Below are 227755 nucleotides of genomic sequence, written 5' to 3'. Positions count from 1 at the left end.
CGGCGGGAGAGGGGGATATGCGACAGGGCGCGGGCCAATACCAGCGGCATGAGCCTTTGGCTCATGCCAAGGCCGCTTCTGCGGCCCGCCGCCAGTGCGGCGTAGGCGTCGTGCCGAAAGCGCGCTAGCAGCACGACGGCCGCGGAGGCGGCCCACCCGGCGATTGAGGGGCGATTGATCGGTCACGATCAAGCGCCGTCAATATTACGTCCCGATGCCGCCCAGCGCCAGATACTTCACTTCGAGGTACTCCTCGATGCCGTAATGGCTGCCCTCGCGGCCGAGGCCGCTTTCCTTCACGCCGCCAAAGGGCGCGACTTCCGTGCTGATCAGCCCCTCATTTACGCCGATGATGCCGGCCTCGATCGCCTCCGCCACCCGGAAGATGCGGCCGATGTCGCGGGCGTAGAAATAGGCGGCTAGGCCGAAGGGCGTGTCATTGGCCAGCGCGATCGCCTCCTCCTCCGTCTTGAAGCGGAACAGCGGCGCGACCGGGCCGAAGGTCTCCTCGGTGAAGATCATGGCCCCATGCGGGACATTGGCGAGGATGGTCGGCTCGAAGAAATTGCCGCCGCGCGGGTGCCGCTTGCCGCCGGTGACGATGGTGGCACCCTTCGCCGTGGCATCGGCGATATGCTCCTCCACCTTGGCCACCGCATCGGCGTTGATGAGCGGGCCCTGGGTCACGCCCGGCTCGGTGCCGGGGCCGACCTTCAGCGCTTCCACGGCCGCCTTCAGCTTGGCGGCGAAGGCATCATAGACGCCATCCTGCACCAGGATGCGGTTGGCGCAGACGCAGGTCTGGCCGGTGTTGCGATACTTGCTGGCCATGGCGCCCTGCACCGCCGCATCGAGATCGGCATCGTCGAAGACGATGAAGGGCGCGTTGCCGCCAAGCTCCATGCTGGTCTTCTTGATGGTCGGCGCGCATTGCGCCAGCAGGATGCGGCCGACATCGGTGCTGCCGGTGAAGGTCAGCTTGCGCACCATCGGGTTGGAGGTGAGTTCCTTGCCCGTCTCGCCGGAGGGCCCGGTGATGACGTTGCAGACGCCGGGCGGCATCCCCGCGCGCTCCGCCAGCACGGCGATCGCCAGCGCCGAGAAGGGCGTCTGCGAGGCCGGGCGGATCACCCCGGTGCAGCCCGCGGCCCAGCCCGGCCCGGTCTTGCGGGTAATCATGGCGGAGGGGAAATTCCAGGGCGTGATGGCGGCGAAGACGCCGATCGGCTCCTTCTGCACGATGATGCGGCGGCCCTTGGCGTTCTGCGGGATGGTGTCGCCGTAGATGCGCTTGCCTTCCTCGGCGAACCACTCGATGAAGCTCGCGGCATAGGCGATCTCGCCCTTGCTCTCGGACAGCGGCTTGCCCTGCTCGGCGGTCATGATGGCGGCCAGGTCGTCGGTATTGGCCAGCATCAGGTCGTTCAGCCGGCGCAGGATCGCCGAGCGGTCCTTGGCCAGCATGGCGCGCCAGCCGGCGAGCGCGGCCTGCGCCGCCTCGATGGCGCGGCGGGTCTCGGCGGCGCCCATGGCCGGCACCTCGCCGACCGGCTCGCCGGTCGCGGGGTTGCGGACGGTGAGGGTCTTGCCGCTATCGGCCTGCACCCATTTCCCGCCGATATAGTTGGCCTGGCGGAACAGCTCGGGGTCCTTGAGCGGCAGCTTCGCGGTGGCGTCCAGCATGGGGTGTCTCCTTCCCGATCCGCCCAAGATAGGACCGGCCCCCGCCCCTGTCACCGCGTTGCCCGGAATCTGCGGCCGAGCCCGCCTGCCATGGCCTGCTTCCCGGCGAAGCTGCATCGCGGTGGCGCGGGCTGGCCCCGCGTCGTCACGATCCTTGAGGACTGATGGCGCCGGCTCCACCGTTACGCGACAGCCGCCCAAGTGCATCGAGGAGCGCCGCGTTCGGGCAGAAGGCCGATGGCGCCTCGGCCCCGGCCAGGCCCGAGAGGAAGCGGCGGCAGCGGCCGGTCTCGGTGCAGGCCGCGCAGCACAGTTCCGCCGCCTGCATCTGGTCCGGGAAGCGGTCCTGCGCCGATGCGGGGTCCATCCCGAAATGGCGCAGCATCGCCGCCAGATAGGCACCCACATGCCCGCGCATCCGGGCCGTCGCCGCGGCGTCGAGACGGGGCGCCTGCGTCAGGCGATCATCCCCGGCATGCGATTCCGCCGGCCCCTGCCGGTCCGGATGGGTTCCGAGGAAGTGATGCAGCACGAGCCCGAGCCTGGCGGCGGTCCGCGTATCGCCACGCCTGCATGCGGCTTCGATGTCGTCGAGGATCATGCGCCGGATGAGGTGCTTGCCCTCCGGTGTCCGGCACAGGCACCAGCCCATCTCCAGGGCGACGATTTCGGGCAGGTGCTCATGCCTGGCGATTGCGGCGACTTCCTCCGGCGCAAGCTCGCTCAGGGCCAGGCAGTCGTTATAGGTCAGCATCGCAGCCTCCCTCGCAACGGTCCCGGTCATAGGCTAGGGCAGTCGCGAGGCGGCAGCATTTGATCTGGCGCAAGGTATTCGGCGGAAGCCTTTCGCGCCGGCACCCCTTGACCCCCACGTTGACCCCCTGGGCCGGCCGCCCATACCGTGCCCGCAAGATATCCTGGGGGGAATCGGGCCATGCCGCGCCGCATCATCGACATCTCCGTGCCGCTCAAGGCCGGCATCGCCTCCGACCCGCCCTGGGCATTGCCGAAGATCGAGTATCACGACCACCACATGACCGCCCCGCCCATCGCACAGTATTTCGGCATCTCGCTGGACCAATTGCCGGAGGGCCAATACGCGGCGCGCGAGCAGGTGCAGATCTCCACCCATGCCGGCACGCATCTCGACAGCCCCTACCATTTCTTCTCCCGCATGAACGAGCGCCTGGTGCCGGGCGGCGAGGCGTCCTGGCGGATCGACCAGGTGCCGCTCGACTGGTGCTTCCAGCCCGGGGTGAAGCTCGACTTCCGGCACCTGCCGGATGGCTATCTCGTGCAGCCGGCGGATGTGGAGGCGGAGCTCAGGCGCATCGGCCACCGGCTCCGACCGCTGGAGATCGTGGTGGTGAATACCCGCGCCGGCAGCCGCTATGGCGAGGACGACTATGTGGATGTGGGCTGCGGCATGGGCCGCGACGCGACGCTCTTCCTGCTGGAACAGGGCGTGCGGCTGGTCGGCACCGATGCCTGGTCCTGGGACGTGCCCTTCAGCGTGACGAAGCGGCGCATCGCCGAGGGCGCCTCCGCCGACATCATCTGGGAAGGCCATCGCGCCGGGCGGGAGATCGGCTATTGCCACCTGGAGAAGCTGCACAACCTGGAAAGCCTGCCGCCCGACGGCTTCATGGTGGCCTGCTTCCCGGTGAAGGTGCATCAGGGCAGCGCCGGCTGGACCCGCGCCGTCGCCATCCTGGAGGAATGAGCATGTCGCGCCTCGCGCTGCTGCTCGCGCTGCTCCTTGCCCCAATTGCGGCGCGGGCCTTCCCGGACCGCCCCATCACCATCATCAACCCCTATGCCACCGGCAGCAGCACCGATGCCGTGGCCCGCGCCCTGGCGGAATCCTTCACCGCCGCGCTCGGCCAGACCGTGGTGGTGATGTCGCGCGAGGGCGGGTCCGGCGTGGTCGGGATGCGCGCCCTGGCGGCGAGCCCGCCGGATGGCCATACCCTCGCCTATTCGCCGCTGGTGCCGCTGGCGGTGCAGCCGCATCTGGTGCGGAACACCGGCCTTGGCCCCGATGCGGTCGCGCCGGTCTGCAACGTGACGGAGAACATCCTCGGCCTCATGGTCCGCGCCGACAGCCCCTGGCGCAGCCTGCCGGATCTGGTGGCGGAGGCGCGGCGGCGGCCGCTGGCCTTCGGCTCGCCGGGGCCGAATTCGGCGCCCTTCCTCGGCGTGCATCGGGTGCAGGTGGCGGCGGGCGGCGAATACACCCACCTGCCCTTCCGCGGCGACAATGCCAGCCTGGTGGAGGTGCTGGCCGGGCGGCTCGATTTCGCCGCCATCGTGGTGGCGAGCGGCGTGCCCATGGCCCGCGCCGGGCAGATGCGGCTGCTGGCCAGCTTCTCCAACCGCCGCCATCCCGATTTCCCGGATGTGCCGACGGCGCGTGAACAGGGGATCGATGCCGAGCAGTTCAGCTATGCCGGCCTCTTCACGGTGCGCGGCACGCCGGAGCCGGTGCTGGACCGGCTGGAAGCCGCCTGCCGCAGCGCGATGCAGGGCGAGGTCTTCGCCCGCGCCGCCGCGCATTGGGGCGTGGTGCCGCAATTCCAGGACCGCCGCGCCTTCGCCGCGCGGCTCGCGGCCGAATACGCAGCGCATGGCGCCGTGCTGCGGGCGCTGGGAGTGGAGCCGCAGTAGCGCTACCCAGCCGCAGCTACTCCACCGTCACGCTCTTCGCCAGGTTGCGCGGCTGGTCCACATCCGTGCCCTTCAGCACGGCCACATGATAGGCCAGCAACTGCACCGGGATGGCGTAGAGGATGGGCGCGGAGAAGGCGCCGACCTCCGGCAGCTCGATCACCCGTTCCGCGAAGCGCGAGAGCGGCCCGGCGCCCGTCGCATCGGTAAAGGCCATGATGCGGCCGCCGCGCGCCGCCGCTTCCTGCAGGTTGCTCGCGGTCTTCTCGAAGAGCGGCCCGCTCGGGCAGAGCGCGACCACCGGCACGTTGCTGTCGATCAGCGCGATGGGGCCGTGCTTCATCTCGCCGGCGGCATAGCCCTCGGCATGGATGTAGCTGATCTCCTTCAGCTTCAGCGCACCCTCCAGGGCGATCGGGTAGAGGCTGCCGCGGCCGAGGAACAGCACGTCCCGCGCCTTCGCCACCTCCATGGCCAGGTCGCGGATCTGCGCGTCGCATTCCAGGATCGCCGCGGCATTGCCCGGCACCTCCAGCAGCGCCTGGGTCAGCCGCCCCTCGTCCAGCGTGCTGAGTTCCCGCCGCGCCCGGCCGAAGCCGATGGCGAGGCAGGCCAGTACCGCAAGCTGCGCGGTGAAGGCCTTGGTGGAGGCGACGCCGATCTCCGGTCCCGCCACCGTCAGCACCGAGGCATCGCTCTCCCGCGCCATGGAGCTTTCCGACACGTTCACCACCGCGAGCACCCGCTGCCCGCCATGGCGCAGCAGGTGCAGCGCCGCCATGGTATCGGCGGTCTCGCCGCTCTGGCTCACCAGGATGGCGCCGCCGCCCTCGGGCAGCGGCGGATTGCGGTAGCGGAATTCGCTGGCGACATCGGCATCCACCGGCAGCCGCGCCAATTGCTCGATCCAGTAGCGCCCGACGAGGCCCGCCAGGAAGGCGCTGCCGCAGGCGCTGATGGTCAGGCGCGGCACCCGGGTGGGGTCGAAGGGCAGTTGCGGCAGCCGCACCTCCAGCGTCTTCGGGTCGAGGTATTGCCGCAGCGTGTCGCCCAGCACCGCCGGGTGCTCGTGCAGCTCCTTCTCCATGAAGTGGCGGTAATTGCCCTTGCCGGTGACGGCGCCGGAGAGCGCGGTGACGCGGATGGCGCGTTCCACCGGCCGGTGCTGGGCGTCGTGGAATTCGGCGCCGGACTCGGTCACCACCGCCCAGTCGCCCTCCTCCAGATAGGCGATGCGGCGGGTCAGCGGCGCCAGCGCCAGCGCGTCCGAGCCCACGAACATCTCGCCCTCGCCGAAGCCCACCGCGAGAGGCGCGCCCTGCCGGGCGGCGATCAGCATGCGCGGATGGCCGGCGAAGATGGCGGCCAGTGCGAAGGCACCCTGCACGCGCTTCAGGGCGTTGGCGAAGGCCTCGCGCGGCGCCTCGCCCGCGGCGAGGTGGGAATCCACCAGGCGGACGAAGGTTTCGGTATCGGTCTCGGTCTCGAAGACCGCGCCCTCGGCTTCCAGCTCGGCGCGCAGTTCCGCGTGGTTCTCGATGATGCCGTTATGCACCACGCTGACGCGGGCGGTGCTGTGCGGATGCGCGTTGCGCTCGGTCGGCGCGCCATGCGTGGCCCAGCGGGTATGGCCGATGCCGGTGGTGCCGGGGAGCGGCGCGCGGTCCAGCACCGCGGCCAGGTTGCCGAGCTTGCCCTCGGCCCGGCGCCGGTCGATATGGCCATTCACCAGCGTGGCGATGCCGGCGCTGTCATAGCCGCGGTATTCCAGGCGCCGCAGCGCCTCCAGCAGCAAGGGCGCCGCCTCGGCCTTGCCGACCACTCCGACGATCCCGCACATTATGCTGCTCCCTCGGGTTGCGCGGGCCGATTCAGACCTCCGCGCCCTTCGGCGCTCCGGTCATCGGACCGATCCTGTTCGGCGGGCCGATTCAGACCTCCGCGCCTTTCGGCGCTCCGGTCATCGGACCGATCTTCGGCGGGCCGCTGTCCCTTGAAGCCCCGCCCCGCCTTGTTCACCTGCCGCCCCCGCGCCACCGCCAGCGCATCCGCCGGCACATCCTCCGTCACCACGCTGCCGGCCGCGACAAGCGCCCGCGCCCCCACCGTCACCGGCGCCACCAGCGCGGTGTCGCTGCCGATGAAGGCGCCCTCGCCGATCTCGGTGCGGTGCTTGTGGATGCCGTCGTAATTGCAGGTGATGGTGCCGGCACCGATATTCGCCCCCGCCCCCACCACCGCATCGCCAAGATAGCTCAGGTGATTGGCCTTGGCGCCATCGCCGAGCAGCGCCGCCTTCAGCTCCACGAAATTGCCGACATGCGCGCGGCGCCCCACCCTGGTGCCGGGCCGCAGCCGGGCGAAGGGGCCGATGATGGCACCGGCCTGCACCAGGCAGCCCTCCAGGTGGCTGAAGGCCCGGATCTCGGCGCCGTCCTCCACCACCACGCCGGGGCCGAAGACCACATTCGGGCCGACCGTCACATCCTGGCCGAGCCGCGTGTCCCAGGAGAAGAACACCGTCTCCGGCGCCGTCAGGGTGGCGCCGCCCTCCAGCGCCGCGGCGCGGAGGGCGGCCTGCGCGCCTGCCTCGGCCTCGGCCAGTTCGGCGCGGCTGTTGATCCCGCGGAGTTCCGCCTCCGGCGCTTCCTCGGCCAGCACGCGGCGGCCCTCGGCGCGGGCGAGCGCCACGATGTCGGTGAGGTAGTATTCGCCCTGGGCGTTGTGGGGCCGCACCGCCTCCAGCCAGCGGAACAGGTCGGCGGCGGGGGCGGAGACCACGCCGGCATTGCAGAGCGGGATCGCCCGCCCGGCCGCATCCGCATCCGCCCATTCGACCACCCGCAGCACGTCGCCCGCCGTGTCCAGCACCACCCGCCCGTAGCGCCCAGGATCGGCCGGGCGCATCGCCAGCAGCGCCAGCCTGGCCGCCGCCCGCCGCGCCAGCAGGGCCCGGATGGTCGCCGGCGAGATCAGCGGGCTGTCGGCATAGAGCACCGCCACGTCGCCGGCGAAGTCCCGCAGCAGGGGGGCGGCCTGCAGGGCGGCATGGCCGGTGCCGAGCCGCTCGGCCTGCACCACCGTGGCATGCGGGACGGCGGCCGCCTCCAGCGCCGGCATGTCCGGGCCGACCACCACCAGGATGCGCTCGAAGATCCCCTCGCAGGCGGCGATCAGGTGGTTGAGCATGGGCCGCCCGGCGATCGGGTGCAGCGCCTTCGGCAGGGCCGAGCGCATGCGGGTGCCGAGACCGGCGGCGAGGATGATGGCAGCGGCAGGCATGGACCCTCCGGTACTCGGTGCGGCACCCGGCAGGCAAGCCGCGGCGTAGGACATCTGCCGGCGCATTCCGGGCGGTTTTCCGGCGAAACCGCCCCTGCCACAATAGCCCAGGTGATCCGGGGTGGCCCGGGGCCATGGGGTCAAGATGGATTGCCGGATGTGACGCTCCGGCGCAGGGCCGACGGTTCCGCCCGGCATTGCGGAAATCCGCCTGCCGGGCCAGGCTTGGCTGATGCCCCGAACCGCTGTTTTCGACCTCGATGGCACGCTGGTGGACAGCGCGCCCGACCTCCACGCCGCGCTGGACCGGCTGATGGCCGCGCGCGGCCTGCCGCCCTTCACCCGGGCCGAGGTGGTGGCCATGGTCGGCGATGGGGTACCGGTGCTGGTGGAGCGCGCCCTGGCCGCCCGTGGCCTGGATTTCGACCCGGCGGCGCTGGAGGAATTCTCGGCCGACTACACCGCCCATGCCGCGGTCGAGACCCGGTTGTTCCCCGGCATTGCCGAGCTGCTGGCGGAGCTGGAGGCGGCGGGCTGGCGGCTCGCGGTCTGCACCAACAAGCCGGCGGCGGCGACGGCGGCGCTGCTCGGCGGGCTCGGACTCGCGGGTCGTTTCGCCGCGGTTGGCGGCGGCGACAGCTTCCCGGTGCGCAAGCCCGATCCCGGGCACCTGCTGGGGACGCTGCGCGCGGCCGGGGGCGACCCGGCCGGGGCGGTGCTGATCGGCGACCATCGCAACGACGTGCTGGCGGCGCAGGGCGCCGGGCTGCCCTGCCTCTTCGCCGGCTGGGGCTATGGCCCGCCCGCCATGGCCGCGGGCGCCGCCGCCATCGCCGCCACGCCGGCGGCGCTACCGGCGTTGCTCCGCGATCTCCTGCCTTAGCGGCTGCACGCCGACCAGCACCACGCGGACGGTGCCGAACCAGCGGCTGGCGAGTTCGACCCGCACCGGCAGCGGCGCCTGGCCCGGCAGCGGCCGGGCCAGCCAAGCGGTGGCGGGATGCGGCCGCCGCGCCTCCTCCGGGTCGTGGCCGGTGCGGAAGCCGGCGATGACGCGGCCCTCGAAGGCGCAGCGCAGCGCCTCGCCGGCGAAGGCGCCTTCCAGCGCCAGGCGTTCCGTCCCGGCGGTCCGCACCGTGTAGTCGGCCCGCCTGCGGCCATCGAAGACGGCCGCCTCGGTATCGCAGCGGCCGGTCAGGGCCACGATGCGGGCGAGCTTGGCCAGGGCCGAGAGCGTATCCATGGTGCCGTGCCGCAGGGGCTCCGGCACCACCTCCCATTCCGTGCCGTTCGGCGGCTCCAGGGCACGGAGCTGCGGCCGGCCGGGCAGGGCATAGTCCAGCACCACCTGGCGCGGGCTGCCGCGCCAGCTTCCCTCCGCCAGGAAGCGCAGCGGCACCGGATCGGCGCCGCGCCAGGCGCCCTCGGCCGAGGTGATCTGGTCGCTGCTGGCCAGGGCACCGGCGAGGCCGGCGCTGCGGATGCGGGCGCGGATCAGGTAGCGCGGCCCATCGAGGTCGAACAGCGCCTCCATCCGCAGCACCAGCAGCCCGGCGACGCGGACCTCGTAGCGCGCGAGCATCGCCTCCGCGCCGGCCGGAGCGGCGGGCAGGGCCAGGCCGAAGACGAGCAGGGCGAGCAGCCGGCGCAGCCTCATGCGGGCAGCATATGGGTCGCCGCCGAGGCGCGGCAACGGGCCTTCGCGGGCGCTTGACTCCGCCGGGCGGGGGCCCTATCCGTCCGGCCTCTCGGGCGCGTAGCTCAGCGGGAGAGCATTCGCTTCACACGCGAAGGGTCACAGGTTCAATCCCTGTCGCGCCCACCATCCTCCCGAAGCGCCAGCTTGGACATCATCGGATAATCGGGCCGCGGGACGCAGGTGCCCGGGCGAGGCACGGCCGCTGCGCGCCCCCTGCCGTCCGGCCCGCATGGCCGGACGGCATCTCGGCATGGCTGGCCGGGGCGGTTTCGGCACCCCGGCCATGGATGTCAGCGCGCGGCCTGCTTCAGCCGAAGAGATAGTCGCTGCTCGGCGGCACCGCCGCGCCATTCGCCGTGCTGTCGAAGCTGGCGGTATCGAACCGGAGGGCCTGGCCGCTGCCGGCGTCGTGGCCCCAGGCATCGCTCAGGAAGTCGAACAGGGCCTGCTGGGCTTCCGGCCCCCAATGGGCCTCGTTCCCCTGCGCGATGAGGTCGGACAGCCCGGCCTGATACAGGGCATCCACCGCCGCGGGATCGCCGGTCTGCACGCTGTCCGTGCCGCCCGTCGCAGGCTCCGAGCCGCCATTCGAGGCGTCCTGGCTGTCCTGCGGCGCCGGGTTGCCCGCATGCGTGCCATCGGTCTCGGATCCCGGCGCGGTGCCGACGGTGTCGGTGTCCGGCGTGGCGGCCGGGGGAGCCGGGTCGGGCTCGGGGGCGGGCGCCGGGACGGGCGCGGAGCCCCCATCCGAGGGCGAGGAGGCATCGGCGGCCGGCGCCGAATCCAGGTAGCTGGTACCCGAGACATTCGCCGGGCCATAGGCCAGCTGGTCGGCGTTGAGCCCGTGGACCTCCGTGCCGGTGATGGTCGCGGTGGCCCCGGTCTGGTTCACCAGCAGCCGCGCGCTCGGCGAATCCAGTTCGTTGACGATGGTATTGTCGGTCATCACCAGGCTGGAGCCGGCATAGTCGTTCCCCTCGCCGCCGAAATGGACGATGGCCGGGTTCTGCGAATTGGGCCCCTGCTCGATATGGTTGCCGGTGAGCACGGCATGGCCGCCATTCGGCAGGTCGATGCTGTAGCTGGCCGTGCCGTCGCCATCGGCGATGTGGCTATTGGTGATGGTGGTGCTGTGCGCCCGGCTCTTGATCTCATGGCCCAGCGAAGCGTCGTGGAAATAGCTGTCGGCGACGGTCAGGCTGCCGATCTCGCCCACATAGAGGTTGTGGGTATAGCCGTCGCCCGCGCCGTTGTGGTCGAATTCCGAGTTCCGGATGGTGATGCTGCCGGACGGGTCCGAATTGGATAGCAGGCCGTTCTCGTTGTTGTGGAAATGGCTGTTGGTGATGGTGAGGTTGCCGCCCTGGTAGCGGATGCCCGCGCCATTCCCGTCCGGCACGGCGGCGCCGGAGAAGGCGAAATGGTCGATCGTCGCGTCGGTATTGGTGGTCAGGATCGCCTTGCCGTCAGGCGGCGCCACGGTGGCGACCATCTCCACCATGCCACCCGCGCCTTGCAGGGTGATCTTGCTGTTGATGGTGGCGAAGTCGTTCGTATAGGTGCCAGCCTGCACCGACACCACGTCGCCATCACGGGAAGCCGCAACGGCCGACGAGATCGTTGAGAATTGCTGGCCGGAGCCGACAGTCAAAACCGCCATATTGCCAATATCCCCCAGATTACGATAAATATAATTACGGGAAAGTTCGTAACGGATTGCCCATTTTACCGGAGCCACGGCAGGACAACTTTGCCTGCGCCCCATGCCGTGAAACCGGCATTCGCGCACTAGCCATCTCTCGGAGACGTGACAACCAGAAACGGGAGGAAGATTGGTCTTGACTGGGGAATATGCGCGCCAGAGGCCTGTATCCGTTCTGGATTCAGGCATAAATCCCTAGAATTGAGTTCCGTGCCTGCCGTTCCGGCGGCAAGGCAAGTGGCGCCTGGCCGGCGAAGCTCAGCCCGCGCGCAGCAGGGCGGCGGTGCCGTCCGCCCGCAGGAGATGCGCCTGCACGCCCGGCAGCCCCTGCAACGTCCCGGCGATTGCGGCTTCGGGCATCAGGGCGAAGGCGGTGGAGAGGGCATCTGCCAGGGCCGCCTCCGGCGCCAGCACCGAGACGGCGCGGTGCAGCCGCGGGCTGCGGCCGTTGCGCGGGTCCAGCAGATGCGTGAAGCGGCCGGCCCGGTCGAAGACGAAGCCGCCATCGCCGGAGGTGGCGAGCGCCTGGTCGGCCAGTTCCACCCTGCCCCAGAACCGGCCCGGTTGGGTGGGGTCCTCCAGCACCGCGCGCCAGGGCCGGCCTGCAGGATGCGCCCCCAGCGCGCGCGCCTCGCCGAGGTCCACCAGGGTCTGCGCGATGCCGCCGGCGCGCAGCAATTCCACCACGCGATCCGTGATGTAGCCCTGGGCGATCCCGTTCAGGGTCAGTGCCATGCCCCGCCGGGCCAGCAGGATGCGGTCGGGCGCGACCAGGAGATGACGCAGGCCGACCTGCGCCAGCGCCCGCTCCAGCGCCTCCGGCTTCGGCCCCTCGGGATCGGCGTCCGGCTCGCTGAAATGGTCGCGGTAGAGCGCCCAGAGCGGCTGCACCGTCGGGTCGAAGAGGCCCCCGGTCAGGGCGGCGGCCTGCTGCGCCACGCCGAGCAGCCGCAGCATATCGGGCGGCGGCGCGACCAGCACGCCCCGCCGGTTCAGCTCCGACAGCAGCGAGTCCGCGCGCCACAGGCTGAACAGGGATTCCAGCCGCCGGATCTCGGCCAGGGAGCGCTCGACCAGATACTCCGCCGCCGCCCGGTCCGGGTGGTGCAGCGCGATGCTGCCCACCGCCCCCAGCACCGGCCCCTGCCAGGTGACGAGAGGCGCTTCCGCCCGCGCCCCGGCGGCGCCCGGCAGCGGCAGCCCGGCCGCGGCGGCGAGGATGCCGAGGACGCGGCGGCGGGAGGGGGTCTGGCTGTCGGTCATGCCTGCCTCAATGCGCATGCTGCGGCGCGGCCGGGGATTCCGGCGCCTCGGGCGCCGTGCCGCCATCGCCCAGCGCCCAGTCGCGCGGCACCTCGGCGAAGGCCAGCACCCGGCCGCCATGTTCGGCGACGAAGGCTTCGGCCGCCGGCTTCTCGGAGAAGGGCACCGCCTCCTCCGCCCCCATGCCGCCGCGGCGGTCACTGCCGAGGACGAAGAAGGCATGCCGCGCCTCCACCCAGTTCCTGGCGCCCGGCGCGTCCCAGCTTTCGGCATGGCCCATGTCGGAGACATAGATGGCGCGGATCGCCTTCGCCTCCTCGGCCAGATGGGTGAAGGCGATGGCGTCGCGGGCGGAGGAGAACCAGACCGGCCGGTCATTGCCGCGCAGCAGGATCTGGCCCTTGGGGCCGGGATGCTCCACCAGGGCCATGCCGCAGAAATGGCCGACCGCCTCCTGCGTCAGCGCCACCGGCGGCGGCGCGGCGGCGACGCTGTCCTCCTCGCCGCAGCCCGCGGCGAGCAGCGCGGCCAGCAGGGCGAGGGCGGGCAGGCCCCGCTTCACGACTCTCCCTTTCATAGCTCCCTCCGCGCGAAGGCGGCGGCGGCGGCGGCGAGCGGCACCAGCACCCAGCCGGCCAGCGCCGCGAGCAGCAGCGGCGGCGTGAGGCCGGTATCCGCGGCAAGCCCCGCCATGCCGGTGAGGGCCTCGATGCCGGGCAGCCCGGCCAGGTTGAACAGCCGGTAGGCATCCGCGGGGTTCAGCAGCAGCAGGGCATCGAGCGTCCCGGCAGTGATGCTGCGGCCCTGATCCGCCACCAGCAGCCCGAGCAGCGCCATGTCCCAGATCAGCACCATCAGCAGCCAGAGCCCGACCGCGATGCCGGCCGCCGTGCCGCGGTCCCGCACCAGCGCGCTCACCAGCGTGCCGAGCGCGACGAAAGCCGCGCCGAGCAGCACGGAGGAGCCCACCATGAAGCCGAAGCCGCGCCAGCTCGCCGCGCCGATCTCATGCCCCGCGACCGTCAGCGCCAGGGCCGCCGCGCCATAGCCGAGGATGGTGGCCAGCGCCAGGATCGCGACCTGGCCGAGGAATTTCCCCGAGCACCACCTGCCAGCGCGCCAGCGGATAGGACAGCAGCAGCAGCATGGTGCCGCGCTCCATCTCGCCCACGATGGCGTCATGCGAGATCAGCAGCGCGATCAGCGGCAGCAGGAAGATCGAGAGGCTGGAGAGGCTCACCACCACCACCTCCAGCGCCCCGGCGCCGACCCGCCCGGCCGGCGCGGCGCCGAGGAAGGCGAGGGTCAGCGCCAGGGCCGCCAGCAGCAGCGTGGCGGCCACCACCCAGCGGTTCCGCATCCCCTCGCGGATCTCCTTGCCCGCGATCAGCAGCACGCCCTTCATGCACCTGGCTCCCCGCCGCCGCGCAGGAAATGCGCGTAGAGTTCATCGAGCGTCGGCGGCAGCAGGTCGAGGTCGGCGATGCGGGCATCCGCCGTCGCGCGGTGCAGCAGCGCCATCTTTTCCGCCGGCGGGCAGGACAACTCGACCACCTGGCCGCCGATCCGCCGCAGGGTGGCGGCGGCGCCGAGCCAGTCCGGCAGGCCGGACCCGGCGAGGGTGAGGCGGAGCCGCACCGGCAGCCGCGCCAGATGGCGCAGCTCCTCCATCGTGCCATCCGCGACGACGCGGCCCTGGCCGAGGATCACCACCCGCTCCACCCGCCCCTCCAGCTCCTCCAGCGCATGGGAGGAGAGCAGCACGGTGGTGCCGCCGCCGGCGAGTTCGGCCAGGATGTCGTAGAGCCCCTGCCGCACCTCCGGGTCCAGCCCCGTGGTCGGCTCGTCCAGCAGCAGCGCCCGCGGATTGCCGAGCAGCGCCTGGGCCAGGCCGAGGCGCTGGCGCATGCCCTTGGAATAGGTGCCGACCCGGCGCCGCGCCGCCGGCCCGAGGCCGACACGCTCCAGCAGGGCATCGGCCGAGGCGGCCGGCTCGTCCTTCAGCCGCGCGAAGAAGCGCAGGATCTCGCGGCCGGTCAGCGCCGGGTTGAAGGTGACGCTCTCCGGCAACCAGCCGAGGCGCCGGCGGGTCTCCGCCGCGCCCGCCGCGGGGTCCTCGCCGAGCACGCGCAGGCTGCCGGCGCTCGGGCGGATCAGGCCGAGCATCAGCTTCATCAGCGTGGTCTTGCCGGCGCCGTTATGGCCGACCAGCGCCACGCGGCTGCCCTGCGGCAGCGCGAACGAGACGTCGCGCACCGCCTCGACCGTGCCGTAGCGCTTCGCCACGCCCTCCAGCTCGATGACCGGCAGGTCGGCCTTCACGGGTGCCACCCCGGCGCGGCGCCCGGTGCCGGCGGCGGCGCGACGAGCGGGTGGCTGTCCACCACGCCGCCGGGCAGGATCGCCGGGAATTGCGACTGCGCCCAGCGCAGCACCTGCACCGCCGGGCTGTTCAGCAGGATCTTGGCGCGCGGCGCGGTCCAGAGCACCCGGTCCACGATGTCGTTCGGCCGATAGGCGGTATCGGCGATGCCGTCGCGGTCGAGGTCGAAACCGGGATTGTCGGACCAGTAGTTGCCGCGGCCGTCATGCGACCAGTCGAGATAGCGCGTGCCCACGTATTTCACTTGGGTGCGATTGCCGATGAAGGCATTGCCGGCGATCTCGTTGCCCTCGGAGCCGGCGGTGAAATGGATGCCGATGCCGCAGCCCTCGAAGCTGTTGCCGGTGAAGCGGTTGCGGTTGGAGTTGTAGAGGAAGACGCATTTGGCCGGGGCCGGGCCGCCCGCCTCGGTCGTGCCGGCGCCGGCCGGGGTATGCTCGGCGCCCGCATCCTCGGCCGCATCGGGATCGTGGAAGCCTTCCGCGCGCCCGATCACCTGATTGCCCGTGATCTCCGAGCCATTGGCGTAGTTGAACAGCATCCCATGGTCGCGGTCCCCGTCGGAGAGGTTGCCGTGCACCTTCAGGCCCCGCGAATACATGATGGCATAGCCGACATGGTTGCCGGCGGAGGCATTCCCGCTCACCTCGCTGTCATTGGTGTACATGTAGTGCACGCCGAAGCGCAGGTCGCGGAAGCGGTTGCCGGTGAAGGCGTTCTGCCGGCTGGTCTTGACGAAGATGCCGTCGCGCCCGAAGCGGATGTCGTTGCCCTCCACCCGCGCGCCGGGCGCGTTCCAGACCGTGACGCCGTCGCCGCGCTCCGACATCCGCCCGCCCTGGCGGCCGAGGATGATGTTGCCGCGTACCACGGCCCCCTGGGCGCCATGGACATAGACGCCGAACAGGTTGCCCTCCATGCGGTTGCCCTCGACCACGGCGCGGCTGGCCGTGCGGGCGAGCAGCACGCCGCTGTCCATGGTATCGAGATTCGAGCCGGAGCCGCGCAGCACCAGGCCCCGCACGGCGGCGCCCTCGGCCGAGACGGTGACGACGCTGCCGCGCTCCGGCGCCTCCAGCACCGCGCCCTCGCGCCCCGCCAGGGTGACGGCGCGATCGAGATGCACGGGGCCGCGATGCAGGCCAGGCAGCAATCCCACCACCTCGCCCGGTTCCGCCGCGGCCACCGCCTGCTGCACATCCTCACCCGCCGCCACCTGCCGCGCCGCGGCAGGCGCGGCGAGGCTGGCGGCGAGTGCCGCCGCCAGCAGGTGGCGCAGGCGGTTTGGCCGCTGCCTCACGCGTTCTGTGCCTCCACCAGCATGCGGCCCTTCATCTCCATGTGCATCGCATGGCAGAACCAGGTGCAGTAGTACCAATGCACGCCCGGCGATGCCGCCTTGAAGGTGACGGAGGCAGTCGCCTGCGGCGCCACCTCCATGCTGATGCCGTAGTTGGTGATGGCGAAGCCGTGCGTCAGGTCCTCCACGTTGTCGATATTGGTGACGAAGACCGTCACCTCGTCGCCCTGACGGACCCGGAACTCCTCGAGCCCAGATTGCGGCGCCATCGAGGTCATGTAGACCCGCACCTTGTCGCCGTCGCGCACCACCTTGCTGTCGGCCATCAGGTCCACGCCATCGGCCTGGGCCTGGCGCACCGCCCCCGCGAAGAAGGGGTCGTCGCGCTTGAAGGCATGCACCGGGTTGATCTTGGAACGATGCACGATGGTGGCGTCATGCGGCTCCGCGTAGCTCGGGCCGTCATGCACCAGGATCATGCGGTCGCCGGAGATGTCGATGAGCTGGTCGTTCTCCGGCTTCAGCGGCCCCACGTTCAGGAAGCGGTCCTTCGAGAACTTGTTGAGGCTGATGAGCCAGCGCCCGTCCGCCTCCTTGGTCTGGCCCATGGAGGTGTGGTTGTGGCCGGGCTGGTAGTGGACGTCGATCTTCTGCAGGACCGGGTTCACCCGCTCGCCGCGGAAGGCCCGCTTCGCGGCCTCGATGTTCCACTTGCAGACCTGGCTGTCGATGAACAGCGTGGTGAAGGCATTGCCCTTGCCGTCGAAGGCGGTGTGCAGCGGGCCGAGGCCGAGCTCCGGCTCCGCCACCACCGTGTCGCGCGGCTGGATCTTGTCGTCGAACAGGTCGTCGAATTTGCGGACGTCGAAGACCGTCGCGGTGGGGGAAAGCTTGCCGTTCGCCACCACATGGATGCCGTCGGGCGCCGTGTTGATGCCGTGCGGGCTGTTCGGCACGGGCACGTAGCGGGTGAGGGGGGAGCCCTTGGTGCCGTCCAGCACCGGGACGCCGCCGATCTCGCGGAAGTCGCCGCGCTTCACCGCGTCCTCGATCCGCTTCAGGTTGAAGATGACGACCCAGTCCTGCTCGGCGGCCATCATCTCCGCCAGGGTCACGCCGCCTTCCGAGTTGTAGCAGGTGGAGAAGGCGTATTTGCCCTGGTAGTCGGCATCGGTGTTGTCGAGGTTGCCGTCCACGATGATCTGCCAGGCGACCTTCATGGTGTCGCCATCCACCGCGGTGAAGATGGAGCGGTAGTTCTCCGGCTTGTCCAGGTCGCGGCCATCGTTCGGAATCGGCACCCGGTCCTCGCCGTTGCAGAAGACGTAGCCGGTGCGCGGGTATTTCTGCACGCGCAGGCCATGCACGGTGGCCTGGTTCGGGAGCTGGATGATCTTGTCGCAGCGCATCACGTCGAGGCGGATGCGGCAGACGCGCGTGTTGAGCTTGTCGTTGGCGAAGAGGTAGCGCCCGTCATAGGTGCCGTCGGTGAAGGAGAGATGCGGGTGGTGCAGGTCGCCGCTGTCATAGGTGGTCTTGCCGGTGCGGCTCAGGAAGTCCCTTGCCTCGGGCGTCAGGCCCTCGGTCAGCACGCGCAGGCTCTCGTTGGTCTGGCCCCAGCCGGTGGCGCTGTCGCGGTTGAAGACCGGCACGCGGATCAGCTCCCGCATCGAGGGCAGGCCGTAGATCCGCACCTCGCCGCTCTGGCCGGAGGAGAAGAACACGTAATACTCGTCGAGCTCGCCCGGCTTCACCTCGGTGCGCTGCTGCGCCGGGCGGGCCTGCTGCCGCGCCGGGGCCTGCTGCCGGGTCTGCGCCTCTGCCGGCCCGACCAGCCCGCCCAGCGCGGAAACCGCGGCGCCACCCGCCGCCGCCCCGGCCACGCCGGCCGCCGCCGTGGTGCCGAGCAACCTGCGGCGGTTCACGCCCTTGCCTTCATCATCGGCCGACATGCTTCTCTCCTCGTTCATGGCCCGGGCGTCGCGGCCGGCGCATCGGCTGCTGGCTTCCCGGTCCGGGTGATGGTGGTCTTCGGCCCCTTGCCGCCGGGCAGGGGCACCGCGCTCATCGCGACCTGCCTCTCCCGCTTCAACCGCAACTGGATGTTGTGCGGGCAGCGGTCCTCGGCGCGGTAGAGTTCCTGGCAGTGCATGCAGTAGATGCACTCGTTCGGGTTGATGTTCCCCTCGGGATGGATGCTCTGCACCGGGCATTCGCGGGCGCAGCGCTGGCAGGGGCTGCCGCATTCCTGCCAGCGCTTCAGCCATTCGAAGGTGCGCATCCGCCCCGGGATCGCCAGCGCCGCGCCGAGCGGGCAGAGATAGCGGCAGAAGAAGCGCTCGACGAAGAGCCCCGCCGCGAGCAGCCCCACGGCATAGAGCGTGAAGGGCCATTCGCGCATGAATTTCAGGATGATGGCGGTCTTGAAGGGCTCCACCTCGGCCAATTGCTCGGCCAGCGCGATGGAGTGCAGCGAGACGCCGAAGAGCCCGAGGAACACGATGTACTTGACCGGCCAGAGCCGCTCATGCAGGCCCCAGGGCATGGTGATCTGCGGCACGCGCAGCTTCTGCGCCACCGTGGCCAGCAATTCCTGCAGGGCGCCGAAGGGGCAGAGCCAGCCGCAGAAGACGCCGCGCCCCCAGAAGATCAGCGCCGCCGCGACGCCCGCCCAGAGGATGAAGATCAGCGGCGCGTTCAGGAAGAAGTCCCAGCTGAAGCCGGTGACGAGCGAATTGGTGAAGGTCAGCACATTCACCACGGAAAGCTGCGCGCCCGCGTACCAGCCGAGCCAGACCAGGGTCCAGAGCAGGAAGCCGCGCCGCACCCAGCGATAGAGCGCCGGCCGCCGCACCAATTGGTCCTGGAAGAAGAAGATCCCGGTCAGGATCAGCAGCGCCACCGCGGTGATGCCGATATCCCAGCTCTTGGACCACCAGATCCGCTGCCACAGCGGCACCTCCAGCGGGCCCTCGCTGGCCGTCTCCGCGCCGGCGCCCGGCGGTGGCGCGGCCGGGGCGGCGGCGGCCGGCGCCACGGCGGGGGTGGGGCGGCTGAGATAGGACTCGGGCAGGCGGTAGCTGAGCTCGAAGCTCAGGAAGGCCTTCTCCCGGGCGCCGATCGCACGCTGCACCAGCAGTTGCAGTTGCCAGGGCTCGGTGGGATCGAGGTCGAAGCCCTCCGGCACCGTGAACAGCGCGATCTCGGGCAGGCGCGGCGCGCCATCGGCGGCGATATCGCCGAGCCGCACATGGTCGTGGTCGCGGAAGCGCAGCGTGCGCCCGTCCTGGATCAGCTCGATCCGGTCAAAGATGCCGCCGCGGACATAGCCGGAGCCCTTGAAGGAATAGATGCCCTCGCCCGCCACCAGGATGGCGCCCTGCCCCGGGCGCAGGCGGCCGGTGAGCTGCTCGTAGCCGGCATCGCCCAGCAGGCTGCGGCCGATGGTCGGCACGCTGACCAGCGCGGCATAGAGGTCGATGAAGGTCTCGTCCGGGTCGCCCGGCTCCGGCGCGTCGGCGGCGGCCTGGTTGCCGCTGCGGGCAAAGGCTTCGTTCACCTCACCGATCGAGAGATGCAGGCGGCGCACCGAGCCGTCGCCGAGCAGGCTCTCCCAGTCCCGGATCTCGCCCGGACCGGGTGCGAGGGTCGCCGGCGCCGGGGCTGCCGCGCCGGTCGCTGCCGCCGCCGCCGCCGGCGCGGTGCCGAGCCGCCCCGCGCGCAGCAGCCGCACCGTGGAGCGCACCACGCTGTCGGCCATCACCAGCACGGTGACGGTGGCGCCGCTCACGATGTCGGTCTGGGGCGGCCGCGCCTCGCCCCGCGCGACGGGCGCCATGGCGGTGCCGACCAGGCGGTTCATGGAATCCACGATCCGCCGTTCCGGGATGCCGATCAGCACGATCGGCTCCTTGTGGTCCACCAGGCGGATGCCGCGGATCACGCCTTCCGTATCGGCCGCGACCAGCATGTGGATGGGCTTGCCGGAATAGCCCGTGGCATCGGTGACATCGGCATTCAGCCAGACATGGCCGAGCAGCCGGTCGCCCGCATAGGCCGGGGCGAGGGGCGGCTCGCCCTGCGGCGCGCCGAGCCGGTCGGCGCCGGGGAAGATCTCGGCCGGGGTGACGCGCGGCAGGAATTCGGCAAGGCGGGACGCGGCGGCGGGCAGGGCGCAGGCCGACCACAGCAGCGCGGCCAGCAGCAGAACCAGGCACCAGGGCATGACGGCGTGCCGCAATCTTCCCTGCCGGGCGACGAGCCGCGTGTTTCCCAAGAATCCTTCCCCCGCTTCTGGCAACGGTGGGGCTCTCTACGCCCCAGCCTCCGCACCGACGTTGATCTTCCGCAAATTGCGCCGACTTGAATGCCGGTAGAATGCTTCCATGCGGCCACTGATCCGCCGCCGCCGCAAGGGAATGAACGCCGCTCGCGATGTCGCGTTCCGCTGCCGGTTGCTACCGCAGGAGGAGAAACAGGGCAATGTCACTGCTGCGGAGCGAGCCGGCCGAGCCGTTGCGCACGCTCGACGAGTTCTTCGCCATCGCGCAACTACTCGAACAAGGAGGCCGCGGCGCGATACACGCAGCTCGCGGCCGAGATGCGGGCGCTGGACCTGCCGGAGGTGGCGGCGGTCTTCGAGCACCTGGCCGCGGAGGAGCGCGGCCATGCCGACCAGGTGGAGGGCTGGGCCCGTTCCGCAACCGGCGCCCCGCCCGATTCCGCCTGGCTCCGCTGGCAGCCGCCCGAGACCTTCGACGAGGAGGCGGCGCGCGCCATGGGCTCCTCGAACCTGGCTTCGGCCTATCGCGCGCTCTCCATGGCGGTGCGCAACGAGGAGCGCGCCTTCGCCCTCTGGACCTATATCGCGGCCCAGGCCGAGGACCCGGCCATCCAGGCGGCGGCCGAGCGCATGGCGGGGGAGGAGCTTCGCCACGCTGCCCTGTTCCGCCGCGAACGCCGCCGCGCCTTCCATGCCGAGCGCCAGGCCATGATGGCGGAGGAACGGCGCCCGCGGCTGCCCCCGGCGGAGGAAGCGGCGCGGGCTGAAAGGGCCCTGGCCCCGCTCCTTGCCGCGCTGGCCGAGGCCGAGCCGGCGGCGGACCGGGCCGCGGAGCTCCGCCGCCTGGCCATGGCGGCGGCAGCCACGGCTGCCGAGGCGCCGGCCCCCGATGCGGAGACCGGGCCGGTGCCCGGCAGCGAGGCGCCGGCCGACCTGGCCGGGGCGCTGCGCCTCGCCGAGCGGGCGGTGGAGGCCTATCTCGACGCCGCCGACGCGGCGCGGGAGGAGGAGGCGCTGCGGCACCTGCAATCGCTCGCGGAACAGGCGATCGCCCGCATCGCGCTGCTGCGGCAGATGGCCGGGAGGGGCTAGCGGCCCGGTCGCCCGGAGGCGCAGCCGAGGGGCGTGAACCGGCCCGCAGGAGACAAGCCAGCGCCAAGCCGGCAGGCTGCACCGCCCGGGTCCATGCGCTTCCCCTGGCAATTGCGGCGCCGCATACTCGCCTGGCGCCCCTGCCGGAGGTTGGCCATGAGAACCACGCGCCGCACCCTGCTCTCCACCGCCGCCTTGCTGCCGGCCGCGGCCCGTGCGCAACCGGCCGCCGCGCCGCCGGCCTGGTCGCCCGACCGGCCCGTCACCTTCCTCGGCCCCTATGCCGCGGGCGGGTCCTTCGACCTGACGCAGCGCGCCCTGGCGCGCGGGATGGAGCCGGTGCTGGGCCAGCCGGTCGCGGTGCTGAACCGCCCCGGCGCCGGCGGGACCATCATGCTGGGCGAGCTGGCGCGAAGCCGGCCGGATGGCCAGACCATCGGCCTGCTCAGCGTCAATACCAATGCCGTGGCGCCGCAGTTGCAGGACCTGGCCTTCGACCCGGTGCAGGACTTCACGCCCTTCCTGGCCTATGGCTCCTTCATCACCTTCGTCGTCGTGCGCCGCGACGCGCCCTTCGGCGGGCTCCGGGACATGATGCAATTCGCGCGGCGGGAGCCCGGCAGGCTCTCGATCGGTGTCGCCTCCATCGGCGCGAACTCGCATCTCAACATGGCCCGGCTGACGGCGCAGGAGGAGGTGGAGGTGATCTTCGTGCCCTTCACCGGCGGCGCCCCCGCCAGCACCGCGCTGCTCGGCGGCCATATCCATTGCGCCGTCGTCTCCGGCGAGATCCTGCCCAGCGTGCGGGATGGCTCGCTGCGCATCCTGGCGGTGCTGAACGACCGCCGCGCGCCGGAATTCCCTGACGTGCCGACCTTGCTCGACCTCGGCTATGGCTGGGCCTCGCGGCCCTGGCTGGCGGTGGGAGGGCCGAAGGGGCTGCCGGCGCCGGTGGTGGCCCGGCATGTGGATGCCATGGACCAGGCGATGCGGACCGAGCATTTCACCAAGGTGATGAGCGACCTCGCCATCCTGCCCATGCGCCTGCCGCCCGAGGAAACCGCCGCCATGATGGCCGAGAGCCTGGCGGAACACGAGCGCATCGCCCGTTCCATCCGCATCGGCCGCTTCGCCCCGCGCTAGATCAGCCCGCCTGCGTCCGATCCCGTGGTCGAAATCTGGCACCTGGTGCCATCCGCCACGTGAGTGGCAGCGCAGGTGCAGCTGCGTCATCCGGCGGCCGCACGCTCCAGGGCGGCAACATCCAGCTTAACCATCTCCGTCATGGCGGCGAAGACGCGGCCCGAGACTGCCGGGTCCGGGTCGGCGAGGAGACGTGGCAGTATCTCGGGTACGATTTGCCAAGGCACGCCCCATCTGTCGCGTAGCCAGCCGCACATGATTTCCGACCCGCCATCGGCGGTGAGCGCCGTCCACAGCCGATCTACCTCCGCCTGGTCGGAGCACTCTACCGAGATCGAGGCGGCAGTTCCGTAACTGGCTGGCGCGCCGCCGTTCAACGCCTGGAAGCTCTGCCCGCCGAGAGTGAAGGTCACCAGGATCACGTCGCCCGCTTCCCCGCCAGGCCAAATTCCTGGCGAGCGCAGGATGTGCTTGAGGCTGGAGCCGGGCACGAGAGAGACATAGAAGCGGACGGCCATCTCCGCATCTTTCCCGAACCAGAGGCAGGTGCTGACTTTCGACATCGCGACGTCTCCTCTCCATCCGAGGTTCACTTCGCATCAGGCCGGCCGGTGGCGGCGCGTCAGGGCGTGCTCCAGGACCACCAGTGCTGCTCGTAGCGGTTGTCGTTGAAGGCCTCGTAGGTCGGCCGCGCCGCCAGGCCGAAGACCTCGCGGTGCCGCTCCGCCAGGTCCTGCGAGGCGCGCAGCCGCTGCCAGACCTCCCAGCCGAGATTGGCCCCCTTCGGCCAGGCGCCGGCCGGCGGCACGAAGAGATCGAGCGAGCGCAGCAGCCCGAGCGCCGCCGCGGTCTCCCGTGGTGCCTGCTGCAGCCAGGTGGGCGCGTCCGGGCGGGTCGCGAGGTAGCGGGCCAGCGCATCCGCCAGGTCGAAATCGGTGCTGATATGGCCGCAATAGGATTTGCGGTAGCTGAGCGAGGCGCGCAGCAGCGCGATCGCCTCCTCCGCCGGGCGGTGGTCGAAGGCGTAGCGCATGCCGGCCAGGCTGCGCCACAGGTACCAGGCGCGCAGATCCTCGATCTCCGCCCGCGGATGCTGGGTGGTGCGCTCCTCCGGGTAGTTGTTGAAGACGCCGAGCATGCGCGGCACATGCACCGAGCGGATGCGCGGCATGACCCGGTTCTTGAATTCGGTGTCGCCGGCGGCGCGGTAGCTCTCGTCGTAATAGCCGAAGCGGTCGTGCAGCGAGCGCCGATAGAGCCCGCCGACCCAGGAGAGGTAGCAGGTCTCCAGATAGACCAGGTCCTGGAAATAGCCGCGGCGGTCATAGGGCATGATATCGGCATCGAAGACGCCCTGCCGGTCCACGCTGGTCACCACGCTGTCCGCCATGGCCCAGTCCACCGCCGGGTCGGCATCCAGTGCCGCCGCCAATTGCCGCAGCGCGTCCGGGTGCAGCCCCTCATCGGCGCCGAGGAAGGCGAGGTAGGGCGCGCGGGCCAGCTTGATGCCGCGGTTCCAGGCCGCCTGGATGGTCTCCCGCTCCGCCGAGCGGGCGAAGACGATGGGAAGCTGCTGCCGCGCCAGGAAGGCCTCGAAGGCGCCGTGCTCATCCGCCGGGGAGTTGCTGTCCACCAGCACCACCTCCAGCTCGCCGCGCTGCGCCATGGTTTGCTGCGCCAGCATGGCGAGCAGGGTCGGCAGCTTGTCGGCGGCATTGTAGAGCGAGGCGATCACCGCCACCCGAGGCGCCGCATCGCCGCGCCGGTCGTCCAGCACCGCCAGCGGCAGGTCCGGCTTGCGGCGGTTCCGCTCATAGGCGTCGCGCATCAGGTCGAGGCAGCGCGCCTCCGCCTCGGCCTCCGCTCCTGGCCCCTTGCCGAACATCGCCTCGGCCGCCGCCGCCTCCCGCGGGAAGCCATTGGCGCGGAGCGTGGCGGTGACGAAGGGCAGCTCGCCGCGCCGGTCGCCGCCCAGCCAGCGCATGGTGCGCAGCCCATAGGTGGCGGCGATCAGGTCGTTGCCGCGCCGCCGCTCCAGCCGGCCCATCTCGCGGAACAGGGTGACGCGGTCCACCAGCCGCCCCGGCACCGCATCCGAGAGGAATCGCAGCTTCTCGGCCACCTCCCGGGAGGTGCGCTCGGGCGCCTCCTGGATATAGCGGCGGAACTGCGCCAGGCCGCGCGCGCGGTCGATCTGCGTGAAGCTGCGCGGCGAGAGTTCTGCATGCCGCTGCACCATGTCCTTCGCCGCCACCCGGAGGCCGGGGCTCCGCAACCCCTGGCGGCCGGCCTGCAAGGCCAGCGTCGCGCCCTCCCGCGCCAACTGCGCGCCGGCCCGCACCGGCCGCGGCAGCCGGCGCCAGTTGCGCCGCACCGCATCGGTCAGGACGAGCTGCCGGGTCTGCCGCAGCGCCGCCCCGACCGTGCCCCGGAGGGGGGGCCAGGGTGGCATGGCGGATGGCGCCGAGGCGCGAGGGTGCATCCGGCACGGTGGCGCGGGCAAAAAGCGTCGCCATTTCCACCGCCAGGTGCCGGGCGCCGACATCGCTGCCGCCCGCCGGTTCATAGATCCCCTGGAGCGTCGCCGCGTCCGGCTGCAGCGCGGCGCGGGCGACGGCCTCGGCCAGCGCCTCCCGGTGGCCGTCATAGTCGCGGAGCACGGCGGCGACCGCGCTGGCCGCGCTGCGGCTGCAATCCACCTCGATCCTCAGCCAGTCGAGCGAGGGCAGCCGCCGGCGCAGCCATTGCGCCACCCCGGCGCGGGAGGAGATCATCACCGGGCAGCCCTGCCGCAGCGCCTCCAGCGCCGTCAGGTTGAAGGTGTCGTGGCGGGAGGGCAGCAGGACCAGGCTGCGGGCGGCAAACAGCGCCTCCACCTTGGCCCGCGCCAGGCTGCCCGGCATCTCGGGCGCGAGGCCGCGCAGCCGCGCCATGCCGGCGAGCACCGCGTCCGAGCCGAGGCCGATCCGGTTCCTGCCATCCGGCCCCGCCAGCAGCAGCCGCCGGTAGGAGGCGGGGTCGAGGCACCAGGCGATGTCGAGGAAGAGGTCGGGACCTTTCCACTTCTCCCGCCGGCCGACGAAGACCAGGTCCGGCGTATCCCCCCCCCGGCGCGCCCTGGCCCGGCGGCGGCGGTGCCATGCCGACCAGGCAGAGCGGGTCCAGCCGGTTCACCGCCAGAGGCGCGTAGCGGCGCCAATGCGCGGCATAGTCGTCGCTGATGGCGTAGCGGGCATCGGCGGCGCGGAATTGCAGGTGTTCCCGCACCCGCAGCTCCGCCAGCAGGCGCCCGTCATCCAGCCCGGTCGGCCAATTGCCCTGGAATGCGGAGGAGAGCGTGCCGTGCAGCGCCAGCGCCAGGATGCCGATGCCGATCCCCTCCTCCAGGAAGGCGGGGCGCACGAAATGGCCGACCGGCCGGTAGTCCGGCACATCCACCACGTCAAAATCGAGGCCCGGCATATGCCGCGCCACCGCGGCGGCGAGGTTGCGGCAGGCGACATAGTCGTCGAGGAAGGGGCGATGGGCCTCGGCCACCAGCGCCGCCTCGCCGCGCCAGGCCGGGCGATAGGGGATGGCCACGGCATTGGCCGGGCGCGGCGCACCCGCCGGCTCGATGTCGCGGAAATAGTGGAAGGTGTCGCGCGGGCGCTGGGCGATGATCCGCTGATAGGCCGATTGCCCGCCGCCGACATGGTGGAACAGGTCGAAATCGAGCAGCAGGATGCGTTGCCCGCCACCGGGGGCGGCGAGGCCCGCGCGGAGGGTTTGGGTTTCCAGGATGCCGTGCATGGCTCAGCCGGTCAGGATGGTGGAGCCGATGGTGTCGAGCCCCACGGGGATGATGGCGGTGGCGCGCAGGCCCTCCCGGAAGGCTTCCTGCCGCGCCGGCGGCACCAGCATCAGCAGGAAGCCGCCCGAGCCCGCGCCGCAGAGCTTGCCGCCCAGCGCGCCGGCGGCGCGCGCCGCCGCGTAGAGCGCATCGATCTCCGGGCTGCTGACCTTGGAGGAGAGGCGCTTCTTGGTCTCCCACCCCTCATGCAGCATGGCGCCGAGTTCCGTCAGCATGCGGTCGGGGTCGCCGCCTTCCAGCACGTCCACGGCCTGGTCGGTCAGGGTGAGCAGATGCGAGAGGTCGCGGTCCGCCGCGCCGCTGCGGGTATTGCTCATCTGCTCGTCGAGCGTCGCCGAGGCGAAGCGCGTCACCCCGGTATAGAGCAGGAACAGCGAGGAGGTGAGCGCCGCCAGGCAGGGCGCCGTCATCTGCACCGGGGTGATGCGGGTGCGCTCGCCCTCGAAGTCGAAGCGGTTCAGCCCGCCGAAGGCGGCGTGGTACTGGTCCTGCACGCCGACATTCTCATGCAGCAATTCGCGCTCCACGAAGACCGCCTGGCGGGCGAGGTCCAGCTTGGTGATCTGCCGCCGCTGCAGGGTGCAGACCAGGTTGAGGAAGCCGACCGTGAAGGAGGAGGAACTGCCGAGGCCGCTGCGGGCCGGCAGGTCCGCCATGATGGAGAGGTCGAGCGGCTCCTGCACCTCATAGTGGCGGACGACGTTCCGCACCACCGGATGCTGCACCTGTTCGATGTCGCCGACCGTCTCGATCCGCGAATAGCTGATGCGGTAGCGGTAATCCAGGATGGAGGCGAGGCGGAGCGCCGAGATGTAGACATACTTGTCGATCGCCATGCCGAGCACGGCGCCGCGCGCCCGGCGGAAATACTCCGGGTAGTCGGTGCCGCCACCGAAGAAGCTGACGCGCAGCGGCGTGCGCGAGACGATCATCAAGCTCGTGGTTCTCCCGTGATTCCGGCAGCCAGCGCCCGCCGCACCCCTTCCTCCAGCCCGACCTGCGGCCGCCAGCCGGTGGCGGCCAGGAACCGCCCGGAATCCAGGCTCTTGTAGCCGGCGCCCTGGAAGCTGCCCGGCGGATGCACGATGCGCGCCGGCCAGTCCAGGGCCCGCAGGATCGCGCCGGCGCATTCTCCGATGGTCACCGGCGCATTGGGGGTCACATTCAGGATGGTGTCGCTGAAAGCCTGGTCGGCGGCGATCACCGCCTCGATCTGGTCCGACACATAGAGCAGGTCCCGCACCGTGTCCGGGCTGCCCCAGACCTCGAATTCGGTGGCGCCGGCCGATTGGAGGGCGGCGGCGCGGGCGATCAGCGCCGCCATGAAATGGCTGCGATGCGCCTCGGTATGGGCATGCGGGCCATAGACCGTGGCCAGGATGCAATGGAGCCAGCGCAGCCCGTATTGCGCGCCATAGGTCTCGCTGCCGATCGCCAGCATCTCCTTGGCCAGCGCATAGCCTCTGACCGAGGGATGCGGCGGGCCGCTGCGGAAGGCGGCCTCGGGCAGCGGCCTCGGCGATTCCGGATAGACGCAGGAACTGCCGAGCGAGAGCAGCTTTGCCCCCGGCTGGTGTCGGCGCCAGGCTTCCAGCACGTTCAGGTGGATGCGGGCATTGTCGTGCAGCAGCTCGCCCTGCATCTCGTACTGGATGGCGCCGGTGCGCTGCTTGGTGATGGCATGCAGGATGCGCCCGGCCTTCGGCGCGGCGCGGAAGGCGGCCTCCACCACGGCGGGGTCGGTGAAGTCCCCGGCGGCGCGGCCGACGGGATGCACCGGCCAGCCCCGCGCCCGCCAGTAGTCCAGGAAATTGCGACCGAGGAAGCCATCGGTGCCGAGGATGATGGTCGGCTGCTCAGCGTAGGGCATCGCGATACCAGTCCAGCGTCCGCCGCAGGCCCGCCTCCAGCCCCTGGAAGGGTGGCAGGCCGGGCAGCAATTGCCGCAGCCGGGCCGCCGTGGCGCGGCGGACCTTCACCCCGGCATTGGCACCGGGCGGCGGCGGGTTGGTCCGCACCGGGCGCTCCCGGCCGGCGGCGCGCATGGCGGCATGGGCGAGGTCGATGACCCGCGTCGTCTCCCCGGCCGCGCAATTCACCGCCGCCTGCACGCCCTGCAAGGTCAGGGACTCGACGAAGGTCGCGGCGATGTCGCCGGCGAAGAGGAAATCGCGCTCCGCCTCCGGGTCGCCGCGCACCTCGAATTCCGGCGCATCCCCGAGCGCGCGGAGGAGGAAGGCGGTGGCGACATGCGCCTCCGCCTCGTCCAGCGTGTCGAAGGGGCCATAGGGGTTGGTGAGGCGGAAGCTGATGGTGTTCACCCCGGCGCGGCGGTGCCAGAGCTCGGCCGCGATCTCGCCCCAGCGCTTGGACCAGGCATAGGCGGCCTCGCCCTCATGCGGCCAGGCATTGAGGTCGAGCGGCAGCGCATCGTCCTGCACCGCCCAGCCAGCCGGATAGACGGCGGCGCTGCTGGCGGCGCGGATCTCGGTGATGCCGCGCTCCAGCGCGAAGCGGTAGACGAGGTCGGTCAGGCCGAGATTGGCCGAGAGGATCTCCGCCTGCTGCTTCCCGAAGCGGGAGGCGAAATAGCGGAAGGCGGCGACATGGATGATCGCCGTGCGCGCCGGCAGGGCGGGCAGCGAGGCGAGGTCGGCTGCCGCCACCACGCGGTCGCAGCCCGGCACCGCGCGGCCGGAGGCATTCACCCCGACCAGCAGCTCGGCCCTGCCGCGCAGCGCCTCGGCGATGTTGCGGCCGATGAAGCCGCTGGCGCCGAAGAGGATGACGGCGTCGGGCAGGCTCATCGTGCCGCGCCGGCCGTCCCGCTGGCGCCGATCACCTGCACCTTGGGGATCGGCACGATGAATTCGCCGCCCGAGGCCAGCCAGTCCGCCTCCTTCTTCAGGAATTCCTCGATGAAATTCCAGGCGAGCACGAGATAGGCATCCGGCCGCTGGCCTTCCTCGGCCTCGATCGGGATGCGCACGCCAGGGACGGCGAGCCCGATCTTCAGCGGGTTCTTCTCGACCGCCTTCTGCACCAGGTCGGGGCCGATGCCGAAGCTGTTCAGCAGGGTGGTGCCCTTGGCCGGGGCGCCATAGGCCCAGACGCTGCGGCCGCGCGCGCGGTAGTCCTGCAGCAGCGCCAGCAGCCGGTCGCGCAGCGCCAGCACGTTCCGGGCGAAGGCCCGGTAGGTGGCGATCTCGCCGAAGCCCTTGCGGGCCTCCTCCGCCTGCATCCGCCGCACGCTCTCGCCGACCGGGCGCGCGCCGCGCCGCGCCACATGCGCCTCGATCGAGCCGCCATGGATATCGACGAGGTCGGCCTCGAAGATCTCCAGCCCGTGGCGTTCCAGCAGCGCGCTGAGCGACCGCAGCGTGTAGTAGCAGAGATGCTCGTGATAGACTTGGTCGAAGGCGGTGTTCTCCACCATGCCGCCGAGATAGATCGCCTGCACCACGAAGACGCCATCCTCGGCCAGCAGCGCCTCGATCCCGCGCACGACGCTGTGCAGCTCCTCCAGGTGGAAGAACACGCCGGCGGCGGTGACGGCCTTGGCGGGGCCGTGTTCCTTCAGGATGTCGCGGGCGCAGTCCTCGTTGAAGAAGCGGTGCCAGGTGGGGATGCCGGAATCCTGCGCGATCCGCGCGACATTGCCGGCCGCCTCCACGCCGAGCACGCGGCAGCCGAAGGGCGCGTACTGCTTCAGCCAGGTGCCGTCGTTGCTGCCGATATCCACCACCAGGTCGGCGGGGCCGAGCCCATAGGCCGTCGCCATCCGCCGGCTGGTCGCGGCGAAATGCGCGGGCAGCGTCGTGGTGGTGCCGGAGACATAGGGGTAGTCGGTGAACATCGACTCCTTCGGGATGGTATGGTCGATCTGCACCATGGTGCAGTCCCGGCAGAAGCCGACGCGCAACGGGTAATGCGGCTCCAGGCCCGGCGCCAGGTCGGGGCGCACCAGGCGGTTGCAGTGCGGCTGGTCGCCGAGGTCGATCACCAGCTCCACCTGGCGGGCGCCGCAGCAGCGGCAGGCCATGTCCAGCAGCCGGCCGGGCGGCGGCACGTTCATGGGCGATGCGGGCTCAGACATTGCTGAAGCGCCCGTTCCGCAGCATGCGGTAGCCCTTGATGAGCTCCCGGATGCCGGCATCCAGCCCGTGGTCGGGCCGCCAGCCCGTGCGTTCCAGCTTCTCGTTGCTGACGATGTAGTCGCGCTTGTCCGGATCCTCGCCCACCGGCGCCTCCAGGTACATGAAGCCGGGCACCTGCCGCGCGATGCGCTCGCAGAGCTGCAGCTTCGAGAGGTTCGCCTCGGAGAGGCCGACATTGAAGGGCTCGCCCCGCATCGCCTCGTAATTGTCGAGGGCATGGAGGAAGGCCTTCACCACGTCCCGCACATGGATGAAGTTGCGGCGGAAATGCGCCTCGAACAGCACCACGGCCTTGTCGTGCACGGCGCGCCAGGTGAAGTCGTTCACCAGCAGGTCGAGCCGCATGCGCGGCGCCATGCCGAAGACCGTCGCCAGCCGCAGCGTGATGCCGCGGCCGCTGTCCAGCACCGCCTTCTCCGCCTCGACCTTGGTGGTGCCATAGAGCGACACCGGGCGGAGCGGGCTTTCCTCGGTGCAGAAGGCATTCGCGTCGCCGACGCCATAGCCGCTGTTGGTGGTGGGGTAGATCACCCGCTGGCCGTTCGAGAGCCGCTTCGTGATATCCACCACCGCGTCGCGGTTCAGGGTCGTGGCGCCGATCTGGTCGCGGGCGCAGAGCGGCGCGCCGACCAGCGCGGCCAGCGGGATCACCACATCAGCCGCTGCCAGCAGCGGCTCCACCACGCGCATGTCGCGGGTGTCGCCGCGCACCGTCTCGAAATTCGGGTCGGCGCAGCATTGCGCCAGGAAGGCATCACCGGCGGCGAAGGTGTCCAGCACCGTCACCTGATGCCCGGCGCCCAGCAGCGCCGGGACCAGCATGGAGCCGATATACCCGGCCCCGCCCGTCACCAGTATCCGCATCAGCCTCACTCGATATGAAATTTGGGGCCCGTCCGGAGCCATTCTCGGCGGCTTCATAGGGGGCTTGCCTGGCCCCGGCAAGCACCGCCGCCTCCCTGGAACAAGCCAAGGAATGGATTTGGATCACCGTATCGTGAACAGCAGGGCGTCCAGCAGGGCCTCCGGCGAATGCCGGCGCCGCCATTCCGGCGCCGCCGCGCGCAGCGCCGCGGTGAGGCCGGGCAGGGCGGCCAGCGCGCGCTCCACCGCCGCCGCGAAATCGGCGGGGCCGTGGAACACCACCTCCGGCACCGGCCCCGCCGCCGCCTCCATCCAGCAGCCGGCGGGCACCACCGCCGGCACCCCCAGCGCCCGCGCTTCCGCCAGGATGCCGCTGCTGCGCGGCCCATAGGCGGCGGCGTCATAGGGCAGCAGCAGCAGGTCCGCATCGGCGAGCAGCGCCTGATAGGCCGCCGGGTCCAGCCCATGCTCCAGCAGCGCGAGGTCGGGTCCCGCCAGGCCGCGCAGCGCCCGCTGCGCCTGCTGCACCAGCGGGTCCGCCGCCGCATCCACCGGGCCGGAATGGAGGGTGAAGCGCGCCCGCCCACGCAGCGCCGCCACCAGCGGCGGCAGCAGCGCATAGCCCTTCTCCGCCCGCGCGCCGCCGGCGAAGACCAGATGCGGCGGGCGGTGCGGCGGGTGCTGCGGCACCGGCGGCACCACCACCGGCAGCGGCGCCACGCGCACCGGCAGGCCGGCCAGCGGCGCATGCAGCGCGGCCAGTTCCTCGGTATCGGCCAGCAGGCGGAGCCGGCTGCCGAACCGCGCGGCCAGCCCGCGCAGCACCGCGCCGACCGGCTCCGGGCCGGGGTCGTCCCGGTCCATCTCCCCAGGCGTCCGCCGCAGCACCACACAGAGCGCGGCGAGCGGCAGCGTGGCCGGCAGCCCGGTCAGATTGGCGGCGGAGACGCTGTGCAGCAGCACCAGGTCGCGGCCATCCGCATCGCCGAGCGCGGCGGCCAGCTCCGCCCCGAAACCATCCGGGGCCGCGCCCCGCCGCAGGTGCCGGCGGAACGCCCGCAGCGGCGGCGCCACCTGGGCGGCGAGCGGCGCCGGCAGCCGGGCCGCCGCGGCAAACAGGGCGCGCCGCAGCCCACCGCCGCCGCCGCTGGTCTGGTAGCGGGTGCCGAAGGCCGCGCGGCAGGGCACCGCGCCGCCCGCCACCTGGCCGTGGAAGTCCCGCCCGGCCAGGATCAGGGCGGGAATGCCGCGCGCCTGCGCCGCCTCCGCCACCGCCTGGGAATAGCCGAGATGATGGCCGATCGGGCCGGACAGCCCGGGATCGGCGATGACCAGCCGGGCCCCTGGACTCACCCGGCCAGCACCCGGTCCACGAAAGCCGCCAGGTCGCCGCCGGTGAAATGATGGCCCGGGATGCCGGCGGCCCGGGCGGCGGCCAGGTCGCTCTCCTTGTCGCCGATCAGGAAGGAGCGCGTCCGGTCGGTCGGCCAGGCTTCCAGCAGGTCCAGGATCATGCCCGGCTCCGGCTTCCGCCGCCGGCAGATGCGGCGGTATTCGGGCAGCGTCGCCTCCGGGTGGTGCGGGCAATGCTCGAAGGCATCGACATGCGCGCCGGCCTCGGCCAGCCGCGCCGCCATCCAGCGATGCAGCACGCCGACCTGGGCCTCGGCATAGTAGCCGCGCCCGACGCCGGCCTGGTTGGTGACGACGAAGACATGGTAGCCGGCATCGTTCAGCCGCTTCACCGCCGCCGCCGCGCCGGGCACCCAGCGCACCAGGGCGGGGTCGTGCGGATAGCCGGTATCCTCGATCAGCACGCCGTCGCGGTCCAGGAAGGCGGCCGGGCGGTGGCCCATGGCGGGGATCTCGGCCTGCGCCCGCTCCAGATCCTCGGGGATGCCGATATCGATGAAGGGCGCGTCATAGAGCGCGCCGCGCAGCCGCCCGGCCGCGGCCAGGCGGGGGAAGACCTCGGCTTCCAGGGAGACCGCGCCCTCGCCGATCCAGTCCGTGATGCCGCGGTCGAGCAGGTAGATGCCACCATTGATCGGCCCGCCGCGCTCCGGGCTGCGGGCGGCGAAGCCCGTGACCCGGCCATCCGCCGCCAGTTCCACCGTGCCGTAGCGCCCGCCCGGCGCGGTGCGGCGGAGCGCGAGCGTGGCCAGCGCATCCCCGGCCCGCAGCGGCAGGTCGCACAGGTTGATGGCAAACAGCGTGTCGCCGTTCAGCAGCAGGAAGCGCGGGTCCAGCCGTTCCGCGAAGAGCCGCAGCGCGCCGGCGGTGCCGAGCGGCTCCGGCTCCGCCACCACCTCCAGCGCCGCGCCGCGGACGGTGCGGCCATGGTAGCGTTCGCGGATCTGCTCGGCCTTGTAGCCGGCCAGCAGCAGGATGCGGCTGAAGCCGAAGCGCGCCACCTCCTCGATCTGCCAGTCCAGGAAGGGGCGCCCAGCCACCGGCGCCAGCGGCTTCGGCAGCGTCTCGGTCAGCAGGCCGAGCCGGGTGCCGCGGCCGCCGACCAGCAGCGCCGCCTGGGTGACGGGCACGGCTGTCAGCCCCCGGCTTCCACCACGGCGTCTTCCACGGCGGCGCAGAAGCAGTGGTAGAGGCAGAGATGCACCTGCTGGATCGCCGGGGTGGAGGTGCTGGGCACCGCCAGCAGGTGGTCGCAGAGCGGCGCCATCCGGCCGCCGCCCTGGCCGGTGAGGCCGATGGTCACCATGCCCCGCGCCCGCGCCGCCTCCAGCGCCAGCACGACATTCGGCGAATTGCCGGAAGTCGAGAGGCCGAGCAGCACGCCGCCCGGCTCGGCATAGGCTTCCACCTGACGGCTGAAGACGGTCTCGAAGCTGTAGTCGTTGCTCCAGGCGGTGAGCACCGCCGGGTTGGAGCTGAGGCAGATGGCCCGGAGCGCCCGGCGTTCCCGCAGGAAGCGGCCGACCATCTCGCCCACGATATGCTGCGCATCGGCGGCCGAGCCGCCATTGCCGCAGACCAGCAGCGGCCGCCCCGCCGCCAGCGCCCCGGCGGTGGCCCGCACCGCGGCCTCCATGGCGGCATCGAGGCCGAGCCCGCGGGTTGCGGCGAGCAGCGCCTCGGCCTCCGAAAGCCAGGCATCAAGCGCGATCATGCAAGGATTTCCTGTTCCCTTGGCGGCACCCTTTAGGGGCTGGAGGGCGTGGCGCCAAGCGGGGGCGCCAGGCCGGGGTGCCCGCCGCCGATGGAGACGGGTTTACGTGGCGGCGGCCGCGCCCTATCAGCTGCCGAATGGCGGGCGCGGCATCAGCTTTTCATCCCGTCGGGCTTCATCCCGAAGCATGTCTATCTGCGACTTGGCTGCCGTGGCCGGAGTTCAATCGCCGGCGTGCATTCTGCCCCTCAGTTATTGATCCGGTTTGGGTGCTCTTGAGGGCAAGTAGGATCGGCCCAGATGGGCGGCATGAAGCATGTGGACATGCGCAAGCTGCCGGCGGCGGCGCAAGAGGAACGCCGGCGACAGGTGATCGGGCTACGCCAAGCTGGCCAGACCTATGATGCCATTGCGGCGCAGGTGGGGCTGAGCCCGACCGGGGTATTCGACATCGTCAAGCGCTACGCTGAGCGGGGCGCGGCCGGGCTGCAGACTGGTCCGCGCGGGCCGGAGCCGGGGCATGGACGGTTCCTTGGCGCCGAGGAGGAGTTGGAGGCCCAGGTCCTGATCCAGCGCCACACACCTGACGAGTTGGGCCTGCCGTTTGCGCTCTGGAGCCGAGCCGCGGTGCGGGAGTTGATCTGGCAGCGCTTCGGGGTGCGGCTGGCGGTGCGCACCATGGGCACCTACCTGGCGCGCTGGGGCTTCACCGCCCAGAAGCCGCTGCGACGGGCCTACGAGCAGGACCCGGCAGCGGTGCGGCGCTGGCTGCGGCACGATTACCCGGCGATTGCCGCCCGGGCCAAAGCGTAAGCGCGGCGTCGAGGCCCGTCTTCCTGCGGGGTGGGTAGATGTGCTGGTTCGGCGTGGAGCATGGGGCTTCGGGCCGACATTATGGTCGACATTAACGATGACGCGAAGGACGGCGGCTATCGGCGTGTAGAGGTTCTGACCGGGCCTGGCCGACGGCGGAAGTGGTCTGAGGACGACAAGGCGCGGATCGTGGCGGAGACGCTGCGGCCGGGCACGGTGGTGGCCGATGTGGCGCGACGCTGGCAGGTCAGTTCGCAGCAGGTGTTCACGTGGCGTCGGGAGATGCGGCGCGCGGCGGTGGCGCCGCTGAGCTTCGTGCCGGTCGTGGCGGAGACGCCGGTGCGTGCGCCCGAGGCGGCTCTGCCATTGCCTGCGCCACCATCAATCGAGGTGGGGGTGGCCGGCGCGGTTCTGCGCGTCACGCCCGGCACTGACGTCGACCTGCTGACGGCGGTGTTGCGGGCCATTCGAGCGTCAGCGGCATGATCGCGCCGCCCGCCGGGGCGCGGATCCTGCTGGCCACCAAGCCGGTCGACTTCCGCAAGGGCGCGCACAGCTTGGCCGCGCTCGCCGTCGAGGTGCTGGGCGCCGATCCCTTTACGGGCGCGGTGCTGGTGTTCCGGTCGCGGCGCGCCGACCGGATCAAGATCCTGCTTTGGGACGGCAGCGGCCTGGTCCTCGTCTGGAAGCAACTGGAGGCCTCCACGTTCCGCTGGCCGGTGATCGTGGACGGCGTGGTCCGCCTGACGCCGGTGGAGTTCGCCGCGCTGTTCGACGGCATTGATTGGCGACGCGTCCAGGCCACGCGGGAGATTCCCACGCCGAGCGTCCCTGCATAGAATCGGCGGCACGATGCGCGCCGCGGATGACGACACGCCGAGCCTGCCGGAGGATGCTGCGACGCTGCGCGCGCTGCTGATCGAGACGCTGGCGAGGTGCGACACGCTCAGCACCGAGCTTGGGAGCATTACCGCCGAGCGTGATGCACTGGCGAGCCAGAATGAGCGCCTGCAGCACCTGCTGCTGAAGCTCAAGCGCCGTCAGTTCGGCACGAAGTCCGAGCGTCTCCCGGAGGAGCAGTTGCTGTTCGCGTTCGAGGAGATCGAGGCGACGCTGGCTGGCAACGCGGCCGAGGCGGGCAAGCGGTCTCCGACGCTGCGCGATAACCAGACCAAGCGTCGCCGCGAGGGCCGCGGCGGCCTGCCGGCGCATCTGCCACGGGTCGAGCAGGTGCTGGCGCCGGAGGCGACGACCTGCCCCTGCTGCCAGGGCCCGCTGGTCGAGATCGGCAGCGACACCGCCAGGCGGCTGGACGTGATCCCCGCCCAGTTCCGCGTCGTCGTGACGAAGCGGCCGAAGCTGGCGTGTCGCGCCTGCCCCGGCGTGGTCATGCAGGAGCCCGCGCCGGCCCGCCTGATTGAGGGGGGCATGCCGACCGAGGCAACGGTCGCGCATGTGCTGGTCTCCCGCTACGCCGACCACCTGCCGCTTTATCGCCAGTCGCAGATCCTGGCGCGGCAGGGGATCGAGATCGGCCGCGAGGTGCTCGCCGACTGGGCCGGCACGGGTGCGACGGAGATCGTCCCCGTGGTCCGGCGGATGCGCGAGATCCTGCTCGGCTCGTTGCGGCTGTTCGCCGACGAGACCACCATGCCGGTCCTCGACCCAGGGCGCGGTCAGACGAAGAAGGGCTATGCCTGGGCAATCGCCCGCGATAACCGGCCCTGGGGCGGCACCGATCCACCGGCGGTGGTGTTCCACTACGCGCCGGGCCGCGGCGCCGAGCATGCAAAAGCACTGCTGGCCGGCTACCAGGGCATCCTACAATGCGACGGCTACGGTGCGTACAAAACGCTGGCCGCGGCGGATGGCGGCATCACGCTGGCATTCTGCTGGAGCCATGTGCGGCGGGAATTCATCGAACTGGCGAGGGGCAAGACCGCGCCGATCGCCCAGGAGACGTTGAAGCGCATCGCTGCCCTCTACGCGGTCGAGACGGAGCTGCGCGGCAAGCCACCTGACCTCCGTCGAGTGGGCCGGCAGGAACAGAGCCGTCCCCTCGTCGAGGCGCTGTTCGCCTGGCTCTCGGAGCAACTGGCACGCCTGCCCGGCGGCAGCCCCACCGCGGGGGCCATCCGCTACGCGCTGAACCATCGCGACGGCTTGGTGCGGTTCCTGGATGACGGCAGGATCGAGCTCGACAACAACACCGTGGAACGCGCCATTCGGCCGATCTGTCTCAGCCGAAAGAACGCGTTATTCGCCTCCGGCGACGATGGCGGGGCAAGATGGGCGGCCGTGGCCTCCCTGGTCGAGACCTGCAAGCTGAACGGCGTCGACCCGCAGCGCTACTTCACTGACGTGCTGACCCGCCTCGTGAACGGCTGGCCCAACGGCCGCATCGACGAGCTCATGCCGTGGTGCTGGGCGCCCAACCACAACGGCTGACCGTCAAACGCGAGCCACACGGGCCTCGTCGCCGCGCTTACGACCGGACTGCGCTCCGACGACGTGCGCGGCCGTTCCTACGCCCCGCGGGGCCGGACACCGCTGGTGCGGGTCTGCCACAAGAGGGCCGGGCTGAGCCTGATCTCGGCGGTGGCCAACAGGGGCGAGCTGCGCTGGATGGTGGTGGACGGCGCGGTGAACGCCCCAACCCTCATCCGCTTCCTCGGCCGCCTGGTCCGGGACAGCCGGCGCAAGGTCTTCCTGATCCTGGACCGGCTCAAGGTGCACCGCGCCCGCCTGACCCGGGACTGGCTCGCCGAGCACCGGTCAGAAATCGAGGCCCATTACCTGCCGTCCTACAGCCCTGAGCTGAACCCGGACGAGGGCGTGAACGCCGACCTCAAGCAGGCGGCCCCCCGCAGGGCCCCGGCGCGCAGCAAGCAGCAGCTGAAGCGGGCGGCGGTCAGCCACATGCGCAGCCTCGCCAGGAGGCCGCAGCGGATCCGCGCCATCTTTCAGCACCCACAGTTCCGATACGCCGCATAGTCAAGACAATGAGGGCCGGATCAATAAGGTCTGCACTGAGAGCTCTAAGGCCCGCATTTCGGCCCTTGCCGAGTGCAGCTGTTGTTGGAGCGTCGCGTTCACCGATTCGGCTTGGTCGCGCGCTTTGATCAGTTTTTGCAATGGCGGCAGGCGTCTCGCCGCCCCTCGCAAGATAGACTGGATCATACTTTGCCCTATCCCCAATCACATGCCAGGACTCACACCCGTCCTCCGCCACCGCGCACCCGCCGCTCATCCGCCTCCGCCATCATCGCCACCAGCGCGGCGAAATCCACCAGGGGCGCCCAGCCCAGCCGTGCCCGCGCCCGGCTGCTGTCGCCGACCAGGACATCCACCTCCGCCGGCCGGAAGAAGGCGGGGTCCACCTCCACGATGCGGCGGCCGCTGCGGCGGTCGGTGCCGGTCTCCTGCTCCGCCCTGCCCTGCCAGGCGATGTCGAAGCCCAGCGGCGCCGCCGCGCATTCCACGAATTCCCGCACCGTGCGCGTCTCGCCGGTGGCCAGCACGTAGTCCCCCGGCTGCGGCTGTTGCAGCATCTGCCACATGCCTCGCACGTAATCCCCGGCGAAGCCCCAGTCCCGCCGGGCACCGAGGTTGCCGAGCCGCAGCACCGGCGCCTGCCCGTGCTTCACCCGCGCCAGGGTATGGGTGATCTTGCGGGTCACGAACTCGATCCCGCGCAGCGGGCTCTCATGGTTGAAGAGCAGGCCGGAACTGGCATGCAGGCCGTAGCTCTCGCGGTAGTTCACCGTCATCCAATGGGCATAGAGCTTGGCCGCGCCATAGGGGCTGCGGGGATAGAAGGGCGTCGTCTCGTCCTGCGGGGAAGCCTGCGCCTTGCCGAACATCTCGGAGGTGCTGGCCTGGTAGAAGCGCGTCCCGCCGCCCTGCTGCCGCAGCGCCTCCAGCAGCCGCACCGGGCCGAGTGCGTCGATCTCCGCGGTATAGAGCGGCTGCTCGAAGGAGACGGCGACGAAGCTCTGCGCCGCCAGGTTGTAGACCTCATCGGGCCGCAGGCGATCCGTGGCGCGCAGGATATTGGTGGTCTCGAAGAGGTCGAGGTCGATCAGCTCCACCTGGCCGGCGATGCCAAGCTCCTCCAGCCTGCCGAGGTTGCGCAGCGAGGAGCGCCGCACCCCGCCCGCCACGCGGTAGCCCTTCTCCAGCAGCAGCCGCGCCAGATAGGCGCCGTCCTGGCCGTTGATCCCGGTGATGAGGGCGGTCTTCGCCACCTGTGCCGCGCTCCGATCTGGTCCCGGGTGTTCATGCCAGCCGGCCGGAGGGAGAGCCAGCGTGATTTCGCGGGGCCGGACCAGACTCAGCCGCCGATGCCCGCTGCCCGCAGCGCCGCCAGCAGCGCCGCCGCCTGGGCGTCCCAATCCGCCAGCGCCCGCCCGGTCTCCCGCGCCCCCGCCGCCAGCCGGGCCCGCGCCGCCGGGTCGCAGAGCCGGGCCATGGCCGCGGCCAGGGCCGCCGGCTCGGCCGCCGTGGCGAGGGCGCCGTTCACGCCCTCCGTCACCTGTTCGGCCAGCCCCCCCACCGGCGTCGCCACGACAGGGACACCCAGGGCGAAGGCCAGCGAGACCACGCCGCTCTGGCTGGCCTCGCGATAGGGCAGCACCAGCGCATCGGCGGCGGCGATCAGGCCGGGGATCTCCGCCTCCGCCACCCAGCGGGGCTCCACCCGGACCCCGGGCAGTGCCGTGAGGCCGGGGGCCAGCGCCTCGGCATCGCCCTCCCCCACCACGCGCAGCCGCGCCTCAGGGTGCTGCTCGCGCAGCAGCCGGAAGGCGTCGCGCAGCAGGTCGAGGCCCTTGTAGGCGCGCAGCCGGCCGAACAGCAGGAACTCCGGCGCGGTGCCGCCCCCGCCCGCCGGGGCGGCCCGCAGCAGCGCCGCGGGCAGATGCGCGCCGAGCGGCAGGCGTGCCACCGGCAGCTCCGGGCGCCGGGCCCGGAGCGCCGCCGCCACCGCCTCCGACAGCGCGATGGCGAGCCGCGCCGCCTCCAGCTCCCGCCCCAGCCGCCAGTCCCAGAACAGGCCGTGATCGCCGGGATGCGGATGCGCGTCATGCACCAGCGGCACGAAGGGGATGCCGGCCTGGGCCAGGGCGGGCGCCACCAGCGGCGTCCAGAGATGGGTCATCACCGAGACCACCGCATCCGCCTGGAAATCCCGGGCCTGCGCCACCAGCCGCCGCGCCAGCAGCGGCACCCGCAGCGTGCCGAGCAGGAAGCCACCCGCCCCGGCATAGGTCGCCACGGTCTCGCAGGGCAGGCCGAGTGCCTCGATCTCCGGCCGGAGATCGGCCTGACGGGAGAGCGAGAGGGCGATGGCGGCATCCGGCCGGCGCGCCAGTGCCTCGGCCAGGGCCAGGGTGAGCTGGCCGCCGGCACCGCGCCGCCCCCAGTACCACAACAGGATCCGCATCCGCCGGCCGCCCCCATCCAACCCTGTCGTGCCGCGCCCGGCCCTCGCGGCGCGCAGATAAATGATCGTGCGCGGGCCGGGAAGCCCGCGGCGTGGCGCGCTGTTGAAGGGCCGGCGCCGCTGCCGCCTGCTATCCGGGACCGGACAGCAGAACGAGGCCCCTCCCTTGCGCATCCTGATCACCGGAAACATGGGCTATGTCGGCCCCGTCGTCGCGGCGCATCTGCGCGCCACCCTGCCGGAGGCCGAGCTGGTCGGCTTCGATACCGGCTTCTTCGCGCATTGCCTCACCACCCCCGACCCGCTGCCCGAGCGGGTGCTTGCCGCGCAGCATTTCGGCGATATCCGCGCCATCCCGCCCGCCCTGCTGCGCGGGGTGGATGCAGTGGTGCACCTCGCCGCCATCTCGAACGACCCGATGGGCAACCGCTTCGAGGCGGTGACCGACGCCATCAACCACCGCGCCAGCCTGGCGCTGGCGGAGCTGGCGCGGGATGCGGGGGTGAGGCGCTTCGTCTTCGCCTCCTCCTGCAGCATCTATGGCGTGGCGGCGGGCGAGGCGCGGCGGGAGACGGACCCGGTGAACCCGCTCACCGCCTATGCCCGCTCCAAGATCGCCACCGAGGAAGGGCTGCGGCAGATGGACCGCGGCGGCATGGGCGTGACCTGCCTGCGCTTCGCCACCGCCTGCGGCATGTCGCCGCGGCTCCGCCTCGACCTGGTGCTGAACGACTTCGTGGCCGGCGCCATGGCGGGGAGCGAGATCACCGTGCTCTCCGACGGCACGCCCTGGCGGCCGCTGATCGATGTGCGGGACATGGCGCGGGCGATCGAATGGGCGATCACCGGCCAGGCGGTGGGCGAGGGCGAGTGCCTCACGGTGAATGCCGGCAGCGATGCCTGGAACGTCCAGGTGCGCGAGCTGGCCGAGGCGGTGGCGGCGGAAATCCCCGGCACGCGCGTCTCCATCAATACCGACGCGCCGCCCGACCGGCGGTCCTACCGCGTGGATTTCGCCCGGTTCCGCGAATTGGCGCCGCAGCACCAGCCGCAGGTCACGCTGGCCGCCAGCGTCCGCCGGCTGCGCGACGGGCTGGCCGCCATCGGCTTCGCCGACCGCGAATTCCGCGGCTCCCAGCACATGCGGCTCAAGGTGCTGGACCGGCTGATGGCGGAGGGAAAGCTGGACGAGGCGCTGCATTGGGCGGCGCCGGTGGCGGGCCAAGGCTAGACAGGCCGCTGCGCCAGCGCCCGGCTTGACCTGTTGCCGGTCCAGGGGTCACCCGACCCCTGGTGGGGGAGTTCGAGGGAGCAAGGCTCCCTCGATTCCTCAGCCGCCGGCCCGGGCCGCCGCCGGTTCCGGCAAGGTCGCGCCGGGCCAGGGCTGGTAGCCGAAGCGGTGGAAGTCCTCGGCATGCAGCCGGGTGACGTAGTCGACATCCTCCGGCCGCGTGAACAACTCCCGCGCCGGTATCCGCCAGGCCGCCGGGGTCTCGTTCGCCCGCACCAGTTCCAGGCCGGGCAGGCCGATCGCCGCGGCGAAGCCCGGCCAGCGGTCCCGCAACTCCTCCACCCGGATCACCTCCCGCACCAGCAGCCGCCCATCCGCGGGTTCGGAGAGCTGGCTGTATTGCGTATGCAGCAGGATGTCCTGCCGCGAGGCTTCCGGGGAGCGCAGGAAGGCGGAGAAGGCGTCCGCCTGGCCGCGCAGCCGCAGATAGGCTTTGCAGGGCGGCCAGCGCCAGTGCCAGCCGGGCGGCGGGTCGGCGAGCCAGGCCATGCGTTCCTCGGGCGGCGCCGCCACCGGGAAGCCGGAGCCCGCCAGCAGCGGCTCCAGCGTCCCGGCGATGAAGCCCCAGGCCGAGGCGACCCGCTCATAGGGGCAGCGCACGGTCGCCATGGTGAGGTAGGAATCCCAGAGTTCCTGCCCCACCACGTCGCGGATCATGGCGGCGGAGGCGTGCTTGTGCAGCCGGTGCCGGGCCCAGTAGATGCGCGAGAGGTGCCCGCCATCCACATCCGTGCCGAAGCGGATGTCGTTCCAGCGCATATGCGGCGCGAGCGTGGCATCGATGGCGGTGCCGGCGCATTTCATCAGGTGGACGAAGATGAAACGGCGCGAGTTGCAGATAATCATGCCTGAAAATACCGCCCCGGCACCAGCCCCGGAACCCGGAATGCGCCGCGACCCCCTTCAGAACAGCAGCAGCCCGGCGATGGTGATGACCAGGATGTTCACCAGGATGGCGCAGAGGATCACCACCAGCGTGAAGCCCAGCGCCCGGTCCTCCGGCACCCGCGCCACCACCGGAACGCCCTTGTAGAAGATGTAGAGGCTGTAGAGGCCGAGCAGGCCGAGGATGGCCAGGATCGGGATGATCGCGAAGATCCCCGCCAGCCAGGTCGCCGTATAGGAATAGACCGCGAGCTTCATCGCCGCGACCTCATCCGCCACGCCGCCGGATTTCGGCGCCAGCGCCTGCACGATCTTGCCCAGCACCCAGACCGCAACCAGGCCCAGCACATAGGCGGTGACGGTGTGCAGCAGCATCGCGCCGATACCGATCCGCGCCATGCCGGGCAGGCCGCCCAGCATGCTGCCGAGCAGCATCGAGCCGATCAGCCCCGACACCGCCGGGATCAGCGCAAGCGGCATGGCATAGCCGGTGAAGAGGCCGGCCGTATCGGCGGGTTCCCGCGCGATCACCTGCCATTCCTCCCGCGGCCGCATGATCAGCCCCCTGGCGCGCGCGACGATATCCATCAGTCCAGGCTCCCTGTGCTTTCCCCTGGCCCATAGGGTGCCCTGTCCTTGCCGCGCCGCGCAACGATCCTGCGCCCGGCCACGCCCGGCAGTTGCGGCCCCCGCCACAGGGCGCGTCAGGCGTCCTGCCGCAGGGGCGCATCGATATCGCAGGCGACCCCGGCCTCCGCGAAGTCCAGCCGCACCTTGCCGGCCAGTTCCGCGGCCAGGGCGCGGCCGAGCAGCCGCGAGCCGAAGCCGCGCCGCACCGGGGGCACGACGGGCGGGCCGCCATGCTCGCGCCAACGCAGCCGCAGCATGGGCTCGCCGGCCCGGCTCCCGGCATCCCGGGCGCCACCCTCGACATGCCAGGCGATCCCGACCCAGCCGCCCTCGGCCGAGAGCGCGCCGTATTTCGTGGCATTGGTCGCCAACTCATGCAGCGCCATCGCCAGGGACAGCACCATCCTGGGGCCGATCCGCACCGGCGGCCCTGTGATGCGGAAGCGCTCCCCACCGGCTTCCTGATGCGCCGCCGTCGCCTCGGCGACGACATCGGCGAGCCAGGCCCCGTGCCAGCCCTCCCGGGTCAGCACGTCATGCGCCCGTGCCAGGGTCCGCAGCCTGGCGGTGAAGCTGGGCACCGCCCGCTCCGGCGCCTCGGCCGGGCGCAACGTCTGGGCCGCCATGGCCTGCACGGTGGCGAGCGTGTTCTTCACCCGGTGGTTCAGCTCGCCGATCAGCAGCCGCTGGCGCAATTCCAGCCGCTTGCGTTCGGTGATGTCGATCACCGAGCCGACGAAGCCCAGGAACTCGCCCCCCTCGCCGAAGCGCGGCGCCGCGGCGTCGATGGCCCAGCCGTATTCCCCGTCGGCGCGCCGCAGGCGGTATTCGAGGCGGAAGGCCTGCTGCGCCCGCGTCGCCTCCAGGAACGCCTCCCGTGCGCGGTCGCGATCCTCGGGATGCACCGCCGCGGTCCAGCCGAGGCCCAGCGCCTCGGCCTCGGCCTGGCCGGTGAACTCGTACCAGCGCCGGTTCAGGTAGAGGCAGGCGCCGCGCAGGTCGCTCACCCACATCATGACCGGCGCGTGGTCGGCCATGTTGCGGAAGCGGGCCTCGCTTTCCTGCAGGGCGGCATCGGCGCGGGCGCGCTCGACCGCCGCCCAGGTCCGCTCCGCCACCTCCTGCGCCAGCGCCACCTCCTCCGCGGTCCAGCGCCGGGGCTCCGGTTCGGCGGCGTAGAAATAGGCGGTCAGCCGCCCGCCCCGCACCAGCGGGATGATGATGTAGGCACGCAGCGAGATCCTGGCATGGGCGGCGAGCACCTGCGGCGAGGCGGTGCGGGCATCCTGCGCGACCTCCTCGACCACGACCGCCTGGCCGGCCCCGAGGGCGGCGGCCAGGCCCTGCCCGAACTCGTCCAGCCGGTAGCGGCCGCCCGGGAAGTCCGGCAGGCGTCCGCTGTTGAAGGCGGCATCCGTGCGGGCGATGCCCTCGGCATCCACCTCGGCATAGCCGACCTGCGCCGCGCCGAGATGCCGGCCCAGCGCCTCCGCCGCCGTGGCGGTGACAGCCCTCGGGTCCTCCAGGCCGCGCAGCCGGTCCTCGAGCATCAGCCGGAAGCCCAGCCGCCGCTCGGCCAGCACCTTCGCGGTGGTCTCGGTGCAGGCGCAGAACATGCCCGCGATGGCGCCCTCCTCGTCGCGGAGGGGGCTGTAGGAGAAGGTATACCAGGTGTCTTCCGGGTAGGCGTTGCGCTCCATGACCAGGTGGAGGTCCTCGGACCAGGTCGCCTCCCCGGCCAGCGCCCGGTCGATCAGCGGCAGGATGTCCTCCCAGATCTCCGGCCATACCTCCTGGAAGGGCCGGCCGACCGCCCAGGGGTGCCTGGTGCCCAGGATCGGCGCGTAGCCGTCGTTGTAGAGGAAGGCGAGGTCCGGTCCCCAGGCGAGGAACATCGGGTGGCGCGAGCCGAGCATGAGGCCGACCACGGTGCGCAGGCTGCGCGGCCAGCCCTCCGGCGGCCCGAGCGGGGAGGACGACCAGTCATGCCCGCGCATCCGCGCACCCATGTCACCGCCGCCGGCGAGGAAGCCGGGCGCCTCCATCCTGGCCGGCTTCGCGGTCTCTCCGGCCTGGGGCAATGCGTTCGTGATCCTGGAAGGCCCGGGGCCGGGCGGGTTGGCGGGCATGGCGCCGGGCAGGCGGCTCTTTCCGCCGATGTAATCGGGCGGCACCGGCTTTCAATATTCAGCGGCGGCGCCCTGTATGCGGGTCGCGCTCACCGGTGAACGCAAGCCGCCGCAGGTCGTTGCTTGCAGGGCAGCGTCACGCTCCCGGAGGATCGCCTCCCTTACCCCTCCCCCGCCGGCGGCACCCAGCCGCGCCCCGGCACGCTGGCCAGCAGCGACTGCGTATAGGGGTGCTGCGGCGCGGCAAACAACGGGCCGGTCTCGCCGGCCTCCACCACCTCGCCGCGATGCATCACCAGGATGCGGTCGCAGACCTGCGCCGCCACCCTGAGGTCATGGGTGATGAAGACCAGCGAGAGCGAGAAGCGCTGCTTCAGGTCCGCCAGCAGCCGCAGCACCTGCGCCTGCACCGAGACATCCAGCGCGCTCACGGGCTCATCCGCCACCAGCACCGCCGGCTGCATCGCGAGCGCCCTTGCCAGGCCGATGCGCTGCCGCTGGCCGCCGCTGAACTCATGCGGGAAACGGCCGGCCGAGGCGGGGTCGAGGCCGACCAGCGCCAGCATCTCCGCCGCCCGCGCCCGCGCCTCCGCCACCGGCAAGCCGTGGATGGCAGGGCCCTGGGCGATCAGGTCGCCGGCCCGGCGGCGCGGGTTGAGCGAGGCGAAGGGGTCCTGGAACACCATCTGGATGCGCCGCGTCAGCGGCCGGAAGGCGCCGCGGGCCATGCCGCGGATCTCGGTGCCCTCCAGCGCGATGCGCCCGGAATCGGCGGGCAGCAGATGCACCAGCATCCGCGCCACCGTGGACTTGCCGCTGCCGCTCTCGCCGACGATGCCGAGCGTCTCGCCCTGGCGCAGCGTGAAATCGACGCCGCGCACCGCATGCACGATGCGGCGGCGGCCGAACATCCCGCCGCTGCGGTAGGTCTTCTCCAGCCCCTGCACGGCGAGCACCGGCGGGCCGAAGGTGGCGGGGCCGCGCGCCGGTGGCCGCAGCGGCGGCACGGCGGCGACCAGCGCCCGGGTATAGGGGTGCTGTGGCGCATTGAGCACCTGGCCGGCCGGGCCGGTCTCCACGATGCGGCCGGTCTGCATCACCGCCACCCGGTCCGCGATCTCCGCCACCACGCCGAAATCATGGGTGATGAAGAGCACGCCGGTGCCGCGCCGCCGCTGGATGTCCTTGATGAGCGCCAGGATGCGCGCCTGGGTGGTGACATCGAGCGCGGTGGTGGGCTCGTCGGCGATCAGCAGCCGCGGCTCCAGCGCCAGGGCCATGGCGATCATCGCGCGCTGGCGCTGGCCGCCGGAGAGCTCATGCGGCCAGGCGCGGGCGGCCTGCGGCGGATCGGGGATGCCGACCTCCTGCAGCAGCGCCTGCACGCGGGCCTGGCGGTCCTCCCGGCGCATCTCCCGCGCGTGTTCCTCCAGCACCTCCTCGATCTGCCGGCCGATCCGCATCAGCGGGTTCAGCGCCGTCATCGGTTCCTGGAAGATCATGCCGATGCGGGCGCCGCGGATGGCGCGCATCCGGGCGGGGGAGACAGCGGCCAGATCCTCGCCCTCGAAGCAGATCGCGCCGCGTTCCAGCCGCACGCGCGGCGCCGGCAGCAGGCCGAGGATGGCGGTGGCGGTGAGCGACTTGCCGGAGCCGCTCTCGCCCACCACGCAGAGGATTTCCCCGCCCGCGAGATCGAGATCGACATCCTGCAGGGCGAATCCGCGGTCCGCCCCCTTCGGCAGCCGCACCGTGACGCCGCGCAGCGACAGCAATGGCGCCGTATCGTCACGCGGCCGATTCAGCCCTCCGCGGCCTGCGCCGCTCCGGTCATCGGACGCGGTCACGCCGCGACCTGCATCCGCGGGTTCAGCGCGTCGTTCAGCCCCTGCCCCACCAGGCTGAAGGCCAACACGGTGACGAGGATGGCAAGGCCCGGAATCGCCGAGACATACCATTCTGCCCGCAGCACCGACCGCCCGGCGCCGATCATATTGCCCCAGGAGGCGATATTGGGGTCCGAGAGGCCGAGGAAGGCCAGCGCGCTTTCCAGCAGGATGGCGACGGCCATCACCACGCTGGCATAGACGATCACCGGCGGCAGCGCATTGGGCAGCACCTCGCCCAATATCAGCCGTGCGTCGCGCATGCCGAGGCCGCGCGCGGCGAGGACGAATTCGCGGTTGCGCAGCGACAGGAACTCGGCCCGCACCAGCCGGCAGGGCGCGGTCCAGCCCACCAGGCCGATCGCCACGGTGATGACCGAAAGCTCCGAGCCGAAGACCGCCACCAGCACCAGCAGCAGGATGAAATTCGGCACGGTCTGGAAGGCTTCCGTGATGCGCATCAGCAGGTCGTCCACCCAGCCGCCATAGAAACCGGCCACGGCGCCGACCAGCACGCCGATCCCGACCGCGACCGCCGAGGCAGCGAGGCCGATCAGCAGCGAGACCCGCGCCCCGTGGAAGATGAAGCTGGCGATGTCACGGCCGAGATTGTCGGTGCCCAAGGGCAGGCGCGGGTTCTGCCCGGGCCATTGCAGCGGCCGCCCGGCGAGCGACAGCGGGTCGCGCGGAAACAGCCAGCCGGCCGAGAGTGCGGCCCCCAGCACGGCCAGCAGCAGCAGCAGCCCGATCATCCCCGCCGGGCTGCGGAGATAGGCGCGGACCGCCGGGCTCATGCGGCCCCGCCGATGCGCGGGTCGAGCCTGGCATAGAGCAGGTCCACCACGAAATTCACCAGGATCACCAGCACCGCCGAGACCAGCACGATGCCGAGTAGGGTATTGAGGTCGCGCTGCACCACGCTCTCGAAGGCGAGCCGCCCGAGGCCGGGCAGGGAGAAGACGCTCTCCACCACCACGCTGCCGCCGAGCATGGTGCTGAATTGCAGGCCGACGAATGTCACCATCGGCAGCAGCGCGTTCCGCAGCACGTGCCGCCACAGCACCTTGCCCTCCGGCAGGCCCTTGGCGCGCGCGGTGCGGACGAAATCGAGGTTCATCACCTCCAGCATGGAGGCGCGCATCAGCCGGAGGTAGATCGCCAGGAAGATCAGCGCCAGCGACAGCGTCGGCAGCACCAGGTGGCTGGCGATATCCAGCACGCGCGCGAAGCCGGTCAGCCCGGCGCCCACGCTCTCGAAGCCGCCCGGCGGCAGCCAGCCGAGATGCACGCTGAACAGCACGATGAGCATGAGGCCGAGCCAGAAGCTCGGGATGGCGTAGAAGACCAGGCCGAGCGTGCTGATGAGCGTATCCGGCCAGCCATTCACCCGCCGCGCCGCCAGCACGCCGAGCACGAGGCCGGCCGAGAAGGCGAAGGCCAGCGCCGCGGACATGAACAGCGCCGTCACCGCCAGCCGCTCCGCGATCACGGTCGCCACCGGCTTGCCATAGATGGCGGACTGGCCGAGGTCGAGGGAGACCAGCCGCAGCAGGTAGCGGCCAAGCTGCACGGCAACCCCGGCATCGAGGCCATAGGCGGCCCGCAGCCGCGCCGCATCCTCGGCGCTGCCGCCACCCATCTGCGCCATCAGCGCATCCACCGTGTCGCCGGGCGCGAGTTGCAGCAGCAGAAACAACCCCACCATGATGATCGCCAGCACCGGCAGCGACTGCGCGAGCCGCCGCAGCGCCAGAAGGCCGAGCCTGCGCACCTGCTAGGCCGGCGCCAGCCAGACATCCGCCCAGGAACTGCTGGCCCAGCGCGGGGTATTGTGGCTGCTCATCAGGCGCTTGGAATAGACGCTGATGAAGGCGTGCTCCACCGCCATATGCACCGGCACGTCCTCGATCGCGATGCGCACGAAATCCTGGTAGAGCGCCTTGCGGTGCCCGGCATCCAGTTCGGTCGCGGCGGCGTCGATCACCCGGTCCATCTCCGGGTTGTTGTAGCCATACTGGTTGGTCCAGGGCGCGCCCACCGGGCTGCCGGTGCGGAACCAGACCGTGGTGCTCACCGCCGGGTCGCTGCGGTACTGGTGCCAGCCGGTGGTGAGATCGAAATTGTGGTCGCGATAGACGCCGGTGAGGAAGCCCGGCGCATCCCGCGCCTCGATCTCCACCCGCACGCCGATCTCGCGCAGGGATTGCTGGATGAAGGTGGCGAAGTTCAGCGTGTATTCGCCCCAGGGCGCCGGCAGCAGCTTGAGCGGCTGGGCGAAGCGCTGCGCCCCGCGGGAGGCGCGGCGGAAGCCGGCCTCGTCCAGCATCCGCTCCGCCCGCGCCCGGTCGAAGGGATAGGGCGCCGGCCGCGGCACGTAGAAGGCCGCCGAGGAGGAGGGGATCGGCCCGGTGCCGAGCTTGGCATAGCCATAGAGGAAATTCTCGATGAAGAATTCGAGGTCGAGCGCATGGCACAGCGCCCGCCGCACCCGCACATCGGAAAGCTCCTGCCGCCGCAGGTTCATCTCCATGACGGTATGCGCGGTATTGGCCTCGTTGCCCTTCGTGCTGACCGTGAAGCGAGGATCCTTGGACAGCCGCGCGATGTCGGAGAGCGACAGGCTGGAATAGGGCGACAATTGCACCTGCCCGCTCTCGATCGCCGCCGCGCCCGCGGCGCGGTCCGGGATGAAGCGCCAGACGATGCGGTCGAGATAGGGCAGCCCGTTGCCGCGCCAGTAATTCGGGTTGCGCTCCGCCATCAGGAACTGGCCGCGCTCATACTGGACGAATTTGAAGGGGCCGGTGCCGATCGGCGCGGTATTGGCGGGGTTGGCGCGGATATCCGTGCCTTCATAGACATGCGCTGGGATGACATGGCCGAGGTCGGGCAAGGCCCGCAGCAGCAGCCCCTGCGGCATCGGCCGGCTGAATTTGAAGATTGCGGTATGGGCGTCCGGCGTCTCCACCCGGTCGAGGAACTGATACAGCGTGGTGCCGTAGTTCAGGATCTTCTTCCAGCACTCCATGGCGCTGAAGGCCACGTCCTTGCTGGTGAAGTCCTTGCCGTCATGCCAGGTGACGCCGCGGCGCAGGCGGAAGCTGTGGGTGAGGCCATCCGGCGCGCTCTCCCAGCTCTCGGCCAGCACGCCGACGGGCTCGCCCTGCGCGTCCAGGTCGACCAGCGGCTCCACCATCTTGGAGGCCATGACATAGACGCCGGTCGAGGCCTGGATGGCCGGGTTCAGCACCCGCTGCTCGCTGTTGATCTGGACGGTCAGCGTGCCGCCGCGCTGCGGCGTGCCCTGGGCCGCGGCCATATCGGGCCAGAGGCCCGCGGCCGTCAGCCCCCCCGGCTCCGGTCAGCGCCTGTCTGCGCGTCAGCAGCATGGTTCCAGCTCCCGCTCTTGCTGGCGGCGATATGCCGGGTTGGCGGCATTCCATGCAAGACCGGTCCCGGCAGGCCCCCCTGGGGCATCAGCCCCGGAAGGCCAGGATCACCCCATGCGCCGCCCCGGGCGGCACGGCGAGGCCGCCGGGCCCCTCCGCCGCCGCCACGCCCGCCGCCGCCAGGCAGCGCGCGGCGGCGGCCCGGTCCGCCACGCGGATCGCCAGGGTCGCCGGCCCCGCCTCCGGCAGGCCGGAGAGGTCGAGGCCGGGATAGCGGGCGGCAAGCTGCCCCCGCGTCAGGAAGGTGAGCGGCGCGGCGCCGGTCTCCAGCCGCATCGCGCCGTCCGGCTCGGCCGCCGGCGCGCGGTCCAGCACCCGCGCCACGCCGGCCGCGGCCGCTGCCGGGTCCGCCGCCAGCACCTCGATCCCGGCCAGGCCCTCGGCGGTATTGGGGTGGTCCATCAGGCCGGGCACCCAGGTGGCCTCCGGCGTCAGGTGCTGGCAGGCAAAGAGGCGCAGCCCCGGCGCCGGCATCTCGGCCAGGTGGAAGGTGTTGAAGCGCGTCTCGGTCTGGCCGCCGCCGGGCAGTTCCACCGGGCGGCCGAAGCGCATCACCGGCAGGGTCGGCACGCCGCGGGCGGCGACCTCGGCGGCGCCCTCGGCTGCGTCATGGGCGCGCAGCGCGATGGCGGTCATGCCCTCCCGCGTCTCCAGCACGGCGCGCCAGCGGGCATTGGCCTCGGTCGGCGCCAGCACGCCCAGGATCTCGAAATAGTCCCGCCGCAGCATGATGCAGTGGTTGCCGGTGCCCATATGCGCGGAATGCACGCCGCGCGGCGCCACGGTGAAGCCGAGCCGCGCGAAGCCGTCCCGCGCCACCGCCAGGTCGCGCACCAGCACGACGCAATGATCGATCCCGCCGATATGCCGCAGCATGGTCCCACCCTTTCCTGCCGGGCGGCAGCCTGGACGAGGCGGGGCGGCCTGTCTCCCGGAAATTGGCGCCGGCCGCCGCTGCCTCGACACCGCGCCGCCGGTCCCGGCAGAGTGCCCGCCCCGGAAAGGACCGCGCCATGAACGAGGACACCAGGCGGAAGCTCGCCGCCGTCTCCACCGCGACGCTCACCACCGTGCTGTTCAAGCACGGCTTCCGCAACGCCTTCCTCCAGGGCGTGCGGCTCATCAACCCGGCGGCGCCGCGCCTGGTCGGCCCCGCCTATACGCTGCGCTACATCCCGGCGCGGGAGGACCTGGACAGGCTGGACGCCTTCCTCGACCCCGCGCATCCGCAGCGCCGCGGCATCGAGGAATGCCCCCCCGGCGCGGTCTTCGTGGTGGACAGCCGCGGCGACCCGAAGGCGGCGAGCGCGGGCGGCATCCTGCTCACCCGGCTGATGCGCCGCGGCGTGGCAGGAGCCGTCACCGATGGCGGCTTCCGCGACACGCCGGAACTCGCCGCGATGGACTGGCCGATCTACCACGCGGCGCCGAGCGCGCCGACCAACCTGATCCGCCACCATGCGGTGGACCTGAACGTGCCGATCGCCTGCGGCGAGGTGCCGGTCTATCCCGGCGACATCATGGTGGGCGATGGCGAGGGCGTGGCCTGCATCCCCGCGCATATGGCCGAGGCGGTGGCGGCGGAAGCCTTCGAGCAGACCGTGGTGGAGGATTTCGTGCAGGAGCGGGTGGAGGCCGGGCACAGCATCCGCGGCCTCTACCCCATGACCGATCCGGCGAACCGCGAGCTGCTGGCGGCTTGGCGGAAGGAGCGGGGGCGGTAGCGCCGGCGCGCCGCGGCGAGGCCGAGCAGCCCGAGGGCCAGCAGCCCGGCCGTGGCCGGCTCCGGCACCGTGGCGGTGAAGCGCACCGGCAATTCGCTGTCCCCGGGACTGGGGCCGCCGGTGAAGGGCGGCGCCGAGAAGAATTCCACATGGCCGGGGGGCGAGGTGAAATCCGCGAAGAACGGGTTGGCGAAGCTGCCGTCGGCGAGGGCGAAGCCGAAGCCGTTGCCCGTCAGTTGCGGCCCGGTGGCGCTGAGCAGGTTGTCCACGGCGAAGGGCTCGTTGCCCGGGATGGGCGTGCCGGTGGGCTGCAGGCCGGTGATCGCCGCGCCGTTGCGGGTGCCGGTGATGCCGGTGATCCGGTAGAAGCCCGCGGCATCCGCGGTATCCGTGGTGGTGAGCGTGCCGCCGGCGGCGATGCCGGCGCCGCTGTAGCTCCAGTTCCAGACCAGCGCCGCCCAGGCCGGCGGCGGGGCGGCGAGGGCCAGGCAGAGGCCCAGCGCGATAAGGGCACCCAGGCGGTTGAAGCTGCTGCTGGCCGGCATTCTTCCTCTCCCTTTGGGCTGGCGGGGCGGGCGGCGGAGCCCGGCGCAGCCTAGCTTTCCCGGGACGGCCGTTGGCTTCACGTTTCGTGTTGGTGCCGTGTGGGGGCCGCGGCGTGGCTTGTTCCGCCTCGCGGGGAAGGATCGGCCCGGCGGCGCTTGCCCGGCACAGAGCCCGCTGCCTGGAGGGTGTGAGCGCGGTCATTGCCACCGGCCGTAGCCGATCCATCGCTCCCTGCCGCACTGCCTCGTCGCGGCTCAGCCCCTCGCCGCGCAACTGCTTGACGCGGTTCAGCATGACCAGGCCATTCAGCACTGCCACACCGGAGAGTGCGATGAAACCGACTGCGGCCGGGACCGAGAGCGGCATGTCCCGGAGCCATGGCGTCGCGATGCCGCCCGTCAGCGCCAGGGGTACCGCGCTGAAGACCAGCAGGGCATCGCGCGGCGAGCCGAGTGCGGCATGGAGCAGCAGGAAGATCAGGAAGAAGACCCTGGGCACCACCACCATAAGCCGCTGGCGTGCCGCCTCCAGGTTCTCGAACTGCCCACCCAGGTGATGGAATAGCCGGGGGGCAGCTGCACCTCGCGTTCCACCCGCGCCTGCGTCTCCGCCATCACCGGCCCGCTGCAGCCGGCGCGTGTTCGATGTCGCTCGGCAGAAGACCCTGCCGGACGCCGTGGAGGTGCGCCGGCCTGCCCCTGTCCAAGCCTCACCGCGGCGCCGATCGGCGGCCCGGCCTATGTCGCCAAGGGCCGTCTCATGGAGGCGATCGACGACGTCGCGGAGGTGCTGACCGGTGGCGGCACCCATGCCGCCAACGATATGGCGGCGCCGGGTATCGCCGGCGTGGAGTTCGTGGTGGCGAAGCCGTGCCGATGCTGGAGCCGGTCTTCTGCCCCTACCGGCCGAGCCCCAGAACCCAGGCCCGCCCCATACTCATGGCAGGCCGGAGATCCGGCCCCGCTTCGGAAGGGTTCCTCGAAGCGGCTCCCCGCCTGCCCCCGAATGGCTGTGGTCAGGGCTTCACCAGCCCGGCCCGCCGCAGCATCGGGGCCATCGATTCGGAACCCTTGGCCAGCAGCGCCTCGTACTCGCTCCCCGGCAGCGCCTCAGGATCCACTCCCGTTGCGGCAATCTGCTCGGCGACCGCAGGGTCGCGCAGGGCGGCCAGCGCCGCGGCTTCGAGCTTTGCGACGATCTCGCGCGGCGTCCCCTTCGGCACCCCTACCCCGAGCCAGGAGTCGATCTCCACGTCGTAACCCGCCTCCCTGAAGGTCGGAACCTCGGGGAACTCCCGCCAACGCATGGGGCTCGCGGAAGCGAGGAAGCGTAGCTGGCCCGCACGGATCTGCGGCACAACGTCCGAGGGGTTCTGCACAATGACGTCGACCTGGCGGCCCAGCAGGGCGACGAGGGTCTCGGCGCCCGACCTGTACTGCACCTGCTCGAACCTCGCCCCGGTCAGGCGGGCAAGCTCGAACAGGGCGAGGTTGTTCGGGGCTGAAGGCGCTCCGAAGAACAGGCCCGGCCCGGCCTTTCCTGCACGGACGAGATCCTCGATCGTCCGGTACGGCGAGTCCGCACGCACCGTGACGCCGTAGCGGAAGCGCCCGTACCCCGCGATGAAGTCGAAGCTCCCGATGGTGTACGGCACATCCCGCAGATGCGGCTGGATGGCGATGGTGGAGTAGGTAATCACGCCGATGGTGTAGCCATCGGGCCTCTGCGTCGCGACGAAGGCGGGCCCGATCGTGCCCTCCGCCCCTGGGCGGTTGACCACCACAACAGGCTTGCCGAGCTGCCTTTCCAGCCCTTTTGCGAAGGCCCGTGCCGAAACATCGGTATTTCCGCCAGCGCCGTAATTCACGACGAGCTGGATTTCCCTCTCCGGCCACTCGGCGCGGGCGCCAGCCGTGCCGAGCAAGAGGATTCCCCCCAGCACGGCGGGCAGCCATTTCCACGTGGTCGCGATCCTCATTGGGCGAATCTCCCGTTCACTTCGTATGGTCTGATGGGCAGGCCCGCTTTCGGCCTTCACGCCAGCGAAATCGCGCCCGGTGGTGCACGCCCCCTGATCCAAGGCCGCTCGCGGCGCTGTCCGCCGAGCCTGATCCGGCGTGCAGGGAAGCGCTTCTGCGTCAGGGCAGGCATGGCCAACGCCATGTCCGCCAGGCCCGGCGTGGAATCAGCCTTCGAGCGTGAGCCCGAGGCGGCGGACCATGTTGCGCTCGTACTCGACGCGTTCGACGATGAAGCGGCGGTAGCTCTCCGTATCGGAATAGACCAGCGGCATGTCGAACTGGGCGCGGACCTTCGCATTGTCCGGATCGAAGAGCGCGGCCTTGAAGGCGTCGTGCAGCACGCGGACGATACCCTCGTCCATACCCTTCGGGCCGCTGATCCCGTAGGGCGAGGTCACGACCATGTCATGGCCAAGCTCCTTCAGCGTCGGCACGTCGGGGAAGCGCGCCGCGCGTTCGCCGGACCAGACCGACAACGCCCGCATCGCGCCCGATTCGACGAAGGGGCCCCAGGCGGAGCTGTCGCAGATCATGTCCACATGGCCGCCGATCACCGCCGTCACGCCCTCATTCGCGCCGCGATAGGGCACATGGGTCAGTTCGATCCCCTCGCGCTCCTGGATCGTCTCCATCGCCAGATGGTTCGAGGTGCCGACGCCGCTGGTTGCATAGGTCAGCTTGCCGGGATTGGCGCGGGCATAGGCGACCATGTCCTTCCATGTCTGGAAGCGGCTGTTCGCCTTGACGGCCGTGCCGAAGAGCCAGCCGGTCAGGCCGATGATATGGGTGAAGTCGGCGATCGGGTCCCATTGCGGCGTCCGCATCATCCAGGGGCGCCGCAGCACGGAAAGGTGCATCTGCGTCAGGGTGTAGCCATCCGGCTGCGCCTGCTGCGCGACCGTCATCGGCCCGAGCGTCCCGCCGGCGCCGGGCCGGCTCTCCACGACGATGGGCTGGCCCAGTGTGCGCGTCGCGATCTCGCACAGCGACCGCACCTGCGCATCGGCAGATCCCCCCCGCGGGCCAGGGAAAGACCAGCCGGATGGGCCTTTCAGGGTAGCGCCCCTGCGCCAGGGCGGGCACCGCCAGCATCGCGCCGGCCAAGCCCAGGACGGAGCGGCGGGTGGAATGGGTGCTGCCGCGCGGTTCAGGCAAAGGCTCTTCCTTGGGCATCCGAATCTCCTCCGGCATTGGTGCCGTTCCAGGCTTCCGCCGGCATCACGGCATGTAGCTGCCGCCGCCGACGTCGATGGTCGTGCCGGTGAGGTAGGCCGCGGCATCCGAGGCAAGGAAGGCCACGACCTCGGCCACATCCTCGGGCTCGCCGAGCCGCCCGAGCGGAATGCGGGCGAGGAAGGCCTCGTTCATGCCCGGCGCGGCACCGGCGACCATGTCGCTCTTGATGCGGCCGGGCGCGACGCTGTTGACGGTGATGCCGCAAGGGCCAAGTTCCGCCGCGAGGTTGCGCGCGAAGCCCATCAGCCCGGTCTTGGATGCGCCGTAGTAGGCGCCGGTGATGGTGCTCGGCACTCGTGCGGCCTGGCTTGTCATCATCACGATACGGCCCCAGCCACGCTTCTTCAGCACGGGGATCGCCTGCCGGGAGAGCATGAACGGGCCGGTGAGGTTCACGTCCATCACCCGGCGCCATTCCTCGGTGGGGATGTCCTCCACCAGGCGCTTGCGGCCGTTCACCTTGGGCGAGATGCCGGCATTGTTCACCAGCACGCCGAGGCGCTGCCACCAGTCGCCAAGCGCTTCCGGCAGGGCGGCGATCGCGGCTTCGTCGGCGACATCGAGACGGATCGCGCGCGCCTGATGCCCGGCTGCGGCGATATCGGCCGCGGTGGCATCGACGCCGTCAAGAACGTCGGCGAGGACCACCGGATGGCCCGCCGCGGCGAGGCGCCTCGCAATGGCTGCACCGAGGCCGCGCGCGGCTCCGGTGACGAGGGCGACACGATCGGCGTTGCTCATGACGGTGTCCTTGATGCGGGCATGGCAGGATTCCTCCGCTCAGCCATCGACGCTGATGCCGAGCCGTTGCACGAGGGCACGTTCACGCGCCGTCTGCTCCGTGACGTAGCGCGTATATCCGGCAGGGTCGAAATAGGCGAGCTGCAGGTCGAAGCGCGCACGGATGGCGGCATTGGCCGGTTCGAACAGGCCTTCCTTGAAGGCCTCGTGCAGCCGTGCCGCGATGGCCGGGTCCATTCCCTTCGGCCCGCTGATGCCGTAGGGAGCAACCGAGACCAGGTCGACGCCGAGATCCTTCAGCGTTGGCACCGCCGGGAAGCGCGGCGAGCGTTCCGGCGACCAGACGTGCAGCGCGCGCATCTCGCCGGAATCGATGAAGGGGGCCCAGGCGGCGCTGTCGCTGACCATGTCCACATGGCCGCCGAGCGTCGCCGTCATTGCCTCCGCTCCGCCGCGATACGGCACGTGGGTCAGCTGGATGCCGAGCTTCTCCTGGATCTCGACCATCGTCAGATGCGGCGAGGAGCCTGCGCCGGTGGCGCCGAAGGTCAGCTTTTCAGGGTTGGCGCGCGCTTCCTCGACCACCTGCTGCCAAGTGCCGAAGCGGCTGTCGGCCTTCACCACCGTGCCGAACAGCCAACCGGCGAGGCCGATGATATGCGTGAAGTCGTCCACCGGGTGCCAGCGCGGCGTCCGCGTCATGAAGGGCCAGCGCATCACGGTGTGATGCATGATCGTCAAGGTGTATCCGTCGGGGCGCGCCTGCGCCGCCACCTGCTGCGGGCCAAGTGTGCCGGCGACGCCGGGGCGGCTGTCGATGACGATGGGTTGGCCGAGCACACGGCCGGCGGTCTCGCACATGCCGCGGATCTGCGCATCGGCCGACCCGCCGGAGGGCCAGGGAAAGACGAGCCGGATCGGGCGGTCCGGGAAGCGCGGCTGCGCCAGCGCAGGGGCCGCAAGAAGGCCGCCGAGCCCGAGGGTCGCACGGCGCGTCAGCCTGGCGGGCGCAAGGATGCTCGTCTGGTCGGTTGCTGTGGACATGGCTCGATACTCCTGGATCGTTGTCGGTTGTCGCTGTTGCATGGCCGCCCGGCGCGGGCCGCGCGGGCCCGCCGGCGGCTTCAGGGCATCAGGATCACCTTGCTCGCCGCGCGTTGGCGCGAGAGCTCGAACCCTTCCAACCCCCGCTGCAGCGGCATGCGATGCGTGATCATCGGCCGGTATGCCTCGGGATCACGCGCGAGCAGCGCGATGACGCTTTCCCAGGTCCGGTGCTCCGAACCATGCGAGGCACGAAGCTGGTGCCGGTTCCGGACGAAGGTCGTCAGCGGCAGGGAGAGCGGCGCAGCATGGATGCCCGCGACCACGAGAACCCCTTCCCGCTTCAGGACCGCCAGGGCGTCGGTGATGGAAGGCGGATGGCCGGTCGCCTCCAGCACCACGTCCACCAGCTTGCCACCGTTGGTCGCCAGCACCTGCTCAGCCAGAGGGCCTTCGGCGACATCGACGATGTCGTGGAAGCCGAGCTGGCGCAGCACCGCGTAGCGCGGCTGGTCCGCGCGGCCGGCGATGATCACCCGGCCCGCGCCGGCGGCCCGCGCCATCAGTGCCAGGCCCTGGCCGATGGTGCCGGGGCCGAGCACGAGCACGGTGTCGCCGATGCCGACCTCGCCGACCAGCACGGCCTCGGCCGCCACGGCCAGCGGCTCGACCAGGGCGCCGAGTTCCGCATCGACGGCGTCCGGCAGCGGCAGGGCGTTGCCGGCGGGAACATTGACGAAGCGCGCGAAGCCGCCATCGGAGGTGAGGCCGAGGCTCAGCCGCTCGCCGCGCAGGCGCGGGTCGCCCGGCCAGGCGGCCTGCCCGTCGCCACGCTGCAGCCGCGGATGCACGGCGACGCGCGTGCCCTCCGCCACCGCCGCCCCGGCGCCGACCGCGACGACGCGGCCGGCGACTCCATGGCCCATGGTCAGCGGCAGGCAGGGGACCATGTGGCCGTAGCCGTCGGTCCACTCATAGGCATGCACGTCGCTGCCGCAGATGCCCACGGCCTCGACCCGGACCTGGACCTCTCCCGCTTCCGGGGTGCCGGGCTCCGGCACCTCCAGCGCCTCAAGCCCGAATCCCGCCCGGGTCTTGCGCAGGGCGAGCATGGTCAGAACGGATCCGGGTAGTGGCCGGAGTAGATGTTCAGCGGCGGCCTGCCATTCGGGTCGGTGATGACCTCGATCAGCGCCGGCTTCCCGGAAGCGAAGGCCGCGTCGAGCGCGGGGCCCAGATCCTCGCCGCGCCCCACGCGCAGGCCCGAGATGCCGCAGGCCCGCGCGATCGCGGCGTGGTCCACCTCGGCGAAGTCGCAGGCGATGGTGTGGTCGCCGTACTTCGCATCCTCCGCGTGCTTCTGGAAGCCGAGGATGCCGTTGTTCAGCAGCACCACCGTCACCGGCACCTGCAGGCGGCGCAGGGTCTCGAGCTCGGCCCAGGAATGGGCGAAGCCGCCATCGCCGACGAGGCAGACGACGCGCTTGCCCGGCGCCGCGACCTGCGCGCCGATCGCCAGCGGCACGCCCCAGCCGAGGCCGGCCAGGCCACGCGGGCTGAGGAAGCGCTGACCGGCGCGCTTCGCGGTCATGTAGATGTTGATCCAGTTCGACGAGTAGGACGCGTCCGCGACCATGATGCCGTCGGCGGGCAGCCTCCTGTCGATCTCGGCGGCGACGCGCTCCGGCCGCACCGGGCCGCCGTCACGCATCGTCACGCTGGCGACCAGCCTGCGCCAGCCCTCGATCGCCTTGGCGATTTGCGCCTCCACCTTCGGGCGGGCGGCGGCACGGGCCGAGAGGTCCCGCCGCAGCATCGCTTCCCGCAGTGCCGCGAGCGTCAGCTTCGCATCCCCGGCAAGGCGCAGCGCCTCATAGTTGCGGCCGATCTCCGAGGGGTCGAGGTCGATGTGGATGTAGCGCGCGCCGCGCGGATAGAGCGTCCAGGAATCCGTGCCATTCTGGTTGGCGCGGTTGCCCACCAGGAGGACGACATCGGCCTCGGTCACCATCGGCTTCAGCTCGTGGGCACGGGCACCGCGGCCGAGGGTATTGCCCACCACGCCGATCGAGAGCGGATGCGTCTCATCCACGCTGCCCTTGCCCATGAAGGTGGTGGCGACGGGCAGGTGCGCATCCTGCTGCAGAGCCGCGAGCTCCGCCGCGGCATCGGAGATGTGGACGCCGCCGCCGGCGATGATCAGCGGCCGCTCGGCCCTGGCGAGCAGCTCCGCCGCCGCCTCGATGCGCGCCGGGTCGGCGAGGGTGCGGTCGAGCGGGAAGGTGCCGAGCACGGCGCGGCGCTGCGAGGCGGCCGTGGCCTTCTCGAGCAGCAGGTCGGCGGGCAGCAGCAGCACCGCCGGTCCGGGGCGGCCGGAGGTCGCCGCCGTGAAGGCCATGTCCACGTAATCCTCGAGCCGGTCGGCGCGGTCGATGCGGCGGACGAATTTGGCCACGCCCTCGAACAGCTTGATGTGGTCGAGTTCCTGGAAGGCGTTCTTGTCCACTGCGTCGCGAGTGACTTCCTGCACCAGCGCGATGACCGGGATGCCGACCTTCAGCGCTTCGGCGAGCGGCGGCACCAGCAGCGTCGCGGCCGGCCCATTCTGGGCCGTGACCACGCCCACCTTGCGGGAGATCCGCGCGTAACCGTCGGCCATCGTGCCGCCCATGTTCTCCTGCCGGTAGACGGTCTGGCTGATGCCGGCATGGGGGGCGGCGAGGTGGAAGGCGGAGGGCAGGCTCTGCCCGAAGGTGGTGGTCACGCCATGGCGCGCGAGGGCCTCCGCGAGGCGGAGGGCAACATTCGCATTTGCGGTGGCGATGGGGCCGGCATCCGGCATGTGGCGTCTCCAGCAATGATATGATATTTGCTATATCAAACAGCATATCGCTTGACAGGTCAACCCCAACCCCCGGAGAAGCGAGGCATGGCGGCTGACACGACCTTCCTGCCCGTGGACCGTGAGGTGACGCTCACGGAGAAGGTCTATGGGCGGCTACGCAGCGCTCTGGTCGGCGGACGGCTCGTGCCTGGGCAGAAGCTGGTCCACCGCCAATTGGCCGCTGAGCTCGGGGTCAGCCTGACTCCGGTGCGCGAGGCCCTGCTCCGGCTGGTCTCGGAAGGCGCGCTGGATCTGGATGCCCGTGGCATTGCCTGGGTGCCGCAGCTCCTGCCGGAGCGTTACGAGGAGATCATGGAACTCCGCATCGAACTGGAGGGACGCGCGGCGGCACGCGCGGCCGCCCTGGCAACCCCGGAGCAGATCGAGGCCCTCCGCGCCATCCACGCCCGCCTGATGCAAGCACGGCGCGCGGGGGATGCGGCCACGGTCCTGGCCGAGAACGAGCGCTTCCACTTCGGGGTGATCGAGATTGCCCGGATGCCGGTTCTCCGACGGGTCGTCGAGAACCTGTGGACCCAAGCCGGCCCGACGATCAGCCTCCTCTCCACCGTACCGCGTCCCGTGTCGCCCGCCGGCCACCCACACGACGATCTCCTGCAGGCGTTGGATGCACATGATGCGGCCGCAGCGGGCGCTGCGGTGGAACGCGATCTGCGGGAACACGCGGCGATCGTGGCACCGCTCCTGGGACGTGCCTCGACACATCACGACAGGATCTGAGACCTGGCCAGGCCAGCCGCGCGTATGGCAGGGCGCTCTGGCACCACCCCGGCAAGCCGATGCCGGCGCTGGTAGATGGAGACCACCTGCCAGGAGAGGTGAGCAACATCATGCCGGCGCTTCTGGGGCTGCGGTGTGAAAGGCGGGGTATGGACCAGCCGAGCGGTCAGCCGCGGCGGCGGAGCACCTCCTCTTCCACGTCACGCAGCTGGTCCTTGCCGAAGAAGATCTCCTCGCCGACGAAGAAGGTTGGCGAGCCGAAGGTGCCGCGGGCGACCGATGCCTCGGTGTTGTGCGCCAGCTCCTGCTTCACCTCGGGGGACTGAGCAAGCTCGAGCAGGCGCTTGGCATCGAGGCCGTTGTCCGCGAGGACCGACCGGATGACCTCTGGCTCGTCCATCTTCTTCGGCTCGCTCCACATGTTGTGGAAGACGACCTCGACATAACGCTCGAAGCATCCCTCGTGCCGGGCCGCGACGGCGCCGCGCATGAGGGTGAGCGTGTTCACCGGGAAATGCGGGTTGCGGCGGAAGTCGGTGATGCCGTGCCGCGTGAGGAAGCGGCGCGTCTCCAGCTCCATGAAGGCCCGCTTGCTCGGGATGTCCCGGAAGGCCTCCGCCGGGGAGCGGTTGCCCGTCGCCTTGAAGACGCCGCCGAGCAGGATGGGCACGTAGCGGAAGCGCACCCCGGTTCGCCGCTCGATCTCCGGGATGACCCGGTGGGCGAGGTAGGCGTTCGGGCTGCCGAAGTCGAAGTGGAACTCGATCTCGCTCATCTCACCACTTCTCCCCATGGGGCCGGAGGTCCAGCTCATGCGTCCAGGCGTCGCGCGGCTGCAGGTGCAGCTGCCAGTAGGTCTCGGCGATGGAGGCCGGGTTCACCAGCTCGTCGGCCTCGAAGCTGTCCTGGCCTCGCTCGCGCCGCCGCTCGCGCACCCAGGCCGTGTCCACGCCCGCATCGATCACCAGGTGGGCGACGTGGATGCCCTTCGGGCCGAGCTCCCGCGCCATGCTCTGCGCCACGGCCCGGAGGCCGAACTTCGCGCTGGCGAAGGCTGCATAACCGGAGCCGCCGCGCAGGCTGGCGGTGGCGCCGGTGAAGATGATGGTGCCGCGGCCGCGCGGCAGCATCAGGCGGGCCGCCTCGCGCCCGGCGAGGAAGCCGGAGTAGCAGGCCATCTCCCAGACCTTGCGGAACACACGCTCGGTGGTGTCGAGGATGGGGAAGTTGACGTTGGCGCCGATGTTGAAGACGCAGACCTCGAGCGGCGCGGCACGCTCGGCCTCGGCCAGGAATTCGATGATGGCCTCCTCCTTCCGCGCATCGAGGGTGTGGCCGCTGCACCGGCCGCCCGCCGCTTCGATTTCGGCGACCAGCGGCGCCAGCTTCTCGCCGTTGCGGCGCCCGGCGAGGACGGCGTAACCGCCCGCCGCGAAGCGGCGCGTGATGGCGCCGCCGATGAAGTCGCCAGCACCGACTACGGCAGCGGAGGCGTTGCGTGGGGTATCCATCCTGGTCGTCTCCTCGTTATGATCTGGCCTCGTCTGGCGCGGGCCCGCTTGCCGCCTGCTGGGCCAGCTGCTGCTTCAGGATCTTGCCGGTGGGGTTGGTCGGCAGGGCATCGAGCAGGACGATCCCGGCCGGGCGCTTGTAGGGCGCGAGCCGCGCGGCGGCGAAGGCGGCGAGGCCTGCTGCGCTGGTGGCCGCGCCGGGGCGCAGCTGGACGAAGGCGACCACCTCCTCGTTGCCGGGCACCTTGCGCCCGACCACGGCGGAGAGCGTGACATCCGGATGCGCGTTGAGCACTGCCTCGATCTCGGGCGGGTAGACGTTGAAGCCGGAACGAATGATCAGCTCCTTGCTGCGGCCGACGATCCAAAGCGCCCCGTCCTGCATCCGGGCAAGGTCCCCGGTGTTGAACCAGCCCTCCGCGTCGATCACCGCGGCGGTCAGATCCGGGGCGCGGTAGTAGCCCTGCATGAGCCCGGGGCCGCGGACATGAATCTCGCCGACCTCGCCCGGGGCGACGGGCTGGTGGTCGGGACCGAGGAGGCGGAGTTCGATGCCCGGAATGGGCTCGCCCACGGACTCGTCGCGGCGGGGCTTGTCGGACGAGGTCATCGCAATGGTCGGCGAGCATTCGGTGATGCCGTAGCCGTTGTTCAGCGGCAGGCCGAAGAGCTGTTCGATCCCCTCCTTCAGGTCGAGGTCGAGGGGCGCGCCGGAAGCGGAGATCAGCGCCAGGTCGGGCAGGTCGAGCCGGGTCACGCCCTTCGTGGCGCAGTGCTCGCGGATGCGCTGGAACATCGCCGGGACACCGAGGAACCGGGTGATGCGCTGCCGCTCCAGGGTGGCGAGCGCCGCCTCGGGCTGGAAGCGCGGCGCGAAGTGCACCGAGCCGCCGGACATCAGCGTGGCTGTCAGGACCGTGGAGAAGCCGACGATGTGCGCGAGCGGCAGGATACCGTAGAGGCGGTCGCCGGGCCCCATCTTGCGCATCACCCGGGCGGTCGTGGCGATGAACAGGATGTTGTGGTGGGACAGCATGACGCCCTTGGGCGCCCCGGTCGTGCCGGAGGTGTAAAGCAGCACGGCGACTTGCTTTGCCGGGTCGGTGGCCGCGGGCTCGGGCACCACGTCCGGCGCCAAGGGCCCGAGCGCCAGTGGGCCGACATCGGGTAGGTCGAGGAGTGCGGCGCCGTGCCGCTCGGCATGGGCGCGGGCGTCGGGGGAGACGGCGGCGGTGTAGAGCACGCGCCGCGCGCCGGAGTGGTCTCGGATCAGGTCGATCTCGCGCGCGCTGAGGCGGGCATTGACGTTCACGACCCAGGCATCCGCCGCCGAGATCGCCAGGATCAGGACGGCCTGGGCAATACCGTTCTCGGCCACCACCATGACCCGGTCGCCGGGCCGGACGCCGTGTTGCCGCAGCCAGTCGCGGAGGAAGCCGACGTTCCGGGCGAGCTCGCCGTAGGTCCAGGCCCGCCCCTCTTCGGCCAGCGCAGGGGCGTCCGGCGTGCGTTCGGCCCAAGGCTCGATCACCTGGTCGATCCTGGCGGGCAGGGCCGCCATGGCCGAGGCGAGCCTGTGATCGAGGGAGGGGGCCGTTCCTTGGGTCGCCATGCGTCTCCTACCTGAGTTTGATTTTTGAACTTACAGTCGGAAGGTGCGTTTGAAATCTGAACCCGTCAAGCATAAAGTTGTCCGGCGGCTTGGGCCTCGGGGAGAGAGTGGTCGATGCGTTGGCGGGAGTTGGGCGAGCAGGAGTGCTCAGTGGCCCGGACGGTATCCGTGATCGGCGACCGCTGGACCCTGCTGGTCCTGCGGGAGTGCTTCCTGCGCGTGCGCCGCTTCGAGCAGTTCCAGGAGCGGCTGGGGATCACCCGTCCCGTGCTTGCCGAACGGCTTCAGAAGCTCGTGGACGCGGGGGTGCTGGAGAAGGTGCCCTACCAGGAGCGCCCGGTACGCCACGAGTACCGCCTGACGCCCCGCGGCCTCGACCTCTACCCCGTGCTCATGGCGATCGTGCACTGGGGTGACGTCCACATGGCCAAAGACGGGCGCCGCCCCCTGTTGCACCGGCACAAGCTCTGCGGGCACCTGTTCGATCCGGTCATGGTCTGCTCGGAATGCGCCGCGCCGCTGAATGCGCGCGAGGTGACCGTGGAGCCAGGTTTACGGGGCGACGCGGGGGGAGCCGGGAGAGGCAGCAGAAGCGAAGATGCCATTGCCAAAACGCCGAGCCCGGCCATCGGGGATCACTTCGCCCGACTAACCAGCGCAGAAAGCCACCGCCTTTCTGCAAGGCGCGTCGGACCGAGCGGTAGGCCCCCAGCTCCTCGGCCCGGGCGGCTGTCGGGCGACATGCAAAACCCATCCGGCGGCGACGTCAGGAACCCAGCCACCCCTGGCTGGCAGGGGAGAGACAGGGTGTCTGACCAGATGAGCGGTGTTCCGCCCGTGGCCGACGGGCGGAGTCAATGGATGAGGATGTCGCAGGGCTCAACAGCCCCGTCCAGCCCGGATTCCGTCCTGAAGGCGGATTCCTGGACGGCTTCTGCCGCATCTACTTTCGGGACCGCTCCTATGTGGCACCATGGCCACTTCGGGCACTGCTCCCGAAAGGCTGAATCCGCCACGAATTGGTCCAGGGCTCTCCCTGCACGCGACCGTGACGCCACGAGTAAGGGCCACGGCGTTACCCTTCAAAGTTGTATAGGAGGGGCAAAAAATGCCGGAAACGGTTGTTTTCGCTGCGGGCATCAGCCAGGTCTCTCCCGCGGGTGACGCCTATATCGACGGGGTGCTCTGCGGCTCCAAGTGGAACGGGCCCGTCTCATTCTCCTTTCCCGACACGGCCTTGATCTATGAGGGAGCCTCCGAAGCGGAGAGCAACTTCGCCCAGGTCTCCTTCGCGCAGATGCAGGCGGCGCGCTGCATCCTCACGGGGTCGTCCAGCTACGCCGGCGGCAACAGCGCCGAGCGCGCCATGTCGGTGACCTGGTTCACCCATCTCGACATTTTCGACGCGGGCTTCGGCGACGCCGACATCCGGCTGGCTCAGTCCAGCAAGCCCCCGACCGCATGGGCTTACTATCCCGGGCTCCATGATATCTCGGGTGACGTGTGGTTCGGCACAGCCTACGCCGGCACCGAGTTCGACTACCGCAATCCCGTCCTTGGCAACTATGCCTACCACTCCGAGCTCCATGAGCTGATGCACGCGCTCGGCCTCAAGCACGGCAACGAACAGGGGGGCGTTGCGGATGTCGCGGTCCCGTCCGACCGGGACGGCCAGGAATTCACGGCAATGAGCTACCGCAGCTATATCGGCAGCACGACACTTGCCGACACCTATGAGCGTTGGGGCGCAGCACAGACGCCCATGATGCTCGACATCGCCGCCCTGCAGGCCCTCTACGGCGCCAACTATGACAGGGTGGGGCTATCCGATGTGTACCAATGGAGCCCTGTCACCGGAGAAATGTTCATCAATGGCGTCGGCCAGGGGGCACCTGGCAACGGCGCCGGGGGGCAGCGCCAACCGCATTTTCCTCACCGTCTGGACCGCCGGTGCGGACGCCACCTACGACTTTTCGAACTATGCGACCGGCGTCTCGGCCGACCTCCGCCCGGGCCAGTGGTCCGTCACCTCCCAGACGCAACTCTCCTACCTCGGCGACGGCCACTATGCCCGCGGCAATGTCTTCAATGCCCTGGAGGCCGATGGAAATCCTGCCTCGCTCGTGCGCAATGCCGTCGGGACCGCACAGGCCGACACGATCATCGGGAATGAGGTCAGCAACACGCTCACCGGCGGAAAGGGCAATGACACCCTCACTGGCGGAGGTGGGACCGATACCTTCATCCTTTGGGATGGCGACGGGGCCGACATCATCGCCGATTTCGCGAGTGGTCAGGACATGCTGCTGATCCACGGCGTGGCGGCCAGCCAGGTCAGCATCAACGATGCCGCCTCAGGGGGGCTGACGGTGAGCTACGGAGGCGCCCGCATCTTCCTTGCCGGGCTTGCCGGGCTCTCGACCGGGGACATCATGCTCGACAGCGGCGCGATGGCACTGATGCCCACCGCGCCGCCGGCACAGATCGGCAATGGCACGAATTGGGGCGCTGCCCCGGCCGCGGTCACTGTCTCCGACCAGATTTTCGGCGGCCAGACCTATACCATCACCGCGACAGCCGCAGCCTGGAACACGGTGAAAGGAATTCAGGCGGCGCCTCCTGCCTGGGACGTCAGGTATGATACGCACCTCGCCTACGACAATTTCGTGGTGGCCAAGCTCGACCTCCGTGCGGCCGGGACGCGAGACCTCGACATCCTCGAAATCGGTGCAAAGCGTGGCGAGGTGACGCTCGGTGACGGCGACGACGTCTTCACCTGGATTGCCCATTCCAATGGAGGTGCCATCTCAGAGAATACGATGGTCATCCGCACCGGTCAGGGAAACAACACCGTCCGGGTCAGCGCGGCCGGCCTGTCAACCCTCGACGATGGCCACAACAGTGGAGACGGCAGCCTCTGGAATCCCAGCTACACGGGGAACAAATCGGCCGCCGAGGTCTTCCTGGGCAACGGCAACGATACCATCGTCGTTGATGGTTGGGTGAAGCTGATTGCCCATGGAGGCAGCGGCTACGGCTCTATCAAAGCAGGCGCCGGCGCCGACACGATCATTGCCGGATCGGGTGGCGGCGAGTTCTCCGGAGGTACTGGCAAGGATACCTTCGTCTTTGCCCCCCGGAGCCGGCCATGCCGTGATCCGGGACTTCAGGTCCGGAGTGGATGTTTTGCAGTTTCAGGGCGTCGCTGACACGGCGATACACACCACGAAGGCAACTGAACTCGGCACAGCCGGCCTCCTGGTGACCTACGACGCTCTGGGCGCCAGTGTCTTCCTGGCTTCTGTGGCAAAGCTGGGGGCCGCTGATCTCCTGTTCGCCTGACCCTTGCCACGATACCACGTAACCGCCACGCGGAGGGAGATCCCGGCTCCTTCCTGCTCCGGCTCGAATAGGGTTGCCTTGCCAGGGCCGCAAGCGCTATCGCTTGCTCACGGACCCGTGATGTGCCGGCGTCCTGACGGAGCACCGGTGCATGGGGTCGATCAATCCAACAGGGTACAGCGTCTCCGGCGGTGCGGCCGTGGCGCCGTTGCCGTCCGGGACGAGTCCTCCACCTCCGAATCCTGATCCAGGCATGCTGCCCCCGGCGCTCTTCCAGGCGCCTCTCGGCGCGTGGAGCAGCTTCGAGCCGATGGTCCGCATCGGACCACGGCTCATCGAGGGCATCGATTACGCGGCCTTCGCCGCGACCGGCGGCTGGAACTCGGTCACGGCCGTCCAGAGTGCGCCGGCATCCTGGGACCCCGAATACGCGCCGAAGCTGGCCTTCACCAACTTCAAAGACCTGGAGCTTGACTTCCACACCGCAGGCCCCGTCGCGCTCGATGTGCTCGCCATCGGTGCGAAGCATGGCTCAGTGACGACCGGCGGCGGTGATGACCATGTGGTCTGGGACGCCCATAGCGACATGGGCGGCACGTCCGCGAATACCATGGTGATCGCCACCGGAGCTGGGGACGACACAATCCTGGTGACATCCATGGGTCATTCGAGCTTCGATGCGGGCTTGGATGCCGGTGATCTCCGGGACGGTCCCTATGACGGCCGCTTCTCCTTCGCCGCCGTCACTGCCGGCGGCGGCAATGACACCATCACGGCGCAAGGCCTGACGTCGCTGCGTGCCAATGGTGGCGCGGGTACCGACCTCATCCATGGCGCCGGCGGGCAAGACACCATCATCGGCAGCCGGGGTGACGATCTCCTGTCCGGCGGCGGCGAAGCTGACAGCTTCGTCTTCAGGCCCGGTGACGGACACGACACCATCGCCGATTTCATGCCGGGAGTGGACCGCCTGGCCTTCCACGGCATCTCCGCCGCCGAGGTCTCGACCCAGGCCGTCGTCATCGACGGCAATACTGGCCTCCTGGTGACCTACGGTACGGCGGGAGACACGGTATTCCTGGCCGGCGTTCTGCACCTCTTGGCCTCGGATCTCGTATTCTAGGGCCGTTGTCCCACGTTCCCGCCACGGCGATGGGCCTGCTACTGGACCCCAGCCGCTCCCGACCCAGGGCAAGGCGAGCAGCCCCAGCATAGCGCCAAAGTCGGCCAGGCACCGAATGTGGCGTCACTCCCCGACGCAGTGACGAGCATCCGGGCGGGAATCCGGATCGTCCGGCGGCAGCCTGCTTCTGCGGGCAGGTGTCTTTGCTGCACGCCACCTCCCCCCCAATCGTCGGCAACGCGCATTTGCGTGGCCTGGATGCCACAGTGTTGTGGCTGCAAAAATGCGAGCCCAGCGCCTGTGCTACCATCCAGCCCATGCTCGATGATGTCTGGATCCTCGGCCTTGCTTTGGGTTCCATCGCCGTCCCCGGACTGTGCCTCGTCCGCAGCAGGGGCTGGCGAACCGCGGCGGGAGCAGCCTGCCCCGCCATCACTGCACCGGAGGCGAGCGGGGGGGAAGCAGGAAGAGGTTCTGGCCCCGACGATCGAAGCCGCAGAGCAGCAACTCGCACTGCTCTACCGACGTATGCGGGCCTATCTGCGCGACCCCTATGACTACGCCGGATCCCGGATCACCAGCGAGCTGGCCTTCGAGCAGTGCCTGGACCTGGCTGTCAGCCTCAACATCCGCATGAGCGATCTCTCTGGCGCCGCATCTGCAGGGGCCGAGGAGCGCGATCGTATTCGCGGACTGGTTCTGCAAGGCCTCCTGGTAAGCCACCGATTGCTGAGCCGACCACCAAATTGGTAGCGCCCCGCTGGGTTCCGCGCGGCGGTCCCGGCATGGCGACGCTTCCTGCCTTCCGCAAGCTCGATCCGACCACCTCTGTCAGATCGCACCAGCCGCTGCGGTGCGGATTCATGGCCGGACTCTCAGTTGCGCTGGCGCCTCAGGAAGGTCGGGACATCAAGCGCCTCCTTGCCAGCCGCCACGCTGCCTGGCTTGCTGGCATCAGCCGGCACGGCAACGAGCTTGGCTGGCATCGCCAGGGGAGGGGCCAGCGGCGGCGTGGGTGGAGATGGCACGGCCGGCGGAGCGGGAAGCCCACGGCCGGCACCGGGCTTCCTCTGCCCCGCCGTCGGCTCCAGGGGGTCGATGCCGGTGGCCACGACGGAAACGCGGATGCGGCCTGCCATCCCCTCCTCGAAGGCCGAGCCGACGATGATATTGGCGTCCCCATCCACCTCCTTGCCGATCCGGCTCGCGGCCTGCTCGAACTCGAACAGGGTCATGTCGTCGCCGCCGGTGATGTTGATCAGCACGCCGCGGGCGCCGCGCAGCGAGACGTCCTCCAGCAACGGGTTGCTGATCGCGGCCTCGGCGGCCCGCAAGGCGCGGTCGTTGCCCTCGGCCTCGCCGGTGCCCATCATGGCCTTGCCCATCTCCGCCATGACGGTGCGGATATCGGCGAAGTCGAGGTTCACCAGGCCGGGCTTGACCATCAGGTCGGTCACGCCGCGCACGCCCATGTGGAGGACGTTGTCGGCCATCCTGAAGGCCTCGGCGAAAGTGGTGCGCTCGGTCGCCGCCCTGAAGAGGTTCTGGTTCGGAACGACGATGAGGGTGTCCACATGCTGCTGCAGCTCCTGCAGCCCCTCCTCCGCGGCATGGCGGCGCCTCGGCCCCTCGAAGTCGAAGGGCCTGGTTACCACGCCGACGGTCAGCACGCCCCGCTCCCGCGCCATGCGGGCGATCACCGGCGCCGCCCCGGTGCCGGTGCCGCCGCCCATGCCGGCTGTGATGAAGGCCATCTGGGCGCCCTCGAGGTAGCGGCGAATCTCCTCCTCCGCCTCCTCAGCCGCCGCCCGGCCGATCTCGGGCTTGGCGCCGGCCCCCAGGCCCTGGGTGAGATGCATCCCGAGTTGCACCCGGCGCTCGGCGGCGCTCCGGGCCAGCGACTGCGCATCGGTGTTCGCCACCACGAACTCCACGCCGACGAGACCCATCGCCACCATGTTGTTGACGGCGTTTGTGCCGCCACCCCCGACGCCGATTACCGCGATGCGCGGCGTGGTCTCGGCATCGCGCACCGAATCCAGCGTGAGATTGAGGGTCATGGCCGAGGGCCCCGCAAAGGGCGGCCGTCTGGCCGGAAGCCGGGCGCCGCCGGATCCCAAGCGCCCGACACGATCACCCTCAGCGCCTCGCGCCTGCGCCGTGGGCGCAAGCGTGCTGTTCCGGACGGATGGAGCATCTCGGCTTTCCCCCGCCCGGCCCGTACGGCCCCCCGGCCACACGCCCCCACCGGGCAGACCGACTATAGACCCCACTGCGGGCGCCCCGCCTGAAGGATGATGCGACCGCCGGACGCATCTGCGTGTGGGAGCCGCTTGGCAACTGGCCGAGCAGGACCGCCAGCCTCCTGCCCTCGCCGCCGCCTTGGCCCGGCTGCGCGCCCAGACCCCGCGCTGTGGCAGCGGGGCATTGCCAAGCTGTGGGCCTTCGGCGCCATCGCCGCGGGGAGGCTCGTCCGGACAGCGACATCGACCTGGCCGCGGGATTCGCGCCGGAGGTCAGGCTCTCCCTGACCGGCTTCGCCAGCCAGCGGGCCGACCTCTCGGCGATGCTCGGCGCCCCTATGACCAAGCGGCTGATCGGGCATGATAATGCCATATGAACGAGCTCGCCCTGACGGCTGAATATCCACGGGTCGGACATCCCCATGGCGCTCCCGGGAAAGAGAGCAGCAGTAGAACACCAGCAATAATATGCCATGATCCAGAGACTGCCAGAATTGTTAATGGCCATGCAGGGCTCGGCACCTCACCTTGGGTGTTCGCGGGAAACTCAAGACAACTTCCGAACATCCGCGCTGTAGGCTCGCGGCCTGAGCAGAGGCCATTGGCGCAGCGGCTGGCCGTTCCGCGCCGCCAATGCGGGGAGCATGCGATGACCGAGTGGAAACCCCTGTCGCTCCACGTCCCGGAACCCCCGGTTCGGCCCGGCGACAGGCCCGACTTCAGTGGGCTCGCGATCCCGCAGGCTGGCAGGGTGCGACGGCCACCGGTGGATGTTGCGGCACACGACATCCACGACCTCGCCTACTCCGTTATCCGCGTGCTCAACCGCAGGGGCGAGGCGGTCGGTCCCTGGCGGCCGGGGCTGGATACCGACGCGCTGAAGGCCGGCCTGCGTGCTATGATGAAGACCCGCGCCTTCGACGCGCGCATGATGATGGCGCAGCGCCAGGGCAAGACCTCCTTCTACATGCAGGCCACCGGCGAGGAGGCCGTCGCCTGCGCCTTCCAGACGGCGCTCGGGAAGGGCGACATGAATTTCCCGACCTACCGCCAGCAGGGGCTGCTGATCGCGCAGGACTGGCCGCTGATGGACATGATGTGCCAGATCTTCTCGAACGAGGAGGACCGCCTGCGCGGCCGGCAGTTGCCGGTGCTGTACTCGGCGCGGGAGGTGGGGTTCTTCTCCGTCTCCGGCAACCTGGCCACGCAATACGTGCAGGCCGTGGGCTGGGCCATGGCCTCGGCGATCAGCGGCGACACGCGCGTGGCCGCAGGCTGGATCGGCGAGGGCTCCACCGCCGAGAGCGACTTCCACGCGGCGCTGGTCTTCGCCTCCGTCTACCGGCCGCCGGTGATCCTGAATGTGGTGAACAACCAGTGGGCGATCTCCTCCTACCAGGGGGTCGCGGGCGGGGAGAGCGCCACCTTCGCGGCGCGGGCGCATGGCTACGGCATCCCCTCGCTGCGGGCGGACGGCAACGACTACCTCGCCGTGCGTGCCGTTGCCGACTGGGCGGTGGAACGGGCGCGGCGCAACCTCGGCCCGACCCTGATCGAGTGGGTCACCTACCGCGCGGGGCCGCATTCCAGCTCCGACGACCCCTCCCGCTACCGGCCGAAGGAGGAGTCGGACGCCTGGCCGCTCGGCGACCCGATCGAGCGGCTGAAGCGGCACCTCATCGTGCTGGGCGCCTGGACCGAGGAGCGCCACACCCAGTCTCAGGCCGAGATCGAGGAGGAGGTGCTGGCGGCGGCGCGCGAGGCCGAGGCCCACGGCACCCTGCATGATGGCCCGAAGCCCAGCACCGCCACCATGTTCCAGGACGTGTTCAAGGAGATGCCCCGCCACCTGCGCGAGCAGCGCCAGGAGATGGGGGTCTAGGCCATGCCGCGCAGGACCATGGTCGAGGCCATCCGGGACGCTATGGACGTGATGATGGCGCGCGACCGCCGTGTCGTCGTCTTCGGCGAGGATGTCGGCTATTTCGGCGGCGTGTTCCGCTGCACCGAGGGGCTGCAGCGCAAATACGGCGCCGCGCGCTGCTTCGACGCGCCGATCTCGGAAGGCGGCATCGTCGGCGTCGCGGTCGGCATGGGCGCCTACGGCCTGCGCCCGGTCGCCGAGATCCAGTTCGCCGATTACATGTACCCGGCCTACGACCAGATCGTCTCCGAGGCGGCGCGGCTGCGCTACCGCTCGGCCGGGGAGTTCACCGCGCCCGTCGTGGTGCGCATGCCCTGCGGCGGCGGCATCTTCGGCGGCCAGACGCATAGCCAAAGCCCGGAGGCGCTGTTCACCCATGTCTGCGGGCTGAAGACGGTGATCCCCTCCAACCCCTACGACGCCAAGGGCCTGCTGATCGCCGCCATCGAGGACGACGACCCGGTCATCTTCCTGGAGCCGAAGCGGATCTACAACGGACCCTTCGACGGCCATCCCGATCGGCCGGTGGTGCCCTGGTCCCGGCATCCGCTCGCCGAGACACCGGACGGGCACTATACCGTGCCGCTCGGGATAGCTGCGCTGCGGCGCGAGGGCAGCGCCGTGACGGTGCTCGCCTACGGCACCATGGTGCATGTCGCGGAGGCGGCGGTGGCGGAGACCGGGGTGGACGCCGAGATCCTGGATCTGCGCACGCTGGTGCCGCTGGACGTGGACGCGATCGAGCGCTCGGTCCGCAAGACCGGGCGCTGCGTGATCCTGCACGAGGCGACGCGCACTTCGGGCTTCGGCGCCGAGCTGTCGGCGCAGGTGCAGGAGCGCTGCTTCCACCACCTGGAAGCGCCGATCCTGCGGGTGACGGGCTGGGACACGCCCTATCCGCACGCTCAGGAATGGGACTATTTCCCCGGCCCGGACCGGGTGGGCCGCGCCCTCCGGGCGGTGGTTGAGGCCGCCTGAGATGGGCACCCGCATCGTCAAGCTGCCCGATATCGGCGAAGGCGTAGCCGAAGCGGAGCTGGTCGCCTGGCATGTCCGGGTTGGCGACCTGGTCCGGGAAGACGAGCCCATCGCCGAGGTGATGACCGACAAGGCAACGGTGGAGATTCCCTCGCCCGCAACCGGCACGGTCACTGCGCTGGGTGGCGAGGTCGGCAGCATGCTGGCGGTGGGCGGGGAGCTGATCCGGCTCGAGGTGCCGGGCGCAGCGGACGAAGCGCCGCCGGCGCCGCAGCCAGCCGTCGCCACAGCGCCACCCCCACCGCAAGTGGCGGCCGCGCCGCGGCCCGCGGAAGCCACGGCGCCAGCCCCACCTCGGCCCATGCCACCCGCGGTGCCACCCATGCCCGGCGGCCCGCCGCGGCCCGCGGGCGAGAAGCCAATCGCCTCGCCGGCCCTGCGCCGGCGCGCGCGGGAGGCGGGGGTGGATCTCCGGCAGGTCCGCGGCAGCGGCCCGGCAGGGCGCATCCTGCATGAGGATCTCGACACCTTCCTGCGCGCCGGCGATGGCGGCGCACCGGCACCGGCTGCGCGCGTTGCCGACACAAGGATCGAGGCGATCAGGATCACCGGCCTGCGCCGCCGGATAGCCGAGCGAATGGCGGAGGCGACGCGCCGGATCGCCCATTTCTCCTATGTGGAGGAGGTGGACATGACCGCGCTCGAAGAGCTGCGCGCCGCGCTCAATGCCGGCGCCGCCGGGCCGGACCGGCCGAAGCTGACCCCGCTGCCCTTCCTCATGCGGGCGGTGGTCGGGGCCGTGGCCGAATTTCCGCAGATGAATGCGCTCTACGACGACGAGGCACAGGTGGTCCGGCGGCACGGCGGCGTCCATATCGGCATCGCCACCCAGACCGCCTCCGGGCTCATGGTGCCGGTGGTGCGCCATGCCGAGGCCCGCGACCTCTGGGACTGCGCGGCCGAGGCATGGCGCCTGGCGGAAGCGGCGCGGCAGGGCCTGGCGACGCGCGAGGAGCTGGGCGGATCGACCATCACCATCACCAGCCTGGGCGCGCTCGGCGGCATCGCCAGCACGCCGGTGGTGAACTGGCCGGAGGTGGCGATCATCGGCACCAACCGGATGGCCGTGCGGCCGCTCTGGCGGGAGGGCGGCTTCGTGCCGCGCCGGATGATGAACCTCTCCTCTTCCTTCGACCACCGCGTCATCGACGGCCATGACGCGGCGGGTTTCATCCAGCGCATCAAGGGGCTGCTGGAGACCCCCGCGCTGCTCTTCATGGGACACTGAGATGGGCGAGATGACGGCCAGGCTCCTCGTCCTCGGCGGGGGACCCGGCGGCTACACCGCGGCGATCCGTGCGGGGCAGCTCGGCTGCGATACGGTGATGGTGGAGCAGGGGCGGCTCGGGGGCACCTGCCTCAATATCGGCTGCATCCCCTCCAAGGCGCTGATCCATGTGGCCGGGGCCTTCGCGCAGGCCGCGGCGCAGGCCCGCGGCACCGCCTTCGGGCTGCGGGCCGCCGGCGCGCCGAGCCTGGACTTCGCGCGCGCGGTGGAATGGAAGGACGGCATCGTGGACCGCCTGAACGCGGGCGTCGCCGCCCTGCTGAAGCGGAGCGGGGTGCGGACGGTGCATGGCCGTGCGGAGATACTCGACGGCAAGACCTGCCGCGTCGAGACCGATACCGGGCCGCAGACCATCCGCACCGAGCACCTGCTGCTGGCAACGGGCTCGGAGCCGCTGGAGCTGGCGGCGCTGCCCATCGGGGGCCGCGTGATGTCCTCCACCGGCGCGCTGTCGTTGCCGGAGGTGCCGGCGCACCTGGCTGTGGTGGGGGCGGGCTATATCGGGCTGGAGCTCGGCATGGCTTTCGCCGCCCTTGGTGCCAATGTCGTAGTAGTGGAGACGGCCGAGCGCATCCTGCCGGGCTGGGACGCGGAACTGACGCGCCCCGTGCTGCGCGGGATGGAGCGCCTCGGCATCGAGGTGCTGACCGGGACCGAGGCACGCGGGCTGGCAGCGGATGGCGCGTTGCTGGTCGGATCACCGGGCGGCGCGGAACGGGCAATCCCGGCAGAGGCGATCCTGGTCGCCGTGGGCCGCCGGCCCTGCACCCGCGGTTTCGGCCTTGAGCGGCTGGATCTGGCGATGAACGGTCTCTGCATCCGCATCGACGAGCGCTGCGCCACCTCCATGCGCAACGTCTGGGCAGTCGGCGACCTTACGGGCGAGCCGATGCTGGCGCACCGCGCCATGGCGCAGGGCGAGATGGTGGCCGAGATCATCGCCGGCGAGCGCCGCGCCTTCGACAAGGTGGCGATCCCTGCCATCTGCTTCACCAACCCCGAGATCGTCGCGGTCGGCCTCTCGCCGATCGAGGCGCGTCAGGCCGGGCACGAGGTGAGGCTGGGCCATGTGCCCTTCTCCGCGAATGGCCGCGCACTGACGGAGGACGACGAGGAGGGCTTTGTCCGGGTGGTCGCGCGGGCGGACAACCACCTGGTGCTCGGCATCCAGGCAGTCGGCCGGGGTGTCTCCGAGCTCGCCGCCGGATTCGGCCTGGCGCTGGAGATGGGGGCACGGCTGGAGGACCTTGCCGGCACCATCCATGCGCATCCCACCCGAGGCGAGGCGCTGCAGGAGGCGGCACGCAAGGCGCTCGGCCATGCTCTGCACATCTGAGTGACTGTCTTGCGGGTCAAGCGGCTCGCCATGGTTTTTGGTCCCGCAGGATGGCGTTGAGGATGGTGAGGAGCTTTCGCTCTGAAGTGCCCATGTCGCGGAGCGGCGCTGTTCGACCCTTCTCAGCCTAAGCACCAGTCCTGATGGCAAACCGGACGGGGTGTTACGGCCGGTTCGGGCGAATTCCGGCATGCCGGTTCGCGGGGATGCGGAGGTGACTGGTCCGGCCACATAGTCGGGAATTGGCCCATCACCACGAGCCAGTTTCGCTCTATCGTGCCATGGTCCGTGGTCGTGACCGCTTGCCGGGAACGATCGAAGATGCAGTCGATCCAGAGCCTGTCGGCCGAAGCGGCAGCCGAGCGTATCGGCGGGCCGCTCCCGGCCGGCGCAGGCACGACCGAGGTGATGCCGTGATGCCCGAAGCAACCATCGAAGCCAACCGACCTGGAACCACACTCCTGCGCGCCCCCACCTGGAACGGCGCCGTCACCCACCTGCACATCACCGCCCGCGCCTTCCTGCCCATGCGGCCGCAGGAGAGCGTCGAACTCGTGGCCGGACGCGGCATCATGGGTGATCGCTACATGATCGGCGTCGAGCAGGGCTACTATTCGGAGAAGCCGGAGGAGGGGCGCCAGGTCACGCTGTTCGAAAGCGAGGTGCTGGAGGCCATCTCGAGGGACTACAAGGTCGAGTTCTTGCCCGAGGAGCATCGGCGCAACATCACCACTAGGGGCGTGCCGCTGAACTGGCTGGTCGGCAGGCGGTTCCGCATCGGCCCTTGTCTGGTGGAGGCGACGCGCCTGTCCGTTCCCTGCCGCCACATCGAGCAGATCCTGGACAAGCAGGTCTTCGACGCCATGGTCCATCGCTCCGGCCTCAACTGCCGCATCCTCGTCGGCGGCACGGTGCGCGTGGGTGACGAGATCCGGCCGGAGTAGCCGCTCCATGCCGCAGCACATCACGCTGGTGGTCCGGCGGGCCATCCCGGACGGGCCCGGCACGCGCCGCCTCGTCCTGCAGGACCCCGACGGCTGGCCGCTGCCCCGGTGGAAGCCGGGCGCCCACCTCGACATCCATGTGCCTGGCATCGGCCACCGCGCCTACAGCATGTGCGGGGACACGGCGCGGGCGGACACCTGGGAAATCGCGGTCAAGCGCGAGACCACATCCCGCGGCGGCAGCGCCTGGGTGCATGACGTGCTGAACGAAGGTGATGTGGTCGCTGCCTCAATGCCGCGCTGCACCTTCCCGATCGCCGATGGCGCCGCCCGGCACGTCATGGTCGCGGGTGGGATCGGAGTGACCCCCTTCCTCGCCATGGCCCATGAGTTCGAGCGGCGCCGCGCTGAGTGGGCCTTGCACGTCCTGTCCCGCGGAGAGCCTCCCTGCGCAACGGCTCTCGCGGGCTGCGCGCAGACCGGCCGGATACGGGTTTACGACACGACGAAGATGGCCCGGCCCTCCTGGGATGCACTACTGGACGGCGGCCCGGCACCTGGCCTCCATTCATATTGCTGCGGGCCGCAAGCGATGCTGGACGGCTTCGAAGAGGCGACCGGCAACTGGCCGGCGGGAACCACATCAATCGAGCATTTCGTCCCGCCGACACTGCCTGCGGCCGAGGGCGCGAAGGCCTATACGCTATGCCGGTCCACGACCAGGGGCGAGATGGAAGTGGAGCCCGGCGGCAGCATGCTGGCGGCCCTATGGGAACTCGGCGCCAAGGTCGATGCCTCCTGCGAGGGTGGCATCTGCGGCGCCTGTGAGGTGCGCTGGCTCGAAGGCGAGCCTATCCACCGCGACCGCGTGCTAACGCCGGAACGGCGCCGAACCCACCTGCTGGCCTGCGTCGCGCAATGCTCCTCGGAACGGCTGGTGGTGGAGACCTGACCAGCTTTTCTTCGCGTAGGATGTCGATCTGGCGTGGAGTGAGCCTCCGCGGCCGGTGGCGTCCCGAAATTATCGGTGGAACGGGCACTTCGGCGCGTTCACGGGGATGCGGTTGAAGTGGACGCCAAGCCGATGCCGCTGGGTAATTCCATGGGAAGCGGGCCGGCTCTTGAGCCTCTTGCCCGGTGTGAAACCGACACCCGGGACGATGTTGGCCGGCGAGAATCGGCCAAGCGGGACGCGGCGGCGGAGCAGTTCTTCCGCAAGGCGCTCGGGCACGCACATACAGTGAATCCGCACACCATCATGGTGGACAAGAACCCCGCATAGCCCAGGAACTCGCCGAACTGGCAGTTCTCGATGCGGCCCGCCGTGCCGCTGTATTGCCGCTTGCGCTCGGCGGTGATGCCCCCCCAGCCCGGCGCTGAGCGTGCCGACCTTTGCCGGCGCCTCGAGCAGCAACGCAGGCAGGGTCGCAGGATCCGCCTTGTCCAGCATCGCGAGCACTTCGAGGCCATGTCCGGCCGGGTCCCGGAAGTATACCGAGGCGGCCGGCATCCACCCGATGACCGTCGGCTCTGCGGCCGGCTCCAGATGGAAGCCCAGCGGCTCTACGCTCGCCGCCCGCAGGCGCGCCGGTGCGGCGAGGACGTCGTGGAGCGGGAGCGCGAAGGCCAGATGCAGGCACATGGTGCTGGGCGAACCGGAGCCGCCCCACAGACCAAGCATTGCCCGGTCGCGCCCATCGATCCAGAGGAAGGCCACGCTGCGGCGCTCGGCCACCTGCGCGAGTTCCAGCCCGACGACGTCCCGGTGGAAGGCTACAGACCGCGCAAGGTCGCGGACGGTCAGGTGCGCCTCGAACAGGCCGAAGGGGGTCAGGGGCGCCGCCATTCGAGTCACCTCCGCGAGCCCGTCCCGGGTCCGATCAACGCCGATCGGACCATCAGGCGGAGCTCGTCGTTCCCCGTGCCCGTGGTGTCCGCCACCGCGGGCGTGGACACCCATGATGCCCGCCGCGGTCATCACCGCACCACCACCGTTCCCTGCATGTGCGGGTGCAGGGAACAGAAGTAGCGGTAGGTGCCGGGCGCGGCGAAGGTGAAGGCGAACCGGTCGTCGGTGTCGAGCGGCGGTGACCGCAGGCTGCGCGGGTCTCCCGTGCCGACGACCGTGTGCGGGATGTCGTCGCGGTTGGTCCAGACGACGCGCGTTCCGGCCGCCACGGTGATCACCGGCGGCGCGAAGGTGAAGTTGTCGATCGTGACCGCCGCCTCGCCCGCATGGGCGTCTTCCATGGCCACCGGGACGGTCGCCGGCATCGGAGGCCGGGCACTGGCCAAGGTGGCGGCGGTGGTGAGTACGCCGGCGGCCAGCATGCGGCGGCCGAGCAGCGGCATTCGGCGCCGCGGTTGCGGTGAGGGATCCATCTTGCCTGCTCCGTGGGTCTGCGCAGCCGCTCAGGCACCGAGCGGCGTGTCGATGATGGCGAGGGGCTGCCGGCCGCGGACCTCGCGGATGGTGGTGATCCCGAGCAGCGAACGCAGCCGCCCGGGCGGCAGGTCCCGGATCGGGCCCGGGCTCGGCGCGGCGCCGGGTGCTGGCTGCGGGAAGGCGGTGGACATTGCCGTATGGAAGGCAAGGGTGCCCTCGACCTTCTGCATCACCTGGTGGATGTGGCCGTTGAGCACGGTCACCGAGCCGAAGCGCCTGAGGTAGGACAGCACCCGCGTCCCGTCCTCGGTGCCCCAGCCCCACGGCTCGTACACGGTCCAGAGCGGGATGTGGGCGAAGACCACGACCGGCTGGCTCGCGGAACGGCCGCGCAGGTCGTCCTCCAGCCATGCGAGCTGCGCCTCGCCGAGATGGCCGAGGCCGCCCGCGCGCAGGTCCATGACGTTGTTCAAGCCGAGGAAATGCACGCCCCGCTGGTCGAAGCTGTACCAGCCCCCGTCCTGGGCGCCCCTGGTGAAGCGCTCGAAGAACGGCCTGCCGTTATCCACCAGGACATCGTGCTCGCCGGGAACGTAGTGCGCCTCCAACCCGGCGCCGCGGATCAGCCCCTCGGCGTTGTCGAACTCCGCGGGGCGCGAGAGGTGGCTGACATCGCCGGTATGGATGAGCAGTTCGGCCTGTCCGCGCTGCGCCCGCACGAGGCCGATCGCCTCGCCGAGCGTCCCGGCCGGGTCGGGGTTCGGCGGGTTGCGAAAGCCGATATGGCTGTCACTGATCTGGATGAAGGCGAGGTCACCGGCCGCATCCATCCCGGCGGCCTGGGCGCTGCCAGCCAGCAGCGCCGCGCGCGGCACGCCGCCGCGGACGGTCCAGAGCAGGCCGGTCCCGGCCCAGAGCATGCAGGTGAGCGCCTGGCGGCGGTCGGGGGCGTCGTTCGTCATGCTGTCCTCCGCGGTGTGCCCGCTGGAGAGGAGGACCGAGGCATGCTCCGGCTTATTCCCGGCCGACGCATCGGGGCGGCGTGGAATAACGCGGCCCCGCGCCGGTCTTGGTGGGTGGATGCGGCTTCGGCGCGGTCTCGGCGAGGCCCAGGCGGCGCGGCGGCCGTGTCCCGGGGGAGATTGCGCGGCCGTCGCCGCCAACCCCGCCGCAACCGGACACACAGGAGGACTCAGACCATGAGCGGACCCAATGGAATCCGGACCGCGGTGCTTGCCCTCGCCGCGGCGACGGCGTTGCAGGCGCCGGCCTTCGCCGAGGACAGCTGGAACCCGCAGGAGGAGGCAAGGACCGAGGAATGGATCCAGCAGGTCATCACGGGCAACGTCGAGGCTGACCGGCAGGAGCAGGCGAGGATCGATCAACTGGTCCGGCAAGCCCTCCAGGCGCAGCGGGCCGTCCGGCCTGCCGAGATGGCCGAGGCCCCCCCCCGCGCCCCTGGCCCGCACCGGCAGCCTCGGCCGTTGAACGGCGACGGCCGCAGCCATCCGGGAATAGAATGCGCGGCTGGAGGGTCTTTCGGGATGGACAGTCACCGTCGCGGGGAGCGGCATGCCAGGCAAGGTCGTACCATTGCGGACCCTCCGGCCGTGTCGCGAAGACACCGCGGCCGGGGACGAGCCGGCCCCGGCCGGGAACCAGCCGGCCGGGGATGGTAGGGCGGCCGCGGCCGCCGTGGTGATGGCCACAGGCCCCGCCGAGGCCGCTGAGCGCGCCCGGCGGTTCCGCGAGCTGGCGCTGCCGCAGCTCGACGCCGCCTACAATCTCGCACGCCATCTCGCGCGTGATGCGGATGTGGCGGAGGACATCGTCCAGGACGCCTATCTGCGGGCGCTGCGCGGCTTCGACGGCTTCCGCGGTGGCGACCCGCGGGCCTGGATCCTGCAGATCGTGCGCAACCGCGTCTACGACTGGGCGCGGGAGCGGCGCCTGGGCCGCACGGTGCCGTTGCCGACCGGGCCGGACGATCCCGAGGACGGGGCCGGGTCGGACCTCCCTGACCCGGACGGGGCGACGCCGGAGCAGGCGCTCGCCGAGGCGGACGAGGCGGCGACGGTGCAGGCGCTGGTGGCGCGCCTGCCGGAGCCCTTCCGTGAGGCGCTGGTGCTGCGCGAGATGGAGGAGCTTTCCTATCGGGAAATCGCCGAGGTGACCGGGGCGCCGATCGGCACCGTGATGTCGCGCCTGGCGCGGGCGCGGCAGATGTTCGGCGAGGCGTGGCGGCGCGCCACCGGAGACCTGAGGAGGGACGCATGAGCGGCCAGAATGAGGCCGGTTGCGCCGGGATGGAGACGCTGCTGCACGCCCACGCCGACGGCGAGCTCGACGCAGCGAACGCGCTGCGCTGCGAGGCGCATCTCCGCTGCTGTGGGCACTGCGCCACGGCCTTCGCGGAGCTGCGCGCGGTACGCGAGGTGCTCCGGCGCGACGGAGTGCGCCACCGCGCGCCGGAGCGGCTGCGCGCCCGCGTCCTGGCGACGGTGGAGGCGGACATCGCCACGCCTACGGCACCGTCGCCGGCCTGGCTGCGGCGCCCGCTCGCCGTTGCGACCGCCGCCGTGAGCGCCGGCACCGCGGCGCCGCGCCGGTGGTGGAGAGGCGCCAGGCTGCCGGGGCTTGCCCTCGCCGCCGGCCTCGCGGCCATCGTCTTCGTTGCGGCGCCGCCCTTGCCGGGACCGCAAGGGGGGGGCCGCCACCGAGCTCCGGCGCGAGGTGGTGGCGGGGCATGTCCGCTCACTGCTGGGCGCCAGCCACCTGGCGGATGTCGCCTCCTCCGACCGCCACACCGTGAAGCCCTGGTTCGCCGGCCGGCTCGACTTCTCGCCGCCGACGCCCGACCTCGCCGAGGCCGGATTCCCGCTGGCCGGCGGTCGCCTCGACTACCTCGACGGCCGCGCCGTGGCGGCGCTGGTCTACCGGCGGCGCGGCCACGTCATCAATGTCTTCGTCTGGCCGGACGCCGCGGCCGGTACGTCCACCGCGCCGCGGCGCATGGATGCCGCCGGCGCGGCGCGCGACACCGGCCATGCCGTGGTCCACTGGACGCAGGACGGCATGGCGTTCTGGGCCGTCTCCGACCTCAACGCCGCCGAGCTCGCCGACTTCGCCCGCTTGTTCGGCGCAGCGGCGCAGGAGCGGGTGCCACCCTCTTGATCGGGCGGCGCGCCGCGCCCGACGGCCCCACCGGTGCGTCGCGCCGACGCCGGGGAAGCCCCCGTCATCCCGCCGCATGGAGGCGACGTGCGCCTCGGCCCATGCCCGGGGCACTCAGGGCAACCACCAATTCCCCATTCCCGGCTCATTCATGCGTCGCGTTGTCCATGTGACGACCGATGCCCTGCCCCCGTCTCGATTGCAGTTCCGTTTTGGGGGCGATGCTCGCTCTCCGGACTGGTTGCGGACAAACCGGGCAGGGCCCGAGCGAGCTCGGCCTGGAGACGCAGGTCACAAGGCTGTGCAATGGCAGCCTATGCCGGGGATGTTTCGTTGCGGTTCGCAATGAATGGCTAGGTTGCCCCGAACAGAGGTGGGAGCCAATGCCGTGGCCGTTGCAAGCCGAAGCCGAGAGGAGGGGGACAAGGAGCCGCAGACGCAGCGCGTCACCGACGCGGACCGGCATGTCGGCCAGCGGATCCGCGAGCGACGCGTCATGCTGGGGCTGTCGCAGCAGCAGCTGGCTCAGTTGATCGGCGTGACCTACCAGCAGGCGCACAAATATGAGCGCGGCATGAACCGTATCTCCTCCGGCCGGCTGTTCGGGATCGCCCAGGCCCTGGGCGTCCCCATTGCCTGGTTCTTCGAAGGCCTGGCGGAGGGGGGCGGGCCGCAGGAAGCATCGCCGCGCCAGCGCCTCTGCCTGGAGCTGGTGCGCAACTTCACGCTGATCGAGAACGAGGCGCACCAGGAGGCGCTGAGCCAGATGGCGCGCGCGCTGGCCCTGCAGTCCCAGGGCACGGCGGCCGAACCCGTGGAGGGCAGTGACGGAGCCCGTATGCACAAGGTTGAATGAAAGCTTTGGTCATCTGTGTCGCTTGTTACGGGGCTGCGCGTCATATATATTTGTGGTTGTGGGACATACCTGTAAATCAATCCGCCGGGGTGAAAGCTCCGACCGAACTGCCACACCCGGCTATCGGCGGGATCATGCGCCTTCGGATACAGAGACGCTCCGGATCCGACGCTGGAGGCCCACCGTCGGACCTGCACTATTCCTCCTCGATGCGCTCCTCGCCGGCACCACTTGGCCTTTTGCGGCCGCGCTGGCCGTCCAGCACCTGCCGCCACAGGGGCAGCCCGGCCTTGTCCCGCTGCTGCTGTATCCGGCTACCTATCTGGTGTTTCTCTACGCCCTTGGGCTGTACCGGCGCGACGCCCTGACGGAAGCCCGCAGGTCCCTCGGCCGGGCCCCACTCGCCGCTGGTTTCGGCGGGCTCGTGGCCTCGGCCGCGGTCGCACTCCTTCCGCCACCGCTCGGCGGCCCCGGCTCCCCGATCCTTTTTGCCATCGCGGTGCCATGCTTCACCGCCGCGGGATTCACCGCCCGTGCCATCGTGTTCGCGCTGCAGCGGCGCGGCGCTTTCCGCCGCCGCCTTCTCGTCATCGGTGCCGGGCGCCGTGCCTGGGACTTGGTGTGGCTGTTGCGAAAGGAGGGGCGCACGCCCGTCTACGACATCGCCATCGTCCACGACCCCGCGATGGGCGAAGTGGACCCCCGCCTGGCCACGGATCCAGCCAACCACATCCTGCCCGCCGCCGCCGGCTTCCTTGCCGCCGCCCAGCGCTTCCGCGCCGACCAGGTTGTTGTCGCTCCGGACGAGCGGCGGGGCATGGCCATGCGGGACCTCCTGGCCTGCCGGACCGCGGGGTTCCCGGTCGCCGAATATCTCGGCTTTCTGGAGAACGAAATCGGCCGTGTCGATCTCAAGCGGCTTGAGCTGGGCTGGCTGCTCTACGCTGATGGCTTTGCCGCTGGCCCGCTCGATCACGTGCTCAAGCGTGCTCTCGACATCGGGGTGAGCCTGGCAGTGCTGCTGCTCACCAGCCCCATTCTCCTGGCCGCCGCGGCGGTAGTGAAGCTCGGGGACGGGGGACCCGTCCTCTATCGGCAGGAGCGGGTGACCCGAGGAGGCCGCGTCTTCCGCATCATGAAGCTACGCACGATGCGGGTGGATGCCGAGCGGGCCGGCGCGGTCTGGGCGGCGGAGCGCGACCCGCGCGTCACCCGCGCCGGCCGCCTGCTCCGCCGCAGCCGGATTGACGAGCTGCCGCAACTCTTCAACGTGCTGAACGGCGACATGTCCTTCGTCGGCCCCCGGCCCGAACGGCCGGAGTTCACGCGGGAGCTCGCCACCAAGCTGCCGTTGTACAACGAGCGGCACCTGGTCAGAGCAGGGCTTACCGGCTGGGCGCAGGTCAACTACCCCTATGGCGCGTCGCTGGACGACGCCCGGTCGAAGCTGAGCTACGACCTCTACTACGTGAAGAACGCCGGCGTGCTGTTCGACCTGCTGATCATCCTGCAGACATTCCGCGTGGTACTCTGGCCTAGTGGCGTCCGGTAGCGGACAAGAGCGAGTCCGGCGAGAGCACCGGCGATCTCGCCAGGCGCTTCGGCGTCAGCAGGGAAACCATCCGCAAGTGGCGCAAGCGCGGCCCGGATGACTGCCTCGACCACTCGGCCCGGCCGTAGCACCTGCCCTGGAAGGCCACCGACGAGGAGCGGGCCGTGGTCTGCGCCCTGCGGCGGGCCACCAACTTCGCCCTCGACGACCTCGCCTTCGTGGTCAGCCATTTCCTGCCGCACTTCAACCGCGACAGCATCTGGCGCATCCTCAGGGCTGAGGGATGGAGCCGCAGGACCAGGCCCTACTCACCGCAGGGTGGGTCGCGCGCGACTACCTCGTCGCGCTGGCCTGGGCCGGCGTCATCGTCATCGCCGTGTGGGCGGACAGGAATTCAGCGGGGGTGCAACGAGGATGGCAAACGCAAGCGGATTGACACGCCGCACGGCACTTTCGGCAGCACTCGGCTCGGCCGCAGGGGCGGTTGCCGCTACCCGCAGCCCTCGCGCCCAGGGCCACTTCCCGAACCGGCCCGTCACCATCATCGTCCCCTGGGCACCGGGAGGGTCCACCGACATCCTCGCCCGCGTCATCGCCGAGCCCCTGCGGCAGTCCATGGGCCAGCCCTTCGTGGTCGAGAACCGCTCCGGCGCCTCGGGCAATATTGGCTCCAGCGTCGTCGCTCGCGCCGTGCCGGATGGCTACACCCTGCTGTTCGGTTCCATGAGCACGCATGCGATGAACGGCGCGTTGTTCAGCACCATGCCCTTCGATGGCGTGGACGACTTCTCGCCGATCTCGCTGCTGGCCTTCGTGCTGAATACCATGGTGGTTCACCCTTCGGTGCCGGCCAACACCGTTGCGGAATTCATCGCTTACGCGAGGGCCAGTCCCGGGAAAGTCACCTACGCCTCCGCCGGCGCCGGATCGACCAACCATCTCTGTGCCGCGATGTTCGCGCGGATGGCCGGTATCGACATGGTGCATGTCCCCTACCGCGGCGGCGCGCCAGCGGTTCTGGCAACGGTTGCCGGCCAGACACAACTGCTGTTCAGCGCCGGCACCCAGACCCTTGGGCATGTGCAGGCCGGCCGCCTGAGGCTACTCGGCGTGACCGAGGCGCGGCGCTCCCGCCTGATGCCGGATGTGCCGACCGTGGCGGAAACCCTGCCTGGCTATGAAATGGCCGTCTGGTATGGGGCGCTTGGCCCGAAGGACATGCCACGGGATCTGGTGGTCCGCCTCAATGCCGAGATCAACCGGGCCCTGATGTTGCCGGAGGTACGGGACAGGATGGCGGATATCGGTGTCGAGGTGGTGAACGAGACGCCGGACGCCTTCGCTGGCAGGTTGCGGGCCGATGCCACGAAATGGGGCAAGGTGATCCACGAACTCGGCATCACCATGGCCGATGCCTGAAGCAAGGGCCACTCCTGCGGCCGCCGGTGCCGCACAGGGGGGGCGCGGCCGGCGCGGCCGGCGCGGCTGGCAACGGCGGCGCGTCGGCCCCCGGTTTCATCCGCGCCGCCATGTTCCTCGGGGTCATCCGATTTCCAGCTCCAGCCCTTCCTTGCGGATGACGCCTCGCCACTTGGCGATCTCCCCCTGCACAAAGGCAGCGAACTGCTCCGGCGTGCCGTAAGCGGGAACACCGCCCATCTCGGCGAATCGCTGCCGCGTCTCGGCCCGGTCGAGCAGTACCTTCAGTTCTGCGTTCAGGGCATGTACCGCAGGTTCCGGCACGCCGGCCGGGTAGAAGACGCCGAACCAAGTGCTGACGTCGTAGTCCGCGAGTTCGGGCATGGTCTCGCGCAGCGCCGGCAGGTCGGGCAGCTGCGGGTTGCGGTCCGCGCTGGTCACCGCCAGCGCCTTCACGCGGCCAGCACGCACTTGCTCGATCGCGGAGGTCAGGTTGTCGAACATGTACTGGATGGTGCCACCGACCAGCGCAACCATCGCCGGCGCGGCGCCGCGGTAGTGCACGGGCACGCCCCGGGTTTCCGTCAACTGGTGGAACCACACGCCCGATAGGTGGGGCGACTGGCCGATTCCCGGCGTGCCGTAGCTGAGCTTGCCCGGGTTCTGCTTCAGGTAGCGCACGAACTCCGGCACCGAGCCCGCCGGCACCGAGGGGTGCAGCACCAGCACGTTGGGCCCACGGATCATGTTGGAGACCGGGACCAGGTCCCCGGGTCCGTAAGGCAGGTTGCGGAACAGCGAGTAGGCGATGGACTGCGGGCCGATATTGCCCATAAGCATGGTGTGCCCGTCCGGCCGGGCGCGCACCACCTCCATGGTGCCGATGGTCCCGCCTGCCCCTGATTTATTCTCCACCACCGCATTCTGGCCCCAGCTCGACTGCAGATAGTTGGCGAGCAGCCGGCCCATGATGTCAGTAGTGCCGCCGGGAGCGGCAGGAACGATGATTTTGACCGTCTCACTCGGGCGCCAGCGGCTCTGAGCACGCGCGATGCGGGCCGCTTGCGCTGCGGCGAGGATGCCGATGATCGTGCGGCGGGACATCCCTGCCATTGGTCTTGCCTCCCTCATGCCTGTCGGCCGGAATTGAGCGCTTGGCCAGGGCCATGGTTCGCCCCGGCATCCCCGCCTTGAGCAACAGGGGGGCAGGATCAGCACCGGCAGCCCCTCCCAAATAATCGCGCGCCCTGATGGCAGGACCATCATAGCGCCAACCGGACGCCGAAGCGGCTCTGCCGCTCTTCCGGCAACTCCTCCCTCATCACGTTCAACACCACGCCACCCGCGGCCGAGAGCCAGCGGCTGAGCAGGCCGTGGAAGGCGGCGAAGCGCGGGCCAAGCTGCTCCCCTCCGGTGATCGCATCGCGCTGCTCTGGTGGCGCTATGGGGCTGGGGGACCGGCCGGTCCGTTCGGCGCCATCTTCGGCACCGACGATGCGCTCGCCTTCATCGCCTCAGAGCCCGCCTTCTGGATCCGCGCCTGACCTCTCGACGCCCTGGCATGGCCAAAGTCGAGAGGGCGCCTCCGGCAGGCCGGCGATCAGCAATAGCGGGCTGTTCGCCGATGCGGACCCGCGCATGACCGAGGGAGTGTGAAGGTTGCTGCCCAGGTTATGCCGACCGTTTCCTGCGCCGCGCCACCCCCAGCCCAAGCAGCCCCAGGCCGAAGATTGCCCAGGAGGCAGGCTCGGGAACGGGCACAGGCTGGTAATGGCCCGGATAGGCATGCGACCAGCCCCGTAGACTCTCGTTGCTGTAGTGCCCGCCCAGATGGTCACGGCCGTGATGCCGATGGACTTCCCGCTGGTTGTCGTGGCCGCGATGCGCGGCACCGTAAATGGGGCTTGCCGCTGCCGGACTGACGCACGCCACCACAGCGGCAACCATAGCGATTCGAACGTTGCTTGGCATGGCGCTCCTCCCTGAACCCAGAGCAAGCACGAGGCCGTAACAAGGGTTTCCTGTCTGTGCAGTAACGTTCTTGATGGGAAATACACCGCGCAGGCTGCCGGGCGCAGCCGGTGAGCCTCCTCGACATGCCGCCAGGCCTCTTCCTCGGAGGTTCCATGTCCGCCCCCGTCCCATCCTGATCATCGAAAGCGACGCGGCGCTCCGTGCCACCCTGGCCGAGCTACTCATCCTGGACGGCAGCTCCGATGCCGAGGCCAAGCCGGCCGTCGTTTCGGAATCCAGCCGCCCGAAGGCGACCTCCAGGTCCGCCTCCGAGCAGATTTGGACCCCCGAGGGTGCTGTCCAGGGCGGGATGCGCAATTGCCAAGTCTGGAACTCGCAGGGGTCGGATAGCTTTGGTGCCATGCCGGGTAAGCAGACACCAGTGGAGCCTCCCAATGCCAATACGGGCTTATCGGGCAACAACTTCCTACGTGAGCGGACACATCGGCCGGAACATGTGGATGTGGATCGGCATCTTCGCGGTCGCCACGGCGATCGCAGGGCTGGTCCGGTGGAAGGTCGGCCACGCCGGCATATGGGGCGACCTCATGGCGTTCTGCGGCTGCGTCCTCGGCATCCTGGTCATGGTGCAGAGCCAGGTGGGTTTCGTCCCGACCTATGCGGAGCAGGATGACGAGGACGAGCTTCCTGCACAGTGAAAACGCGGCCCAGGATGGAGGCGAGAGCCCGACCCGAGTGCCGGCATCCTCGGCAGCCAGACCGCCCGGGCGGCGGAAAGGGGGGCCTCGGGCGGACTCGGTCGGCCACGAATGTCGGCAAGCGCACCACAGGGCGCGAGCGCCGCCTGCTGACCGACACCAGCCACGCCCTCCGCCTTCGCCTCCGGGCGACCGGGAGGCTCAGCCCTTCTCCACCGCGCCGCCGGCCTCGACCCAGTCCTTGAAGCCGCCGAGGTTCCGCACATCGGCATAGCCGAGATCCTGCAGCAGCTTGCCGGCCAGCGCGGCCCGCCCGCCGGAGGCGCAGTAGGTGATGACGGTCGGGCGGGTGAAGGCCGGGTTGCGGTCCGGGCTCGTGGGATCGGCGCGGAATTCCCAGCAGCCCGCGCGGGATCGGCAGGGCGCCGGGCACGGTGCCGGAGGCCGCGAGTTCCGGTGGCTCCCGCAGGTCGATGAAGACGGCCTTGCCGGCGGCGTGCATCGCCTTCGCCTCCTCGGCGCCGATGCGCGGCACGGCGGCATTGGCGGCGGCGAGCATCTCCTTCACGGTGGTCGGCATGGTCGGGTCCTCCCTTGGGGTTGCCGCGATTTGGCACCGGGCGGGGCGGGCCTGGCAAGCCCCGGCCGCCATCCGGGCAGGCCTGCCCCGGACTTGCGCCGTCCCTGCCCCTATATATCCCGCGATGGAACCCCTCGCCCTCTACATCCACTGGCCCTTCTGCCAGGCCAAGTGCCCCTATTGCGACTTCAACAGCCATGTGCGGGAGCGTATCGAGCAGCCCCGCTTCCGCGCCGCGCTGCGTCGCGAACTGGCTTTCGAGGCGGAACGGGCGGGCCGCCGCCCGCTCGCCTCCATCTTCTTCGGCGGCGGCACGCCGAGCCTGATGGAGCCGGAAACCGCCGCCGCACTGATCGAGGATGCCCGCGCCCTGTTCGAGGCGCCGGCCGACCTGGAGGTGACGCTGGAGGCCAACCCCACCAGCGTCGAGGCCGGGAAGCTCGCCGCCTTCCGCGATGCCGGGGTGAACCGCGTCTCGCTCGGCGTGCAGTCGCTGGAGGAGGAGGCGCTGCGCTTCCTCGGCCGCCGGCACAGCGCCGCCCAGGCGGTGGCGGCGCTGGAGATGGCGCGCGGGCTGTTCCCGCGCATCTCCTTCGACCTGATCTATGCCCGGCCCGGCCAGGCGGAGGCGGCGTGGCGGGCGGAATTGCGCCAGGCGCTGGCGCTGGTGGCGGACCACCTCTCGCTCTATCAGCTCACCATCGAGCCGGGCACGCGCTTTGCCACGGAACATGCCCGCGGCGCCTTCGCCCTGCCGGAGCCGGAGGAGGCCGCGCGGCTATATGCCGCGACGGCGGAGGAGGCGGCGCGCTTCGGCCTGGCGCCCTATGAGGTCTCCAACTACGCCCGGCCGGGCGCGGAGAGCCGGCACAACCTGGTCTATTGGCGCTATGGCGACTACCTCGGCATCGGCCCCGGCGCGCATCAGCGCGTGATGCGGGACGGCGCCCTGCTGGCCATCCGCCGCCACCGCGCGCCCGAGGAATGGCTGGCCCGGGTGGAGCGCGAGGGCCATGCCATCACCGCGGAGGAAAGCCTGGCGCCGGCGGACCGGGCGCGGGAGGCGCTTTTGATGGGGCTCAGGCTGGCGGAGGGCGTGGACCCGGCACGGATCGAGGCGCGGAGTGGCGTGGCCCTGGCGGAGGCGCTGGAGCCGGCGATGCTGGCGGCGTGCCTGGAGGAGGGGTATCTGGAATGGACGGCGGCGGGGTGGCTGCGGGCGACGGGGGAGGGAAGGTTGAGGTTGGATGCGATGTTGCCGGTATTGTTGCGATAGGGGCAGATCTCGATCAGGCTAGATTTCGGAAAGGCCCCTCGGCTGCCATAGGGGCTTTGGACGCGATCCGTGGCCTTTATTGCCAGTAGCAGCTACCGGTATCATACCAGCGAGCCTTTTTCCTGATCGAAGGAGTATCGACTCGCAAAGGGGAGGTGGTGCCGGGCGCGCGAGCGCTACCGGGCACCGCTTAGGTCAGGACCTACGCTCGCCGATATCATTCAAACTGTATGGCCGCTACGCGCCGAGTAGTGGTTTAAGTTCAATAACATTGATCGGATTGACATCCCCCAAGCTCAGCGTCTTTGTCACACCCGGAAAAATCTGCTTCACTGCAAAACTAGATCCCTCGACCTCCTCCACCGTCATCGCACGTCTAGCGGCAAGTATCCGATCATTTTCAGTGACCTCCCAAATAACAACCACATTAATCTCGTCGAACATCTTCTTTTCGTCACTAAAGTCACGAAACAAGCCGGCTAGGTCATACTTGAACTCAAGCACAACTCGCCGGTTCTTCCATTTGGCATAAAGGTCATACCGTCCCTTATAGCCCGATATCAAGGGATATAACTCCTGAAATTCGCCGCGCCCAATCTGCTCAAAAAACATAGCAGCGACGGTCGCTTCCTGACTATTCGGGCGCTTCAAGAATCTTGACTTATCACTTCCAAGATCAGGAAGCTCGTTAATTTCCTCAAAAAGCTCGTCCCGGTCCCATCCAGTTGCATCAGAGTCAACGGCTCCACCCATGTACTTTCGGGTTCTGTTTATATATTCGCGAAAATTTTCATAGGCTATCTCGCGCAACATACCTTGCTGACGACCTTGAATAGACTTGCGGCCAATATCGAAACGCAATGACGGATCATCGACAATGATGAAAAAATTCGGAACATATCCAGCAGACCCACGAGGCTTCATCTCTATTGAGATACCTGTCGGCATCCCTTTTGTGGACGTGCTGAAGCCTCCTGAAAATCCAACGCCAAGTAATTCTTCAATAGAGAGATCTCCATCATCTTCAGGATATTCAATCCCGAAATTTTGGGATAATGCCTTCCAGAATTCTCGGCGAGGAACAAAGCACGACCAGTATCTAATCTCCCTCCCGCCTTGCCGCTTTTTCCCCCTCGCAAATACGATTTTATTCATAAGTCTCCGTCTTTTTTCGGTATCACTCCGATCACTTTCTTTAAGCCAAGCCTGAAAATCGTCTATCGAAACGTATTCATTCTTATTGGCGCATTCTGTCGGAAGAAGATATCTGCATTCGAATTCAGACTCTTGCACCTTTCCACCCTTATCGATGTGCGTGAATTTCGTGTCTGCGTCTAAAAGGTCATCCCAAATAAATCCTGTGTCACCGCAAGCCGTTCGGGTCCGCAGCAGAAAAAGAAGCTCAAAAAAACTGTAGTTGAAAACAGGGTGGTTCTCATCATCTATTGTGATCTCTACCTCTGTACCTTCCGCAATTTCGCTGCCTCCAACTACCGTTAACAACAAAGGACGCTGGTTCTCGGAATTTAACCATGACGCAGCATCAACAATACTGGCTGTACAGGGACCATTCGCCCCATTCGTAGAGACCTTCAATTTAGAACTTGAGAACATAACGAACTTCAGCCCAACTCCCTTCTCGCCGATTTGCTTCGGCTTATTTGACTTGTTGGTGCCGAATGGCCTTAAAAGCCTTGCAATTTCAGCCGGGTTTATTCCTACACCATTATCGCGCACTCTGATTATTCGAGCTGGGGCATCGACCAACAAGCTAATATGGCCTTTACCGGATGTCTTCTCCCTAATTGCATCAACTGAGTTTTGAAGGAGCTCAGATAAGAGGTCCCATTCATGGCTGTAACTGTCGAGCACGCCTCGGATTTGGTGGCGTATCTCTTCGTTATCAGGTTGCAAGAACTCTGTCTCGAGCATGAGTCTCTATCCTGCGTGCGGAATACGTGTGCGGCGGCCGGATTGCCCCGCAGTCCGTAGCGGTGTTTCCTCATGCTAATCTAATTAGGACCGGCTGCGGCGCAAAGAGAACTCGACACTCGGCTCCACCGATCCAGTTCAGGCTTTAAGCGGTTTCGAAGCGGCTTGGGCCGAACGTCCTTAAGCCGCTGAAAAGGGCCAAGCGGCCAGTAAACATCTAAGACCAGCCCGCCTGCCACGTTGCCCGCCCCTAAACAAACCGCCCCGGATCCGTAATCCACTCCCCCCCGATCCCACGCCAGGAACGCCCGCACCAGCCGCGCCACGCACCACACCCACACCAGCACCAGCAACGGCACCCCCAGCGCCCCCGCCAGCAGCGGCGCCAGGCCGCCCAGGAGGCCGAACCAGAAGGTCCGCACCGCATAGGCATGGTGGCTGGACCACAGCGTCCCCCGCGCCGGCCCCCAGGCATGCGCAATCACCCCCGCCGCGAACCAGGGCAGCACCAGCGCCAGCCCCGCCGCAAACAGCAGGTTCATCCAGAGCACCCGCTGGCGTGCATGCGCCTCCCGCGCCGCTTCGCTCATCCGCGGCCGAGTTCCAGCGCCCGGGCATAGACCTGCCGGCGCGGCAGCCCCGTTGCCGCCGCCACCGCCGCCGCGGCATCGCGCAAGCTCATGCCGGCTTCCATGGCATCGCGCAGCCGCGCCTCCAGCTCCGCCTCGCCGGTCGCCTCCGCCGGCGCGGGGCCGACCACCAGCACCACCTCGCCGCGCGGCGCCTGTTCGGCATAGGCCGCCGCCAGTTCCGCCAGGCTGCCGCGCCGCACCTCCTCGAAGCGCTTGGTCAACTCCCGCGCGAGCGCCGCCGGGCGCTCCCCGCCCAGCCCCTCGGCCAGCGCCGCCAGCGCCTCGCCCGCCCGGTGCGGCGCCTCGTAGAAGACCAGCGTGGCGGCCAGCCCGGCGCGCTCGATCGCCCGGATGCGCGTCACCTCCGCTGCCCGCGCCGCCGCCCTGGCCGGCAGGAAGCCCAGGAACAAGGAAGGGATGCGGCGGCAGGCCGGAGAGCGTCAGCGCCATGATGGCCGCATTCGGCCCGGGCACCGCGCCCACCGGCAGCCCCGCCGCGATCGCCGCCCGCACCAGCCGGTAGCCTGGGTCGGAAACCAGCGGCGTCCCGGCATCCGAGACCAGCGCCAGCCGCTGCCCGGCCCTGAGCCGGTCGAGCACCCGCGGGGTCTGGCCATCCTCGTTGTGCTCGTGCAGAGGGATCAGCGTCACCGAAACGCCATGTCGTGCCAGCATGGCGCCGGTTACCCTGCTATCCTCGCAGAGCACGGCGTCCGCGCCGCGCAGCGTGTCGAGGGCGCGGGGCGACAGGTCGCCGAGATTGCCGATCGGCGTCGCCACCAGGGTCAGGCCAGGGGAGATGCCAATTGGTGCCGCCGCTTCGGGCGCAGATGCTTCGGGAGGTTCGCTTGCCAGGTCCGTCTTGCTCCATGCCGCAGTCGTCGCACAACGCCACCGGCGGGCTCCGGCGGCGGGCGGCGGCCCTGCTGCTGCTGCTCTTGCCCTTCGCGGCCTGCGCCCCGCAAGCCCCGCCGGTCATCGCCGCCCCCTCGCCCTATTACACCCAGCCCCTGGCGCCGGCCCTGCCGGAGGTGCGGCGGGAGCGCGTGGGGCTGCTGCTGCCGCTCAGCGGGTCGAACCGGCCGCTCGGCCAGGCGATGCTGAACGCCGCCCAGCTCGCGCTCTTCGACCAAGCGGACCCGCAGGTGGAATTCCTGCCGCGCGATACCGGCGGCACCGCCTCCGGCGCTGCCGAGGCCGCCCGCGGCGCCCTGGCCGAGGGCGCCCGCGCCCTGGCCGGCCCGCTGACCCTGTCCGAGACCGCCGCCGCCGCCGCCCCGGCGCGGGCAGCCCGCGCGCCCCTGCTTGCCTTCACCAGCGATTCCGCCCAGGCGGGGGCCGGAGTCTGGGTGCTCGGCATGACCCCGGCGGAACAGGTGGAGCGCGTCGCCGGGGCCGCCGCTTCGGCGGGGGCACGGCAATTCGGGCTGCTGGCGCCGGCCGATGAATTCGGCCGCCGCCTCGCCGCCGCCCTGCAGCGCTGGGCGCCGGCGCATGGCCTGGCGCCGCCCGTGGTGGTGCTGCATCCGCCGCGCGGCGACGTGGCGCTGGCGGCGCGCAACCTCGCCGCCCAGGCCGGGCCGGAGGGGCTGGATGCGGTGGTGCTGGGCGAGGCCGGCGCCGGCGCCCGCGCCGCCGCCGCGGCGCTGGCCGAGGCGCTGCCCCGGCGGCCGCATCCTCGGCCTCGCGCTCTGGGCGCAGGATGCCTCCCTGGCGCAGGAGCCGGCCCTGGCCGATGCCTGGTTCCCGGCGCCCGACCCCTCGGCGCGGGCGAGCTTCGAATCCCGCTACGCCTCCGCCTTCGGCGAGCGGCCGCCGCGGCTGGCCGGCATCGCCTATGATGCAGCGGCGCTGGCCAGCCGCGCGGTGCGCGACCCGGGCGGCCAGCCGCCGGTGGGCGAGCCGATGATGGGCGCCGACGGGCCGATCCGCCTGCTGCCGGAAGGGCTGGCGCAGCGCGGCCTGGCGATCTTCGCGCTCGATCCCTCGGGCGAGCCGCGGCTGGTGCAGCCGGCGCCGGTGCCGGGCGCGCCGGGCACCTAGAGCATGATGTGTTCACCTTCGTTCACGCATCATGCTCCAGGCCTTTGTTTGGTCGCGTGATTCACGCATTTCGGTGCGGGCACCTCAAGCGATCACGCTCTAAGGCGGCGCCCGCCGCGCCGATGGGTCGGCCGTCCTTCCCCCGGGTGCTCGGCGCCGCCGGGCTGATCGGCGGCGTGCCGGCGCTGGTGCTGCTGGCGCTGATGCTCGGCGGGCAGCTTGCTGCGGCGCCCGGCCTGGTGGCGCTGCTGACCTGCCTGCTGGCGGCGCTGATGCTGGCCCGGATCTGGATCGGCAACCTGGCGCGGCTGGTGGAATCGCTGCGCCGCGCCGCCGCCGGGGAGGGCAGGCTGGTGCCGCCCGAGACCACCCCCCTGCTGCCGGCTGTGGCGGAGATCGCCGAGGGCGTGGCGCGCCTGGCCCGCGCCCTGGCCGAGCGGGGCGCGTTGGTGGACCGCCTGCGCCGCGCCGATGCGGCGATCGTCGAGGCCCTGCCGGACCCGCTGCTGGTGCTCTCGCCGGAACGGGCGCCGCTGCGCGCCAATGCCGCGGCCCGTGCGCTTTTCGGCGCCGGAGGCTCGCGCGCGGGGGGGCGGCGATGTGGCGGCGCTGCTGCGGCATCCGACCCTGGCCAATGCGGTGGACCGGGCGCTCGCGGAGCAACGGCCGCAGATCGCCGATCTGGCGCTGCCGGTCTCGGCGGCGCAGGAGATCGCCTTGCGGGTCATCCCGATGGAGCCGCCGCTGGCCGATGGCGGGCGGCTCGTCATCCTGCTCTCCGACCGCACCCGGGAACGGGCGGTGGAGCGGATGCGGGCGGATTTCGTCGCCAATGCCAGCCACGAACTGCGCACGCCCCTGGCCAGCCTGATCGGCTTCATCGAGACCCTGCGCGGCCCGGCCGAGGACGATCCCGCCGCGCGCAGCCGCTTCCTGGCGATCATGGCCGAGCAGTCCGAGCGGATGCGGCGGCTGATCGACGACCTGCTCGGCCTCTCCCGCATCGAGCTGAACGAGCATCAGCCGCCGACCGGCGCGGCGCGGCTGGCGGAGATCGCCGGGGCCGAGGCGGCGGCGCTGGAGCCGCTGCTCCGCCGCCGCCGCGTGACCCTGGCGCAGTCGCTCGACGAAGCGGCGGTGGCGGCGCCGGCGGATGCCGAGCAACTCGCCCAGGTGGTGCGGAACCTGCTGGAGAACGCGGTGCGGCATGGGCGGGAGGGCGGCACGGTGCAGCTTTCGGTGGCCCGCGTGGAGGGTGGAGGGCGGTTGCCCGCGCGCCCCGGCGTGCTGGTGGCCGTCAGCGATGACGGGCCGGGCATCCCGCGCGAGCATATCCCGCGCCTGACCGAGCGCTTCTACCGGGTGGACCGCGGCCGGTCCCGCAGCGCCGGCGGCACCGGCCTCGGGCTCGCCATCGTCAAGCACATCGTGAACCGCCATCGCGGGCTGCTGCTGATCGAGAGCGAGGAGGGCAGCGGCGCCAGCTTCCGGGTCTGGCTGCCGGCGGCGACGGAGGGCTGACGCGGAGCGTGGGCAGGGCGCCGCCAAGCGATTGCGTGCTTGACCGGTATCACGGAATGTTTATTGTATATGTCGGAAATGTGAGGTCGGTCATGGCCTGCCAACTCGCCCTTCCCGGCATCCTGCTTCGCCTGTCACAGGCCCCTGCCGCGCGCCGCGGCACCGGGCGCCTGGCCTGGCGGGCCACGGCCAAGGCCCTTTTGCGCGGCCTGCGGACCCCGACCCCGGGCGAGCGCTATCAACCGGAACTGCACTACATGCGGGGCGGCCGGACCCACGGCTGCCGCTCGCTCGCGCGCGGCTGACCGCTGCGGGGCCCTATAGGGCCGCGATCGCCTCCGTGATCCCCGCCGTCCAGCGGCCCGAGGCCGGCTGCGGCCGGGGGGCGAAGCTGGCCTGCAGGGTTTCCGCCGCCGCCACCCGGCCGAGGTCGAAGAGCCGCCAGCCCTCGGGCTCGGCCGAGCGGCCGATCCCGGCGGTCTGCCAGGCGAGCAGCGAGAGCTTGCCCTTGCCGGTGCGGCCCAGCGCATGCGGATGCACCACCCGCCAGGCGCCGTCATAGAGCAGTTGCACGGCGCGGCGGCGATGCAGGGCCTCGGCCAGCAAAGGGGTGAAATCGGGCGTCGCGGGCATGGCCCTGATATGGGCAGGGAAGCTCCTGAATTCGAGGCGGAAGGCGGGCCGCGATGGTGCCTCGCCACGCCCTTGCCCACTTGCCACGAACTGGAGAAGCACCGCCCACCGGTTGCCCTGGCGCCCGGTAGAGACTACCTGACGGCCGAAGCGCCCGGTCACGGGCGGCCCCAACAGAATATGGCACCATGAGCGATCCAGCCGAGATGCCGCCGGGCTTTGTGCCGGCGGAACAGCCGACCTCGACATCCGAAGCCATCCCGACGGAAGCCGAGCGCATCGCCGCCCTGGAGGCCGAGGTGGCGCAGTTGCGCGACCGCTGGCTCCGGGCCGAGGCCGAGACCCAGAACCTCCGCGCCCGCACCGACAAGCTGGTGGCGGATGCCCGCAACTACGCCATCCAGAAATTCGCCGGCGACGTGGTGGAGGCGGCCGACAACCTCCGCCGCGGCCTCGATGCCCTGCCGCCACCCGCCGGGGGCGAGCCGGAATTGATGGCGAAGCTGCGCGAGGGCTTCGAGGGGGTGGAGCGCAGCTTCCTTTCGCTGCTGGAACGCAACGGCATCGTCCGCCGCGAGGCGAAGGGGCAGCCCTTCGACCCCGAATCCACCAGGCGATGAGCCAGCAGCCGGCGCCGCAGGGCATCGCGCCCGGCACTGTCCTGGAGGCCTGGACCCCAGCCTGGACCCTGAACGGGCGGCTGCTGAAGCCGGCCATGGTGGTCGTGGCCGGTGACGCGGGGCGGCAGGGCTAGATTCTCGGCCGGGGCGGTCCGGGGGCCTTGTCCCCCTCGCCCGGGCTGAATACATGCCGGGATGGCGGCCCGTCCACGATCCTGCGGGTCTGCCATCCCATCCGATCAACTGGGGACGGGCGCGGTGCCTGACTGAGAAGGGCCGCCCCCGCCCGCCGCAAAGGAGCACTACGGATGAGCAAGGTTATCGGTATCGACCTCGGCACGACCAATTCCTGCGTTGCCCTGATGGAAGGCAAGGAAGTCAAGGTCATCGAGAATGCCGAGGGGGCCCGCACCACCCCTTCCATGGTCGCCTTCGCCAAGAACGGCGAGCGCCTGGTCGGCCAGGCCGCCAAGCGCCAGGCGGTGACCAACCCCAACAATACCCTCTATGCCGTGAAGCGCCTGATCGGCCGTCGGTTCGAAGACCCGATGGTGAAGAAGGACATGGGCCTCGTCCCCTACCACATCGTGCGCGCCGACAACGGCGATGCCTGGGTGGAGGTCGATGGCCAGAAATACGCGCCGCAGCAGATCAGCGCCAATATCCTCACCAAGATGAAGGAAACCGCCGAGGCCTATCTCGGCGAGAAGGTGACGCAGGCGGTCATCACCGTCCCCGCCTATTTCAACGACGCCCAGCGCCAGGCGACCAAGGAAGCCGGCTCGATCGCGGGTCTTGAGGTGCTTCGCATCATCAATGAGCCGACCGCGGCCGCCCTCGCCTATGGCATGGACAAGAAGCATGTCGGCACCATCGCCGTGTATGACCTCGGCGGCGGCACCTTCGACATCTCGATCCTGGAGATCGGCGACGGCGTCTTCGAGGTGAAGTCCACCAATGGCGACACCTTCCTCGGCGGCGAGGATTTCGACCAGCGCGTCATCGACTACCTGGCGGACGAGTTCAAGCGCGAGCAGGGCATCGACCTGCGCGGCGACAAGCTGGCGCTGCAGCGGCTGAAGGAAGCCGCCGAGAAGGCCAAGATCGAGCTCTCCTCCGCCAAGGAGACCGAGATCAACCTGCCCTTCATCACCGCCGATGCCTCCGGGCCGAAGCACCTGGTCATGAAGCTGACGCGCTCCAAGCTGGAGGCGCTGGTGGATGACCTGATCCAGCGTACCCTCGAGCCCTGCAAGCAGGCTCTGAAGGATGCCGGGATGCAGGCCGGCGAGGTGGACGAGGTAATCCTGGTCGGCGGCATGACCCGCATGCCCAAGGTGATCGAGGCGGTGAAGGGCTTCTTCGGCAAGGACCCCGCCCGCAACGTCAACCCGGACGAGGTGGTCGCGATCGGCGCCGCCATCCAGGGCGGCGTGCTGAAGGGCGAGGTGAAGGATGTCCTGCTGCTGGACGTCACGCCGCTGAGCCTTGGCATCGAGACGCTGGGCGGTGTCTTCACCCGGCTGATCGACCGCAACACCACGATCCCGACCAAGAAGAGCCAGGTCTTCTCCACCGCCGACGACAACCAGACCGCGGTCACCATCAAGGTGTTCCAGGGCGAGCGCGAGATGGCGGCGGACAACAAGCTGCTGGGGAATTTCGACCTCCAGGGCATCCCGCCGGCGCCGCGCGGCGTGCCGCAGGTGGAAGTCACCTTCGACATCGACGCCAATGGCATCGTCTCGGTACAGGCCAAGGACAAGGCCACCGGCAAGGAGCAGCAGATCAAGATTCAGGCGCGCTCCGGCCTGTCGGAGAGCGACATCGAGCGGATGGTGAAGGAGGCCGAGGCGAATGCCGAGACCGACCGGCAGCGCCGCGAGGCGGTGGAGGCGCGCAACCAGCTGGAGGCGCTGATCCACAGCACCGACAAGACGCTGAAGGAGAATGCCGAGAAGATCCCGGCCACCGAGCGGGCCGAGGTCGAGACCGCGCTCGCCGCCGCCCGCACCGCCATGGAAGGCCAGGACGCCGCCGCGCTCCGCGAGGCCGGGGAGCGGCTGTCCCAGTCGGCCATGAAGATGGGCGAGGCGCTCTACAAGGCGCAGGCGGCGGAAGCGCAGCCCGCGGGCGAGCAGGCCGGCGGCGGCGGTGGCGGTGGCCAGCCCGGCGGCGGCTCCGACAAGGTCGTGGATGCCGATTTCGAGGAAGTGGACCCGAACAAGAAGAAATCGGGTTGACCTTTCGGAACCGTCGCGTAACCGCGTGACCGGCGGCGCCCGGTTCCTTTCGGGGACCGGGCGTTCGCGTATCCGCGGCGCGGCTTGACAGCGCATCGCTCCCCAGGGGGGATACGGGCTCGGCCATGGCCAAGCGTGATTTCTACGAGATCCTCGGTGTCCAGAAGGACGCCTCCGAGGACGATCTGAAGAAGGCCTATCGCCGCCAGGCGATGCGGAACCATCCTGACCGGAACCACGGCGACAAGGACGCCGAGGGCCGCTTCAAGGAGGTGAACGAGGCCTATGACATCCTGAAGGATGCCGAGAAGCGCGCCGCCTATGACCGCTTCGGCCATGCCGCCTTCGAGCAGGGCGGCGGCGGAGCCGGCGGCTTCCAGGGCGGCAATCCCTTCGGCGGCGGCTTCGAGGACATCTTCGAGGAGATGTTCGGCCGCTTCGGCGCCAGTGGCGGCCGACGGCAGCGCCAGGCCTCCGGCCGCGGCGCCGATCTCCGCACCCATGTGGAGATCGGGCTGGAGGAAGCCTTCGCCGGGACCAAGAAGACCGTCCGCGTGCCCTCCTCGGTCTCCTGCGAGGCCTGCAACGGGACCGGCGCGGAAAGCGGCTCGGCCGCCGCCACCACCTGCGCCACCTGCCAGGGCGCGGGCAAGGTGCGGGCGCAGCAGGGCTTCTTCCTGATCGAGCGGACCTGCCCGACCTGCGGCGGCTCCGGCCGCACCATCAAGAATCCCTGCAAGGTCTGCCAGGGCGCCGGCCGCGTGCAGCGCGACCGCACGCTCAATGTCAGCATCCCGGCGGGGGTGGAGGATGGCACCCGCATCCGCCTGACCGGGGAGGGCGAGGCTGGGCTGCGCGGCGCCCCCGCGGGCGACCTCTATGTGGATGTGGGCATCAGGCCGCATCCGCTGTTCCAGCGGGACGGCGCCAATATCTTCGTTCGCGTGCCGCTGCGGATGACCCAGGCGGCGCTGGGCGGCCAGGTGGAGGTGCCGACGGTGGATGGCGGGCGGGCGCGGGTGACGATCCCGGCCGGCACCCAGACCGGCGACCAGTTCCGTATGCGCGCCAAGGGCTTCTCGGTGCTGCGCAGCGCCACGCGCGGCGACATGTATGTGCAGGTGGCGGTGGAGACCCCGCAGAACCTGAGCAAGCGGCAGCGCGACCTGCTGGAGGAATTCGAGGCCGAGGCGGTGAAGGATGGCCGCTCCAGCCCGGAAAGCGAAGGGTTCTTCACCAAGGTGAAGGAATCTGGGACGGGCTCAGCCGCTGACCCCGGCCCGATTGCGGCCTGCTGGCGATCGCCGGGGAACCGCCCCCGTGCCGCCACGTTCTGTGGAGGACCGTCGCTTCCCCCCAGCGGCGGCCCAGGCAGGCGGCGGCGCGGAAGCGGTCCCACCCGCGCCGCCGCCCGCCCCCCAACACAGGCATGACCATGGGCGGACGCCCGGCAACTTCCGGCGCCGCCCTTTTTCCTGTCCTGACGCCACCGCTTGACCCCCGGCCGCGCCGAAGGAGTCTCCGGCCAGGGCGAGATCGGGGAAGCGTGGACATGTCCATCCGGATCGGCATCGCCGGCATCACCGGCCGCATGGGCCGGTTGCTGGCGGAGGAGGCGGTGGCGGCCGGCGCCACCCTGGCCGGCGGCCTCGGCCGTCCCGGCGCTGCCCCGCCGGGCGATACCCCGGCGCCGCTGCTGCCGGATGCCGCCGCGCTCTTCGCCGCCAGCGATGTGGTGATCGACTTCACCCATGCCGCCACCGCCGCCGCGCATGCCGCCGCCGCGGCCGCCGCGGGCAAGCCCCTGGTGCTCGGCACGTCGGGGCTTTCGGCGGCGGATGAGGCGGCGGTGGCCCGGGCGGCGGCGCAGGTGCCCATCGTTTATGCCGCCAATTTCGCGCCGGGCGTGAACCTGGTCCTGGCCATCGCCGAGCGCATGGCCGCCGCCCTGCCGGCCGAAGCCTACGATGCCGAGATCCTGGAGATGCACCACCGGCAGAAGGTGGATGCCCCCTCCGGCACCGCGCTGGCGCTCGGCCGGGCGGTGGCGCGCGGCCGGGGCACCACCCTGGAGGCGGCCGGGACGGAAAGCGGCCGGGACGGGCATTGCGGCGCCCGGCGGACCGGCAGCATCGGCTTCGCGGCGCTGCGCGGCGGCCAGGTGGTGGGCGAGCACACGCTGCTCTTTGCCGCCGCCTCCGAGCAGATTGCGATCACCCATCGCAGCTTCGACCGCCGGGTCTATGCGACGGGCGCGGTGCGGGCCGCGCTGTGGCTGCGGGGGCGGGCGCCGGGGCTCTATGACATGAAGCATGTGCTGGGGATGGAAGAATAGGCCGGTCCGCGTCTGCGCTTGACCCCCCGGCCCCTCCCTGCGAAAGAACGGCGCCCGGCCGGGTGCCCGCGAGAAGGCGCCCGACCCTGCCGGCGCGGCCCATGACACCAGAGCTTCCGGGGCGCTGCCGGCCCCCAGCGCGACAAGAGGACGAATATCGCCATGCGCGACAAGGGTGAGTACCTTTTCACCTCGGAGAGCGTTTCCGAAGGCCATCCGGACAAGGTGGCGGACCGGATCTCGGACACGGTGCTGGACGCCTTCCTCGGCGCCGACCCCTATTCGCGCGTGGCCTGCGAGACGCTGGTCACCACCAACCGCGTCGTCCTGGCCGGGGAGACCCGCGGCCCGGACAGCGTGACGCCGGAATTGCTGGCGCATCTGGCGCGCATGGCGATCCATGACATCGGCTATGACCAGGAAGGCTTCTCCTGGAAGAATGCCAAGGTGGAATGCCACCTGCATGCCCAGTCCGCGCATATCGCGATGGGCGTGGACGCCGCCGGCAACAAGGACGAGGGCGCCGGCGACCAGGGCATCATGTTCGGCTATGCCTGCCGCGAGACGCCGGAGCTGATGCCGGCGCCGCTCTACTACGCCCACCTGATCCTGCGCCGGATCAGCGAGATGCGCCGCAACGGCGACAAGGGCGTGGCCGGCCTGCTGCCGGACGCCAAGTCGCAGGTGACGCTCCGCTATGTGGACGGCAAGCCGGTTGGCGCCACCAGCGTGGTGGTCTCGACCCAGCATGCCGAGCATCTGGACCAGGCCGAGATCAAGCGCATGCTGCGGCCGATCGTGGAGACCTCGCTGCCCAAGGGCTGGATGTGCGGGGAGGACGAGTTCTACGTGAACCCGACGGGCAAGTTCGTCATCGGTGGGCCGGATGGCGATTGCGGCCTGACCGGGCGCAAGATCATCGTGGACACCTATGGCGGCGCGGCCCCGCATGGCGGCGGCGCCTTCTCGGGCAAGGACCCGACCAAGGTGGACCGCTCGGCCGCTTATGCCTGCCGGTACCTGGCGAAGAATGTGGTGGCCGCGGGCCTGGCGGACCGCTGCACCATCCAGGTGAGCTATGCCATCGGCGTCTCCAAACCGCTTTCGGTCTATTTCGACCTGCATGGCACCGGCCGCGACGTGGATGAGACGAAGCTGGCCCGGGTGGTGAACGAGATGGTCAACCTCTCGCCCCGCGGCATCCGCGAGCATCTGCACCTCAACCGGCCGATCTATGCCGTGACCTCCGCCTATGGGCATTTCGGCCGCACCCCGGACGAGGAGAAGGGCACCTTCACCTGGGAGCGCACCGACCTGGCGGATGACCTGAAGCGCGCCTTCGGCCGCTGACCGCAACACCCGTGCCTGTGCGGGGGGCGGCGCCGGTGCGCCGCCCCTTTGCGTTTCTGGAGCCCGCATGAGCCAGCCCGACCCGACCCTACCCCGGAACACGCCCGAAGGTGTCCCGGACCGGCTCTATGGCCGCCGGCGCAGCCATCCGCTGCGGCCGCGGCAACAGCTTCTGCTGGACGTCGCCCTGCCGCGGCTGCGGCTCGGCCCGGCAGAGGCGGCCGAGCCGCGCGCGGCCTTCGCTGCCCCGGTCGAGGCGCTGTGGCTGGAGGTGGGGTCCGGTGGCGGCGAACATGCGGCGGCCCAGGCGGCGGCGCATCCCGGCGCCGGGCTGATCGCCTGCGAGGTCTTCGAGAACGGCCTCTGCTCCCTGCTGGCCCGGCTGCTGCCGGAGGGCGGTGAGGCCAGCACGACCCTGCCGGGAAACCTCCGGATCTGGGACCAGGATGCCCGCCGGCTGCTGGCGCTGCTGCCGGAGGGCTGCCTCGACCGGCTGTTCCTGCTGTTTCCGGACCCCTGGCCCAAGGCGCGCCATGCCAAAAGGCGCTTCGTGCATCCGGCGATGCTGCCGGTGGTGGCGCGGGTGCTCCGGCCCGGCGGCGAATGGCGCATCGCCACCGACGACCCGACCTATCAGGCCTGGGTCGCCGAGGTATTCGCGCAGTCCGACCTGTTCGAGGTGCCACCGCCGGCGGAGTCCCGCCCGGAGGGCTGGCCGCCCACCCGCTACGAGGCCAAGGCGCTGCGCGAGGGCCGGCGGCCGCTCTACTGGCGGATGATACGGCGGGGATAAGGCATTTCGCGGACGGACGTTCACGCCCGTCCGCGAACTGCTCTAATTCAGCCTGAGTTCCAGGATATGCCGCGGGTCCGGCTGCAACTCGCCCCGCTCCACCTGCTTGACGATGGCGGTGAGCGCCGCATTCGCCGGGGTGTCGATGCCGATCTCCTGGGCGCGGTCCACGATGAAGCCGTTCAGGAATTCGATCTCGGTGCGGCGGCCCTTCACCATGTCCTGGCCCATGGAGGGGCGGTGCGCGCCGCCGCCGGGCTTGCGCGCCTCGGCCAGGCGGTGCTCGTCGTAGATCTGCCGGGCTTCCGCATCGCCCTCGCCGGCGCGGGCGATGATCTCCGGGGCGATGTGGTGGATCTCCTCCAACTCATAGCCTAGCGCCTGGCCGACGCGGATCGCCTCGCTGCCGAGCCGCGCCGTGAATTGCCGCAGGGTGTCGTTGGTGAGGATTTCCTTGCTCACCAGCCCGGTGCAGGCCGACATGCCATTGGCCATGGCATTGGTCACCAGCTTCGACCAGCGCTCGCCCCAGAGATTGGCGGTGACCAGGCAACTGTCGGACAACGCGCAGAGCCTTCCGACCTCCTTCGCGCGGTCGGTGATGCGGCCATGCACCTCGCCGACGCGGAATACGGTATGCGCGGCGCCACCCTTGCCGGAGGCGCGGCGGACATGGCCGGGCTCGCCCAGTTCCACGGTGATCGAGCTGGCGATGGCGCCGAGCGTGCGGCCCCAGCCCACCACCTCGGCGATGGTCGCCTCGTTCATGCAATTCTGCAGCGAGACGCAGAAGCCGCCGGGCGCGAGATACTGCCGCACCATCATGGTGGCCCAGGCGGTGTCGTAGGATTTCACGCAGATGAAGGCGATGTCGATCGGCGCCTCCTTGCTCAGCCCCTGCAATTCCGTGAGGTGCAGCGCCCGCACCGGCACGGTGAATTCCGGCACGTCCTTCAGATGCGTGATGCGCAGGCCGCGGCTCCGCATCGCCTCGACATGCTCGGGCCACATGTCGACGAAAGTGACGTCCTCGCCGGCCTGCACCATATGCGCGCCGGCATAGCAGCCGACCGCGCCTGCACCGATGATCGCGATGCGGAACCCCATGCGCCGTTTCCTTCCCCTAGAGCAAACTCCGTCCGGGTGGAATCACCCGGGCGGAGTATTTGCTCGCAAAAAACAAAGGCCAGAGTGGTTTCCGTGAGCCAATGCGAACGGAAAACGCTCTGATGCGATGCGACAGGGCATCGGCCTCGGGGAAGTGTGCCCGGCCGGGCCGGGCGGGGCAAACGCGCGCCGGCCTCAAGGCCTTGAGGCCGGCAAGACCTTGATCTCCCTTGCCCCGGCCGCGGAACGGCCGGGACCTGATGGTGCGAGTCCAACGGAAAGGACCGTTGGACTCGCATCACCAGCCTTGGTTTGGTAGGCCGATTCACCTGACGCCTGGGGACCAAGCGTCAGGATCGGACCATCAGGGCCGGACTCCGGCTCAGCTGTTCTGCTTGAGATAGGCGATCAGGTCGTTCAACTGCTGCTCGTTCCGCAGCCCCGGATAGGACATGGACCCCGCCGGCACGATCGCCTTCGGGTTGGTGATATAGGCGCGCAGCGTGGCCTCGTCCCAGGTGAGGCCGCCCGCGGCCTTCTCCTGCATGCTGGCGGAGTAGCGGAACCCGGCAATCGACCCCGCCTTGCGCCCGACCACGCCATGCAGGTTGGGACCGACCCCGGCGCGCCCGCCCTCGTTGATCGTGTGGCAGGCGCGGCACTGGTTGAACACGCGCTGCCCGGCGGCGGCATCCTGCGCCGCGGCCGGCAGCGCAGTGCCGAGCAGGAGGGCGGAGGCGATGGAGAGGGGGACGGCTGCACGGAACATCTGGATGCTGTCTCCGATCGGGGCTGGTTGCTGTGTCACCGGGCCTGCCCGAAATCATTGCCCGATGTGCCATGGCCGGGTGTCGCGGTTCGCCCGCGAGGGCACCGCAACGCGCGGGCCTGCGGACGAACGGGGACACGATCCGGGATTGGCCGCGTCCGGCCGATCCGTCAACCCTTGGCTACCCCCAGGGGTTCCGCCGCCCGCCGCCCCAGGGGGAGCCCGGCGGCGGGGTCGGCCGCGGCGCGCCCCAGCCGCCGCTGCCCTGCTGCGGCCGCGCCATGGCCAGCAATCGCGCCACCCGCTCCTCGGTCGGCGGATGGGTGGTGAAGAGACTATCCAGTCTGATGCCCGAAAGCGGGTTGACGATGAACATATGCGCGCTCGCCGGATGGGCCTCGGCGGTCTGGTTCACGATTCCTTGCTTGTAGTGTTCCAGCTTCTGCAGCCCGGAGGCGAGCCAGCGCGGGTCGCCGCAGATCTCCGCTCCCAGCCGGTCCGCCTCGTATTCGCGGGAGCGGCTGATCGCCATCTGCACCAGCATCGCGGCGATGGGGCCCACGATCATCAGCAGCAGCGCGCCGAGCGGGCCGAAGGGGCTGCGGTTCCCCTCGCGGTCGCGGCCGCCGAAGAGGAAGCCGAATTGCGCCAGCATGCCGATGGCGCCCGCGAGGGTGGCGGTGATGGTCATGAGCAGCGTGTCGCGATGCTTGATATGCGCCAGTTCATGCGCCACCACCCCCGCCACTTCCTCCTCGGTCATCAGGTCGAGCAGGCCGGTATTCACCGCCACCGCGGCATTCTCCGGGTTGCGGCCGGTGGCGAAGGCATTGGGCTGTGCCTCATGGATCACGTAGAGCGCCGGCATCGGCAGCCCGGCCCGTGCCACCAGGCCCTGCACCAATTGGAACAGCCGCGGCGCGCTCTCGGGCGCGATGGGCTCGGCATTGTGCATGCCGAGCACCACCCGGTCGCTGTTCCACCAGGCCCAGAGATTGGTGCCGCAGGCGAAGAGGAAGGCGATGACCATCCCCTGCTGCCCGCCCAGCGCATAGCCGATGCCGATGAACAGCGCGGTGAGCCCCGCCAGCAGGATCGCGGTCCGCAGGTATCCGGCCATCTCGCAGTGATCCCCTCTTTCGGCGCACCCGTGCTGTCCCCGCTGCGTTGAGGGGGCGCGATTCCGGTGCGAGACCCCAGATGATGACCATGACCCAAGCCAGACAAGGGGCGACCCCGCCCGCTCCCGATCCCACGACGATCACCAGGATGACAATGTCCGACCCGCTGCCGCCACCCGATCCGCCCGCCCCGATTCCCCCCGGTGCGGCCGCCGCCGCCCGGCCCCGACCTGCCGGAGCCGCCGATCACCGACCCGACCGAGCCGGACCAGCCGCTCCCCGGCGACCCCACCCGGCCGCCTGCCGGCGACCCGCCGACCAATCCGCCGATGCGGATGCGGGAGATCGGCGGCCCGACCGGGCCGGAACCGACCCGCTATGGCGACTGGGAAAGGAAGGGCCGGGTCAGCGATTTCTGAACCCGGCGGCGCCGGGCCGCACCCGATTCGCGGCGGGGCCAGACCGCGAACGGAGTTGTGGTGGAGCACCGGTCATGCCCACAAGCCCTTGTGGCGGCCGGATGCACGGCCGCCCCGAGTCGCATGTCGGCGATTCGTTCCCGCGACTCGGGGCAGGCGCTTGATTCCACGGTGCCTCGCGACAGGCCGGCCGGACTCCGGTTCGCGTCCTGTTCGGGGAGATGGAATTCCACAGGCCGATCAGCCCGGCTCCAGCGCCTGCGGCGGCAGCATGATCCGGCAGCGCAGCCCGGCGGCCTCCCAGGTCTTTTCCAGCGACCCGCCGAGCTGCACCCGCGCCAGGCTGCGCAGCAGGCCGGAGCCGAAGCCGGTGCGGCCCGGCGGCCCGACCAGCGGCGGCCCGCCCGTCTCCTGCCATTCGAGGCGCAGCCAGCCCTCGGCGGTGATGGCCCACTCGATCGCCACGCGGCCGCCGGGGCAGGACAGGGCGCCGTGCTTGGCGGCATTCGTCACCAGCTCATGTACCGCCATGGAGAGCGGCTGCACCGCCTCCGGCGCCAGCGCCAGGCCGGGGCCGCTGAGCCCCAGCCGGCCCGTGGCGCTGCCGAGATAGGGGAGGAATTCGGCCTCCAGCAGGGCCCGCAGCTCCGGCCCGGTGCCCGCCACCAGCAGCGCCTGCGCCCGGCCGAGCGCGGCGATGCGGCCCTCCAGCGCGCGGGCATAGCCTTCCGGGGTTTCCGCCCGGGTGAGGCGCAGCAGGGCCTGCACGGTGGCGAGCGTGTTCCTGGAGCGGTGGTCCACCTCCCGCATCCGCAGCACGGCGCCTTCCTCCTCCGCCTGCTGCGCCGTGACATCGAGGCTGATGCCCAGGCAGCGGCCGGCTCCCGGCCATGGGGCACCTTCCAGGCGGCCGCCGTGGCACTCGATCCAGCGTGGCGCCGCGCCTGCCGCGGCCTGGATGCGGTAGCGGAGGCGGCAGGGCCTGCCCTGGGCGGCCGCCCCGCGCAGGCCGGCCTCGGCCGCCTGCCGGTCCTCGGGATGCAGCAGGGCCAGGAAATCGCCGAAGCCGATCGCTGCCTCCGGCCCCGGAGGGAGGCCGTGCAGGGCACGGCCGGCCGGGTCCAGCCAGAGGCGGCCAGTGCCGAGGTCGAGTTCCCAGGCGCCGGCCCCCGCCGCCGCCTGCGCCAGGGCGAGCCGGGATGCGGCCTGGCTCGCCGCCTCGCGCATTGCGGTGGCGCCCGCCAGGTCCGGCCCAGGGAGGGCTATGTCACAGCCGGGAAGGAATGACGGCAAAGCCGGGGCCTCGATGCGCTCACGCAAAGCTGTAGCACCGCAGGAGGCAACCATTCTGTCCGTTACGCGACAGAGCCTTTCGGCCCCGTCATCACATTCCCTTCACAGCTCCTCCGGACCGATCGGATAGAGCCCCGGTGCGACCCGGTAGAAATGCTCGCGGACCGCCTGGTAGCATTCGCAGGCGGCATGCCGGAGGCGCGGCCGGTTGACCACCGCCACCTTGCCGCGGCTGCCGCGGATCATGCCCGCTGCTTCCAGCCTGGCCAGCACCCGGGTCACGGTGGTGCGCCGGACCCCGAGCTGTTCCGCCAGGTGTTCCTGCGTCACCGGCAGTTCCGGTGTGCCGGCGCGGTCCTGCAGGCTCAGCAGCCAGCGGCAGATGCGCTCCTCCACCGGATGCAGCGCATTGCAGGCGACGGATTGCAGCACCTGCGCGAGCAGCGCATCGGCATAGCGGCTGACCGTGTCGCGGATGGCGGCGGAGGCCTGCTTCGCATCCTCCAGCCGGGCCGCCTCCAGCCGCAGGGCATGGCCCGGCATCTGCACCATGGCGCGGGTGGAGGCCGGCTTGTCGCCGGCGCTGATGATGACGCCGACCGCGCCTTCGCAGCCGACCACCGCGGCTTCCGCGGTGCGGCCATCCGCCATCACCGTCACCAGGGCGATCGCCGCGCCGCCGCAGGGGAAATGCGCGTGGGTGACATCGTCGCCAGGCTCGAACAGCGTCCGGCCGGGGGCGAGCGTGATGCGTTCGAGATGCGGCTCCAGCAGGGCGAAGCGGCCGGCCGGGATGGCATCCAGCAGGCGGTTGCCGCAGGCGCCCGTATTCGGGCGCGGCGCGGTGCCGGCCAGGCGGCTCGGGCTCCGGTCACCATCCATTCCTTGGCCTCCACCTCCCTGATGATGAGAGGCCTGATGCTGAACCCCGGCCGTTGCACGGCTGGATAACGTTGGCACGGCGAAAGCTTGGGGTCTGTCTCCCAGGGCACAGACCGCGGCAGGTTGCGCGAAAGACATGCGGCGGCGCGGCCCCGAAAGGCCGCGCCGCCGGCCTGGTCAGGCGATCCGGTTCTCCACCAGATCCTGCACCACGCCGGGATCGGCGAGCGTCGAGGTGTCGCCCAGGGCTTCGGTCTCATTCGCGGCGATCTTGCGCAGGATGCGGCGCATGATCTTGCCGGAGCGCGTCTTGGGCAGGCCCGGCGCCCATTGGATGGCGTCCGGCGAGGCGATCGGCCCGATCTCCTTCCGCACCCAGGCCACCAATTCGCGCTTCAGCGCATCGTTCGGCTCCTCGCCGGTCTTCAGCGTGACATAGGCGTAGATGCCCTGGCCCTTGATGTCGTGCGGCATGCCGACCACCGCGGCCTCGGCGACCTTGGGATGCGCCACCAGCGCCGATTCGATCTCCGCCGTGCCCATGCGGTGGCCGGCGACATTGATGACGTCATCGACGCGGCCGGTGATCCACCAATAGCCATCGGCATCCCGCCGCGCGCCATCCCCGCTGAAATACATGCCGGGGAAGGTGGCGAAATAGGTCTGCACGAAGCGCGCATGGTCGCCATAGACGGTGCGCATCTGGCCGGGCCAACTGTCCGTCAGGACCAGGTTGCCCTCGGCCACGCCCTCCAGCAGCTTGCCCTCGCCATCCACCAGCGCCGGGAAGACGCCGGGCAGCGGCAGGGTGGCGGAGCCGGGCTTCTGCGCCACCGCGCCGGGCAGCGGCGAGATCAGGATGCCGCCCGTCTCGGTCTGCCACCAGGTATCCACGATGGGGCAGCGCTCGTCGCCGACCACGCGATAGTACCAGAGCCAGGCTTCCGGGTTGATCGGCTCGCCGACCGAGCCGAGCACGCGGAGCGACTTGCGGCTGTGCTTCTTCACCGGCGCCTCGCCGTCGCGCATCAGGGCGCGGATCGCGGTGGGGGCGGTGTAGAAGATATTGACCTGGTGCTTGTCCACCACCTGCCAGAAGCGGTCCACGCCGGGGTAGTTGGGCACGCCCTCGAACATCAGGCTGGTGGCGCCATTGGCGAGCGGGCCATAGACGATATAGGTGTGGCCGGTCACCCAGCCGACATCGGCGGTGCACCAGTAGATCTCGCCGGGGTGGTAGTCGAAGACCAGATCATGCGTGTAGCTGGCCCAGACCATGTAGCCGCCGGTGGTATGCAGCACGCCCTTGGGCTTCCCCGTGCTGCCCGAGGTGTAGAGGATGAAGAGCGGGTCCTCCGCGCCCATCCGCTCCGGCTCGCAGGTGGCGGGCTGCCCGGCGCAGGCATCCTCCCACCACAGGTCGCGGCCGGGCTGCATCGCCACCGTGCCGCCGGTATTCTTCGCGACGATCACATGGCGGATCGAGGGGCAGGCGGCGAGCGCCTCATCCGCATTGGCCTTGAGCGGCACCTTGCGGCCGCCACGCCGGCCCTCATCCGCGGTCAGCAGCAGCACGCATTCGCTGTCCTGGATGCGGGAGGCCACGCTGTCCGGCGAGAAGCCGCCGAAGACGATGGAATGCACCGCGCCGATCCGGGCGCAGGCGAGCATGGCCACCGCCGCCTCCACGATCATCGGCAGGTAGATGCAGACCCGGTCGCCCTTCTTCACGCCGAGCCCGCGCATGGCATTGGCCAGGCGGCAGACGCGTTCGTGCAATTGCCGGTAGGTGACCTTGCTGTCGCTGGCGGGGTCGTCGCCTTCCCAGATGATCGCCACCTGGTCGCCGCGGCTTTCCAGGTGCCGGTCGAGGCAGGAGACGGAGGCGTTCAGCACGCCGTCCTCGAACCACTTGATGGTCACGTCGCCGGTGAAGTCCACGTTCTTGATCTTCGTCGGCGGCGTCATCCAGGCGATGCGCCCCGCCTCCCGGCGCCAGAAGCCTTCCGGGTCGCGCGCCGCCTCGGCGGTCATGGCCTGGAAGCGGGACTGGTCCACCAGGGCCCCGGCGGCGATCTCGGGCTTCACGGCGATCAGGGCGTCATCGGACATGCTGGGCCTCCCTTGGCGGGTTCTGTGACTGGCGGGATTTTGCCCATGTCGCCTTGCGTTGCGTCAATCAGGAGGCGGGGAGGTTGTAAAGGGGTTGTGAGGTCGCGCCTGCCGCGCCGCTCCCCCTTCCATGCCGGCTGCCTTGGCGGGGCGGTTCGCCGGCCAGCAATTTCGCGTCACAACCCCGCATCCGCCGGCACCACCACCTGCCCCTCCTCGATCCGCGCCGCCACCGCCTCCAGCGCCTCGCCGATACAGGGGCCGGTGATGCAGGTGCCGTCCTCGATGCGGAAGCGGGCGCCATGCGCGGCGCAGATGATCGCCTGCCTGCGGTGGTCCAGGAAGCGGTCGGGCAGGGGTTCCAGCGGCAGGCCGATATGCGGGCAGGAATTCACATAGACGAAGACCCGGCCGCCCTTCCTCACCGCGAACAGGCCGGTGAAGCCGCCAGGCGCGGCGGGGAAGCCGCGGGCGCCGCCTTCGGGGATGTCCTCCAGGCGGCAGAGAACCCGCTCCGTTTCCTTCAAACCGTCATTCCTCCCGCTCGTCCTTGTCCGCCAGCCCGAGCCGCGCATGCCATTCGGCGATGCTCTCGGCCGGGTAGCCCTCATGCCGCTTGTCCCGCGGGCCGGGCGTCACCGCCACCCAGTCCGGCTTGAAGTCCAGCATGATGTGGGTGGATTCCGGCGGCGCCGGCAAGGGCGTATCGATCGCCGAAGCGAAGGGATGCACCAGCTCCGGCCAGCGCGGGTCGAAGAGCCAGAGCGCGCTGCCGCAGCGGGTGCAGAAATGCCGCTCCCCCGGGCTGCGATGCGCCCGGGCCTCGCCCGCCTCCCGCATCCGCGCATGGTAGACGCCGACATGCCGGCGGCCGGTGACGCGCAGGCTGGCCGCCTCGCCGCCGAGGTTGATGGCATAGCCGCCACCGCCCTGGGTCTTGCGGCAGATGGAGCAGTAGCAGCGCTGATAGGGATAGGGATGCGCCGAGCGCAGCCGGAACCGCACCGCGCCACAGTGGCAGGATCCTTCGAGTTCCATCCCCTACCCCCCCTGGCCAGCCCCCCATGCGGCAGAGCATGGCCCAATGCGCCGCCGCCACCGGCATCACGGAAAGGCGCGATTGCCGCAGCAGGGCGATCCCCTCGAGTTCCGGCGCCGCCTTGATCGCGGCCAGGGTCACCGGCCGCGGCATGGGGCCGATGGCCTGCATGTCCACGCAGACCCAGCGGCCGGTCCCGTCGGTCGGGTCGGGATAGGCCTCGCGCGCCACCTCGACCACGCCCACGATCTCGCGGCCGGTATTGGAATGGTAGAAGAAGGCGCGGTCGCCCTGGCGCATCGCCTGCAGGTTGTTGGCGGCCTGGGCGTTGCGCACGCCGGTCCAGGGCTCGACGCCATGCGCCACCTGCTGGTCCCAGGAGAAGGCTTCCGGTTCGCTTTTCACCAGCCAATGCGCCATTATAAAATCCACCGCTGCCTTCGTCCGGATTCGGATACAGCAAAGACGGTCGGAATTCAAAGATGATTACGAAGAATATTCTGGCATCATTAAACAAAGAAATACTAAACTCCTTAAATTTAGTGAATTAAGATCACTCATCCAGGCGAGAACGGCCGAGCAAGAGAAGAAATTATAAAATCCTATCTGAGACGTTTTGTGCCTGCACAGTTTGGTATCGACACTGGATTTATATTTGATGCATCTGCCAATATAAGTAAACAAATAGATGTTATCATATATCGCACTGGCTATCACCCGGTATTTGAGATAGGGGGAATAAAGCATTTTGTCGTGGAATCCGTAGTAGCTGCCATAGAGATAAAATCTGCGATTGAGGAAGAAAAAATTCTTATGCAGGCATTGGATAATATTAAATCAGTAAAAACTCTTGATAGATCGAATTCAGGGAAGAACTATATAGTAGGAGCTTTTGAAGAAAAGCTGGACGGCAACGGTGATGTATTCATGGAGCACGTATATGTTAACAAGGAAAAATTCGACCATCAGGTATTTTGTGCTATTTTCACACAATCGTCAATGACAGAGTTAAGCGTTGTGCGGATCGTACGCGAGTTTCTCGCTGCGCACCCAGAAAAACATCTCTGGCCAAACCTTTATTCTGATATAAATGGCATTTCATTATGTTATATTAGTGAAGGTTCGAATGGGATTTTAACAACAGATCCTCAAAAAGCGGCAGGCATTGCAGTTACCCGTGCTGACGCTAACAGCTCGGATTCTTCATTGATACAAGCTACGTTTGAAATCATGAATTTCTTGAGAATTGCACCTCTGATTGATTTTAAGCCTACCTCCTATTTCCCGATAAACGTCCAAAATGTACAGATTTATAACTTGCCCTAAGCGCTCCGGTTAACAGGCGCTCTGCTGGATACGCAGATTATGAATCCCCGCCGACCGAATTATCTGCCTGATGGGATGCTTCAATCCTGAGCGATGCGCGCCTAGTTTGTCGGCGTGAACACGTTGCCCTCTCCCCTTGCTCCCCTGGCCGGCGCCGCCCCGCGTGGCGGCAGCCTGCATCGCTTTGCCAATCCCGGCCGCTTCCTGCGGCTCTCGGGCCGCATCCTGCCCTGGCTGACCGGGGCGGCGCTGCTGGTGCTCGGCATCGGCCTGGCCTGGGCCCTGGCCTTCTCGCCGCCGGACTGGCAGCAGGGGGGAGACGGTGCGCATCCTCTATCTGCACGTGCCGATGGCCTGGCTGGCGATGGGGGGCTATGTGGGGCTGGCGATCGGCTCCGCCCTGGCGCTGGTCTGGCGGCACCCGCTGGCGGATCTCGCCTGCCGGGAGCTGTCGCCGGTGGGGGCGGCGGTGACGGCGCTCTGCCTCGCCACCGGCAGCCTCTGGGGGCGGCCGATGTGGGGCACCTGGTGGGTCTGGGATGCGCGGCTGACCAGCGTGCTGGTGCTGTTCTTCCTCTGGCTCGGCCATGCCGCCCTGGTGCGGGCCTTCGACGATGCCGAGCGGGGCGCCCGGATGGGCGCGATCCTGGCGCTGATCGGGGCGGTGAACCTGCCGGTGGTGAAATTCTCGGTGGACTGGTGGAACACGCTGCATCAGCCCGCCAGTTTGACCAGGCTCAATGCGCCGGCCCTGCATGTGGATATCCTCTATCCGCTGCTGGTCTGCGCGCTCGGCTTCAGCCTGGCCTTCGCGGCGGTGGTGCTGGCCCGGACCCGGGCCGCGGTGATGGAACGAAGGGTGCGGGCCTTGCAGATGGCGGCGGCGCGGCGGGCGGAGGCGGAGCCTCGGCCATGACGGTGCATTGGATGCATGTCACGGCGAGCTATGCGCTGGTGCTGGCGACCTTCCTCGCGCTCGGCCTGGGCGCGGCGCTGCGGCACCGGGCGGCACGGCGGCGGCTGGCGCTGCTCGACCCGCGGGCGCAACGGGATGCGGTGAGATCCAGGGCACCGAACCGGCCGGGGACCAGCCCATGACCCGCAAGCGGCGCCGGCTTTATCTGCTGCTGCTCTGCGCCATCGGGCTCGGCAGCGCCACCGCCCTGACGCTTTCCGCCTTCCAGGACAACCTGGTCTTCTTCCGCTCGCCCTCCGACATCGCGCGGGAGGCACCGGGGCCGGACCGCGCCTTCCGCCTCGGCGGCCTGGTCGAGAGCGGCAGCCTGGAGCGTGAGACGGCGCCGGATGGCCGCCCCGCCGCCCGCTTCCGGGTGACGGATGGCGCCAGCACCGTCCCCGTCACCTATGCCGGCGTGCTGCCGGACCTGTTCCGCGAGGGGCAGGGGGTGGTGACGCTCGGCAAGCTCGGCCCCGACGGGCTGTTCCGCGCCAGCGAGGTGCTGGCCCGCCACGATGAAAGCTACATGCCGCCCGAGGTCGCGGATGCGCTGAAGCGCAGCGGCCATTGGAACCCGGACCAGGGCGCGCCGCCGCCCGCGGCAAGCTGGAACACGCTGGAGCCCGAACGCCTGCCGCCCGGCCGGAGTGGTGGATGAGCGACCTGCCCCCTACCCCCATGCCGGATGACGAGGCGCCATGATTCCCGAACTCGGCCATTTCGCGCTGGCCCTGGCCCTGGCGCTGTCCCTGGCGCAGGCGGCATTCGGCCTCTGGGGCGCGCAGCGGGCGGCGCCGCGGCTGATGGCCGCCGCCGCGCCACTCGCCGCCGGCACGCTGCTGGCGGTGGCGGCGGCTTTCGGCTGCCTGATGTGGAGCTTCGCGGTCAATGACACGACGGTCGCCAATGTCGTGCAGAACAGCCATTCGGCGAAGCCGCTGCTCTACAAGCTGAGCGGGACCTGGGGCAGCCATGAGGGCTCCATGGTGCTCTGGGTGCTGATCCTGGCGCTCTGCGGCGGCGCCGTGGCAAGCTTCGGGCGCAACCTGCCGAGCGCCTTGCAGGCCCGCGTGCTGGCGGTGCTGGGGCTGGTCGCGGTGGGGTTCCTGGCCTTCATTCTCGGCACCTCCAACCCCTTCGACCGGGTCTGGCCGCCGGCCGCGGATGGCCAGGGGCTGAATCCGGTGCTGCAGGACCCCGGCCTCGCCTTCCATCCGCCGCTGCTCTACCTGGGCTATGTCGGCTTCTCCGTCACCTTCGCCTTTGCCATCGCGGCGCTGATCGAGGGGCGGGTCGATGCCGCCTGGGGGCGCTGGGTGCGGCCCTGGGCGCTGGCGGCCTGGAGCTTCCTGACGCTGGGCATCGCGCTCGGCTCCTGGTGGGCCTATTACGAGCTGGGCTGGGGCGGCTACTGGTTCTGGGACCCGGTGGAGAACGCCTCCCTGCTGCCCTGGCTGGCCGGCTGCGCCCTGCTGCACAGCGCCACCGTGGTGGAACGGCGGGAGGCGCTGAAGACCTGGACCGTCTTCCTCGCGCTGCTCGCCTTCGGCCTCTCCCTGCTCGGCACCTTCCTGGTGCGCTCGGGCGTGCTGAATTCCGTGCATGCCTTCGCCAGCGACCCGACCCGCGGCGTCTTCATCCTCGGGCTGCTGATGCTCTATATCGGCGGCGGCTTCGCGCTCTTTGCCTGGCGGGCCGCGGCGATGACGCCGACCGGCATCTTCGCGCCGCTCTCGCGGGAGGGCGGGCTGATCCTGAACAACCTGCTGCTCTGCTCGATCGCGGCGGTGGTGCTGGTGGGCACGCTCTATCCGATGTTCGCGGACCTGCTGCTCGGGCAGAAGATCTCGGTCGGGCCGCCCTTCTTCAACAGCGCCACCCTGCCGCTGGCGGTGCCGCTGGTCGCCGCCATGGCGGTGGGGCCGATGCTGCCCTGGAAGCGGGCGCGGCTCTGGCCGGCCTTGCAGCGGCTGTGGTGGGCGGCGCTCGGCGGGCTCGCCGCGCTGCTGCTCTGCCTGGCGCTGGAGGGGCAGCGGCTCGGCCCGGCGCTCGGCTTCGCCGCCGCCGCCTGGCTGATCCTGGGGGCGCTGGCGGATATCACGGACAGGATCGCGCTGTTCTCCCGCCCGCGCGCCGCCTTCGCCCGCGCCCGCGGCCTGCCGCGCGCCGCCTGGGGCGGGGCGGTGGCGCATGCCGGGATGGGGGTGATGATCCTGGGGCTCGCCGGGATGGGCCTCGCCACCGACCGGCTGGCGCTGCTGAAGCCCGGCGAGAGCGTGGCGCTCGCCGGCTACGATTACCGGTTGGAGGCGCTGCGCGATGCGCCCGGGCCGAATTTCAGCGCCCGCCGCGCCACCCTCGTCGTCACCCGCAATGGCCGGCCCGTGACGGTGCTGGAGCCGGAGCGGCGCAGCTTCCCGGTGGGCCGCATGACCACCACGGAGGCCGCCATCCACACCACCTGGCTGGCCGATCTCTACACGGTGCTGGGCGATGAGCGGGACGGCGGGGCGGTGCTGCGGCTGCACCACAATCCGCTGGCGCCCTGGATCTGGCTCGGCGCCGCCATCATGGCGCTGGGCGGCGGGCTTTCGCTCTCCGATCGCCGCATGCGCGTGGCGGCGCCGGCGCCGAAGCTGGCGCCCAAGCCGGCGCAGGAGGGGGCGGCGGCATGAGCGAGGCAACCAGGCCCGACCCGGCGCCGAATCCCGGGCGCCGCCGCGCCCTGCTGCTGGCGCCGCTCGGCCTGGCCGCGGTGGCCGGGGCCGGGTTCTATGCCATGCTGCGCGGCCTCGGCAGCGGCAGCTACGACCCGCGCGGCGTGCCCTCTGCCCTGCTCGGCAAGCCGCCGCCGGATTTCGCCCTGCCGCCGCTGGAAGGCGCGGAGCGCCCGGGGCTGGCCAGTGCCGATCTGCGGGGCGGCGGCCGGCCGGTGCTGGTGAATTTCTTTGCCTCCTGGTGCATGCCCTGCGTGATCGAGCATCCGCAATTGATGCGGCTGGCGCGGGCGGGGGTGCCGGTGCTCGGCATCGCCTACAAGGACAAGCCCGAGGATTCGCTCGGCTTCCTGCGCCGCCACGGCAATCCCTATACCCGGCTCGGGGTGGACCAGCCGGGGCGGGTGGCGATCGACTGGGGGGTCTATGGCGTGCCGGAGACCTATCTGGTCGATCCATCCGGCCTGATCCGCTGGCGCTGGGCCGGCCCCATCACCGAGGACACGCTGCGCCAGGACCTGGAGCCGCTGCTGCGGCGTCACGCATGATCCGCGCCCTGCTTCTCGCCCTGCTCCTGGCCGGGCCGGCGCTCGCCGCCGTGGGCGACCCCGCCCAGCAACTGCCGGATCCGGCGCAGGAGGAACGCGCCCGCACCATCGGCCGGGAACTGCGCTGCCTGGTCTGCCAGAACCAGTCGATCGAGGACAGCGATGCCGACCTGGCCCGCGACCTCCGCCGCATCGTGCGGGAACAGGTGGCGGCGGGGCGGAGCGACCGCCAGGTGGTGGACTACCTGCATGACCGCTACGGCGATTTCGTGCTGCTGCGGCCGCCCTTCACTGCCGCCACCCTGCTGCTCTGGGCCAGCCCGGCGGTGGCGCTGCTGGGGGGGGCTGGTGGCGATCCTGGCACTGCGCCGCCGCCGCGCCGCCGTGCCGCCGGAAGCATCCCCGGAACTCACCGAGGCCGAGCGCGCCCGCCTCGCCCGCATAGAGGATGGGCCGATCGCGTGAATTGGCTTCTGCCTGGCCTGCTGGCCCTGGCGGCGCTGACGCCGCTCGGCTTCGTGCTGCTCCGCCCGGCCCGCGCCCGTGGCCGGCGGGAGGCCGACCTCGCCCTCTACCGCGCGCAATTGCAGCAGCTCGACCGCGAGCGCGCGGCGGGCCGGCTGGACGAGGCCGCGCATCGCGCCGCGACGCTCGAGGTGCAGCGCCGCCTGCTGGCCGCACCGGAGGAACACGCCGCCGGGACGGCCGGCCGCGCCCCCCCTGCTGGCAGTGCTGGCGCTGGTTCCGGCGCTGGCGCTTGGGCTCTATCTGCTCCAGGGCACGCCCGGCATGCCCTCCGCCCCCTATGTGGAACGGCAGCAGGTGGCGGCGCGGGACGAGTCCCTGCTGGCCCTATTGCGGAGCCGGCTGGCGGCACTCGACCCCGCCAGCGAGGCGGCGCGGCAGGGCCAGATCCTGCTCGGCAATGCCGAGCGCAGCCGCGGCCGGCTGGATGCGGCGGCGGAGGCCTATGCCAGGGCGCTGGCCGGCGGCTTCGATGCCGACCTTGCCGGCCAATTGGCGCAGGTGCTGCTGGAGGAGGGGCGGGTGGAGGAGGCCGCCCGGCTGCTGGCCGAGGCGCTGCCCCAGGCCCCCAGCCATATCGGCCTCCGCTTCCTCACCGGCCTGGCCGAGGCCCGTGCCGGCCGGCCGGAGGGCGCGCGGGCCGTCTGGCGGGCACTGGTCGCGGATGCGCCGGCGGATGCGCCCTGGCGCGCCATGGTGGAGCGGCGGCTGGCCGACCTGCCCTGACCGGCGCCGGCAGCCCGGCTTTCCGGGCAGGCTGCCTCCTGCATCATGCCCGGCGCGGCCTGCATTCCCGCCCAACGGTGGCCGCATGTCCTGCGCCACGGGGGCCGCCATGCGCGGCCCGGCCAGATCCGGCTCCGCGGCGGCAAAGGGCAGGGTGAGAGAAAATCCCTGGACGAAATCAATCTCTAGTATATAAATAGGAGAAGAGGAGGCGCCCACCAGCAAGGAGGGACGCGACATGATGGAGGACCTGCTGCTCTTTGCCGCCGTGGGCTTTGCCGCCCAGATCGTCGATGGCGCGATCGGCATGGCCTATGGCCTCACCGCCACCAGCGTGCTGCTGAGCGTGGGTGTCGGCCCCGCCATGGCCAGTGCCAGCGTGCATGCGGCCGAGGTCTTCACCACCGGCGCCTCGGGCTTCGCGCATTGGCGGCTCGGCAATGTCCGGATGCGGATGATGCTGCGGCTGGCGGTGCCGGGGATGATCGGCGGCGCGGTCGGCGCCTGGCTGCTCTCCGACCTGCCGGGCCGCTACGTGCGGCCGGCGGTCAGCGTCTATCTGATGGTGCTGGGCGGCCTGATCCTGTGGCGGGCGATGCAGGTGCGGCGGGAGCACCAGCCGCCGCGCAGCGTCACCCTGCTCGGCCTCTCGGGCGGCTTCCTGGATGCGGTCGGCGGCGGCGGCTGGGGGCCGCTGGTCGCCTCCACCCTGATCGGCCGGGGCGACCAGCCGCGCTATGCCATCGGCTCCACCAATGCGGCGGAGTTCTTCGTCACCGCCTGCATCTCCGGCGCCTTCTTCGCCACCATCGGGCTGGAGCTGTGGCCGGTGATCCTCGGCCTGGTGCTGGGTGGCGTGCTGGCGGCGCCCTTCGCGGCGCTGATCACCCGACGGCTGCCGGACCGGCCGCTGATGATCATCGTGGCGATGGTCATCCTGCTGCTGGCGCTCCGGGATTTCGTCATCGACCTCCGCTGGCTGCTGGGCTGAGCGCAGGAAGGGCCGGAGGAAGGCGCAAGGCTTGACCCCGCCGCCGCTCCGCACCGATCCTGCCAGGCGCAGCGCCAGGCAGGACCGCCCCCATGACCCATGCCTCGACCCCTGTCCCCCTGGCCGAAGCCGGGCCGGATGCCGATGAATTCGCAGCCTATCTCGACGGCATCCGCCGCCTGGTCGCGGAACGCCTGATCCCGGCGGAGTCGCGCCTGGAGGGCGAGGAGACGCTGCCCGAGGACCTCACCGGGCGGCTGCGCGAGGCCGGGCTCTTCGGCATCTCCATCCCCGCGGCCTATGGCGGGCTCGGCCTGACCATGGAGCAGCAGGTGCGGGTGATGCTGGAGGTGACGCGCGCCTCCTCGGTCTATCGGGCGCGCTTCTCCACCACCATCGGCCTCGGCAGCCAGCCCATCCTCTACAACGGCACCGAGGAGCAGCGGCGGGAATGGCTGCCGCGCATGGCGAGCGGCGAGGCCACCGCCGCCTTCTGCCTCACCGAGCCGGAGGCGGGCTCCGATGCCGGCGGGCTCCGCACCAGCGCGCGGCGCGAGGGCGAGGATTACGTGCTGGATGGCGTGAAGCGCTACATCACCAATGCCCGCCAGGCGCAGGTCTATGTGGTGATGGCGCGCACCGATCCCGCCAGCCGCGACGCCGCCGGCATCTCCGCCTTCATCGTGCCGGCCGGCACGCCGGGGCTGCGCTGCGGCCCGGCCGACCGCAAGATGGGCCAGGACGGGTCCTCCACCTGCGAGGTCTTCTTCGATGGGCTCCGCATCCCCGCCGCCAACCTGATCGGCGGGCGGGAGGGTGGCGGCTTCAAGACCGCCATGCGCGGCATCAACCACGCCCGGTTGCATGTCGCCGTCACCTGCGCCGGCCAGGCGCAGCGGCTGCTGGAGGAGGCGCTGGCCTATGCGCTGCACCGCCGCCAGTTCGGCCAGCCGCTCGCGGAATTCCAGCTCGTGCAGGCCATGCTGGCGGATAGCCGGGCGGAGGTGCTGGCGGCGCGCAGCATGATCCTGGAGACCGCCCGCGCCTTCGACCGCGCCGGCGAGGCGCAGGGGCCGCTCATTGCCGATATCGCCTGCTGCAAGCTCTTCGCCAGCGAGATGGTGGGCCGGGTGGCGGACCGCGCGGTGCAGATCCATGGCGGCGCCGGCTACATGCAGGGCACGCCGGTGGAGCGGCTCTATCGCGACGTGCGGCTCTTCCGCATCTTCGAGGGCGCCAGCCAGATCCAGCAGGTGCTGATCGCCCGCGACATGATCCGGGGCGCGAAGCATGGTTGAGCCCGACCGATTCACGCCTCCGGGCGCGGGCGCCCTCCGGCGATCGGGCGGGGTTGGGCGCCGCGCCCTGCTCACCGCGGCCGGGTTGCTCGCCGCGCCTGCGGTGCGGGCGCAGCGCTGGCCGGCGGGGCCGGTGCGGATCGTCTCCACCTTCACCCCGGGCGGCGCCAACGACCTGCTGGGCCGGGTCGCCGCGCAGATCCTCACCACCGCCTTCAGGCAGAGTTTCGTGGTGGAGAACCGCCCCGGCGCCGGCGGCAACCTCGGCATGGAGGCGGTGGCCCGCGCCGCGCCGGATGGGCATACGCTGGTGGTCGCGGCCGGTGCCGCCGCCATCAACCAGACGCTCTACCGCAACCTTCCCTTCGACCTGCTGCATGATTTCGCCCCCGTCACCCTGCTCGGCGTGGTGCCGAACGTGCTGGCGGTGCACCCTTCGGTGCCGGCCCGCACTGCGGCCGAGTTCGTGGAGCTGGCGCGCCGCTCGGCGGGCGGCATCACCTATGGCTCGGCCGGCATCGGCACCATTCCGCATCTCGCCATGGCGCTGTTCCTGCGCACGGTGGGGGCGGAGGGGGTGCATGTGCCCTATCGCGGCTCCGCCCCGGCGGTGACGGACCTGGTGGGCGGCCGCGTCCAGGCGCTGTTCGAGAACCTGCCGCCACTGGCGCAGCAGATCAGGGCCGGCGGCGTGCGGGCGCTCGGCATCTCCACCCTGGCGCGGCACCCGGATTTCCCGGACCTGCCGACGGTAGCGGAGGCGGTGCCGCTGCCGGGCTTCGAGGTCACGGCCTGGCAATCCCTGCTGGCCCCCCGCGGCACGCCGCCCGAGATCGTGGAGGCCATGGCCACCGCCATCCGCCTGGCGCTGGCGGGTGGCGAGGGCCAGGCCCGGGTGGCCCGCATCGGCGCCCTGGCGCGGCCGCTGGCACCGGCCGAATTGCGTGCCTTCCTGGCCACCGAGGTGGCGAAATGGGCCGAGGCGGTCCGCACCTCCGGCGCCAAGGTGGAATAGGAGCCGACATGCCCGATACCGCAACTCCCCTGGCCCCGCCCCTGGTGGCGCCGCCCGCCATCGACACGCGCGTCACGCGCCTGCTCGGCATCCGCTACCCCATCGTGCAGGGCGGGCTGGCGCGGGTGGCGACGGCGGAGCTTGCCGCCGCCGTCTCCAATGCCGGGGGGCTCGGCCAGATCGCCTCCGCCGGCACCGGCCAGGACGGCGCCGGCGGGCTCTGCTCGCCCGATGACCTCAGGGCGCTGATCCGCCGCTGCCGGGCGCTGACCAGCCGGCCCTTCGGCGTCAATATCCCGATCGGCCGCTCGGCGGTGGAGCCGGTGCTGGAGGTGGCGCTGGAGGAGCGGGTGCCGGTGATCGCGCTCACCGCCGGCAACCCAGCCCCCTATATCCGCCGCTGCGAGGGCAGCGGCGCCCGCATCCTGGTGCTCACCGCCGGGCCGGAACTGGCACGCAAGGCCGAGGCCGCCGGCGCCGACATGGTGGCGACGGTGGGCTATGAGGGCGGCGGCCATCTCGGCCGCGGCGACGAGACGACCCTCGTGATGGTGCCGCGCGTGGTGGCGGCGGTGCGGATTCCGGTGCTGGCCTCGGGCGGCATCGCCGATGGGCGCGGGCTGCTCGCCGCCCTGGCGCTGGGGGCGGAGGGGGTCGAGGTCGGCACCCGCTTCGTCGCCACCACCGAGGCGCGGGCGCATGAGCACTACAAGCAGGCGCTCGCCGCGGCGCGGCCGGAGGATACCCGCATCATCAAGCGCACGCTCGGCACGCCGGGGCGCGTACTGGCCTCGGCGCATGTCGAGCGCATCCTGGCGGCCGAGGCGGCGGGCGCCGGCAAGGAGGCGATCCTGCCCATGGTGCTGGGCGAGGTGAACGGCGCCGGCAGCGACCGCGGCGACCTGGAGAACAGCTTCGTCTGGGCCGGGCAGAGCGTCGGGCTGATCGAGGCGGTGGAGCCGGCGGGCGAGGTGGTGCGCCGCATGGCGGCCGAGGCAGCGGCGGGCATGGCGCGGCTGCGCAGTTGCTTCGCCTAGCAGGGCGGGCGGGACCCGAGGGGGCAAGGCGCCCCCCGGGCGGCCCTGCCAGCCCGGCTCAGGCCGCCCGGCGGATCATCTCCGCCGCCCGTTCCGCCAGCATCAGCACCGAGGGGTGGATATTGGAGGAGGGCACCAGCGGGATCACCGAGGCATCCGCCACCCGCAGCCCCTGCACCCCGCGCAGCCGGAGTTCCGGGTCCACCACCGAACGCTCGTCCGAGCCCATGCGGTTGGTGCCGCAGGGGTGGTAGACGGTGGTGCCGGCGGCGCGGAGATAGGCGAGGAAATCCTCCTCCGTCTGCGTCCCCGGGCCGGGCGACAACTCCTCCTCGATCAGCCCGGCGAAGGGCTGGGTGGTGGCGATGCGGCGGGCGAGCTTGGCGGCCTCCAGCATCACCCTGATGTCGTTGGGCGCGGTGAGGTAGCGGGGCTGGATGCGCGGCTTGTCGGCGGCATCGGCGCTGCGCAAGGTCAGCTCGCCCCGGCTGTCCGGGCGGCACTGGCAGAAATTGAAGGTGAAGCCGGGGTGGCGGGCCAGCCGCGCGGCGGAATTCGCCTGGCTCGCACCCAGGCTGTAATTCACGAACTGGAACTGCACATCCGGCTCCTCCGCCCCCGGCAGCACGCGGGCGAAGAGGCTGGCCTCGGAGGCGCCGATGGTCATCTGGCCGCGCCGGCGCAGCGCCCAGTCCGCCCCCATGGCGGCGGCGCGGACCGGGTTGGCCATGATCTCGTTCAGCGTGCCGATGCGCCGGGTGCGGAAGGCGAAGCGCACCATGAAATGGTCCTGCAGGTTCCGCCCGACCTCCGGCGCATGCGCCACCACCGGCAGGCCGAGCCCCTGAAGCGCGGCGCCATCGCCGATGCCGGAGAGCATCAGCAGCTTCGGGCTCTCGATCGCGCCGGCCGTGAGCACCACCTCGCGCCGCGCGCGATGGATTTCCTCCGCCCCATCCGGGCCGCGCACCGCGACCCCCACGGCGCGGCCGCCCTCGATGAGGATGCGGAGGCCCAGCCGCTCCGTCTCGACGCGCAGGTTCGGGCGCTTCAGCGCCGGGCGGAGATAGGCGACCGCCGGGCTCCAGCGCCGGCCGCGATGCACGTTGAGCTGGTTGGGCGCCACCCCCTCATACCATTCGCCGTTGAAATCGGGGTTGCGCGGGAAGCCGAGCGCGGTGCAGGTCTCGACGAAGGCGCGGCAGCCCTCGGTGGGTTCCGGCACCTCGCCCACCTGCACCGGGCCGTCCTTGCCGCGGTATTCGCTGGCCGGGCCGGCGAAGCTCTCCAGGCGGCGGAAGGCGGGCAGGCAATCCTCATAGGACCAGCCGCGGGCGCCGGATTGCGCCCAGCGGTCGTAGTCGCGCGGCGAGCCGCGCAGGAAGACTAGGCCATTGACGCTACCGGAGCCGCCGATGACCTTGCCGCGCGGCCAGTACATGCTGCGGCCATCCAGCTCCGGCTCGGCCTCGGTCTGGTAGTTCCAGTCGAATTTCTGCGTCACGTAGAGGCGGGCGAAGCCCATGGGGATGTGGATCCAGGGGTTGCGGTCCCAGGGGCCGGCCTCCAGCAGCGTGACCTTGGTGCCGGGGTCCTCGGAGAGCCGCGAGGCCAGCACGCAGCCGGCCGAGCCGCCGCCCAGGATGACGTAATCCGCCTCGCCCGCTTCACGCATGGCCGTTTCCCCCATGGAGTCCCGGATGCATCAGGGCATGGGGCGGCCGGTGGCGGCAAGCGGTTGGCGGCAAGCGGGGCGCATCCGCATTTCCGCCATGCTCGCCGCGTAACGTCGCCGCGTGACCACCGAACCCCTCCTGCCGCGTCGCGCCCTGTTTGCGCTCCTCGGCCTCGCCATCACCGCATCGCTGCTCTGGCTGGCCTGGCGAGTCATGGCGCCCGGCGGCTGGACCTCGTGGGAGGTTCTGGCCTTCGCCTGCTTCGCCGGCACTGCGCCCTGGACCGCGCTCTGCGCCGCCAATGCCATCACCGGCTTCGCCATCCTGATGCGGAAGGGCGACCCGCCCGCCGCGGTGCTGCCGGCGCTGCGGCGGGCGCGGCCCGGCGCGCCGCAGCTTGCCACCGCCATCGCCGTCTGCATCCGCAACGAGGAGATGGCCGGCGTGCTGCCGCCGCTCGGGCGCCTGCTGGATGGGCTGGCCGCTACGGGCGCAGCGGAGCGCTTCACGCTCTGGCTGCTCTCCGACACGCAGGATCCGGCGCTGGCGGCGGCGGAGGCGGCGGCAATCGAAGCCTTCCGCGCCGGCCGGCCGGATGCCGCGCGCATCCGCTACCGGCGGCGCGCGGTGAATACCGGCTTCAAGGCCGGCAATGTGATGGACTTCCTCGACCATCACACCAATGGCGATGCGCTGATGCTCTGCCTCGATGCCGATAGCGAGATGTCGGCCGAGGCCGTGCTGCGGCTGGTCGCCTGCATGGAAGCCGACCCGACGCTGGCCATCCTGCAGCAGCTCATCGTCGGCCGCCCGGCCACCGCCGCCTTCCCGCGGCTGTTCCAATTCGGCATGCGCGCCGGGATGCGGAGCTGGGCCACCGGCCAGGCCTGGTGGCAGGGGCCGGAGGGGCCCTATTGGGGCCACAACGCCATCCTCCGCATCGAGCCCTTCCGTCGCCATTGCCGGCTGGAAACCCTGCCCGATGGCCGCCCCATCCTCTCGCATGACCAGGTGGAGGCGGTGCGGCTGCATGCCGCCGGCTGGAAGGTCTGCTGCCTGCCGATCGAGGACGGTTCCATGGAGGGCAACCCGCCGGCCCTGCCGGAATTCATGGCCCGCGACCTGCGCTGGGCGGCGGGCAACATGCAGTACTGGGACCTGCTCTTCCTGCCCGGCCAGACCTGGATGGGGCGCTGGCAATTGGTGCAGGCCATCCTGCTGTTCCTCGGCGCACCGCTCTGGACCGGGGTGCTGGGCTTTGCCGCGCTGAATGCGGCGACCGGCGGCGCGGTGACGGTGCCGGGCGGCTGGCTGCTGGCGCTGATGCTCGGCACCTGGGCCGCGCTGCATGCGCCGAAGCTGCTCGGCTATGCCGAGGTGCTGCTCAAGCCGGCGCTGGCGGCGCGCTATGGCGGGCGCGGCGCCTTCCTGCGCGGCGCGGCGGCGGAGCTTGGCTTCACCACCCTGCTCGACCCCATCAGCATCTTCAACAAGACGCTCTTCCTGCTGGCGCTGCCTTTCGGCGCGCGGCCGGGTTGGGCACCGCAGAACCGCGCGGACCGGGGCGTCGGCTGGGCGGCTGCGGCGCGGCTGCTCTGGCCGCATACGCTGTTCGGCGCGGCGGTCTTCGGGGTGATGCTGGCCATGGCGCCGATGACGGCGCTCTGGGCGCTGCTGCCGGCGGGCGGGCTGCTGCTGGCGATCCCCTTCTGCGTCGCCACCGCCTCGCCAGGCTGGTCGGCCCGGCTGCGGGCGGGGCGCATCGCGGCGACGCCGGAGGAACTGGCGGCCTGCCCGGCACCGCGGCCGGCCGGCCGGCGCGCCGCGGCCCACGGGCTTGCAGGGCAGGCTGCGATACAGCCTTCACCCGGCGGGGGTTCATCCGGCGGCCGGGGCGTCCTATAGGCAGGGCGCCGGAGGAAACCTGCCCATGCCCAACCGTCGTATGCTGCTCGCCGCGGGCGCCGCCCTTGCCCTGCCCGCCATCCGCCCCGCCCTGGCGCAGGCCTGGTCGCCCAACCGGCCGATCCGCTTCATCGTGCCCTTCGTCGCCGGCGGCAGCACCGATGTCGCGGCGCGGCTCATCGCCGAGCGCATGGGCGAGATCCTGGGCCAGCCGGTGGTCGTGGAGAATCGCGGCGGCTCCGGCGGCAATATCGGCGGCGAGCTGGTGGTGCGCGCGGCGCCGGATGGCCAGACCATCCTGATGGGCGTGACCGGGCTGCTCACCACCAACCCGCATATCTACAAATCCATGGCCTTCGACCCCGCGAAGGATCTGGCGCCGGTCTCCATGGCCTATACCAGCGACATGGTGATCGTGGTGCCGAAAAGCCTGCCGGTGCGGAACCTCAGGGAATTCGTGGACTACGTGAAGGCGCGGCCGGGCGAGCTTTCCTTCGGCAGTTCCGGCCATGGCGCCTCCACCCATACCGCGGCGGAGCTGTTCAGGCTGGCCGCCGGGCTCGACATGGTGCACGTGCCCTATCGCGGCAGCGGCGCGGCGATGAACGACCTCATCGCCGGCAACATCCAGATGATGCTGATCCAGATCGCCGGGGCGGTGGGGCAGATCCGCGATGGGCAGGTCAAGGCGCTGGCCGCCACCGGCCCGCGCCGCCACCCGCTGCTGCCGGACGTGCCCTCGGTGGGGGAGGCGGGCTGGCCCGAGGCCACCGCCACGAGCTGGGGCTGCGTCATGGCCCCCGCGGGCACCCCGGCGCCCATCATCGCCCGGCTGAACGCGGCGGTGGTGGAGGCGATCGCCACACCCACCGTGCGGGAGCGGCTCTCGGCCGCGGGCGTGGATGGCGAATCCAGCACGCCGGAGGCGCTCGCCGCCTATATCGCGGCGGAGCGCGAGAAATGGGGCCGGGTGGTCAGGGAGGCGAAGATCACGGTGGAGTAGCGCCGGCAGGCCTGCCGCGGCGCTTCAGCCCGGCGGCCAGGCCGCCCGCGGCATCGCCTCCATCGCCGCGTAATCCGGCTCCACCGTCGCGCCGAGCCCCGGCGTGTCGAGCGAGCCGAGTTCCAGCGCGCCCGCCACGATCCGCAGCCGCGGCCCGCGCGGTGTATCCGCATAGAGGTCCGGATGCGCCTCCAGGAAGCGCACCGCCTCGGCCTTCGGTCTGCCGGCGAAACCGGCCACGAAATGGTGGCCGTTGCGCTCCACATGCTCCAACCCGAGCAGCGCGACCAGCGCCAGGTCCTGCTGCACGGAGAGGCCGGCCTGCGTCGTCAGATCCTCGCCGGAGAGGAAATACCGCGCCTCTCCGCCGCGGTTCCAGGCGCGGCAGCGCGCGAGGTTGATGAGGGACCGCCACAGGCCCTTGCAGGATTTGCTGGAAACCCCCGCATAGCCCAGCGCCCGGGCCTGCACGAAGGCATCCAGCGGGCCGTCGCTCTCGTCGATGATGACCGGCCGCGCCGCAGCCAGCGCCGCCATGCCGGTTTCCAGCGCCCGCGCCCGCGCCACCGGCTGCTCGATATAGAGGATGGAATCGCAGAGCCGTGCCAGCCGCGGCTCCGCCGCCATGGCCCGCCACAGCGCGAGCGCGCCCTCGGCCTCGGCATATTGCTCGTTGCCGTCGAGGCTGGCGCGGTAGTCCGGCCCGCGGTCCAGCACGGCGGCGATGCGGCGGAGCCGGTCGAGGTCCGCCGCCACGTCGCCGGCCACCTTCAGCTTCCAGTAGCGGTGGCCATAGCTGGCCGCCACCTCCTCCAGGGTTTCGGGCAGGCCGTCATTCACCCGCTCGGCCTGGTCGGCGGCGGTGATGGGATCGACCAGCCCCACGGTATGCCGCGCCTGGATCCGCCGCACCGGCCGCAGCCCGCCGAGCATCGCGCCGAAATCATGCCCGGCCAGGTCCGGCGCCACCGCATGCGGCGCCATTCCGCCGATATTGGCCCGCATCCCGGCGAAGAAGGAGAGGCCGTGCAGCTTCAGAGCCGCATCCAGCGCGGCACGGTCGATCAGCGCCCGGCCATAGCTCGCCACCAGCGGGTTCAGCGCCTCCCGGCCGCAGGCGGCGAGGTGCTCCGCATAAGTATCGGCGAAATGCCCGAAACCGGTGCGGTTGCCGGCCGCCAGCGAGGCCTCGCCCGCCAGTTCCAGCGCGCGGCGAAGCTGGTCGCGATTGGCGGCATCGGAGAGGCCGGGGCTCTTGTCGAACCATTTGGCGGCGAGGGATTCGGCGGCGACACCCCAGCCCTCCCGCCCATCCTCCCCCCGGATGCGGACCCGCACCACCGCCTGGCGCCCGTTTGTCGCGGTGATGACGCCGAAGCGGAAGGGCAGGCGGAGGGTGAAGGGGAATTCGCGGCGCTCGATGTCCAGGATTCGGAAGCGGGGCGGGGTCATGCGGCATCCTCCAGGGCCCGCAGGATGCCGGAGAGATGGCCGGCGGCGAAGGCGGCGCAGCCAGGCCCGTCCGGCCGGTAGTCGAAGGGCTCGACGCCGCAGAACCCGGCATAGGAATGCCGCCTGAGCGCCGCCAGGATCGGCGCGAAACGGTCGCCGCCCTGGCCGGGGGCGCGGCGGTTGCGGTCGTTCAGGTGGATATGCGCGAGCAGCTCCGTGGGCAGCCAGCGGTCGAGCAGCGCCACCACCGGCTCGGCCTCGCCATTCCCGGCGGCAGCGACATCCAGCATGGTGCGCAGCGCCGGGTTGCCGATGCGCCGCACAATGGCCACGGCTTCCGCCACCGTGCTCGCCCAATTCGTCTCGCGCGCCGCCAGCGGCTCCAGGCAATAAATGAGGCCGGCATCGGCGGCCCATTCGCCCGCCCGGGCCAGGGTCGCCTCGGCCCGCCCGGCATCGCCCTCCGCCTCCAGCCGCCGCTGGGCAGGCGAGCCATGCACCAGCAGCCCCGCCCCGAGATCGGCGGCGAGCCCGACCAGCCGCTGCATCACATCGAGCGTCCGGGCGCGCCGCGCCGGATCGGCGGTGGTGATGGAAAGCCCCTCGGGCGCCAGCAGCAGCCAGTGCAGGCCGGTGATGCCGATGCCGGCCTCGGCGGCGGCGCGGCGGAGCGCGATGCGCGCGCTTCCCGGCAGCAGATGCGGCGCCGTGGCATCCAGGGTGAAGGGCGCGAGTTCCAGCCCGGCATAGCCGAGGCTCGCGGCCCATCCGCATTGCTGCGGGAAGGCCAGGCCCCGCACCACTTCATTGCACAGCGTCAGGCGCATCCGGCGGTCTCCGGCACCGGGAGGCAGGCTGCGCGGAACCGCGGCCGGCGTCCAGCCGGCAGCGTGGCGGGGATGGGCGGTTCAGCGGAAGACCAGCCGCAGGATCTGCACCACCGCCATGACCACCAGCAGCAGCAGGACGATCCGCCCGAGGGTCTGGTGCGAAGGCATGGCGGCATTCTGGGGCAGGATGGCGTCAGGTTGAAGCGGCGATGTCCCGCGGACCTGCGCCACGCAGCCAGGCTGCACGTCGCCGCTCAACCGGGTTCCCGGGGGCCAGGCGAAGGGCGCGCCAAATGGAGCCGGAATCCTGTCCTGCAGTGCGGCCCGAGGCCGCGGCGCGCCGCTCCTGTTCGGCACGGGCCCGCCGCCGGGCCACCATCGGGCCTGATCGGCGCCTAAACCTGTCCGCCTTCAAGGGCCCTTGAGACGCTCTCCGAGCAGGAAAGCCACCCGAACGACCTTTCGATGATCTTCAGCGATTCCTCATGCCCGCTGTAGGACGAGCCGGATCGGGCGGGCTGGCCCGTGCAGTCCGCCGGAAGCACGCAGATGTAGTCACGGAAGGCAGCATCCCGGATGGTTGATTCGATGCACAGGCTGGTCGTGCAACCCGTGACCACAAGGTACCGGACGCCCAGGGCGCGCAGCCGAGCGTCCAGTTCAGTGCCGTAGAACGCGCTCCACCGCCGTTTCGCGACAATGACGTCGCCGTCCCTGGGGGTGAGTTCAGGGAGGATCTCGGTGTTCCATGTGCCGGCGACGTGGATGCGGCTCGGCCGGCCGTCAGGGGCCGTGACCTCCGCCCCAACGGCCATTCGCTGGCACATGCGCCAGTGCGGGGAGCCCTCCGCACCGATGTCGGAGAGGTCGGGGCGAAGCTCCTCCTTGACGTAGATGACCGGCAAGCGGGCGGCACGGGCGGCCGAAATGACCCTCGCGGTTGGGGCGATGGCCCGCCGAATGACGGAGATGTCGATCCCGGCCCGGTCGAACATGCCGCCTGTCGCACCGAAGTCGTTCTGCATGTCGACCACGAGCATGGCGGTCGCTGAGAGATCGAGCTCCAGCGGTCCGGGCTTCGCGTCCAGGGCGGCTACGCCGCGTTCCGCCATGGTTTGCTCCCTCTTGGCTGGCTGGACAGGATACTCCTCCCGGCCCGCAACCTGCCCAGCGGCACTGCAAAGGATGAGTTTCGCCAGGGAGGGCGGGTCGCGGGGTCCGGCACTGCGCCTGGCTTATATCCCGAACAGGGCAGGGGCGCCCCAGGGCAGGACCCGCGCAGGCGAGGAAATGACACATCCTGCGATGGACGGGCCGCCCGGCCCGATGCCGCGCCCGGAACGCCCGCGATCCCGGGCGCCGGCGGCGCGTTGGGGCAGCCGACAGTCCGGAGAACCCGAATGCCCGCCGACCCCAAGACCAATGTCGAGCCCTATGAGAATACGGTCGCCAGCGAGACCGGCTTCGATGGGCCGCATCCCCGGCCGCGCGACAAGTCGCCGGAGCACCAGTACAAGCCGCGCCCCGGCGACAGCAACAACCGCACCGATGCGGCGGCGCCGGGCGGGCCGGTGAATATCCCGGTCAAGGGCGGCGCCCCGGTGGCCGGGCCGGACCAGGCGGCGCGCGAACCCCCCTGATGCCACCGGCCGCGGCAGCCGCGACGCGCCGGAACTGCCGAAGGAATAGCGCCGCACCCTCGCCCGCACCCTCGCCCACCGGGGCATTCCGCGCTACCACGCGCGGATGCTCAAAGGCGTCCTCACCGTTGGCGGCTGGACCATGGCCAGCCGCGTCCTCGGCTTTGCCCGGGACATGCTGATCGCCGCCCGGCTCGGGGCCGGGCCGGTGGCGGATGCCTTCTTCGTGGCGCTGCAATTGCCCAACCTGTTCCGCCGGCTCTTCGGCGAAGGCGCCTTCAACGCCGCCTTCATCCCCGCCTTCGCCGGCACCCTGGCCACGGAGGGCCATGCCGCGGCGCAGGAATTGGCGGAGCGCATGGCCGGGCTGATGGCCCTCTGGCTCAGCCTGCTGACCCTGATCGGCTGGCTGCTGATGCCGGAACTGCTTTCGGTGCTGGCGCGCGGCTTCATGGCGGAGCCGGGGAAATTCGCCCTGGCCGTCGAGCTGACGCGCATCACCTTCCCTTATCTCTTCTTCATCTGCCTCACCGCGCTGGTCTCCGGCGTGCTGAACGGGCTCGACCATTTCGCCGCCGCCGCGGCCGCGCCGGTCTTCTTCAACCTGCTCGCCATGGCGGCGCTGCTCGGCCTCACGCCCTATGTGGCGACGCCGGGCCATGCCCTGGCCTGGGGGGTGCTGGCCTCGGGCGTGGTGCAGCTCGGCATCGTCACCTGGGCGGCGGCGCGGGCCGGGATGGCGCTGAACCTGCTGCGGCGGCCGCGCCTCACGCCCGGGGTGCGGCAGGTGCTGCGGAAGATGGTGCCGGGGCTCTTCGGGGCGGGGGTGACGCAGATCAACCTCGCCATCAACATCGCCATCGCCGCCAGTCTGCCCTCGGGTGCGGTGTCCTTCCTGTATTACGCGGACCGGCTGGCGCAATTGCCGCTCGGCGTCATCGGCGCGGCGATGGGCACGGCGCTGCTGCCGCTGCTCTCGCGCCAGGTGCGCGGCGGCCTGCCCTTGCAGGCGCACCGCACCACCAACCGGGCGATCGAACTCTCGCTGCTGCTGACCCTGCCGGCGGCGGTGGGGCTTGGCATCGCCGCCGGGCCGATCGTGGCGGCCCTGTTCCAGCGCGGCGCCTTCGGCGCGGAGGCGGCGGGCGCGACCGCCGCGGCGCTCACCGCCTATGCCGCCGGCCTGCCGGCCTTCGTGCTGGTGCGGGTCTTCGCCCCCGGCTTCTTCGCCCGCGGCGATACCGGGACGCCGGTGCGGATCGGGGTCTTCACCGTGGCGCTGAACCTGGCGCTGAACCTGCTGCTGATCGGCCCGCTCGGGCATGTGGGCGTGGCGCTGGCCACCTCGATCTCGGCCTGGTGCAATGCCGCGCTGTTGGCCACGCTGCTCGGGCGGCGCGGGCATCTCGCGCTCGACCGGCGGCTGCGGGTGCGGGCGCCGCGGCTGCTGCTGGCGGCCGTGCTGATGGGGCTGGTGCTGCGGGGGCTGGAGGCGGTGCTGTTTCCGGCCGGCGGGCTGCTGCGCCTGGCCGCGCTGGCGGCGCTGGTCGGCGCCGGGCTGCTGGCCTATTTCGCGGCGGCGCAGATGCTGCAGGCGCTGGACCTGCGGGATGCCCTGGCCATGCTGCGGCGCCGGCGGCGGGTTGCGTGAACCGGCCGGAGCGCCGACGGGCCGATCCCCACCCTTGACCTCCGCGCCGTGACGGGGGATCACCCCGGCCCTGCCTCTCGGACGGTCCCATTCCCATGCAGCGCGTCTTTTCCGGCATCCAGCCTTCCGGCGTTCCCACCCTCGGCAACTATCTCGGCGCCATCCGCAATTGGGTGCCGATGCAGGACACGCATGAGAGCATCTTCTGCGTGGTGGACCTGCATGCCATCACCGTCTGGCAGGACCCGAAGGAACTCGCCACCCAGACGCGGGAGATGGCGGCGGCGCTGATCGCCTGCGGCCTCGACCCGCGGCGCTGCGTGCTCTTCGTGCAGAGCCATGTGCATGCCCATGCGCGGCTGGCCTGGATCTTCAATTGCGTGGCCCGGCTCGGCTGGCTGAACCGAATGACCCAGTTCAAGGACAAGGCGGGCAAGGACCGGGAGGCGGCCTCGGCCGGCCTCTATGTCTATCCGAACCTGATGGCGGCCGATATCCATGCCTATCACGCCACGCTGGTGCCGGTGGGCGACGACCAGAAGCAGCACCTGGAACTGGCCAATGACGTCGCCCAGAAATTCAACCACGACTACGGCGTGGAATTCTTCCCCACGATCCAGCCGCTGATCCAGGGCGTCGCCGCGCGGGTCATGTCCTTGCGCGACGGCACGAAGAAGATGTCGAAGTCCGACCCCTCGGACCAGTCCCGCATCAACCTCACCGACGACCACGACAGCATCGCGCTGAAGATCCGCCGCGCCCGCACCGACCCGGAGCCGCTGCCCGGGCATGTCTCGGGACTGGAGGGCCGGGCGGAGGCGCGCAACCTGGTGGGCATCCTCGCCGCCGTCACCGGCAGCCTGCCGGAGAACGTGCTGCGCGAGCACGGCGGCAAGGGCTTTTCCGAGTTCAAGGAAGTGCTGGCGGAGGCGCTGATCGCGCATCTCGCGCCGATCCAGGCGGAGATGGCGCGGCTGCTGGGCGATCCGGCAGCGCTGGATGCGGCGCTGCGGCTGGGGGCGGAGCAGGCGGAAGCCATCGCCAACCCGATCGTGGCCGAGGCGGAGCGGATCGTCGGATTCCTGCCGCGGTAGAGCGTGAGAGAGTCCGACTTGCCTGTCTTTTGCCATGGAGCAGGGGGTTTGGTGACACAAGTGGAAACGAAAGCTTAATCTTTCCCGGCTGCTTGATGTTTTGTATGGGCCGTTCGGCCTCCGCGCCGTTGCGGTTCCTCAATGGATTGCCGGTCGGTTGTCATGCACCGAAGCGGACATGCGTTAACAGCGGCCAACGCGTGCATGGGCTATACCACCGCCCAATCAGCGTCTTCCGCAGCTAACTGAATGAGCTAAGATGTCCTCGTGATCGCATAATGCGGGGCTATCGTGCCTACAGTTTTCATTTCTTACTCCCATGAAAGCGAAGAACATCGGACAAAGGCACTAACCTTATCTAATCGGCTGAGGAACGAGGGAGTTGACGCTTCGATTGACGCTTACGTGCAGCATCCAGAGGAAGGTTGGCCGAAGTGGATGGAGCGCCAGTTCCGCTCAACTTTTTTGGTCGTCATTCTGAGCCCAAGATATGTTAGGGACTTTAATCAAGAATCTGTTAGTTCTTCTGGAGCCAGGTATGAAGGAGGCATGTTATCTTCTCTGTTATTAGATAACGGGCTAAGTTTTCGGAGAATGGCAATAGTCTGCTTTGACGCTTGGCCGAATCTTGAAATTCCACCAATACTCAGTGGCTGCACGCGGTACTGCATTGATCGCCCAGGCGAATACGAAAAACTCTATGCATTTCTCACGGGCCAGTCTTTGGTAGAAAAGCCATCCCTGGGCAATGTGGTTACTCTACGGCCTGGGACGCAGTCGCCTCCTCACTATTCTGAGCGGTCGTTTGCTGTGCTTTGCAAGATGATTTGGCCTCTAGTCGAGGAAAATCGGCGGATTTTTGAAGATTTCGGACCGAATTCGGGATCTACTTTTCCAGGACCGGGAGGGAAGACTGTTAGATATGATCTTACTCTATGGAGGAGCCAGAGATTAACCATTGGCAAGAACAATCAATTAATTGCTGGATATCTGCGCGCCTACTCAGACGTCGTTCCCCACAGTCATGAAGCGCTATTCCGCAAATGGTTGTCTCACATTGATGCGTTTGCACTTCATGTGACAGACAATACTATTGATTATCGCGGACACCAGTTCCCGCAAGAGGTGATAGATGTTCTCAGAGGGAAGCTTTGAAGAAAGCTGTCGTCCGTTGGATTAGGTTCAACATTTGCTCGCAGCGGCAGGTGCGTGCCTGCTGGATTATTGGCTCTATGCTCATTTTTAGGCATCAATTCAATGACGTCGATATAATTTTAGTTTGCAATGATTGGAATATCCGGCGCTGGTTAGCGCGTAAGAAGATTTCTTTTCGATTAACCTTCGGTAAGCGTCTGGACGTACAGATTTTCCACAAGACTCAGGTTCGAGAGATAAGACAATTCCTGGTTTGGGCTGAGCACGTATCAGAGGTCCAAGATGGGCAACGATCTATACTACACAATACCAAAGTTTTTCGAGGAGCGAATGCGCGAGCATTCGATGGTTGCCTCGATCTCCAGGTTGAACGTGGAAGGCGAAATAATATACGAGTTAACCCGACACAGACATCCAACCAAAATACGGATTTGGCTGTCGGACGCGTACCATTTTACCGAAATGGACTATCACAATCGCCCAAAGGAGTTAAAAGCCGGAGATTATATTCTCATAGCCAAGCCTGAAGGTGGTGGCGGAGTGAGCAACCAATTGATCGCCAGCACTCGAATCGGCGTCGGAAAACTCAACGAATTAATGGGCGCTCTCAATGTTCGGGACATGTGGACGTACGTGCCTCCTACTGAAGAGGAACTGAAAGCGCGGAGGGAGAAAATAGCAAAGAAAGGTAAGAGTTGGTTTAGCTAATCAACAACTCGACATGCGCAGCCTTGGCAAAAGCCTACCCCACCCGCAGCAGCATCGGCCCATTGGTGCGCAGCCACTCCACCGCCGCGTCGCGATGCGGCGTGAGGCGCGCGACATGCGCCCAGAAGCGGCTGGAATGGTTCAACTCGCGCAGATGCGCGACCTCATGCGCCACCACGTAATCCAGCACCCAGTCCGGCGCCATCACCAGCCGCCAGGAGAAAGCCAGCGTCCCGTCCGGGGCGCAGCTTCCCCAGCGGCTGCGGGTATCCTTCAGCCGCAGCGCCCTGGGCTTCACGCCGAGCAGCGCGGCATGGCCGGCCGAGAGCACCTGGATGCGCCGCCGCGCCTCGCCGCGCAGGAACTCGCCGACCTGGCGCGGCACGGCCTCCGCCTCGCCCGAGACCACGATGGCGCCGGGCTCCAGCCGGGCGGCCTCGGTCTCCGCCGGCACATGATGGATCACATGCGGCAACCCGCCGAGCGGCACCTCCGCCCCCCGGCACCAGATCGACATGCGGGGCCAGCGCGGCCAGCCGCTCCATCACCCAGGCGGCATGGGTGGTGAGCAGCGCCATCCCGGCGCGGCGCGCGGCGCGGGGCGGCAGGGTCACCACCACCTCCCCGGCGCGGGGGTCGATCCGCAGGCTGATGCGGCGGGCGCGGGTGGAGCGGCGCCAGCGCACCGGGCATGACATGGCTTGGGCCTGCTGCCCTCCCGGCAGGGCCACCGTCTCGGCTTCAATCTGATCCATGGAGGGAAGATGGCCCGGGGGGGGGTCCAAGGTTCAACGGCTTGACAGGGCTCATTGCGGAACGGTCCCAGCTTCTTCCACCAAGCCAGTGCCGCTGCCGCATAAAACAACCTTATGGTTGCTTTATTCGGCGCCTTCTCTCGCATTGAGACGGAATCCGGGCCGGAACCCCGCTGGAACGGTCGAACCGGCGCCGTCTGGCGAAACCCCAGGTTAACCCGGCAGCCCCTTCACCTCCGTCTCCACGAAGGAGAGCGGCAGGCTGCCGGCATTGACCACATTGTGCTCCGTTCCTGCGTCCCGGGCATAGGCCACCCCCGCCTTGAGCTCGGCGGTCATGGTCTGGCCCCCAGGCAATTCGAGCAGCAGGGTCCCGTCCGTCACCGGCACGACGACATAGAGCCAGCCATGCCGGTGCCAGCCGGTCTCCGCGCCGGGATTGAAGTCCCAGCGCGTGACGCGGACATGCTCGGTGTCGAGCTGGACGGTGCCGGTCGCCGGCTCGCGGCAGCGCAGCGGGCCGGCATCGCCGGGGACGCCGCTCATTCCGCGGCCTTGGCGGGCGCCAGGCCCGGCAGCGGCAACGCGCCGGCGGCCTGGAAGGCGGCCCAGATCTTGTCGGCATCCGCCTGGCCCAGCTTCAGATGCGGCGGCCGGATGGTGCGCCAGCCGTCGTCGCCGGTGCTGCGGGCGATGATCTCGCGCAGCCCGGGGATCAGCGGCACGGAAGTGGCGGCCTTGCGCGTCGCGTTCAGCACCGCCTGCGCCGCATCGGCCTCCGGGCCCGTCCGCTTCGCATAGACGATGCCGCCCCAATGGCTATTGGTATTGGAGGCGGCGGTGATGCAGCCGGCGCCGCCATCGGCCAGGATGCGCTGCACGAACTCGTCGGAGCCCGAATAGACCTCGAACCCGTCCTTGGCGAAGGCGTCTATCATGGCCTTCATGTTGGCGTAGTCGCCGCTGCTGTCCTTCACGCCCTTGATGGCGCCGGGGAAGGCCTTCAGCAGCCGCCCGATCAGCGCCAGGCTGAAGGGCACCGCGGATTGCTGCGGGAAATGGTAGAGATACAGGCTGATGCCGCCGCCGATGCGGTTCAGCACCTCCGAGAAATAGGCGAAGAGCCCGTCATCGGAGGGCGCCTTGTAGTAGAAGGGCGGCAGCACCAGCACGCCGCGGCAGCCCTGCGCCTTGGCATGTTGGGTCAGCTCCACCGTATCGGTCAGGCTGGCGCAGCCGGTGCCGGGCATCATGGCGGCGGCCGGGATGCCGCGGGCGGTCAGCCCTTCCAGGATCGCCTTGCGCTCATGCAGCCCGAAGCTGTTGGCCTCGCCGGTGGTGCCGAGCACGCCGAGCCCGTTGCAGCCATTCGCCAGCAGCCAGCGGCAATGCGCCGCCATGCGGTCGAGATCGGGCGAGAGGTCGGGCCGCATGGCGGTCAGCACGGCGGCGTTCACGCCGCCGAACAGCGCGTTCTTCATGGTTCCGGGTTTCCTTGCTTCGGAGTTTGAGCGGGTGCGGGCGCCCGCGCCGCGCGGGGCACTTGCCCGGGCCAGCGGACCACATGGTCTTCCAGCACGCCGGCCTCGCGTTCCGCCACCGCGCGGCCGCGCACCGAGACGCCGGCCTGGTGCACCGTCTCCGCGCTGCCGGAGACCAGCGGGTGCCACCAGTGGAGATCCTTGCCCTCCGCCACCAGGCGATAGGCGCAGGAGGGCGGCAGCCAGTCGATCTGCGCGATCCGGGCCGGGGTCAGCTTGACGCAATCCGGCACGTGCCGGCGGCGGTTGCGGTAGTCCCGGCAGCGGCAGCTCTCGGTATCCAGCAGCCGGCAGGCGACATTGGTGAAGACCAGGCGCTCGGTATCCTCATCGCGCAACTTGTGCAGGCAGCAGCGGCCGCAGCCATCGCAGAGGCTTTCCCATTCGGCGCGGGTCATGGCGTCGAGCGGCTTGGTCTTCCAGAAGGGGGGGCACGTCGGACACAGGCGCAGCCTAGAGCAAAGGCCGCGCGCGTGGAACCGGGGGGCTATCTGCCGCGGCGCGGCTTGCCGTTGCGGGCCATGATGGCGCGGAGCAGGCTCTTGATGGCCAGGGCCTCCGCCTCCGGGTGGCGGGCCAGCACCTCGGCCTCATGGTGTTTCGCCACCTCGGCCAGTTCGCTTGCCACCGTCTCGCCGCGCGGGGTGAGCGCCACCCGCACCACGCGGCGGTCCCGCGTGTCCTGGCTGCGCTTCACCAGCCCGTCCCGGACCATGCGGTCCAGCAGCTTGGTCATGGTGGGCTGCTGCAACAGGCAGACCTCGGCCAGGCCGGTCACGGTTTCCCCCGTGCTGCCGATCAGGCTGGCCAGCACGCGCCAGACCGGCACACTGATGCCGCGGCGGCGCAATTGTTCGTGGAACTCGGTCGAGACCACATGGGAGGCGCGCGCCAGCAGGTAAAGCAGGTAGTCGTCTATGAACCGTGCGGGCGTGGTGCTGGCCGGGGGTGGGGTCATCTCAGTCGGCTCACGCTTTCGGGGATTTCGAGAGGCTTCATTCTCTTTGTGACACGTATCTCAAATTATTCCACATAAAAATTAAACCATTCTTCGTGAATTGGGCGGCGCCGGAGGGCTCGGAATGGCGGGGAGGACAGGATGTTGAGCGACCGGATCGAAGCGCCATGGCTCGATTCCTTCGAGGCGGTGCTGCGCCTCTGCCGGGCGGAGGCCGGCATGGCGGTATGCCTTCTGGCTGAAACACAATCCCGTGCCCTCAACCTGGAATTGGCGGAACTGGCCGCGCTGCGTCTCGGCTGCCGCCCCTTCCGCTGCGTGGTGCCGACGCCCCCGCAGACCGCGCCGGTGCCCATCCGCTCGACCGGCGCCTCCCGCGCGCTGCGCGGCCACCCGGCGGTGCTGGCGGCGCTGGCGGCCTCCGAGCTGGTGGTGGACCTGACCCTGGAGGGGCTGCTGCATGCCCCCGAGCTCCCCGCGATCCTGCGCGGCGGCGCCCGGGTGCTGATGGTCTCGAATGAGCATCCGGAGGCGCTGGAACGGCTGGTGCCGCGCCCGGAGGACGAGGCGCGGGTCAGGGCAGCGGTGCAGCAGGCGCGGGCGGCAAGGCGCATGAGCGTCACCTCCGCCGCCGGCACCGACCTGCAAGTGACCATGGAAGGCGCGGTGACCGCCGGCGTCTGGGGCTGGTGCAGCCGGCCGGGCACGGTGGCGCACTGGCCGGGCGGCGTTGTGGTCTCCTTCCCCCGCGCCGGCAGCGTGAATGGCACGCTGGTGCTCGATGCAGGCGATGTGAACCTTACGTTCAAGCGTTACCTGGAGCGTCCGCTGCGCCTCTCGCTCGTTGATGACCATATCGTGACGATCGAGGGCGAGGGCACCGATGCCGAGCTCATGCGCCGCTACCTGGCCGCCTGGGGCGACCCGGCGGCCTATGCCGTCTCCCATCTCGGCTGGGGGCTGAACGACCGGGCCCGCTACGAGGCGCTGGCGATGTATGACCGGCGCGACACCAACGGCACGGAACTGCGGGCCTTCGCCGGGAATTTCCTGTTCTCCACCGGCGCCAATGAATTCGCCGGCCGCTTCACCGAAGGGCATTTCGACATCCCCGTGCGGAACTGCACCATCGCCCTCGATGGCAGGCCGGTGGTGATCGAAGGGAGGCTGGTGCCATGAACGCGACACCGCATTGGCGCGAGGCGGGCGAGGGGCCGCGCGGCGTGGTGCTGCTGCACGGCATCGGCGGCCATGCCGGGCTCTGGGGGCCGACCATGCCGGCCCTGGCGGCGCTGCCGGGGCATCGGGTGCTGGCCTGGGACATGCCGGGCTATGGTGCCTCGCCGCCGCTCGATGCCGTGACCTTCCCGGCCCTGGCCGCGGCGCTGGCCGCCATGCTGGATGCCGCCGGGCTGCCACGCGCCGATCTGGTCGGGCATTCCTTCGGCGGCATGGTGGCGCTGGAATTCGCCGCCACCTGGCCGGAGCGGGTGCGGAGCCTGGTGCTCTATGGCAGCCCCGCCGCCTTCGGCGGCCGCGACCCGGCCTTCCGCGAACGCTTCCTGGCCGCCCGGCTGGCGCCGCTGGAGGCCGGGCGCGGCCTGGCCGGGATCGCCCCGGAGGTGGTGGCGGGGCTGCTTGGCGATCGGCCGGACCCCGCGGCCGCGCCGGCCGCCATCGCGGCGATGTCGGCGGTGCCGGAAGCCAGCTACCGTGCCATCCTGGGCTGCCTCACCGGCTTCGACCGCCGTGCCGCGCTGCCGCATCTCGGCTGCCCGGTGCTGCTGCTGGCCGGCGAGCAGGACCCGAACGCACCCTTCCCCACCCTATTCGCCATGAGCCAGGAAATCCCCCCGCGTGGAACTCGCCCTGCTCGCCCATGCCGGCCATCTCGCGCATCTGGAGCAGCCGGGGCCCTTCAACGAGAGGCTGCAGGACTTCCTGGCCGAGGTCGCGGAAGCATGATGCCGGACGCGCCGCTCTTCGACCCCGCCGCCTTCCGCCTCACCCCCGGGGAGGCGGCGCTGGCGGCCAGGGCGCGCGAATTCGGCCAGGCGGTGCTGGCGCCGCGCGCCGCCCGCTGGGACCGCGAGGCCAGCTTCCCCACCGAGAATTACCGGGACATGCACACGGCCGGGCTGCTCGGCATCTGCATCCCGGCCGAGGATGGCGGGCTCGGCGCCGGCTTCCGCGGCTATTGCATCGCCGCCGCCGAGCTTGGCCGCTATTGCGGCGCCACCGCGCTCACCTGGAACATGCATGTCTGCAGCACGCTCTGGACCGGCGCGCTGGTCGACGACCTGGAGATGGATGCGGTGACGCGGGCCGAGCACCGGCTGCGCCGCCGCCTGCACTACGGCCGCATCCTGAAGGATGGCGCGGTCTATTCGCAGCCCTTCTCCGAGGGCGGCGCGGCCGCCGCCGGCACGGTGGCCTTTGGCACCACGGCGCGGCGGGTGCAGGGCGGCTTCGTCGTCAATGGCAGGAAGATCTTCGCCAGCCTCGCCGGCCATGCCGACTACTACGGCATCCTCGCCACCGAGCAGCAGGAGGAAGGGAAGCCTTCGCGTCGCGATACGCTGTACCTGGCGGTGCCGGCCAATGCCTCCGGCGTGACAGTGGAAGGGGAGTGGGACCCGCTCGGGATGCGCGGCACCGTCTCCCGCAACCTGGTCTTCCGCGATGTCTTCGTGGAGGAGGAGGCGGCGCTGATGCCGCCCGGCCTCTATTTCCAGGCGGCGACGCGCTGGCCGCACATGTTCCTGACCCTGTCGCCCACCTATATGGGCCTGGCGCAGGCGGCCCATGATTTCACCCTGGCCTATCTGCGCGGCGAGTATCCCGGCACCCCGTCGGTGAAGCGGCGCATGTATCCGACCAAGCAGATCGCCGTGGCGCAGATGCGCGTCATGCTGGAACAGACCCGCGCGCTCTGGTTCCAGGCCATCACCGAGGCGGGGCCGGACCCCACGAAGGAGCAACTGCTGCGCGCCTGGACGGCGCAATACACGGTGATGGAGAATGCGCATGCCATCGCCGCGCTGGCGGTGCGCACCTGCGGCGGCCAGTCCATGCTGAAATCCCTGCCCCTGGAACGCATCCTGCGCGACAGCCGCTGCGGGTCCCTGATGCTGCCCTGGACCGCGGAACTCTGCCTGGACCGGCTGGGGCGCGAGGCGCTGTATGAACGGGGCGAGACGGATGACTAGCGAGGCCTGTTTCGGCGCGACCCTGGCGGAGCACCGCGCGGCGCGGCCCGAAGCCATCGCCATCCGCCCGCTGCCGGAACACCCGGCGATGCCGCCCTGGTCCCGCGAAGGGCTGCACCAGGCCATCTCCCGCATTGCGGCGATGCTCGCGGCGGCACCCGGCTTCGCGCCGGGGATGCGCATCGGCTGGATCGGTCCCAACGAGCCGCCATTGCTGGCGCTGTTCTTCGCCTGCGTCCGGCTCGGCATCACGCTGGTGCAGCTCAATTGGCGGCTCTCGGCGGAGGAATTGCGCTGGATCGAGGCGGATGCCGATTTCCGCATCCTCTGCGCGCCCTGTCAGCAGCGGCCCGGCGCGCCGGCTTTCACGCATCCCTATATCAAGGAATTCGAGGCCCGTTGCGGCAGTGAAGGCCGGCTGCTGCTGGACCCCGCCATGGCATCGGCCGGCGAAACCGACCCACCGCCGGACGCCCCGGCCCCCGATACGCCCCTGCTGATCGGCTATACCTCCGGCACGACCGGCCGGCCCAAGGGCGCGGTGCTGACGCAGGCCGCCTTCGCCGCCAATGCCGCGAATGCGCAGGCGATCTTCGGCTTCGGGCCGGCGGACCGGGTGCTGACGGTGCTGCCGCTCTTTCATGTCGGCGGGCTGAACATCCAGACCGTGCCGGCGCTGCTGGCCGGGGCCGAGCTGCTGCTGCCGCAGCGCTTCGATCCGGACGGTTTCTTCGATGCCGTCGCCCTGCACCGCCCCGGCCTGACCCTGCTGGTGCCCGCGGTGATGCAGGCGCTGGTGGCGCATCCGCGCTGGGCCACGGCCGATCTCGGCTCGCTCCGCGCCATCGGCGCCGGCTCCTCGGAGGTGCCGCTGCGGCTCATCGAGGCCTTCCACGCCCGCGGCATCCCGGTGCAGCAGATCTATGGCGCCACCGAGACCGCGCCCATCGCAATCGCCCAGAGCCGGGCGGAGGCGCTCGCGCATCCCGGTTCCATCGGCTTGACCGCGCCGCTCGGCGAGGCGTGCATCCAGGACCCGGAGGGAAGGCCGCTGCCGCCCGGCGCCGAGGGCGAGATCGCAGTGCGCGGCCCGAATGTCATGCAGGGCTATTGGCGCGCCCCCGGGGCCACGGCGGCGGTGCTGCGCGATGGCTGGTTCGCCACCGGCGATATCGGCCGCATGGATGCCGAGGGCCGCTTCTGGTTCACCGACCGGCTGAAGCACCTCATCATCTCGGGCGGCGAGAACGTCTACCCGGCCGAGGTGGAGCGCGTGCTCGCCACCGCGCCCGGCGTGCTGGAAGGCGCGGTCTGCGGCCGCCCCGATCCGCGCTGGGGCGAGGTGCCGGTGGCCGTGGTGGTGCCCGGCCCCGGCTTCGACCGGGCTTCGGTGCTGCGGCATTTCGAGGGGCGGCTCGCCCGCTTCAAGCAGCCGCGCGACCTGGTGCTGGTGGCGGCGCTGCCGCGCAATGCGCTCGGCAAGGTGCAACTGGCGGCATTGCGGGCGCTGGCCGCCGGCTCAAAACCGGGCACCGCGCCGGATCGGCCTTGGGCAGCCGCTCCGGGCCAGCCGGCAGGTCCCCTTCACGGTCGGTAGGAGGTCAAGGCCGACGCCCCACTACGGTTCCCTTGACGGCGCGGCCGGCAGCCTCCAGCCGTGATAGAGTGCCATCAGGCGCAGGAACACGCAGAGCGCGACCCCGGCCAGGGCGACCGCGGTCGGTGGCAGCCCGAGCGCGCTGCCCGCGACCACCACCAGCGCGCCCGCCAGCGCGGCGACGGCGTAGATATCCGCGCGCAGCACGGTCGGCACCTGCGCCGCCAGCATATCCCGCACCATGCCGCCGCCGATGCCGCTGATCATGCCGAGGACGGCCGCCATGGGCCAGTTGATCCCAAAGGCCACGGCCTTCTGGGTCCCGGCCACGGCGAAGACCCCGAGCCCGGCCGCGTCGAAGAACTGGACCGGCTGCTGCAACCGGTCGAACAGCCTGGAGAAGCGGAAGGTGAGCAGCCCGGCGGCCAGGGCCAGGGCCAGGTTGTGCCAGCTCGCGACGGAGGCGGGCGGGATGGCGCCGATCAGCACGTCCCGCGTGATGCCGCCGACCACGGCCGTGACGCAGCCGAGCACCAGGACGCCGAACAGGTCCATGCCCCGCTGCGTGCCGAGCGCCGCCCCGCTGATCGCGAAGACGAAGGTGCCGACGAGGTCGAGGGCCCGGACCAGCAGGGCGGCCGATTCCAGGCCGCTCAAGGCTTCGCCGCCCCGGTCGCCAGCCAGGCGCCCGCGGCGGCGAGCATCGCCTCGATGCCGGTGCGCAGCGTGGGATGGATCACCGGCGCGAAGTTCGGGGCGTGGTTGGCCGGGATCTCGTCGAGCTTGCCCGCCTGCTCGGCCGCCTTGAATTGCTCCGGGTCGATGCCGCCGATTACCCAGAACACCGCGGGCACATCCCAGGCGGCGCCGAACAGGCCGAAATCCTCGCTCGCCGTGGCGGGCTCGATCTCGTGCACCCGGTCCGCGCCGAATTGCCGTTCCAGGGCGGCCACCACCTTGCGCGTCGCGGCCTCGTCGTTGCGGGTCAGCGGCCACTGGCTCAGCACGGAGCACTCCGGCGGCTTCGGCGCGCCCGAGGCGGCGGCCTCCGCCTCCAGGATGCGCGTGATCACGGCCAGCACGCGCTCGCGCACCTGGTCCTTGAAGGCACGGACGTTGAGCCGGAGCAGCGCCTGGTCCGGGATGACGTTGTCGCTCTCCCCGGCCCGCAGCATGCCGACCGTGACCACGGCGCCGTCGGTCATGGCCACCTCCCGCGACACCACCGTCTGCAGGCGCATGACGGCGGAGGCGGCCATCACCACGGGGTCGATGCTCTTCTGCGGCATCGAGCCATGGGCGCCACGGCCGAACAGCCTCACCTCCCAACTGTCCCCGGCCGAGAGCATGGTCCCGGCGCGCCAGCCGATCTGCCCGGCGCTGAGCGGCATGACATGCTGGCCCAGCGTCACGTCCGGCTTCGGGAAGCGCTTCACCATGCCGTCCTCGATCATGGCGCGGGCGCCCTGGGCGGTCTCCTCCCCGGGCTGGAACACCGCCAGCACCGTGCCGCGCCAGGCATCGCGGTTCTCGGCCAGGAGCCGCGTCGCGCCCATCAGCCAGGCCACGTGCATGTCGTGGCCGCAGGCATGCGCGATCGCGGTATCCTGGCCGAAGCGGTCGGTGCCGGTTGCCTGGCTGGCATAGGGCAGGCCGGTGCCCTCCTGGATCGGCAGCGCGTCCATGTCGGCGCGCAGCAGCACCGTCGGGCCGTCCCCGTTGCGCAGCAGCCCGACCACGCCGGTGCCGCCGACCCCCTCCGTGACCTCATAGCCCTGCTGTCGCAGCCAAGTGGCGGTGATGCCGGCGGTGCGGCGTTCCTGCATCGACAGCTCGGGGTTGGCGTGGATGTCCTTGTAGGTCTTCTCCAGTTCGGCCAGCAGGTCGTCGGATGGGCCGGGCAGGGCGCTATGCGCGGGGGCCTGCGCCTTGGCATCTGCTGTCATGACCATGTCCTTTCAGCGGGCTTCCTCGATGACCGATCCGGGCGGGACCACGGCGTCGCACTGGCGCCCGGCCCGGCCCCGCCGGGTCAGCGCCAGGATCTCCCCGGCGAGGCGCAGCGCCGCCTCCGCCGGAAGCGCATCGGGGTGCTCGACGAGCGCCAGGAGCTGCAGCACATGGGCACGCTGCGCGAGTCTTTGGCCTTCCAGGCCGGCGGCACATAGCAGGCACATCCTCGCCTCCTCGCCGAGAGCCTTCCCGACCAGCGTGGGCGGTGTTGCCGGGGACGGGCTCCTGGCCGACGCTACCCTGTTTCATTCCCAGCCGTCCTGCTCACCTGGCCGGCTGCATGTCGCCGCCGAGCGGCAGCATCCGGCCGGAGGCCGGGCGGGCGCTGCCGGGTGCCGGGAACACGGCGATATCCGGGGGCCTCACGAACTCCTTGGCCGGCTGGATGCCGAGTGCGGCCTTGCCGGCCTCCCCGACGGAGCGCCCGCTCTGCTGCGCCCGGCCCTCGAAGACCCTCTGCAACCGCGGCGCCTCAACGCGCCCGGCCGGATCGCGTTCGCGCGGATGCCGAACTCGCCCGCCTCGGTCGAATGCGTTTTCGTGAGCCGATGTGCCCCCTTTGCCGGTCGGGCAGGGACCACGGTAGGGATAGCCCAAGCACCCGGCGGCGGAGGCATGTCGACCCCGGCCCGCGAAGGCTTCGGCTGGGAATCGAGAGCCGCGTCGCATCGAGCCTGCCGGCCAGTTTGGCCCGAAGGATCTTCTCCCGGGGGCCACCCGACCCCTGGCGGGAGAGTTCGAGGGAGCAAGGCCCCCTCGATCGCCTGGCCCAGCCTAATCCGCGTAGCTGCCCGCGGCCTCGATGATCGGCCGCCAGCGGGCGACTTCCTCGGCCAGGAAGCGGCGGTGGAAGGCGGGGGTGGCGCGTTCCGCCGTTGCCGGCGCCGTGACCAGGTCGGCGAAGCGGGACCGCAGCTTCTCCTCGCCCAAGGCACTGCGCAGCGCGGCGGAGAGCGCCTCCTGCACCGGCTCCGGCGTGCCGGCCGGCGCATACATGCCGTGCCAGGTGGACATCGCGATGCTGGGGAAGCCCGCTTCCGCCGTGGTGGGGATCTGGTCGAGGCCGGGCAGCCGCTCCGGGCTGCTGACGCCATAGGCCTTCACCCGCCCGTCGCGGATATAGGGCACCGTATTGGTGGCCTGGTCGCAGAGGATGTCGATGCGCCCCGCCATGAGTTCCGCGATGGCCGGCGCGGTGCCGCGGAACACCACCACGGTCGCCTGCGCATCCGCCGCCTTCTGCACCAGCAGCCCGCAGAGATTGGCGGCGGAGCCGAGGCCGGCGGTGGCCAGGTTCAGCACGTCACCCTGGCGCTTCAGCTCGGCCATGTAGCCGGCGAGGTCGGTGGCGGGGAAATCCGGCCGCGCCACCATCGTCATCGCGGCATCGGAGACCAGGCCGAGCGGCGCGAAGCTCTCCAGCACGTTGTAGGGCAGGCGCCGGAACAGCGTGGCGCTGGCCGCCATGCCGATATTGTTGATCATCAGCGTATAGCCATCCGGCCGCGCCTGGGCCAGGCGCAGCGGGCCGACGGTGGAGCCGCCGATGCTCTCCACCACCACGGGCTGGCTGAGATGCTTGCCCATGCTGTCGGCGACGATGCGGGTGATGGTATCGGTCGGCCCGCCCGCCGCACCGGCGGCGATGATGGTGATCGGGCGGGTCGGGAAATCCGCCGTCTGCGCCCGCGACACGGCGGGCGCGGCGAGGGCGAGCGGGGCGGCGAGCAATCCACGGCGCGAAAGGGTCATCAGGCGTTTCTCCCTGGGTGGTGTTCTTTTGTGCATGCAGGCCGAAGCCCGGCCCGTATTGGATAGGTGTCCGATTTCCGCCGGTCCAGGAGTCGACCGCCCCCCGGCGGCGGGGCTCGATGGGCAGGGTCCCCTCGATCGCCTCGCCCCGCAAGATCGGCAGCGAGGTCCGGGCGCCGCGGCGCATGGCAGGGCCTTTGCCTTCAGCCGGTGCCATCGCCTCCTGGCATGCTTTTTCCTTGCCCTCGATCCTGTCATGCCGCAGGCAGATTCGCAGCGTGGCGCGTGGACCTTCGGTTTGCACGGCATCGCGGACCGGTCCGGTGGGATCGGATGGGCGGAACGGCCGACGCGGGTCGGATGCGGCTTGGTCCCGCCGGCCGGCAGGACCGGAAAGGACGGATCGGATGCAGGAAAAGGCTGGGAACCCGGCTGTCATGGACCCCGCGCTGCTGCCGGCCCGCAGCCTCGCCGGGCTTTTCGCCCGCCGCGCGCTCTCGCCGGTCGAGGCGCTGGAGGCGGTGCTGGCGCGCATCGCCCGGCTGAACCCGGCGCTCAACGCCATCATCGCGCTGGACGAGGCGGCCGCGCGGGCGGCGGCAGGAGCCAGCGAGGCGCGCTGGCGGGCGGGCACGCCGCTCTCGCCGCTGGATGGCGTGCCGCTGACGGTGAAGGACAACATCACCGTGGCCGGCCTGCCCTGCACCTGGGGCAGCCCCCTGTTCCGCGACCACATCCCCGAACGCGACGAATTGCCGGTGGCCCGCGCCCGCGCCGCCGGGCTGGTGGTGCTGGGCAAGACCAATGTCCCGGAATTCACCCTGCAGGGCTATACCGACAACACGCTGTTCGGGCCGACGCGCAACCCCTGGGACCCGGCGCTCACCCCCGGCGGCTCCTCCGGCGGCGCGGTGGCGGCGGTGGCGGCCGGGCTCGGGCCGCTGGCGCTGGGGACGGATGGTGGTGGCTCCATCCGCCGCCCGGCCTCGCATGCCGGGCTGGTCGGGCTGAAACCCACGCCCGGCCGGGTGCCGCGCTGCGATGGGCTGCCGGCGATCCTGCTGGATTTCGAGCAGATCGGGCCGATCGCCCGCACCACCGGCGACCTGGTCGCGTTGCTGGCGCTGCTGGCGCCGCCCGATCCGCGCGACCCCGCCTCCCGCCTCATGCCGCCCCTCCTGGTGCCGCCGCGGCCGCCGCGCTGCCGCATCCTGCATGTGCCGCGCTTCGGCGCGCATCCGGTGGATGCGGAGATCGCCGCCAGTACCGCCGCCGCCGCCCGCCGGCTGCAATCCCTCGGCCATGCCGTGGAGGAGGGCGAGGCGCCCTTCACGGTGGAGGCGCTGGGCGGGATCTGGGGGCCGGTCGGGCAGGCGGGCCTCGCCTGGCTGCTGACAGAGTGGGGCGGCGGGGCGGAACCGGCCTCGCCCGCGCTGCGGGAGATGGCGGCGGCCGGCTGCGCGCTGCGGCCCGAGGCGCTCTTCGCCGCGCTGGACGGGGTGGCGCGCTTCCGCCGCGAGATGGCCGGCTTCTTCCAGGGCTTCGACCTGATCCTGACCCCGGCCGCCGCCGCCCTGCCCTGGCCGGCGGAACAGGCGGCGCCGGAGCGGATCGCCGGCCAGGCGGTGGGCCCGCGCGGCCATGCGGTCTTCACCAATTTCGCCAATATCGGCGGCCTGCCGGGCATCGCCCTGCCCTCCGCCCCGGCCGCCAATGGCCTGCCGATCGGCTTCCAGCTCGTGGGCGCGGCCGGGTCGGACGGGCTGCTCTGCGCGCTCGCGGCGGAATGGGAGGCGGCCGAGCCTTGGGCGGGGCGCTGGCCGGCGCTGGGGTAGCAGGCAGCCGGCCAATCGCTCACGGCGACTGCGGCAGCAGCACCACCGTCACGCTGCGCTCCGCCGGGATCGGCCCGCGGCGCGCATAGGCCGCGACCCGGGCCTCCGCCCGGATGCGGTCGCGCTCCACGCCGAGCTGCGCCAGCGCCGCCGCCACCGCCCCGGCCCGGCGCGCCGCCAATTGGGTGCCGGTGGTGGCGCCCCCCTCCTGCGGCCCGGCATGGCCGAGCACGCAGAGGTTCCGCTCCGGCAATTGCCGCGCCAGGGCCGCCGCGGCCTCGAGATTGCCCTGCGCGGCCGGCCCTGGCGTGCTGGCACGAGGGGCGAAGGGAATGGCGAAGACCTCATCCTCCAACTGCTCGGCGCCGACGCAATTGAAGGGGCGGGGCTGCGCCATGGCCTCGCCCGCCAGGGCCAGGGACGCCAGCAGCAGAAATCCCCGCATCAGGCTGCCACCAGCAGCCCGGCATCGCTGAGCCGCGCCAGCAGCGCCGCCGCATCCACGCCGGGATGCGCGGCGCGCAATCCCGGCTCGGCGACATCGGGCCGGGCCAGCAGCCAGCCGGCCGCCTCGGCCTCGGGTGGCGAGAGCGGCAGCAGGCCCTGGCCGGTCTTCAGCACCCAATCGGCGCCGCGCCGCACCGGCTTCGCGCCGGCGGCGACCACCCGGAAGGCCGGCGCCTCCGCATCCCCGGCCGTGGCGCCGGCCGGGGGCGCCAGGCCGCGCGCCGCCAGCAGGTCGTTGCCGCCGCGGTGGAAACGGTAATCGGCCACGAATTTCTCCAGCACTTCCATCACCTTGGGCTCGCGGCACAATTCCGCCAGCCGGGCGCCGAGCTGCCCGGCCCGGCTGGTCAGCGCGAAGCGGGCGGCGGCGCTGCCATCCTGGCGCGGCAGCGGCTTGCGGAACTCCACGTCATAGAGCGCGCGTTCCAGCAGGATGTTGAGCAGATCCATCCCGAGCGGCGCATGCGCCCCATAGGCGATATGGACCGAGGCCGGGGCCTCGGCCAGCGCGTCATGGTACCAGCCGCGCGGCAGGTAGAGCAGGTCGCCCGGCCGCATCAGCACCCGCTCCCGCAGCCGGCCCTTGGCGGTCTCGTGATGCGCCTGGCCCAGGCTGCGGAAGACCGGATGCGCGATGGGCCATTCGGCGCGGCCTTCCCAGAGGTTCCAGGCCTTCTCGCCCTCGACCTGCACGGCCCAGACATCATGCGTGTCGTAATGCGCCGGGAAGGCCTTGTGGCTCTGCCAACTGATATAGACATTGGCCTGCGCCTTCCCGAGCCCGGCCGCTTCCAGCGCATGGGAGATGGCGGCCATGCCCGGCGTCAGGCTGTCCACGTCGTTCAGCACCAGGGAGGCGCCGCGCCGCACCCAGTCCCGCACGCGCGCCGCCTCGGGCTGCGGCACCGGCTGGTTGTCGCGGCTGGTGGCGCGGCCGCAATACTGCTCCGGCGGCACGGGGGTGCCGTCCATCACCAGCTGCAGCGACTGGCCGGACCAGATATGGGTCATGTCCAGCAGCCGGTTGATCTGCCGCCAGGACAGGGCGGCGGCGAATTTGGCCGGCGTGCCGCTGAGGTGCAGCGGCTTGCGGTCATGGTATTCGGCGAAGAACTGCTCCGGCGTCAGGGGCGCCAGCAGATCGGCGAGCGTCAGGGTCATGCCGCGGAGTCTAGCCCGGTTCGGGCCCCGCCGTGCAGCGTGAAAACCGCCGGGTGCATCGCGTTCGGGCAGTTCTGGCCTGGTGGTTCGAGGCCCATGCTCCGCCCGGCCGGCTGCGGCGCCGCCGCCACGCTTGCCCCGATGGGGCGGAAGCGGGGATGCTGCCCGGGAATTCGAGGAAACAGCCCATGATGGACCTGCCCACGGCCGCAGCCCCGGACACGGACACGGCGCGCCTCGAATTGCTTGAGGTGGCGGAGGAGGCGCTGCATCGCCTGGCGCCCGGCCTGCCGGCGGATGCGGCGGTGCTGCTGCGCCGGCTCTTTGCCGATGTGCCCTCCGCGGAACTCGCCGCCATGCCGGCCGAGGCGGTGGCGGAGGCCGCGGCCAGCCTCTTCGCCTTCGCGCTGGAGCGGCCGCCGGGCGAGGCGAAGCTCAGGGTCCTGCCGCCCGGCCCGGGGCGCGGCCCGCATGCGGTGGCCGAGATCGTCACCGACGATATGCCCTTCCTAGTGGACAGCGCCCTCGCCGCGCTGGCCCGGCAGGGGCGGATCGTGCGGCAATTGCTGCATCCTGTGCTGCCGGTGCGGCGCGACGCGCAGGGGCGGCTGCTGGCGATCGATCCCCTTGGCGATCCCCTTGGCGACCCCGCCGGGGAGACGCCGCGCGAGAGCATGATGCGGATCACCCTCGGCGCCGCTCCCTCCGCCATGCTGCCGGGGCCCCAGGTGGTCCCCGCCGGCGAGGCGGCGAGCCCCTGGCAGGCGCTGGAGGCGGCGCTCGCCCGCGCCATGGCGGATGTGCGGCTGGCGGTCTCGGACTTCCCCGCCATGGAAGCGCTGCTGCACCAGGCGGAGACGGAGGTGCTGGCCGGGCCGGAAGCCGGCGAGCCTGCCGCCGCGGCCGCCTTCCTGCGCTGGCTGGCGGAGGACAATTACGTGCTGCTCGGCCACCGCCGCATCGCCATGGCCGGGGCGGCCCCGGCCGCGGTGGCGGCGGAGAATCTTGGCCTGCTGCGCGATGCGGCGCTGCCGGTCTTCGACGTGCTGCGCGACCCGGCGGGGTTCTCGGCGGTGGTGCGCGCCGCGCTGGCGGACCCGGTGCCGCTCGCCGTCGCCAAGGCCAATATGCGCAGCACGGTGCACCGGCCGCAGCATGCCGATGTGGTGGCGACCCGCGTTTTCGGCCCGGACGGGCAGGTGGTGGCGGTGCGGCTCTTCCTCGGCCTGTTTGCGGCGGCGGCCTATAATCGCAACCCACGCAGCATCCCGATGCTGGCGCAGAAGGTGAACCGCATCCTCGGCGCCGCGGGCCTCGACCCGGATGCGCATGACGGCCGCGCGCTGCGCAACATCCTGGACACCTGGCCGCGCGACGAGTTGTTCCAGGCGTCGGAGGCCGAGATCCTGGCGGCGGCGCGCCGGGCGCTGGATCTGCAGATCCGCCCCCGCCCCGCGCTGGTGCTGCGGCGCGATCCCTTCGGCCGCTTCGTCTCCGCCATCGCCTGGCTGCCGCGGGACACCTTCGACACCCGGCTGCGGGAACGCATCGGGGCCATGCTGGCGCGCGCCTTCGGCGGCCATCTGAGCGCCTTCTACATCGCCCTCGGCGACGCGCCGCTGGCCCGCATCCACTACATCATCGGCACCGACCCGGCGCATCCGGTGGCGGTGGAGGGGGCGGTGCTGGAAGCCGCCATGGCCCAGGCCGCGCGCAGCTTCCGCGACCGGCTGGAGGAGGCGCTGGTGGCCGAGCGCGGCGAGGGCGGCGCCGCCCTGGCGCTGGCCCGCTGGCGCGAGGCTTTCCCGCCCACCTATCGCGAGGTGGCCACCGGCGCGGAGGGCGCGGCCGACCTGGCGCTGGCCGAGCGCGCCCTGGCGGAAGGCCGCCCCGCCGCCGCGCTCTACCGCCCGCCTGGCGCGGCGGCGCTGGTGCTGCGGCTCGCCAGCCCCGGTGGGCCGCTGCCGCTGGCGGATGCGCTGCCCTTGTTCGAGAGCCTCGACCTCCGCGCCATCGAGGAGGTGCCGCATCGGCTGGCGCCGGAGGGCGCGGCCCCGGTGGTGCTGCATGTCTTCGCCCTCGCCCCGGGTGCCGAGGCGGAGCCAGGGCGCTTCCCGGCCCTGCTGGAGGCGCTGGCGGCGCTGCTGGATGGCCGCGCCGAGGCGGATGGCTTCAACCGCCTGGTGCTGCGCGCCGGGCTGGACTGGCGCGAATGCTGGCAGTTGCGGCTGATGTTCCGCTGGCTGAAGCAGGTGGGCTTCGGCTTCGCCCAGGCCAGCGTGGAGGCGGCGCTGGCGGCGCAGCCGGAGGCGGCGCGCCTGCTGCTCGACCTCTTCCATGCCCGCTTCGACCCCGATTTCAGCGGCGACCGCGCCGGGCGTGAGGCGGCGCTGGACGCGGCCTGGACCATGCTGCTCGACAGCGTGGCCAATCCCGACGAGGATCGCATCCTGACCCGGCTGCGCCGCCTGCTGGATGCGACGCTCCGCACCAATTACTTCCAGGGACGCGCTTGGCTCTCCTGCAAGATCGACAGCGCCGCGGCCGGCGAGATGCCGGCGCCGCGGCCCTGGCGCGAGATCTTCGTGCATTCGCCGCGGATGGAGGGCGTGCATCTGCGCGCCGGCCCGGTGGCGCGCGGCGGCATCCGCTGGTCCGACCGGCGGGAGGACTACCGCACGGAAATCCTCGGCCTGCTGAAGGCGCAGCGGGTGAAGAACGTCGTCATCGTGCCGACCGGCGCCAAGGGCGGCTTCGTGCTGAAGCACCCGCCGCCGGCCAATGAGCGCGAGGCCTTCCAGGCGGAGGGCATCGCCTGCTACCGGATCCTGGTGCGCGGGATGCTCGACATCACCGACAATCTCTCGGAGTCCGGCGTGGTGACGCCGGACCGGGTGGTGCGGCGTGATGGCGACGACCTCTATCTCGTCGTCGCCGCCGACAAGGGCACCGCGAAATTCAGCGACATCGCCAATGGCCTCGCCGCGGAATACGGCTTCTGGCTGGATGATGCCTTCGCCTCGGGCGGCTCCGCGGGCTATGACCACAAGGGCATGGGCATCACCGCGCGCGGCGCCTGGGTGATGATCGCGCGGCATTTCGCCGAGCTCGGCCAGGACATTTTTTCAAGTCCCTTCACCTGCACTGGAGTCGGCGACATGTCGGGCGATGTCTTCGGCAATGGGCTGCTCATCAGCCGGCAGACGCGGCTGGTGGCCGCCTTCGACCACCGCCACATCTTCCTCGACCCCACACCCGACCCGGCACTGTCCTATGAGGAACGCGCACGGCTCTTTGCCCTGCCGCGCTCCTCCTGGGCGGATTACGACGTGGCGAAAATCTCCGCGGGCGGCGGCGTCTTCGAGCGCAGGCTGAAGACCATCCCGCTCTCGCCCGAGGCGCGGGCGCTGCTCGGCATCGAGGCGGAGCACGCGGAGCCGGCGCAGGTGATGCACGCCATCCTGACCGCGCCGGTGGACCTGCTCTATTTCGGCGGCATCGGCACCTATGTGAAGGCCGGCACCGAAAGCCAGGCCGAGGCCGGTGACCGCGCCAATGACGCGATCCGCGCCGATGGCGGCGCGCTCCGCGCCCGTGTGGTGGGGGAGGGCGCCAATCTCGGCGTGACCCAGGCCGGGCGGGTGGAATTCGCCCGCGCCGGCGGCCGCATCAATACCGATGCGCTGGATAATTCCGCCGGCGTCTCCACCAGCGACCATGAGGTGAACATCAAGATCCTGCTGGCCGATGCCGAGCGCCAGGGCACCCTCACCCGCCGCCAGCGCGACGAGCTGCTGCGCGAAATGACCGAGGAGGTCGGCCATCTGGTGCTGCGCGACAATGCGCAGCAATCGCTGGCCGTCAGCCTGGAGGAACATGCCGGCGCCGAGGCGCTGCCCGCCCAGGCGGCGCTGATGCTGCGGTTGGAGGCAGCGGGCGTGCTGGACCGCGCGGTGGCCGGCCTGCCGGATGCGGCGAGCCTTGGGCTCCACATCGCCGCCGGCGAGGCGCTGACGCGCCCGGCCATCGCCGCGCTGCTGCCGCTGGCCAAGCTCTGGCTCACCGAGGCGATCGAGGACAGCGACCTGGCCGAGGACCCAGCCTTCGCGCCGCTGCTGCTGGCCTATTTCCCGCAGCCGCTGCGCGAGCAATCGCCCCCCCCTCATCGCCCGCCACCGGCTGCGGCGCGAGCTGATCGCCACCGCCATCGCCAATCTGGTGGCGAACCGCCTGGGCTGCGCCTGGCTGGCACGGCTGGCGATGGAGGCCGACCCGGTGCGCGTCGCCCGCGCCGCCTGGCTGGCCGGCGAGGCTTTCGGCCTGGAAGCCGCCTGCGACGCGATCGATGCCGCCGCTGCTCCTGCTGCGGCGCGGCTGGAGGCGCTGGCGGCGCTCCGCCGCTTGCAGGCGGAGGCAGCGCAGGGGTTGCTCGCCTCGCCCGATCTCGACCGCCCGCTGGAGGAGGTGCTGGCGGCGCTCGGCCCCGGCATTGCCGCCCTGACCGGGGCGGGGGCCGGGGAGAGCCCGCCCGCCGCCGCCTGGGTCGCGGCCGGACTGCCGGCCGGGCCCGCCGCCCTCGCCGCGGCCGCGCCGCGCCTGGCCGCCGCGCCCGCCATCCTGCAACTCGCCGCCGCCACCGGCGCGGCGCCGGAAGCGGCGGCCGCGGCCTGGGACGCGGTCGGCGCCCGCTTCGGGCTGGAGGCGCTGCACGCCGCCGCCCATGCCGCCCCCGCGCCCGGCGCCTTCGGCCCGCGCGCCAAGGCGGCGCTGCGGAGCGACCTGACGCAGCTGCAGGGGCGGCTGGCCGAGGCCAGGCTGCGCGGCCACGACCCGGCGCAGGGGCCGGCGGCCGAGGCCGCGGCGCGGCTGGCGCGGGAGGCGGCCCTGGCGCCCGACCTCGCCGCCGTCACCGTCGCCAGCCGGGCGCTGGCAGCGCTGGCATGACGCCACCGGCGCGCCGCAAGGCGCTCGCCTGGGCGCTCTACGACTGGGCCAATAGCGCCTTCCCCACCGTGGTCTCCACCTTCGTCATCGCCGCCTATTTCACCCAGGGGATCGCGCCGGACCCCGTCACCGGCCAGGCGCAATGGGGCTGGATGCAGACCCTGGCGGGGCTGGCCATCGCGGCGCTCTCGCCGGTGCTGGGGGCGGTGGCGGATGCCGGCGGGCGGCGACGGCTGATGCTGGCGCTCAGCACCGGCGTGGTGGTGGTGGCGACGGCGGCGATCTGGTTCGCCCGGCCGGAGCCCGGCTTCGCCCTCTATGCGCTGGCCTGCGTCGGCATCGCCACCGTGGCCTTCGAACTGGCGACCGTGTTCTACAACGCGATGCTGCCGCAGGTGGCGGAGCCGGCGCATATCGGCCGGCTCTCCGGCCTGGCCTGGGGGCTTGGCTATGCCGGCGGGCTGGCCTGCCTCGGCGTGGCGCTGCTGCTGCTGGTGCGGCCGGACCCCTCGCCGCTCGGCCTCGACCGCGCCGCGGCGGAGCATGTGCGGGCCACGGCGCTGCTCACCGCCGCCTGGATCGCCGCCTTCGCCTGGCCGCTGCTGCTGGCGGTGCCCGACCCGGCGGGGCCGCGCCCCTCCTGGCGGGCGGCGGCGCGGGGTGGCCTGGCGGAGATCGCCGGGCTGCTGCGACGGCTGCCGCGCCAGCCGGCCCTGGCGCGCTTCCTGGTGGCGCGGCTCTTCTACACGGATGGGCTGAACACGCTGTTTGCCTTCGGCGCCATCTATGCCGCGGGCGTCTTCGGCATGGGCTTCGAGGAGATCCTGGTCTTCGGCATCGCGCTCAACCTCACTGCCGGGCTGGGCGCCGCGGGGTTCGGGCTGGTGGAGGACCGGATGGGCTCGCGGCGCACCGTGCTGGTGGCGCTGGGCGCGCTGACGCTCTGCGCCGCCGGGCTGCTGGTGGCGCGGGGCCGTCCGGAATTCTGGGCGCTGGCGCTCACGCTCGGCATCTTCATCGGGCCGGCCCAGGCGGCGAGCCGCACTCTGATGGCGCGGCTGGCGCCCCCTGGCGAGGCGGCGGCGCATTTCGGCCTATTCGCGCTCTCGGGCCGGATCACCGGCTTCCTCGGCCCGGCGGCGCTGGCGGCGGTGACGGCGGCCACCGGCAGCCAGCGCGCCGGGATGGCGACGGTGCTGGTCTTCCTCGGCGCCGGCGCGGCGATCCTGGCGACGGTGCGGGAGCCGCCTTCCCCCGCGCGGCGTCAGGCCGCCGCGTAGAGGTAGACCGGCATCGGCTGGGTATGGTCCACCACGCCCTTCACCCCGGGCACGTTCTCGGCCAGCACGCGCAGGCCCCGCTTCACCGCCTCGGTGCGCATGAAGCCGTGGAATTCCACCACGCCCTGCTTCACCTCGACCATGGTGTAGAAGGTATCGGCCCAGGGCTCCCGGCGCATGGCGGCCAGCACGGCGCGGCGGATGCGGTCGTCGGAGAGTTCGCCCTCCTGCGGCGGCGGCGCCACCAGGGCGCGCAGCAGGTCGGCGCGGGAGACGATGCCGCGCAGCCGCCCATTCGCCAGCACCAGCACGCGGCGGATGCGCTTTTCCTCCATCATCTGCGCGATTTGCGCGGCGCTGGTCTCCTCGCCCACCGCCACCACGGATTCCGTCATCACATCGGCCGCCGTGGCGCCATGGGTGCGGGCATAGCGGTCGGCCTCGGTGCCGGGATCGGTGAAGAGCGAGCGGAACCAGCCGGCCGGCTTGTCCTCCTCGCCGGCCAGGCGGCGGATCAGGTCGGCCTCGGTGACGATGCCGAGCACGGTGCCGGCCTTGTTGAGCACCGGCACCGCGGAGATGCCGCGGTCGGCCAGCAGCCGGGCCATCGCCGCCACCGGCGTCTCGGGTGGCACGGTCACCACGTCCGGGGTCATCAGGTCGCGGGCGGTGAGGCCATTCATCGGGGCATCCTCCTGTTGCATCCGGTGTCCCGCCCCCGACCTTCGCCGCGCTTCCTGGCGCAGGGAGGGGATGAGCAGGTCACCGGAAACCATGCACAGACTGCCAGCGCCGCGCGCCCTGCACCTTGACGCAGCGCAACCCCGCGCCCGAAGTTGCCGGCAGGCGCGATGCCGGCTGCTTCACCGGCGGCCTGGCGGCACCGCGCGGATCCCGGCCGGGTGCATGCCGAGGGCCGCGATTGCATGCCGGAGCGGCAGAGAAACGCCATGCCCGGCATCTCCCGGCACCGCCGTGGCGGCGGCCTTCCGGCAAACACAAGAGTGATGCTTTACTGAAACGACGGGTTCACCCTTTTCGGGGCAGGACGGCATGGCTATGTGTGCCTCGACTCAGAAACCACCGGGAGGATCACCAATGTCCGGCCTCACCCGCCGTGCCGCGCTCGCCGCGGCCGCCACTGCTCTTGCCGCGCCGCATCTGGCGCGGGCGCAGGGCACGCAGCTTGCCATCGCCACGGGCACCACGGGCGGGGTCTACTACCCGCTCGGCGGCGGGATGGCGAACCTGCTGTCCCGCAACATCCCCGGCATGAGCGCGACGGTGGAAGTGACCGGCGGCTCGGTCGCGATTGCCAGTTGCTCGGCGCCGGCCGGGTCGGGATGATCATCACCCAGGTGGATGCCGCGGTGGATGCGGTGCGGGGCGTGGAGCGCTTCCGCGGCCGGCCGGTGGCGGTGCGCGCCATCGCCGTGCTCTACACCAACCGCATGCAGGTGGTGACCACCGAGGCCGCCGGCATCAAGAGCCTGGAGGACATGAAGGGCAAGCGCATCTCCACCGGCGCGCCCGGTTCCGCCACCGAGGTCATGGCCTTCCGGCTGCTGGAGGCGGCGGGGCTCGACAAGGACAAGGACTTCCGCGCGCGGGAGCGGCTCTCGCCGGCCGAGAGCACCAATGCCATCAAGGACGGCAAGCTGGACGCCTATTTCTTCGTCTCCGGCGTGCCGACCAGCGCCGTCACCGATCTCGCCGCCAGCCCGGGCATCCATATCGCGCTGGTCGACCACGCGCGCTACGTGCCGAAGATCGTCGAGAAATACGGCCCGGTCTATTTCCCCGAGGTGATCCCCGCGGAGACCTATCCCGGCCAGAAGACCGACAACCACCAGATGTCGGTCGGCAATATCATCGCGGTGCTGGACACCATGCCGGCCGAGCAGGTGTCGAAGATCATCGAGGTGATCTGGGCCGGCCGCGCCGAACTCGCGCAGGTGCATGCCGAGGCACGGAACTTCACGCTCGACAAGCAGAAGACCGCCGCCGCCGGTGTGCCCTGGCATCCCGCGGCGGAAGCCTTCTGGAAGGCCCAGGGCGCGCAACTCGCCTGATCCGGGGGCATTCCACCGGCCCGGGCGCAATTTTGCGCCGAAGCGCGTATAATGCTTCAAGGCGGCCCTGGTGCCGGCCCACCGCCCTCGGGTGGTGGGCCGGCTGCGCCTGTCCGCCCGCCGGTTCGGAGTCCGCCGTTTGAGCACCACCCATTCGCCGCTGCCCCCCCGAGATCGCGCCCGGCGCCCTCGACGAAGCCACCGCCGCCAGGCTGGAGCAACTGATCGAGGAGGAGGAGGGCGCGCAGAACCGCTTCACCGGCTGGCTCGGCCAGGCGGCGACCGGGCTGGCGCTGGCGATGGCGCTGTTCCACCTCTGGGCCGCCTACGACATCGTGCCGACCACGACGCTCCGCTTCGTGCATGTCGGCTTCGCCATGTGCCTCGGCTTCCTGCTGTTTCCGGCGGCGCGGCGCTTCCGGCACCGGCTGATGCCCTGGGACATGCTGCTGATCGCCGCCGCAATCGGCGTCACCTGGTACATGCTCTATGGCGGCGACATGATCGGCACCGAGCCGCTGATCGACCGCTATGTCTTCCCGGAAGGCTGGGACCTCGTCGTCGGCTGGGTGCTGATCCTGCTGGTGCTGGAGGTGACGCGCCGCGCCACCGGCTGGGTGATGCCCGTCATGTCCGGGCTGTTCATGCTCTACGGCTTCTTCGGCAATTACCTGCCCGCGCCCTGGCGTCACCAGGGCTACGATTCCGAGCGGCTGATCCCGCATCTCACCATCACGCTGGACGGCATCTTCGGCACCGCGGTGGATGTCTCGGCCAGCCTCATCATCCTCTTCACCATCTATGGCGCCATCCTGCAATTCAGCGGGGCCGGGAAGTTCTTCGTCGATTTCAGCTTCGCCGCCACCGGCGGCAAGGCAACCAGCGCCGGGCGCACCGTGGTGCTCTCCTCCTTCCTGCTGGGCGGGCCCTCGGGCTCGGGGGTCGCCACCACCGTCACGCTCGGCACCGTCGCCTGGCCGATGATGAAGCGGGTCGGCTACCGGCCGGATGACGCGGGCGGGCTGCTGGCCGCGGGCGGGCTGGGTGCCATCATCTCGCCGCCGGTGCTGGGGGCGGCGGCCTTCCTGATCGCCGAATACCTCAAGATCGGCTACCTGGAAGTGCTGCGCATGGCGGCGGTGCCGACCGTGCTCTACTACGCCTCGCTGCTCTTCATGGTGGAGCTGGACCAGCGCCGCATCGGCGCCAGCGGCCGGGCGCAGGAGATCGTGCAGACTGAGCGACCCTGGGCGCTCACGAAGAAATACGGCTTCCACTTCACCTCGCTGCTGGCGATCGTGGTCTTCATGGTGCTGGGCTATTCGCCCACCATGTCGGTGCTCTACGCTATGGTCGTGGCGGTGGTGCTGTCCTTCATCCGGCCGGAAAGCGCGCTCTGGCCGCGCAAGCTGGTGGATGCGCTGGCCGGGGGCGCGGTGCAGGCGGTGGGCATCGCCGCCACCTGCGCCTGCGCCGGCATCATCGTGGGCGTTATCACCCTGACCGGCCTCGGGCTGAAGTTCAGCGAGATCGCGATCCAGGCGGCGGGCGGCAACCTGGTGATCACCGCGCTCTATACCGCGCTGATCGTCTGGATCATCGGCCTCGCCGTGCCGGTGACGGCGAGCTACATCATCTGCGCCGTGGTGGCGGCGCCGGCGCTCATCAAGCTCGGCGTGCCGGATTATGCGGCGCATATGTTCGTCTTCTACTACGCGGTGCTGTCGGAGGTCTCGCCGCCGACCGCGCTCAGCCCCTTCGCCGCCGCGGCCATCACCGGCGCGGGCCCCTACCGCACCACGCTGCAGGCCTGGAAATACACGCTGCCGGCCTTCGTGCTGCCCTTCGTCTTCGTCACCGACCCCGATGGCGTCGGCCTGCTGCTGGCCTTCAAGCCGGAGATGACCTGGGTCGATGTGGCGTGGCAGATCCTGCTGGCCGCGGCCGGGCTGGCGGCGCTGGCGGCCTCGGCCCAGGGCTATGCCCGGCGGCTGCTGGCGGGCTGGGAACGGGCCGGCTTCGCCGTGGCCGGACTGCTGATGATCTTCCCGGCGCTGCTCGAGACGGCCTTCGGCGATGCGGTGCCGGCGCCGCACCTGATCGGCGTGGCGCTCGGCCTGCTGCTGCTGGTGCTGCAATGGCGGGGCCCGGCGCCGGCCGCCCCGGCGGCCTGACGGGCGGTCCCGGCGCGGGGCTTGGGGGCGCGGCTCCGGCACCCTCGTCCGGCAGCATCAGCCCCGCCAGCCGAGCCCCGACCGCCGCACCCGCCCGGCGACATGCGCCAGCCAGGCCAATTGCACCGCCAGCGCCGGCAGCACCACCAGCGGCTTGGCCCAGGCCGAGAGGTGCAGGAACAGCACCGCCAGCCCGGCCTGGAACAGCGCGAAGCCCCAGTGCAGCGCCGCCACCTGCCGCACCGGCATGCCGGTGCGGGCGGCCAACTGGTAGAGATGCGTGCGGTGGCCCTCGCCCAGCCGCTCCCGCATCCAGGCGCGGCGCGCCAGGGTGAAGCCGGCATCGAAGAGCAGGGCGAAAAGCAGCAGCGGCACGATCAGGAAGCTCAGCTGCATGGAATCGAAGCGGGCCGCGGCCACCGCCAGCACCGCCAGGGTGAAGCCGGCGAATTGGCTGCCGACATCGCCCATGAAGATGCGGGCGGGATGCAGGTTGAAGGGCAGGAAGCCGGCGAAGCCCGCCGCCAGGAACAGCGCCGCGGCATAGACGAACCAGCCTTCCTGGAAGCCCGCGATGGCGGCCAGCGCGGCGCAGGCGATCAGCAGCGTGCCGCCCACCAGCCCGTCCAGCCCATCCATGAAATTCACCGCATTGGTGCAGCCGACGATCCAGAACAGGGTCAGCGCCACGCCGGCGAGGCCGAGATCGGTCACGCCGATCCAGGGCAGGGCGAGGCGCGTCAGCACCAGGCCGCTCCCCGCCGCCACCAGCGCCGCGGCAATCTGCGCCACCAGGCGCAGCCGCGCCGGGAGGGTGCGGATGTCGTCCACCAGCGCCACAGCGGCGATCGCGATGGCGGCCAGGATGACGCCGAGGAATTGCCGCTCCGCGATGCGGGCGAAATTGGCGGCCTGGTAGAGCACCAGCATGCCGGCGATGAAGGCCAGCACCACCCCGAGCCCGCCGCCCCGCGGCACCGGCCGATCATGCGCGCTGCGGGCATTCGGATGGTCGAGGATCGGCCAGGCGATCATCCCCCGCACCGTCGCGGCGGAGAGCAGGGCGAGGCCGAGCGCGAAGCCGAGATGCTGGAGGAGGGCGGCGAGGGTCATGCGCCGCGTGCATGGCAAGCCGCAGCGGGGCTGGCAAGCCCTGGCCGGCCCACCCTATCGCAGGAAGCCCATGAAGCCGCGGTCCAGCGCCTCCGCCCTGCCTTCCCGTGCCACCTCCCAGAGCGGGTTGTCCACCGCCAGGCGCTGCCCGGCATCGCGCGGCCCGGGCCGGACCACCGCGATGGCACGCGCATCCGTCGCCGGCCCCAGGAATTGCAGCGGCAGGCGGAGGTAGAATCCGCGATCCGCATTGCCCTCGCCGTAGCGGCCGGTGGCATTGGTCAGGCTGGCGAAGCCGCCGATCTCGATGCCGCTGGCGAAGCGCCGCCCGACCTCCAGCGTGCCGCCCCAATCCCCCGCCAGGTACCGCCCGGCCCTGGCCAACGTGTAAAGGTTCAGCACCGGCAGATCGGCATGAAGCGAGAGATGCCCGGTCGCCGCCGTATAGCCGAGCGGCGCGAAGCCCGGCCCGTAGTCCCGCTGCGCCACCCAGTTCAGGTCGAGGCCCAGCGCGAAGCCGCGGCCCGCCGGGCGCCACAGCACCTCGCCTGAGATGCCGCCGAACATCGGCTCCAGCAGCCCGGCGGTGAGGCGGGCGAAGAGATCCGGCGCCGGCGTCCAGATCCGCTCGGCATAGAGTGTCGGCACCGAGAGCGGCGCCTGCGAATAGAGCGCGATGTCGCTGCGCACATGCGGCAGGCGGCTGCGCGAGGGCGGCGCGCCATCCAGGTTCCCCGCCACCGCCTGCCCAAGGCTGCCGGCCACCGCCACCCCGCCGCCGAGGCCGATGCGCAAGGTGGTGGCAAGGCCGGCCTGCCAGCGCAGCACCCCGCGCGGGTTGCCGAGTTGCAGGGCGATGCGCGGCTCCAGCGCCCAGGAGAGCGAGGGGCCGCGCGGCGCCTCGTTCTCCGCCGGCAGCAGGGTGGTGGCGGCCAGCACCTCCTCGGCGCTGCCGGGGCCGGCGGCGGCGGCCTCCATCGCCTGGCGCAGCAGCACCAGCCGCGCCACCGTCACGCCCTGCCGCCGCCATTCCAGGCGCAGCCGCTCCACCGTGGCCGGCAGATGGGGCTGCACCGCCCGCGCCACCCGCCCCGCCACCTGCGCCAGGTTGGCATAGGGGCCGCCCGCCACCGCGATGCGCGCCTCCGCGCCATCAAGCCGGAAGCCGAGGGGATCGAAGCCGGCCCGGCGCAGCGCGGCCTTGAGCGCGGCCGGATCGCTGCCGGCTGGATTCGTGCCAGGGGCCGGGCGCGGCGCCATGGGCAGCGGCGGGCGGGGCGGCTCCGGCTGGCGCGCCGCATCGGTGCGCAGCGAGAGGCGCAGCAGCAGGTCGGTGCCGCCCAGCAGATGCAGGCCGGCATCCAGCCAGGGATTGGGCTGCCATTGCAGGCCGAGATTCACGCGCGAGGCCGCGTTCCGCGAGGGGCCGGGGCTGTCGCCGGACCATTCGAGCTTGGCCCGCAGCCCCTCCATGGGGCCGAGCGGCGTCGGCAGCGCCGGCAGGCTCCATTCCAGCCCGCCGAAGAGCGCCACCTCGCCGCTGCGGAACAGGCTGCCGGGATAGGGTGCCCAGTCCCGGCGCAGCGGGTTCGGCAGGTCGCCGCCGCGGCCGAGCCGCCCCCAGCCCAGGCCGAGCGACAGGTCCAGGCTCCGGAACCGCTTCGAGGCCACCAGGTATTCGCCGGCCCGCCCGCCGCCGCTGCCCGCATCCTGCAACCCCACCGCCAGCGCCGGCCGCCAGGCATTCTCCTGCCAGAGCCGCAGCTTGAGGTCGAAGGCGCTGTCCCGCTCCAGCCGGAAGGTGGTCTCCAGGAAGGGCAGCGGCTGGGCGGAGAGGAACCAGGCCTGGCCATTCCGCCGGAAGGCCGCGCCCGCCTCCAGCGTGGCATCGGGCCGGAACCGGGCATTGCGCATCTCGATCAGCCCGACGCCGCCGAGAGCGCCGCCCGTCGCCGGCACCTCCTGCGCCGCTGCCGAGGTGGCGAGCAGGATGAGGAGCCCCAGCGCCCAGGAGAACCGGGGTCCGGGGACCGGTCCGGTCCCCGGCGGGGCCCCAGGGGGCAGCGCCCCCTGCCTTCTAGTGCCCACCCGCGCGCGAGATCACCGCCAGGGCGGCGCCGGAGAGCGCGACCTGCGACAGCACCTGCGTCATGTCCCGCAGGAAGCCCCAGGTCTCGTAGGGCGAGGGGTCCTGCGGCACCACCACCAGGCTGCCCGGCGGGATCGGCGGCCCGCCGGATTGCCAGGTGCCGAGCCCGGCCGGGCTGGCTTGGCCATTCGGCAGCACCACGAAGGCCCGCCCGGCATCGGCGAAGCGCTGCTCGCCGCCCGCCGCCCGGACATATTCGGCGGCGCGCCAGCCGGTGGCGAATTGCAGGCTGCCGGGATTGAGCACGGAGCCCACCACCGTCACCTCGTTCGGCCGCTTCGGCATGGCGATCAGGTCGCCCGGCTCCAGCAGCACGTCGAGGTCCGGGCGGGCGGCCAGCACCACCGGATTGGCCTCCACCACCATCCGCCCGGCGGCGCGGCTCTGGCGCAGGGACGCCGCCAGTTCCCGCCCCGCCGCGATGGCGCCGCCGAGGTCGACATGCTGCCGCATCCCCGCCACCGCCTGGCCGGAGGCCACCTGCATCAGCCCCTGTTCCAGTTCCCGCGCGGTGCGCTGGAACCCCTCCTGCTGGCGGCCCCGCACGCTCTCGCGGGTGAAGACGGCGCCATAGGGATAGGCCTGGGGCGTCAGGCCGCCGGCCCGGGCGATGAGGTCCGAGAGCTTCTCGCCGCGCCGGATGTCATAGGTGCCGGGGCGGAGGAACTCGCCCACCAGCGTCACCGGGCCGAGGTCGCGGTCGCCGAAGCCGCGCGGCAGCCGCACCGCATCGCGCGGCGCCAGCCGGACGGCGGCGGATTGGCCGGCGCGCAGGTCGAGCAGCCGGCGCGACAGGGACATGCCGGCGGCCTGCGCCGCAGCTTCGCGCGAGAGCTCGACGGCGGAGAGGTCGGCCGTCTCGGTCGCCCCGCCGGCCGCCGCCAGCACGGCATCGAGCCCGGTATCCGCCAGGATGGGATAGAGGCCGGGCAGCCGCGCCTCGCCGGAGAGCAGCACGGTCTGGTCGAGCAGGAAGGGCAGCAGGGTGGGGTAGTCGAGGAAGACCTGCGGGCAGGGCATCCGGCCGAGATCGGGGAAGCCGGCGCCGCGCGCATGGGTGAAGCGCTGGCGCGAGCCCTGGGCGGCCACCGCCAGTTGCATCAGCGCCAGGCATTCGGGGCCAGGGAGCGCGAGGCTCTGCGCAAGGGGCTGCGCCGCGGGCTGCGCAAAGGGCGCCTCGGCGGGGGCGGGCTGCGGGGCGCCGCCCGCCTCGCCGCGCAGCGCCTGCTGCACGCCGGGGCTGGCCAGCCAGAGCACGTCCTGCAGGCCGAGCAGGATCACCTCATCCCCCTCGGCCAGCGGCATGTCGGCCTCGCCCTGCATGACCCGGCCGAGGTCGAAGGGCAGGAAGCGCCGGGTGCGGCCCCGCGCCTCGGTGCGCCAGACCACGCCGAGCCGCGGATAGGGATCGGCCCGCACCAGCCGCGGGTCCGACAGCAGGCCGCGGAGCGTCTGCGCCCGGCCGCCTGAGGCGCGCGTCACCGGCACCGCGACATGGCCGGCCAGCCGAAGCTGCCCCGCCACCACGTCCGAGCCCGGCTCGACCCGCAGCGCGTCGCCGCGGCGGAGCATGTCGCGCGGGCCGATCTCGCGGGTGGTGCGGCGGCCCTCGGCATCCGTGCCATGCAGCAGGAAGCGGTTGCCGGCGGGGCGCAGCGGGTCGCCGGCCAGGCGCAGCATGGTGGCCAGAGGCGCCTGCGCGGCGCCGGCCGGCAATTCGTAGAGGCCCGGCCGCGTCACCTCGCCGCCCAGCGCCACCACGCCGCCGAGCGGCGGCACCAGGATGCGCTCGCCCTCGCGCAGCGTGAGGTCCGGGGTCTGGCCCTCGCCGGCGATGACCGGATAGAGGTCGATGCTGCGGCGGCCGCGCGGCCCCTCCACCCGGATGGCGCGGAGCGAGCCGGTGCGGCGCACGCCGCCGGCCGCCACCAGCGCATCCAGCACCGAGGCGAAGGCGGTGAGCGGCAGCAGCCCCGGCCGCTGCACCTCGCCGCCGACGAAGACCGCGATCTGCCTGACCTGGCCGACCGAGACGAAGACCTCCGAACCGCCGAGATCGCGCTGCGCCCGCAGCTCCAGCTCCGCCCGCAGGTCCTGCAGGGTGCGGCCGGCGGCCAGGATGGGGGAGAGGTCGGGCACCATCAGCGTGCCCTCCCGCGTCACCCGCAGGGTGAGGGTCTGGCGGGCGCGGCCGCGGAAGGCCAGCAGCACCTCGTCGTCGCGGCCCAGCACGTAGTCCCCGCCCAGGGCGCCGAAGCCGAGCCCGGCGGTGGGCGTGCCGGGGGTGCCGCGCAGGCTGTCATGGCCGAATTGCCGGAGCGGACCGGCGGCGGCCTGGGCCGGGTCGCGCGTGGCGAAGAAGGCCTCGGCGGGGGAGAGCGGCTCCTCCGGTGGCGAGGGTTCGGGCCTGGGCGGCGGCGGGCTGATCGTGGCAGGCAGGGGGGGGCGGGCGCCGGGGCCGGGCGGATGGCGGCCGGACCGGCGCCGGGCGTGGTGCCCCCATCCAGCATCCGGTTCATGATCTCCTGCTGCGCCACCATGGGCAGGCTGGGCAGCGGCACACCGCCCGGCAGGCGGGGAGGCAGGGCGGGCGGCGCCAGGAAGGGCCCGGATTGTCCGCTCTGGGCCAGCGCCGGCAGCGCGGGCTGCGCCAGCACCAGGGACGCCATGGCCATGGCCAGCAGCCGGAACAGCGGCGAGGGGCCGGGGGAACGCGTCAGGATGGGCCTCCACCGGGCCATGCGCACGACACACCACAAACACGGAAAGTTGATATCCTTTTAGGCCGAAGGTAACTTCCTTGCAATGGCATACATTGCGCGGAGCGTCCGATTGATCGACGCCGCCTGGCGGCTCGGCCCCCGCCCGGTGCTGCTGGCCGCCTGGCACCGCCTGCCCGCGGCGCGCGCCCTGGCGCGGCAGGCGCTGCGCGATGCGCCCCTGCCGGCCGGACCCTTCCTGCCCGGGTCGCCGCCGCCCGCGCCGCCCCTGCCGGCCAAGCATGTGGCGGAGGTGCTGGCCCACGCCGCGCAGCCCTGGCCGCTGGACTGGCACGGCCCCTTCCCAGCCGGTACCCCGTCGCTTGGCCTGGACCTGTTCCGCCACGGCGATATCCGCCCGGTCTGGGAGCGCAACCGCTGGGCCGAATTGCCGCTGCTGGCCCAGGCCGCGCGGCTCGACCTCGGCGGTGGGCATCTGGCGCGGGCGGAGGCGCTGCTGGCGGGGTGGTGCCGCGCCAACCCGGCCTTCCGCGGCCCCAATTGGGCCTGTGGCCAGGAGGCGGCGCTGCGGGCGCTGCACTTGGCGCTGGCCCTGGCGCTACTCGGCGCGGCAGGGGCGCCGCCGCCGGGCGCCCGGGCGCTGTTGGCGCTGCATGGCCGGCGCATCGCCGCCACCGCCGCCTATGCCGCAGCGCAGGACAACAACCACACGATCTCCGAGGCCGCCGGCCTGCTGGTCTGCGGCCTGCTGTTGCGGCGGCCGGGCTGGGCCGCCCAGGGTGAGGCGCGGCTGCGGCGCGGGCTGTTGCGGCTGGTCGCGCCGGATGGCGGCTTCGCCCAGCTTTCCACCGGCTACCACCGGCTGCTGCTGGATGTGCTCGCGGTGACGGAGTGGCTGCGCCGGCAGCTCGGGGGCGCCCCGCCCGATGCCGCCGCCATGGCGCGGGCCGCGGCCGCGGTGTCCTGGCTGCACCGGCTGGTCGAGCCCGGAACCGGCGCGACGCCGCGCCTTGGCCACCAGGACGGCTCGGCCTTTGCCGACCTCTCCCTCGCCGGCCCCGACGATGCCCGGCCGAGCCTGGAACGCGCCGCGCGGCTGCTGGCCGGCGGCAGCGCCGGCTGCGGCGCCGACCCCGGCTGCGCCTGGCTGGGGTTGGAGGACGCCGCGCCCCTGGCTGACCCACCCACCGCCTGGGCCGCCGGGGGTCTCCGGGGTTGGCATGGTGCCGGGGCGCGGGCCTTCCTGCGCACCGGGCCGCTGCGCTTCCGGCCGGGCCAAGCGGACCTGCTGCACCTCGATCTCTGGGATGGCGCCCTGAACCTGCTGCGGGATGGCGGCACCGGCGCCTACAACCCGCCCCCCGGCGCCGAATGGTGGCACGCGCATCTCTCCGGCACCGCCGCGCACAACACCATCGCCTTCGATGGGGCGGACCAGATGCCGCGGCTCTCCCGCTTCCTCTTCGCCCGCTGGCCGCGCACCGGCTGGCTGCCGGAAGGCGCCTGGCTCAGGGACCATCGCGGCAACCGGCAGGAGCGCTGTATTCGCGCCGAAGGCCGGCGCTGGATCGTGGAGGACCGCGTCGCCGGCGGCTTCGCCAGCCTGGCGCTGCGCTGGCGCCTGGCCCCTGGCGCCTGGCAGATGGATGCGGCGGGCGTGGCAGGCCCGCTGGCCCGCCTGACCCTCAGCGGCGATGCTCCGCTGGATCTCCGGCTGGAGGCGGGCTGGGAAAGCCCGGCCTATGGCGCAATGCGACCGGTTCCCGTGCTGGTGGCGCGGGCGCGGGCGCCAGTCTCACGCATTACCACGATCATTACCCTGGATAATCATCTATAGGTTGCATGCGAAATCATGGCGGGCCAACATCCCGCCCGTTGCAGGCCGCCGGGTGCCGGCCAAGAGGTTGCATGCCGCTGGACCATCTGTTGCGGGGGGTGCTGGACCGGCGCTGGCGGATCGTGCTGGCGGCGCTGCTGCTCTTCGCCCTCGGCGCCACGGTCGTGACCGGCTGGCCGCGCTCCTACCTGACGCAGATCGTGGTGGCGCCGGCCGAAACCACCGGCCTCGCCACCTCCTCCCTGCTTTCGGCCAGCGCCTTGCCGCTTGGCAGCGGTCTGCTGGACCCGCGGCCGGTGGGCAATTTCGCGGTCTACCTGGATGCGCTGCGCTCGCCCGAGGCGGCGGCGATGCTGGCGCGGGACACCGGGCTGCTGGCCTATCTCACCGCACTGCGCGGCGCCCGCCCCCTGGGTCCGCTGCGGCGGGCGCTCGGGCTGAGGATCGCCGCCGATCTCGATGACGCGCAGAACTGGCTGGAGGCGCGGCTGGCGGTGACGCAGGGGGTGGCCAGCGTCACCTTCACCATCACCCTGGCGCATCGCGACCGGGCGGCGGCGCTGGAGGCGCTGGAGCGGCTGCACGCGCTCGCCGAAGCCAAGGTGCGCGCCGATCTCGCCGGCATGGCCCGGCGCCGCATCGCCGCCATCGAGGCGCGGCTGGCGCAGGAGAACGACCTCTATCTCCGCACCATGCTCTATGACCTGCTCGGCCAGCAGCAGCGTGCCGCCCTGGTGGTGCAGGCGGATGAGGCGGTGGCGGCGCGGCTGGTCTCGGCACCGATGGTCGAGATCCGTCCCTCCCTGCCCAACCGACCGCTGCTGCTGCTGCTGCTGGCGGTGGTGGCGCCGCTGGCCTCGCTGTTCTGGGCGGTCTGCGCCCTGCTGCTCGGAAACCCCGGCTATCGGGGCCGGATGGCGCAATACGGCCTGGCCTTCGGCCCCGACAGGCAGCGGACAAGCGCCGATTGATGCCGGCGCAGCGGCAGCAGGCACCCGACGCGGCACTGCTGGCCTCCGGCACCGGGGCGCTGGCGGCGGTGCTGCAATTCGCCGGGGCGCTGAAATCCCTGCCGCTCCTGTCCCGGCTGCCGGTGGATCTGAGCCTGGCCGCGGCGGCGCTGCTGGTGCCATCCCTGGCGCTGCTGCTGCTGGTCCGGCGCTGGCACCTGGACCGGGCGCTGGCGCTGCCGCTGCTCGGCTGTGCCGGGCTGCCCTGCTGGCTGGTGCTGGCGGGAAGCTGGAGCGCCGCGCCCGCCGTGCTCGCCGAGAAGCTGCCGCAGGTGGTGCTGCTCGGCCCGCCGATGCTGCTGGCGGGCGTGCTGGTCGGCGCCGATGCGCCGACCCGGGGCCGCTTCTGCGCCGCCGTAGTGGCGATCGGGCTGCTGGTCGGGGCGGCGGTGGCCTGGGGCGTCGCCACCGGGCAGGTGGTGCTGGGCGGCGCGGTGGGGGCGGACCCCTTGCGCATCCGGGTGCAGTATCAACTGGCCGGGCTCGCCATCGCCTGCGCCGCCGGGCTTGCCGCGGTGCGGCTGGTGGAGTCGCGGGGCGCCGGGCGGCTGGGCTGGGGCGGTGTCACCCTGGCGCTGGCGGTGGCGGTGCTGGTGCCGGGCGGGCGGGCCGCCTTCCTGGCGCTGGGCCTCTCGGTGGCGGGGGCGCCGGCGCTGCGCCTGTGGCTGGCGGGGCGGCGGCTGGGTGCCCTGGTCTGGCTCGGCGGCATCGCCCTGGCCGGGCTCGGCGGCCTGGCGCTGCTGCTGGCCACGCCGGGCTGGGGCAATGGGCTGCGCACCCTGGAACGCATCCTCGGCGACCCGGCCACCGCGACCTCGGCGCGGGAGATGCTCTGGGCGGAGGCGCTGCGCTGGGGCGGGCTGGCGGCGCCCTTCGGCCTCGGCACCGGCGGCTTCGGCATCGCCTCCGGCAGTGGCGACAGCCGGGCGCTGCACCCGCACAACCATGCGCTGGAGGCGCTGGCGGAAAGTGGGCTGCCGGGCCTCGCGCTCTGGCTGCTGGCCTTCGGCGGCGGCGTGGTGCTGGCTTTTGGCCTGGCGGGGCGGGTGGCGCCCGGGCGGGCGGCGCGGATCGCGGCGCTGACCCTGCCCTTGGCGCTGACGGCGATGGTCTCGACCGATCTCGGCAACCGCATGGTCTGGTTCGCGCTCGGCCTGCTGCTGTCGCTCGGCGTGGAGGCGCGGGCCAGGCAGCATGCATGACGTCAGCCTGTATGAGGCCTGGGGCAAGCGGGCCCTGGACCTGGCCGGCGCCGCCCTGCTGCTGCTGCTGCTGGCGCCGTTGCTGGCGCTGGTGGCGCTGGCGGTATGCCGTGTGCTCGGGCGGCCGGTGCTGTTCCGGCAGAGCCGTGCCGGGCGCGGCGGGCGGTGCTTCACCCTGCTGAAATCCCGCAGCATGGCCGAGGGGCCGGGCGAGGATGCGGCACGGCTCGATGGCTTCGGCCGGGCGCTGCGCGCCAGCGCGCTGGATGAGCTGCCGCAATTGCTGAACGTGCTGCGCGGCGAGATGAGCCTGGTCGGGCCACGGCCGCTGCCGCTGGACTACCTGCCGCTCTACACGCCGCGCCAGGCGGCCCGGCTGCGGGTGCGGCCGGGGCTGGCCGGGCTGGCCCAGGCGGCGGGGCGCAACGCCGTGCCCTGGGCGGCACGGCTGGAGCTGGATGCGTGCTACGCGGCGCGGCAGACCCTGCGTGGCGATGCCGCGATCCTGCTGCGCTGCCTGGTGCTGGTGCTGCGCGGCCGGGGCGTGGCGGCGGCGGGCCATGCCAGCATGCCACCCTTCCGTGGTGGTGCGGGTTGAGTGGTCCGGTCGTGCGCGGGCAAAGCCGGAGGGCGTGAACCGGCCCGCAGGATGCAAACGGTGGCAGCCTCAGAACCGCTTCAGCAGCCGGTCGATATAGTCCAGCTCCTCCGGCGGCCGGGCCTTCTCGGCGCCGCGGCGGCGCAGCTCGTCCTGGATGCGGCGGGTGCGGAGCTGCTCCGCCTCGTCCGGCACGCGGGTATCGGCGCCGTTGTCGGCCGTGCCGCCCACCTCGCGGGAGCGGCGGCCGAGCGGGTCGCGGCCCTCGCCCTGGCCCTGCGCCCGGTCCTGGCCCTCGCCCTGGCCCTGCTGGTCGCCGGCCATGTCCTGGCCGTCGCCTTCCTCCTCGCCCTCCTGGCCCTGGCCGAATTGGCGCTGCATGGACTGCGCCATCTGCCGGCCGCCCTCCTGCAGGGCACGCAGGGCGCGGGTCTGCGGGTCGCGGGCATCGGCCCCCTCGCGCAGTGCCTCCTGCGCCTCCCGCATCGCCTGGTCGGCGCGGCCGAGCGCCTCCGGCACCTCGCCGGTCAGGTCGCCGAATTGCTGCATCAGCTCGCCCAGCGCGCGGCGCAGCGCCCGCTGGCGGCGGCCATCCTGGTCGGTCTCCTGCTGGGCCTGCGCCTCCGCCTGCGGATCGGGCTGCGCCGGCTGCGGCGGCTCGGGCGGCCAGCGGAAGCCCTGGTTGCGCTGCTGCTGGCGGCGCTGCCGGGCGCGCTCCTGCTCCGCGGCATCGGCGCGCTGGTGGCTGCGGTCCAGCATCTCGCCCTGGCGGCGGACCATGTCCTGCGCCACGCCCATCTGCTGCTGGCCGCGCTGGCGCTGCTGCTGCCGCTGCGGGCTTTCGGCGCGGGCGCTGCGGCCTTCCTCCAGGGCGCGCAGCATCTCCTCCAACTCGGCAAGCTCGCGGCGGGCATCCTCGGTGCGGCCCTCGCGCGCGGCCTCCTGCATGCGGCGGGTGCGGCGGTCCATCTCGCGCTGGTCCAGCAGGCGGGATTGCGGATCGAAGGGCAGCGCCTCGGCATTCTCGCGCTGCAATCTCTCGGCCAGGGCTTCCAGGTGCTGGCGAATGGCATCGCGCAATTCGGCGATCCGGCGTTCCAGCTCGGCCCGCTGCGCGCTGTCCTGCGGGCTCCGCTCGGCCTCGTCGAGCGCCTGGCGCAGCGCCTCGCGGGCCTGTTGCAGGGCGCGGAGGGTGCGGCCATCGCGCCCCTCCTCCAGTGCCAGCGCGATGTCCCAGAGCAGTTCCTGCACCTCCGCCACCGCCGCCGCACGGCGATCCACCACCAGCCGGGTGCGGGCGGCGCGCAGCGCCAGGTAGGTGGTGATGTCGTGCTCGAAGGCTTCCGGGGCGCCGGCCACGTCCTCCAGCTCCTGCCGGGCCGGGACGCGGGCCTCGGGGTCGATCGACAGCGCCTTGCGCACCGCGATCAGCCGTCGCGCCACGGCATGGTTGAAGCTGCGTTCCGGCAAGGTCAGGCCGGCCACCGCGGAACGGCCCTCCTGCCCGGCGCCGTCGCGGGCGACCAGGGTGATCTCCACCTCCAGCCCGGCCCAGGGATGCGCCGAAAGATCGGGCTGCGCCGCGCCGCGGGCTTGGCGCGGCGCGCCATTGGCGCCATCGCGCGGCAGCGGCAGGTCGAGCAGCAGCGGCGGCGCCTCCGGCCGGGCCTTGAGCCGCGCCTCGGCGCGCAGCCCGGCCAGGCCCCAGTCATCCTCCGCCCGCCAGGGCAGCCTTGTGCCGAGGCCGCGCTGGGCCCGGCCCGGCGGCTCGGTGAAGGCGACGGTGGGCGGCGCATCGGCCTGCACGGTCAGCGACCAGCGGGCCAATTCCCGGCCCTCGCGCCGCACCGCCAGGCTGCCGCCCTGCTCCAGCATCGCCTCGGCGGTGAAGCTGCCGGCATCGAGCGCGCGGAAGGGGGTGGCGCCGGCCTCGGTCACCAATTCGGGGGCACCGCCCCGGCCTCCCGAAACGGCCACCTGCAAGCGGCTGCCCTGCGGCAGGGTGACGGCGCCGCCGGCGGGGTCGAGGAAGACCGGCGCGGCACCGGTATGGGCGGGCGGCGTCGCCCAGGCTTCCAGCCGCAGCGCGGGGGCCGGCAGGTTGGCACCGAAGGCCGGGGTGAGGGCGCGGCGAAGGCGTTCCGGCGCCTCGCCCCCGGCCATGATGAAGGCGGCGGCCAGGCCGAGCAGCAGCGCCGCCCGCAGGGCCAGCGGGTCGCGTGCCGGAAGGCCGGGCCGGGGCGCGCCGACCTTCAGCCCACGGATCTGCGCCGCGGCCCGCGCCTGGTGCACCTGCCAGAGCGCCAGCGCCGCCGGGTCCTCGCCGGCCGGGCGATCCGCCAGGGTGGCCAAAGGCCGGTGGCGGAGGCCGGATTCACGCTCCAGCCGCCGCTCCGCCGCGGCCGGGCCGGGCAGGCGGAAGCCGCGGAAGCCGCGCCAGGCCAGCCCGCCGATCGCCGCCGCGAAGCCCAGCAGCAGCAGCAGGTGCCAGGGGCCGGGCAGCCGCTGCGGCAGGCCGAGCAGGGCCAGGATGCCGAACAGCCCCACCACGCCCAGCACCGGCCAGAGCCGCGGCCAGAGGGTTTCCCAGAGCAGCGCCAGCCGCGCCAGCCACCGCCGGCGCCCTAGCGCCGCGGCCAGGCCGGCAGGGCCGGGCGGGTTCAGGGAGCGCCCTCCGCGAGCCAATGCGGCAGGCGCTGGCCGGCGAGCAGCGCCGCCACATCCTGGCGGTCCCGCACCACGGCGAAGCGGGCGCCGTCCACCAGCACCTCGGCGGCCAGGGGGCGCATGTTGTAGGTGCTGCTCATGACGGCACCATAGGCTCCGGCATCCAGGAAAGCGACCAATTCGCCCGGCTGCAGCATGGGCAACGCGCGGCCCCGGGCGAAGGTGTCACCGGTTTCGCAGACCGGCCCCACCACATCGGCCGGGCCCTGCGGCGCCACCGCGGCCACCGGGGAGACCGGCAGGATGCCATGCCAGGCCTCGTACATGGCGGGGCGGATCAGGTCGTTCATGGCGGCGTCCAGCACCAGGAAGCGGCGTTCCGCACCTTGCTTCTGCATCACCACGGAGGCCAGCAGCACCCCCGCCGGCCCGGCGATCCAGCGGCCGGGCTCCAGCATCACCGGCAGGCCGAGATCGCCCAGCGTCGCCTTGATGGCGCCGGCCAGGGCCTCCGGCAGGGGCGCCGGCTCGTCCCGGTAGGGGATGCCGAGGCCGCCGCCGCAATCCACCCGCAGCACCGGCAGGCCGGCGGCGCGGAGCGCCCGCACCAGTTCCGCGAGCCGGGTATAGGCGGCGCGGTAGGGCGCCATGCCGGAGGTGATCTGGCTGCCGATATGCACCGCCACGCCCACCGGCTCGATCCCCGGCAGCGCCGCCATGCGGGCATAGAGGCCCGGGGCATCGGCGATGGCCACGCCGAATTTGTTCTCCGACCGGCCGGTGGTGATCTTGGCATGGGTTCCGGCATCGACATCCGGGTTCACCCGCAGCGCGACGCGCGCGACCCGGCCCATGCCGGCGGCAAGCGCCGAGAGCGCCTCGATCTCCTCGGCGCTTTCGGCATTGATCTGCAGGATGTCCTCGGCGAGGGCGAGGCGCATCTCCCGCTCTGTCTTGCCGACGCCGGAGAAGACGATGGCCGAGGCGGGGATGCCAGCGGCGCGGGCGGCGCGCAATCCGCCCTCGCTCACCACATCGGCGCCGAGCCCCTCGCCGGCCAGCACCCGCAGCACGGCCAGGTTGGTATTGGCCTTGACCGCGTAGTGCACGGAGGCGCTGAGCCCCGCCCCTGCCAGCGCCGCCCGCAGGCTACGGGCGCGGCGGCGGAGCGTGCCGGCGGAATAGACCCAGGCGGGCGTGCCGGCGACGGCGGCGATGCGGGCGAGCGGCACTTCCTCCACCACCAGCCCGTCCAGGGCATGCAGCGAGAGGTGCGGCCGGGCGGCGATCAGCTCGGCGAAGGAGGGGTCGCCGGATTCGGCACGGGAGGCGGCGGGAGCGGTATTGGCCATCCCCCCCATCATAGCGCGGCCATGGCCGGCCCGCGAACAGGCCGGGCCGGCTCCGTCAGTTCACCGTGGCGCCCGAGGCGCGGATGAGCGGCGCCAGCCGCGCCTGCTGCGCCGCGCGGTAGCTGACGATCTCCTCCGGCGAGGTCCACCAGGGGCTGGCGCCGAGGTCCTTATAGGCACGGATGACCTGCGGGCTCTCCAGCGCCTGCTTCGACAGCGCCGACATGCGGGAGACCATCGCCGGCGGCAGCCCGGCCGGCCCGGTCAGGCAGGTCCAGGAGACCACGTCGAAGCCGGGCAGGAATTCGGAGAGCGACGGGATATCCGGTGCCACCGGGCTGCGCTTCGCGGAAGTGACGGCGAGCGGCCGCACCCTGCCCTCCCGCGACAGCGCCAGGGTGCCCGGGATGTTGTCGAACATCATGGAGACGCGCCCGGCCACCAGGTCGAGCTGCGCCGGCGCGCTGCCGCGATAGGGCACATGCACCATGTCCACCCCGGCAAGCTGCTTGAACATCTCCCCCCGAGAGATGCAGCGTCGTCCCCGCTCCGGCCGAGCCGAAGGTGTATTTGCCGGGGTTCGCCTTCAGCAGCGCGATCAACTCCGGCACCGTGCGCGCCGGGATCTCCAGGTTCACCGCCAGCAGGTTGGGCAATTGCCACAAGCCGCCGACGAAGGTGAAGTCCTTCGCCGGATCGAAGGGCAGGCTGGGATAGAGCGTCGGCGCGATGGCATGGGAGGCGATGCCGCCGAGGCCGATGGTGTAGCCATCCGGCGTGGATTTGGCGATCGCATCCGCGCCGACATTGCCGCCGGAGCCTGAGCGGTTCTCCACCACGAATTGCTGGCCGGCGATCTCGCTCATGCGCGCGCACCAGATGCGCGACAGCGTGTCGGTCGGCCCGCCCGGCGGGTAGGGGTTGATGTAGCGCACCGGGTGATTCGGCCACTCACCCCCTTGCGCGCGCAGCGGCAGCGGCGCGGCGAGGCCGGCGGCGAGCGTGAGTGCGCCACGGCGCGAGAGCGGCCTCGTCAGGCCAGGGATGATGGGGTTTGTATTCGTCATTCCTGTCTCCTCCCTCCCGGCGCTGCAGCCGGGTTTTGGCATTGGGCGCGGAAAGCGGGCGGTTAATCCACCCGCGCCCCGGAAGCCCGGATCAGCGGCGCGAAGGCAGCCTCGTTCTGCCGGCGGAATTCCGCCAGCTCCTCCGGCGTGGTCCACCAGGTGGTCGCGCCGTTGTCGCGGAATTTCGTGACCAGGTCCGGGCTTTCCAGCGCCTGCTTCGTCAGCGCGGAAAGCCGCTCCACCATCGGCTGCGGCAGGCCGGCGGGGCCCATGACGCCGCCCCAGGAGGTGATCTCGAAGCCCGGCAGGAATTCCGCCATGGTCGGGATCTCGGGCGCCTGCGGGCTGCGCTCGGCGCCGGTGACGGCGAGCGCCCGCACCTTGCCCTCGCGCGCCGAGGCCAGGCCCTGCGGGATATTGTCGAAGATCATGTGCACGCGCCCGGCCAGCAGGTCGATATGCGCCGGCGCGCCGCCGCGATAGGGCACGTGCAGGATGTCGAGCCCGGCCAGGGATTTGAACATCTCGCCCGAGAGATGCACCGTGGTGCCGGAGCCGGAGGAGGCATAGGCGTATTTGCCCGGGTTTTCCTTCAGCAGGGCGATCAGCTCCGGCACGGTCCGCGCCGGGACGTCGTTGTTGACGATCAGCAGGTTCGGCAATTGCCATAGGCCGGAGACATAGGTGAAGTCCCGGTTCACGTTGAAGGGCAGGCTGCTGTAGAGCGTCGGCGAGATGCCGAGCGGCGCCACGCTGGCGAGGCCGATGGTATTGCCATCCGCCGGCGCGCGGGCAATCGCCTCGGTGCCGACATTCCCAGCCGAGCCGCTGCGGTTCTCGACGATGAATTGCTGGCCGGAGATCTCGCCGATCCTGTGGCACCAGATGCGCGAGAGGATGTCGGTGCCGCCGCCCGGCGGAAAGATGCCGATGAAGCGCACCGGCCCGGTCGGCCAGGCTCCGCGCTGCGCCCGCGCCAGGCCGGGGGTGGCCAGGCCGGCAGTGAGACCTGCCGCGGCGAGGCGCAATGCGTCCCGCCGCGGCAGGTGGCGGGCGGCGGGGCGGTGGTTCTCCGTCATGCTTCGGCTCCCTGTGCCTGCCGGCTTGGCTGCCGGCTGTAAGCGCAAGGGTGGCATGAAGTGCAGGGGCGATGCCAATGCCCCGCCGGATCACCGTGCCGCGGGCGGCGGCGCGGCGGGCGGCAGGGGATCGGGCGCCGGATAGGCGCGGGGATAGGTGATCGCCTCCGGCGGCCCCGGCCGGCGCGGCGGCCCGGCCCGGCCGCAGGCCACCAGCGGCGCCAGCAGGGCGAGCGCCAGCAGCGCCGGCAGGGCGCGCCTCATGCCAGGCGCTCCCGCCATTCGGCGGCCATGCGCCGCACATTCTCCGGCGCCGTGCCGCCATAGCTGGTGCGCGACGCCACCGAGGCCTCCACCGTCAGCACGCCGAAGACCGCCTGGGTGATGCGCGGCTCCACCGCCTGCATCTTGGCCAGCGGCAGCCCGGCCAGGTCGCAGCCGCGGGCCTCGGCCGCCGCCACCAGCCGGCCGGTGACATGGTGCGCGTCGCGGAAGGGCATCCGCAACTCGCGCACCAGCCAGTCCGCCAGGTCGGTCGCGGTGGAGAAGCCGGCACCGGCCGCTGCCTTCAGCCGTGCGGCGTCCGGTCGCATGTCGCGCACCATGCCGGCCATGGCGGCGAGGCAGAGGGTCAGGCTCTCGGCGGCATCGAAGACGCCCTCCTTGTCCTCCTGCATGTCCTTGAAATAGGTGAGCGCCAGGCCCTTCATCACGGTGAGCAGCCCGACCAGCGCGCCATTCATCCGCCCGGTCTTGCCGCGCACCAGTTCGGCGGCATCGGGGTTGCGCTTCTGCGGCATGATGCTGCTGCCGGTGGTGAAGGCATCGGAGAGTTTCACGAAGCCGAAATAGGGATTGGTCCAGATCACCACCTCCTCGGCGAAACGCGAGAGATGCGTGCCGCACATGGCGCAGGCGAAGAGGAACTCGGCGGCGAAATCGCGCGACGCCACGCTGTCCAGGCTGTTCCGCGTCGGCCCCGCGAAACCCAGCGCCTGCGCGGTCCTGTGGCGGTCGATCGGGAAGCCGGTGCCGGCCAGGGCGGCGGCGCCGAGCGGGCTCTCGTTCAGCCGCGCCCGGCAATCCAGCAGGCGGCCGCGGTCGCGCGACAGCATCTCGACATAGGCCAGCAGATGGTGGCCGAAGGTCACGGGCTGGGCCGGCTGGAGATGCGTGAAACCTGGCATCACCGTGTCGGCATGCTCCTCGGCGCGGGCCACCAGGGCGCGCATCACGTCCTCGACCTGGCCGGTGAGGCCATCGATCGCGTCGCGCACCCAGAGCCTGAGGTCCAGCGCCACCTGGTCGTTGCGGCTGCGGCCGGTATGCAGGCGCTTGCCGGCCTCGCCGATGCCCTCGGTCAGCCGCGCCTCGATATTCATGTGGATGTCTTCGAGGCCCTCGTCCCAGGGGAATTCACCTGCCTCGATGCGCGCGGCGATGCTGTCGAGGCCGGATTTGATCGCGGCCTCGTCCTCAGCCGAGATGATCCCCACATGGCGCAGCATGGCGGCATGGGCGAGGCTGCCCTGGATATCCTGCCGCCAGAGCTTGCGGTCGAAGCCGATCGAGGCATTGATCGCCCGCATGATGGCCGAGGGCCCCTCGGTGAAACGGCCGCCCCATTGGAGGTTCCTGGACACGATGCTTCCGCTTTCTCTGCTGCCTGGTTCGCGCCGGGGCCTGCTGGCAAGGGGCTTGGCCCTGGCGGCGGCCGGGACCCTACAGGCGGGGCTCGACGCCGGGCAAGCGCGCGCCGCCTCGCCGGGCCGGCTGGTGGAAAGCCCGCCGCGCCCGGTGCCCGATCTCGCCTTCACCGATGCCGAGGGCAAGCCGCATGGCCTGGCGGATTTCGCCGGCCGCGGCCTGGTCATCAACCTCTGGGCCACCTGGTGCCCGCCCTGCGTCGCCGAAATGCCGGCGCTCGACCGCGCCCAGGCGGCGTTGGCGGCGGAGGGCGTGGTGGTGCTGGCGCTTTCCTCGGACCGCGGCGGCAAGGCGCAGGTGGAGCCCTTCTATCGGGAGCGGGGTATCCGGCATCTCGGCCTCTGGCTCGACCCCAGGGGGGCGGCGCAGCGGGCGCTGGGGGTGCGGGGCCTGCCCACCAGCCTCATCCTCGACCGCGAGGGGCGCGAGCGGGCACGGCTGGAAGGCGCGGCGGAATGGGACAAGCCGGAGATGCTGGCTGCCATCCGGCGGCTGGTGGGGCCGGGCGCCGTGCCGGAGCAGGAGCGCACCTGATCCCCGCCACCCGGCTTCAGCCTGGGCTTCGTCCCGGCACGGGCCCTACCAGGCCGCGGTCGATCGCTGCGCGATAGACCAGCGCCGCAAAGCCCGGGGTCCGCGGCAGGCTGCCGAGGCGGAGCCGCGCCGCCGGTTCCTCCAGCAGCCGCGCCACCGCCAGCGCATCATCCGCCGCCGGATGCCGGGGCACCACCGGGCCACGCCCCGGCGGGGTGCCGAGCAGCAGGCGTTCCAGCACCGCCGCATCCACCGGCACCACGGCGCCGCAGGTCATGGCGAGATCCGGCTCAGGCCAGGCGATCCGGGCGCCGACCAGGGTGCCGGGCGGCCGGGCGCCGAGATGGCTGTCCCAGAGTTGCAGCGGCGCGGCCTCCGGGAAGGTCGCGGCCGCCACGCCGCCCTCGGGATGCGGGCCGTGCAGGCGGAACAGACCGAATTCGGCAGCCTGCAAGGCCGCCAGCATCCGCGCCTCCTCGCCCTCCGGTGGCGGCGGCGCGGCCTTGGCCTGGCGGTCGATGCCGCGGCCATGGCCGCCCAGCGGGTCGAGCACGCCAAGGTCGAAGACCAGGGCAAGCTGCAACTCGTCCCCCGGCGCCACCTGCTTGCCATCCCAGAGCGAGAGCGCGCGCGCCTGCTGCGCCAGGCTGGCCAGCGGGATGCGCTGCGCGGCGGCGGTGAGGATGCGCCCGCGCAGCGCCGCGTAACGGCGGTAGCGGAGCGCGGCGGGCTCCGCCATTGGGCTCAGTTCGGCACCCGCACGCCGAGCCGGCGCGCGCATTGCACGATGGAGGCCCAGGTATCCGGCTGCAGCGGCACGCCCTTGGCCAGGCGCTCCGCCCGCAGCCGCGCCTCGGGCTCGCCAGGGGCCAGCACCTCGCCGCCGGGCTTGCTCGGCCGGCAGGACTTCACCCAGGCGACGTAGTCCTCGGCGGTCTGCCGGAATCCGGCCTCGGTGCCGAAATGCCGGGGCGAGATGAAGATCGAGAGCATGCCATTGGCGATCCGCCCGCGCGCATTCACCGGGCCGGAGCAACCGCCGCCGGTGAAGGCGCCGGCCAGGATCTCGCACATGAAGGCGAGGCCGCTGCCCTTGTGCTCGCCGAAGGCGCGGATGGCGCCAAGCCCATTGGCCGGGCTGCGCGGCCCCACCTGCTCATAGGGGCCATAAAGGGTATGCGGGTCGCCGGAGAGGGTGCCATCCGGCTCGATCAGCGCATCCGCCGGCAGCGGCTTGCCGCCATTGGAGGCGACCAGCACCTTGCCCTCCGCGACATGCGAGGTGGCGAAGTCCAGCACGACAGGCGGGCTGGTCGGCACGCCGACCGAGAAGGGCGCGGTGGAGAAGCGGCGCTCAGTGCCGCCGAAGGGCGCCACCAGCACGCTGCCGGCGACATTGACGAAATGGATGGAGATGAGGCCGGCGGCGAGCGCCTGTTCCGAATAGGCGCCGACCCGGCCGATATGCCCGGCATTGCGCAGCGCGATGATGGCGGTGCCATGCTGCTGTGCCCGCTCGATGCCGAGCGCCGTCGCCTGCGGCGCCACGGTCTGGCCGAAGCCGTAATGCCCGTCCAGCACGGCGAAGGCGCCGCCATCGGTGACGACCTCGGCCTGCTGCCCGGCCACCACATAGCCGGCCTGCTGCCATTCGACATAGCGCGGCACCCGCACCACGCCATGGCTGTCGTGCCCGGCGAGGTTGGCGCCGAGCAGATGGTGGGCGATCCGCCCGGCCTCGGCCGCGTCGCAGCCGGAGGCCTGGAAGATCTTGCCGATGAGGGCTTCGAGGGTATCGGCGCCGATCAGCACCGGGGCGTTGGTGTCCATCCGCGCAATCTAGACTGCGATCGTCCGGGGTGGAAACACCGAGGGCGTGAATCGCTGTCCCTGATCCAGGGCAGGTTCGCGGCAAGGGACCATCCCCCTGCCGCGCGCCGGCTACAGCACCCGGCCGGAGTCCGGGTCGATCAGGTGCATCTGGTTGAGATCGACGGCGAGGGTCATCTTCCGGCCCGGCTCGGCCGGCACGGCGGGGTCGAGCTTGGCGCAGATCTCGGCGCCCTGGATCCAGAAATGGATCAGGGTTTCCATCCCCATCGGCTCCACCACTTCGGGGGCGGCCTCGAATGTGGCGATGTTCTGCTTCCCGGTGGCCTTCACCTCGGTGAGATGTTCCGGGCGGATGCCGAGCAGCAGATCGCGGCCGACATAGGGGGTGTAGCGCTGGGTGCGCTCCGGCGGCACCGGCAGGGCGATGTTGTCGGGCAGGGCCAGACGCAGCGCGCCGGAGCCCTGCTCCAGCCGCGCCGGGATGAAGTTCATCGCCGGGCTGCCGATGAAGCCGGCGACGAAGCGGGTGGTGGGGTGGTGGTAGAGGTCCTGCGGCGGGCCCACCTGCTCGATCACGCCATGGTTCATCACCACCACGCGGTCCGCGAGCGTCATCGCCTCCACCTGGTCATGGGTGACATAGACGGTGGTGGTGCGGACGGTCTGGTGCACCTTCTTGATCTCGGTGCGCATCTGCACGCGCAGCTTGGCATCGAGGTTGGACAGCGGCTCGTCGAAGAGGAAGACCTTGGGGTCGCGCACGATGGCGCGGCCCATCGCCACCCGCTGCCGCTGCCCGCCGGACAGCGCCTTGGGCTTGCGGTCCAGCAGGTTGCCGATATCGAGGATGCGGGCGGCATTCTCGACCCGGCGGCGGATCTCGTCCTTGGGGAATTTCCGCAGGGTGAGGCCGAAGCCCATGTTCTCGTAGACGCTCATATGCGGATAGAGCGCGTAGTTCTGGAACACCATGGCGATGTCGCGGTCCCGAGGCGGGATGTCGTTCACCACCCGGCCGCCGATCGCGATGTCGCCGGCGGTGATCTCCTCCAGCCCCGCGATCATCCGCAAGGTGGTGGACTTGCCGCAGCCGGAGGGGCCGACGAGCACCACGAATTCATGGTCCTCGATCTCCAGGTCGACGCCCTTCACCGCCTGCACGCCGCCTTCGTATTCCTTGACGATCTTCCGCAGCGAAACCTGCGCCATCCTGGAAGCCCCCTCAGCCTTTCGTTGCGCCGGCGGTGAGGCCGGCGATGTAGTAGTCCATCAGGAAGGCATAGACGAGCAGCGGCGGCAGCGCCGCCATCAGCGCGCCGGCCATGATCATGCCCCACTGGAAGGTGTCGCCGCGGATCAGGTCGGAGATGATGCCGACGGTCAGCACCATCTGGTCCGAGCTCACCAGGAAGGCGAGTGGATAGAGGAACTGCGCCCAGGACACGGTGAAGGCGAAGATCGTCGCCGCCAGGATGCCGGGCAGCGCCACGGGAATGAAGATCTTCCACAGCATCTGGAAATGGTTGGCGCCATCGATCAGCGCCGCCTCGTCCAGTTCCTTCGGGATGGAGCTGAAATAGCCGATCATGATCCAGGTGCAGAAGGGCACCGTGAGCGTCGGATAGAGCAGCACCATGGCCCAGAGGTTGTTGTACATCCCGAGGCCGCCGATGGTCTGGAACAGCGGGATGAAGAGCAGCGTCTCCGGCACCAGGTAGGTGAGGAAGACGCCGGTGGCGAGCGCCGTGCTGCCCCAGAATCGCATGCGCGCCAGCGCGAAGGCGGCGAAGGTCGAGATCACCATGGTGATCGCCACGACGCAGACCGTCACCATGACCGAGTTGACGAAATGCGTCAGGTAGCTGCCCTGGCTCAGCAGCGCCCAGTAATTCTCCAGCGTCGGGCGGCTGACGATCCAGGGATTGCCGGAAAGGTCGGCGATCTCCGCGCTGCTCTTCAGGCTGGTCATCAGCATGTGGAAGGGCGGCGTCAGGAAGAACACCACGAAGACCGCCAGCGCGATATAGGCGCCGATCAGCGCCCGGCGGCGTTCCCGCCTGAGGCTGCCGGCCTTGTGGTAGATCGGCGCGGAATCGGCCGGTTGCGCTACGGTGGCGCCGCTCATCCGGCCATCTCCTTGGAACGGCGGCTGACGCCGCGCAGGATGAAGATCGCGAAGACCGCGAGCATCGGGAACATGAAGAGCGACACCGCCGCGCCGAGCGGAATGTCGCCCGACTGGATGCCCACCTGGAAGGCATAGGTGCCGAAGACATGCGTGCTGTCCTGCGGTCCGCCATTGGTGAGGATGCGGACGATGTCGAAATTGGCGAAGGTGACGATCAGGCTGAACAGGACGGTGATGGAGATGATGTTGCGCATCATCGGCAGGGTCACGTAGCGCAGCTTCTGCAGCCCCGTGGCGCCATCGATCGCCGAAGCCTCATAGAGCTGGTCCGGCACGGATTTCAGCGCCGCCAGGTACATGATCATGAAGAAGGGCGCGCCATACCAGACATTCACCAGGATCACGGCGAACCGCGCCCAATTGGCCTCGCCGAGCCAGGGCACCGGCCCCGCGCCGATGCCGGCCAGTGCCCAATTGAAGGCCGAATAGGAAGGATCGAACAACCACCACCAGGCGAGCGTCGAGATCGCCGGCGGGATCACCCAGGGCACCAGCAGCATGCCGCGCCATTTGCGCTGGCCCTTGTCCGGCAGGGCATGCAGCACATGCGCCAGGACGAAGCCGATGATCGCCTTCGCCACTACCGCGCCCACCGCGAAGATCACGCTCTGCCAGATCACCATCTGGAAGGTTTCGCGGCCCAGCAGGAAGGTGAAATTGTCGATGCCGACGAATTTCGTCATGCGCTTGTTCAGCATGGACAGATAGAGCGCATAGAAGAACGGGTAGATCACCAGGCTGCCGATCAGCGCGATCAGCGGCAGGGTCATCAGGAAGGCCAGCGTGGATCGCCGTCGTGCCAGCCGTTGCAGCGTGCCCGCCCGCGGCGGTGCAATCGCGGCCGGAATCCCGGGGGGCAGCGACGACATTACCGTCGGCCATGTTTCCTCCTTGCCCGTGCTACGCCATGCAGTGCCGGCGGCGGGGCCCTTCCCCGGGCCCGCCGCCGGCGCCCCTGCTCAGCGATTGAAGCCTTCCACCTCACGCTCGGCCCAGGCCAGCACGCGATCCACGGGTTCCTTGTTCTGCACCATGCGGGCGATCATCTTCGCCTGGATGCCCTGGGTGTACATCTGCACCGCGACCTCGGGCGGCGCCGGGGCGAAGGCGATGGAAGGCTCCGCCTTGTGGTGCGGCTTGACCGGGTAGTTGAACACCGTCCCGCGCGGCGGCCCGACCGTGGACCAGGTATCGAGGTCGGTCAGCGTGTCGAAGGCCGGGATGTCGTAGCCGTCGGTTGCGGCGACCAGCTTCTCCACCTGCTCCCGCTGCGACAGGTGTTCCAGCAATGCCTTGGCCGCCGGCTTGGCGCGGCTGAAGTTCCAGATGCCCCAAAAGAAGGGCAGGTGCGGCGTGTAGTGACCGGCCGGGCCCATGGGGCTCGGGAAGTGCCAGACCTGCTCCGCCACCTGCGGCGCGTCGCGCTTGGCCACCGCATAGGCCGAGGGCGGGTTGAAGATCAGCGCCGAACGGTTGGCGATCAGCGCCCGGTTGTTGGTGGCGTCATCCGCCGCGAACATCTCGCCCGGGATGTGCTGGAACAGCCGCGCGGCATAGTCCAGCGCCTGCTTGACCTTGTCGTTGCTGCGGATGGTGATGTCGCCCTTGGCGTTCACCAGTTCCGCACCGTAGGAGCGGAACATGGCGCCGATCCAGTCGGTGGCATCGCTGAAGGTGCCGGCCGGCAGGGCGAAGGGCATGCCCGCCGCGTTGCATTTCTGCGCCGCGGTGAGGAAGGTTTCCCAGGTCCACTGGTCGGCGCCGGGGCCGAGCCGCGTCTCGGCCGGATACATTGCCTGCACATCGATGCCGGCATGCTGCTTCATCAGGTCGATGCGCGCTGCCGAGCCCTTGTTCTGGCTGCCGGAACTCGCCGGCACCGCCATCCACTTGCCTCCGACCTTGCCGAGATATTCGGAGACAGGATTGACCTTGCCGTATTTCTGGACCAGCCGGCCCATGACATCGTCCACCGGCTCCAGCATCCGCTGGTGGTCCTGCACGAGCCAGGTAGAGAAGGCCAGGATGTCGTGGCCCTGGCGGGCCTGCGCCTCGGCCGCGGTGGTCAGCAGCAGCTTGTTGCCGACCGAGGTGATGAAGTCGATCTGAACCTCGACCCGGTTCTTCTTCGACCAGTCATCGACAATCGCGCGCATCGCCTCGTTGCCGGCCGGCACCCAATGGTCCCAGAAGCCGACTGCCAGCCGCCCGCCCGAGGTCTGGCCATGCACGTTCACCAGCGGCAGCGCGCTTGCCGCCGCTCCCGCAACGCCAGCACGCAATGCATCGCGCCGGGTCATGCCCTTTAACGTCATTCGTCACCCTCCCATGGTCCGGCGGTATCGTCCGCGCGGCCGACCATTCCGGTCTTGAAGCCCTGTGGCAGAGCATAGGCACGCCGTCCCGCGGGTGACAACCACAACGGACCGCCCGCAATGGATACATCCCGCACAGATGATGATGCGCTGCCGGCTGGAACACCGGAGCGGGTCCGGCCGTTGGGGCTGGGTCGGTGGAAAAGGGGTCGGCGGAATGGAAGGGGAGCCGGCCGAGACCATCATCCCGCTGCTCGAGGAGCATCTGCGGGTCGGCAAGCGGGTCCGGGAAACCGGCCGTCTCCGCGTCTCGGTCACCACCGGGACCGAAGCCCGGCTGGTCGAGGAGACGCTGCGGAGCCGCCTGGTGGATATCGAGCGCGTGCCGATCGGCCGCACGGTGGCCGAGGCCCCGCCGGTCCGGGAGGAGGGCGACACCCTCGTCATCCCGGTGCTGGAGGAGGTCCTGGTCGTCGAGCGCCGCCTGGTGCTGCGGGAGGAGGTCCGGCTGCGGCTGCGGGTGGAGGAACGGCAGCATGCGGAGCCGGTCACCCTTCGCCGTCAGCAGGCCGTGATCGAGCGGCTGCCCCCGATGCCGGACGCCCCAACACCAACAACCACAGGGAAGGCAGGAAACATGCGAACCATCACAGGACTTTTCGACTCCCGCCCCGAGGCGGAACGGGCGGTCGAGATGCTCGTCCAGCAATGCGGCATCGACCGCGACAATGTGCAGGTCTATGCCGCGGGCAGCGAGAACGTCACCGCCGGCACCATGGAACCGCGGAGCGAGGATCATCACGGCTTCCTCGCCTCGCTCCGCGACCTGTTCCTGCCGGACGAGGACCGCGCCACCTATGCCGAGGGCGTGCGGCGGGGCGGCATCATGGTCGCCGCCCAGGTTCCGGATGAGCGGCTGGACGAGGCCATGGAGGCCTTCGAGCGCAGCGGCGCCGTCGACCTCGATACCCGCGAGCAGGAATGGCGGCAGCAGGGCTGGACCGGCGCCAGCTACGACACCTATGGCGGCGACGCGGTGCTCGGCTCCTCCTCGGACGGCACCCGCACCGGCGTCTCGGCCACGACCACGGGTAGCGCCACGGCGGCTGCAAGGCCGGCCGGCGCCAGCACTGGCAGCGCCACCACCGGGACGATCGCCGCGAAAACCGCCAGGACCGGTGGCGAGGAGGTGATCCCGCTGGTCGAGGAACGGCTGCGGGTCGGCAAGCGCGAGGTTGCGAGTGGCCGCGTCCGGGTCCGCACCTATGTGGTCGAGACCCCGGTGCAGGAGCAGGTGACGCTGCGCGAGGAGCATGTGGAGGTGGAGCGCCGCCCGGTGGACCGGCCGCTGACCGATGCCGATCGCGTGGATTTCAAGGACCGCACCATAGAGGCCACCGAGACCTCCGAGGAGGCGGTCATCGGCAAGGAGGCCAGGGTCCGCGAGGAGGTGGTGGTCCGCAAGGAAGCCGGGGAGCGCACCCAGACCGTCTCCGACACGGTCCGCCGCACCGAGGTGGAGGTGGATGACGACCGCAAGCGCGCGGCCGGCACGACGCCGCCGCGCAACCCCGAGCGGTAGCCGGACCGCCCTCCCCACCACCTTCCCCCGTGCGCCCCGCCCCATGGCGGGGCGCCTTGTTTGACCCGCGGCGCAGGCCCCGCCACCCTGCGCCACCATGGATGACCTTGGTGCCGCCCTTACCGCCGCGTTCGGCCTGCTGACCGAACTCGACCCCAGGTTGCTGGGCATCGTGGCCCTGTCGCTGGAGGTGAGCCTGACCGCGGTGCTGCTGGCGGCGTTGGTCGGGCTGCCGCTCGGCGCGCTGCTGGCGGTGGCGCGGTTCCCCGGGCGCGGCGCCGCCATCGCCGCCTGCAATGCGCTGATGGGCCTGCCGCCGGTCGTTGCCGGGCTGGTGCTCTATCTGCTGCTCAGCCGCAGCGGACCGCTCGGCGGGCTGGGCCTGTTGTTCACGCCGGCCGCCATGGTGCTGGCCCAGGCGGTGCTGGTCGCGCCCATCCTCACGGCACTCTCCGCCCAGGCGATGGAAACGCTCTGGGAGGATCTTTCCGAATTGCTCCGCAGCTTCGGTATCGGCCCCGCCACGGCCATGCGCACCCTGTTGTGGGAGGGCCGCTTCGCCCTGCCGACGGTGCTGCTGGCCGGCTTCGGCCGGGCGGCGGCGGAGGTCGGTGCGGTGATGATCGTGGGTGGCAATATCGAGGGCTATACCCGCGTCATGACCACCGCCATCGCGCTCGAAACCAGCAAGGGCGACCTGCCGCTGGCGCTGGCGCTCGGTCTGGTGCTGCTGGCGGTGGTGCTGGCGGTGAACGGGCTGGCCCAGGCGCTGCGCGGCGCAGCGGCGCGGGCGGAGGGGTGAGCGCCAGGCGGATGCAGGACGGGATGCGGGGTGCCCCTGGGGGCGGGGCGCCGGGCGCCGCCGGCTCCTCGCTGCCGCTGCGCCTGTCGGAGCTGCGCTATGCCGCCGGCGGGGTGGAAATCATCCGCGGCATCACCCTGGCGATCGAGGCTGGCCCGCCGACCCTGCTGGTCGGCCCCAATGGCGCCGGCAAGAGCGTGCTGCTGCGGCTGATGCATGGGCTGCTGCGGCCCGGCGGCGGCACGCTCCGCTGGGCCGGGGGCGCCGGCGAGGCCTCAAGGGACGCACCAAGGGACGTCATGGTCTTCCAGCGGCCGGTGATGCTGCGCCGCTCCGTGCTCGCCAATGCCGCCTACCCGTTGCGGTTGCGTGGCCTGCGCCGGGGCGAGGCGCGGGCGCGGGCGGAGCAGGCGCTGGCGCGGGTCGGCCTGGGCGGGTTCGCCGCCCGCCCGGCCCGGCGCCTCTCGGGCGGCGAGCAGCAGCGGCTGGCCCTGGCCCGCGCCTGGGCCCTGGCGCCGGAGGTGCTGTTCCTGGATGAGCCCACCGCCAATCTCGACCCCGCCGCGACCCGTGCGGTGGAGGCCATCGTCGCCGCCATCGCGGAGGGCGGCACCAAGGTGGTGATGACCAGCCATGACCTCGGCCAGGCGCGGCGGCTGGCCGGGGATATCGTCTTCCTGCATCACGGGCGGGTGCTGGAACGTGCCGCGGCGCCGGCCTTCTTCGCCGGCCCCGCCACGCCCGAAGCGGCGGCCTTCCTGCGCGGCGACCTGCTGTGGTGATGCGGCAACACGAAAAGGGATGAAACAGAGCGTGATGCCGAACGCGTCGCGGCCAGGGCATCAGGAAAGGAATTATCCTTGCACCCCGGCTTCGCTCCGCATAGATTGTGCGGCGCAGCATTCCGGTGATTGCCGGATCGCTGCATTCTTGGACGTTTCCTCCCTAAACTCGGCGGCGCCTCACGGTGCCGCCCTTTTTTTGCCGTCCACGGGAGGGGTTGCGGCGGGCCGTAATATGTCACCCTCCCTCCGGGCCCGTCAATGCGACTTTTTATTACGTCCGCGGGCTGGTTTCCTCTCTTGATTCTTTCGCCGGTGGTGTGGCGCCGGCTCCCTGGCGCTTGCCGGCGCCCCGGGGCCGGTGAAGACTCCGCCGCATGGACACGCAGAACACCGAGATCATCGTCATCGGCGCGGGCATGGCCGGCGCCACCACCGCCGCGCATCTTGCCGCCACCCGCCGCGTCGCCCTGCTGGAGGCGGAGGAGAGCGCGGGCTACCACGCCACCGGCCGCTCCGCCGCCATCTGGATCCGCAATTACGGCAGCCCGGACGCGCGCATCCTCACCGCCGCCTCCCGCGACTTCTTCGAGGCGCCGCCGCCGGGCTTCACCGAGACGCCCCTCGCCCGGCCCCGCGCGGTGATCCATCTGGCGCCACCCGGCCAGGTGCCGCATCTGGAGGCGATGCTGGCCGGCGCCACCGACATGCAGCCCATCGCGATCGAGGCGGTGCGGCGCCTAGTGCCGGTGCTGCGGCCCGGCTACGCGGCCATGGCGGCGATCGAGCCGGACTGCTTCGATATCGAGGTGGCGGCGCTGCACCAGGGCTTCCTGAAGCTGGCGCGCGCCCGCGGCGGGGTGCTGGCGCTGCGCCACCGGGCCGGGCGGATCTGGCGGCAGGACGGGCTCTGGCATGCCGAAGCCGGCAGCGGCGCCCGTTTTGCCGCGCCCCACTTGGTCAATGCCGCCGGCGCCTGGGGCGACGAGGTGGCCGATCTGGCCGGGGTGCGGCGGCTCGGCCTGCAACCCATGCGCCGCACCGCCTGCATCATCGACCCCGGCCCGCATGACTGCGCCGACTGGCCGCTGCTCGGCGATGCGGACCACACCTGGTACGTGCGGCCGGAAGCGCGGCGGAAGCTGCTGCTCTCGCCCGCCGACGAGACCCCGAGCCCCCCCTGCGACGCCCAGCCGGATGAGCTGGACGTGGCGGTGGCGGTGGACCGCATGGCCCAGGCGCTCGACATTCCGGTGAGCCGGATCGAACATCGCTGGGCCGGACTGCGCAGCTTCACCCCGGATCGCGGGTTGGCGATCGGCGAGAGCGAGGCACCCGGCTTCTTCTGGATGGTCGGCCAGGGCGGCTATGGCATCCAGACCGCGCCGGCCGCCGGGCGGCTGCTGGCGGCGCTGGTGGATGGGCGCGCCCCGGATGCGGATCTGGCGGCCGCCGTGCCGCTCACCGACCCGCGGCGCTTTGCTGGAGAGAGGCGATGAACGGCGTTCCGGGTTTCGCGGAGATCGAGGCGGCGGCGGCGCGGCTGCGCGGCAGGATCCTCCGCACGCCGATGCTGCGGCACCCCCTGCTGGACGAGATCGCCGGCGGCACCGTGCTGGTGAAGCCGGAGCCCCTGCAGAAGACCGGCAGCTTCAAGCTGCGCGGCGCCACCAATGCGGCGATGCTGCTGCCGCCGGCCGCCCGCCGCGCCGGGGTGGTGACGCATTCCAGCGGCAACCACGGCCAGGCGGTGGCGGCGGCGGCGCATATGCTCGGCATGCCGGCGCTGATCGCGATGCCGACGGATGCGCCCCGCATCAAGCGGGAGGCGACGCGCCGCTGGGGCGCCGAGATCCATGAATTCGACCGCCACACCACGGACCGCGAGGCCCTGGCTGAACGCCTCGCGCAGGAGCGCGGCGCGACCGTGCTGCCGCCCTTCGACCACCCGGACGTCATCGCCGGCCAGGGCACCCTGGCGATGGAACTGGCCGAGGATGCCAAGGCCGCCGGCCTCACCCTGGATGCGCTGGCCGTCTGCACCGGCGGTGGCGGGCTGACCGCCGGCTGCGCCCTGGCCCTGGAGGTGCTGGCTCCCGCGGCGGAGGTCTGGGCGGTGGAGCCGGAGGGCTGGGACGATACCCGCCGCAGCCTGGAAGCCGGGCAGCGCATCGCCAATGACGGCAGCGGCGACGGGCTCTGCGACTCGCTGCTCTCGCGCCAGCCGGGGGCGCTCACCTTCAGCATCAACCATCCGCGCCTGGCCGGCGGGGTGGCGGTGACGGAGGCGGAGATCTTCGCCGCCATGCGCTTCGCCTTCGAGCATCTGAAGCTGGTGGCCGAGCCCGGCGGCGCGGTGGCGCTGGCCGCGGTGCTGGCGGGCAAGGTGGAGGCGCGCGGCCGCACGGTGGGCGTGGTCATCAGCGGCGGCAACGTGGACCCGGCGGTCTTCGCCCGGGCGCTGGCCGCGCCAGGGTGAGGCCTGGCGGGTGAGGCTTGCCCTGCGGCACCACCCGCTGCTGTGGCGGGCGGCGCTGCTGGCCCTGGCGGTGGCCGCCGCGGCTTGGCTGCTCGGCCAGCCGCCGCCCTCCGCGACCCTGGAGGGCTGGTGCGCCGGCGCCGTGCTCTGGCTCGTGCTGACGGTGCGGACCATGCTGGCGGCGACACCGGCGGCGCTGCGGCGGCGGGCCGAGGAGGTGGACGAGGGCAAATGGGGTGTGCTGGCCGCGTCGGTCGCGGCGGTGCTGGCTTCGCTGCTCGCGGTGGCCTGGCACCTCGTGGCGGCGGGGCGGCCGGCGCCCTTCGGCACCATGGCGCTGAGCCTCGGCACCATCCTGGTGTCGTGGCTTTTCCTGCATGTCCTCTTCGCCACGCATTACGCGCATGAATACTGGATCGACGGCAAGGGCATCGACTTCCCCGGCGGAGGGCAGCCGGACTTCATCGAATTCCTCTATTTCGCCTTCACCGTCGGCATGACCTTCCAGGTTTCCGACGCGACGACGAGCGAGCCGGCGATGCGGCGCCTGGTGCTGCTGCACGGCGCCGTCGCCTTCCTGTTCAATGCGGTGATCCTGGCCGCCGCGGTGAACCTGGCGGCGACCCTGGCGTGATGGGGTGCCACCCCCTTCCCGGATGGGAAGGAGGTGGCCGCCAACGCTACCGCGGCCCCCGGTTGCCCTCGGCGGAGGCCCAGCCATGGGCATGGACCAGCCCGTCATCGAAAGCCTCGGCCTTGTCCGGGTTGGTGGTCGCCAGGTCCGGGCCGCGCGGCGGGTTGGGCGCGGTATGGGTCGGCGGCTCGGTGGCCCAGGAATGGCCGTGCACCAGGCCGTCATCATAGCGGTCGTCGTTCATCGCTCGATCTCCTGCCAGGGGTTGCTGCGGTGGCTACTTCGCCGGCACCGGGGTGCGGCTTTCCTCGTCGTGGAACTGCGCCGCCTCGGTGCTGTGGGCGAGGGCGGTGGTGCTGGAATGGCCGCCGCTGGCCGCGGTGGCGACGGCATCGAAATAGCCGACGCCGACTTCGCGCTGGTGGCGGGTGGCGGTGTAGCCCTCGGGCTCGGCGGCGAATTCGGCCTGCTGCAACTCGCTATAGGCCGCCATGCCGCGCTCTGCGTAGCCGCGGGCCAGCTTGAACATCGAGTAGTTCAGGCTGTGGAAGCCGGCGAGGGTGATGAACTGGAACTTGTAGCCCATGGCGCCCAGCTCGCGCTGGAAGCGCTCGGCCTCGGCCTCGCCCATCTTGCGCTTCCAGTTGAAGCTCGGGCTGCAGTTGTAGGCCAGCATCTTGCCGGGGAATTCGCGGTGGATCGCCTCGGCGAAGTCGCGCGCGTCCTGCAGGTCGGGCTCGGAGGTCTCCCACCACAGCAGGTCGGCATAGGGCGCATAGGCCAGGCTGCGGGCGATGGCATATTGCTTGCCCACCCCCGGCCGGATGCGGAAGAAGCCTTCCGGTGTGCGCTCATTGCCGATGAAGGGGCGGTCGCGCTCATCGAGGTCGGCGGTGAGGAGCTGCGCGCTCTCGGCATCGGTGCGGCAGAGCAGCACGGTGGGCACGCCCTCCACATCGGCGGCGAGGCGGGCGGCATTGAGCGTGCGGATATGCTGGCTGATCGGCACCAGCACCTTGCCGCCGAGATGGCCGCACTTCTTCTCGGAAGCGAGCTGGTCCTCGAAATGCACGCCCGCGGCGCCGGCCTCGATCATGGCGCGCATCAGCTCATAGGCATTGAGCGCGCCGCCGAAACCGGCCTCGGCATCCGCGATCACCGGCGCCATCCAGTGGGTCTGGTCGCCCTGGCCCTCCATGGTGGCGATCTGGTCGGCGCGGCGCAGCGAGGCGTTGATGCGCCGGATCACCTTCGGCACGGAATCGACGGGGTAGAGCGACTGGTCCGGATACATCTCGCCCGCGGAATCCGCATCCGCCGCCACCTGCCAGCCGGAGAGGTAGATGGCCTTCAGCCCGGCCTTCACCTGCTGCAACGCCTGGTTGCCGGTGAGGGCGCCGAGCGTCGGCACGAAGGGCTCGGTCTTCAGCAATTGCCAGAGGCGGCGGGCGCCCATCTCGGCCAGGGTATGCCTGATGCGGAAGCTGCCGGCGAGCCGGGCGACCTCGGCCGGGCTGTAGTCGCGGCGGATGCCATCGAAACGGCCGGGCTCGGCGGGCTCGCCACCGAAATTACCATCGGGGGCATGGGTGGCGGCGGTGATGGGTCGCATCGGGCTCTCCTGCGTTGCAAACTGCTCGGGTCAATAATTCACATTGCACCGCCGAAGTTCATCCGCTTTCAGTGCTGCGCTGCGGTAAGGACGTGGCTGACTTCACAGACAAGCCCTGCAATCCGTAAAGGACGTAAAGCATGGCACGGGCGCTCATCGGCCGGACGGTCCGCCGGCTCCGGCAGGAAAAGGGGATGGCGCAGCAGGCGCTGGCCGCCCGACTCGGCATCTCGGCCAGCTACCTGAACCTGATCGAGCACGACCAGCGTTCCGTCACCGCCACCCTGCTCATCAAGCTCACCGAGGCCTTGCAGGTCGACCTCGCCGCGCTCTCCGGCCTGCGCGAGAAGGCGCTGGAGACCGGGCTGCGCGAGGTGCTCGCCGACCCCCTGCTCGGCCTGGAGACGGTGCCGGAGGAGGAGGTGGCGCAATTGGCCGGCACCGCGCCCAATGCGGCGCGCGCCATGCTGGCGCTCTACCGCGCCTGGCGTGTGGCGCGGGAGGACAGCGGTGGCATCGCGCTGCCCACCGGCCGCCGCATCCTGCTGCCCACCGAGGAGGCGCGCGACTTCTTCCACGACCGCGCCAACCACTTTGCCGAATTGGAGGCGGCGGCCGAGCAGATCGCCCGCGAGCTCGGCGTGGCGCCGGCCGAGATGAACCATGCCGTGGCGCAGCGGCTGCGGCAGAAGCACGGGCTGGTGGTGACGGTCATGGCGCTGCCCGGGGCGCTGCGCCGCTACGACCCCGCCGGGCGACGGCTCGACCTCTCGGAGAGCCTGCCGCGCGAGAGCCGCGGCTTCCACTTGGCCTTCCAGCTCATGCTGCTCGAAGCCGGGGAGGCGGTGGCGGCGGCGATGGCGGGGTTCGAGCCCTCCTCGCCCGAGGCCGCGGCGCTGATCCGCATCGGGCTGCTGAACTATGCCGCCGGCTCACTGCTGATGCCCTATGCCCCCTTCCTGGCCGCGGCGCGGGAATTGCGGCATGAGGTGGAGGCGCTGGCCGCCCGCTTCGGCGTGAGCTTCGAGCAGGCCTGCCACCGGCTGGCGACGCTGCAACGGGAAGGCGCGCGCGGCGTGCCCTTCTTCTTCCTGCGCGTCGACCCGGCGGGGAATGTGGACAAGCGCTTCTCCGCCGCCGGCTTTCCCTTCGCCCGCTTCGGCGGCTCCTGCCCGAAATGGATCGTGCACCAGGCCTTCGCCACGCCGGACCAGCAGCGCGTGCAACTCGCGCAATTGCCGGATGGCGGCACCTTCCTCTGCTTCGCCCGCACCGTGCAGGGCCCGGCGCCGCGCTGGGGGGAGCCGCCGCCGGTGCATGTGGTGGCGATGGGCTGCGACGTCTCCCGCGCGCCGGAGGTGGTCTATGGCGACGGGCTGGACCTGGAGCGCGCCGTGGTCGGCATCGGCCTCTCCTGCCGGCTCTGCGACCGGCTGGATTGCCGCAGCCGCGCCTTCCCGCCGCTGGAGCACCGCCTGGCGCTGGACCCGATGGTGGAGGGGGCGGCGCCCTACCGGTTCGAGCCGCCGAAGCCGCGATAGGCTTATCCGGCGCCAGGCAGCGCCTCCGCCTGGCCGCCATGCATCGCCCGCAACTGGCGCTTCAGCAGCTTGCCGGCGGTGTTGCGCGGCAGTTCCCCGGCCAGGATCACCCGCTTCGGCAGCTTGAAGGCGGCGAGGTGCTGCCGGGCATGCTCGATCAGCGCCGCCTCGGTCGCCTGCGCGCCCTGGCGCAGCACCACCACCGCCGTCACCGCCTCGATCCAGCGCGGATCGGGCAGGCCGATGACGGCGCATTCCGAGACGGCGGGGTGGGTCAGGATCGCGTCCTCCACCTCGCGGCTCGCCACCAGCACGCCACCGGTATTGATGACGTCCTTGGTGCGGTCAACGATGGTGATGTAGCCCTCCTCGTCCATGGTGCCGACATCGCCGGAATGGAACCAGCCGCCGGCGAAGGCAGCCGCCGTCTCCTCCGGCTTGCCCCAATAGCCGGTGAGCAATTGCGGCGAGCGGTGGACGATCTCGCCGCGCTCGCCGGGCGGCACGTCCCGCATCGCCGCATCCACCAGCCGCGTCTCGACATGCAGCACGGGGCGGCCGACGGAGGCGGGACGCGCCGCGTGCTCCTCCGGCCGCAGCACGGTGGCAAGAGGGGCGATCTCGCTCTGGCCATAGCAGTTGTAGGGATGCGCGCCCGGCAGGCGCTCCCGCAATTCCTGCAGCACCGGCACCGGCATGATCGCCGCGCCGTAATAGAGATGCCGCAGGGAGGTCAGGTCGCGCCGGGCGAAATCCTCGTGCCGCAGCAGGCTGATCCAGACGGTCGGCGGCGCGAAGAAGGAGGTGATGCGCTGCCCCTCGATCAGGTCCAGCACCAGGGCGGGCAGCGGCGCCTCGATCAGCAGGGTATCGGCGCCCACCAGCAGTTGCGGCATGGTGAAGGCATGCATCTGCGCGGAGTGGTAGAGCGGCAGCGCCGCCAGCGCCCGATCGCTCTCCCCGAAATCGAGCGCCTGGACCGCGCTGACATATTCATGCAGCAGCGCCCGGTGCGTCATCATGGCGCCCTTCGGCGCGCCGGTGGTGCCGGAGGTATAGAGGATCTGCGCCAGGTCGGTATCGGCCAGCACCTCGTCCGGCGGCGCTCCGGCCACCCGGTCCCAGGCGACGTCCCGCGCCGCGGCCAGGATGTCGAGCGGGCCCTCGCCGGAATCGAGGGTGCCGCGCAGCACCGCGCCCCGGGCCGCGCAGGCCGCCTCCGCCACCGCCGCAAGCGCGGGCTGGGTGAGCAGCGCCCTGGCGCCGCATTGGCCGAGGATATAGCCAAGCTCCTCCGCCGTGAGCGCGTAATTCGCGGGAACATGCACCAGGCCGGCGCGGAGGCAGCCGAGCCAGAGCAGCAGGTAGCCGTCGGAATTGCGGCCATAAGCCACCACCCGGTCGCCGCGCGCGAGGCCCGCGGCGAGCAGGCAGCGCGCCACCCGGTCGGCGGCCAGGTCGAGGTCGCGGTAGCTCCAGCGCCGGCCGGCGAAGCTCAGCGCGCCCCTGGCGCCGAAGCGGCGCGCGGCGCGCCGCAGCGCATCGCCGATGGTGCTGCGGGAGGCGCGCGTGGCCTCGGTGGCGGCCTGGTCCATGATGCCCTCCCCTCGCCGGCGGAGGGATCATGTCGTGCCGCCGCCAGGGCGGACAAGGGCCCTTTCACCCCGGCCCCGCCACCCGGAATCTCACCCTTTCACATCCATCGCCTGCCGCAGCCCATCGCTGAGCAGGTTGAAGCAGATGGAGGTGACGAAGATGCAGGCCCCCGGCAGCACCGCCACCCAGGGCTGCACATAGATCGCGGTGCGCAGCGTGTTCAGCATCAGCCCCCATTCCGGCTCCGGCGGCTTGGTGCCGAGGCCGAGGAAGGAAAGGCCCGAGGCCAGGATCATGCAGACGCTGATGAGGCTGGTGGCATAGACGAAGATCGGCCCTAGCACATTGCCCAGCACATGCACCCGCACCACGGTGAAGCCGGAAGCGCCCGAGGCCCGCGCCGCCTCCACGAAATCGAGGTTGCGGACGCCCTGGGTCACGCTTTCCGCCACCCGGATGATCTGCGGGATGAAGACCAGGGTGAGCGACAGGATGGCGTTGAAGATACCGGCCCCGAGCGCGCCGGAGATCGCCACCGCCAGCAGCACCGAGGGGAAGGCGTAGAACACATCCGTCACGCGCATGATGAGCATGTTCACCCGCCCGCCGGCATAGCCCGCCAGCACGCCGAGGCTGGTGCCGATGCCGAAGGCCAGCACGACCGGCACGATGCCCATGAACCAGGACAGCCTGCCGCCATAGAGCAGGCGCGTCAGGATGTCGCGCCCGAGCTCATCGGTGCCGAGCGGATAGTTCGGCGTGCCGATGGCGCGCAGCCGGCGGATCATGCTGCCCTGATAGGGATCATGCGGCGCGATCAGCGGCGCGAAGAGGATCGCCAGCAGCATCAGGGCCAGGATGCTGGCGCAGATGATCGTCACCGGGTCGCGCCGGACCCGCCGCCAGACCCCGGCCCAATAGCCGGGGGACCGCGCCTGCGCCTGCCGGGCCTGGACCGCGAGTTCGGCCTCCGCGGCGGTGGGGATCGTCGTGCTCATGCGGAGAATCCCTTCACGCGCGCTTGATCCTGGGGTCGAGCGCCGTCTGGATCAGGTCCACCAGCAGGTTCAGCGCCACGAAGAACATCGCCAGCACCAGGATGGTGCCCTGCAGCACCGGCAGGTCGCGCTGGAAGATGGCGCTGTTCAGCAGCAGCCCGGTGCCCGGCCAGGAGAAGACCGTCTCCACCAGGATCGAGCCGCCCATCAGGTAGCCGAGTTGCAGGCCGATCACCGCCAGCGCGTTCGGCGCCGCGTTCTTCACCACATGCACGAAGACATCCCAGCGCCGGAGCCCCTTGCCGCGCAGCGCCACCACGAATTCCTGGTTCATGATCTCGGCCACGATGCCGCGCACCGTGCGCGTCACGATGCCCATGGGAATGACCGAGAGCGTCACCGCCGGCAGCACCAGGTGCTGCATGTGCTCCCAATCCCATTCCCAGTCGGAGGAGCCGCCAGGCCCCGCCCCCATGGCCGGCAGCAGGTTCCATTGCACCGAGAAGAGCACCACCAGCACCATCCCCAGCCAGTAATGCGGCACCGAGACGCCGGCGACCGCCACCCCTACCGCCGCGCGGTCCATCGCCGAGCCGCGGAAGGTGCCGGCCAGCCCGCCCAGCACGCAGCCCAGCACGAAGCCGAGGCCGGAGGCGACCAGGGCCAGCATCAGCGTATTGCCGATGGCGGTGCGCAGATCCGCCCAGACCGGCCGCCCGGTGGCCAGCGAGCGGCCGAGATCGCCCTGCACCACCTTCAGCAGCCAGAGGCCGAATTGCACCGGCAGCGGCTTGTCCAACCCGTAGTCCCGCCGCACCTGCTCCACCACGTCCTGCGGCGCATCCGGCGGCACGATGGCATTGATGGGATCGCCCGGCGCGATCTGCACCAGCATGAAGCAGACGAAGCCGACCGCCAGCGCGATCGGCACGACATAAAGGATGCGGCGCAGCAGATAGAGGATCATTCAGGCACCCCCGAAGGCATGGCGGGGCGGATGCTGCCATCCGCCCCGGCCGGCGTCACTGGATATAGGGCAGGCGGAGATCGACGAACCAGCTCTGCGGCTGGACATAGCCGCGGATGCGCGGGCTCATGGCGCGCGGCGCCACGTCATGCGCGATCCAGACGAACAGCGCCTCGTCCACCCCCGCCGCGTGCAGCCGGGCCAGGGCCGCGTCGCGCTCGGCGGGGTCGAAGGCATTGCGGGCCTCGGCGATCATGCGGTCGAAGCGCGGGTCGCTGAAGAAGCCCCAGTTGTTGGAGACGGGGGGGCGCCATCCCGCTGTACCAGAAGCGGATCAGCGCGAAGAAGGGGTCCATGGCGGAGAAGGACACGTTGATCATATTCGCCCCGCGCGCCGAGGGGGGCGGTGCAGCCCTGGCGCCAGTTGGTGACCAGGGTGTTCCAGTCCACCACATCGAATTCCACGTTCACGCCGAGCGGTTGCAGGTCCTGCTGCAGGAACTCGTTCATCGGCAGCGGCTGCATCTGGCCGGAGCCCGAGGCCGAGATCTGCACCTTGAGATTGAACGGCCGCTGCGGCCCATAGCCGGCCTCGGCCAGCAGGCGCCGCGCCTCGGCCTTGTCGGTGCGGATCTGGGATTCCCGGGTTGCCCCACCAGGGGTGGCCGGGCTGGTAGGTGCCGACCGGCGCCACCATGAAGCCGCCGAGCAATTGCTTCAACCCCTCCCGGTCGATCGCCAGGTTCAGGGCGCGGCGCACCCGCACGTCGCGCAGCGGGCTGTCGCCGGTGAAGCAGGGCTGCCAGGGCCAGACATGCGGCTGCAGGTTCTGGGTGATGACCATGTTGCGGGCGCGGAGCTGCGGCACCGCATCCGGCGCCGGCGCCTCGATCCAGTCCACCTGGCCGGAGAGCAGCGCCGCGATGCGGGCATTGGCATCCGGGATCGGCAGCATGACCAGCCGCTCGGCCCTGGCCTTGTCGCCCCAATAGCCGTCGAAGCGCACCATCTCCAGCCGCTCGCGCGGGACGAAGCGGGTGACGCGGAAGGGGCCGGTGCCGGAGGGGGCGGCGGCGAAGGCGTTCCAGGCGGCCTCGGCATTGGGCGCGGCGGCGCGCAGCCGCTCCCATTGCGCCGGGCTCGCCATGAAGAGGTTGGTGAGGTTGATCGGCAGCAGGCTGTCCGGCTCGCTGCTGTAGAGCGCGACCGTGTGGTCATCAATCTTCTCGGCGCGGCGGAGTGTCGGCATCCGGCTGGTGGTCAGCCCGACCTGGCGGGCATCGTATTGCGGCGCCTCGCGGTCCATCACCTTGCGGACGTTCCAGACCACGGCATCGGCGTTGAAGTCGCTGCCGTCGTGGAATTTCACCCCCGTTCGCAGCCGGAACACCCAGCGCGTCCGGTCATTGGGGTCCACAGCCCATTCGGTGGCGAGGCCCGGGATCACCACCGAGGGCTTCTCCGCCGAGGAGAGGTCCCAGGTGGTCAGCCCGTCATAGATCGGGATTCCGGCGAAGCGGTTGCCCTCGAAGCCCTGGTCCGGCTGGCCATGGGTGAGCGGGATATCGGCCACCGTCATGCCGATGCGGATGGTGCCCTGCGCCAGGGCCGGGCCACCGGCCGCGGCCGCCAGGCAGGCGGCGAGCAAGAGGGGTTTCAAGGCCATGATCCGGCATCTCCCTGGCGGTTGTCGCGCGGCGGCGCCGGCGATCAGGCAATGGGACTCGCAAGGCACATGCCACCCTGCCAGGGCGGCTGGCATGGGCGGCGACAGGCAGCAGCCGGCCCGCTGCCTGCCCATTCGCGCGGCAGCCTGCCTGCCCGCGCGGCGAAGCCCGGCCGCGATCCATCCGGGGAGGAGCTTAGCCTGAATTTAAGGCCCGTCGCCGCAGGATCGGCAAACCGGAGCAGGGCAGGGGCAGGACAGGCATGGCCAGGGGTGGCCGGAATGGCGGCGCGACCATCGTCATCAAGCGGGAGGAGGCGGCCGAGGCCGGGCACCATGGCGGCGCCTGGAAGGTCGCCTATGCCGATTTCGTCACGGCGATGATGGCCTTCTTCCTGCTGATGTGGCTGCTCAACGCCACCTCGGAGGAGCAGCGGCGCGGCCTGGCGGACTACTTCGCGCCGGCCAATGTGCTGGGCCGCAGCACCTCCGGCAACGGCCAGCCCTTCGGCGGCCAGACCTTGAATTCCAGCGGGAACCTTGCCTCCGATACCGGCTCGGTCCGGGTGGAGAAGGGCCCCGCCCCCACCCGCCTCGACCTCGACGAGGAGGAGGGCGAGGCGCCGCCCCCGCCCGATGCGACCACCACCGCGCCACCCGCCGCCACCCCGCCAGGCCCCGCCGCCGCTCCGGGCGAGGCCGCCACCGTGATGGCGCAGGCGGCAGAGGCCCCCAGCGAGATCCTGGCCGATGCAGCCATGGCCGCCGCACCCGAGGCCGAGCAGCTTTCCGATACGGCATTGCGGACCGAATTCCAGCGCCGCGAGCGCCTGGCCTTCGACCGGGCGGCCGAGGAGATCCGCGCCGCGGTGCAGGACGACCCGGCCCTGGCCGAACTTGCCCGCCAATTGGTGGTGGAGCAGGTGCCGGAGGGGCTGCGCATCCAGTTGCTGGATGCCGAGCGCCAGCCGATGTTCCCGGTGGCCGGCGCCGCCCCCAATGAGCGGGCCCGCGCCCTCCTGCAGAAGGTGGCGCAGGTGGCGGCGCGGCTGCCGAATGGCCTGGCCATCGCCGGCCATACCGATGCCACGCCCTTCCGCGGCGGCGAGCGCAGCAACTGGGAACTCTCGGCCGAGCGCGCCAATGCGGTGCGCCGCCTGCTGCTGGAGGGCGGCATCGCCGAGGCGCGGCTGCGCAGCGTCACCGGCCATGCCGACCGCGCGCCGCTGCTGCCCGAACAGCCCGCCGCCGCCGCCAACCGCCGCGTCGCCATCACCCTGCTGCGCGAGGCGCCGGAGCTTGCCCCTGCCGCCACCGGAGCCGCCGCGCCATGATGACCCTGGTCGGGATGGGCATCATGCTGGCCTGCGTCTTCGGCGGCTATGTCGCGGCGGGAGGCAAATTCGGCATCATCCTGCACGCCCTGCCCTTCGAGATGCTCATCATCGGCGGCGCCGCCGCCGGCACCTTCCTGATGGCCAACAGCATCGCCGACGTGAAGCACACGGCGCATGGCTTCGGGAAGATCCTGAAGGGCGCGCGCTACACCAAGGCCGACTATGTCGAGATGCTGAGCCTGCTGTATTTCTTCGTGCGCCTGGCCCAGACCAAGGGCGCCATGGCGCTGGAGCCGCATATCGAGAAGCCGGAGGAAAGCGCCGCCTTCGCCAATTCCCCAAGATCGCCGCCGACCACCACGCGGTGGCGCTGATCTGCGACTATCTCCGCATGGTCGGCATGAATGCCGACGACCCGCACCAGATCGAGGATGTCATGGCCCGCGAGCTGAAGAAGGTGCTGGCCGAGGAGATGCACCCGAGCCACGCCATGCAGACCGTGGCCGATGCGCTGCCGGCGCTCGGCATCGTCGCCGCGGTGCTCGGCGTCATCAAGACCATGGCCAGCATCGACCAGCCGCCGGCGGTGCTCGGCAAGATGATCGGCGGCGCGCTGGTCGGCACCTTCCTCGGCGTGCTGCTGGCCTATGGGATGATGGCGCCCTTCGCCGGCCGGCTGAAGGGCGTGGTGGAGGAGGAGGCGAAATACTACGAGGTGATCCGCGCCGTGCTGGTCGCGCATCTGCACGGCAATGCGCCGCAGGTGGCGGTCGAGACCGGCCGCAAGATGGCGCCGACCAGCCATATGCCGAGCTTCCAGGAGCTGGAGCAGGTGCTGCAGGAATTGCAGATCGCCTGAATCCCGCCCGCATGGCTTGACGCGCCGCCGCCGGGGCGGCACGGAAGCCGGCATGGACAGGCCCGGCTTCCCTGACTTCCCGAATTCCCACTCCCCCCTACCACGAGCATCTCGGCGTGGTCGTCGCCGAGTGGCGCGACGGCTATGCGAAGCTGGTCTGCGACACCCATGCCCCGCATGCCAACCGTTCCGGCATCGTGCATGGCGGCGTGCTGCTCTCGATGATCGACCAGGCGGCCGCCTTCGCCGGGCTGTTCTGCCCGATCCCCGGCCGGGTGCGCCGCGCGGTGACGCTCGACCTCGATTGCCGCTTCACCGGCCAGGCGGCGATCGGCACGCGCCTTACCGCCGAGGGCCGGGTGATGACCGCAGGGCGCAATGTCTTCTTCGCCCGGACCGAGGTCTTCAACAGCGCCGGCACGCTGATCGCCTTCGGCGCATCCACCCACCGCTACCGCAGCGGCAGCGGCGACCCCGCCGGCGTGCCGGAGTGAGGGCGGGCCTGCCGGTGCTGGCGCCGCACTCGGCCCGGCTCTAGCCTTGGCCGCGCCAGACTGCGGGAGGAACAGGATGCAGGCAGGATCTTTCCCCGAGGTCGCCGCGCGGGACTTCACCGGCGGCCTCGCCTGGGCCGGCGCGGAATTGCCGCCCACGGCCGGGCTGCTGCCGATCGGCGCCGCGGCGCTGCGGGAGTTGGAGGCGGCGGCCGCGCTGCTCGCCGGGAACCCGCTGCCGATCCTGGCCCTCGACCCGCGCGATTTCGCCTTGGAGGCCTGCCGGGCGCTGCTGCGGGAGGCCGGGCGGATGCTGGCCGAGGCGCCGGGCTTCGTCATCCTGGACCGCCTGCCGGTGGAGCGGCTGGAGAGCGACATCGCGGTGAAGCTCTACTGGCTGCTCGCCCGCCTGCTGGCCCGGCCGGTCGCCCAGAAATGGGACGGCACCATGGTCTATGACGTCAGGGACATGGGGAAGCCGCCCGGCAATGGCGTGCGCCCGGACATCACCAATGCCGAGCAGAATTTCCACGTCGACAACAGCTACAACATCTGCCCGCCCGACTACGTGGCGCTGTTCTGCCTGCGGACCGCGATGGCGGGCGGCATCAGCGGCCTGGTGAGCTTCCAGGCCGCGCATAACGAGATGCGCCGCCGCCATCCCGATCTGCTGCCACGCCTCTACCGCCCCTTCCTCTTCGACCGGCAGCGCGAGCACGCGCCGGGCGATGCGATGGTGCTGCGCCGGCCGATCCTGGAATGGCAGGAGGGGCGCCTGCTCGGCCGCATCTCCCGCTTCCAGATCGTCAATGGCCATGCGATGGCGGGGGAGCCCCTGGATGCCGAGGGGCAGGATGCGCTGGATGCCTTCAACGCCATCATGGACGAGGCGCGGCTGCGCTTCGACTTCACCTTCCAGCCCGGCCAGGTGCAGATCGTGAGCAACCGTGCGCTGGGCCACAAGCGCACCGGCTTCCAGGACTGGCCGGAGCCGGAGCGGCGCCGCCACCTGGTCCGGCTCTGGCTGCGCGACCACGGGCGGCCCTTCTACAACGGCTGAGCAGGTGGCCATCCCTATCCGGGTTCCGCCAGCACCGCGGCGGCGGCCTCGGGGCCGGCGAGGAGCTCGATGGCGCGGGCCAGGTCCATGCGCTGCAGCCCGGCCGGGTGGCTGGCGCGGCCGCCCAGCAGGGTGAGGCCCTCCACCATGGCGCACAGCGCGCGGTCATAGGCGCCGGCGCCGCCAAGCCCGCGTCCGGCCGCCTGCAACAACCGCAGGCCGCGGGCCTCCGCCTCCAGCGCCGCCACCTCCTGGTCCGCCACCTCCGGCGCCTCGGCCAGGCGCGCGGCGGGGGCCAGAAGCTGCTGCTCGGCGGCGGCCAGGAAGGCTTCGCGGCAGGCCTCCTCGGCGGCGCGGCGCAGCATCTGCAACCGGCGCTGGCGGTCGCTGGTGAGCAGGGGGCAGGCCGCGAGGTCATCCAGCCGGCGGGTGAGGTCCCGCGCCGCCTGGGTCGCGCATCCTGGATCGAGCCGGTCGAATTCCGGCAGCGGCTGGTCCAGCGCCGCCTCCAGCGCCTGCAAGGCCGCCCCGCGCAGCGCCGGGCCGAGCCCCGCCGCGACCTCCGCGACCCGCCCCGGCGCCGCGGCGCGGGCGATGAGCGCGGCGAGCGCCACCGCGAAGGGTTGCGGCCCAGCCCCGGCCAGCCCGCCCAGCGCCGCCCGCACCAGCTCCTCCGGCGGCCCCTCGGTGGCGGCGGAGAGGGCAGCCCAGAGTGCGGGGCCTGCCGCCCAGACCGGCCGGCACAATGCGGCGATCGCCTGGTAATCGCTGGTGGGGAGCCCGGTCAGGGCCCAGTCCGGCGGCGCCTCCGGCGGCAGCGTGGCGGCGGGCCAGAGCAGGGCGCCGATCTGCGCGATCGCTCCGGCATCCGCCGTGGTGCGGCCCTCGCAGGCCTGCAGGATCGGTGCCGCATTCGCGCCGAGGCCGGCCTGCACCGCTGCGGCAAGCGCGGCCAGGGCGCCGCGCGGCAGCAGCGCCTCGCCCCGCCGCCAGCGAGCGGAGGGGGTGATGGCGCCGTCGAAGGGCAGGAACAGGATGCGGGCAAAGCCGAGCGGCCGTGGCGGGCGCAATGCGCGGAGCCGCCTGCGTGCCTGGTCGAGCACCCGGTCCGCCTCGCCCCGCTCGCGCAGCCCGTCCAGCAGGGACACCACGCGTTGCAGGGCGGCATCATCCACCTTGGCCAGGTTCTGGCCCAGCCAGGCCACCTCGCGAAGCCGCCCGGTCATGCGCAAAGCGCCAGCAGGTGTTCGTTGCGTGCGGTGAGGTCCATCAGCCGGCCGGTCTTCCAGTCGTGGTTCAGCCGCACGAGGCGGCTCATGCCGGAGCGGTGCGCGTGCATCTCGCCGACTAGGTCGAAGCCGACCCAGTCGCGCACCTCGGCCGGGATCACCGGCACCAGCGCGGCCATTTCCAGCAGCGCGGCGCCGCGCTGCGCCGGGTCGGTGCCGCGCCACAGCCCGCAGATCAGCTCCCAGCCGTCCAGCAGCCATTCCGGCCGGGCCAGCGGGCCCAGGATCTCCTCCGGCGCGACGCGCCAGCGGTGCAGCAGGCGCCAGAGGTCGTCCAGCATCTCGAAAGCCGTGGTGAAGGCCGGCTGGCAGCAGCGCAGGGTCAGGTCGCTGCTCAGCGCCAGCAGCCGGGCGCAGGCACGGTCCGCGTCCTGGCCGTGCTTCGCCCAGTCCTCGGCCTCGCGTGCCATCCGGCCGATCTCGGCCGCCAGCAGCGGCAGCCGGGCATGCTGCGCGTCGCGGCGGAGGCCGCAGTCCTCGAAGGCATTGGCCAGTTCCGCCAGGGCTTCCAGTGCTGCCCCGGGGGGCGATGCCGTTGTTGCGGCACAGCCCCGTCAGCGCTGCCAGGGCGCGCCGCTCGACACTGGCGGGGCTGTCCCGCTCAGGCGGTGGCAGGCCACTGCCCGGCGGCTCCACCTGCCGCAGCAGTTCCAGCAGCAGGTTGTAGTGCAGCAGCATCCTGGATTGCCGCCGGCCGGCTTCCGCCGTGGCGGCGGCCCGGGCCGCGGCGCGGCCGGCGAAACCCTCGGCTGCCACGCCGCGCGCCACCTCCCGCACCAAGCGTGGTGCCAGGGAGGTGAGCTGCGTCACCCGGGCGCAGAGCGTCCGGTCATGCAGCGTCGGCGAGCAGATATCGGGCATCGCCGACCAGGGCAGGACATAGACGCCCTCGACCCCGGCCGGGTTGGCCAGCACGAGTTCCGCCCCGCGCCGCTCGCCCGGCCTGATCCGGCCGCCAAGCAGATGCGGCGTGGTGAAGGGCAGCGCGATCCCGCGCTCGAGGAAGGTCACCGGCCGGTAATGGCCGGAGTCGACCTTGGCGAGCCAATCGGGAAGACCTGCTGCTGACATCTGGCCGCAGCATGCCCGCCTCCTGGTGAAGAAAGGGTTCCCGCGCCGCTGTAGGCTGTTGTTCGTAGAGCAGATTCACGCCTCCGGGCGGTTCCGCCCTGCGGCGATCCGCTCTATTCCACCTTGAGCGCGGCGCGCAATTCGGCATGCCCGGCCGGGTCCGAGAGGGCGGCGAGGCGCCCGGCGGCGACCACGGCATAGCGGTGCAGCAGCGCCCGCCGCCGCGCCGGCGCCAGGGGATGCGCCGGCGCCTCCCGCAGCAGCGCCGCCTCCGGGCCGTCGGTCACCAGCAGCCCGGCATCGGCGGGAAGCAGGCCCTCGGGGAAATCAAGATCGACCGCGAAATAGAGCCGGTCGCAATATTCCCGGTAATCCGGCCATTTGCCGTCGGAGAGGAAGTCCCGCGCGCAGGACTTCACCTCCACCACGGCGAAGCCGCCATCCGGCAGCAGCGCCAGGATATCGGCGCGGCGGCCATTCGGCAGCGGCATCTCCTGCACGGGCGCCCAGCCGCGCAGCGCGCAGAAGCGCACCGCGGCGCGGCATACCAGCGCGGTGCGGGCCGCAGGAGCAAGGGTTTCATGCATAAGAAAATATATCTTTTGTCATGAGCGATCTTCTCAAGGCATAAGGAAGGTGTCAGGTTGGCAAATCTATATTCCAACTCATGGTTTGCGTCTTCGCATGATAGCCACACGGTTTGCCGTCGCCCTGCATATCCTGACGCTCATCGCCAAGGACCCGGCCGAGGATTCCACCAGTGCGCGGCTGGCCTGGAGCATCGGCACCAATCCCGTGGTGGTGCGGCGGATCTCCGGCCTGCTGGCCCGGGCCGGCCTCATCACCGTGCAGCGCGGCCCCGGCGGCGCCTCCCTGGCACGGCCGGCCGCCGCCATCACCTTGCGGGATGTCTGGCGCGCCATCCATCCGGAAAAGGACAGCCTGCTGCGCGTGCATGGGCGGACCAATCCGGCCTGCCCGGTGGGCCTGCGGATGCCCGGCCTGCTGCGGACCCGCTTCGATCAGGCGGAGGTGGCCATGCTCGACAATCTCGGCCGCACCACGCTGGCCGAACTGGCGGCCTCGGTGTCGCCCGGCGCCCGGGATGGTGCCGAGGGCCTGCGCCAGGACCAGCGGATCGCCTGACGCCGGCGGCCGATTCCATCGGCCCCGCTGGCATGCTGTTCCTGCCCTTGACCGCTGGCCGCTTCAGCCCAGCAGCGCGTCGATTGCCCGCGCCAGGCGGATGTCACGGGCCGAGAGGCCGCCGGCATCATGCGTGGTCAGCAGGATCTCCACCCGGTTCCAGACATTCAGCCATTCCGGGTGATGGTCCTGCGCCTCCGCCAGCAGCGCCACCCGGGCCATGAAGCCCCAGGCGGCGCTGAAATCGCGGAAGCGGAATTCGCGGCGGATCGCGTCGCGCCCCGCCACCATCCGCCATTCCGGCAGGTCCTCCGCCAACCGGGCCCGCGCCGCATCCTCCAGCCGTTCCACCATCGCTGCCTCCCTGGGTCCCTCCCCGCTTGACGCGGGGGCCGGGGCGGCCTCCGCTGCGGGGCATGCGCCATACCGTCCCCCCCAGCCTCGACGACATCGTGGAGATGGCCGAAGCCGCCTTCTCCGCAATCCCGCAGGTCCTGCGCGACCTAGTGCGCGGCACCGCCATCATGGTCGAGGAGGTGCCGGATGACGAGACGCTGGAGGACCTGGGCATCGAAAGCCCCTGGGAATTGACCGGCCTCTACCGCGGCATCCCGCTCACCGAGAAGAGCGTGCTGGACGTGCCGCAGGAGCCCGACACCATCCTGCTGTTCCGCGAGCCCATCCTGCTGGAATGGATCGAGACCGGGGAGGACCTGTTCCGCTTGGTCCGCAACGTGCTGATCCACGAGATCGGCCACCATTTCGGCCTCTCCGACGACGACATCGCGCGGCTGGAGGAGGAGGGGTAGAGCGCATCGCGGTCCGGCCCGGGCGCGCCGGCCTTCGGGTCTGCGGAGACCACCCGCAGCCGTCTCATACCAATGGACCGGTCTATCGACCGGTCCGAGGCGCCGGGCGGCGCCCGCCGCCAGTGCGGCGAAGCCAAGCAAACCGGAGGTTTGCGCGTCACGCCGGAGGCGTGCCTTCGGCACGACGCGTTTGAGGGCAAGAAAAAACATACCAGGGGTCGATGAAATCGGCCGCTGGTATCAGGGCGGCAGGCCGATCGCCTCGGCCGGCACCGCCAAGCCGCGCGCCGCCTGCGGCGCGGCGCGCGCCGCCACCCCCGCCACTGCCCAGCCGCCATCCGGGCCGCGCGCCAGCAGCGGCGCGCCGCTGACCCCGCTCGTGCCGGCGCAGTCATGCAGCAGCAGCGGCCGGCCATCCGCCCCGGCGCCGAGGCCGAGCACCTGGCAGCCGGTATCGGCCAGCAGCACCTCCGGCCGGTCGCGCTGATAGCCGCCGAGCATCAGCGCCGCCCCCGCCGCCGGCGCCTGCCGCAGCAGGGGCAGCACATGGCCGGGGGTGCCGATCGGCTGGTCGAGCGTCAGCAGCGCCCAGTCGCTGGCCACCGATGCGCCTGCCGCCAGGAAGCCGGGGCCGGTGCGATAGGCGGTGACGCGGGCATGCGCGACATGGCTGCCACGGTCATGGCCGAGCAGGAAATGCACGCTGCCCGGCTGCACCAGCCTGCCGGCGCGGCGTGCCACCAAGCAATGCGCCGCGGTCAGGACCAGCCGCGGCCCGACCAGCACGCCGGTGCAGCGCCCGCCGATCTCGAGCTGCACCCGGCCCAGGGCGCGCCAGGGCTCGGCCCGGAAGTCCACCGGCCGGCGGGGGTCCGCGGTGCCGAGGCCGGGCAGCACCGAGGGCGGCAGCCGGGGCTGCGCCGTGGCGGCGGCACCGAGGCCGGCCAGCAGGAGCAGCGACAGGCCAGTCAACAGGGCGTGACGCATGGTGGGGAGGATAGCCCGGTTTCGCCGCAACGGGAACGGTAGCGGTGCGGGCGGGGGGCGGGCGGAGCGCCCGACGATGATCCGGGCGCCATGCCCGCCACGGGGCCGGGGCTCACGCCTTGGAAGGCCGGTGCCCTTCATGGCGCTTGATCCGGAGGGGTGGAACGCCCCTCAATCCCCGCTCGGTGCCCGGGGCTGCGCCGTGCCGGTGCGCCCGCCCGGGCCGGCCCCGGGCCGGAAACGGGAGGGAGGATGCCAATGCGTGGCCGCAGGGAATTCCTCGCCGGGGGCGGCCTCGCCCTCGTCGCGGGGCCGGCGCTGGGCGAGCCGGACTGGCCGGACCGGCCGCTGCGCTTCATCATCAGCGCCCAGGTCGGCGGCGTCAGCGACATCTTCCTCCGCATCCTGGAGAACCGGCTGCGGGAACGCCTGGGCCAGCCGCTCTATATCGACCCGCGGCCGGGCGGCGGCGGGATGCTGGCGGCGGAGGCGGCGATCCGCGCCAATGACCGGCACAGCTTCACCATCAACCACATCGCCTCCCACGCCATCAGCCCCGCCGTCTACCGCAACCGCGGCAATTTCGACCCGCTGCGCGACCTGCCCGGGGTGGCGCGTTTCGCGGCGCTGCCGAATGTGCTGATCGTGCGGGCGGAGCTGCCGATCCGCACGCCACAGGAGCTGGCGGCCTATATCCGCGCCAATCCGCGCCAGGCCAATTTCAGCTCGGCCAGCGCCGGCACCTCCTCGCATCTCTCGGGGCTGCTGTTTGCCAGCCGGATGGGGGTGGAGGCGACGCATGTGCCCTATCGCGGCACCGCACCCGCGTTGCAGGCGGTGCTGGGCGGCGACGTGCTGTTCAATATCGACAACGCGCCGGTCTCCCGGCCGCATGTGCTCTCGGGCGAGCTGCGGGCCATCGGCGTCAGCACCGCGCGGCGGGCCTCCACCATGCCGGGGATCCCGACCCTGCAGGAACTCGGCGTGCCGGATTTCGACGTCTCCTCCTGGTACGGCATCGCCGCGCCCGCCGCCACGCCGCGCGCCATCGTGGATCGGCTGGCCGCGGTGCTGCTGGAGGCGATGGAGGATCCGCAGATCGCCGCCCGGTTCCGCGAGGTCGGCGCCGAGCCCTGGCCACTCGGCACCGATGCCTACAACGCCTTCATCCGCGCCGAACAGGCGCGCTGGGCGGAGGTGGCGCGGGTGGCGGGCGCGACGGTGGAATAGGCGGGGCCGCAGCCGGTATCCTGCCGACCGGTTCACGCCCTCCGGCTGCGCCTTCGGACGACCGGGCGGCATGACAGCGATTCACGCCCCCGGTGCTTCCACCTCGGGCGATCGCGGTCTAGCGCTTGAGCGCCGGGTCCTCGCCATGGCTGTGCCTGGCGCCCTCGCGCTCGGCCTGGCGCAGCGCCTCGCCCTCCTTGCCTTCGATGGCCTTGGCGGCATCGCGCGCTGCGGGCCCGGCCTTGCCGCTCTCGGCGAAGCGCCTCGTGGCCTCGTTATAGGCGCGGGCGCCGCTCTGGCTGCCTTCACCCTCATTGGCGCCCGGCTTGGCCGCGCGATCCTGCGCGGGGGTCTTGCCTTCGGTCATCTGCCTGGCCTCCGCCCGGGATGGGCAGGGATTCAATGCACCGCGCGGAAGGGGGTTCCCGGCCCGGCCAAGCTCGGGAGGGCGCTCGAATTGGCGCATCACGTCCCGGTTCCCCCCGGAATTCCCGCGGCAAGGGGTATTCGCCCTGCCCCTGCCCCTGCCCCTGCCCCTGGCGCAATGGCGCGGGAAGCGGCGCATCGCCCATCAGGGCCGATCCGACGCGGCGAGTGGCCGCCAGGAGCATGCGCGCCGGGCGCGAGAGGGCTCCCTCGCGCGGAACCAGCGCCTGGGCTTCCACGATGACCTGCGGGCGCAGCCGCAGGCGGAGGATGCCCGGCTCCCGCTCCCCCATCAGAAGGAACGGGTCGACCACGGCGACTCCCACGCCCGCGCGGACCAGCGCGAGTGCCACCGAGGACTGGTTGACCTCGAGCGCGATCCGGCGAGGGACGCCCGCCTCGTGGAAGCTCCGCTCGACCAGGCTCCCGAGCGGCAGGCTGCTGCTGAAGGAAATGAGCGGGTAGGGCGCCAGGTCGCGGGGCTCGACCGTGTGGCGGCCCGCGAGCGGGCTGTCGGGATGCGCGATGCAGACGAGCTCGCCGGTGCAGAGCGGCACCAGCCTCGCATCGACATCGGCGATCGGCGTGAGCACGAGGCCGAAATCGACGCTCCCCTGCATCACCGTCTCCACCACCGCGATGTTGTCCATGGCCTGCACCGTGACCTGGATGCGCGGGCGTGTGCGCCGGAAGGCGGCGATGGCGGATGGCAGGAGGCTGTCGGCGAGCGCCGGCGTGACCGCGACGACGACGGAGCCGACGCTCGCGTCGCGCATGTCCTCGATCAGCCGGTTGATGCGCTCGACCCCGGAGAAGACCCGCTCGATATCGTCCAGGAAGACGCGCAGCTCCGGGGTCGGCTGCAGCCGGCCCTGCCGCCGCACGAAAAGCGGGAAGCCGGCCGCCGCGGCGCATTCGCGCAGCATCATGCTGACCGCGGGCTGCGACACGCGGAGGTCCGAAGCCGCCGCGGTGACCGCCCCGTGCCGGGCCACGGCCCGCAGGACCTCCAACTGCCGGAAGCTCAATCCCATCAGGTCATCTTACATAGAGCCGGCAAAAACCCGGTTGAACTTATTATTCAGGCGCCCCACGATGCGCCGCAGCCCGCCCGGAGCAGAAGGCGGGCCAAACCCTGCGGGCGGACCTCCATGCTCATCACGGCAGTGGAATCCTCGGTCGTGTCGCTGCCCTTCTCGATGGGCGGCCCGCACCCTGGATCCGCCGGCCAGCCCTGGGATCGGCTCGAGATCCTGCTGATCCGGGTGGAGACGGAGGATGGCCTGGTCGGCTGGGGCGAGGCCTTCGGCCATGCCGCCACCGCGGCCACCAAGGCGGCGCTCGACAGCATCGTGGCGCCGCTCGTAGTGGGCCGGGACGCCGGCGACATCGAGGCGCTGACGCGCCGGGTGCTGCACGGCGTGCACCTGCTCGGGCGCAACGGCCCCTTCGTCTATGCCTTCTCAGGGATAGAGATCGCCCTCTGGGACCTGCTCGGGAAGCGCACCGGCCAGCCGCTGCACCGGCTGCTCGGCGGCGGCGTGCCCGGGCCGCTCGACGCCTATGCCAGCCTGCTCTCCTATGGCGGCGACCTCGGGCTCGTGGCGCGCAACACGGCGGAAGCCCGGGCGCAGGGCTATCGGCACGTGAAGCTGCACGAGCTCACGCGGGACGCGGTGCTCGCCGCGCAGGCGGCGGCGCCGGACGCGGCGGTGATGCTGGACGTCAACTGCGCATGGACCCCGCCGGTGGCGCGCGGCATGGCGGCCGGGCTGGCGCAGGACGGGCTGCTCTGGCTGGAGGAGCCGGTCTGGCCACCCGAGGACGCCGCGGGCCTCGCCAGCCTGCGCCGCTATGGCATCCCGCTCTCGGCCGGCGAGAACACCGCCGGCCTCTTCGGCTTCCGCGCGCTGATGGAAGCCGGTGCCATCGATATCGCGCAGCCGAGCGTGACCAAGATCGGCGGCATCGGCGAGATGCGGCGCGTGATCACGCTCGGGCAGGCGCATGGCGTCGAGGTCGTGCCGCACAGCCCCTATTTCGGCCCCGGCTTCATCGCGACACTCCATCTCGCGGCCGCGCTGATCGAGCGCCCGCTGATCGAGGTCCTCTGGCTCGAGATGGAGGCCAATCCCTTCGACCCCTGGGTCCGCGCGCGGGACGGCAAGCTGGCGGTGCCGGCCGGGCCCGGCCTCGGCTGCGATCCCGACCCCGGGATCCTCGCGCGCTACACCAGGGCGCCGCCGACGCGCACCGGGGCGGCGAAGACATGAGGGCCGGCACCGAGGCCGGCCGCGGGGGCCCGACTACCCCGGTGCCATCAAGGGCAGCCGGCCGACAACCATGAGGGAACATGCCATGAAGACCACGCGTCGCGGTCTGACATTCGGCGGGGCCAGCCTGGCCGCGGCCGCCGGCTTCGGCCTCGCCCGCCCGGCCATCGCCCAGGGCGACCCCATCCGCATCGGCTGGCTCGCGGCCCTCACCGGGCCGAGCTCCGCCCCGGCGATCGGGTTCGACCGCGGCGTGCACCACGCCGTGGACGCGATCAACGCCGCCGGCGGCGTGCGCGGCCGCAAGATCGAGCTGATCGTCCGCGACACCCAGGGCGACCCGACCAAGGCGGTGAATGCGGCGCAGGAGATGATCAGCCGCGCCCGGGTGCATGCGATCTGGGGGCCGACGAATTCGGGCGAGTCCCTGGCCACCACCCCGATCATGGCGCGCGCCAAGATGCCCGATATCCATCCCTGCTTCGTCGACAGCCTGATCGACACCACCAAATACCCCAATGCCTTCCGCATGGCCCCCTCGAACAGCCAGATCGACGATGCGGTGAGCGGCTACGGCGTCGATGTCATGAAGCTGAAGCGCTTCGCGGTGATCGGCGACACCACCGGCTACGGCACCACGACCGTCAACAGCTCCGCCGCCGCCTTTGCCAAGCGCGGCGCCGAGGTGGTCTACAAGGCCACGATCGACGCGACCCAGCCCGATGTCACGCCGGACATGCTGCGCATGCGCAATGGCGGCGCCGAGGCCATCGCGGTCTGGAGCGTCTCGCCCGGGCTGATCTCGCGGCTCATGAACACCCGTGCGAACATGGGCTGGGACGTGGCCTTCATCGGCCATCCCGCGATGGGCTCGGGCGAGGTCGGGAACCTGATCGCCAAGCCGGAGAACTGGCAGAAGACCTATATCCTCGGCTTCAAGAACTGCAGCTTCGGGGCCGATGACCGGCTGCCGGCCCATGTGCAGGAATTCGTGGACGGCGTCCGCGGCAAGATCACGCTCGAGGACACCACCCTGTGGTGGGTGCTGGCGGGCGTGGACGCGATCAACCTGATCGCGCGCGCGGTGCAGGAAGGCGGCAACACCGAGGCCGCGTCCATCATCGGCTACTGGAACACGGTGCGGAACTACCCGGGCCTCTTTGCCAGCTACAGCTGGTCGCCCACCGACCACAACGGGCTGCCGCTGTCGGACCTGGTCATGTCCGAGGCCAATACCCAGCGGCTGGGCGCCTACAAGCTGGCGCCGGGCTATGGCTGAGGCCGGCTGGGACCGGACGCCGCCATGCTCATCGCCATCGTCATGTCCGGTCTCGCCATCGGCGCCGTCTATGCGCTGATTGGCGTGACCTACAACGTGATGTTCTCGGCCTCGCGGGTGATGAGCTTCACCGCGGGGCAGCTCGGCATGCTGGGCGGGGTGCTGGGCGCGGGTTTCATCGGCGTGCTCGGCCTGCCCGCGATCCTGGGCTTCGCGCTCACCCTCGCCGCCTGCGCCCTGTTCGGCGTGCTGACCGAGATCGTCGCCGTCCGCCCCGTGCTCAAGAGCCTGGAGCAGCACCTCTATGTGCTCTCCACCCTGGCGCTCGCGCTGATGGTGCAGCAATTCGCCGCCATCGAGTGGAGCACCGAGCCGCAGCCCTTCCCGCAACTGCTCGGCTTCGGCGGCGGCGGCCCCGGGGACGAAAAGTTCTGGCTGCCGATGCTCGCCTGCGCGGCGGTGGTGGTGGGGCTTGAGCTGCTCTACCGTCACACGCTGGTCGGCCGCGCCTTCCTGGCGATCGCGGAGGATAATTTCGCCGCGCGCGCGCTCGGCCTGCCGGAACGCAACCTGCGCATGGCGAGCTACGCCCTGGCGGGGGTGATCGGCGGCCTCGCCGGCTTCGCCTCCGGGCAGTTGCTGCTGGCCTTCTTCGCCAATGGCGCCATGCTGAACTTCTACGGCTTCGTCCCCGTGGCGCTCGGCGGCATGGGCAACAACCGGGGCGCCATCATCAGCGGGCTGGCGCTGGGCGTGTTCCAGCAGGCGGCGTATTTCACCGTTGGTGGCGTCTTCGCCTCGGTCGCGGTCTTCGCGGTCTTCATCATAGTGCTGCTGGCGGCGCCGCAGGGGCTCTTCGGCGCGGCGCCGCAGCGGCGGGTATGAACGGTCATTGCACATGAGTGAAGCAGCAGGCCGGGCGGCACCGGTGCAACGCGGCGGCACGGGCGAGACCCTGCGCCAGGTGGTGCCCTTCGTCCTCATCTTCGGCGCGGGCCTGCTCCTGCCCGCGGTCAGCAACGACTACTGGACCCTGATCGCCACACGCGCGGCGATCTACTGGGTCCTGGTCTCCGGCCTGAACCTGGTGGTGGGCTTCGCCGGGCAACTGGCGATCGGCTGGGTGGCGCTGCTGACCCTCGGTGCCTACACCACCAGCGTGCTCGTGCTCGGCAACGTGCTCCCGCCGCTGCCGGCCTTCGCCGCATTCGCCGTGGCGGCGCTGGTCGGCGCCGCCTTCGGGCTGCTCATCGGCCTGCCCGCGCTGCGGCTACGGACCTTCTACTTCGCCATGACGACGCTGGGCTTCGCTACCATCGTGACCCAGATCGCCCTGGCCTGGCAGAGCGTGACCGGCGGCGGGATCGGCGTGCCCGGCCCGATGCTGCCCGCGCCCTTCGACACGGCGCTGGGCTTCTACCTGCTCTGCCTGGCCCTCGCCGCCTTCTGCACCTGGATGACGGCGAATATCGCGCATAGCCGCTTCGGCCGCTCGCTGGTCGCCATCCGCGATGCCGAGGTGGCGGCCGAATCCGCCGGGATCTCCAAGCGCGGGATGCTGGGCGCGGTGTTCCTGTTCAGCGGCGCGGTCGCGGGCATCGCGGGCGGGCTCTTCGCCACCCTGCAATCCTACATCACGCCGGAAGCCTTCACCTTCGACCTCTCGGTGCTGTTCTTCATCGCCATCCTGATCGGCGGCCGCGGCTCCATCCTGGGCCCGCTGATCGCGACGGTGGTGCTGACCTGGCTGCCCGAATTCGCCGCCCCGCTGGTGGTCTGGTCCACCTTCCTCTACGCGGCGCTGCTGCTGCTGATCGTGCTCGCGGCGCCCGGCGGGATCGCCGCGCTGCTGGACTTCAGGAACCGGCGGCCGCTCGAGAGCAACCGCGCGATCCTGCCCCGGCCCGAGCTGCTGCCCGGGGTCCTGGGGCGGGGCGGCGCCCCGGGTAGCATCGCGCTGCGGGGCGTGGTCCTCAGCTTCGGCGGGGTGCGCGCGATCGACGGGCTGGACCTGACGATCGAGCGCGGCCAGGTGCATGGGCTGATCGGCCCGAACGGCTCGGGCAAGACCACGACGCTGAACGTGATCTGCGGCTTCTACACGCCGGAGGCCGGCAGCGTGACCCTCGACGGCGCGCCGCTGCCCCCGGGCGCGCCGCAGCAGCGGGCACCGTCCGGCATCGCCCGGACCTTCCAGACGCCGCGGCTGATCGGTGAGGCCTCGGTGCTGCAGAACGTGATGGTCGGCGGCACGATCCACGGCCGGGGCAGCTTCGCCGAATCGCTGCTGAGCCTGCCGCGGCACCGCGGCGACGAGGCCATGCTGCGGGAACAGGCGCTGCTGGCGCTGCGCAGCGTCGGGCTGGAGGCGCTGGCCGAGGTCCGCGCCGACCGGCTGCAGCACAGCGAGCTCCGCTTCATGGAGATCGCGCGGGCGCTGATGCTGCGCCCCCGCTTCCTGCTGCTCGACGAGCCCGCGGCCGGGCTATCGGCGGAGGAGATCCTGCGGCTCGGCGCGCTGATCCGCGCGATCAGCCGGCAGGGCACCGGCGTGCTGCTGGTCGAGCATCACGCCGACCTCATCTTTGATATCTGCGACCATGTCACCGTGCTGAATCTCGGCCGCGTCCTGGCCGCCGGCACGCCGGCGGAGATCCGTGTGCACAAGGAGGTCGTCAGTGCCTATCTCGGCGCCTGAAGGGCTGCTTGAGGTCAGCGGCCTCGAAGCCGGCTACGGCAAGATCGCCGTCCTGCACGGCGTCGGCCTGCAGGTCGGCACCGGCGAGGTCGTGTCGCTGCTCGGCCCGAACGGGGCGGGCAAGACGACGCTGCTGAGCGCCATCTCCGGCCTCCTGCCCTGGAGCGCCGGCAGCGTCCGCTTCGGCGGCCACGACATGCGGGATGCCGGCCCGCGCGAATCGGCGCGCGCCGGGCTGGTGCATGTCATCGAAGGCCACCGGATCTTCACCCAGATCACGGTGGCCGAGAACCTCCTGCTCGCCGGCTACGACCTGCCGCGGGGCGAGCGGGGCGCGCGCATCGAGGAAGCGCTGGGATTCTTTCCCGAGATCGCCGCCAAGCGCCACGAACGCGGCGGTGCGCTGAGCGGCGGGCAGCAGCAGATGCTGGCCGTGGCGCAGGGCCTGGTGCGGCGCCCGCGGCTGCTGATGCTGGACGAGCCCTCGGCGGGGCTTTCGCCGGTGCTGGTCGACCGCGTGCTGGACGTGGTGCGCAGGCTGCGCGGGGCCGGCACCGCGGTGCTCCTGGTCGAGCAGCTCATCGAAAAGGCGCTCGCCGTATCGGACCGGGTCTATGCGCTGGCCCAGGGCCGCGTGGTCCTGCAGGCGCCGGCCGACGAGTCGGACCTGCCGCGCCGGCTCGAACATGCCTATTTCGGCCAGGACGTCCCGGACGCGCTGAGCGTCTGACAGGCCCTGAAGCGCGGTGAAGGTCCAAGGAGGAAGGTGGTGATGCAAAGACGCAATCTGCTTGCCGGCGCGACGCTGCTCGCCGCCCCGGGCATCGCCCGTGCCCAGAATTTCAACCGGGCGCTCCGCATCATCGTGCCCAATGCTCCCGGCGGCACCAGCGACATCCTGGCGCGGCTGATCGCCGAGCCGCTCGGCCGCGCGCTCGGCCAGCCCGTCATCGTCGAGAACCGTGCCGGCGCCGGCGGCAATATCGGCGCCGACCTGGTGGCGAAGAGCCCGCCCGATGGCCATACCATGCTGCTGCTGGATGTCAGCGTGCTGGCCACCAACCCCAGCCTCTTCGCGCGCCTGCCCTTCGATGTGGAGCGCGACCTGGCGCCGGTGCAGATGCTGATCTACGCGCCCTATATCCTGGCGGTCAGCAAGGCCCTGCCGGTGCAGGACGCCGCCAGCCTGGTCGCCTATGCCAAGGCCAATCCCGGCAAGCTGAACGCCGCCAATTCCCGGCACCGGCACGCTGTCGCATATCGTCGCCCTGTCCCTTGCCGCGGCCTGGGGCACGGAGATGACCTCCGTCCCCTATCGCGGCGGCGCGCCGGCGCTGCTGGCGGTCGCCTCGAACGAGGCGCATCTCACCATGGCGGGCGCGACCCAGTCGCAACCCTTCGTGGTCAACGGGCAGATGCGGGGCATCGCCGTCTCCGGCCCGCACCGCCTCGCCAGCGTGCCGGATCTTCCGACCTTCCGCGAACTCGGCTGGCCGCATCCCGATGCCGGCACCTGGCAGGGGCTGCTGGTGCAGGGCAATACGCCGCCGGCGACGGTGGCGCGGCTGGAGACCGAGGTGAAGAAGGTGCTGGAGGAACCGGCGCTCCGCACCCGCATCGCCGAACTGGGCGGCGAGGTGCGGGCCGATGGCGCCGAGGCCTTCCGCCGCCGGCTGCGGGCCGATACCGAAAGCCTCGGCCAGGTGATCCGCACCAACAACATCCGCCTGGACCAGTAGCCCGGATGGCCGGTGCGGCGGCGCCTTGCATCCTGCGGCCCGGTTCACGCCCTCCGGCTGCGCCTGCGGACGACCGGGCCGCTCAGGCTTTCTCAACCCATGGCGGCCTAGACCTCCTGAACCACGGCGCAGCGCAGGCGGCCGTGGCCGGAGGGGCATGGCAACCGTCACGGGCAGCGCGGGCGATGACGGGCTGGTGGGCACGACGGGCAATGACAGCCTGGCGGGCGGCGCCGGCCAGGATGCCTTGCAGGGTGGCGCCGGGAACGACACCCTGCTCGGCGGCGATGGCAACGACACGCTGCTGGGCGGTGCCGGCGCGGATGTGCTGACGGGCGGCACCGGAGCGGACCGCTTCATCCTGCAGACGGCCGGCGCCGCCAGCCTGGACTCCACCCTCGCCGCGATCACCCGCATCACCGATTTCACCGCAGCCGAGGGCGACCTGCTGGTGCTGCGCGGCCAGGCGGCGGGGGTCAGCCTGTATCCCATCGCCACCGGCAGCTTCGCGCCGCCGGGCGGCCCGCTGCTGCCGGTGGGCTTCGCCGGGGCGCTGCCGGCGCGGGCGGCACCCTTGGCCGACATGACGCTCCCGGACCCGACCGGGGGCGGCGCCTGGCTGCTCTACTGGCTGCCCGCGGCGGCAGGGGATGGCGGCTGGCTGCTGCTGGATGCCGACCGCAACGGGGTGCTCGGCGCCGGCGACCTGGTGGTGCGGCTGGACCTGCCCGGCGGCGGCACCATCACCGCCGCCAGCTTCGTCGCCGGCACCTTCGCCACCCTCGGCAGCATGGTGGGCGATGCGCTGAGCGGCGGCGCGGGGGATGACAGCATCCTGGGCTTCGCCGGCAATGACACCCTGCTGGGCGGCGAGGGCAACGACACCCTGCTGGGCGGCGAGGGCGAGGACAGCCTCTCCGGCGGCGCCGGCTTCGACAGCCTGCTGGGCGGCGACGGCGACGACACGCTGCTGGGCGGCGCCGAGACCGATATCCTGGATGGCGGTGCCGGCCAGGACCGGTTGGATGGCGGCACCGGCAGCGACCTGCTGCTGGGCGGCGCCGGCAACGACCTGCTGCTGGGCGGCGAGGGCGAGGACACGCTGGAGGGCGGCCCCGGCAGCGACAGCCTCTTCGGCGGCACCGGCGCCGATGAATTCGTGCTGCAGGCCGAGCGGCGGGGCGCCTGGTCCAGCCTCGGTGCCATGGGTCTCGTCGTCGACTTCAGCCGCGCCGAGGGCGACCGGCTGCGACTCGGCAGTGCCCATCCCGGGCTGGCGGATGGCAGGGGCGCCACCGCCGGCACCTATACCGGCGAGGATGGCATCGCCCGCGCCCTGGTCTTCAGCGGCAGCCTGGCGGCCCGCGGCAGCATCGAGGCCGGGATGCGGCTGCCGCCGCAGCCGCTTCCGGGCCTCGACGCCTATCAGGTCTTCTGGGTGCCGGCGCTGGAGGGCGGCGGCTGGCTGGTGCTCGACCTCGACCGCAATGGCCGGCTGGACGCGGCGGATTTCGTGGCGCGGATCGGCTCCGATGCCGCCCCGGTCAGCATCGGCGCCGCGGATTTCGTGGCCGGCACCTTCTTCAGCCCGGGCGGCGGCAGCCTGGTGCGGGCCGGCACCGCCGCCGATGACACGCTGCTGGGCGGCAGCCTCGGCGAGACCTTCCTCGGCAGCGCCGGCAATGACCGGATCGAGGGCGGGGCCGGCGCCGCCAATGGGCTCAGCTATGCCGCCTTCACCGGGCCGGTGCTGCTGCGGATCGGCGCCGATGGATCAGGCACGGCGGAAAAGCCGGGCGGCGGCACCGACAGCTTCACCGGCATCCAGGCCATCGCCGGCGGCGCGGGCGCCGACCGGCTGGATGCCGGCGCCGCCACCGCCGGCTTCTTCGTGCTCAGCCTGGAGGGCCGCGCCGGGGACGACACCATCATTGGCAATGGCGGCGCGGCGGTTCAGGCCAGCTATGGCGCCAGCCCCGGCGCGGTGCTGGTCGACCTGCATCTCGGCAGCGCGCAGGATGGCTGGGGCGGCACCGATACCCTGGTGAACCTGCGTCGGGTCACCGCCACCTCCGCCTGGAACGACACGATCCTCGGCTCCGCCTTCGATGATGTGTTCCTGTCGGGCGCCAGCGGCAACAAGGTCTTCGACGGCCGCGCCGGGCGCGACGAATACCGCTATGCCGGCACCGGCAATGTCACCATCGTGCTGGCCAGCACGGTCTTCGGCAATCTCGTGGAGGGCCCCTATGCGCTGAAGCCCGGCGGCACCGACCGGCTCTCCGGCATCGAGATCGCGGCGGGCGGCAGCGGCGACGACAGCATCCGGGGCAGCGTCGCGGCGGAGCGCCTGGCCGGCGGCATGGGCAACGACATGCTGGATGGCGGCGGCGGCGACGATCTCGTCTTCTACGACTACATCAGCGCCGGCGCGGCCCTGCCGCAGCAGGGCGTGGTGCTGGACCTCACCGCCGGCACCGCGACCGACCCCTGGGGCGGCACGGATGTGCTGCGCAACCTGCTCTCCGCCTGGGGCTCGCAACTCGGCGACGACATGACCGGCCGGGCGGTGACGGGCTTCCGCACCTGGCTGCGCGGCCTGGCCGGCGACGACACGCTACGCGCGCCCCTGGCCGGTTCGCTGGTCGGTGCCGATTACGCCACCGACCCGGCTGGTATCCTGGCCGATCTGGCGACCGGCACGGTGGCGGATGGCTGGGGCGGCATCGACCGGCTGGTGCTGATCGACCATCTGCGCGGCAGCGGCTTCGCCGACAGCATCACCGGCAATGCCGCGGCGAATTGGCTGGAGGGCGGCGCCGGCGACGACACGCTGGATGGCGGCGCTGGCGCGGATACGCTGACCGGCGGCACCGGCAACGACACCTATCATGTCGGCAGCCAGGCCGACCTGGTCATCGAGGCGGCGGACGAGGGCAACGACACCGTCATCGCGACGGGCAGCTACTACCTGACAGCCAATGTCGAGAACCTGGTCCTCGCTGCGGGGGCCGGTGCCCTGTTCGGCGTCGGCAATGCGCTGGCCAACCTGATGCTGGGCAATGAGGACAACAATCGACTACTCGCCGGCATTGGCAACGACACGATCCGGGGCAATGCCGGCAACGATCTGCTTTATGGCGAGGCCGGGAATGACAGTCTCGATGGCGGATCCGGTATCGATTATCTGTTCGGCGGCGCCGGCAACGACACACTGGACGGCGGCGACAATCCCGATGCACTCTATGGCGAGGATGGTTCCGACCTGATCTACGGCGGTGTGGGTTTCTACACCGATATCCTGGTGGGCGGGGCCGGCAACGACACGCTCGACGGCTCCGCCCGACCAGGTGCCGGTCCGCGCAACCTCGGCGAATACGACTTGCTGAACGGTGGGCCGGGCGATGATGACTACTACGTGGACACGCCCTTCGACCTGACCTTCGAGGCATTCAACGAAGGCATCGACACCGTCTATGCCGATATCGTCGGTGCCGGCTACTATCTGTGGCCGAATACCGAGAGGCTGATCCTACTTGGCATCACGCCCTTCGGGGTCGGCAACCTCCTCGACAACCTGCTGATCGGCAACAGCATCGGCAACTGGCTGCTGGGAGGGGCCGGCAACGACACCATCAATGGCATGGGCGGGGATGACGTGCTGTTCGGCCAAGCCGGCGCCGACCAGTTCATCTTCCAGAAAGGCTCGGGCGTCGACACGATCGGTGATTTCCTGCCGGGCCAGGACAGGATTCAGTTGACCGGCTTCGGCTGCACCGCCTTCTCGCAGGTATTGGCCTGGACACGGGAGGTCGGCCCGCATCTCGCGATCAGTGCAGCGCCCGGCGACACCCTTGTCCTGCACAATGTTCAGAAGGCCAGCCTGACCGCCGCG

The 227755-nt window shown here is 71.1% G+C and carries 197 protein-coding genes, 1 tRNA gene and 19 pseudogenes (1 of these 217 cut by a window edge); 102 read left to right on the top strand and 115 right to left on the bottom strand.

The genetic code is table 11. The features are described from left to right. Positions 1–204: 204 nt before the first annotated feature. A complete protein-coding gene (locus tag KSF81_RS02100) occupies positions 205–1683 on the bottom strand; it encodes an NAD-dependent succinate-semialdehyde dehydrogenase (protein ID WP_217377531.1) in 1479 nt (492 codons plus the stop codon). A gap of 145 nt (positions 1684–1828) precedes the next feature. Continuing rightward, positions 1829–2437, bottom strand: a complete 609-nt coding sequence (locus tag KSF81_RS02095) for a DUF6455 family protein (RefSeq protein ID WP_217377530.1) — start codon at positions 2435–2437, stop codon at positions 1829–1831. Between the two features lie 180 nt (positions 2438–2617). Here KSF81_RS02095 and KSF81_RS02090 point away from each other — a divergent pair, with 180 nt between their 5' ends. Together KSF81_RS02090 and KSF81_RS02085 are read left to right on the top strand one after the other, a co-directional pair. Then, positions 2618–3406, top strand: coding sequence for a cyclase family protein (locus KSF81_RS02090; RefSeq protein ID WP_217377529.1), 789 nt, complete (start codon positions 2618–2620; stop codon positions 3404–3406). Between the two features lie 2 nt (positions 3407–3408). Next, a complete protein-coding gene (locus KSF81_RS02085; RefSeq protein ID WP_217377528.1) occupies positions 3409–4350 on the top strand; it encodes a tripartite tricarboxylate transporter substrate binding protein in 942 nt (313 codons plus the stop codon). A gap of 16 nt (positions 4351–4366) precedes the next feature. Here KSF81_RS02085 and glmS read toward each other — a convergent pair whose 3' ends face one another. Together glmS and glmU are read right to left on the bottom strand one after the other, a co-directional pair. Continuing rightward, on the bottom strand, positions 4367–6190 hold the full coding sequence (gene glmS, locus KSF81_RS02080; protein ID WP_217377527.1) for a glutamine--fructose-6-phosphate transaminase (isomerizing): 1824 nt from the start codon (positions 6188–6190) through the stop codon (positions 4367–4369). Beyond that, a complete protein-coding gene (glmU, locus tag KSF81_RS02075) occupies positions 6190–7632 on the bottom strand; it encodes a bifunctional UDP-N-acetylglucosamine diphosphorylase/glucosamine-1-phosphate N-acetyltransferase GlmU (protein ID WP_217377526.1) in 1443 nt (480 codons plus the stop codon). Before glmU ends, glmS begins: the two co-directional genes overlap by 1 nt. 232 nt (positions 7633–7864) lie before the next feature. Here glmU and gph point away from each other — a divergent pair, with 232 nt between their 5' ends. Further along, positions 7865–8515 (top strand): phosphoglycolate phosphatase, encoded by a 651-nt coding sequence (gph, locus tag KSF81_RS02070; RefSeq protein WP_217377525.1) that lies wholly within the window; start codon positions 7865–7867, stop codon positions 8513–8515. Here the strand turns inward: gph and KSF81_RS02065 are convergent. Continuing rightward, positions 8483–9289 (bottom strand): DUF3108 domain-containing protein, encoded by an 807-nt coding sequence (locus tag KSF81_RS02065; RefSeq protein ID WP_217377524.1) that lies wholly within the window; start codon positions 9287–9289, stop codon positions 8483–8485. The two genes, gph and KSF81_RS02065, sit on opposite strands and share 33 nt — an antisense overlap. Positions 9290–9382: 93 nt before the next feature. Between KSF81_RS02065 and KSF81_RS02060 the strand changes: the two genes are divergently transcribed. Next, positions 9383–9457, top strand: a tRNA-Val gene (locus tag KSF81_RS02060). A 181-nt stretch (positions 9458–9638) separates the two neighbouring features. On the opposite strand, the gene KSF81_RS02055 is transcribed toward KSF81_RS02060, so the two are convergent. From KSF81_RS02055 to KSF81_RS02020, 9 genes are all read right to left on the bottom strand, one after another. Then, on the bottom strand, positions 9639–10910 hold the full coding sequence (locus tag KSF81_RS02055; protein WP_217377523.1) for a right-handed parallel beta-helix repeat-containing protein: 1272 nt from the start codon (positions 10908–10910) through the stop codon (positions 9639–9641). A gap of 381 nt (positions 10911–11291) precedes the next feature. Next, positions 11292–12296: an FAD:protein FMN transferase gene (locus KSF81_RS02050; RefSeq protein ID WP_217377522.1), complete on the bottom strand. Its 1005-nt coding sequence runs from the start codon at positions 12294–12296 to the stop codon at positions 11292–11294. A gap of 7 nt (positions 12297–12303) precedes the next feature. Beyond that, positions 12304–12873: a nitrous oxide reductase accessory protein NosL gene (locus KSF81_RS02045; RefSeq protein WP_217377521.1), complete on the bottom strand. Its 570-nt coding sequence runs from the start codon at positions 12871–12873 to the stop codon at positions 12304–12306. Continuing rightward, entirely contained in the window at positions 12870–13352 is a 483-nt protein-coding gene (locus KSF81_RS28865; RefSeq protein ID WP_309139690.1) for an ABC transporter permease subunit, read from the bottom strand. Before KSF81_RS28865 ends, KSF81_RS02045 begins: the two co-directional genes overlap by 4 nt. Further along, entirely contained in the window at positions 13303–13701 is a 399-nt protein-coding gene (locus KSF81_RS28860) for an ABC transporter permease subunit (RefSeq protein WP_254453319.1), read from the bottom strand. The genes KSF81_RS28865 and KSF81_RS28860 overlap by 50 nt, the downstream gene beginning before the upstream one ends. Next, positions 13698–14618: an ABC transporter ATP-binding protein gene (locus KSF81_RS02035; RefSeq protein WP_217377520.1), complete on the bottom strand. Its 921-nt coding sequence runs from the start codon at positions 14616–14618 to the stop codon at positions 13698–13700. Before KSF81_RS02035 ends, KSF81_RS28860 begins: the two co-directional genes overlap by 4 nt. Beyond that, positions 14615–15979: a nitrous oxide reductase family maturation protein NosD gene (locus KSF81_RS02030; protein WP_309139443.1), complete on the bottom strand. Its 1365-nt coding sequence runs from the start codon at positions 15977–15979 to the stop codon at positions 14615–14617. Before KSF81_RS02030 ends, KSF81_RS02035 begins: the two co-directional genes overlap by 4 nt. Then, on the bottom strand, positions 15976–17931 hold the full coding sequence (gene nosZ / locus KSF81_RS02025; protein ID WP_217377519.1) for a TAT-dependent nitrous-oxide reductase: 1956 nt from the start codon (positions 17929–17931) through the stop codon (positions 15976–15978). Before nosZ ends, KSF81_RS02030 begins: the two co-directional genes overlap by 4 nt. 14 nt (positions 17932–17945) lie before the next feature. After that, positions 17946–20255 carry a NosR/NirI family protein gene (locus tag KSF81_RS02020; RefSeq protein WP_254453318.1) on the bottom strand — a complete coding sequence of 770 codons (2310 nt, stop codon included), beginning with the start codon at positions 20253–20255 and terminating at the stop codon, positions 17946–17948. Positions 20256–20579: 324 nt separating this feature from the next. Between KSF81_RS02020 and KSF81_RS02015 the strand changes: the two genes are divergently transcribed. Together KSF81_RS02015 and KSF81_RS02010 are read left to right on the top strand one after the other, a co-directional pair. Then, entirely contained in the window at positions 20580–21353 is a 774-nt protein-coding gene (locus tag KSF81_RS02015; protein ID WP_217377518.1) for a ferritin family protein, read from the top strand. A 156-nt stretch (positions 21354–21509) separates the two neighbouring features. Then, the gene (locus KSF81_RS02010) at positions 21510–22496 is read left to right on the top strand and encodes a tripartite tricarboxylate transporter substrate binding protein (protein ID WP_217377517.1); all 987 of its coding nucleotides are present in this window, start codon (positions 21510–21512) and stop codon (positions 22494–22496) included. A gap of 86 nt (positions 22497–22582) precedes the next feature. On the opposite strand, the gene KSF81_RS02005 is transcribed toward KSF81_RS02010, so the two are convergent. From KSF81_RS02005 to KSF81_RS01955, 11 genes and pseudogenes are all read right to left on the bottom strand, one after another. After that, on the bottom strand, positions 22583–23059 hold the full coding sequence (locus tag KSF81_RS02005; RefSeq protein WP_217377516.1) for a VOC family protein: 477 nt from the start codon (positions 23057–23059) through the stop codon (positions 22583–22585). Positions 23060–23118: 59 nt separating this feature from the next. Then, positions 23119–24948 carry a glycosyltransferase gene (locus KSF81_RS02000; RefSeq protein WP_217377515.1) on the bottom strand — a complete coding sequence of 610 codons (1830 nt, stop codon included), beginning with the start codon at positions 24946–24948 and terminating at the stop codon, positions 23119–23121. A 226-nt stretch (positions 24949–25174) separates the two neighbouring features. Then, a pseudogene (locus tag KSF81_RS31810) lies at positions 25175–25585 on the bottom strand (glycosyltransferase); the annotation flags it as partial. Between the two features lie 706 nt (positions 25586–26291). Then, the gene (locus KSF81_RS01990) at positions 26292–27281 is read right to left on the bottom strand and encodes a kinase (protein WP_254453813.1); all 990 of its coding nucleotides are present in this window, start codon (positions 27279–27281) and stop codon (positions 26292–26294) included. After that, positions 27281–28219 carry an NAD-dependent epimerase/dehydratase family protein gene (locus tag KSF81_RS01985; RefSeq protein WP_217377512.1) on the bottom strand — a complete coding sequence of 313 codons (939 nt, stop codon included), beginning with the start codon at positions 28217–28219 and terminating at the stop codon, positions 27281–27283. Before KSF81_RS01985 ends, KSF81_RS01990 begins: the two co-directional genes overlap by 1 nt. Then, positions 28206–29156 carry an NAD(P)-dependent oxidoreductase gene (locus KSF81_RS01980; RefSeq protein WP_217377511.1) on the bottom strand — a complete coding sequence of 317 codons (951 nt, stop codon included), beginning with the start codon at positions 29154–29156 and terminating at the stop codon, positions 28206–28208. The genes KSF81_RS01985 and KSF81_RS01980 overlap by 14 nt, the downstream gene beginning before the upstream one ends. Beyond that, on the bottom strand, positions 29153–30445 hold the full coding sequence (locus tag KSF81_RS01975) for a class I SAM-dependent methyltransferase (RefSeq protein ID WP_217377510.1): 1293 nt from the start codon (positions 30443–30445) through the stop codon (positions 29153–29155). Before KSF81_RS01975 ends, KSF81_RS01980 begins: the two co-directional genes overlap by 4 nt. Continuing rightward, positions 30438–31370 (bottom strand): NAD(P)-dependent oxidoreductase, encoded by a 933-nt coding sequence (locus KSF81_RS01970; protein WP_254453317.1) that lies wholly within the window; start codon positions 31368–31370, stop codon positions 30438–30440. The genes KSF81_RS01975 and KSF81_RS01970 overlap by 8 nt, the downstream gene beginning before the upstream one ends. A gap of 123 nt (positions 31371–31493) precedes the next feature. Continuing rightward, positions 31494–32723, bottom strand: a complete 1230-nt coding sequence (locus KSF81_RS01965; protein WP_217377508.1) for a hypothetical protein — start codon at positions 32721–32723, stop codon at positions 31494–31496. Beyond that, on the bottom strand, positions 32720–33913 hold the full coding sequence (locus KSF81_RS01960) for an HAD-IIIA family hydrolase (RefSeq protein WP_217377507.1): 1194 nt from the start codon (positions 33911–33913) through the stop codon (positions 32720–32722). The genes KSF81_RS01965 and KSF81_RS01960 overlap by 4 nt, the downstream gene beginning before the upstream one ends. Before the next feature lie 5 nt (positions 33914–33918). After that, complete coding sequence (locus KSF81_RS01955) at positions 33919–34497, bottom strand: SIS domain-containing protein (protein ID WP_217377506.1); 579 nt, start codon at positions 34495–34497, stop codon at positions 33919–33921. A gap of 309 nt (positions 34498–34806) precedes the next feature. On the opposite strand from KSF81_RS01955, the pseudogene KSF81_RS01950 reads away from it, so the two are divergent. From KSF81_RS01950 to KSF81_RS01930, 5 genes and pseudogenes are all read left to right on the top strand, one after another. Further along, positions 34807–35307, top strand: a pseudogene (locus KSF81_RS01950) (winged helix-turn-helix domain-containing protein); the annotation flags it as partial. Positions 35308–35370: 63 nt separating this feature from the next. Next, complete coding sequence (gene tnpA, locus KSF81_RS01945) at positions 35371–35796, top strand: IS66-like element accessory protein TnpA (protein WP_217377504.1); 426 nt, start codon at positions 35371–35373, stop codon at positions 35794–35796. Then, entirely contained in the window at positions 35793–36149 is a 357-nt protein-coding gene (tnpB, locus tag KSF81_RS01940; protein WP_217377503.1) for an IS66 family insertion sequence element accessory protein TnpB, read from the top strand. The genes tnpA and tnpB overlap by 4 nt, the downstream gene beginning before the upstream one ends. Positions 36150–36162: 13 nt before the next feature. Beyond that, positions 36163–37758, top strand: a complete 1596-nt coding sequence (tnpC, locus tag KSF81_RS01935) for an IS66 family transposase (protein ID WP_217377502.1) — start codon at positions 36163–36165, stop codon at positions 37756–37758. Between the two features lie 48 nt (positions 37759–37806). Continuing rightward, positions 37807–38304: an IS630 family transposase gene (locus KSF81_RS01930; RefSeq protein ID WP_256444295.1), complete on the top strand. Its 498-nt coding sequence runs from the start codon at positions 37807–37809 to the stop codon at positions 38302–38304. Between the two features lie 218 nt (positions 38305–38522). Here KSF81_RS01930 and gmd read toward each other — a convergent pair whose 3' ends face one another. Then, positions 38523–39557, bottom strand: coding sequence for a GDP-mannose 4,6-dehydratase (gene gmd, locus KSF81_RS01925; RefSeq protein ID WP_217377500.1), 1035 nt, complete (start codon positions 39555–39557; stop codon positions 38523–38525). 86 nt (positions 39558–39643) lie between these two features. Beyond that, entirely contained in the window at positions 39644–40753 is a 1110-nt protein-coding gene (locus KSF81_RS01920) for a glycosyltransferase family 4 protein (protein WP_217377499.1), read from the bottom strand. 166 nt (positions 40754–40919) lie between these two features. Between KSF81_RS01920 and KSF81_RS01915 the strand changes: the two genes are divergently transcribed. Beyond that, positions 40920–41984 (top strand): NAD(P)-dependent oxidoreductase, encoded by a 1065-nt coding sequence (locus KSF81_RS01915; RefSeq protein WP_217377498.1) that lies wholly within the window; start codon positions 40920–40922, stop codon positions 41982–41984. A 99-nt stretch (positions 41985–42083) separates the two neighbouring features. On the opposite strand, the gene KSF81_RS01910 is transcribed toward KSF81_RS01915, so the two are convergent. From KSF81_RS01910 to KSF81_RS01875, 8 genes are all read right to left on the bottom strand, one after another. Beyond that, positions 42084–42890: a hypothetical protein gene (locus KSF81_RS01910; RefSeq protein WP_217377497.1), complete on the bottom strand. Its 807-nt coding sequence runs from the start codon at positions 42888–42890 to the stop codon at positions 42084–42086. Positions 42891–42947: 57 nt separating this feature from the next. After that, the gene (locus KSF81_RS01905; protein WP_217377496.1) at positions 42948–43517 is read right to left on the bottom strand and encodes a Yip1 family protein; all 570 of its coding nucleotides are present in this window, start codon (positions 43515–43517) and stop codon (positions 42948–42950) included. Between the two features lie 116 nt (positions 43518–43633). Continuing rightward, positions 43634–45640, bottom strand: coding sequence for a PAS domain-containing sensor histidine kinase (locus KSF81_RS01900; protein WP_217377495.1), 2007 nt, complete (start codon positions 45638–45640; stop codon positions 43634–43636). A 209-nt stretch (positions 45641–45849) separates the two neighbouring features. After that, positions 45850–47493, bottom strand: a complete 1644-nt coding sequence (locus tag KSF81_RS01895) for an ABC transporter ATP-binding protein (RefSeq protein ID WP_375293363.1) — start codon at positions 47491–47493, stop codon at positions 45850–45852. Positions 47494–47531: 38 nt separating this feature from the next. Next, positions 47532–48368 carry an ABC transporter permease gene (locus KSF81_RS01890; RefSeq protein ID WP_217377493.1) on the bottom strand — a complete coding sequence of 279 codons (837 nt, stop codon included), beginning with the start codon at positions 48366–48368 and terminating at the stop codon, positions 47532–47534. Then, positions 48365–49279, bottom strand: a complete 915-nt coding sequence (locus tag KSF81_RS01885) for an ABC transporter permease (protein ID WP_217381522.1) — start codon at positions 49277–49279, stop codon at positions 48365–48367. The genes KSF81_RS01890 and KSF81_RS01885 overlap by 4 nt, the downstream gene beginning before the upstream one ends. A gap of 69 nt (positions 49280–49348) precedes the next feature. After that, on the bottom strand, positions 49349–50893 hold the full coding sequence (locus tag KSF81_RS01880) for an ABC transporter substrate-binding protein (RefSeq protein ID WP_217377492.1): 1545 nt from the start codon (positions 50891–50893) through the stop codon (positions 49349–49351). Between the two features lie 157 nt (positions 50894–51050). Further along, entirely contained in the window at positions 51051–51899 is an 849-nt protein-coding gene (locus tag KSF81_RS01875; RefSeq protein WP_217377491.1) for a VOC family protein, read from the bottom strand. 137 nt (positions 51900–52036) lie between these two features. Between KSF81_RS01875 and KSF81_RS01870 the strand changes: the two genes are divergently transcribed. After that, positions 52037–52747: a ribonuclease activity regulator RraA gene (locus KSF81_RS01870; RefSeq protein WP_217377490.1), complete on the top strand. Its 711-nt coding sequence runs from the start codon at positions 52037–52039 to the stop codon at positions 52745–52747. On the opposite strand, the gene KSF81_RS01865 is transcribed toward KSF81_RS01870, so the two are convergent. The 8 genes and pseudogenes from KSF81_RS01865 to KSF81_RS01830 all read right to left on the bottom strand — a co-directional run bounded on the left by KSF81_RS01865 (position 52681) and on the right by KSF81_RS01830 (position 61177). After that, complete coding sequence (locus tag KSF81_RS01865) at positions 52681–53292, bottom strand: PEP-CTERM sorting domain-containing protein (protein WP_217377489.1); 612 nt, start codon at positions 53290–53292, stop codon at positions 52681–52683. The two genes, KSF81_RS01870 and KSF81_RS01865, sit on opposite strands and share 67 nt — an antisense overlap. Positions 53293–53539: 247 nt before the next feature. Further along, positions 53540–53800 (bottom strand): annotated as a pseudogene (locus KSF81_RS28855) (efflux RND transporter permease subunit); the annotation flags it as partial. Positions 53801–54308: 508 nt separating this feature from the next. Next, positions 54309–55271, bottom strand: a complete 963-nt coding sequence (locus KSF81_RS01855; RefSeq protein ID WP_217377488.1) for a tripartite tricarboxylate transporter substrate binding protein — start codon at positions 55269–55271, stop codon at positions 54309–54311. A gap of 207 nt (positions 55272–55478) precedes the next feature. Continuing rightward, complete coding sequence (locus tag KSF81_RS01850; protein WP_309139442.1) at positions 55479–56309, bottom strand: tripartite tricarboxylate transporter substrate binding protein; 831 nt, start codon at positions 56307–56309, stop codon at positions 55479–55481. A gap of 223 nt (positions 56310–56532) precedes the next feature. Further along, on the bottom strand, positions 56533–57291 hold the full coding sequence (locus KSF81_RS01845; RefSeq protein ID WP_217377487.1) for an SDR family NAD(P)-dependent oxidoreductase: 759 nt from the start codon (positions 57289–57291) through the stop codon (positions 56533–56535). A gap of 39 nt (positions 57292–57330) precedes the next feature. Beyond that, on the bottom strand, positions 57331–58335 hold the full coding sequence (locus tag KSF81_RS01840; RefSeq protein WP_217377486.1) for a tripartite tricarboxylate transporter substrate binding protein: 1005 nt from the start codon (positions 58333–58335) through the stop codon (positions 57331–57333). A gap of 80 nt (positions 58336–58415) precedes the next feature. Continuing rightward, positions 58416–59447: a zinc-binding dehydrogenase gene (locus KSF81_RS01835; protein WP_217377485.1), complete on the bottom strand. Its 1032-nt coding sequence runs from the start codon at positions 59445–59447 to the stop codon at positions 58416–58418. A gap of 2 nt (positions 59448–59449) precedes the next feature. Further along, a complete protein-coding gene (locus KSF81_RS01830; protein WP_217377484.1) occupies positions 59450–61177 on the bottom strand; it encodes an acetolactate synthase catalytic subunit in 1728 nt (575 codons plus the stop codon). Between the two features lie 87 nt (positions 61178–61264). Between KSF81_RS01830 and KSF81_RS01825 the strand changes: the two genes are divergently transcribed. Further along, a complete protein-coding gene (locus KSF81_RS01825) occupies positions 61265–61960 on the top strand; it encodes a GntR family transcriptional regulator (RefSeq protein ID WP_217377483.1) in 696 nt (231 codons plus the stop codon). A 166-nt stretch (positions 61961–62126) separates the two neighbouring features. Here the strand turns inward: KSF81_RS01825 and KSF81_RS01820 are convergent, their stop codons facing one another. Genes KSF81_RS01820 through KSF81_RS01810 form a run of 3 tightly spaced genes read right to left on the bottom strand, consistent with a single transcriptional unit; the run spans position 62127 to position 65032 of the window. Next, complete coding sequence (locus KSF81_RS01820) at positions 62127–62735, bottom strand: 2-hydroxychromene-2-carboxylate isomerase (protein ID WP_217377482.1); 609 nt, start codon at positions 62733–62735, stop codon at positions 62127–62129. A 1-nt stretch (position 62736) separates the two neighbouring features. Beyond that, the gene (locus KSF81_RS01815) at positions 62737–63471 is read right to left on the bottom strand and encodes an SDR family oxidoreductase (protein WP_217377481.1); all 735 of its coding nucleotides are present in this window, start codon (positions 63469–63471) and stop codon (positions 62737–62739) included. A 16-nt stretch (positions 63472–63487) separates the two neighbouring features. Then, the gene (locus KSF81_RS01810) at positions 63488–65032 is read right to left on the bottom strand and encodes a class I adenylate-forming enzyme family protein (protein ID WP_254453316.1); all 1545 of its coding nucleotides are present in this window, start codon (positions 65030–65032) and stop codon (positions 63488–63490) included. A gap of 165 nt (positions 65033–65197) precedes the next feature. Between KSF81_RS01810 and KSF81_RS01805 the strand changes: the two genes are divergently transcribed. The 4 genes from KSF81_RS01805 to KSF81_RS01790 all read left to right on the top strand — a co-directional run bounded on the left by KSF81_RS01805 (position 65198) and on the right by KSF81_RS01790 (position 70301). Further along, positions 65198–66247: a helix-turn-helix domain-containing protein gene (locus KSF81_RS01805; protein ID WP_217377479.1), complete on the top strand. Its 1050-nt coding sequence runs from the start codon at positions 65198–65200 to the stop codon at positions 66245–66247. 644 nt (positions 66248–66891) lie between these two features. Continuing rightward, positions 66892–68292 carry a M10 family metallopeptidase C-terminal domain-containing protein gene (locus KSF81_RS01800; RefSeq protein WP_309139441.1) on the top strand — a complete coding sequence of 467 codons (1401 nt, stop codon included), beginning with the start codon at positions 66892–66894 and terminating at the stop codon, positions 68290–68292. Between the two features lie 386 nt (positions 68293–68678). Further along, the gene (locus KSF81_RS01795) at positions 68679–69548 is read left to right on the top strand and encodes a calcium-binding protein (protein WP_217377477.1); all 870 of its coding nucleotides are present in this window, start codon (positions 68679–68681) and stop codon (positions 69546–69548) included. A gap of 528 nt (positions 69549–70076) precedes the next feature. Further along, positions 70077–70301, top strand: coding sequence for a hypothetical protein (locus tag KSF81_RS01790; RefSeq protein WP_217377476.1), 225 nt, complete (start codon positions 70077–70079; stop codon positions 70299–70301). A gap of 170 nt (positions 70302–70471) precedes the next feature. Here the strand turns inward: KSF81_RS01790 and ftsZ are convergent. Beyond that, positions 70472–71608, bottom strand: a pseudogene (ftsZ, locus tag KSF81_RS01785) (cell division protein FtsZ); the annotation flags it as partial. Positions 71609–71985: 377 nt separating this feature from the next. On the opposite strand from ftsZ, the gene KSF81_RS01780 reads away from it, so the two are divergent. From KSF81_RS01780 to KSF81_RS01750, 7 genes are all read left to right on the top strand, one after another. Next, positions 71986–72168 carry a hypothetical protein gene (locus tag KSF81_RS01780; RefSeq protein WP_217377474.1) on the top strand — a complete coding sequence of 61 codons (183 nt, stop codon included), beginning with the start codon at positions 71986–71988 and terminating at the stop codon, positions 72166–72168. Positions 72169–72440: 272 nt separating this feature from the next. After that, positions 72441–73673: a 3-methyl-2-oxobutanoate dehydrogenase (2-methylpropanoyl-transferring) subunit alpha gene (locus KSF81_RS01775; protein ID WP_217377473.1), complete on the top strand. Its 1233-nt coding sequence runs from the start codon at positions 72441–72443 to the stop codon at positions 73671–73673. A gap of 3 nt (positions 73674–73676) precedes the next feature. Continuing rightward, entirely contained in the window at positions 73677–74693 is a 1017-nt protein-coding gene (locus tag KSF81_RS01770) for an alpha-ketoacid dehydrogenase subunit beta (protein ID WP_217377472.1), read from the top strand. Between the two features lies 1 nt (position 74694). After that, positions 74695–75981 (top strand): dihydrolipoamide acetyltransferase family protein, encoded by a 1287-nt coding sequence (locus KSF81_RS01765; protein WP_217377471.1) that lies wholly within the window; start codon positions 74695–74697, stop codon positions 75979–75981. A 10-nt stretch (positions 75982–75991) separates the two neighbouring features. Continuing rightward, a complete protein-coding gene (lpdA, locus tag KSF81_RS01760; protein WP_254453315.1) occupies positions 75992–77377 on the top strand; it encodes a dihydrolipoyl dehydrogenase in 1386 nt (461 codons plus the stop codon). 416 nt (positions 77378–77793) lie between these two features. Next, positions 77794–78321, top strand: coding sequence for an MOSC domain-containing protein (locus KSF81_RS01755; protein ID WP_217377469.1), 528 nt, complete (start codon positions 77794–77796; stop codon positions 78319–78321). Positions 78322–78328: 7 nt separating this feature from the next. Next, a complete protein-coding gene (locus KSF81_RS01750) occupies positions 78329–79273 on the top strand; it encodes a PDR/VanB family oxidoreductase (RefSeq protein ID WP_217377468.1) in 945 nt (314 codons plus the stop codon). A gap of 69 nt (positions 79274–79342) precedes the next feature. Here KSF81_RS01750 and KSF81_RS31805 read toward each other — a convergent pair whose 3' ends face one another. From KSF81_RS31805 to KSF81_RS01735, 4 genes and pseudogenes are all read right to left on the bottom strand, one after another. Beyond that, positions 79343–79558 (bottom strand): catalase, encoded by a 216-nt coding sequence (locus tag KSF81_RS31805; RefSeq protein ID WP_375293362.1) that lies wholly within the window; start codon positions 79556–79558, stop codon positions 79343–79345. Positions 79559–79789: 231 nt separating this feature from the next. After that, a pseudogene (locus KSF81_RS31800) lies at positions 79790–80167 on the bottom strand (VOC family protein); the annotation flags it as partial. Between the two features lie 131 nt (positions 80168–80298). Further along, positions 80299–80673 (bottom strand): cupredoxin family copper-binding protein, encoded by a 375-nt coding sequence (locus KSF81_RS01740; protein ID WP_217377467.1) that lies wholly within the window; start codon positions 80671–80673, stop codon positions 80299–80301. A 60-nt stretch (positions 80674–80733) separates the two neighbouring features. After that, positions 80734–81669, bottom strand: coding sequence for a metallophosphoesterase (locus tag KSF81_RS01735; RefSeq protein ID WP_217377466.1), 936 nt, complete (start codon positions 81667–81669; stop codon positions 80734–80736). A gap of 739 nt (positions 81670–82408) precedes the next feature. Between KSF81_RS01735 and KSF81_RS01730 the strand changes: the two genes are divergently transcribed. The 6 genes and pseudogenes from KSF81_RS01730 (at position 82409) to KSF81_RS01705 (ending at position 87708) form a co-directional block, all read left to right on the top strand. Next, complete coding sequence (locus tag KSF81_RS01730; RefSeq protein WP_217377465.1) at positions 82409–82984, top strand: sigma-70 family RNA polymerase sigma factor; 576 nt, start codon at positions 82409–82411, stop codon at positions 82982–82984. A gap of 396 nt (positions 82985–83380) precedes the next feature. Beyond that, positions 83381–83881 carry an anti-sigma factor gene (locus tag KSF81_RS01725; RefSeq protein ID WP_217377464.1) on the top strand — a complete coding sequence of 167 codons (501 nt, stop codon included), beginning with the start codon at positions 83381–83383 and terminating at the stop codon, positions 83879–83881. A gap of 388 nt (positions 83882–84269) precedes the next feature. Continuing rightward, positions 84270–84737: a helix-turn-helix transcriptional regulator gene (locus KSF81_RS01720; RefSeq protein ID WP_309139440.1), complete on the top strand. Its 468-nt coding sequence runs from the start codon at positions 84270–84272 to the stop codon at positions 84735–84737. Beyond that, positions 84730–86289, top strand: coding sequence for a TIGR03013 family XrtA/PEP-CTERM system glycosyltransferase (locus KSF81_RS01715; RefSeq protein ID WP_217377462.1), 1560 nt, complete (start codon positions 84730–84732; stop codon positions 86287–86289). The genes KSF81_RS01720 and KSF81_RS01715 overlap by 8 nt, the downstream gene beginning before the upstream one ends. Positions 86290–86306: 17 nt before the next feature. After that, positions 86307–86417, top strand: a pseudogene (locus KSF81_RS31795) (helix-turn-helix domain-containing protein); the annotation flags it as partial. A 304-nt stretch (positions 86418–86721) separates the two neighbouring features. After that, a complete protein-coding gene (locus KSF81_RS01705) occupies positions 86722–87708 on the top strand; it encodes a tripartite tricarboxylate transporter substrate binding protein (protein ID WP_254453313.1) in 987 nt (328 codons plus the stop codon). A 123-nt stretch (positions 87709–87831) separates the two neighbouring features. Here the strand turns inward: KSF81_RS01705 and KSF81_RS01700 are convergent, their stop codons facing one another. Beyond that, entirely contained in the window at positions 87832–88821 is a 990-nt protein-coding gene (locus tag KSF81_RS01700; protein ID WP_254453312.1) for a tripartite tricarboxylate transporter substrate binding protein, read from the bottom strand. 260 nt (positions 88822–89081) lie between these two features. On the opposite strand from KSF81_RS01700, the gene KSF81_RS01695 reads away from it, so the two are divergent. Then, positions 89082–89252 carry a hypothetical protein gene (locus tag KSF81_RS01695; RefSeq protein WP_217377460.1) on the top strand — a complete coding sequence of 57 codons (171 nt, stop codon included), beginning with the start codon at positions 89082–89084 and terminating at the stop codon, positions 89250–89252. 127 nt (positions 89253–89379) lie between these two features. Here the strand turns inward: KSF81_RS01695 and KSF81_RS31790 are convergent. After that, positions 89380–89472 (bottom strand): annotated as a pseudogene (locus tag KSF81_RS31790) (PEP-CTERM sorting domain-containing protein); the annotation flags it as partial. A 680-nt stretch (positions 89473–90152) separates the two neighbouring features. Here KSF81_RS31790 and KSF81_RS01685 point away from each other — a divergent pair. Then, complete coding sequence (locus KSF81_RS01685; RefSeq protein WP_217377458.1) at positions 90153–90380, top strand: hypothetical protein; 228 nt, start codon at positions 90153–90155, stop codon at positions 90378–90380. Between the two features lie 201 nt (positions 90381–90581). On the opposite strand, the gene KSF81_RS01680 is transcribed toward KSF81_RS01685, so the two are convergent. After that, a complete protein-coding gene (locus KSF81_RS01680; RefSeq protein WP_217377457.1) occupies positions 90582–90923 on the bottom strand; it encodes a rhodanese-like domain-containing protein in 342 nt (113 codons plus the stop codon). Positions 90924–91084: 161 nt separating this feature from the next. Between KSF81_RS01680 and hemW the strand changes: the two genes are divergently transcribed. Beyond that, entirely contained in the window at positions 91085–92236 is a 1152-nt protein-coding gene (gene hemW, locus KSF81_RS01675) for a radical SAM family heme chaperone HemW (RefSeq protein WP_217377456.1), read from the top strand. A gap of 237 nt (positions 92237–92473) precedes the next feature. Here the strand turns inward: hemW and KSF81_RS01670 are convergent, their stop codons facing one another. The 3 genes and pseudogenes from KSF81_RS01670 to rsmI form a co-directional block, all read right to left on the bottom strand. Next, on the bottom strand, positions 92474–94168 hold the full coding sequence (locus tag KSF81_RS01670; protein ID WP_217377455.1) for an ATP-binding protein: 1695 nt from the start codon (positions 94166–94168) through the stop codon (positions 92474–92476). An 80-nt stretch (positions 94169–94248) separates the two neighbouring features. Continuing rightward, positions 94249–94758, bottom strand: a complete 510-nt coding sequence (locus tag KSF81_RS01665; protein ID WP_217377454.1) for a hypothetical protein — start codon at positions 94756–94758, stop codon at positions 94249–94251. Further along, a pseudogene (rsmI, locus tag KSF81_RS01660) lies at positions 94755–95607 on the bottom strand (16S rRNA (cytidine(1402)-2'-O)-methyltransferase). The gene KSF81_RS01665 and the pseudogene rsmI overlap by 4 nt, the downstream one beginning before the upstream one ends. A 62-nt stretch (positions 95608–95669) precedes the next feature. On the opposite strand from rsmI, the gene KSF81_RS01655 reads away from it, so the two are divergent. The 4 genes from KSF81_RS01655 to KSF81_RS01640 all read left to right on the top strand — a co-directional run bounded on the left by KSF81_RS01655 (position 95670) and on the right by KSF81_RS01640 (position 98669). After that, positions 95670–96641, top strand: a complete 972-nt coding sequence (locus tag KSF81_RS01655) for a penicillin-binding protein activator (protein ID WP_217377453.1) — start codon at positions 95670–95672, stop codon at positions 96639–96641. A gap of 25 nt (positions 96642–96666) precedes the next feature. After that, complete coding sequence (locus tag KSF81_RS01650) at positions 96667–96843, top strand: hypothetical protein (protein WP_217377452.1); 177 nt, start codon at positions 96667–96669, stop codon at positions 96841–96843. A 543-nt stretch (positions 96844–97386) separates the two neighbouring features. Next, the gene (locus KSF81_RS01645) at positions 97387–98364 is read left to right on the top strand and encodes an ATP-binding protein (RefSeq protein ID WP_254453311.1); all 978 of its coding nucleotides are present in this window, start codon (positions 97387–97389) and stop codon (positions 98362–98364) included. Between the two features lie 92 nt (positions 98365–98456). Next, a complete protein-coding gene (locus KSF81_RS01640; RefSeq protein ID WP_217377451.1) occupies positions 98457–98669 on the top strand; it encodes a hypothetical protein in 213 nt (70 codons plus the stop codon). 13 nt (positions 98670–98682) lie between these two features. Here KSF81_RS01640 and KSF81_RS01635 read toward each other — a convergent pair whose 3' ends face one another. Beyond that, the gene (locus KSF81_RS01635) at positions 98683–98997 is read right to left on the bottom strand and encodes a WYL domain-containing protein (RefSeq protein WP_217377450.1); all 315 of its coding nucleotides are present in this window, start codon (positions 98995–98997) and stop codon (positions 98683–98685) included. A 188-nt stretch (positions 98998–99185) separates the two neighbouring features. Between KSF81_RS01635 and KSF81_RS01630 the strand changes: the two are divergent. From KSF81_RS01630 to KSF81_RS01605, 6 genes and pseudogenes are all read left to right on the top strand, one after another. Continuing rightward, positions 99186–99751: pseudogene (locus KSF81_RS01630) on the top strand (nucleotide exchange factor GrpE). A gap of 174 nt (positions 99752–99925) precedes the next feature. Next, entirely contained in the window at positions 99926–101860 is a 1935-nt protein-coding gene (gene dnaK, locus KSF81_RS01625) for a molecular chaperone DnaK (RefSeq protein ID WP_217377449.1), read from the top strand. A 125-nt stretch (positions 101861–101985) separates the two neighbouring features. After that, positions 101986–103293: a molecular chaperone DnaJ gene (gene dnaJ / locus KSF81_RS01620; RefSeq protein ID WP_217377448.1), complete on the top strand. Its 1308-nt coding sequence runs from the start codon at positions 101986–101988 to the stop codon at positions 103291–103293. A 119-nt stretch (positions 103294–103412) separates the two neighbouring features. Then, entirely contained in the window at positions 103413–104195 is a 783-nt protein-coding gene (dapB, locus tag KSF81_RS01615) for a 4-hydroxy-tetrahydrodipicolinate reductase (RefSeq protein WP_217377447.1), read from the top strand. A 162-nt stretch (positions 104196–104357) separates the two neighbouring features. Then, entirely contained in the window at positions 104358–105545 is a 1188-nt protein-coding gene (metK, locus tag KSF81_RS01610) for a methionine adenosyltransferase (RefSeq protein ID WP_217377446.1), read from the top strand. A 67-nt stretch (positions 105546–105612) separates the two neighbouring features. Then, positions 105613–106338, top strand: a complete 726-nt coding sequence (locus tag KSF81_RS01605) for a tRNA (guanosine(46)-N(7))-methyltransferase TrmB (RefSeq protein ID WP_217377445.1) — start codon at positions 105613–105615, stop codon at positions 106336–106338. Positions 106339–106380: 42 nt separating this feature from the next. On the opposite strand, the gene KSF81_RS01600 is transcribed toward KSF81_RS01605, so the two are convergent. The 3 genes from KSF81_RS01600 to htpX form a co-directional block, all read right to left on the bottom strand. Next, positions 106381–107445 (bottom strand): ketopantoate reductase family protein, encoded by a 1065-nt coding sequence (locus KSF81_RS01600; protein WP_217377444.1) that lies wholly within the window; start codon positions 107443–107445, stop codon positions 106381–106383. Between the two features lie 382 nt (positions 107446–107827). Further along, entirely contained in the window at positions 107828–108214 is a 387-nt protein-coding gene (locus KSF81_RS01595; protein WP_217377443.1) for a cytochrome c family protein, read from the bottom strand. 181 nt (positions 108215–108395) lie between these two features. Next, positions 108396–109334: a zinc metalloprotease HtpX gene (htpX, locus tag KSF81_RS01590; protein ID WP_217377442.1), complete on the bottom strand. Its 939-nt coding sequence runs from the start codon at positions 109332–109334 to the stop codon at positions 108396–108398. A 204-nt stretch (positions 109335–109538) separates the two neighbouring features. Between htpX and KSF81_RS01585 the strand changes: the two genes are divergently transcribed. Next, positions 109539–109754 (top strand): DUF1674 domain-containing protein, encoded by a 216-nt coding sequence (locus KSF81_RS01585; protein ID WP_309139439.1) that lies wholly within the window; start codon positions 109539–109541, stop codon positions 109752–109754. A 240-nt stretch (positions 109755–109994) separates the two neighbouring features. Here KSF81_RS01585 and KSF81_RS01580 read toward each other — a convergent pair whose 3' ends face one another. The 6 genes and pseudogenes from KSF81_RS01580 to KSF81_RS01555 all read right to left on the bottom strand — a co-directional run. Beyond that, the gene (locus tag KSF81_RS01580; protein ID WP_217377441.1) at positions 109995–110981 is read right to left on the bottom strand and encodes a sensor histidine kinase; all 987 of its coding nucleotides are present in this window, start codon (positions 110979–110981) and stop codon (positions 109995–109997) included. 168 nt (positions 110982–111149) lie between these two features. Beyond that, positions 111150–111929 carry a Crp/Fnr family transcriptional regulator gene (locus tag KSF81_RS01575; RefSeq protein WP_217377440.1) on the bottom strand — a complete coding sequence of 260 codons (780 nt, stop codon included), beginning with the start codon at positions 111927–111929 and terminating at the stop codon, positions 111150–111152. A gap of 177 nt (positions 111930–112106) precedes the next feature. Then, positions 112107–114041, bottom strand: coding sequence for an acetate--CoA ligase (gene acs / locus KSF81_RS01570; protein ID WP_217377439.1), 1935 nt, complete (start codon positions 114039–114041; stop codon positions 112107–112109). A gap of 176 nt (positions 114042–114217) precedes the next feature. Beyond that, positions 114218–114568, bottom strand: coding sequence for a Rieske (2Fe-2S) protein (locus tag KSF81_RS01565; RefSeq protein WP_254453310.1), 351 nt, complete (start codon positions 114566–114568; stop codon positions 114218–114220). Positions 114569–114572: 4 nt separating this feature from the next. Continuing rightward, the gene (locus KSF81_RS01560) at positions 114573–115079 is read right to left on the bottom strand and encodes a GFA family protein (protein ID WP_217377437.1); all 507 of its coding nucleotides are present in this window, start codon (positions 115077–115079) and stop codon (positions 114573–114575) included. Positions 115080–115095: 16 nt separating this feature from the next. Then, positions 115096–115500 (bottom strand): annotated as a pseudogene (locus tag KSF81_RS01555) (EVE domain-containing protein); the annotation flags it as partial. Between the two features lie 126 nt (positions 115501–115626). Here KSF81_RS01555 and KSF81_RS01550 point away from each other — a divergent pair. The 13 genes and pseudogenes from KSF81_RS01550 to KSF81_RS01490 all read left to right on the top strand — a co-directional run bounded on the left by KSF81_RS01550 (position 115627) and on the right by KSF81_RS01490 (position 126221). Next, positions 115627–116406, top strand: coding sequence for a DUF6602 domain-containing protein (locus KSF81_RS01550; RefSeq protein WP_309139689.1), 780 nt, complete (start codon positions 115627–115629; stop codon positions 116404–116406). A gap of 144 nt (positions 116407–116550) precedes the next feature. Next, a pseudogene (locus KSF81_RS01545) lies at positions 116551–117322 on the top strand (heme ABC transporter permease). Then, complete coding sequence (locus KSF81_RS01540; protein WP_217377435.1) at positions 117319–117504, top strand: hypothetical protein; 186 nt, start codon at positions 117319–117321, stop codon at positions 117502–117504. The pseudogene KSF81_RS01545 and the gene KSF81_RS01540 overlap by 4 nt, the downstream one beginning before the upstream one ends. Continuing rightward, positions 117501–118022 carry a cytochrome c maturation protein CcmE gene (gene ccmE / locus KSF81_RS01535; RefSeq protein ID WP_217377434.1) on the top strand — a complete coding sequence of 174 codons (522 nt, stop codon included), beginning with the start codon at positions 117501–117503 and terminating at the stop codon, positions 118020–118022. The genes KSF81_RS01540 and ccmE overlap by 4 nt, the downstream gene beginning before the upstream one ends. 40 nt (positions 118023–118062) lie before the next feature. Continuing rightward, positions 118063–120039, top strand: a complete 1977-nt coding sequence (locus KSF81_RS01530; protein ID WP_217377433.1) for a heme lyase CcmF/NrfE family subunit — start codon at positions 118063–118065, stop codon at positions 120037–120039. Further along, entirely contained in the window at positions 120036–120629 is a 594-nt protein-coding gene (locus KSF81_RS01525; protein WP_217377432.1) for a DsbE family thiol:disulfide interchange protein, read from the top strand. Before KSF81_RS01530 ends, KSF81_RS01525 begins: the two co-directional genes overlap by 4 nt. Beyond that, positions 120626–121094 (top strand): annotated as a pseudogene (locus KSF81_RS31785) (cytochrome c-type biogenesis protein). The gene KSF81_RS01525 and the pseudogene KSF81_RS31785 overlap by 4 nt, the downstream one beginning before the upstream one ends. Further along, a pseudogene (gene ccmI, locus KSF81_RS31780) lies at positions 121091–121279 on the top strand (c-type cytochrome biogenesis protein CcmI); the annotation flags it as partial. The pseudogenes KSF81_RS31785 and ccmI, both read left to right, overlap by 4 nt. A 79-nt stretch (positions 121280–121358) precedes the next feature. Further along, positions 121359–121880, top strand: coding sequence for a tetratricopeptide repeat protein (locus KSF81_RS01510; protein WP_217377431.1), 522 nt, complete (start codon positions 121359–121361; stop codon positions 121878–121880). 238 nt (positions 121881–122118) lie between these two features. Next, entirely contained in the window at positions 122119–122871 is a 753-nt protein-coding gene (locus KSF81_RS01505; RefSeq protein ID WP_217377430.1) for a sulfite exporter TauE/SafE family protein, read from the top strand. 92 nt (positions 122872–122963) lie between these two features. Continuing rightward, on the top strand, positions 122964–124169 hold the full coding sequence (locus KSF81_RS01500) for an acyl-CoA dehydrogenase family protein (protein ID WP_217377429.1): 1206 nt from the start codon (positions 122964–122966) through the stop codon (positions 124167–124169). Further along, entirely contained in the window at positions 124162–125184 is a 1023-nt protein-coding gene (locus KSF81_RS01495) for a tripartite tricarboxylate transporter substrate binding protein (protein ID WP_217377428.1), read from the top strand. Before KSF81_RS01500 ends, KSF81_RS01495 begins: the two co-directional genes overlap by 8 nt. 8 nt (positions 125185–125192) lie before the next feature. After that, positions 125193–126221: a nitronate monooxygenase family protein gene (locus tag KSF81_RS01490; RefSeq protein WP_217377427.1), complete on the top strand. Its 1029-nt coding sequence runs from the start codon at positions 125193–125195 to the stop codon at positions 126219–126221. Between the two features lie 58 nt (positions 126222–126279). Here the strand turns inward: KSF81_RS01490 and KSF81_RS01485 are convergent, their stop codons facing one another. Then, complete coding sequence (locus KSF81_RS01485; RefSeq protein ID WP_217377426.1) at positions 126280–127896, bottom strand: GMC family oxidoreductase; 1617 nt, start codon at positions 127894–127896, stop codon at positions 126280–126282. A gap of 121 nt (positions 127897–128017) precedes the next feature. On the opposite strand from KSF81_RS01485, the gene mdoH reads away from it, so the two are divergent. Together mdoH and KSF81_RS01475 are read left to right on the top strand one after the other, a co-directional pair. After that, on the top strand, positions 128018–129802 hold the full coding sequence (gene mdoH, locus KSF81_RS01480; protein ID WP_217377425.1) for a glucans biosynthesis glucosyltransferase MdoH: 1785 nt from the start codon (positions 128018–128020) through the stop codon (positions 129800–129802). A 25-nt stretch (positions 129803–129827) separates the two neighbouring features. Beyond that, a complete protein-coding gene (locus tag KSF81_RS01475; RefSeq protein WP_217377424.1) occupies positions 129828–130805 on the top strand; it encodes a tripartite tricarboxylate transporter substrate binding protein in 978 nt (325 codons plus the stop codon). Between the two features lie 24 nt (positions 130806–130829). Here KSF81_RS01475 and KSF81_RS01470 read toward each other — a convergent pair whose 3' ends face one another. From KSF81_RS01470 to KSF81_RS01455, 4 genes are all read right to left on the bottom strand, one after another. Then, a complete protein-coding gene (locus KSF81_RS01470; RefSeq protein WP_217377423.1) occupies positions 130830–132257 on the bottom strand; it encodes an enolase C-terminal domain-like protein in 1428 nt (475 codons plus the stop codon). After that, a complete protein-coding gene (locus tag KSF81_RS01465) occupies positions 132254–133084 on the bottom strand; it encodes a sugar phosphate isomerase/epimerase (RefSeq protein WP_217377422.1) in 831 nt (276 codons plus the stop codon). Before KSF81_RS01465 ends, KSF81_RS01470 begins: the two co-directional genes overlap by 4 nt. An 81-nt stretch (positions 133085–133165) precedes the next feature. Then, positions 133166–133345 (bottom strand): hypothetical protein, encoded by a 180-nt coding sequence (locus KSF81_RS01460; RefSeq protein WP_217377421.1) that lies wholly within the window; start codon positions 133343–133345, stop codon positions 133166–133168. 137 nt (positions 133346–133482) lie between these two features. Further along, the gene (locus KSF81_RS01455) at positions 133483–134199 is read right to left on the bottom strand and encodes a cysteine hydrolase family protein (protein WP_217377420.1); all 717 of its coding nucleotides are present in this window, start codon (positions 134197–134199) and stop codon (positions 133483–133485) included. A gap of 288 nt (positions 134200–134487) precedes the next feature. Between KSF81_RS01455 and KSF81_RS01450 the strand changes: the two genes are divergently transcribed. The 5 genes from KSF81_RS01450 to KSF81_RS01430 all read left to right on the top strand — a co-directional run bounded on the left by KSF81_RS01450 (position 134488) and on the right by KSF81_RS01430 (position 139335). After that, positions 134488–134727, top strand: coding sequence for a hypothetical protein (locus KSF81_RS01450; RefSeq protein WP_217377419.1), 240 nt, complete (start codon positions 134488–134490; stop codon positions 134725–134727). Positions 134728–134833: 106 nt separating this feature from the next. Then, the gene (gene murJ / locus KSF81_RS01445) at positions 134834–136378 is read left to right on the top strand and encodes a murein biosynthesis integral membrane protein MurJ (protein WP_217377418.1); all 1545 of its coding nucleotides are present in this window, start codon (positions 134834–134836) and stop codon (positions 136376–136378) included. 95 nt (positions 136379–136473) lie between these two features. Continuing rightward, positions 136474–137472: a tryptophan--tRNA ligase gene (trpS, locus tag KSF81_RS01440; protein WP_217377417.1), complete on the top strand. Its 999-nt coding sequence runs from the start codon at positions 136474–136476 to the stop codon at positions 137470–137472. Between the two features lie 291 nt (positions 137473–137763). After that, positions 137764–138627, top strand: coding sequence for an SEFIR domain-containing protein (locus tag KSF81_RS01435; RefSeq protein WP_217377416.1), 864 nt, complete (start codon positions 137764–137766; stop codon positions 138625–138627). A gap of 330 nt (positions 138628–138957) precedes the next feature. Further along, complete coding sequence (locus KSF81_RS01430) at positions 138958–139335, top strand: hypothetical protein (protein WP_217377415.1); 378 nt, start codon at positions 138958–138960, stop codon at positions 139333–139335. Positions 139336–139369: 34 nt separating this feature from the next. On the opposite strand, the gene KSF81_RS01425 is transcribed toward KSF81_RS01430, so the two are convergent. Next, positions 139370–139852: a M48 family metallopeptidase gene (locus KSF81_RS01425; protein ID WP_254453309.1), complete on the bottom strand. Its 483-nt coding sequence runs from the start codon at positions 139850–139852 to the stop codon at positions 139370–139372. A gap of 47 nt (positions 139853–139899) precedes the next feature. Between KSF81_RS01425 and KSF81_RS28840 the strand changes: the two genes are divergently transcribed. Continuing rightward, positions 139900–140085: a hypothetical protein gene (locus KSF81_RS28840; protein ID WP_254453308.1), complete on the top strand. Its 186-nt coding sequence runs from the start codon at positions 139900–139902 to the stop codon at positions 140083–140085. 218 nt (positions 140086–140303) lie between these two features. Here the strand turns inward: KSF81_RS28840 and KSF81_RS01420 are convergent, their stop codons facing one another. From KSF81_RS01420 to KSF81_RS01405, 4 genes are all read right to left on the bottom strand, one after another. Beyond that, the gene (locus tag KSF81_RS01420) at positions 140304–140636 is read right to left on the bottom strand and encodes a cupin domain-containing protein (RefSeq protein ID WP_217377414.1); all 333 of its coding nucleotides are present in this window, start codon (positions 140634–140636) and stop codon (positions 140304–140306) included. Then, the gene (locus KSF81_RS01415; RefSeq protein ID WP_217377413.1) at positions 140633–141571 is read right to left on the bottom strand and encodes a dihydrodipicolinate synthase family protein; all 939 of its coding nucleotides are present in this window, start codon (positions 141569–141571) and stop codon (positions 140633–140635) included. The genes KSF81_RS01420 and KSF81_RS01415 overlap by 4 nt, the downstream gene beginning before the upstream one ends. Next, positions 141568–142029 (bottom strand): YcgN family cysteine cluster protein, encoded by a 462-nt coding sequence (locus KSF81_RS01410; protein WP_217377412.1) that lies wholly within the window; start codon positions 142027–142029, stop codon positions 141568–141570. The genes KSF81_RS01415 and KSF81_RS01410 overlap by 4 nt, the downstream gene beginning before the upstream one ends. An 89-nt stretch (positions 142030–142118) precedes the next feature. Continuing rightward, a complete protein-coding gene (locus KSF81_RS01405; RefSeq protein WP_217377411.1) occupies positions 142119–142589 on the bottom strand; it encodes a MarR family winged helix-turn-helix transcriptional regulator in 471 nt (156 codons plus the stop codon). A gap of 144 nt (positions 142590–142733) precedes the next feature. Between KSF81_RS01405 and KSF81_RS01400 the strand changes: the two genes are divergently transcribed. Genes KSF81_RS01400 through KSF81_RS01390 form a run of 3 tightly spaced genes read left to right on the top strand, consistent with a single transcriptional unit; the run spans position 142734 to position 147395 of the window. Further along, the gene (locus KSF81_RS01400) at positions 142734–143768 is read left to right on the top strand and encodes a 2,5-dihydroxypyridine 5,6-dioxygenase (RefSeq protein WP_217377410.1); all 1035 of its coding nucleotides are present in this window, start codon (positions 142734–142736) and stop codon (positions 143766–143768) included. Beyond that, the gene (locus KSF81_RS01395) at positions 143765–145798 is read left to right on the top strand and encodes an alpha/beta fold hydrolase (protein WP_217377409.1); all 2034 of its coding nucleotides are present in this window, start codon (positions 143765–143767) and stop codon (positions 145796–145798) included. Before KSF81_RS01400 ends, KSF81_RS01395 begins: the two co-directional genes overlap by 4 nt. Next, on the top strand, positions 145791–147395 hold the full coding sequence (locus tag KSF81_RS01390; protein ID WP_217377408.1) for a class I adenylate-forming enzyme family protein: 1605 nt from the start codon (positions 145791–145793) through the stop codon (positions 147393–147395). Before KSF81_RS01395 ends, KSF81_RS01390 begins: the two co-directional genes overlap by 8 nt. A 21-nt stretch (positions 147396–147416) precedes the next feature. Here KSF81_RS01390 and KSF81_RS01385 read toward each other — a convergent pair whose 3' ends face one another. The 5 genes from KSF81_RS01385 to KSF81_RS01365 all read right to left on the bottom strand — a co-directional run bounded on the left by KSF81_RS01385 (position 147417) and on the right by KSF81_RS01365 (position 151160). Further along, positions 147417–148052, bottom strand: coding sequence for a trimeric intracellular cation channel family protein (locus KSF81_RS01385; protein WP_217377407.1), 636 nt, complete (start codon positions 148050–148052; stop codon positions 147417–147419). Then, the gene (locus tag KSF81_RS01380) at positions 148049–149341 is read right to left on the bottom strand and encodes an amidohydrolase (RefSeq protein ID WP_217377406.1); all 1293 of its coding nucleotides are present in this window, start codon (positions 149339–149341) and stop codon (positions 148049–148051) included. Before KSF81_RS01380 ends, KSF81_RS01385 begins: the two co-directional genes overlap by 4 nt. Positions 149342–149353: 12 nt before the next feature. Then, positions 149354–149572 carry a hypothetical protein gene (locus KSF81_RS01375; RefSeq protein ID WP_217377405.1) on the bottom strand — a complete coding sequence of 73 codons (219 nt, stop codon included), beginning with the start codon at positions 149570–149572 and terminating at the stop codon, positions 149354–149356. 100 nt (positions 149573–149672) lie between these two features. Further along, positions 149673–149870 (bottom strand): hypothetical protein, encoded by a 198-nt coding sequence (locus tag KSF81_RS01370; protein WP_217377404.1) that lies wholly within the window; start codon positions 149868–149870, stop codon positions 149673–149675. A 312-nt stretch (positions 149871–150182) separates the two neighbouring features. Next, on the bottom strand, positions 150183–151160 hold the full coding sequence (locus tag KSF81_RS01365) for a tripartite tricarboxylate transporter substrate-binding protein (RefSeq protein WP_217377403.1): 978 nt from the start codon (positions 151158–151160) through the stop codon (positions 150183–150185). Positions 151161–151597: 437 nt separating this feature from the next. Between KSF81_RS01365 and KSF81_RS01360 the strand changes: the two genes are divergently transcribed. Continuing rightward, a complete protein-coding gene (locus KSF81_RS01360; protein WP_217377402.1) occupies positions 151598–152995 on the top strand; it encodes an amidase in 1398 nt (465 codons plus the stop codon). Between the two features lie 19 nt (positions 152996–153014). Here KSF81_RS01360 and KSF81_RS01355 read toward each other — a convergent pair whose 3' ends face one another. Together KSF81_RS01355 and KSF81_RS01350 are read right to left on the bottom strand one after the other, a co-directional pair. After that, positions 153015–153440: an OmpA family protein gene (locus tag KSF81_RS01355; RefSeq protein ID WP_217377401.1), complete on the bottom strand. Its 426-nt coding sequence runs from the start codon at positions 153438–153440 to the stop codon at positions 153015–153017. Next, positions 153440–154663 carry a cupin domain-containing protein gene (locus KSF81_RS01350; protein WP_217377400.1) on the bottom strand — a complete coding sequence of 408 codons (1224 nt, stop codon included), beginning with the start codon at positions 154661–154663 and terminating at the stop codon, positions 153440–153442. Before KSF81_RS01350 ends, KSF81_RS01355 begins: the two co-directional genes overlap by 1 nt. 158 nt (positions 154664–154821) lie before the next feature. Between KSF81_RS01350 and KSF81_RS28835 the strand changes: the two are divergent. From KSF81_RS28835 to KSF81_RS28825, 3 genes and pseudogenes are all read left to right on the top strand, one after another. After that, positions 154822–158754: pseudogene (locus KSF81_RS28835) on the top strand (NAD-glutamate dehydrogenase domain-containing protein); the annotation flags it as partial. Between the two features lie 127 nt (positions 158755–158881). After that, complete coding sequence (locus tag KSF81_RS28830) at positions 158882–159607, top strand: NAD-glutamate dehydrogenase domain-containing protein (RefSeq protein ID WP_309139688.1); 726 nt, start codon at positions 158882–158884, stop codon at positions 159605–159607. After that, complete coding sequence (locus KSF81_RS28825; protein WP_254453802.1) at positions 159604–160887, top strand: MFS transporter; 1284 nt, start codon at positions 159604–159606, stop codon at positions 160885–160887. The genes KSF81_RS28830 and KSF81_RS28825 overlap by 4 nt, the downstream gene beginning before the upstream one ends. Here KSF81_RS28825 and KSF81_RS01340 read toward each other — a convergent pair. Next, on the bottom strand, positions 160872–161570 hold the full coding sequence (locus KSF81_RS01340) for a CBS domain-containing protein (protein WP_254453307.1): 699 nt from the start codon (positions 161568–161570) through the stop codon (positions 160872–160874). The genes KSF81_RS28825 and KSF81_RS01340 overlap by 16 nt on opposite strands. 370 nt (positions 161571–161940) lie before the next feature. Between KSF81_RS01340 and KSF81_RS01335 the strand changes: the two are divergent. Both KSF81_RS01335 and KSF81_RS01330 read left to right on the top strand, forming a co-directional pair. Next, positions 161941–162959, top strand: a pseudogene (locus KSF81_RS01335) (TAXI family TRAP transporter solute-binding subunit). Between the two features lie 152 nt (positions 162960–163111). Beyond that, positions 163112–165133 (top strand): TRAP transporter fused permease subunit, encoded by a 2022-nt coding sequence (locus KSF81_RS01330; RefSeq protein ID WP_309139687.1) that lies wholly within the window; start codon positions 163112–163114, stop codon positions 165131–165133. 57 nt (positions 165134–165190) lie between these two features. Here KSF81_RS01330 and KSF81_RS01325 read toward each other — a convergent pair whose 3' ends face one another. From KSF81_RS01325 to KSF81_RS01315, 3 genes are all read right to left on the bottom strand, one after another. Further along, on the bottom strand, positions 165191–166246 hold the full coding sequence (locus tag KSF81_RS01325; RefSeq protein ID WP_217377398.1) for an undecaprenyl/decaprenyl-phosphate alpha-N-acetylglucosaminyl 1-phosphate transferase: 1056 nt from the start codon (positions 166244–166246) through the stop codon (positions 165191–165193). 54 nt (positions 166247–166300) lie between these two features. Further along, positions 166301–168205 (bottom strand): YjbH domain-containing protein, encoded by a 1905-nt coding sequence (locus tag KSF81_RS01320; RefSeq protein ID WP_309139438.1) that lies wholly within the window; start codon positions 168203–168205, stop codon positions 166301–166303. 118 nt (positions 168206–168323) lie between these two features. Then, on the bottom strand, positions 168324–171158 hold the full coding sequence (locus tag KSF81_RS01315; RefSeq protein ID WP_309139437.1) for an SLBB domain-containing protein: 2835 nt from the start codon (positions 171156–171158) through the stop codon (positions 168324–168326). Between the two features lie 69 nt (positions 171159–171227). On the opposite strand from KSF81_RS01315, the gene KSF81_RS01310 reads away from it, so the two are divergent. The 4 genes from KSF81_RS01310 (at position 171228) to KSF81_RS01295 (ending at position 175762) form a co-directional block, all read left to right on the top strand. Continuing rightward, positions 171228–172952 carry a heparinase II/III-family protein gene (locus KSF81_RS01310; RefSeq protein ID WP_254453305.1) on the top strand — a complete coding sequence of 575 codons (1725 nt, stop codon included), beginning with the start codon at positions 171228–171230 and terminating at the stop codon, positions 172950–172952. A gap of 71 nt (positions 172953–173023) precedes the next feature. Next, positions 173024–173923: a hypothetical protein gene (locus tag KSF81_RS01305; RefSeq protein WP_217377396.1), complete on the top strand. Its 900-nt coding sequence runs from the start codon at positions 173024–173026 to the stop codon at positions 173921–173923. Further along, on the top strand, positions 173923–175164 hold the full coding sequence (locus KSF81_RS01300; protein WP_217377395.1) for an O-antigen ligase: 1242 nt from the start codon (positions 173923–173925) through the stop codon (positions 175162–175164). The genes KSF81_RS01305 and KSF81_RS01300 overlap by 1 nt, the downstream gene beginning before the upstream one ends. Next, complete coding sequence (locus KSF81_RS01295; protein WP_217377394.1) at positions 175157–175762, top strand: sugar transferase; 606 nt, start codon at positions 175157–175159, stop codon at positions 175760–175762. Before KSF81_RS01300 ends, KSF81_RS01295 begins: the two co-directional genes overlap by 8 nt. 69 nt (positions 175763–175831) lie before the next feature. On the opposite strand, the gene KSF81_RS01290 is transcribed toward KSF81_RS01295, so the two are convergent. From KSF81_RS01290 to argH, 7 genes and pseudogenes are all read right to left on the bottom strand, one after another. Beyond that, positions 175832–178447 carry a TIGR02302 family protein gene (locus tag KSF81_RS01290; protein ID WP_217377393.1) on the bottom strand — a complete coding sequence of 872 codons (2616 nt, stop codon included), beginning with the start codon at positions 178445–178447 and terminating at the stop codon, positions 175832–175834. Beyond that, positions 178423–179781, bottom strand: a complete 1359-nt coding sequence (gene lysA, locus KSF81_RS01285; protein WP_217377392.1) for a diaminopimelate decarboxylase — start codon at positions 179779–179781, stop codon at positions 178423–178425. Before lysA ends, KSF81_RS01290 begins: the two co-directional genes overlap by 25 nt. Before the next feature lie 55 nt (positions 179782–179836). Next, positions 179837–180298, bottom strand: coding sequence for a tripartite tricarboxylate transporter substrate binding protein (locus KSF81_RS01280; RefSeq protein WP_217377391.1), 462 nt, complete (start codon positions 180296–180298; stop codon positions 179837–179839). A 64-nt stretch (positions 180299–180362) separates the two neighbouring features. Next, positions 180363–180647, bottom strand: a pseudogene (locus tag KSF81_RS31775) (Bug family tripartite tricarboxylate transporter substrate binding protein); the annotation flags it as partial. 263 nt (positions 180648–180910) lie between these two features. After that, complete coding sequence (locus KSF81_RS01270) at positions 180911–181927, bottom strand: tripartite tricarboxylate transporter substrate binding protein (RefSeq protein ID WP_217377390.1); 1017 nt, start codon at positions 181925–181927, stop codon at positions 180911–180913. A gap of 90 nt (positions 181928–182017) precedes the next feature. Continuing rightward, complete coding sequence (locus tag KSF81_RS01265; RefSeq protein ID WP_217377389.1) at positions 182018–182191, bottom strand: hypothetical protein; 174 nt, start codon at positions 182189–182191, stop codon at positions 182018–182020. Next, positions 182188–183573 carry an argininosuccinate lyase gene (gene argH / locus KSF81_RS01260; protein WP_217381515.1) on the bottom strand — a complete coding sequence of 462 codons (1386 nt, stop codon included), beginning with the start codon at positions 183571–183573 and terminating at the stop codon, positions 182188–182190. Before argH ends, KSF81_RS01265 begins: the two co-directional genes overlap by 4 nt. On the opposite strand from argH, the gene KSF81_RS01255 reads away from it, so the two are divergent. After that, entirely contained in the window at positions 183572–184168 is a 597-nt protein-coding gene (locus KSF81_RS01255; protein ID WP_217377388.1) for a TlpA disulfide reductase family protein, read from the top strand. The genes argH and KSF81_RS01255 overlap by 2 nt on opposite strands. Positions 184169–184184: 16 nt before the next feature. Here KSF81_RS01255 and KSF81_RS01250 read toward each other — a convergent pair whose 3' ends face one another. The 6 genes from KSF81_RS01250 to KSF81_RS01225 all read right to left on the bottom strand — a co-directional run bounded on the left by KSF81_RS01250 (position 184185) and on the right by KSF81_RS01225 (position 190489). Next, entirely contained in the window at positions 184185–184907 is a 723-nt protein-coding gene (locus KSF81_RS01250) for a hypothetical protein (RefSeq protein WP_217377387.1), read from the bottom strand. Positions 184908–184912: 5 nt separating this feature from the next. Further along, positions 184913–185998: a malate/lactate/ureidoglycolate dehydrogenase gene (locus KSF81_RS01245; protein ID WP_217377386.1), complete on the bottom strand. Its 1086-nt coding sequence runs from the start codon at positions 185996–185998 to the stop codon at positions 184913–184915. A 111-nt stretch (positions 185999–186109) separates the two neighbouring features. After that, the gene (locus tag KSF81_RS01240) at positions 186110–187210 is read right to left on the bottom strand and encodes an ABC transporter ATP-binding protein (protein WP_217377385.1); all 1101 of its coding nucleotides are present in this window, start codon (positions 187208–187210) and stop codon (positions 186110–186112) included. 13 nt (positions 187211–187223) lie between these two features. Continuing rightward, entirely contained in the window at positions 187224–188126 is a 903-nt protein-coding gene (locus tag KSF81_RS01235; RefSeq protein ID WP_217377384.1) for a carbohydrate ABC transporter permease, read from the bottom strand. Next, a complete protein-coding gene (locus KSF81_RS01230; protein ID WP_217377383.1) occupies positions 188123–189058 on the bottom strand; it encodes a carbohydrate ABC transporter permease in 936 nt (311 codons plus the stop codon). Before KSF81_RS01230 ends, KSF81_RS01235 begins: the two co-directional genes overlap by 4 nt. 90 nt (positions 189059–189148) lie before the next feature. After that, positions 189149–190489 (bottom strand): ABC transporter substrate-binding protein, encoded by a 1341-nt coding sequence (locus tag KSF81_RS01225; protein ID WP_254453303.1) that lies wholly within the window; start codon positions 190487–190489, stop codon positions 189149–189151. Positions 190490–190721: 232 nt separating this feature from the next. Between KSF81_RS01225 and KSF81_RS01220 the strand changes: the two genes are divergently transcribed. The 6 genes from KSF81_RS01220 to KSF81_RS01195 all read left to right on the top strand — a co-directional run bounded on the left by KSF81_RS01220 (position 190722) and on the right by KSF81_RS01195 (position 196783). Continuing rightward, positions 190722–192086: a YsnF/AvaK domain-containing protein gene (locus KSF81_RS01220; RefSeq protein ID WP_217377381.1), complete on the top strand. Its 1365-nt coding sequence runs from the start codon at positions 190722–190724 to the stop codon at positions 192084–192086. 97 nt (positions 192087–192183) lie between these two features. Further along, the gene (locus KSF81_RS01215) at positions 192184–192888 is read left to right on the top strand and encodes an ABC transporter permease (RefSeq protein ID WP_217377380.1); all 705 of its coding nucleotides are present in this window, start codon (positions 192184–192186) and stop codon (positions 192886–192888) included. A gap of 23 nt (positions 192889–192911) precedes the next feature. Next, positions 192912–193670: an ATP-binding cassette domain-containing protein gene (locus KSF81_RS01210; RefSeq protein WP_217377379.1), complete on the top strand. Its 759-nt coding sequence runs from the start codon at positions 192912–192914 to the stop codon at positions 193668–193670. A gap of 377 nt (positions 193671–194047) precedes the next feature. Next, on the top strand, positions 194048–195169 hold the full coding sequence (locus KSF81_RS01205; protein WP_217377378.1) for an FAD-binding oxidoreductase: 1122 nt from the start codon (positions 194048–194050) through the stop codon (positions 195167–195169). After that, a complete protein-coding gene (locus KSF81_RS01200; protein WP_217377377.1) occupies positions 195166–196149 on the top strand; it encodes a threonine/serine dehydratase in 984 nt (327 codons plus the stop codon). The genes KSF81_RS01205 and KSF81_RS01200 overlap by 4 nt, the downstream gene beginning before the upstream one ends. Positions 196150–196159: 10 nt before the next feature. After that, complete coding sequence (locus KSF81_RS01195) at positions 196160–196783, top strand: DUF1345 domain-containing protein (protein WP_217377376.1); 624 nt, start codon at positions 196160–196162, stop codon at positions 196781–196783. A 46-nt stretch (positions 196784–196829) separates the two neighbouring features. Here KSF81_RS01195 and KSF81_RS01190 read toward each other — a convergent pair whose 3' ends face one another. Beyond that, positions 196830–197027 (bottom strand): hypothetical protein, encoded by a 198-nt coding sequence (locus KSF81_RS01190; RefSeq protein ID WP_217377375.1) that lies wholly within the window; start codon positions 197025–197027, stop codon positions 196830–196832. 33 nt (positions 197028–197060) lie between these two features. Next, on the bottom strand, positions 197061–198395 hold the full coding sequence (gene aceA, locus KSF81_RS01185; RefSeq protein ID WP_217377374.1) for an isocitrate lyase: 1335 nt from the start codon (positions 198393–198395) through the stop codon (positions 197061–197063). Between the two features lie 140 nt (positions 198396–198535). Here aceA and KSF81_RS01180 point away from each other — a divergent pair, with 140 nt between their 5' ends. Continuing rightward, the gene (locus KSF81_RS01180; RefSeq protein WP_217377373.1) at positions 198536–199936 is read left to right on the top strand and encodes a short-chain fatty acyl-CoA regulator family protein; all 1401 of its coding nucleotides are present in this window, start codon (positions 198536–198538) and stop codon (positions 199934–199936) included. Between the two features lie 2 nt (positions 199937–199938). Here the strand turns inward: KSF81_RS01180 and KSF81_RS01175 are convergent, their stop codons facing one another. The 5 genes and pseudogenes from KSF81_RS01175 to KSF81_RS01155 form a co-directional block, all read right to left on the bottom strand. Next, the gene (locus KSF81_RS01175) at positions 199939–201531 is read right to left on the bottom strand and encodes a fatty acyl-CoA synthetase (protein WP_217377372.1); all 1593 of its coding nucleotides are present in this window, start codon (positions 201529–201531) and stop codon (positions 199939–199941) included. A 90-nt stretch (positions 201532–201621) separates the two neighbouring features. After that, entirely contained in the window at positions 201622–202530 is a 909-nt protein-coding gene (locus KSF81_RS01170; protein ID WP_217377371.1) for an ABC transporter permease, read from the bottom strand. Between the two features lie 13 nt (positions 202531–202543). Further along, complete coding sequence (locus KSF81_RS01165; protein ID WP_217377370.1) at positions 202544–203497, bottom strand: ABC transporter permease; 954 nt, start codon at positions 203495–203497, stop codon at positions 202544–202546. Positions 203498–203552: 55 nt separating this feature from the next. Then, on the bottom strand, positions 203553–203753 hold the full coding sequence (locus tag KSF81_RS01160) for a hypothetical protein (RefSeq protein ID WP_217377369.1): 201 nt from the start codon (positions 203751–203753) through the stop codon (positions 203553–203555). After that, positions 203750–205076 (bottom strand): annotated as a pseudogene (locus tag KSF81_RS01155) (ABC transporter substrate-binding protein). The gene KSF81_RS01160 and the pseudogene KSF81_RS01155 overlap by 4 nt, the downstream one beginning before the upstream one ends. 350 nt (positions 205077–205426) lie before the next feature. On the opposite strand from KSF81_RS01155, the gene KSF81_RS01150 reads away from it, so the two are divergent. The 4 genes and pseudogenes from KSF81_RS01150 to KSF81_RS01135 all read left to right on the top strand — a co-directional run bounded on the left by KSF81_RS01150 (position 205427) and on the right by KSF81_RS01135 (position 208913). Continuing rightward, positions 205427–206497 (top strand): flagellar motor protein MotB, encoded by a 1071-nt coding sequence (locus KSF81_RS01150; RefSeq protein ID WP_217377367.1) that lies wholly within the window; start codon positions 205427–205429, stop codon positions 206495–206497. Then, a pseudogene (gene motA, locus KSF81_RS01145) lies at positions 206494–207359 on the top strand (flagellar motor stator protein MotA). The gene KSF81_RS01150 and the pseudogene motA overlap by 4 nt, the downstream one beginning before the upstream one ends. A gap of 71 nt (positions 207360–207430) precedes the next feature. Continuing rightward, positions 207431–207853 (top strand): PaaI family thioesterase, encoded by a 423-nt coding sequence (locus KSF81_RS01140; RefSeq protein WP_217381514.1) that lies wholly within the window; start codon positions 207431–207433, stop codon positions 207851–207853. A gap of 76 nt (positions 207854–207929) precedes the next feature. Then, positions 207930–208913, top strand: a complete 984-nt coding sequence (locus KSF81_RS01135) for a TauD/TfdA family dioxygenase (RefSeq protein ID WP_217377366.1) — start codon at positions 207930–207932, stop codon at positions 208911–208913. A gap of 14 nt (positions 208914–208927) precedes the next feature. Here KSF81_RS01135 and KSF81_RS01130 read toward each other — a convergent pair whose 3' ends face one another. The 3 genes from KSF81_RS01130 to KSF81_RS01120 form a co-directional block, all read right to left on the bottom strand. After that, positions 208928–210139 carry a hypothetical protein gene (locus KSF81_RS01130; protein ID WP_217377365.1) on the bottom strand — a complete coding sequence of 404 codons (1212 nt, stop codon included), beginning with the start codon at positions 210137–210139 and terminating at the stop codon, positions 208928–208930. Next, the gene (locus KSF81_RS01125) at positions 210136–210612 is read right to left on the bottom strand and encodes a hypothetical protein (protein ID WP_217377364.1); all 477 of its coding nucleotides are present in this window, start codon (positions 210610–210612) and stop codon (positions 210136–210138) included. Before KSF81_RS01125 ends, KSF81_RS01130 begins: the two co-directional genes overlap by 4 nt. 774 nt (positions 210613–211386) lie before the next feature. Beyond that, positions 211387–211860, bottom strand: coding sequence for an MmcB family DNA repair protein (locus KSF81_RS01120; RefSeq protein WP_217377363.1), 474 nt, complete (start codon positions 211858–211860; stop codon positions 211387–211389). A gap of 97 nt (positions 211861–211957) precedes the next feature. Here KSF81_RS01120 and KSF81_RS01115 point away from each other — a divergent pair, with 97 nt between their 5' ends. Beyond that, a complete protein-coding gene (locus tag KSF81_RS01115; RefSeq protein WP_217377362.1) occupies positions 211958–212419 on the top strand; it encodes an Rrf2 family transcriptional regulator in 462 nt (153 codons plus the stop codon). Positions 212420–212482: 63 nt separating this feature from the next. On the opposite strand, the gene KSF81_RS01110 is transcribed toward KSF81_RS01115, so the two are convergent. Then, positions 212483–212773 (bottom strand): 4a-hydroxytetrahydrobiopterin dehydratase, encoded by a 291-nt coding sequence (locus KSF81_RS01110; protein ID WP_217377361.1) that lies wholly within the window; start codon positions 212771–212773, stop codon positions 212483–212485. 62 nt (positions 212774–212835) lie between these two features. On the opposite strand from KSF81_RS01110, the gene KSF81_RS01105 reads away from it, so the two are divergent. Then, the gene (locus KSF81_RS01105) at positions 212836–213228 is read left to right on the top strand and encodes a metallopeptidase family protein (RefSeq protein WP_217377360.1); all 393 of its coding nucleotides are present in this window, start codon (positions 212836–212838) and stop codon (positions 213226–213228) included. Between the two features lie 240 nt (positions 213229–213468). Here the strand turns inward: KSF81_RS01105 and KSF81_RS01100 are convergent, their stop codons facing one another. After that, the gene (locus tag KSF81_RS01100) at positions 213469–214215 is read right to left on the bottom strand and encodes a serine protease (protein WP_217377359.1); all 747 of its coding nucleotides are present in this window, start codon (positions 214213–214215) and stop codon (positions 213469–213471) included. 258 nt (positions 214216–214473) lie between these two features. Here KSF81_RS01100 and KSF81_RS01095 point away from each other — a divergent pair, with 258 nt between their 5' ends. Further along, positions 214474–215445 carry a tripartite tricarboxylate transporter substrate binding protein gene (locus KSF81_RS01095; RefSeq protein ID WP_217377358.1) on the top strand — a complete coding sequence of 324 codons (972 nt, stop codon included), beginning with the start codon at positions 214474–214476 and terminating at the stop codon, positions 215443–215445. Between the two features lie 118 nt (positions 215446–215563). Here KSF81_RS01095 and KSF81_RS01090 read toward each other — a convergent pair whose 3' ends face one another. Together KSF81_RS01090 and KSF81_RS01085 are read right to left on the bottom strand one after the other, a co-directional pair. Then, positions 215564–215812 (bottom strand): hypothetical protein, encoded by a 249-nt coding sequence (locus KSF81_RS01090; protein WP_217377357.1) that lies wholly within the window; start codon positions 215810–215812, stop codon positions 215564–215566. Continuing rightward, on the bottom strand, positions 215757–216905 hold the full coding sequence (locus KSF81_RS01085; protein WP_217377356.1) for a LysR family transcriptional regulator: 1149 nt from the start codon (positions 216903–216905) through the stop codon (positions 215757–215759). Before KSF81_RS01085 ends, KSF81_RS01090 begins: the two co-directional genes overlap by 56 nt. A gap of 117 nt (positions 216906–217022) precedes the next feature. On the opposite strand from KSF81_RS01085, the gene KSF81_RS01080 reads away from it, so the two are divergent. The 8 genes and pseudogenes from KSF81_RS01080 to KSF81_RS01050 all read left to right on the top strand — a co-directional run. Further along, a complete protein-coding gene (locus tag KSF81_RS01080; protein WP_217377355.1) occupies positions 217023–218144 on the top strand; it encodes a mandelate racemase/muconate lactonizing enzyme family protein in 1122 nt (373 codons plus the stop codon). 85 nt (positions 218145–218229) lie between these two features. Further along, positions 218230–219423: an ABC transporter substrate-binding protein gene (locus KSF81_RS01075; protein ID WP_217377354.1), complete on the top strand. Its 1194-nt coding sequence runs from the start codon at positions 218230–218232 to the stop codon at positions 219421–219423. 24 nt (positions 219424–219447) lie between these two features. Then, positions 219448–220308, top strand: a complete 861-nt coding sequence (locus KSF81_RS01070; RefSeq protein ID WP_217377353.1) for a branched-chain amino acid ABC transporter permease — start codon at positions 219448–219450, stop codon at positions 220306–220308. Positions 220309–220321: 13 nt separating this feature from the next. Further along, on the top strand, positions 220322–222121 hold the full coding sequence (locus KSF81_RS01065; protein WP_217377352.1) for an ABC transporter permease subunit: 1800 nt from the start codon (positions 220322–220324) through the stop codon (positions 222119–222121). Continuing rightward, complete coding sequence (locus tag KSF81_RS01060; RefSeq protein WP_217377351.1) at positions 222102–222851, top strand: ABC transporter ATP-binding protein; 750 nt, start codon at positions 222102–222104, stop codon at positions 222849–222851. Before KSF81_RS01065 ends, KSF81_RS01060 begins: the two co-directional genes overlap by 20 nt. A gap of 42 nt (positions 222852–222893) precedes the next feature. After that, positions 222894–223292 (top strand): annotated as a pseudogene (locus KSF81_RS28815) (Bug family tripartite tricarboxylate transporter substrate binding protein); the annotation flags it as partial. 61 nt (positions 223293–223353) lie between these two features. After that, a complete protein-coding gene (locus KSF81_RS28810) occupies positions 223354–223860 on the top strand; it encodes a tripartite tricarboxylate transporter substrate-binding protein (RefSeq protein ID WP_309139686.1) in 507 nt (168 codons plus the stop codon). A gap of 157 nt (positions 223861–224017) precedes the next feature. Beyond that, positions 224018–227755, top strand: the 5' portion of a protein-coding gene (locus KSF81_RS01050) for a calcium-binding protein (RefSeq protein WP_217377350.1). The gene runs 18 nt beyond the window's last position; the window shows 3738 of its 3756 coding nt (coding positions 1–3738); its start codon is at positions 224018–224020; its stop codon lies beyond the right edge, outside the window.

Origin of the sequence: Siccirubricoccus sp. G192, from assembly GCF_019084075.1 — a bacterium.
Lineage (GTDB): Bacteria > Pseudomonadota > Alphaproteobacteria > Acetobacterales > Acetobacteraceae > G192.
The sequence above is the reverse complement of the archived record's forward strand: the minus strand, read 5'-3'. Positions and strand labels throughout refer to the sequence as shown.

Excerpts from the sequence above, each read along its gene's own strand:
- KSF81_RS01740 (WP_217377467.1), bottom strand. The coding sequence starts at position 80,673 with ATGCCGCTGCTCGGCCGCCGCATGCTGGCCGCCGGCGTACTCACCACC.
- KSF81_RS02085 (WP_217377528.1), top strand. The coding sequence starts at position 3,409 with ATGTCGCGCCTCGCGCTGCTGCTCGCGCTGCTCCTTGCCCCAATTGCG.
- KSF81_RS01340 (WP_254453307.1), bottom strand. The coding sequence starts at position 161,570 with ATGAATGGCCTCACCGCCCGCGACCTGATGACCCCGGACGTGGTGACC.
- KSF81_RS02090 (WP_217377529.1), top strand. The coding sequence starts at position 2,618 with ATGCCGCGCCGCATCATCGACATCTCCGTGCCGCTCAAGGCCGGCATC.
- KSF81_RS01100 (WP_217377359.1), bottom strand. The coding sequence starts at position 214,215 with ATGCGTCACGCCCTGTTGACTGGCCTGTCGCTGCTCCTGCTGGCCGGC.
- ccmE (WP_217377434.1), top strand. The coding sequence starts at position 117,501 with ATGACCCGCAAGCGGCGCCGGCTTTATCTGCTGCTGCTCTGCGCCATC.
- KSF81_RS01355 (WP_217377401.1), bottom strand. The coding sequence starts at position 153,440 with ATGCGGGGATTTCTGCTGCTGGCGTCCCTGGCCCTGGCGGGCGAGGCC.
- hemW (WP_217377456.1), top strand. The coding sequence starts at position 91,085 with ATGGAACCCCTCGCCCTCTACATCCACTGGCCCTTCTGCCAGGCCAAG.
- trpS (WP_217377417.1), top strand. The coding sequence starts at position 136,474 with ATGCAGCGCGTCTTTTCCGGCATCCAGCCTTCCGGCGTTCCCACCCTC.
- KSF81_RS01865 (WP_217377489.1), bottom strand. The coding sequence starts at position 53,292 with ATGCCGGCCAGCAGCAGCTTCAACCGCCTGGGTGCCCTTATCGCGCTG.
- KSF81_RS02005 (WP_217377516.1), bottom strand. The coding sequence starts at position 23,059 with ATGTCGAAAGTCAGCACCTGCCTCTGGTTCGGGAAAGATGCGGAGATG.
- KSF81_RS31805 (WP_375293362.1), bottom strand. The coding sequence starts at position 79,558 with ATGTGCGTGCCCGAGCGCCTTGCGGAAGAACTGCTCCGCCGCCGCGTC.
- KSF81_RS01415 (WP_217377413.1), bottom strand. The coding sequence starts at position 141,571 with ATGAAGAACGCGCTGTTCGGCGGCGTGAACGCCGCCGTGCTGACCGCC.
- KSF81_RS01420 (WP_217377414.1), bottom strand. The coding sequence starts at position 140,636 with ATGAGCGGCGTCCCCGGCGATGCCGGCCCGCTGCGCTGCCGCGAGCCG.
- KSF81_RS01880 (WP_217377492.1), bottom strand. The coding sequence starts at position 50,893 with ATGGCCGCGGCCCAGGGCACGCCGCAGCGCGGCGGCACGCTGACCGTC.
- htpX (WP_217377442.1), bottom strand. The coding sequence starts at position 109,334 with ATGGCCGGATACCTGCGGACCGCGATCCTGCTGGCGGGGCTCACCGCG.
- KSF81_RS01300 (WP_217377395.1), top strand. The coding sequence starts at position 173,923 with ATGCCGGCGCAGCGGCAGCAGGCACCCGACGCGGCACTGCTGGCCTCC.
- KSF81_RS02000 (WP_217377515.1), bottom strand. The coding sequence starts at position 24,948 with ATGCCACCCTGGCCCCCCCTCCGGGGCACGGTCGGGGCGGCGCTGCGG.
- murJ (WP_217377418.1), top strand. The coding sequence starts at position 134,834 with ATGCTCAAAGGCGTCCTCACCGTTGGCGGCTGGACCATGGCCAGCCGC.
- tnpB (WP_217377503.1), top strand. The coding sequence starts at position 35,793 with ATGATCGCGCCGCCCGCCGGGGCGCGGATCCTGCTGGCCACCAAGCCG.
- KSF81_RS01680 (WP_217377457.1), bottom strand. The coding sequence starts at position 90,923 with ATGCCGCCGTGCCGCGCATCGGCGCCGAGGAGGCGAAGGCGATGCACG.
- KSF81_RS01805 (WP_217377479.1), top strand. The coding sequence starts at position 65,198 with ATGCGTTGGCGGGAGTTGGGCGAGCAGGAGTGCTCAGTGGCCCGGACG.
- KSF81_RS01325 (WP_217377398.1), bottom strand. The coding sequence starts at position 166,246 with ATGACCCTCGCCGCCCTCCTCCAGCATCTCGGCTTCGCGCTCGGCCTC.
- KSF81_RS01360 (WP_217377402.1), top strand. The coding sequence starts at position 151,598 with ATGGACCCCGCGCTGCTGCCGGCCCGCAGCCTCGCCGGGCTTTTCGCC.
- KSF81_RS01450 (WP_217377419.1), top strand. The coding sequence starts at position 134,488 with ATGCCCGCCGACCCCAAGACCAATGTCGAGCCCTATGAGAATACGGTC.
- KSF81_RS01305 (WP_217377396.1), top strand. The coding sequence starts at position 173,024 with ATGCCGCTGGACCATCTGTTGCGGGGGGTGCTGGACCGGCGCTGGCGG.
- KSF81_RS02010 (WP_217377517.1), top strand. The coding sequence starts at position 21,510 with ATGAGAACCACGCGCCGCACCCTGCTCTCCACCGCCGCCTTGCTGCCG.
- KSF81_RS01165 (WP_217377370.1), bottom strand. The coding sequence starts at position 203,497 with ATGATCCTCTATCTGCTGCGCCGCATCCTTTATGTCGTGCCGATCGCG.
- dnaJ (WP_217377448.1), top strand. The coding sequence starts at position 101,986 with ATGGCCAAGCGTGATTTCTACGAGATCCTCGGTGTCCAGAAGGACGCC.
- KSF81_RS01645 (WP_254453311.1), top strand. The coding sequence starts at position 97,387 with ATGCCGCGGCCCGTGCGCTTTTCGGCGCCGGAGGCTCGCGCGCGGGGG.
- KSF81_RS01810 (WP_254453316.1), bottom strand. The coding sequence starts at position 65,032 with ATGGCGGCCCTGCCCGCCAGGATCGACCAGGTGATCGAGCCTTGGGCC.
- KSF81_RS01135 (WP_217377366.1), top strand. The coding sequence starts at position 207,930 with ATGCAGGCAGGATCTTTCCCCGAGGTCGCCGCGCGGGACTTCACCGGC.
- KSF81_RS01920 (WP_217377499.1), bottom strand. The coding sequence starts at position 40,753 with ATGCGGATCCTGTTGTGGTACTGGGGGCGGCGCGGTGCCGGCGGCCAG.
- KSF81_RS01700 (WP_254453312.1), bottom strand. The coding sequence starts at position 88,821 with ATGGCAGGGATGTCCCGCCGCACGATCATCGGCATCCTCGCCGCAGCG.
- KSF81_RS01485 (WP_217377426.1), bottom strand. The coding sequence starts at position 127,896 with ATGCGTGAAGCGGGCGAGGCGGATTACGTCATCCTGGGCGGCGGCTCG.
- KSF81_RS01980 (WP_217377511.1), bottom strand. The coding sequence starts at position 29,156 with ATGAGCCTGCCCGACGCCGTCATCCTCTTCGGCGCCAGCGGCTTCATC.
- KSF81_RS01870 (WP_217377490.1), top strand. The coding sequence starts at position 52,037 with ATGAACGAGGACACCAGGCGGAAGCTCGCCGCCGTCTCCACCGCGACG.
- KSF81_RS02065 (WP_217377524.1), bottom strand. The coding sequence starts at position 9,289 with ATGAGGCTGCGCCGGCTGCTCGCCCTGCTCGTCTTCGGCCTGGCCCTG.
- KSF81_RS01490 (WP_217377427.1), top strand. The coding sequence starts at position 125,193 with ATGCCCGATACCGCAACTCCCCTGGCCCCGCCCCTGGTGGCGCCGCCC.
- KSF81_RS01905 (WP_217377496.1), bottom strand. The coding sequence starts at position 43,517 with ATGGATATCGTCGCGCGCGCCAGGGGGCTGATCATGCGGCCGCGGGAG.
- KSF81_RS01425 (WP_254453309.1), bottom strand. The coding sequence starts at position 139,852 with ATGTCGATCTGGTGCCGGGGGGCGGAGGTGCCGCTCGGCGGGTTGCCG.
- KSF81_RS02015 (WP_217377518.1), top strand. The coding sequence starts at position 20,580 with ATGCGGGCGCTGGACCTGCCGGAGGTGGCGGCGGTCTTCGAGCACCTG.
- KSF81_RS01250 (WP_217377387.1), bottom strand. The coding sequence starts at position 184,907 with ATGGCGGAGCCCGCCGCGCTCCGCTACCGCCGTTACGCGGCGCTGCGC.
- KSF81_RS01115 (WP_217377362.1), top strand. The coding sequence starts at position 211,958 with ATGATAGCCACACGGTTTGCCGTCGCCCTGCATATCCTGACGCTCATC.
- KSF81_RS01730 (WP_217377465.1), top strand. The coding sequence starts at position 82,409 with ATGGCCACAGGCCCCGCCGAGGCCGCTGAGCGCGCCCGGCGGTTCCGC.
- tnpC (WP_217377502.1), top strand. The coding sequence starts at position 36,163 with ATGCGCGCCGCGGATGACGACACGCCGAGCCTGCCGGAGGATGCTGCG.
- KSF81_RS01885 (WP_217381522.1), bottom strand. The coding sequence starts at position 49,279 with ATGGTGGGGTTGTTTCTGCTGCTGCAACTCGCGCCCGGCGACACGGTG.
- KSF81_RS01640 (WP_217377451.1), top strand. The coding sequence starts at position 98,457 with ATGGCCTGCCAACTCGCCCTTCCCGGCATCCTGCTTCGCCTGTCACAG.
- lysA (WP_217377392.1), bottom strand. The coding sequence starts at position 179,781 with ATGGCCAATACCGCTCCCGCCGCCTCCCGTGCCGAATCCGGCGACCCC.
- KSF81_RS01815 (WP_217377481.1), bottom strand. The coding sequence starts at position 63,471 with ATGGATACCCCACGCAACGCCTCCGCTGCCGTAGTCGGTGCTGGCGAC.
- KSF81_RS01595 (WP_217377443.1), bottom strand. The coding sequence starts at position 108,214 with ATGTTCCGTGCAGCCGTCCCCCTCTCCATCGCCTCCGCCCTCCTGCTC.
- KSF81_RS01910 (WP_217377497.1), bottom strand. The coding sequence starts at position 42,890 with ATGATTATCTGCAACTCGCGCCGTTTCATCTTCGTCCACCTGATGAAA.
- KSF81_RS01665 (WP_217377454.1), bottom strand. The coding sequence starts at position 94,758 with ATGAGCGAAGCGGCGCGGGAGGCGCATGCACGCCAGCGGGTGCTCTGG.
- acs (WP_217377439.1), bottom strand. The coding sequence starts at position 114,041 with ATGTCCGATGACGCCCTGATCGCCGTGAAGCCCGAGATCGCCGCCGGG.
- glmU (WP_217377526.1), bottom strand. The coding sequence starts at position 7,632 with ATGCCTGCCGCTGCCATCATCCTCGCCGCCGGTCTCGGCACCCGCATG.
- KSF81_RS01855 (WP_217377488.1), bottom strand. The coding sequence starts at position 55,271 with ATGAGGATCGCGACCACGTGGAAATGGCTGCCCGCCGTGCTGGGGGGA.
- KSF81_RS01295 (WP_217377394.1), top strand. The coding sequence starts at position 175,157 with ATGCATGACGTCAGCCTGTATGAGGCCTGGGGCAAGCGGGCCCTGGAC.
- KSF81_RS01200 (WP_217377377.1), top strand. The coding sequence starts at position 195,166 with ATGAACGGCGTTCCGGGTTTCGCGGAGATCGAGGCGGCGGCGGCGCGG.
- KSF81_RS01070 (WP_217377353.1), top strand. The coding sequence starts at position 219,448 with ATGCTCATCGCCATCGTCATGTCCGGTCTCGCCATCGGCGCCGTCTAT.
- KSF81_RS01530 (WP_217377433.1), top strand. The coding sequence starts at position 118,063 with ATGATTCCCGAACTCGGCCATTTCGCGCTGGCCCTGGCCCTGGCGCTG.
- KSF81_RS01245 (WP_217377386.1), bottom strand. The coding sequence starts at position 185,998 with ATGGACACCAACGCCCCGGTGCTGATCGGCGCCGATACCCTCGAAGCC.
- KSF81_RS01265 (WP_217377389.1), bottom strand. The coding sequence starts at position 182,191 with ATGAGGCGCGCCCTGCCGGCGCTGCTGGCGCTCGCCCTGCTGGCGCCG.
- KSF81_RS01770 (WP_217377472.1), top strand. The coding sequence starts at position 73,677 with ATGCCGCGCAGGACCATGGTCGAGGCCATCCGGGACGCTATGGACGTG.
- KSF81_RS01875 (WP_217377491.1), bottom strand. The coding sequence starts at position 51,899 with ATGCTGCGGCATATCGGCGGGATCGATCATTGCGTCGTGCTGGTGCGC.
- KSF81_RS01475 (WP_217377424.1), top strand. The coding sequence starts at position 129,828 with ATGCCCAACCGTCGTATGCTGCTCGCCGCGGGCGCCGCCCTTGCCCTG.
- KSF81_RS02100 (WP_217377531.1), bottom strand. The coding sequence starts at position 1,683 with ATGCTGGACGCCACCGCGAAGCTGCCGCTCAAGGACCCCGAGCTGTTC.
- KSF81_RS01775 (WP_217377473.1), top strand. The coding sequence starts at position 72,441 with ATGACCGAGTGGAAACCCCTGTCGCTCCACGTCCCGGAACCCCCGGTT.
- KSF81_RS01975 (WP_217377510.1), bottom strand. The coding sequence starts at position 30,445 with ATGTCTGAGCCCGCATCGCCCATGAACGTGCCGCCGCCCGGCCGGCTG.
- KSF81_RS01390 (WP_217377408.1), top strand. The coding sequence starts at position 145,791 with ATGACTAGCGAGGCCTGTTTCGGCGCGACCCTGGCGGAGCACCGCGCG.
- KSF81_RS01380 (WP_217377406.1), bottom strand. The coding sequence starts at position 149,341 with ATGACAGCAGATGCCAAGGCGCAGGCCCCCGCGCATAGCGCCCTGCCC.
- KSF81_RS01835 (WP_217377485.1), bottom strand. The coding sequence starts at position 59,447 with ATGCTCGCCCTGCGCAAGACCCGGGCGGGATTCGGGCTTGAGGCGCTG.
- KSF81_RS01230 (WP_217377383.1), bottom strand. The coding sequence starts at position 189,058 with ATGTCGTCGCTGCCCCCCGGGATTCCGGCCGCGATTGCACCGCCGCGG.
- KSF81_RS01175 (WP_217377372.1), bottom strand. The coding sequence starts at position 201,531 with ATGGACCAGGCCGCCACCGAGGCCACGCGCGCCTCCCGCAGCACCATC.
- KSF81_RS01800 (WP_309139441.1), top strand. The coding sequence starts at position 66,892 with ATGACAGGGTGGGGCTATCCGATGTGTACCAATGGAGCCCTGTCACCG.
- KSF81_RS02095 (WP_217377530.1), bottom strand. The coding sequence starts at position 2,437 with ATGCTGACCTATAACGACTGCCTGGCCCTGAGCGAGCTTGCGCCGGAG.
- KSF81_RS01395 (WP_217377409.1), top strand. The coding sequence starts at position 143,765 with ATGAACGCGACACCGCATTGGCGCGAGGCGGGCGAGGGGCCGCGCGGC.
- KSF81_RS01985 (WP_217377512.1), bottom strand. The coding sequence starts at position 28,219 with ATGCCCTACGCTGAGCAGCCGACCATCATCCTCGGCACCGATGGCTTC.
- gph (WP_217377525.1), top strand. The coding sequence starts at position 7,865 with ATGCCCCGAACCGCTGTTTTCGACCTCGATGGCACGCTGGTGGACAGC.
- KSF81_RS01735 (WP_217377466.1), bottom strand. The coding sequence starts at position 81,669 with ATGACGAACGACGCCCCCGACCGCCGCCAGGCGCTCACCTGCATGCTC.
- KSF81_RS01350 (WP_217377400.1), bottom strand. The coding sequence starts at position 154,663 with ATGACCCTGACGCTCGCCGATCTGCTGGCGCCCCTGACGCCGGAGCAG.
- KSF81_RS01670 (WP_217377455.1), bottom strand. The coding sequence starts at position 94,168 with ATGCTCGAGACAGAGTTCTTGCAACCTGATAACGAAGAGATACGCCAC.
- KSF81_RS01150 (WP_217377367.1), top strand. The coding sequence starts at position 205,427 with ATGGCCAGGGGTGGCCGGAATGGCGGCGCGACCATCGTCATCAAGCGG.
- KSF81_RS01205 (WP_217377378.1), top strand. The coding sequence starts at position 194,048 with ATGGACACGCAGAACACCGAGATCATCGTCATCGGCGCGGGCATGGCC.
- KSF81_RS01410 (WP_217377412.1), bottom strand. The coding sequence starts at position 142,029 with ATGACCCGCGCCGAATGGGAAAGCCTCTGCGATGGCTGCGGCCGCTGC.
- KSF81_RS01790 (WP_217377476.1), top strand. The coding sequence starts at position 70,077 with ATGCGGGCCTATCTGCGCGACCCCTATGACTACGCCGGATCCCGGATC.
- KSF81_RS01105 (WP_217377360.1), top strand. The coding sequence starts at position 212,836 with ATGCGCCATACCGTCCCCCCCAGCCTCGACGACATCGTGGAGATGGCC.
- KSF81_RS01430 (WP_217377415.1), top strand. The coding sequence starts at position 138,958 with ATGCGCGAGCATTCGATGGTTGCCTCGATCTCCAGGTTGAACGTGGAA.
- lpdA (WP_254453315.1), top strand. The coding sequence starts at position 75,992 with ATGACGGCCAGGCTCCTCGTCCTCGGCGGGGGACCCGGCGGCTACACC.
- KSF81_RS02050 (WP_217377522.1), bottom strand. The coding sequence starts at position 12,296 with ATGACCGACAGCCAGACCCCCTCCCGCCGCCGCGTCCTCGGCATCCTC.
- KSF81_RS01280 (WP_217377391.1), bottom strand. The coding sequence starts at position 180,298 with ATGTTCAAGCAGCTTGCCGGGGTGGACATGGTGCATGTGCCCTATCGC.
- KSF81_RS01655 (WP_217377453.1), top strand. The coding sequence starts at position 95,670 with ATGCCGCAGTCGTCGCACAACGCCACCGGCGGGCTCCGGCGGCGGGCG.
- nosZ (WP_217377519.1), bottom strand. The coding sequence starts at position 17,931 with ATGTCGGCCGATGATGAAGGCAAGGGCGTGAACCGCCGCAGGTTGCTC.
- metK (WP_217377446.1), top strand. The coding sequence starts at position 104,358 with ATGCGCGACAAGGGTGAGTACCTTTTCACCTCGGAGAGCGTTTCCGAA.
- KSF81_RS01270 (WP_217377390.1), bottom strand. The coding sequence starts at position 181,927 with ATGACGGAGAACCACCGCCCCGCCGCCCGCCACCTGCCGCGGCGGGAC.
- KSF81_RS01405 (WP_217377411.1), bottom strand. The coding sequence starts at position 142,589 with ATGACCCCACCCCCGGCCAGCACCACGCCCGCACGGTTCATAGACGAC.
- KSF81_RS01575 (WP_217377440.1), bottom strand. The coding sequence starts at position 111,929 with ATGGATGGTGACCGGAGCCCGAGCCGCCTGGCCGGCACCGCGCCGCGC.
- KSF81_RS01755 (WP_217377469.1), top strand. The coding sequence starts at position 77,794 with ATGCCCGAAGCAACCATCGAAGCCAACCGACCTGGAACCACACTCCTG.
- KSF81_RS01210 (WP_217377379.1), top strand. The coding sequence starts at position 192,912 with ATGCGGGGTGCCCCTGGGGGCGGGGCGCCGGGCGCCGCCGGCTCCTCG.
- KSF81_RS01600 (WP_217377444.1), bottom strand. The coding sequence starts at position 107,445 with ATGGGGTTCCGCATCGCGATCATCGGTGCAGGCGCGGTCGGCTGCTAT.
- KSF81_RS28825 (WP_254453802.1), top strand. The coding sequence starts at position 159,604 with ATGACGCCACCGGCGCGCCGCAAGGCGCTCGCCTGGGCGCTCTACGAC.
- KSF81_RS01160 (WP_217377369.1), bottom strand. The coding sequence starts at position 203,753 with ATGATCGCCGAGGCCCGCAATGCCTTCGACCCCGCCGAGCGCGACGCG.
- dnaK (WP_217377449.1), top strand. The coding sequence starts at position 99,926 with ATGAGCAAGGTTATCGGTATCGACCTCGGCACGACCAATTCCTGCGTT.
- tnpA (WP_217377504.1), top strand. The coding sequence starts at position 35,371 with ATGGGGCTTCGGGCCGACATTATGGTCGACATTAACGATGACGCGAAG.
- KSF81_RS01455 (WP_217377420.1), bottom strand. The coding sequence starts at position 134,199 with ATGGCGGAACGCGGCGTAGCCGCCCTGGACGCGAAGCCCGGACCGCTG.
- KSF81_RS01215 (WP_217377380.1), top strand. The coding sequence starts at position 192,184 with ATGGATGACCTTGGTGCCGCCCTTACCGCCGCGTTCGGCCTGCTGACC.
- KSF81_RS01890 (WP_217377493.1), bottom strand. The coding sequence starts at position 48,368 with ATGAGCCCGGCGGTCCGCGCCTATCTCCGCAGCCCGGCGGGGATGATC.
- KSF81_RS01795 (WP_217377477.1), top strand. The coding sequence starts at position 68,679 with ATGCTGCCCCCGGCGCTCTTCCAGGCGCCTCTCGGCGCGTGGAGCAGC.
- KSF81_RS01220 (WP_217377381.1), top strand. The coding sequence starts at position 190,722 with ATGGAAGGGGAGCCGGCCGAGACCATCATCCCGCTGCTCGAGGAGCAT.
- KSF81_RS01495 (WP_217377428.1), top strand. The coding sequence starts at position 124,162 with ATGGTTGAGCCCGACCGATTCACGCCTCCGGGCGCGGGCGCCCTCCGG.
- KSF81_RS01235 (WP_217377384.1), bottom strand. The coding sequence starts at position 188,126 with ATGAGCGGCGCCACCGTAGCGCAACCGGCCGATTCCGCGCCGATCTAC.
- KSF81_RS01830 (WP_217377484.1), bottom strand. The coding sequence starts at position 61,177 with ATGCCGGATGCCGGCCCCATCGCCACCGCAAATGCGAATGTTGCCCTC.
- KSF81_RS01560 (WP_217377437.1), bottom strand. The coding sequence starts at position 115,079 with ATGGAACTCGAAGGATCCTGCCACTGTGGCGCGGTGCGGTTCCGGCTG.
- KSF81_RS01840 (WP_217377486.1), bottom strand. The coding sequence starts at position 58,335 with ATGTCCACAGCAACCGACCAGACGAGCATCCTTGCGCCCGCCAGGCTG.
- KSF81_RS01635 (WP_217377450.1), bottom strand. The coding sequence starts at position 98,997 with ATGCCCGCGACGCCCGATTTCACCCCTTTGCTGGCCGAGGCCCTGCAT.
- KSF81_RS01180 (WP_217377373.1), top strand. The coding sequence starts at position 198,536 with ATGGCACGGGCGCTCATCGGCCGGACGGTCCGCCGGCTCCGGCAGGAA.
- KSF81_RS01525 (WP_217377432.1), top strand. The coding sequence starts at position 120,036 with ATGAGCGAGGCAACCAGGCCCGACCCGGCGCCGAATCCCGGGCGCCGC.
- aceA (WP_217377374.1), bottom strand. The coding sequence starts at position 198,395 with ATGCGACCCATCACCGCCGCCACCCATGCCCCCGATGGTAATTTCGGT.
- KSF81_RS01955 (WP_217377506.1), bottom strand. The coding sequence starts at position 34,497 with ATGATCGCGCTTGATGCCTGGCTTTCGGAGGCCGAGGCGCTGCTCGCC.
- KSF81_RS01820 (WP_217377482.1), bottom strand. The coding sequence starts at position 62,735 with ATGAGCGAGATCGAGTTCCACTTCGACTTCGGCAGCCCGAACGCCTAC.
- KSF81_RS01375 (WP_217377405.1), bottom strand. The coding sequence starts at position 149,572 with ATGTGCCTGCTATGTGCCGCCGGCCTGGAAGGCCAAAGACTCGCGCAG.
- KSF81_RS01190 (WP_217377375.1), bottom strand. The coding sequence starts at position 197,027 with ATGAACGACGACCGCTATGATGACGGCCTGGTGCACGGCCATTCCTGG.
- KSF81_RS01130 (WP_217377365.1), bottom strand. The coding sequence starts at position 210,139 with ATGACCGGGCGGCTTCGCGAGGTGGCCTGGCTGGGCCAGAACCTGGCC.
- KSF81_RS01505 (WP_217377430.1), top strand. The coding sequence starts at position 122,119 with ATGATGGAGGACCTGCTGCTCTTTGCCGCCGTGGGCTTTGCCGCCCAG.
- glmS (WP_217377527.1), bottom strand. The coding sequence starts at position 6,190 with ATGTGCGGGATCGTCGGAGTGGTCGGCAAGGCCGAGGCGGCGCCCTTG.
- KSF81_RS01170 (WP_217377371.1), bottom strand. The coding sequence starts at position 202,530 with ATGAGCACGACGATCCCCACCGCCGCGGAGGCCGAACTCGCGGTCCAG.
- KSF81_RS01470 (WP_217377423.1), bottom strand. The coding sequence starts at position 132,257 with ATGACCCCGCCCCGCTTCCGAATCCTGGACATCGAGCGCCGCGAATTC.
- KSF81_RS01580 (WP_217377441.1), bottom strand. The coding sequence starts at position 110,981 with ATGCGCGAGGCGGCGAGCCAGGCCGCATCCCGGCTCGCCCTGGCGCAG.
- KSF81_RS01990 (WP_254453813.1), bottom strand. The coding sequence starts at position 27,281 with ATGATCGTCTCGCGCACGCCGCTGCGCGTCAGCTTCTTCGGTGGCGGC.
- KSF81_RS01065 (WP_217377352.1), top strand. The coding sequence starts at position 220,322 with ATGAGTGAAGCAGCAGGCCGGGCGGCACCGGTGCAACGCGGCGGCACG.
- KSF81_RS01845 (WP_217377487.1), bottom strand. The coding sequence starts at position 57,291 with ATGAGCAACGCCGATCGTGTCGCCCTCGTCACCGGAGCCGCGCGCGGC.
- KSF81_RS28860 (WP_254453319.1), bottom strand. The coding sequence starts at position 13,701 with ATGAAGGGCGTGCTGCTGATCGCGGGCAAGGAGATCCGCGAGGGGATG.
- KSF81_RS01765 (WP_217377471.1), top strand. The coding sequence starts at position 74,695 with ATGGGCACCCGCATCGTCAAGCTGCCCGATATCGGCGAAGGCGTAGCC.
- KSF81_RS01085 (WP_217377356.1), bottom strand. The coding sequence starts at position 216,905 with ATGGGATTGAGCTTCCGGCAGTTGGAGGTCCTGCGGGCCGTGGCCCGG.
- KSF81_RS01255 (WP_217377388.1), top strand. The coding sequence starts at position 183,572 with ATGCTTCCGCTTTCTCTGCTGCCTGGTTCGCGCCGGGGCCTGCTGGCA.
- KSF81_RS01365 (WP_217377403.1), bottom strand. The coding sequence starts at position 151,160 with ATGACCCTTTCGCGCCGTGGATTGCTCGCCGCCCCGCTCGCCCTCGCC.
- KSF81_RS01075 (WP_217377354.1), top strand. The coding sequence starts at position 218,230 with ATGAAGACCACGCGTCGCGGTCTGACATTCGGCGGGGCCAGCCTGGCC.
- KSF81_RS01095 (WP_217377358.1), top strand. The coding sequence starts at position 214,474 with ATGCGTGGCCGCAGGGAATTCCTCGCCGGGGGCGGCCTCGCCCTCGTC.
- KSF81_RS01605 (WP_217377445.1), top strand. The coding sequence starts at position 105,613 with ATGAGCCAGCCCGACCCGACCCTACCCCGGAACACGCCCGAAGGTGTC.
- KSF81_RS01090 (WP_217377357.1), bottom strand. The coding sequence starts at position 215,812 with ATGACCGAAGGCAAGACCCCCGCGCAGGATCGCGCGGCCAAGCCGGGC.
- KSF81_RS01540 (WP_217377435.1), top strand. The coding sequence starts at position 117,319 with ATGACGGTGCATTGGATGCATGTCACGGCGAGCTATGCGCTGGTGCTG.
- KSF81_RS01970 (WP_254453317.1), bottom strand. The coding sequence starts at position 31,370 with ATGCGGATACTGGTGACGGGCGGGGCCGGGTATATCGGCTCCATGCTG.
- KSF81_RS01110 (WP_217377361.1), bottom strand. The coding sequence starts at position 212,773 with ATGGTGGAACGGCTGGAGGATGCGGCGCGGGCCCGGTTGGCGGAGGAC.
- dapB (WP_217377447.1), top strand. The coding sequence starts at position 103,413 with ATGTCCATCCGGATCGGCATCGCCGGCATCACCGGCCGCATGGGCCGG.
- KSF81_RS01125 (WP_217377364.1), bottom strand. The coding sequence starts at position 210,612 with ATGGCACGCGAGGCCGAGGACTGGGCGAAGCACGGCCAGGACGCGGAC.
- KSF81_RS02045 (WP_217377521.1), bottom strand. The coding sequence starts at position 12,873 with ATGAAAGGGAGAGTCGTGAAGCGGGGCCTGCCCGCCCTCGCCCTGCTG.
- KSF81_RS01465 (WP_217377422.1), bottom strand. The coding sequence starts at position 133,084 with ATGCGCCTGACGCTGTGCAATGAAGTGGTGCGGGGCCTGGCCTTCCCG.
- KSF81_RS01240 (WP_217377385.1), bottom strand. The coding sequence starts at position 187,210 with ATGGCGCAGGTTTCGCTGCGGAAGATCGTCAAGGAATACGAAGGCGGC.
- KSF81_RS01500 (WP_217377429.1), top strand. The coding sequence starts at position 122,964 with ATGACCCATGCCTCGACCCCTGTCCCCCTGGCCGAAGCCGGGCCGGAT.
- KSF81_RS01120 (WP_217377363.1), bottom strand. The coding sequence starts at position 211,860 with ATGCATGAAACCCTTGCTCCTGCGGCCCGCACCGCGCTGGTATGCCGC.
- KSF81_RS01825 (WP_217377483.1), top strand. The coding sequence starts at position 61,265 with ATGGCGGCTGACACGACCTTCCTGCCCGTGGACCGTGAGGTGACGCTC.
- KSF81_RS01750 (WP_217377468.1), top strand. The coding sequence starts at position 78,329 with ATGCCGCAGCACATCACGCTGGTGGTCCGGCGGGCCATCCCGGACGGG.
- KSF81_RS01225 (WP_254453303.1), bottom strand. The coding sequence starts at position 190,489 with ATGACCCGGCGCGATGCATTGCGTGCTGGCGTTGCGGGAGCGGCGGCA.
- KSF81_RS01080 (WP_217377355.1), top strand. The coding sequence starts at position 217,023 with ATGCTCATCACGGCAGTGGAATCCTCGGTCGTGTCGCTGCCCTTCTCG.